The organism is Sphingomonas suaedae, assembly GCF_007833215.1.
GTDB lineage: Bacteria > Pseudomonadota > Alphaproteobacteria > Sphingomonadales > Sphingomonadaceae > Sphingomonas > Sphingomonas suaedae.
The window spans coordinates 3,329,505-3,555,467 of the sequence record NZ_CP042239.1 but is presented as its reverse complement, the minus strand read 5'-3'; the positions used below and the strand labels follow the sequence as shown (position 1 = coordinate 3,555,467).

The following is a 225,963-nucleotide window of genomic DNA, read 5'->3' as shown; positions in this document are numbered from 1 at the left end:
TCGATCCAGGTGTCGGCGCTGTCGGGGGTCGCCACTTCGGATACGTCGCTCGCCTCGCGGTCGATGGCGGTCAGCGGCATCACCCAGGTGCCGCCATGACTGTGAACGTCGATCACGCCGGGGGTGACCCAGCGGCCCTTCGCGTCGATCTCGCGCACGCCGGGGTTCGCCAGCGCCTTGCCAAGCGCGACGATTTTGCCGCCGCGCACCAGCACATCGCCGCCGTCGATCCGGCCCCCGGCACCATCCAGGATCGTCGCACCGCGCAGCAGCATGTCGTCAGGCGCCGGGGCCTGATAGCGGCTGGGGAACGGGTCCTGCCGCCAGGGCGCGACCGTCTGCGCCGTCGCAAGCGGCGCGGCAAGCAGGGCCGCCGCCGCAAGTCCGCCAACGACACCCCGCGCCATCATTACCGCTCCGGGTTGAACCGGCGCATCCACGCCGTCATGTCGCCATCGGGCAGTGCGTCGAGGATCGCGTCCAGCGTCTGCGAATCCTCGTCCTGCCCCAGCTTGAACTTGCCCGACAGGCTGGTCACCCGCGCCCGAAAGCCGATGATCCGGTCGAGCATCGCGCGATAACGCGGCCCCAGTTCCTCCACGCTCCATGGATCGGGCCGCCCCGCCTCCATCGCGTCGATCAACACCTTGAGCGATAGTTCGGTCAATGCGCTGCCGAATTCGACCTGCGCGCCGACCGTCACCTGCGCATAATTCCAGGTCGGCGCCCAGTCGCGACGGCGGGCATGTTCGGGACTGATATAGGCCTGCGGCCCGGTGAACAGGATCGTCGCGCGCGGATCGTCTTCCAGCGCCGCATAGAGCGGATTGGCGCGCATCAGATGGCCGATCAGTTCGACCAGCCGCCCGGCATCGTCGAACACGCCGATCAGGGGCAACAGGCTGGCATCGGCCGGCGTGGCGCTGCCGCCGCACACCCAGGCGAGCGGATAGGCCTCGATCAACGCACGCACATCGGCGTTATCGAACCGTTCGAACAGCGGAACCTGTGTCGCCGTGATGCCGTTCGCGTCGCTCATCTGCCCCGTTACCCGTATTGAATGGCCCCCTTGTTTCCGATGGCCGGGGCAGGGACAAGCGCCAATTCATAAAAGGATGATGGTCCACCGCCCGGTTGCGCAGCCGCATTCGAGCGACTAGCATTGGCCCCGGAATAGGCCAGTTTTGCATAGAGGAGATGGTCCAATGCTGCGACCGTGGCAGGTCAGCCTGGGGGATCGCATCGATCCGTCGCGCGACGTTCCCATCTATATGCAGATCATCCAGGCGCTGATCCGCGACATCGAACGCGGGCGGCTGACCTCCGGCACCTACCTCCCCAGCAGCCGCGAGCTGGCGGCGATCCTGGGAGTCAATCGCAAGACGGTGGTGCTCGCCTATGAGGATCTGATCGCGCAGGGCTGGCTGGCGTCGGCGGGGACGCGCGGGACGATGGTCTCGACATCGCTGCCCGAGCCGGTCAGCCGCCAGCGCGCCGAGGCGGAAGCGACGATGAGCGACGCGCCGATCGACTATCGCTATGCGACTCCCCCGGAACGCCCGCTCGCCTTGCCGTCTGGCCCCGGCCTCAAGCTCGACGAGGGCGCGCCGGACGGGCGACTGTTCCCGGCCGAGCTGCTCGCCCGCGCCTATCGCGCCGCCGCCCAGCGCGCGTCGCGCGAGAACCTGTTCCAATATGGCAATCCGCGCGGCTCTTCGGCCCTGCGCGAGAGCATCGCAACGATGTTGAAGAGCCAGCGCGGGCTGCCCGTCACCGCGGATAATATCTGCATCACCCGCGGCAGCCAGAATGGCATCTTCCTCGCCGCGCACGTTCTGGTCCGACCCGGCGATTCGGTGATCGTCGAGGCGCTGACCTATGAGCCCGCCGTCGCCGCCTGCCGGTCGCTGGGGGCGAACATCGTATCGGTCGGACTGGATCAGGGCGGGATCGATGTCGAGGCGGTCGAAAAGGCGTGCCGACGCAACGCGGTGCGCGCGGTATTCCTGACCCCGCATCACCAGTTCCCCACCACCGTGTCGCTACGCCCCGAACGGCGGTTGCGGCTGCTGGAGCTGGCGCACCAGTTCGGCTTTGCGATCATCGAAGACGATTACGACCACGAATTTCATTTCGAATCGCAGCCGCTGTTGCCGATGGCGGGCTATGGGCCGGGCCATGTCATCTATGTCGGATCGATGTCCAAGCTGCTGCTGCCAGCGCTGCGCATCGGCTATGTCGCCGCGCCGCCCCCGGTAATCGACGCGATCGCGCATATGGTGTCGCTGACCGATGGTATGGGCAACACGCTGACCGAAGATGCCGCCGCCGAGCTGATCGAAAATGGCGAGTTGCGGCGCCATGCGCGCAAGGTGCGGCAGGTCTATGCGAAACGGCGCGAGAATTTCGCGCGGGAGATCGATCGGACGCTGGGCGATATCGTCGATTACCGGACGCCCGACGGGGGCCTCGCCTTCTGGCTGCGTTTTCCGGATACCGATCTCGACACGATGGAGGCGCGCGCCGCCGCCATGGGACTACGCTTCGCCGCGTCTCGCTCGTTCATGACCCGCGACGATGCGCCGCGCGGGCTGCGCATCGGCTTTGCCAGCCTGAACGAGCATGAAGCGCGCACCGCCGTCGCAGCGCTGCGCGAAGCGGCGGGGTGAACCGCACTGGTCCCGCCAGTCGCGACGCAATTGGATGTTTGCCGATCCAGCCCGTGGGTGAAAGCTGTCCCCTCTGGGAGACAGAAGCATGATCGATCGTCGGACCATCCTTGCCCTCGGCGCCGGAACCGCCGTGACGGGCATAAGCCGCGCGGCCTTTGCGGGAAGCGACGACCAGCTCGATACAGCCTGGATCAATGCCAGGGTGTGGACAGGGGCTGGACCCGATGTTCGGACCGATGCGATCGGGGTGAAGGGCGAACGGATCGCGGCGATCGGTGCCGATGCGGTCCGCGCGCTCACCGGCAAGCGGACCCGCGTGATCGACCTTCAGGGCGCATTCGTGACGCCCGGCTTCATCGATCCGCACGTCCATTTCGTCATGGCCTCGACCATGTTGACCCAGGCTTCGTTGCGCGATGCCGCGAACCGGAAGGAGTTTGTCGAGAGGATCGCCGCTGCGGCAAAGGCGCTGCCCAGGGGCCAGTGGCTTGAGGGTGGCAATTGGGACCAGGACCGCTGGGGCGGGGAGATGCCGCACCGCAACTGGATCGACGCGGTCACCCCCGACACGCCGGTGGCGGTGATCCGCTACGACCTGCACATGCTGTTCCTCAACTCGCTGGCGCTGAAGCTGGCGGGGATCGACCGCAACACCGTGGCCCCGCCGGGCGGAGTGATCGAAAAGGACGCGAACGGCGAGCCGACCGGTATCGTCAAGGACTCGGCCAAGGATCTGGTGCTGCGCGCGATCGGCGAGCGGACCCCCGCTCAGATCGACGCCACGGTCGCCAAGGGGATCGAGGTCGCGCTGAGCAAGGGCGTGACGCAGGTCCACCCGACCGAACTGGAGACGATCAGCTTCGAGTCCACGCGCCGCCTGCGCGCCAGGGGCGAGACGGGTCTGCGCTTTCGCCACTACCTCCCGCTCAAGGACTGGGAGGATCAGGCTGCATTGATCGCGCGCGAGGGGCGCGGCGATGACTGGGTCCAATGGGGCGGCTGCAAGGTCGTGTTCGACGGGTCGCTCGGCTCGCGCACCGCACGATTCTACGAGCCCTATCTCGACGATCCGTCGACGCGCGGAATCATCGTCACCGATCCTGCCGATCTGCGCCGCTGGATCGAGGGGGCGGACAAGGCCGGGCTTCAGGTCACCGCCCATGCGATCGGCGACGAGGCGAACGACATCGTGCTCGACACCCTCGCCGCCGTCGCCAGGACCAATGGCCTGCGCGACCGACGCTTCCGGGTCGAGCATGTCCAACACATGAAGCCGCACGCAATCCCCCGCTTCAAGGCGCAGGATGTGATCGCGTCGGTCCAGCCCTATCACGCGATCGACGACGGCCGCTGGGCGGTGCGCCGGATCGGCGAGAAGCGGCTGGAGACCAGCTTCGCCTTCGGTTCGCTGGTCCGATCGGGCGCACATGTGTGCATGGGATCGGACTGGCCGGTCGCGCCGATCGATCCGTTCACCGGCCTGGATGCGGCGGTCAACCGCGAGACGCTGGACGGCAAGCATCCCGAGGGCTGGCATCCGCGGCAGCGCGTGACATTGGCGCAGGCGCTGCGGTGCTACACGGGCGAAGGTGCCTATGCGGGGTTCAATGAGGACAAAATGGGATTGATCGCGCCTGGCCTTCTCGCCGATTTCGCGGTGATGGATCAGGACCTTTTCGCGATTAATTCGCATTTGCTTTCCAAAACCAAGGTGCTACGGACCGTTGTCGGCGGGGTTCAGCGTTTCGGCTGAACGCCTTACCCGCCACTGTTGGAAGATTACCCGATTGGTCCCTTGCACGTGCGCAAACTGGATGTTTCGCGGCCCAATTTCGACCGACATGTTCAAGCTGCGATAACAGGTCTGGACCCGTATCCGGACCGTATCGGGAGGGAAAACACAACCAGTTTCGGGGGATACAAGATGGTTGCCAGTAAGATTGCACTTCGCGGAACTGGCGTGACGGCAATGACCGCCGCGCTGCTGACCAGCGCGCCCGCTCTTGCGCAGGATGCCGCGCCGACGGGAAGCGACGATGTCGTCATCACCGCCCAGCGTGACAACCAGACCCAGGTAAGTCGCAACGGCTCGCTCGGCGCGCTGGGCGACAAGGACGCGATGGACACGCCGTTCGCGGTCAAGAGCTACAACGAAGCACTGATCCTCAACCAGCAGCCACTGACCCTCGGCGCGGTGCTCGAAAACGATCCCTCGGTGCGCACGACGCTCGGCTTTGGCAACATGTCCGAACAGTTCGTGGTGCGCGGATTCAATCTGTATGGCGAAGATATCGCGATCGATGGATTGTTCGGCGTCACGCCGCGCCAGCTGGTGTCGCCTGAACTCTACGATCAGGTCCAGATTCTGAACGGCGCCAGCGCATTCCTGTTCGGCGCCGCGCCCGGCGGCTCTGCGCTGGGCGGCACCGTCAACCTGACGCCCAAACGCGCCAAGGACCGGGACACCAATCGCCTCACCGCCAACTGGCTGTCCGACGAGCATTTCGGCGGCGCATTCGATTTCGGCCGCCGTTTCGGCGCGGACGGTGCGTTCGGCGCGCGCGTCAACGGCGCATTCCGCTCGGGCGACATTGCGATCGATGACGAGTTTCGTCGTTCAGCGGTCCTCGGCGGCAGCTTCGACTGGCGCACCGACTCTCTGCGCGTCAGCCTCGACCTCGCCTACCAGAGCGTCAAGGCGCAGCACATGCGTCCGATGGTTCAGCTGAACAACAAATATGGAACGGTCACTGCGGTACCGCGCCCGCCCCGCGCCGACCTCAACTATGGTCAGCCCTGGTATAATCAGACGATCCGCGACCTCTTCGGCATCTTCAAGCTGGAATATGACCTGAGCGAGAATCTGATGTTCTACGCCTCGGCTGGTGCGCGCGACACGGCCGAGCGCGGTATCTATCAGGGCTTCCAGCTTCTCGATTCGACCACAGGCGATGCGTTCGTCACCGGGTCGAACATCCCGCGCAACGACAATAACGAGGCGGCGCAGGCCGGGCTGCGGTTCAAGGGCGAAGGCTGGGGCATCACCCACCAGCTCAACCTGGGCTATTCGCATAGCCGCTACGTCAACCGCAACTCGTTCGAGTTCGGTCGATTTGACGACGACGCTGCCAACGGCACCAACTTGAACAACCTTTACGATCCGCGGGAAATCGCGCTTCCGGTGTTCAACGCTTTCCGCGCAGGCGATCTCGACAATCCCGGCCCGGTCGAGCGCACCCGCCTCGACAGCATGTTCGTGTCGGATACGCTGGGGTTTGCCGAGGACGTCGTGCAAGTCACGGTCGGCCTGCGCTATCAGAGCATCCATCTGCGGCAATATGACCGGAACTCGGGCGCCCAGACGAACGAATATGTCAAAGGCACCACAACACCGGTCGTTGGTCTGGTGATACGTCCGAGCGACAGCGTTTCGCTCTATGCGAACCGTATCGAGGGCCTGGTCAGGGGTTCGGTTGCCCCCGCCGGCACGATCAATTTCGGTCAGGTGTTTCCGCCGTACAAGACGGTGCAGTATGAGGTTGGAGGAAAGATTCGGGTTGGGCGCATCAATGCCTCGCTGGCGCTGTTCCAGACGGATCGCCCCCAGGAACTCACCATCGCGAACGTCTTCACGGTCGATGGACTCCAGCGCAACAAGGGGGTCGAGTTCAGCGTCGATGGCGAAGTGATCGACGGCCTTCGCGTCATCGCTGGCGTCGCGGTGACCGATGCCGAACAGCGCCGCACCGCAGGCGGACTCAACGATGGGCGCGACGCCGTCGGCGTTCCGGAATATACCGCCAACGCCAACATCGAATGGGACGTCTATGGTGGCCTGACATTGACCGGCCGTGTGATGCAGACCGGCAAGCAACAGGTGAACGTCACCAACACGCTGGAACTGCCCGAATGGACCCGCTTCGATCTCGGCGCGCGCTATGTCGTCGCTGTGGCCGATGCGCCGGTCACCTTCCGCTTCAACGTCGATAACGTCGCAAACAAGCGGTATTGGGCGTCATCGCTGGGCGGCTATCTGGTTCAGGGTATGCCGCGGACGTTCAAGGCCTCGGCCACGATCGACTTCTGATCGCACCTTCGCGAGCCTAAAAGGGGGTCGCGTTTGCGGCCCCCTTTTTTGATTCGGCCCTTCTTCCGTGCATTCGCGCCGCGCCAAGGCCAAATTGAGACGCGGCGCATGGCGACGATCATGCTATGGCGCACCGCGCCGACCGGGCACGGCAACAGGAGATGGATATGCCTGTCCGACTGCGCGGGCTCATGATGCTTGCCACGCTGACGCTATGCGCGATGGCGCCGACCGCCGCACCCGCGATCGCCGAACCGGTCGCGGCGGATGGCGACGCGACCGACCGACTGCTCGATTTCCTGCGCAGCCAGAACAGTAGCGGAGTTCTGATCGTCCAGGACGGAAAGGTCCTGGTCGAGACATACTGGCCCCCGCCCCAAACGCCGCTCTTCCGCGCCTTCGTCCACGGTCGCACTGCCGATGGCGTATTGCTGGAGGATGTCGCCTCGCAGCAGAAGAGCTTCGTCGCGGTGCTGGTCGCGATCGCGCGCGACAAGGGGCTGATCGATCTCGACCAGCCGGTCTCCACCTATATCGGCGCGGGCTGGTCCAGGGCGACATCGGAACAGGAAGCGCAGATCACGGTCGCGCATCTGCTGACGATGAGTAGCGGGCTCGACGACACATTCGCCTATCAGGCGCCGCCCGGCACACGCTTTCACTACAACACGCCCGTCTATGCCGTCACGAAGCAGGTGGTGGCCGCCGCGGCGAAGCAGCCTCTCGAAACGATTACGCGCGACTGGCTGACGGGGCCTGCAGGGATGAGAGACACAGGCTGGCGCCAGCGCCCGCCCGCGCTTTCCGGCATCGGCAACGCCACCGGGCTGGTCACCACCCCGCGCGACACCGCGCTGTTCGGCGCACTGATCCTCGATCGCGGGGTGGCGCGTAACGGCGCGCGCATCGTGTCCGAAGCCAGTCTGATGGCCATGTTCGCGCCATCCGCGCCCAACCCGGCATATGGCCAGTTCTGGTGGCTCAATGGCAGCGCCTTCACGATACGCGCACTGGCCGGACGGGTCGAAGGGCCGCTCGTCCCCGCCGCGCCAGCCGACATGATCGGCGCCTTCGGCGCGTTCGAGCGACGGCTCTATATCGTGCCGAGCCGAAAACTGATCGTGGTGCGCAGCGGCGCGGCATCGGCTCTGAAGGATTTCGACCAGCAATTCTGGACGCGGCTGATGCAGGTCATCGACTGACGCGAGCGGCAGGTCAGGACTCTCACAGCCCCGCGCGCCCGCAAATGCTGCATTTTCGATGTACGTGGACCCATATCCTTCCTGGTCGAAGATGGACAGTCGATCGCATTCGCGACTCACGACGGCGCCGATCCCGATCGTGTCGCCTTGTTTATCCACGGCATCGGGCGCTGGGCGCCATCGTGTTCGATTCATCTTCGCGAGAGGATGCGCGCCTATTTCGAAGCCGTCTGCCGACGCACTTCATAGAGCTCGCTCTTGCCATTCTGCCAAATTCGATTCAGCCGCTCATCGCGAACGCCGTCGGGAAGCTGCACGCCCACCAGCCACAGATAATCCACCTCCTGCAGCGGCAGATGAGGCATTGTCTCGACCAGACCGTGCCTGCCGCGCTTTTGGAACGGTACAGTATAATCGACGCAACGATCGGGCCGCACGAGGTGTGAAGGATCGCGAGCATAGTCGCCGGGCGCGAACCGTATTTGCAGCATATGCACATTGGGCAGCGCCCAATGTGCATTGGTCCATGCGTTGCGCAACGGCGTGACAAGGTTGGCGAGGTGCTCGGTTCTGGGCGAGCGCCAGCCGACAATATCACAATCGACCAAACTGAGATTCATCACGCGGGATCCCGGCCGGATCTTCTCGATCGCCGCCAGTTCCGAATTGTAGCTACGTTCATAGTGGCCGAATGAGATCGTCGTCACGCCCAGCCTGAGAGCGAGAAGCAAAGCTCCCGCCACCATGACCCACCGCCTGGTCCGCAGGTCGACCGTGCGCCAATCCAGAAGCGCAAGCGCCAGGAGAAACGCATAGGGCGCGATTCTCAGATCGACAAAGTCGGTACCCGACAAACGGCCTGGCGAGATGAAAAACAGCGCGGTCGTCGCGATAACCGGTCCCGCGCTGCCGTGCGAATATCGGGCTCCACGGTACAGGCCGATCGCCAGCACCACCAGGGAAGCGACTACGGTGGAAATATCCAGAAAAGCGCTCTGGTCATGCACCGTCTCGAAAATCATGCGAAACTTGCGAAACACCGGCAAGGTCGTCGGGCCCGGAGCGGAGGCGCTCAGCAAAACGGGAAGAATGGCCGTGCCAAGCGGCCATAGGCGCATCGCCATATCGCGCAAGAGGTTCACCCCCCATTTGCGGGGTCGCCAGCCCTCCGCGCGACAAAGCTCCCAGCTGGATATCCAGACGACCAGAAAGGCGCCCCCCTGCGCATGGGCGATCATCAGTGACGGCACCACCAACAGGAAGAGTAACGCGCGGACGGTCCGGCGGCCGTCCAGCCCGATCCAGGCGGCGAATGCACAAAGGGCCAGTCCAGTCGCCAGTGTGAAATTCAGGAACCCCATCAGGAAGGCAATGTTGTAAATGAAGATCAGTGCCCACGGCAGGGACGCCGGCGCTCCCGAATTCAGTCTTCGGCTTACCGCGAGCAAACCCACAACGGTGATAAGGGGGGACAGCGCCGACAGCAGCCAGGTGGCTGTAAAAAGACCCAAGGGCGGGGCGAGAAGCTCGATAGCGAGCTGGCTCGCCATGTTGAGCGTCAACTTCCAGTCGAATCCGAAATCGCGAAACAGAGGGCTATCGGTCGGCGCCACCTGAACCGCGAAAGCGCCCATATGCCCTGGGACATCCGCGAGCGGCGGTATGCTTACGAAGAGAAATGGCAGTATGGCGGCGAGCGCGAATCCCACAATAGATGGCCAACGCAGCATCAAGGGCAATCTGGCCATTCGTGTACTCTGAACCATGCCCGCATCTACGAACTCGATCTTGCGATGTCACCGCGTCTTTCGCCTGCCGAGGGCCGTGGGCTTCGAGCATCTGCCGGATATTGTCGATAAGCTGTTCGGACATTGGGATGGGTTGGATCGGTGGCCTAGTTGGCGGCACTCCCCCGACTTGTCGGCGCGTCGGTCACACGCCGCCGTATCCCGATGTCGTGGTCACAGATAGGGCGCGAGTGCCCGTTGCAGGAGAGTCCGGACGTGCGATTAGTGCGGCGCTAGACTTCCAGATATCCCTTACGAACCTTTTCTGCGATCAATTTGGTCGCCTCCCGTTTTGCACGTTCGGGCGTATCGAAAACCTTGACGACCGTGCTACCCTTGGTCGCGACGCGACCGAAAATCACGGTCATCTCGCAGCCGGAAACGGCGATCTTCCAGAATTTGTCGGAACTTCCCTGCTGGAAGCGGAATTCGCTGAACGTCGGCGCGGTGGATTGCAAATCGGGTTGTTCGGTCGGCGCGGCTTCGTCCGTTTCACGCTTCGGCGAAGTGGCGCTCGGCTGCGGCATTGTGGATCCGTCGAATGGATCGTCGTCGTCATCATTTTCACCCTCGCGACGCAGCGCCGCCTCGATCTGGGCGACGACTGCGCCAGGGTCGCGCAGCCAGCTATGCGAAGGCACGTCGATCACCTTCCAGCCGAACGCACGCAGGATCGCGGGTTGAAAGACGTAACGGTCTTCAACCGATCCGGGGCCGTGGCCGTCAATCAGGATGCCAAGCTGGTAGCGGCCTCCGCCTTCCTCACATATGGCCAGATCGCAGCGGAAGCTGGCGCTGCCGACATGGACGTGGACATCATAGCCGCGGGCCGTCAGCGCCTCTGCCAGCGCATCCCGCAACGCGTCGGCGGGCGCGCTGCGTGCAAATACGCGTTGCGCCTCAGGATTGAGTGTTGCGAGCACGGCCTGACCATGGCTCGCATCGCCGCGCGACTGGGCCTCGGCAAAGGCGAGAAAGGTACGCAGCGCCCGTGCACCGTCATTATGGGTGTTGGTGATCGCCTCCGAGCGGATCGTCGAGACCACGGCCATGTGGTGGCGCGCACGGCTGAAGATAACGTTCAGGCGCTTTTCACCGCCACGCTGATTAATCGGGCCGAAGTTCATCGCCATGCGTCCATTGGCATCCGGCGCGTAGCAGATGCTGAGCAGGATCACGTCGCGCTCGTCACCCTGAACATTTTCCAGATTCTTGACGAAAAGGCCATTGATCTGGCCATCGTCCTCACGGGCATACTCCGCTTCAAGCCGCGCCGCGAACGCCTTGTCCTCGCCCGCCAGCGTTTCGAGTTCGTCCTCGATCTCGGCCTGCTGCGCTTCCGAAAAGGCGACGATCCCGATGCTGAGACCGGTTTCGCGGAACAACAGGTCGCGGACCATGGCTGCGATCAGCCGTGCCTCGGGCTCATTGACCCGCTTTTCGTACAGTCCATCCGCGACCGGGTGGAAACTGACCGCGCTGGCGAGCATCCGGCTGACCGCGACGGGCGCAGATGCGGGATCGTCCGAACGCAGCGGCTCGGGTGCGGCGGACGGGTCGGCGATGACGCGGTCGGGAATGGTGATCAGGCGGCCATCGTAGAAGGCGGCGTTTGAGAAGCTGATCAATGCCTCCGACCGGCTGCGATAATGCCAGGCGAGCAGTGTCGCGGGAAGGCTGCGCGCGGACTGGTTGAGCAGACTGTCCGCATCGAGAATGATCGCGACGGCCTGGCCATCCTCTTCGGCGGTGACCTGCATCTCATCCTCATCGCGCGCGGCAGCGAAGAAGCTGGTAGGCGGCAACTGCATCTCGTCGCCGACCACGATCACCTGCGGCGCGCGCGACAAGGCTGGCACGGCCTCTTCGGTCGGGATCTGGCTGGCTTCGTCGAAGATCACGACGTCGAACAGTTCGGGATGCAGGGGCAGCGTGTCGGACACCGATAGCGGGCTCATCAGCCAGATCGGTTTCAGGTCGATCACCACCGGTCCGGTCTCGTCGTCCGACAGGTCGCGGATCGAGCGGTAACGCATCGACTTGCCGAACTCGTGCTCAAGCTCGCGCCGTCCGGTCGAATAGATGCGCTTGAACTCGCGGCCGGCTCCATCGAGCTGGGTCACCGACAGCATCGAGCGCTTCACATGATCGCGGAAGCGCCGATGATTGGTCGCGAGGATGGTCGCCGAATTCTCGGCCTGAAGCAGCGCGCGCGCCTTCGCGGCGCGGCGGGCGCTGGACCCTAGTTCAGCCGCATCGAAGCGCTGAAGGGCAGGCTCATCGCGCAGGGCGCGCGCAAACGCCTCTTCGATCACATGCGCCTCGATCATCGGCGGGGCGAGCCGCAATGCCCGCATTGCAAACGCCATGCGCGGCCCCGCGGCATCGGCGGCGGCAAGCAGCGGGAGCAGGTCGGGCAATTCCTCCAGCCCCTCGCGCATGTCGCGCATCGCTTCGGATAGCGCGCCGATCGTCATGTCCCCCGCGTCTGCAAGGAAGCGCTCGCACAGCGCAGCAAGGCCTTCGATATGAACCGCAGATGCAGCTTCACGCGCTATCAGGCCAGCGGGGTCGCTGGCCGCGCGGGCATGAGCGATCAGCGTGCGCAGCATCGGCGCTGTCGCGGTTGCCCAGGCATCGCGCGCGACGGACAGCGCATCGGCATCGGTCGTTGCGAAGCGGCTCGCGAAAGAACCGCGCGCTTCGGCCTCGGCAGCGGCAGTTGCGTGACGCGCGGCCAATCGTTCGAGCACCGAAGTGACGCTAGGTTCGACCGCATGCGCCGAAAAATCGTACCGCGCGCGAACGGTGCGATTGAGACGTCGCCAGGTGCCGCTCAGGAACTTGAAGAAGGACGGCTCCTGCTGCCGCGCCTGATCAAGCGCTGCGGCGGTATCCTCGGGGGTCAACGGGTCGCGCCAGTTGGCAGCAGCCTCGGCCGCGGCCACAGCCTCGCCATGCGCGCGATCCAGCGTGGCGCGTCCAGCCGCGAACTCTGCTGACAGGGGCGACGCCGGATCGAGCAGCGTCAGGTTACCCGCGAGGTTCGTCTCGATGGCCTGCCGCGCCGCGCGGACCAACACCAGTGCATCGGACAGCCGCGTATCGGGGGAAAGCAGAAGCGCATCGTCCTCCAGCGCGGCGTCGAGCGCATCGATCAGGCGCTCACCTTCCGCGATCGCCGCTTGGGCTTCGGCATAGGCGCGGTCGCTCGCTACCATCTGGGGCGAGATGCGCGCAAACGGGTGTTCGGCGAGGCTGGCGAGACCGAAGTTCTCCCGCATTGCGCGGTGGATGCGCTCGGCCAATCCGCGATGGCGATCCCATTCGGCGAGAAGCGGTAGTCGTTCACGGTCGGCGGGTCCGAGCGCCTCAGTCTCGGGAAGAGCGGCGCGGCGGCGAACCATAGTTCGGATACTGGCGCCAGTTTCCTCGGGCACGCGACTGGCTGCCGCTTCGAACGCCGCGAGTCGATCGAGATGCCGTGACAGCGCGTCGAGCGTCCGGGCGCGCGATGCCTGCAACGCGTCGAGACCATCGTCCTGCTTGGTCCAGCGCTCGTAGCTGTCCTTCAAATCCATCACGAACGACTTCTTGTCCTCCTGCGAATCGTGGATCAGGCAGGAAAGCCGGTCGAGGCTCACCGATTTGAGCCGGTTGTACACCACGTCCAGTGCGGCGCGCTTTTCGCAGACGAACAACACCCGCTTCCCGCGTGCGGCAAAGTCGGCGATCAGATTTGTAATCGTCTGCGACTTACCGGTGCCGGGCGGGCCTTGAATGATGAAGCTGCGGCCCGATCGCGCCATTGCGACCGCGGCATCCTGTGTCGCATCGGCGGGAACCACCGAATACAGCTCGGCGAGCGGCAAAGCGGGCGGCGCTTCGGCCTCCAGTTCGCGCGGTTCTATCGAGAAAATCCGGTCGAACGCAGGCGGCGGCACGTCGTCGTCGATCAACTGGTTATAGTCGCGCACCAGCGACATCTTCTTGTAGTTGAAGTTCGCCAGCGTCACCTGGGTAAGGTCGATCTCCCATTTGTAGCGATGCCCGTCGCCGCCCGCGAGCGCATAGGTCAGCGCCTCCGCTTCGCCGCTGGCAACCATCCGATCCGGCCGGGCAGGCATTCTGCCACCGACCGCAAGCCGCTGAGGCAGTGGAGTAGGCCGTACATATTTCTCGAACAGCGCCAGGCCGAGCGGGCGATAATCGTCCCGTTCGTAGCTGAAGTCTGGCCGCGATACGCCGCTTGCGCGCGCTGTACGCTGCTTGCGGCGCTGAAACAGCTTGAGCCGCTGGACGGCCTTTTGATGGATCAGCTCGATCTGCGGCTTGTCGGTGACCGACAGCGTCACCCCAGGCTCGCTGCGGTGGATCTGCGCGGCAATGTCGGCATGGACCTGCTCGATCGACGTCTGGGCGAGATCGACCCGCTCGGGCAGCTGGATGTCGTAGAGCTGGCGCAGATAGTGGCGAAGCGCTGGATTGAATTCGGCCTCGGTGCCGGGGCAGCGCAGCAGATACTGGTCACGCACGCCCTTCTTCTTGGCCACCTCGACCGGCAGCCACAGCAGGGGCGATTGAACGCGCTCGTTCGGCGCGTCCTTGAGGTTGTGCCAGTGGAGAAATGCGACGACGAGCCGGAGATGGCTGAAGCCATATTCGGCCCGGTCGCGCCGCGTCTCCTGAATGATCCGGTCGAACGCCGAGGGGAGATAGGGCTGGTCCTCGAATCTCAGCCATTTGGCCAGCGCGATCTGGCCGCCACCGAGCACATCCTTCGCAAACTTGCTGTCCCAGGTGCACAATTGGTCGGCACGGATCGACTCAAGGCGCATCACGACGGGCACGCTGGCTACGGTGAGGTTCACGCTCGCTTGCGTCGGCCGAAAATGGATCAGCCGATTGCGTCGCGACAGGTCGAACAGGCGATCGCGCAAATGGGTGAGTACCGCAGCGCGGCGCCCCTTCACCCCCGTCGCGCCGGCCAGCGCGCGTTCCACATCAAGGCCCGCAGGCTGGTCACGATAGCCTTCCAGCCGCTGTGTCAGCGCATCGAGATCGGTGGCGCGCTCATGGCGGTTGAGCGCGGTCATCTCCGTAATCAGCGCGGCGATCACCGGATGGAGCGCGCCGTTAAGCCGGAACAGATTGGCCTGCGCGCCGGAGAATTTCGCAACATCCTCCTCGTCGTTCAGATCGAGACCGCAGGCGAGACTGGCAAGGATAAGACCGATGACGAAAATGTCGGCCAGTTCGTCATGATGGCCAATCGCCTGCTCCCAGGCGCGATAGCCGGTGAGATAGGCCGGTTTGAAATCAGCCTCCGCGTCATCGCTGCGCGCGCGCAGGTCCTCGACCTTGCTGCCGCTCTCGACATCGGTCGCCACGCGATATTCCCCGACGACGCGCAGCGCCGATCCGGCATGGGGCTGCACGTCGCGCAGTCGGACTGCATTGTATCGGGGAGCGCGGCCATCTGGACGTGCCAGTGCGAGTATCCCATCGCCGGGATCGATCACGGCTTCGCCGCCGAGATCCGCAACCTGTTCGATGGCATGCAGCGCCGCGACCGCTCGCATCAGCGGCAACATCGCGTGCAGCAGATCCTCTGTCGGCAGAGCGCCGCCCTCAGCCACGCGCTGACTCAGCGTGAGCACGATCCCCTCGCTCATGCCTTCGCCTTCTTCAGCTTCGCAAAGATGCGATCAATCGCGGGCCTGGTCAATTTGAGGTCACGCTTGAGCGCCGCCTTGAACGCATCGACTCCGTCATACAGGCTCGCGATCTCCGCGCCGACCGTCAGCATGGTGTTGCGGCCTTCCGGGTCGGGATCGGCCATCGCGACATCCAGGCTTAGCGAAACGAGAAAGTCGCGGAACGAGCCGTCGAGGCGGTCGGCCGAAATCAACGTATCGCTCACCGCTTCCTCGCCCGGCTCCCAGTCCGGGAAATAGCGGCGAAGCAGGGTCGTCGCCGCGTCATCGGCGGCGGGATGCGTCGCCAGCCGGGTCAGGAAACCGCGGGTAATCGCGGTGGCTTCGTACTGGCGTGGCAGATCGAGCGCAGCCAGCGACAGTGGCCCCCGAATACGCCGGTCGATCCATGTCTCAGTGTCGGGATCGTTGCGCCACCATTTGTCGAGCGCCTGTGCACGCAGGAAAATCTCGGGATGCGTCTCCCCCTGCGACGCCCTCGCATCGCGCCCGGCCTCGCCGGCCTGTCGGAGATAGGCCTCCGGATCCACCGTTGTGAGGCCGGTCATGGTCTTGACCAGCGTGGCAATCGCCGGGCCTGACGCATTGGCTGCAACCGCACCGCCGCGATCGGCATAAAGCTCGGTATGCAACCGATAGAGCCGGGCGGTCTCGATATGACTGGGCGAAGCGCCGGGATAGGCAAGCGCGTGGTCGAGGATGGTAGTTGCCGTGTAATAGGCACCGCCTTCGATCGACCAGAGCCGATAATGCGCCAGTTCATGACCAAGCAGCGCAACCCGTTCTTCGCGCGAGAGCTTTTCGAGCACCGGTCCGTGGAACAGCAGATGGATCTCGCCGGGCACGAAGCACAGTGCCGCGTTCATCGCTCCGTCCGCCGCCTGATACAGCGTGAACGGAGCGTCGATCTCCAGCTTGGCGAGCACAGCGGCGATATCCTCATGCACTTCAGGATGCGCCGCCGCATCGATCCGATAGGTTTCGCGCAACAGGTAGGTGCGCATTTCCTGCACCTGCTCCGCCCGCGCTTGCAATGAACTAGCCCATGCCCAGATTTCGGGTTCGTTCCCGCGCAAATGCTCAACGATCTGGCAATGATAGGCGAGTGGCTCGAGCCCCGGTGCGGATTGCGATTCGTCCCCCATCACTCCGATCCTAGCGGGGGTTTGGCACCGGTCTAGCCTCGCGGTTTCGCGAAATGGCGAAGAAGGTCAGATCGCCCCTCTTTGCGCAGCCCACGCGATCATCGCGAAGCGTGCTGGCCACGCCGCTTCGGCTCAGCGTTTATGCAGCGTGACGCTGTCGAGCGGCTCGCCGGTCGCGGTATAGGCGCGATAGCTGAGCTGGGTCGGGGTGACGTCGATCACCTGGTAGCTTTGCGTGCGCGACGCGGTCTTGCGCGCCCAATCGAGCTTGCCGACGTCATACATTTTCGGCCCGGCGACCGCGACGACATAGGTGGAGCCATGATCGTCCGCCGCCGGCCCGTTCGGCCCGACCGCGCCGCGCGCATAGCCATGGTCATGCCCCTGGAGCACCAGATCAACCTTATACTTGTCGATCAGCGGCTTGAGCGCCGCGCGCACCTTGGGATTGTCGCGATCGGGATCGCTGGAGAAGAGCGGGAAGTGGAGGAAGATCACCGTCCAGCGATTGGGATTGCGCTTGAGCAGCCCGTCAAGCCACGCGATCGTCGCCGCGCGCCCGGCTTCGTTGCGGTCGAGCTGCGGCGCGTCGACCGAGATCAGCCGCAGCCCCTGATAATCGGTGTACCAGTTGGTTTCCGCCCCCTCCGGCACCGCTGCCGGGCCATTGTCGGGCAGGGTGAACTGGCGCCGCCACTGACCCGTCAGCGACGAACCGGCGCGCGCGGCGGGGTCTTTCACATATTCATGATTGCCCGGCGTCGGCATTTGCGGGGTCTGGGCATAGAGGAACCCACCCGCCGCGAACCACTCGCCCCATTCGCGATCGGCGGCATGGCGGTTGACCAGATCGCCGGCATGGATGACGAACGCTGCGTCGCCCGCCTGGCGGAACGCCATCCGCAAGGTGCGCGAGGCTTCCGACAGGATCGCATTTTGCATGTCGCCCATATAGATGAAGCGGAACGGGCGCGGCGTCGCAGCGGCGGTGCGGAACTGGAACCATTCGGACCAGTGCGTCCCGTCGCCGACGCGATAGGCATAGACGCTGTCCGGCTCCAGCCCGGTCATCACCGCCGAATGATAGGCGGCGCGGAACCCGGCCTGTTCCTGCACGTCGAGCGTCGCGTCGTCAGTGATCGCCGCGATCTGTTGCGGCGCCTTGACGAAATCCGGCCCGGCGGTGGCGCGGGCGAACTCGACCATCCCTGCCGATCCCGGGGCGCTGCGCCAGGTGACCGCCATTTCGCTGGCCGGGCGCGCGGTGAGGTTGAGGATGATGCGTTCGGGCGCGACGCTGGCCGGGGCCCGCACCGGGGGCGCCTCTTGCGCTGCCGACAGGGTCGGCAGCGCAAGCGAACAGAGTGCCAGGGCAAGGATCGATCGCATCGAATGCTCCATCACAGGATCAGGTTGACGCCGAGCGAGATCGTCCGGCCATTTTTGATATAGGCGCGGCTTGCCCCCTGGCTCGACGACACCGTCTGCCAATAAGTGTGCCCGTCGAGCAGGTTGCGGACCTGAAGCTGGACCGAGGATTTCTTGAGGAAGGTCCGGCGCAGCGTCAGATCGATGAACTGATAGCCCTGCTGATAGGGGTCGTTGCCGAAATCCTGGATGCCCGACAGGATCTTGGACTGGTAATTCCAGGCGCCATAGATTTCCCAGCCCTTGCGTTCCCAGAAGAGCTGGACATTGGCGATGGTTTCGGGGGTTTCCATCAACGGCAGCTTGTAGCCCTCCGGGTGCCAGGAAAGGCCCGTCACCGCCTTCGACCGCTGCAGCGTCAGATTGCCGCCGATGCCCAGCGACCCGAACACCCCGGGCAGCCAGTGGAGCAACTGCTGTGCGTTGAGTTCGATGCCATAGACCTCGGCCGACTTGCCGTTGTTGGGCATCGACACCAGCACGCCGGTGGGATCGATATTCTCGCCCGTGGTCCCGTCGCGGACGTTGCTGGAGGAGGAGCGGAACAGGAAGTTCTCGATCTTCTTGTAGAACAGCCCCGCCGAATAGGCGCCGCCGCGACCGGCATAATGTTCGAATGAAATATCGAAATTGGTCGAGCGCAGCGGCTTGAGGTCGGGATTGCCCTGTTCGATGCCGATCAGCACCCATTGGTTGAGCGGGTTGACCACGCCATCGCCATCGGGATCCTGATCATAGGTGTAGTTCCGTGCCGAACTCATCCGCGCGATGTCGGGTCGGGCAAAGCTGGTCCACAATGCGCCGCGCAGCTTTGTCTTGCGGTCGAGGTCATAGATGACATGGACGGAAGGCAGCCAGTTGACGAAGCTCGACCGGTCATTGGCAAAGCGGGTGCCGCGCACCGGATCGACGTTCCACGCCTCGATCGTGTTGCGCGTCGCCTCCATCCGCACGCCGCCGATGACGCGAACATCGCCCATTCGCGCGGTCGCCATCGCATAGCCCGAGATCACCCGCTCTTCGAAGCGGAAGCTATCCTCGTCCGACAGGGTGGCGTTGGCGGGATCGACCGCAAAGCCGTCGAACACCGAACTTTCGCCGCGCTCGGCGCGCTGCAGTTCGGCCAGCATCGCTTCATTGTCGATGGTGGTGCCGAGCCGGTACAGCCCCGAATAGGCGCCGCCGAACATGCTGTTCACTTCCGGCCCGTAAAAAGCCGCGAAGCTGGCGAGCGTGCCGTTGGCGTTGAGATCGAGGAACGATCCTTCATAGGTACGGCGGCGCGAATTGTAGAACTTCCCGCCAGCCTTCACCGATTCGAGCAGACCCGCTTCGGGGCGCCATTCGACGTTCGCCTGCACCTGCCACAGCTTTTCGCTGCTGCCGCCGACTTCGCCTTCAAGCCCGCTGAACCCATATTCGGCGGGGTCGTGGATTGCCGCCATGCCCGCGTCGTTGAGCAGCCATTTGGGGAAGCGGACATCCTCTGCGCTGCTAAAAAGTACGCCGCGATTGCCCAGCCAGCCATATTTGTCGCTGCGGAACTCCATCTCATAGCCGTCGTCGAGATTGTCCTCCGACTGCGAATAGGAGACGTCATAGTCGATCCGGACGGTGCCGAAGCGCGATTCACCGCCGACATTGGCCGAGGCAAGGCTGCCGGTCTCGTTCTTCGCCTCCCAGAAGCGGCGCAAGCGGAATCCCTGTGGATCCCAGGTGCCCGAGCTGCCGAACAGGCTGTAGAAAGAACGCGAGGAGCGGTCGGCATCGGTGATGCGACCGTCGCGGTCGCGATCGACGATCTGCGCGGTGGTATAGCCATAGACGCGCCCGAGCGTGGCGTCATAGCCGACGATATTGTCGTCGGGCTGGAGCAGCGACCCATCATCGGGGTTGACCTGAACCAGCCGGGTCGAGTTGCGGCTGACGTCGTTGCGGAAGTTCAGGCGGTTGAGAAACTGCTTCTTGCGATACTGGTTATACTGCCCGCGCAAATGCAGGTCGTGATTGTCGGAGCGCAGATCGGCGCTGCCATTGACGCCCCAGCGGCGGACATCGGTTTCACCCACGCCCAGATCCATGCCGCGCATTACGAAGCGATTGGGATCCCAGCCCAGCGTTTCGCTGTCGGAATACCAGCGGTCGGGCTGGTTATCGCCATCGACGCCATTCTGTTCGAACTGCGACTTGCGCCGGCTCCAGCTTGCGGCGACGTATACGCCAAAATTGTCGCTGAACTGGCGCGATGCCGCGCCCGACACCTGGCCCGACAGCGGATGATCGAATTTGTCGAGCAGCGATCCTTCGGCGGAGAGGCGGAAATAGGTCGGCGCCTGATCGAACGCGGTCGGGGTCGAGATATCGATCGACCCGCCCAGCGCATCACCATCGCGATCGGGGGTCAATGATTTGAAGACGGTGATCTCCTTGATCCCGTCGGGCGGCAGCACGCTCAAGCGCACGCCGCGATAAAAAACGTCATCGCGCGATCCGGCGCCGCCCAGCCGAACGCCGTTGATCGAATAGTTGTTAAGCTCGGTCGAAAGGCCGCGCACGGTGACGCGGTCGCCCTCCCCGGTGGTGGCATCGCGCACCGCATTGACGCCGGGCATCCGGGAAAGCGATTCGGCGACATTGTTGGCGGGCAGCTTGCCCATGTCATCGGCGCTGACGGTGTCGGACACGACATCGGTCTTGCGCTTCTTGTCGAGCGAGCGCTGCACCGCTTCGATATAGCCGGTGATGACGATTTCTTCGGGCTCTGGCTCGCTGACCGGAGCGGCGGGGCGGGCGGCAGCAGTCACGGCGGCGGTCGGCGTGACGGTCTGGGCCGATGCCCGGCCCGGACGCAGGACAAAGCCATTGCCCTGGCGCACCGCTTCAAGCCTGGTATCGGCCAGCATCCGCTTCAGCGCCTGTTCCGCCGACAGCAACCCTTGAACCGGTCGGCTGCGGCGCCCGCGCAGCGCCTCGGGCGAGGCTGCGATCTGGATCGCGGTGGTGCGCGAAAAGGCGCGCACTGCGCTTGCCAGATCTTGTGCGGGAATCGCAAAGCTGAAGCTGCGCTCGACCATTTGGGCCTGGACTGGCTGGGCAATGCCCGTCGTGACCGCGCACGCCATCGCCAGCGCCGACAAGCCGGCGCCGTTCCGGAATTTCGAAAACATGGACCCCCCTTTGGTATTGGAACCGAGATGCCCGAAAGACGACGAGGCGGCGAAAACCCGACAAAATTATTGCATTACAACAAGATGACTTTGCCATTGCGGCCGCGTTACAATCCCACCTCTATCGTGACAGCACCAGGCCGCGCGCGTCGCGGCGCAGGTTAAGGTCGTGGATCGCCGCCACCGCCGCCAGCGCATCCTCCGGGTCGGACAGGCGGAACCGGCCCGTCACCTGCAACTCGCCCAGCATCGGGTCGGCCAGCCGGATCGGCGTCGCCGCGCCGCGGTTGAGATGGGCGATCAACTGACGAATCGGCGTATTGTTCGCGTCGAACCAGCCATCGGCCCAATCAGGGCGCGATCCGGTGATTCCGTCGATCGTCGTCGCATTGCCGCCGCGCAGCGCAATCCCCGATCCGGCGGAGAGCCGCCACTGCCGCCCTGCCCCCGCTGCGACGCTCACGCTGCCGCGATAGACACGAACCACCGCCTCGCCCTCCATCCGATCGATGTCGAACGCGGTGCCGAGCACGCGGACCCGCGCCTGCCCGCCGTCGACCGCAAAGCCGCGCATCCGTTCATGCGCAACGTCAAAAAAGGCCTGGCCGCGCTCCAAGGTCACATCACGCGACCAAGGGGTCATCCGCACCGCGATCCGCGCACCGGGGGCAAGGTTCACCCGCGATCCGTCGGCGAGCGCCACCACCCGCATCGCCCCCGGCGGCGCGCCATGACGCACCGGATCGCGGAGCAGCGGCGGCGCGACGATCAACAGCAGCATCGCCGCCGCCATCGCCGGGACCAGCAGCGCCGCGCTCCGCCATAGCCGGTGCGGGGCACCCCGCGGTCCAAGAGCGGTGGCGGCTGAGTCGGGCACATCATTTGCCGCCAACGCCTGGCGCAACCCGTCCGACTGCCAGAGCTGGACCATGCGCGCATAGCTGTCGACATGGCGCGGATCGTCGAGGATCCAGCGGTCGAACGCGGCCGCGGTTGCGCTGTCCTGCACCGGCAGCGCCATACGCTGAACCCATTGCGCCGCCGCTTCGTCGATTGCGCGCAAATCCGCGGCCATCACGCCATATCCTCGATCGCGACCCCGGCACGGGCCATCGCCCGGCGCAGATCGGCAAGGCCACGGGTGATATGCTTTTCAACCGCCTCGGGCGTCAAGGACAGCGCCTCGGCAATGTCGCGGCACGCCTGTTGATGCAAGCGGCGGCGCACCAGCACCTCACGGCGCAGCGGCGGCATCGATCGTAAACAGCGTTGGAACACCATCACTGCCGAGCGCGAATCGAGGACGCGATCGGGCGATGGCGCATCGCTTTGCCACTCGGTATCGAGGTCGCTATCGAAGCGGCGTTCGCGGCGATAGGTATCGACGAGCAGATTGTCGGCGATGCGGAAGGCGAGCGCCATGATGCTGCCGATCTGCTCGGTCTCGGCGACCTGCATCAGCCGCGTGAGCACTTCCTGGGCAATATCCTCCGCAATGTCGGCGCGCCCGGCGCGATGCTGGGCATAGCGCACCACGGCGCGCCGGATCGCAATCCAGTCGCGGGCATCGTCATCCACCACAGAATTTGTTCGTGCCACGCGGCGGCCGGTAACCGCGCCGTGTGACAATTCGGGGAAGCCGGGCGGGGTCCAATTCTCGGGCGATAAGTTCGATGGAAACGCGGCGTGACGGTCCGGCTGAATTGGCCAGAATTGATCGGGAAATCATTGATTTTGAACGCGAATTGACCGAGTGGGATACGGCTGCACCGTCATGGCAGCCGTTGGGCCTGTATGACATTGGAGAGGATGTGCCTGTTGCATTTCCAAACCTGTGGCAATCCATACGGAGGAGAGATGGCCATACGGAGGAGAGATGGATGTGACACGGTATCATTGCCCAATCCGGCATGTCCCGGGGAGATTCACCGCTTTGGTATTCATGTCGCGAGCAACGAATGCGCGTTGGTGATGATCGCGGCATGCGAGGTCCACCCTAACACATATGCGGTATACAAGCCCGCAAGCGAACCTTTGCCATAGTCGAACCGCTCGCCGTTGAGCTTCCTGCCCAGATTGAGCTGGATATTTTCGGACTTGGCTGAGCAGGTTGGTGCGGTCGGCGAAGAGGCCGACGACGAAGGGCTCGGGCATGATTCGGTAGACAACTGGTCCAGCTCGGCCCCGGTGAGATTGAGGACATTGCCCTCTGTGAGGGGCTCTCCCATCGCATCGGCTCCCCGGCTAGCCGGCCAAGACCGGCAGCGGTGCAATCACACCATCACGCGTGACGAAAATCGCGTTCCCCGCCTCAACCTCTTCGATCATCGCTTCATAAAGCCGCAGGGCATTTCGCATGACTTAAGCTGATCGGCGCTTATGCCGAGCTACACCATAAACTGGGCGCCGGACCCGACGCACTTCTGATATTCGAGGTGCCCGAGGCATATGCGGCATCCGAAATGGTGATCGCTCCCATTGCAACGGCGCTATGCAGAGCAATCCTGAGCCGATTTTATCGCGCTGCTGGTGTGAATATGGTGGGGCGTTGTCCGCGACCCTGCCGTCTTACGCCGATAAGTCTTTGAAAGTAATGGTGCCGCTTACAGGACTCGAACCTGTGACCCCCGCATTACGAATGCGATGCTCTACCAACTGAGCTAAAGCGGCCCGACCGGCGCGTGCCGCCGGGGAAGGTGGCGGCGCTTACCAGCGTTGTTCATGACTGACAAGCATTGCCGAAGCGTTGACGTCCGACGTTTTGCCGATCCTGCGCCTTTACGCGGTGTTTACCACATGGGGGGCACAGTCGCTTCGAACGATCGAGGGCCGTCGCCCTCTGTGGAGCATGCGCATGGACACCGGCCGCGGATTCGATGACCGTCCCGACACCGATCATGACGATAGCGGCGTGAGCGATTCGGGTGCCAGCGAGACTCGCCTGAATATCGGCAGCGATGAGCGCCGGATGCATGTGCGCGCCTATAATCACTGGGTTTCGCTGCTGCATGGCCGCGCCTATCCGTCGATCGAGGACCTGAACCCGGGCAAGATCGCCGATTTCGGGCCGCACAGCGTGCTGCTCGATTTCAGCAAGGGCGTCGAGAACCCGGAGATTCGCTACCTTGGCGCTTCACTGCGCGAGGAATGCGGCGTCACCGCCGACATCACCCATGTCGCGGAGGTCCCGTCCCGCTCGCTGCTCTCGCGCCTGACCGACCATTATCTTCAGATCATCGCGAATCGTGCGCCGATCGGCTTCGAGGCCGAATTTGTCGGTCAGCGCGGCCACAATACGCTCTATCGCGGCATCCTGATGCCCTTCTCGTCCGACGAGGACACGATCGACTTCATCTATGGCGTCATCAACTGGAAGGAAATGGTCGACGCCGAGACCCAGGCACGGCTGGAGCGCGAGGTGGAAGCCGCGCGCCGAACCGCGCCCGCGCCGGTGACCGCCGCGCCCGTTTGGGCGGACGGGCCGAGCGCAGGCTTTGGCGACGGCGAAGAACCGGCAGTGCCGCAGGACGATGTCGCGGTGTCGGCCCCCGAATCGCTCGCCGACCGGCTGATGCTGGCACGCGAGAGCGCCGCCGCCGCGCGCGCCGCCGATACCCGCAGCCGCTCGTCGCTCTATCGCGCCTTGTCGCGCGCCTATGATTTCGCCCGCGCCTCCGAAAGCGATGCCGAAGCCTATGCGGGCCTGCTCGCCGAGGCCGGGATTGCCGTCCAGGCACGCGCGCCGATGACCGGCGCGGTCAAGCTGGTCTTTGGCGCGGACTACGACAAGACCCGCCTTACCGAATTCGCCGCGGTGATGAGCCATGCGCGCCGCCACGATGTGGCCGAAGGCGGGCTCGACGATTTCATCGCGACGGCTGAAGGCGGCATCAAGGGGATCGTCAAGGCCGAACGCGCGCTGCGCCGCAAGCCTGCCGAGGCCGCACCCGACCTGTTCGAGCAGGTACGCGCCGAACTACGCGCGCGACCCGCGCTCGCCCATGTCTCGATGGCGGCGGGCGCGGACGAATTCGTGCTGCTGCTCGCCCGTGCGGGCACCGATGGACAGCTCGATATCGTCGCACGGATCGAGGACGACGCGGCGTTCGCGCAGCGCGCACTGCGCAAGGCGGCGGCATGACGCGCTGATCCCGCCACCCACTTTCTCCCAAGCTGCGCGCGAGCACGGTCGAAACAGCCGGTTCGCGCGCATTTTTTTGTTACCGTCCCCACGATCGGGGTAATTTAGTCTCAATTGTTACTGTGCGGTGCAGCAAGCCTTGAGCCGCGCGTGAAGCGGGCGCATAGCGCGCCTCCATGAGCAAGACGCCGATCAAGTCGCTCGCCGAGGCCCTCAATGCGCGCCTCACCGATGGAGCCCTGCCCGGAGAGCTGGAGGGTCTCGCCGACGACGCCCGTGCCGCCGCCGCGCGGTTCGTGGCGGAGGCGGCCGCGACGCGCGCGCCGGGCCAGCCGGGGATTGCACTTGAGACGGGGCTGGGCGGCGACAGCCGGGCGATGCGGCTTGCCGTCGTCAATGACGACATGCCCTTTCTGGTCGATTCGATCGCCGCGACGATTGCCGCGCACGACATCGCCATCCGCCGCATCATCCACCCCGTGGTCACGGTCGAGCGCGCGGGCGATGGCACGCTGGCCGGGATCGGCGCCGGCCGCGACGGCGGCGGCGCGCGCGAATCGATGGTCTATATCGAGATGGAGCGCGCCGACGCGCGCGACCGCACCGGGCTGGTCCGCGATCTCGAACGCAATCTTGGCCATGTCCGTGCCGCCGTCACCGACTGGTCCGAATTGCGCCGGGCAATGAGCGAGGATGCCAACCGCGTCGCCGATGCCGATGGCGCGGCGCTGCTGCGCTGGTTCCAGGGTGGCAGCATGACGTTGGTCGGGCATGAGAATTGGCATCGCGACGGGACGGTGACCGACGCGGCCGGGATCTGCCGGATGGAGCTGGAAACCCCGCTTCTTGCCGATGCCTCGCGCGTGCTCGCGCTCGACTGGTTCGAAAAGGGCGGCCAGCCGCCGCTGCTGCTCAAGTCCAACCTGATCTCGACCGTCCACCGTCGCGCGCCGCTCGATCTGGTTATCGTACCGCTGCGCGCCAAGGGAGAGGATGGGAGCTCGAAGGTCACCGGCCTGTCGATCCATGCCGGGCTGTGGACCAGCGCCGCGCTGCACTCCACGCCGGACGAAGTACCGATCCTGCGCACGCGGATCGCGGCGCTGGAGAGCAAGTTCGGATTCGACCCGCGCGGCCATACCGGCAAGGCGCTCGCCCATGCGCTGGCCGGGCTGCCCCATGACCTCACCACCGCCTTCCCCGGTGAGGCGCTTGAGGCGATCGCGCTCACCGCCATGTCGGTGACCGATCGTCCGCGGCCCAAGCTGGTGCTGATCCGAAGCCAGCTCGGGCGCCATCTGTTCGCGTTCGTCTGGCTGCCGCGCGACGAGGTATCGACCGGGCGCCGTGTCGCAATCGGGGAGATGCTGGAGCGTTCGGCCAACGCCTCGCTGCTCAGCTGGTCGATCGCACTCGACGACGGGCCGGTGGCGTTGCTGCGCTACACGCTCGACCTGCGTGGCGAAGGGCGGATGCCCGATGCCGCCGCGCTCGATATCGAGCTGGAGCGGATGGTGCGGGGCTGGCTCCCTGCGGTGGAACACGCGCTGGTTGAGGACGGCGCCACCCCGTCGCGCGCGGCGCGGCTGGCGCTGCGTTATGCCCCCTGTTTTCCGTTCGGATATCGCAACGGCAATCCGCCGGAAGAAGCTGCACGCGACATTGTCCGCATCGCGGGCCTTGCTGATGCGGGGTCGCGATCGGTGCGCATCTATACCCAGGACGAGAAGCTGCGGATCAAGCTCTATCGTCTCGGCGGGCCGTTGCCCTTGTCCGATGCGGTGCCGGTGTTCGAGAATTTCGGATTCCGCGTGATCGAGGAAGTGCCGACCGCGCTTGCGGGCGATGCCGACGCCTATATCCATGATTTCGAAGTCGAACTGGCCACCGGCGGGACGCTGAAGGGCACGACCGCGATCGTCGAGGACGCCATTGCCGCGGTGCTGGAGATGCGCGCGGAAAACGACGCGTTCAACCGGCTGATCGTCGAGGCGGGCCTCGCCCCCGCCTCGGTCGTGCTGCTGCGCGCCTGGTTCCGCTATCTGCGCCAGACCGGCCTCAGCTATGGGCTGGTCACGGTGGTCGAGGCGCTGCGCCGCGCCCCCGCCGTCGCCGCCGCGCTGGTAGATCGCTTCGCCGCCGCGCACGATCCGGCGCGCATCAAGCAAAGCGAAACTGCCATCGCCGAAGCCGACGCCGCCATCGCCGCCGGGCTCGACGCGGTTGGCGCGATCGACGATGATCGCATCCTGCGCGCACTTGCGGGTGTGGTCCGCGCGACGCTGCGCACCAACGCCTATGCCCCCGCCGCCGCCGAAGCGCTGGCGTTCAAGCTCGACAGCGCGGCGGTGCCGAACCTGCCCAAGCCGCTGCCCTGGCGCGAAATCTGGGTCTATAGCCCGCGCGTCGAGGGCATCCATCTGCGCGCCGGCCCGGTCGCGCGCGGCGGCCTGCGCTGGTCCGACCGACGCGACGATTTCCGCACCGAGATTCTGGGCCTGATGAAGGCACAGCGAGTGAAGAACGCGGTGATCGTGCCGACCGGGGCAAAGGGCGGCTTCTACCCCAAACAGCTCCCCTCCCCCCTGGTTGATCGCGATGCGTGGTTCGAGGAGGGCAAGGAAAGCTATCGCATCTTCATCCGCACCCTGTTGTCGATCACCGACAATATCGTGGCTGGCAAGGTGGTGCATCCCGAGGGGGTCGTCATCCAAGACGGCGAAGACCCCTATTTCGTCGTCGCGGCGGACAAGGGCACCGCGACGTTCAGCGACGTCGCGAATGCGATCGCGATCGATCGCGGCTTCTGGCTGGGCGACGCCTTCGCCAGCGGCGGATCGGTCGGCTATGATCACAAGGCGATGGGCATCACCGCCCGGGGCGCCTGGATCAGCGTCCAGCGCCACTTCCTGGAAATGGGAACCGACGTTCAGACCGACCCGATTCGCGTCGCGGGCTGCGGCGACATGTCGGGCGACGTGTTCGGCAACGGCATGTTGCTATCCAAGGCGATCAAGCTGGTCGCCGCGTTCGACCATCGCCACATCTTCCTCGACCCCGATCCCGATCCGGCGGCGAGCTGGGAAGAGCGCAATCGCATGTTCGCGCTGCCGCGGTCGAGCTGGGCCGATTACGATCCGAAATTGATCTCGAAGGGCGGAGGCGTGTTCGCCCGGTCCGAGAAGACGATCAAGCTGTCGCAACAGGTCCGCGCGGCGCTGGGCATCGAGTCCGAGGAGATGGAGCCGGGTGCGCTCATTTCCGCGATCCTGAAAGCGCCGGTCGACCTGATCTGGTTCGGCGGCATCGGCACCTATGTAAAGGCCGCAGCCGAAGCACATGTCGAGGTGGGGGATCCCGCCAACGACCGACTGCGCGTCAACGCCGAGGATCTGCGCGCCCGCGCGATCGGCGAGGGCGCCAATCTGGGCGTGACGCAGGCGGCGCGCATCGCCTTTTCGATGCGGGGCGGACGGATCAACACCGATTTCATCGACAATTCGGCGGGCGTCGATTGCTCGGACAATGAGGTCAACATCAAGATCGCGCTCAACCGCGAGGTGATCGAAGGGCGGCTGAAGATCGAGGCGCGCAACACCTTGCTCGCCGCGATGACCGACGATGTCGCGCAGCTGGTTCTGGAAGATAACCGTCTCCAGACGCTCGCTTTGTCCTTCCTCGAAAATGACGGCCCGGTCGCGGTGCCAAGCTTCGTGCGGCTGACCGAGATTCTCGAAGCGTCAGGACGGCTCGACCGCGCGGTCGAGGGACTGGCGACCAATGAGGAATATCTGCGCCGCGCGCAGGACGGCCAGGGGCTGACCCGCCCCGAACTGGCCGTGCTTCTCGCCACGTCGAAGCTCGCGCTTCAGGACGCGATCGAGCATGGCGGGCTGGGGCTCGACCCCGAGCTCGAATCCGACCTGATCGCGGCCTTCCCGCCCGCGATGCGCAAGAAATTCCGCACTGCGATCGAGGAGCATCGGTTGCGCGGCGAGATCGTCGCGACCAAGCTGGCGAACCGCATCGTCAATCGCCTCGGCGTGCTCCACCCGTTCGAGCTGGCGGAGGAGGAAGGCGCATCGCTGCGCGACATCGCGATGATGTTCGTGGTGTGCGAACGGCTGTTCGGCCTGCCCGCCATCTGGGAGGCGATCGAGACCGCGCCGATGAGCGAGGCGGCGCGCATCGCCCTCATCGACGAGGTCGCGGTGGCGACGCGCTCGCAGATCGCCGATCTGCTGCGTGTCTGCCGCCCGGGCGAGGATATCGCCGCGGTGCTCGCGCGTCTGAAGCCCGGCATCGACAGCCTCGATCGCCAGGCGAAGAAACTGCTCAAGGAAGAGGCGCTCGCGCAATCGGGCCGCATCGCCGCCAAGCTGGAAGCCGCGGGCGCACCCGCGCCGCTGGTCGCCAAGATCGTCCGCATCTACGAGTTGGACGGCGCGGTGGGCCTTGCCGACCTTGGCCAGCGGCGCGGAATCGGCGAGACCGAGCTGACCGACGCCTTTACCCATCTGGGACAGGCGTTGGGCCTCGACTGGGCACAAGCCAACGCGGCGCGCATCGTCGCGGGTGATCCGTGGGAACGGCTGCTGATCGCGGGCCTGGCGCGCGATTTCCAGCAATTGCGGCTGGAGTTCCTCGCCCGCGGTACCAGCAAAGACCCGCGCGCCGAGGTCGATGCCTGGCTGGCCGAACATGCGGCCCGCGTCGCCCAGTTCGCAGCGGTAGTCGAACGCGCGAAGAAAGCGCCGACAGCGAACGCGGCGATGCTCGCGCAGATTGCCGGGCAGGCACGGGTGTTACTGGGACGGTAACAACTCATTCCTCCCCTGAGCTTGTCTCAGGGGAGGGGGACCGCCGCGAAGCGGTGGTGGAGGGGCGGCTGCGCAGACAGCCGTGACCAGCTCGGCAAAATTCCGCCGTCTAACGACGGCGGCCCCTCCGACAGCACTTCGTGCTGCCACCTCCCCTGCGGGGCAGGGGAGGAATTTCAATCGCATCGACCGCGAATCCACCCCCTGCATTGTAATTGCGAATCACTCTCGCTAATGCTGCGAACGAATCGCAACAGGCTAATTCCATCCCGATGCACGGCACCACCACGACCGCGCGCGCCAAGCGCAGCCGCAAAGCCTTTTGGCTGAAGCAGTTGCACACCTGGCACTGGATCAGCTCGGCGATCAGCCTGGTCGGGCTGTTGCTGTTCGCGGTTACCGGATTCACGCTCAACCACGCTGCCGATATCGAAGGGTCGCCGCAGACGGTGGAGCGCACGGGCCAGCTGCCTGCCCCGCTGCTCGCCGCGATCCGCCCCGACGACGCGCCGGATGCGAAGAAGCCGTTGCCGCCGGAAGTTGCCGATTGGGTCGAGGGCAATCTGGACGTCCCCCGCGCACGCGCCGATGCCGAATGGTCCGCCGACGAAATCTACCTCGCGCTTCCGCGGCCCGGTGGCGACGGCTGGGTCGCGATCGACCGGGCGAGCGGCGCGATCACGACCGAGAGCACCAGTCGCGGCTGGATCGCCTGGCTGAACGACCTCCACAAGGGCCGCAACAGCGGCATCGTGTGGAAATGGTTCATCGACATCTTCGTGCTCGCCTGCATCGTCTTTTCGCTGACCGGCCTCGTGCTGCTCCAGATGCACGCGAAGAACCGCCCGAGCACGTGGCCGCTGGTCGGCGCAGGCCTCGTCATCCCCGCCATCCTCGCGATCTTTTTCATCCATATCTGAAAGGAGCCGCATCTCATGCAGTTTCGCGTTACCGGATTGACCGCCACCGCGCTTGGCGCGGGCCTGTTTGCGCCCGGAATGGCTGCGGCGCAGACGCTCGACGTCTCGATCACCATCCCGCGCCTGACGGTGGCCGAATATCACCGGCCCTATGTCGCGGTCTGGGTCGAGAAGGAGGGTGGTCCTGCAAAGACGCTCGCCGTCTGGTACGATGTCGATCTCAAGAACAATGAGGGCACCAAATGGCTGCGCGACATCCGCCAATGGTGGCGCGCGTCGGGCCGCACGATGCGCTTCCCCGCCGCCGGGGTCACCGGCGCGACCAAGGCGCCTGGCACACATAAGCTGAGCTTCAGGCCGCAACTGGCGCCCGGCAACTATACCCTGGTGGTGGAGGCCGCGCGCGAAGTCGGCGGTCGCGAGCTGGTCCGCCTGCCCTTCTCGCTGCCCAAGGGCGGCACCGTCCGTGCCTCGGGCAAGTCCGAACTTGGAGCGGTAACGCTCACCGTCAAGCGCTGAACCAGGGGACCAAAGTCATGAAGCTCCGTACCATATTGATCGCCACAGCCGTCGCTGCGGTCGCCATTCCCGCCAGTGTCCAGGCACATCGCCAGTGGATGCTCCCGTCGATGACCGTCATCTCGGGCGAGGGCGACGATGTCTGGATCACGGTTGACGCCGCCGTGTCCAACGACCTGTTCTATTTCGAGCATCAACCGATGCGTGCCGATATCAGTGTGATGCTGCCCGACGGCACGTCGGGCGAGGTGAAGAACAAGGCGCAGGGTCGCTATCGCACCACCTTCGACGTGCAGATTCAGAAACGCGGCACCTACAAGATTTTCTACGCCAGCGAGGGCGTGATGGGGACGTACAAGCTGAACGGCGAGGAAAAGCGCCTGCCCCGCGGCACCACCGCCGCCACGCTCGCCAGCGCCATCCCGGCGGGCGCCACCGATGTCCGCACGACCACCAGCAGCAACCGCAACGAAATTTTCGTGACCGCGGGCGAACCGACCACCACGGTGTTCAGGCCGACCGGCAAGGGGATCGAACTGGTCCCGGTAACTCACCCCAACGACCTGATTGTCGGTGAAGACGCGACCTTCCAGTTCCTGCTCGACGGCAAGCCCGCGAGCGGCCTGACGGTGACCGTCATTCCGGGCGGCATCCGCTATCGCGACCAGCTGAACCAGCAGGATTTGACGACGGACGCCGACGGCAAGGTCATGGTGAAATGGGGCGAGCCGGGCATGTACTGGATCAACGTCACCACCCCGCGCGCCGCGCGTGAAGAGGGCGCCCCGCCCGCCCCCGGCGGTCGCCGTGCGAGCTATGTCACGACGCTGGAGGTCATGGCGCCCTGACGCCCGAACCCCGCATCGCCATTCCGCAATCGCTGTCGCCCGCCGCCTTTCACCGGCGACGGGCGACAGCGCGCGTGGAGCGGTTCGGCGGGGAGACGATGGGGACGCGCTGGTCGGCGCAGATCGTCGCCCCGCCGCCCGGCGTTGGGGCAGCGATCCGAGGCGTGCTGGCCACCGTCGTCGCGCAGATGAGCCATTGGGAGCCAGCCTCGCAGCTCAGCCGGATCAACGCCGCCGCACCGGGCGCGTGGCACGGCATCGCGCCGGAATTCGTGGCGGTCATGGGCGTTGCGCTGGAGGTCGCGGCGCGCTCGGGCGGTGCGTTCGACCCGGCAATGGGCGCGCTGGTCGATCTGTGGGGCTTTGGCCCGCCGGGTCCGCGCCCCGATGCACCACAGCCCGCCGCGATCGACGCTGCGCGCGCGGCGATCGGATTGGGCGCAATCGAACTCGATGCCGCCCTGCTCCGACTGCGCCGCATCCGACCGGCGCAGCTCGACCTGTCGGGGGTCGCCAAAGGCTATGCGGTCGATGCGGTCGCGGCCAAGTTGCGGGCGCTCGGCTGCGCCGATTTCCTCGTCGAGATCGGCGGCGAGCTGGTCGGTGCGGGCATCCGGCCCGATGGCCAGCCCTGGTGGGTCGATGTCGAGGCACCGCCGGGCATGGCGCTGCCGCCGCTGCGGATCGCGCTGCACGGGATCGCGGTGGCGACGTCGGGGGATTATCGCCGGAATTCGGCTGCGGGCAACCACAGCATCGACCCACGCACCGGCCACCCGATCGCGCATGGCACGGCGAGTGTCACCGTGATCCACGCCGATTGCTGTCACGCCGATGCCTGGGCGAGTGCCCTGACGGTGCTGGAGTCCGAGGCGGCGATGGCGCTGGCGAAGCGCGAGGGGCTGGCGGTGCAGTTGGTGGTGCGGGGTCGGGGTGAGTGGCTGTCGGGCGCGTTGCGGGCGATGCTGGAGTAGCGCGATGCCCGTCATCCGTTTGTGCTGAGCTTGTCGAAGCACCCATCCCGCGCTCAGTCACGGCAGACTGCCGCCCTTCGACAAGCTCAGGGCAAACGGCTGCTGGGACAATTCACTGAACGCTCGATGCCTTGGCTCAGGCGTCCGCCCAGCGGCGCAACAAATTGTGATACACCCCGGTCAGTTCGATCACGCTGCGGTCGGTGCCGCCGAGCTGGGCGGTCAGGCGCTGGACGCTCTGGTCGAGGTCGAACAGGATGCGCCGCGCACCATCGTCGCGGACCATCGACTGGATCCAGAAGAAGGAGGCGACACGGCGACCGCGCGTCACGGGCAACACCTTGTGAAGGCTGGAAGACGGATAGAGCACGCCATGTCCGGCGGGAAGCTTCACGGTCTGCACCCCGAACTGGTCCTCGATCACCAGCTCGCCGCCGTCATACGCGGCAGGGTCTTCGAGGAAGACGGTCATCGACAGGTCGCTGCGGATGCGGAAGTCCGAGCCGCGCTGGATGCGGATCGCATTGTCGACATGGATGTCGAAGGTCTGGCCGACGCCATAGCGGTTGAACAGCGGGGGGAAGACCTTGAGCGGCAGCGCGGCCGCGAAGAACAGCGGTGACTTTCCGAGCGCGTCGAGCACCATGCGCCCGGCCTGATGCGCCGCCTCGCTCGCCTCGGGTAACTGTTCGTTGCGCTTGGCCAGCGCCGACTGATGGCCGGAGGTGGCGTTGCCGTCCTGCCAGGGGGCATCGTCAATGATCCGCCGCAAGGATGCGATGCCAAGACGGTCGAGCAGGTCGGGGATTGCGATCAGCATGATGCCGCCTTCATGGCAGGGGGTCGGAGCGGATGGAAGGCCGGGGACAGTCGGCCCCCACCCGCTCCTCCCCCTTTGGCCCTAGAAGCGATAACCCAGCGTCAGCACTGCCGAGCGGCTTTCGCCTGCGGTTGCCCAGCCAACACTGGAACCGGCATTGTTGCGGATTCGCGTGAAATAATCCGCGTCGGTCGCGTTCTTGATGTTGAGCTGTGCCGAGAAATTCTCGGTAAAGTCATAGGCCAAGAACGCGTTGTGCACCCAATAGTCCTGAACGCGATAGATCTCGTTGTTGGTCGCGGTCGGCAGGTTCAGTGCGAAATCGCCCTGAAAAGTGACGCCGTACCCCACGCGCAGCCCGAACGGCAGTGTGTAGGTCGTGAACAGGCTGCCCGAATGGGTCGGCGTGTTCTGAAGATCGGCACCCACTGCCGGGTCAGCGACGCCGTCGGCGACGCTCTGCAGGATCTCGCTGTCGAGATAGGTGTAGTTGGCGGTGATCGACCAGGCGTCGCTGATCTGTCCCACCGCACCCAATGCGATGCCGTTGACGCGCGAACGGCCGTCGAGCTGCTGTTCGGGGATCAGCGGGTCGGCGGAGGCGACCTTATACTGGTCGCGCTCGTTGCGGAACGCGGCGAAAGTCAGCAGCAGATCGCCACCCATCAGTTCGGCCTTGGCCCCGATCTCGTAGTTGAGCGCACTTTCCGGCTTTACGTTGCATGTCGCCGCAGTGCAGGAGCCGTTGACCGAGGTTTTGGACGGAGTCTTGGAGTTTCCATAGGCCGCGTAGAGGCTGACCTCCGGCACCGGCTTGAAGACAAGGCCGACGCGATAGCTAAACAGATCGTCGCTATTCTCGAAGCGCTCGCCCGGTGTCACCTGGCCCAGATTGGCGCCGCTCGAAGCAACCGTATCGGCGCGATACCAGCCGCTGTTATGCTCGTACCGCACCCCGCCATTCAGCTCCAGCTGGTCGGAAAAGGCGATCGTGTCGAACAGATAGACGGCGAAGTTTTCGAGTTCGCCATTCTGGCGCGCGGTCGGGATGAAGTTGATCGGGCCGGTATAGACGTTGCTGCCATAGGTGAAGCCTGCGGGACCCACGACGACCTCGTTCGGATTGGCGATGTTGATGAGCGGATAGCTGGAATTGGGATTGCTGCCGTCGGCATTGCGCTGTGAATTGCCGCTTTCGAGGAAATATTTCTCCCACGCCGCGGAAAAGCCGAGCACCAGCGTATGGGCCACCCCGCCCGTGCCGAATTCGGCCTTCAGATCGGTCTGGGTATAGCCGAGCTGGTTGCGCGAACTGCGCGTCGTGCCGCGCGGGCCGGAGGGGAGGTAATAGCCCGCCGGGACGGTTGCCGGACAGGGCGCGCCGGTCGCGAGCAGGCCGGTCGAGAGGCAGAAGCTGCCCTGCGGCGGATTGACGCGCGCGAACTGGCGGACATCCTGCCACCGGGTCAGGTTGCGGATGCTGATGCTGTCGCTGAATTCATGGTCGAAGATCGCGGTCGCCTGATCGACATTGATCCGCTGCGTATCGACATTGCGGTAGCCGAAATAGTCGCTCTTATCGACTTCATGGATCAACCCGCCCGACCCCACATAATAGGGGACGCCATATTGCGGGATATTGGTATCTTCCTGATGCAGATATTGCAGCGTCAGGCTGGTCGGCCCGCCAATGCCCAGCGTCACCGAGGGCGCGACGCCCCAGCGCTCGTAATTCTCCACATCGCGACCGGGAATGTCGTTCTTGTGTACCATCGCGTTGAGGCGGAAGGCGATGAACTCGCTGGCGCGGATATTGGCATCCACCGTGCCGCGATAATAATCGTCGGTGCCGATCCCGGCATTGGCGACGATCTGCGTGCGCTCAAGCGGACGCTTGGTGACGATATTGATCGAACCGCCGACCGACCCGGCGCCCGAATAGACCGAGTTGGCGCCATTCACGACCTCGATCTGTTCGAGGTTGAAGCTGTCGGTGCGGGTATATTGCGCGCTGTCGCGCACCCCATCAACGGTGATGTCGGTATTCGCCGAATAGCCGCGTAGCGTGATGGAATCGCCATAGCCGCCGCCGCCCTCGCCTGCGCCAAAGGTGATTCCGGGCACGGTGGTCAGCACGTCGCGCAGGGTGAGGAGATTCTGTTCCTCGATCGTCTTGGCGGTCAGGATCGTCACGGTCTGCGGCGTGTCGCGGACCGGGCGCGTCGCCTTGGGACTTTCCTGCTCCGACTTTACTTCCTTGCCGGTGACGACGACGTCGGCGCGCTGGTCCTGTTCGTCCACCGGATCGGCGGCCGCGTCAGTTGCATAGGCCGGAGCAGACGCGACGAAGCCGATTGCAGCGAGCGCGAGGAAGGCAGGCGCGGCGCTGCGGCCGTCCGACGAAATACGAGTCATGGAAACCCCCGTTGTTGTTCGGAGGCCAGCTATTGCGACTCGTTCTCACTGTCAACGTAAATGCGAGTCATTTTCATTTTGTTGCGTGTGCGTGGCTTCGTCGAGGAGCCAGCTACGTAGCGCGCTGGCAAGGTTTGGCGGCGCGTCGGCCTGAATGCGCAGATGGTCGATCTGCGCGACGAGCGCATTGAGCGGCATCGCGCGCGCGCGCGCCGCTGCCTCCAGCGCGCGCCAGAATGGTGGTTCCAGACTGATGGAGGTGGCATGTGCGGCAATCGTGATGCTGCGCTTGACCGGCGGATGGAATCCGCCCGGGGGCGGCGCGATCACGGCTCCAGATCGAACAGCGCGGCAAGCTGTTCGATCATCGTCCCGGCAAGCTGGTCGACATCCATGATCGTCACCGCACGGCTGTAATAGCGCGTGACGTCATGGCCGATGCCGATCGCGACGAGGCCGACCGGCGAGCGGCTTTCGATCCATCCGATCACTTGGCGCAGATGCCGCTCCAGATAGGAGCCGCTGTTGACGCTCAGCGTCGAATCGTCGACCGGCGCGCCGTCGCTGATGACCATCAGGATCTTGCGATCCTCCGGCCGCGCGATCAGGCGGCTGTGCGCCCAAAGCAGCGCCTCGCCGTCGATATTTTCCTTGAGCAGCCCCTCGCGCATCATCAGGCCAAGGGACTTCTTGGCACGCCGCCACGGCTCGTCGGCCTGTTTATAGACGATGTGCCGCACGTCGTTGAGGCGCCCGGGCTGGGGCGGGCGGCCCTCGCCCAGCCATTTCTCGCGGCTCTGGCCGCCCTTCCACGCGCGTGTCGTGAAGCCGAGGATCTCGGTCTTCACCCCAACGCGCTCCAGCGTGCGGGCGAGGATGTCGGCGCTGATCGCCGCGATGCTGATCGGCCGCCCGCGCATCGATCCACTATTGTCGATCAGCAGCGTGACGACCGTGTCCTTGAACTCGGTGTCCTTCTCGACCTTGTACGACAGCGACTGCATTGGATTGACCACCACGCGCGCCAGTCGAGCGGCGTCGAGCAGCCCTTCGTCCTGGTCGAAATCCCAGCTGCGATTCTGCTGCGCCATCAACCGCCGCTGGAGCCGGTTGGCGAGCTTGGTCACCACGCCCTGAAGGTTCGACAATTGCGTATCGAGATAGGCGCGCAGCCGTACCAGCTCCTCATCGTCGCACAGGTCGGTGGCGGCGACGATCTCATCATATTGCGTCGTATAGGCGGCATATTCGAATTGGGGTGGCAGATCGGACCAGGGGCGATTGGGGCGGACGGGCATCATGCCCTCCTCCCCCGCATCGCCGGGCTCACCCTCGCCGTCCTCGAACTCGCCCTCCTGCTGTTCGGAGTCTTCGCCCTCTTCGGTCTCGCCCTCGCGCTGTTCGCCGCGCGCGTCGATCTCGCCCTCGCCGGTCTCGCCCGGCTCGTCGCCCGCGTCGGCCTCGTCCTCGTCGGGCGAGTCCGTCCCTTCGTCCTCGCCACCGCTGTCATCCGACTCATCGGGGGCCAGATCGCCCTCGGTCAGTTCGAGATCCTGGAGCAGATTGCCGACCAGCTGCGCAAACGTCGCCTGATCGTCGATCGCCAGCGCCAGCGCGTCGAGATCGGCGCCGCCCTTGTCCTCGATCCAGTCGCGCACCAGCGCCAGACCAAGCGCGGAGGCGGCAGGCGCCTCGCGCCCGGTCAGCCGCTCGCGCACCAGCAGCTGCACCGCAGTGGACAGCGGAACCTCGTCGCGCGTACGGGCGCGGCTGATCGGGTCCGACCGCATCTTCATCTCAAGCGCATGGTCGAGATTGTCGGCGATTCCCGCATAGCCGCGCGATCCCAGCGCCTCGACACGGGCGGTCTCAACCGCGTCGAATACGGCGCGTGCGACCGGCTCCTTGGGCGCGGCCTTGAGATGCGTGGCGGCGTCGTGCAGCCGCAGCCGCAGCGCGAAGCCATCGGCAAAGCCGCGCGCTTCGGCCACCTGCTCGGGCGGCAGGTTGCGGCCGGGCATCGGAACCTTGAGATGCCGCCCCGACTGCGCGGGCGCATCCGCGCTGAAAGCGAGTTCCAGCTCCGGCTCGTTGCTGAGCGCCCGCGCTGTCCCGGCAAGAACGGACTTGAACTGGTCGAGGGGTGAGTCGGTCGGCATTACCAGAGAGTCTCACAACCGAACGCGGCGATTGCACGATCACATGTGACGACGGTCAGATGTTCAAGCAGCGCCTGAGCCGCGATCAACCGATCGAACGGGTCCTTGTGAATCCCGGGCAGTGAGCCTCCATGCACGCCGTGCCTTGCCGTGACATCAAGATGGCTGAACCCGTCGCGCACGACATCCTCGACAAAAGCGCCGATGCTGCCAGCGAATTCGGGAAGTTGGTTCTTTCGCACCTTGGTTGCGATCTCCCAGCCGGTCGCGGCACTCACGAAAACTGCATTCGCCGGATCGGACATAGCGGATCGTGCTGCATCGGGAAGCCGGGGGCCGTCATTCCACCACCACAACAATGCATGTGTATCGAGCAGAAGACGCATCGTCATTCTGGTGGAAAAAGGCTGGCGTTCTCGATCTCGTCGAGTTCTTCCTCGGTAAAGCAAGGAGCGAGCACTGCGTCGGGATCGATATCCCTCAACAAATGCTTGAAGCGACCAGGCTGGCGGCGGGGCAAGGGAGTCGGCTCGAATGCGACCAGCTTCGCATAGGGCTTGCCCGCCTTGGACAGGATGATCTCCTCGCCCGCATGTGCGCGGTCGATCAGCTTCGAGAGCTGCGTTTTGGCATCATGGACGTTGAACGTCTTTTGCGGATCAGCTTCGGCCATTACGCCCTCCTGACGGACTTAGCTAAGTTAGCTTAGCCCACCCCTGTCTTCAAGCCTTCCCCACCACGCTCTCGGGCAGGTCCTTGCCGAACACACGCTGGTAGTACTCCGCCACCAGCGGCCGCTCCGCCTCGTCGCACTTGTTGAGAAACGACAGACGGAAGGCAAAGCCGACATCCTTGAAGATGTCCGCATTCTGCGCCCAGGTGATGACGGTACGCGGACTCATCACCGTCGAGATGTCGCCATTGATGAAGCCACGGCGCGTGAGTTCCGCGACACGGACCATATTCTCCACCAGTTCCTTGCCGCCCGGCTTGTCGTAATCGCCGCTCTTGGCGAGCACGATCTGCGCCTCGGTCGCGGCGGGGAGATAGTTGAGCGTGACGACGATGTTCCAGCGGTCCATCTGACCCTGGTTGATCTGCTGCGTGCCATGATACAGCCCGCTGGTGTCGCCCAGGCCCACGGTGTTGGCGGTCGCGAACAGGCGGAACCAGGGGTTGGGGCGGATCACGCGGTTCTGGTCGAGCAGCGTCAGCTTGCCCTCGGTCTCCAGCACGCGCTGGATCACGAACATCACGTCGGGGCGGCCCGCGTCATATTCGTCGAAGACCAATGCAGTCGGCGTCTGCAAGGCCCAGGGCAACAGGCCCTCGCGGAATTCGGTCACCTGCTGCCCGTCCTTGAGCACGATCGCGTCGCGACCGATCAGGTCGATACGGCTGATATGCGCGTCGAGGTTGATGCGGATGCACGGCCAGTTGAGCCGCGCCGCCACCTGTTCGATGTGCGACGACTTGCCGGTGCCGTGATAGCCCTGAATCATCACGCGGCGGTTGTGCGCAAAGCCCGCCAGCACCGCGAGCGTCGTATCGGGATCGAACACATAAGCGGGATCGAGATCGGGGACGCGCTCGTCCGCAATGCTGAATGCGGGGCATTCCATGTCGATGTCGATGCCGAACGTCTCGCGCACGTTCACCGTCTTGTCCGGTGCGTCGAGGATCGTCGTTTCCCGGCTGTCGGGCATGGTGTTCGGGAGAGTGGTCATCGCAATGCCTTCAAGAGTCGAAGGCGTCCCTAAACTCTCGCGGGTCCCCAAGTCGAGACGCTTGTGCGCCGCCGCATCCAGTCGGGGGTGGAATCGGCCATCATGACTCTCCGATCGCGAGCTTCTTCGGCAGCGCAAACAGATCGACGAACTGCCGTGCCAGATCGCGATTCCCCATCAGCCGCAGCGTGCCCGCCGCTTCGGCGCCCTCGAACGGGCGCTTGCCATAGACCAGTCCGACAAAGGTCGTCGGATCGGTGTCGAAGGTCACGTCCGCCCCGTCGGTCTCGCCGCGCTCGATCGCCAACTCGTGCCGGTCCAGCCGCCCGACAAAAGCGGCGCCGGGAAAACGAAACGCCACCGTCATCCGCATATCGGGCCGATCGGGCGCGATCATCGTCCTCAGCGAGAGCATCGCGGATACCGGCGAAAGCGGCAGGGTGGGATCGTGCAAGGGCGAGCGCGTCGCCCAGCGTCCCATGGTCTGGAACACCGGTTCGATCTCATAGCCCCATTGTGTGAGTTCATAGACCTGGACATTGGCGGGCGGCGGCAGCTTGTGGCGGGTCAGGATGCCCGACCGCTCGAGGCTTTCAAGTCGCTGGGTCAGAACATTGGCGCTGATACCGACCAGATCCGCCTTCAATTCGCCAAAGCGCCGCGCGCCCAGCATCAATTCACGAATGATGAGCAGCGACCAGCGTTCGCCCACAAATTCCAGCGCCAGCGCGGTGCCGCACGCATCGTCATACCAGCGTTTTTGCCTCGTTTCGTCGATTTTGGTTATTTTTTGTGACTCCATGGTTGCTTTAAATAACTTAGGCGGGCATCAACATCAAGCAAGCGATTCGGAACCGCAGCGTTTCGCGGAACGCCCCCCAGGAGAAGCGTGATGGCCAAGATGATTTTCGTAAACCTGCCGGTGGCGGATGTCGCCAGGTCGACCGCCTTCTACGAAGCGATCGGCTTCACCAAAGACCCGCGCTTCAGCAACGAGATGGCAAGCGCGATGCAATGGTCCGAGACGATCGTCCTCATGATCCTCCGCCATGACTTCTACAAAACCTTCATCCCGGACAAGTCGATCGCCGACGCCAGGGCGACGAACGAAGTGCTGATCGCGCTATCGTTCGAGAGCCGCGACGCGGTGGATGCGATCGTCGACAAGGCTGTCGCTGCGGGCGGCACGGGCGACATCCGCGCGCCGCAGGATCTGGGCTTCATGTACGGGCGCACCTTCCAGGACCCCGACGGCCATGTCTTCGAACCCCATCATATGGACCTGGAGGCGGCAATGGCGGCCTTTCCCGACGGCCCGGCGCACGAACCCGCCTGAATTCACCCAAGGAGAGACCTCGTGACCAGGATCACCACCTGCATCTGGAGCAACTATACCGCCGAGGAACAGGCGGTCTTCTACACATCGCTGATCCCCGACAGCCGCATCGTCCGGATCGAACGGACCCCGATCGACACGCCGAGCCAGAAGGCGGGCGATGTGATCATCGCCGAGATCGAACTGGCGGGGCACCGCTATCTGCTGCTCAATGGCGGGCCGATGTTCCAGCATAGCGAGGCAATGAGCTTCATCATCCACACCCCCGACCAGGCCGAGACCGACCGGCTCTGGGCCGCGATCACCGCCGATGGCGGCGCGGAGAGCCAGTGCGGCTGGTGCAAGGACAAATGGGGTGTCAGCTGGCAGATCACTCCCGACCGGCTGATGGAGCTGGTCTGGGACAATCCCGACAAGGCCGCGGCGCAGCGCGCGATGCGGGCAATGATGACGATGCGCAAGATCGACATCGCCAGGATCGAATCCGCCGCTGCGGGGGAACCGGTTTCGGCCTGACCCGAATTAACGAGGAGAGCAATCATGTCCGTCGAGATTACCGGGTTCGACTGGGTGCCCGATTTCGCCAAGGGGTTCGTCCGCGACCTGCGACCGCGCTGGGCGTGCGAAGAGATCGGCCTGACCTACGACATGCGGCTGATGGACCCGCGCAACCGGCCCGCGGCCTATTTCAGCGAACAGCCCTGGGGACAGGTCCCCGCGCTGGTGGATGGGGAGGTCAGCCTGTTCGAGAGCGGCGCGATCCTGCTCCATCTGGGCGAACGCGACGAACGGCTGCTGCCGCGCAGCCCACAGGCGCGCGCCGATGCGATCAGCTGGCTGTTTGCTGCCTATAACAGCGTCGAGCCGCTGATGTTCGAGTTGAGCAATGTCGAGATCTTTGCGGCGGGCGAGCAATGGGCGGAACTGCGCAAGCCGTCGTTGATCGCCGCGACCGGGCAGAAGCTCGACCGGCTCGCTGCGGCGATGGACGGGCGCGACTGGCTGGCTGGACAGTTCAGCATCGCCGATATCGCGATGGCGACCGTGCTGCGCCAGGCGGAGGGCAGCGGACTGCTCGACGACCGACCGGTCCTTCTCGCCTATCTCGAGCGCGCCATCGCCCGCCCCGCATTCCGGGCCGCACTGTCGGCGCAGCTTGCCGATTTCAAACCCGAACCCGTCGCCGCCTGAGCGACACGAAGGAGGAGAAGCGCCATGATCTATGTCGAAGGATTCCTGACCCCCGTCCCGACCGCCAACAAAGCGGAATATACGAAGCATGCCCATGGTGCGATCGACCTGTTCAAGGGGCTTGGCGCGACCCGCTTCGTCGAAGCCTGGGGCGACGATGTACCGGACGGCAAGATCAACGATCTCAAGAAATCGGTGAACCTGAAGGATGACGAGACGGTGTTGTTCAGCTGGCTCGAATATCCGGACAAGGCGACGCGCGACGCGGCCAACGAAAAGATGATGAGCGACCCGAACGCCGCCGAAGCCATGAAGGACATGCCGTTCGACGGCAGCCGCATGATCTTCGCCGGGTTCGAGGCGATCGTCGATACCGGACCCGCCACCGCCGCGCCGGGCTATGTCGACGGCTATGTTCTTCCGGTCCCGACCGCCAAGCGGGAGGCGTATCACGAGCTGGCAGCCAGGATGGCGCCGATCTTTCAGGAGCACGGCGCACTGCGCGTGGTCGAGGCGTGGGCCGGCGACACCGCGGATGGCAAGGTCACCGACTATAATCGCGCCACGCACAAACAGGCCGAAGAAAGCGTCGTCTATGCCTGGATCGAATGGCCCGACAAAGCGGCGCGCGACGCTGCGTGGGCCAAGATCATGGCGGACGAGAGCAACCGTGAGCCCGAGCCGCCCTTTGACGGCAAGCGCATGATGTGGGGCGGGTTCGAGCCGATCCTGGATACGGCGAAGGACTGAACTGACGCAGTGAGCCCCTCCCCTTCAGGGGAGGGGCTTAGAAATCGGAGACACGACATGACCAACCCGCATGGCAGCTGGATCTGGTACGAGCTGATGACCCCCGACGCGCAGGCGTCGCGGTCCTTTTACGAAGCCGTGGTCGGATGGCGCATCGATGCGGAGTCGATGATGCCCGGCGATACCGAATATCGCATTCTCCACGCGCCCGATGGCGACACTGGCGGGATGCTGACGCTCGACGCGGCGATGCTCGCGGGCGGGGCGAAGGCCGGCTGGCTCGGCTATGTCGGGGTCGAGGATGTCGACGCGACGGTCGAGCAGCTCAAGTCCGCGGGCGGATCGGTACATGTTCCGCCGACCGACATTCCCGATGTCGGTCGCTTTGCGATGGTCGCCGATCCGCAGGGCGTCGTCTTCTATGTGATGCGCGGGTTCAGCCCGGAGAGCAGCACCGCTTTTGCGCGGACGGGCGAGGGGCATGTCAGCTGGAACGAGCTGCAGACCAGCGACGCCGAGGCGGGCTTCGCCTTCTATTCCGGCCTGTTCGGCTGGGAGCGCGCCGGTAGTATGCCGATGCCCTGGGGCGAATACAGCTTCCTGCGCGGCAAGGACGCAGGCGATTCGATGGAGGTCGTCTGGGGCGCGATGATGCCGCGGGAGAAGCCCGAGCATCCGGTCGGCTGGACCTTCTATTTCCGGGTGTCGGATATCGAGACCGCCCACGCGAAGGTAAAGGAACTGGGCGGCACGCCGCTGAGCGATCCGATGGAGGTGCCCGGCGGCGAACGGGTGTTCCACGCCACCGATCCGCAGGGGGCTACCTTTGGCCTCGTGGCGCCCAAATGAGCCTGCCTGACCTCTACGCCCACCCCTTCTCTTCCTATTGCTGGAAGGCGCTGATCGCATTTTACGAACATGATCTGCCCTTCACGCTCAAGATGGTGTCGCCCGACGAACCGGAGAACAGCGCGCGCTGGGCCGAGCTGTGGCCGTTCAAGCGCTTCCCGCTGCTGGTCGATGGCGATCTGGTGCTGGGTGAATCGAGCATCATTGCCGAGCATGTCGACCGCCGGTCGGGCGCACCCCGCCTGGTTCCCGCCGATCCGGACGCCGCGCTTCAGGTGCGGATGCTCGACCGCCTGTTCGACCAGCAGGTGATGGACCCCGCCGCGCGGCTGGTGTTCAACGCGATCCGGCCAGAGGACAAGCGCGACCCGCTGGCGGACGAACAGGTCGCGGCGCAACTCGCCACCAGCTATGCGTGGTTCGACGCACATCTCTCCGGGCGGACCTGGGCAGCGACCGACAGCTTCACGCTCGCCGATCTCTCCGCAGCGCCCGCTTTGTTCTACGCCGACTGGATCATCCCGATCCCCGAAGCGCACGCCAATTTGCGCGCCTATCGCGCCCGGCTGCTCACGCGTCCTTCGGTCGCGCGCGCAGTCGAGGGCGCACGGCCCTATCGCCACTTCTTCCCGCTCGGCGCGCCCGACCGCGACTAAAGGAGCCTCATCATGCCACGACGCATTATCGGCGCGGCCTTCGTCAGTCTCGACGGGGTGATGCAGGCACCCGGAGGGCCCGAAGAAGATTGGACCGGCGGGTTCGAACAGGGCGGCTGGCTTGCCGCGCTGTTCGATGAGGGGATCGGCAATCAGGTCGATACGGTGTTCAAGCCGCCCTTCGACCTGCTGCTCGGCCGACGCACCTATGAGATTTTCGCCGCCCACTGGCCCTTCGCGCCCGAGGGAGATGAGATCGGCGACCTGTTCCGCACGATCCGCAAATATGTGCTTACCAGCCGGGACGCTCCGCTGGAGTGGGAGGGCAGCGAGCGGCTGGCGGACCTCGACACGCTCGCCGCCCTCAAGGAGAGCGAGGGACCAACTCTGGTGATCCAGGGCAGCTCGACACTCTATCCGCAGCTGCTCGCGCGCGGGCTGCTCGACCGCATCGTCACGATGACCGCGCCGGTCGTGCTCGGCACCGGCAAGCGGATGTTCGGCGACGGCACACCGCCCCGTTCGCTCGAACTGGTCGAACATCGCATCACGCGAAACGGCATCGCGATGGCGACTTTCGACGTGAAGGGCTCGGTCGAGATCGCCGACTTCCAGTTCGCAGAACCGACCGCTGCGGAAGTAGCACGGCGGGCACGGATCGACGCGGGCGACGGCTGGTGACTCAGGCGAAGGCGGGCGAGCCTTTGAGCTGTTGATACGCCTCGATTACGCGTTGTAGCGCGCCTTCATGGCTGCGGTCGCCGCCATTGCGGTCGGGATGATATTTGCGGACCAGCTCCGAATAGCGGCGGCGCAGTGCCATGCGATCGGCATCGGTATCGAGCGCGAGCGTGCGCAATGCCTCGCGATCCTTGCCCGATAACGGCTTGGCGTCCTTGCGCTCTTCGGGGCGGGCGGCGCGGAAGCGCGCGCCGATCGCGTCGAGGGGATCGGCGAAATCGGCCCAGCGCGGCGGCCGATCGGCGCCGCCCGTGCCGCTGAAGGCGCGGGTCTCGCTCTCCCACCCGGAATAGGGACGCTGTGCCTCATGGATCTCGTCGGGGCTCATCCCCGAGAAATAATTATAGCCCGAATTGAACGCGCGGACATGGTCGAGGCACAGCCAGCGATAGGCGCCCGGCCCGTCATAGCCGCCCCGCGGAGCCGCGGCGGCAGGTGCGCGAAATTCGCCCGGCTCATCGCAGCCCGGCTCCGCGCAGAGGCGCCCCGGCGCCTCGACACGACCATGGAAACGGGCATTGGGACGATCCTTACGCGGCACGCGAGACACTCTAACTCCAAAGCAAAAGCGGCCTATATAGGCGCGATGACCGACACTTCTACCGGCCCGGTGGCCAGCGAAATCACCGCCCGCCTTACCCAGGCGCTCGCCCCGTCGAAGCTCGACGTGATCAACGACAGCGCGAAACATCGCGGCCATAGCGGCGACGATGGCAGCGGCGAATCGCACTTCACCGTGGCGATCGAAAGCGCGGCATTTGCGGGCAAGTCGCGGCTCGAACGCCAGCGGCTGGTCAATCGCGCGCTAGGCGATCTGATGACCGAAAAAATCCACGCCATGGCGATTCGCGCCACCGCCCCAGGGGAATGACATGAGCGACGATCTCTTCACCCATACCATCACGCCCACAACGCACGACCTGGGCGGTTTCAAGGTTTATCGCACTCTTCCCTCACGCCCGCGCACCATGGTTGGGCCATTCATCTTCTTCGATCAGATGGGTCCGGCGCATCTTGAGGTCGGGACGGGCATCGATGTCCGGCCGCATCCGCATATCAATCTTGCCACCGTCACCTATCTGTTCGCGGGCGCGATGGATCATCGCGACAGCCTCGGCACCTTTGCGACGATCGAGCCCGGCGCGGTCAACCTGATGACTGCGGGCAACGGCATCGTCCATTCCGAACGCTCCCCCGCCGATGTGCGTGCCGCCGGACCCGAACTGTCAGGCATCCAGACCTGGCTCGCTTTGCCCGAGCGGTTCGAGGAGATGGACCCGGCGTTCGAGCATGTCGCCAAGGCCGACCTGCCGTTGATCGACAGCGACGGGGCAAAGGCGCGGGTCATCATGGGCTCGCTATGGGGCCAGACCGCGCCGACCACGACCTATGCCGGGACGATCTATGCCGATATCGTGCTGGACCCGGGCGCGAGCGTGCCGATCGACGCCGATGCGGACGAGCGCGCAATCTATCTCGCGCTCGGCCAGGCCAGTCTCGACGGGGTCGAACTGGAGCCGCAGACGCTCTACGTCCTGCGCCCCGGCGTCGCCGCGCGGCTGACGTCGCGTGACGGGGGCCGCGTGATGCTGTGCGGTGGCGAGGCGTTCAGCACCCCGCGCCATGTCTGGTGGAATTTCGTTTCGTCCGACCGCGACCGGATCAACCAGGCCAAGGAGGACTGGAAGGCCGGGCGGTTTCCAAAGGTGCCGGGCGACGACAAGGAATTCATTCCGATACCCGAGGTGCCGAAGACGGTGAGTTATCCGTGAACTCAGGACGCCCTCCTTTACCGTCATGCTGAGCTTGTTTCAGCATCCACCCGCCACCAGCGGCTCAGTCGCCTGTGGAAAGCGGATCCTGAACCAAGTTCGGGATGACGGCGGGGGAAAAGGACTTGAACGCCACAGCGGAGGGTGAAACAAACCGCATATTCGAAAATGGCGGGAGAGGCATCGATGTCGGCGTTCAAACTTAACCGAATCGCCCTGTCCACCGGGGTCGAACTCGACGTGGCTACCGCGGGCGACCCCGCCGCCCCGGCGATCGTCCTGCTCCACGGCTTCCCCGAATCGCACCGCACCTGGCGCCACCAGATCCCCGAACTCGCCAAGACCCATTTCGTCATCGCCCCCGACCAGCGCGGTTTCGCCCGCTCGTCCAAGCCCGAGGGGGTGGAGAACTACACCCCCGACAAGCCGGTCGCCGACCTGCTCGCGCTCGCAAGTCATTTCGGCAAGGAGCGCTTCGTCCTGGTCGGCCATGACTGGGGCGGGGCGATTGCCTGGATGGCCGCGCTCCAGCATCCCGACCGGATCGAGAAGCTGATCATCGTCAACGCCCCCCACCCCTTCGTCTTCCAGAAGTCGCTCTTTGACGACATGGAGCAGCGCGCGGCGAGCCAGTATATCCGCGCGTTCCGCAATCCGGCGCTCGACGCGCAGATCGCCGCGATGGGGGTCGATCGCTTCTTCGACACGACCTTTGCCAAGCACACCGACCCCGAACTCGTCGCGCCCGAGCGCGCCGCCTATATCGACGAATGGAGTCAGCCCGGCGCGATGACGGCGATGCTCAACTGGTACCGCGCCAGCGCGATCACCGTCCCCGCGATGGACGAGACGCCCGAGCGCCCCGCCTTTCTCGACGCCCCCTTCCCTCCGCTGCAAATGCCGGTGCTGGTGATTTGGGGTATGCGCGACACCGCGCTGCTGCCCGTGCAGCTTGACGGGCTGGACGCGCTGATTCCCGACCTGTCGATCGTCCGAATCGATGCCGGGCATTTCGTGCCTTGGGAAAAGCCCGCACCGGTGACGGAGGCGATGCGGAGCTGGCTCGCTGCCTGATCGCCTCAGTCGCGCGGAATCAGGTCCTTCCACTCGCCGGTCAGCGGCAGATCACGCTCCGCCACAAACGGCGCAGGCGGCAGCACGGCGCCCGCAGCGGCGATCTTCGCCTCCTCCGCCTGCATCACGCGCAACCGGTCCTTCCAGTGCGGATGCGACCGGCTCTGAAAGATGCCCGACATGCCCTTCGCCACCGGATGCTGCCAGAACCGGCTGGCGAGGTCCGCCGGATAACCCGCCCGGGCGAGCAGATGCACCGACAGGATATCCGCCTGCAATTCGGTCTGGCGGAACAGGCCGACATTGCGTCCGAACCCCGATGCGAACCCGAAATCGGCTCCCATCGCGTCCAATCGCTCGCGGTGGCGAAGGATATTGTGCGCCAGTTCGTGCGCGACGGCAGCCGCGACCAGTTCATCGCCGAACCGGTCGTAATAGCCCGAGGTGATACGCACCAGATCACCATAGGCGCGGGCATCGAGCCCCCCATCGATCAACAGCTCGTAGCGCGTGCGGCACGCCGGAACCGGATACACAATGACGCTCAATCGCTTTCCGCCCCGACGGAGTTCGACGGGGATGGGCTGGGCAGGCGGGAGCGCTGCAACCGCCGCGACAAATTTGGCCAGCGTGTCGATCGAAGCCGTTTTCGACAGCGCGTCGTCGGGGCGCACACCCCCTACCGACACCACGCTGTCATCGGCACGAATGTCGGCGCGCTCGGCCGGACTGCCCGGCACGATGCCCTCCACGGCTAGCGTACCGGCGAAGGCGAAGTGGGTCGCGACCAGTCCCCGGTTGTCGACCGCATATTGCGCGAGCGTATGGAACTGCATCCCATGGCCCGGCTCCAGACGGTCGCACAGCGCGGCATTGGCGGTGCTGAGACGAAAGCCGGTGACGGCGAGCGTCATATCCGCTTCGCGAATCGCCTCCATCATGGTCGCGTCCAGCGCCTGTGCGCGCGCAATTCCCGGTACCGCCGCGACCAGGCACGCCACCGCGAGCGAAAGGATCAGACGAATCCGGATCAGCATGATACAGGCCTATGCCGCGTTGCAGTTGCGCTGGGAAGCAGGTCGGCGCTAAGGGCCGGTGGAACGGTGATTTTCAATGTTGCGGCGGCTGTTTTCATCCCTTGCGCCCGCTCCGGTGCGCGAAACCCCGATCGGATCGATCCCGCCCGGGCAACGTGTCTATGCGGTCGGTGACATTCACGGGCGTCTCGACCTGCTCGACGACCTCCTCGATCGAATCGAGCGCGACGACGCCACCCGCGCGCCCCTCGACACGACATTGATCTTCCTCGGTGACCTGATCGATCGCGGTCCCGATTCGGCACAAGTGGTCGAACGGCTCCGCCAGCTCTCCGCGGCGGTCCCCGCGATCCGCTTTCTGCTGGGCAACCATGAAGAGGTTTTCCTCAAGGCGATGGCCGATGAGAAGGGGGCGCTCCCGTTCTTCATCCGCATCGGCGGGAAGCCGACCGCGCTCAGCTACGGGATAACCGAGGCGGAATATCGTGCCTGCGACTATCCCGCGCTGCTCGCCCTGCTCCGTGCCCGCGTCCCGCAGGAGCATCTCGATTTTCTGTCGCGGTTTGAAGACCTTATCGTGATCGGCGACTATGCGTTTGTACATGCCGGTGTCGATCCGACGCGTCCGCTCGATCAGCAGCGGATCGGCAGCCTGCGCTGGATTCGCGAGGAATTTCTGAGCCATCGCGGCGTATTGGAGAAGATCATCGTTCACGGCCACACGGTGACCGAGGGGGTCGAGGAACGCGGACATCGGATCGGCATCGATACCGGTGCCTATGCGTCCGGGCGGCTGACCGCGATCGGCCTGGAAGGCAATTCCCGCTGGTTCCTGCAAACGCAATGAGTTGCCATGAAAATTTAACAGTTTATAAGCATAGCCGCGATGCTTTGATGGCTTTGCCGATTTCGTTGCTGTGCGCCGAAATTGTGTGGAACCCATCAGGGATTTGGGTGTTCAAGCGTTGTTGCGAGGAAGATCGATTGGGCAGTTTGCCTGTTGAGGTTGCCGCGCGGCTATGTCATAGGGCGGCGTGAGAACACTGCGTAAGAATAAAGAGGGAGCTATTTATGCGGTTGGCGAAATTGATGATGGCCGTTGCGGCCTGTTCGCTTGCAACGACCCCGGCGCTGGCCGCGTCGTCGGCGTCCAAGCTGTCGGTCTCTGAGGCTTCGACTGCGCGCGTCGGCACGCCGTCGGGCAAGGCGAACAAGCAGGCGGGTGGCTTCCCGTTCCTGATCGTGTTCGCGGTGATCGCGGTTGGCCTCGGCATCTATGTTGCCGTCGACAGCGACGACGAACCGACCAGCCCGTAATCGGCCTGTCGGAACAGAATTTTGAAATGGCGGCTCTCGGGCCGCCATTTTTTTTGCGCGCGGCGAATCGATTACGCGACCAACGATGGGCGCGATCAGGCCCCAGGTGGGGGAGCGGGCCGGTGCCGATTCAGCCAAGCTGAAAACGAGCCTATCCGAGCAACTCGCGCGCGAATGCCCGAACGGCGGGACCGATATCGTCGCGCGTCAGCGCCAGCGCCAGATTGGCCTGCGCATAACCCGCCTTGTCCCCGCAATCGTAACGCGTCCCCTGAAAGGTGACGCCGTGGAACGGCTGTCCGCCGATCATCTTCGCCATCGCATCGGTGAGTTGAATCTCGCCCCCGGCCCCCGCCTCCTGCGTCTCAAGCACCCGCATCACCTCCGGTTGCAGGATATAGCGGCCGATCACCGCCAGATTTGACGGGGCGCTACCGGGCTTGGGCTTTTCGACCAGCCCACGTACTTCGGTCAGTGTGCCGTCGCGCGCGCCGGGCGTGATGACACCATATTTGTCGGTCTGCGAATCGGGGACTTCCTGTGCGCAGATCAGATTGCCGCCGACGCGATTATAGGCATCGACCATCTGTTTGAGGCACCCCGGCTGCCCGACCATGAAATCATCCGCCAGCAGCACCGCGAACGGTTCGTTGCCCACGATATCGCGCGCGCACCAGACGGCATGGCCGAGGCCCATCGGTTCCTGCTGGCGGACATAGGCAATTGCGCCGGGTTTGAGCCGAGTCGGTTCGAGGATTTCCAGTGACTTGCCGCGCGAGGCCATCGTCGCCTCCAACTCATAGGCCACGTCGAAATGATCCTCGATCGCGGATTTTCCGCGTCCGGTGACAAAGATCATCTGTTCGATCCCCGCCTCGATCGCCTCGTCCACCGCATATTGGATGAGGGGGCGGTCGACGACCGGCAGCATCTCCTTGGGCATCGCCTTGGTCGCGGGAAGAAAGCGGGTGCCAAGTCCACCGACGGGAAATACGGCCTTGCGCAACGGTTTGATGTTCATTCCGATCCTCCAGACGCTGCGCATAGCCGAACAGCAGCGTAGAACAAGGCGATGATTTGGGCTAGGCGCGCCTCGATCTGATAGGGAGCGTCCGTTTATGAATGACCTGAAGAATCGCCGCGTGCTGGTTACGGGGTCCGCCGGATTCATCGGGTTTCACACGGCGAGCCTGTTGCTGCAATCGGGCGCCCAGGTTCTCGGGATCGACAATTTCACTCCCTATTACGACGTCTCGCTCAAGGAACAGCGCAACGCGATCCTGACCAACCATCCCAATTTCCAGCTCGGCCGATTGTCGATCGAGGATGCGCCCGCGCTCGAAAGGGCGTGGCGTGACTTTGCGCCCGATGCGGTGATCCACCTCGCCGCCCAGGCGGGTGTGCGATACAGCATCGATCACCCGGCCGATTATGTCGGCACCAATATCGTCGGCACCTTCAATCTGTTCGAACTGGCCCGGCACAATCCCGTTCGCCACTTTCTCGCGGCCTCGACCAGTTCGGTCTATGGCGCGAACACACAGATGCCGTTCGAGGAGACCCAGCGGACCCAGACCCCGATGAGCCTCTATGCCGCCACCAAGGGGGCGACCGAGCTGATGGGTCACAGCTATGCCCATCTGTTCGGCATTCCGATGACCTTTTTCCGCTTTTTCACCGTGTACGGCCCTTGGGGCCGCCCCGACATGGCGCTATTCAAATTCGCCGATGCCATGCTCCGCGACGAACCGATCGATGTCTACAACAACGGCCAGATGACGCGCGACTTCACCTATGTCGAGGATCTGGTGCGATCGATCACCGATCTGATCAGCGCCGTGCCGGGCGACACCCCGGTCGAAGGCGACAGCCTGTCCCCCGCCGCGCCGTTCCGCGTGGTCAATATCGGTGGCGGCACCCCCACCCCGTTGATGGACTATATCGCCGCGCTCGAGGAGGCGCTTGGCAAAACCGCCCGCAAGAATTTCCTGCCGATGCAGGCCGGCGACGTCCCCGCAACCGCAGCTTCCCCCGCACTGCTGCGCGCGCTGACGGGCCGTGCGCCGATCACGCCGGTGAAGGAAGGCGTGTCCGCATTCGTTCAATGGTATCGCGAACAGGCGGCACGCGATGGCGTGGCCGTTGCGAACGCAGACCATTGAGCCGGGTGCACGCGATCCGGTTCACACTGGCCTGATTGGCGGGGCGGAAGACCGTGTCTGCCCCGCCCCGCACGCTTGTCATTTTCGGGACCCGACCTGAAGCAATCAAGCTGTTCCCGGTGGTGGCTGCGTTACGCGCGCTTGGCGGTATAACGGTGCGGACCTGCGTCACGGCCCAGCATCGCGCCCTGCTCGATCAGATAATGTCGGCCGCAAATATCGTTCCAGATATCGATCTCGATCTGATGGAGCCCAACCAGTCGCTCGATCGGCTCACCGCGCGTCTTCTGACGGGGTTGGGAAGGACGCTTGACGCAGAGCGGCCCGACCGCGTCATCGTACAGGGAGATACCGCGACCGCGATGGTCGGCGCGCTGGCTGCCCATTATCACCGCATTCCAGTCAGCCATGTCGAGGCGGGGTTGCGGTCGGGCGACAATTGGCGCCCCTGGCCCGAAGAGGTCAACCGCAAGATCATTGCGACGATCGCCGACCAGAATTTCGCACCGACATCGGCCGCGGCCGACGCGCTACGACGCGAAAATATCGATCCGGCAACCATTTATATTACGGGGAACACCTCCATCGACGCGCTGTTGGCCATGCGCGCACGGATCGCTGCGGAACCGGCCCTCGCGGCTGGACTCGAGTCGGTTGAGCGACGCTTCAGCACGAAGAAACTGATCCTCGTCACCGCGCATCGCCGGGAAAGTTTCGGTGCAGGCATGGAAGCCATTGCCCAGGCAATTACCCGAATTGCAGACCGAAAGGACGCCGCGATCCTGTTTCCAATGCACCCCAATCCGAATGTGACGCGCGTAATGGATCGCATGATCGGCGACCAGGCGAATATCGCGCGGGTCCCACCACTTCAGTATCCGCAGTTCATTCGTGCGCTCGGTCTTTGTCACCTCGTCCTGACCGATTCGGGCGGCGTCCAGGAAGAAGCACCGGTTCTGGGCAAACCGGTCCTGGTAATGCGCGACACGACGGAACGTCCGGAAGGTATCGTCGCAGGAACAGCACGGCTCGTCGGCGCCGATTGCGAACGGATCATCGCAGAAGTGGAGCGGCTTCTCGACGATGAAGAAGCCTATCTAGCGATGGCACGCGCACATAATCCCTTTGGCGACGGCAATGCCGCCGGTCGCATTGCCGCAATCGTCACGAAGTCGCTCAGTTGAACCGCTTTACCTTCGCAAGCACCGCATCGGCCAGTTCGCGGCGACAGATCAGCAAATCCGGCAATTCGCGTTCCGGCCGGTTATAGACGATCGGCGACCCGTCGATCCGGGAAACGTGCAACCCTGCGGCTGCGGCAACCGCGGCGGGAGCGCAATTGTCCCACTGATATTGGCCGCCCGAATGAAGGTAGATATCGGCGTCACCCAGCACCACCGCCATCGCCTTCGCCCCAGCCGAACCCATTGCAACCGTTTCCGCCCCGAGAGCTTCGGCGACCTTGCCGCACAGGCCCGAGGGCCGCGTGCGACTGACCAACATGCGCGGTGGGTCGTTCGCGGGCGCCAGTTCGGGCGGGGCACCGGTCGAGAGGGTGACGCCGCGTCGGGGAAGCGCCACGGCACCGACCACCGCTACCCCATCGATCGACAGGCCGATGTGCACCGCCCAATCATCCCTGCGCTCACCAAATTCGCGGGTCCCATCGAGCGGATCGACGATCCATACGCGGCGCGACTCGAGCCGGGCGGGATCGTCGCTCGACTCCTCCGACAGGATGGGATCGTCGGGCCGCGCGTCCCGTAACATGCGCAGAATCAGTGTGTTCGCCTCACGGTCGCCACGCGCGCCATCTGCGCTTTCCTGCTGAAGCGAAAGAAGGAACGCGCCCGCCGCGCGGGCAATATTCGAGGCTAAATCCGCATCGGTCATGCGTCCTGTCTTCCGACCGGTGACTGCGGCTTCAGGATTTTCCGATTTCGCGGCGTTTCGCGTCCGGATGTCCCAACATGCGAAGTTTGCGCCAATGGCGCCGTCGCCAATTTACGGCGCCCCAACCCACTCCGGCCATCAAGCCAACCACAATCAAGCCATACGCAACCCACTCGCGGGTTTCGAGCTCCAGCAACGCGCAAACTCCAACATAATCCGCTGCAAACGTTCACAGCACGGGCGACCAGATACCCAGGATATGCTCGATGATCAATTCGGCAGCGTCCTCGGCTGTCATCTGTCGCGTATCGATGTGGATTTCAGGATTTTGCGGCGGCTCATATGGGCTTGAAATACCGGTAAAATTCTCGATCTCGCCTGAGCGGGCCTTCTTATAGAGACCCTTGACGTCACGCCGCTCGGCCTCCTCGAGCGGCGTGTCGATGAAGATTTCGAAAAACTCGCCCTCAGGCAGCATCTTGCGCACGAGGTCGCGTTCAGCGCGGAACGGAGAGATGAACGCGGTGAGGACGATCAGCCCTGCATCGCACATCAGCTTCGCCACTTCGCCGACGCGGCGAATATTCTCGATCCGGTCGGCGTCGCTGAACCCAAGATCCTTGTTAAGGCCGTGACGGACGTTGTCGCCGTCGAGCAGGAAACTGTGCTTGCCCAGCGCGTGCAGCTTTTTCTCGACCAGATTGGCGATGGTCGATTTGCCTGATCCCGACAGGCCGGTGAACCAGAGGAGGCGAGGGTGTTGCCGCTTCTGCGCGGCGTGCGCCTCGCGAGTGATCTCCACCGCCTGCCAATGGACGTTCTGCGCGCGGCGCAAGGCGAAATTGAACATACCGGCTGCGACCGTGGCGTTGGTCAGCTTGTCGATAAGGATGAACCCACCCAGATCGCGATTCTCGGGATATGGTTCGAACACGACGCCACGGTCGGTATAGACCTCCGCCACGCCGATATCGTTGAGGCTCAGCGTCTTCGCACTCAGCTCCGCCATGGTGTTGACGCAGATGATGTGGCGCGGTGGCTGCACCGTCGCGCTCACCGTCTGGGTGCCGAGCTTGAGCCAATAGGCGCGACCGGGCAGCAGATCCTCCTGATCCATCCACACGATCGTGGCCTGGAACTGGTCGGCGACTTGGGGCGGCGCATCGGCCGCGGCGATCACGTCGCCGCGCGAGCAATCGACCTCATCCGCCAGCGTCAGCGTGACCGACTGGTCGCGCCCGGCCCCGGCAAGGTCGCCGCCATGGGTGACGATCCGCGCGACGGTGCTGGTGCGACCCGACGGCAGGATTCGCACCGCATCCCCGGGCTTCACCGATCCGCTGGCGATCGTGCCCGCAAAGCCGCGGAAATCGAGGTTGGGGCGGTTGACCCATTGCACCGGCATCCGGAACGGTCGCGGGGCATCATCGTCACCGACCGGCACGCGCTCGATATGATCGATCAGCGCGGGGCCGGTATACCAAGGGGTGTTGTCGCTGGGCGCGGTAATGTTGTCGCCCTTGAACCCCGAAATGGGGATGGCAGTGAAATCGGCGATGCCGATGCCCTGCGCAAAGGTTCGATAGTCGGCGACGATCGCGTCGAACGTCGCGCGGTCATAGCCGACCAGATCCATCTTGTTCACCGCCAGCACGATGTGGCGGATGCCGATCAGGTGGGCGAGGAAGCTGTGCCGCCGCGTTTGCGTGAGTACGCCCTTGCGCGCGTCGATCAGGATCACGGCAAGGTCGGCGGTCGATGCCCCGGTGACCATGTTGCGCGTGTACTGTTCATGCCCGGGCGTGTCGGCGACGATGAATTTGCGCTTCTCGGTCGCGAAGAAGCGATAGGCGACGTCGATGGTGATCCCCTGCTCGCGCTCGGCGGCGAGGCCGTCGACGAGCAAGGCGAAGTCGATCTCGCCCCCTTGCGTCCCCACCCGCTTCGAATCGGCTTCGAGCGCGGCAAGCTGATCCTCGAAGATCATCTTCGAATCGTAGAGCAGCCGCCCGATCAGCGTCGACTTGCCGTCGTCCACCGACCCGCAGGTGATGAAGCGCAGCAGCGATTTCGACTGATGCTGTTCGAGATAGGCGGAAATGTCGGACGCGATCAGCGCATCGGGGCGGTAGGAGGAAGTCATCAGAAATAGCCCTCCTGCTTCTTCTTTTCCATCGACGCCGCCTGATCGTGATCGATCGCACGCCCTTGCCGTTCGGACGTCGTCGTCAACAGCATCTCCTGGATCACATCGTCGAGCGTCGCCGCCTCGCTCTCCACCGCGCCGGTCAGCGGGTAGCAGCCGAGCGTGCGGAAGCGGATCGAGCGCAGCACCGGCTCCTCGCCATCCAGCGGGAACCGGTCGTCATCGACCATCAGCGTGAGGCCACCACGCACCACCGTCGGACGCGGCGCGGCGAAATAGAGGGGAACGATCTCGATCCCCTCGGCGCGGATATACTGCCAGATGTCGAGTTCGGTCCAATTCGACAGCGGGAAGACGCGGATGCTTTCCCCTTTGGCTTTGCGCGCATTGTAGAGCCGCCACAATTCCGGCCGCTGCGCCTTGGGGTCCCAGCGGTGGCTGGCGGAGCGGAAGCTGAACACGCGCTCCTTCGCACGGCTTTTCTCCTCGTCGCGCCGCGCGCCGCCGAACGCCGCGTCGAAGCCGAACTTGTCGAGCGCCTGTTTCAGCCCCTCGGTCTTCCACATATCGGTGTGCAGCCCGCCATGATCGAACGGGTTGATCCCGCGCGCCATCGCCTCGGGATTGTGGTGGACCAGCAACTCCATGCCCGCGTCGCGCGCCGCCTTGTCCCGCAATTCGTACATTGCGCGAAATTTCCACGTCGTATCGACATGCAGCAGCGGAAATGGCGGCGGCGCGGGGAAGAACGCCTTCTTGGCCAAGTGCAGCATTACAGCGCTGTCCTTGCCCACCGAATAAAGCATCACCGGACGCTCGGCCTCTGCAACCACTTCGCGCAATATGTGAATACTCTCGGCTTCAAGCCGGGCCAGATGAGTCAGGACGTCCATGACGCCGATCTATGGATCACGCTTACCTGCTGCGATCTAGTATTTGTTTAGGCCGCCTGAAGCCACATGCGCCCATGGGCGCTGCCCTTCCCACGCCATTTTTCGGTCGCATGGCCCGCGCCAGCTGTGCATAGGGCCACGAGCGGCTGCGACGAAAGGATTCTGCGTGCGTATTGCGATGATCGGCACGGGCTATGTGGGTCTGGTTTCAGGAGCGTGCTTTTCCGATTTCGGCCATGACGTGGTGTGCGTGGACAAGGATGCGCGGAAGATCGAGCTGCTGCATCAGAATGTGATGCCGATCTACGAGCCGGGCCTGGCCGAACTGGTCGCATCGAATGTGAAGGCCGGCCGCCTGTCCTTCACCACCGATCTGGCCGAGGGCGTCAAGGGCGCGGACGCCGTCTTCATCGCCGTCGGCACGCCCAGCCGCCGTGGCGACGGTCATGCCGATCTCTCCTATGTCTTTGCCGCGGCCGAGGAGATCGTCGCGGCGCTCGATGGCCCCGCCGTCATCGTCACCAAATCCACCGTTCCGGTCGGGACCGGCGACGAAGTCGAGCGGATCGTTGAGCGGATTGCACCTGCCAAGGGAATCAAGGTCGTCTCCAACCCCGAATTCCTGCGTGAAGGCGCGGCGATTGCCGACTTCAAGCGGCCCGACCGCGTCGTTGTGGGCAGCGAGGACGAGAATGCGAGCCAGGTTATGCGCGACATCTATCGCCCGCTCTCGCTCAACCAGTCGGCACCCGTGCTGTTCACCGGCCGCCGGACCGCCGAACTGATCAAATATGCTGCCAACGCCTTCCTCGCGGTCAAGATTACCTTCATCAACGAGATCGCGGACCTGTGCGAGCAGGTGGGCGCGGATGTTCAGGAAGTGTCGCGCGGCATCGGCATGGACAACCGCATCGGGCGCAAATTCCTGAACGCCGGCCCCGGCTATGGCGGGTCGTGCTTTCCCAAGGATACGCTGGCGCTGCTCAAGACCGCAGACGACAATGAAACGCCGTTGCGGATCGTCGAGGCGACGGTGCAGGTCAATGACAGCCGCAAGCGCGCAATGGGCCGCAAGGTTATCAAGGCAATGGGGGGCGAGGTCCGCGGCAAGACGGTCGCGATCCTTGGCCTGACGTTCAAGCCGAATACCGACGATATGCGCGACGCCCCCTCGATCGCGATCATCCAGACGTTGCAGGACGCGGGCGCGACCGTCCGCGCCTATGATCCCGAGGGGGTTGAACAGGCAAAGAGGGTGCTGAAGGACGTCGCGTTCTGCGCCAGTCCCTATGAGGCGGCGGATGGGGCGGATGCGCTCGTGATCGTCACCGAATGGGATGAATTCCGCGCACTGGATCTCGGACGGATGAAGGCCGTACTCAATCGACCGCTCCTGGTCGATCTGCGCAACATCTATCCGGCCGAGGAAGCGAAGCGCGCGGGGTTCGCATTGATCGGGATCGGAAAGCCCGCCGAGTCGGCCCCTGCCGCGGCCTAAGGTCGCAAAGATACGCGGCGAAGCGATCAGGTCTTGGCAGTCGGCGCCACTGATCTTGTTTTCCGTGAACCCGCCGGGGGCCACGCGCGTCTGGCGAACCGCTCGGCATAGCGTCAGCGACGCGCAAAGCAGATTTAGAGTCGTTTTCAGCTGTACGGCACCGGCCTGCTAGCCTGAAAATAACTTAACCGCCGGTGATCTGAAGCGAATCGATCCAGGCTTGCGAGCGTTCGGTCGGCGCCAGAATGATGCGCAGCCATTGCCCGCCGCAGTTACGTGGAACCTCGAACCGCATCTCGAACGCCGAACCCTTTTCGTTCGCCGCGGGCAGGGGGCGCCGGATCAACTCCGCTCCTTCGACGCAGTCGACCTGGATCATCGGCTGTTCCATCACCCCTGCGCCGGTCGAGCCCGCCACCCCCTTCAGCGTGTAGCGCCCGGGCGCGAGAATCAACAGCTGACGCGCGACTTCGCCGCCGCCACTTGCATTGGAGCGCAGAACGAGACGCGGATCGTCGCCGAATACTTCCTTGCCGGCCGACAATTCATAGTCATCACGAAACCACCAGTCGAACGGAAGCGGAGACCGGTCGCCACTGAAATCGCCGTCCCGCAATGCGGCGGCCTGTGTCGATTCCAACCGCTTGGTATCCGCATAATAGGCATAAGCGGACTGATAATGCCGGTCGGCGATCAGACGACGAATAATCTGCTGAACGAAGTTCGTTTCGGCTTCGTCCGACATAGCGAGGCGCAAGGTTCGTCCGATCGCCAACAGCGCGCGCGAATCGCGGACATCCTTGATCGCCAGGGCCAGGAACTGGCGCCACCAGTCAGGTCGCGGTGCGAGGATCGTGTTCAGGGCAGGCAGAATCTGCGGATCGTCCGCAGCGGCGACCAGCGTCGGTAGCAGATAATCCGCCGCGCTCTTCGACGTCCGGAGCGCACGGTCATAGTGGCTGAGCGCTGAAGGGATATCGTTGCGCCGTACCGCTTCCTCGATCAGCCAGATTTGCGTCGGAAGGTGACGACGCGACAGGAATTCGGAAGCGCGGAACAACCGGGCCGCACCAGCCTCGTCCTCCTTGTGGGCAGCGACCAGCGCCAGCGCGTTGACGGCGTCAACGCTCAACGGGTCCCGCGCGAGCGCCGCTTCGGCCAACCCGCTTGCCTGATCCAGGTCGCTGGCGCTTGGCTCTTGCTTCAGCACCAGTCGGTTGGCGACCATCGCCTTGGGCAGCCCGCCCCAGGGCCACCAGTTCAACGCCACTTCCGGCTTCGGCTTTGCAACCGTCAGCGTCAGCGTAATGCTGATCGACAGATAGACGAGCAGCGCGGCACCGATTGCCACGCCGACGAGACGCAGCGTCCGGAGGAGGGGGTTATCGGATGTCGATAGCATCGATCGACGTCACTCCGTCCCCTCGCCGCTTTGGCGACCATAGCCATAGCCGTAGCCGTAATCATAGCCATAGCCATAGTGCGCGCGTTTGGTGTTGAACTTCGTGGCGATCACGCCGAGCAGATGCGCATGGGCTGCGCGCAGGCGGGAGAGCGCAACGCGCGCGACGCTCTTGCCCGTCGAATGGGCTTCGACGACGAAGACGACACCCTCCACCTTGCTCGCGATCAGCGGCGAGTCCGCCAGACCCATTACCGGCGGCGCATCGACGATGACATGGTCGAAACGCTCGATCAGCTCGCCGATCAGCCGTTCAAACCGGTCGCCGGACAAAAGATCGGCAGAGTTGGGCGGTTGCGGCCCCGCCGGCAGCAACAGCAGCTCGGAATGCCCGGAGCGGCGCAGCATCGATTCGACATTGTTATCGCCCGACAGATAATTGCTGAGGCCCGTGGCGCCATCCAGTTCGAGCATACGATGCAATGACGGCGACCGCATGTCACCATCGATCAGCACCACCCGCGCGCCGGCACGCGCAAGCGAATTCGCGATCGCGTAGGATGTTGTCGATTTGCCCTCGGCCGGCTTCGAGCTGGTAATCGCCAGCGAACGCGGAAAGCCATGCTCGGTCGCAAAAGACAGGCTGGTCCGAAGCGACATATAGGCTTCGGTCATCGACTCCTTGGGATCAGCGAGCAAAATCAACGGATCCGCATCCACCGCCCTTGGAACCGTTCCAAGGAGCGGGGCACCAAGCGCCTCCGGAATCTCCGCCGGGTCGTCGAAGCTGTCGCTCAACTGTTCGAGCAACACTGCAATCAAGCCACCGAGGCCGATGCCGATCAGCAGGCTGAGCAGCAGATTGATCATCATCCGCGGGCTGGACGGGCGAACGGGGCGCTCGGCCGGATCGACGATGGAAATATTGTTGACGCCAACGCCACCGGCGACACCGATCTCCTTGTAGCGCTGAAGCAGGCCGTCATAGAGTTCGCGGTTGGTATCCACTTCACGCTTAATGATATTGTACTGGATGCTGCGACGGCGAACGTCGAGCATTCCCGACTTCAACCCATCGACCTGCGCTTGCAGTTGCTGCTCGCGGTCGAGGGCAGCGCGATAAACCTGGGAGAGCGCGCCCTTGACGCGCTGCTCCTCCGTCGCGATCGCCCGATCGATCTGGCGAAGCTGCTGCTGCAACGCGCGCGCGGGTGGGTAATCCGGCTCGAACTGCTCCAGCATCTTGGCATATTGTGAGGCGAGGTCAGCGCGCGAGGTCCGCAGTGCGGAAATGGCAGGATTGCCCAGCGCCTCGGCGACCTGTCCGCCGCTCGATCCAAGGCGACTCTCTGCCTGGATTCGGTCGGCCGTCGCCCGAGCCAACTCCTGGTTCAGCGTCGTCAGATTCTCCGCGATCAACGACCGTTCCGAACTGGGGGCACCGCCGGTTCCGCCGGTCGCTTCCACCGGGAGATTCACGATGCCCTGTTGCTCGGCATAATTGACGAGCTGCCGCTCGGCTTCCTCAATGCGCTGACGCAGTTGCGCGAGGCGATCCTCGAGGAATTTGCGCGCATAGGAGGTGGTTTCGAAGCGGCGCTCAAGCGTACCGGCGATGAAATGCTGTCCCCACGCATCGACCACGCGCTTCGACAGGTCGGGGCTGGGGCTGGTATAGGAAATCTCGACCAGACGCGAAAAACGCTGCGAATCGACACGGATATTGTTCAACACCATCTGCGTCGCAGCGCGCAGGCGCCGATCGGCCTGCGCGGCAATCGGCCGTCCATTGGAAAAGCCGGTTTCGACGATGCCCGATTGATAGAGTTCGAAGAATTTGGGATCGTCGTGGAGCCGCAGGTCGCGAACCACCCGCTCGGCGAGCGAACGCGACTTGAGCAGGCCGAACTGGGTTTCGTAGAATTCAGGATCGATCGCCCGGTCCGAGCCGGCTTCCGCCCCGCGGACATTGGTGAAATTCTGGGATTCCCGCTGTATCTCAAGCGTCGCGGTCGCCGTATAGAGCGGCGTGGCGAGCAAGGTCAGCACCAGTCCGATCAGGAAACAACCTACAACGGAAGCGATAATCTCCCACTTCCGCTTCCGTGCGATTCCGAGAATATAGATCAGTGGCGAGATACGGGGCGTTTCGGCCGCCGGTGTCGGCTCGTCCAATTCCCTGGCGAACATCTCGCGGGACGCGGGCATTCGCCCCCCCCGCTCGGCTGGGATCACATTCATCAGACGGGCCTTCTTTTTATCGTATCAACGCCACGACAGGCGCGGTGATAAGAGCAGACGATGCCAGCACGTCCTTAAAGACACGCCGCGCGCGCGACTCCCCGACGACAATCACATCGTTGGTGTAGATTTCCGGATCCGGATACATGCCTAGCCGGATCGCGCGCAGATCGTAGAGCGTCGCATATTCGCGGCCACCGGAGCGGCGAAACACGACCACATGGTTCTCTCGCGCGAATTCGGTGGTGCCGGATGCACGGGCGATCGTGCGCATGAGGGACATCCGGCCCAACACCGGATAGGCGCCTGGCTGCGACACCGCGCCGTCCACCGTCACGACCTGGTTGGCGGCGACCGCAACGCCGACGGTCACGCGCGGATCGCGCACATATCCCTGACGCAGCCGATCGGCGATCACATCCGAAAGCTCGGATGCGGTCAGCCCCGATGCCTTGATCTGACCGGCAAGCGGCAATGCCACCTGTCCCGAAAGATCGACGGTCAGCGTTCGCGACAATTCGGGCAAGCCATAGACATCGATCACCAACTGATCAGACGGACCGATCACATAGGGCCGCGCCGGGACTGTCAGGTCCTCGCGCGTGGGGGCGGGCAACTCGCCGCCCTCAACCAGTTGAAGATCGGGACGCCCGATAAAGCTGGGGTTACTGCACCCGCTGGTCAGCGCGCCAAGGATCGCCAAGAGAAACAGCCGCTTCCGCACATTCACCTTCCCGATCTGCACGCGCGAAGAGCGCGTTGGAGCGTTACCCTCAACGTACCTGTGTTGCAACCGCTGCGCCAGCGTTTCGCGTCCCGGTGATCCCAAGCTGAAGCAGCACGCACAGCGCCGCGAATACGGCGCCGAGGAATGGCGTCCGCAACGGATAATCGGTGAGGCTTGCCAGCAGCAGGATGAGCAGCGCCGACGCGGATGCTCGCGCAATCACGGCATCGACAGGCCCCGACACGACCCGAAATGCGCGAATCGTCGCCCAGCCCCACCAAAGCAGGAACGCGGCGAGAATAAGCAGGGCGGGGACTCCCCCGGTAATCGCCAGTTCGGCCAGGTCATTGTGCGCGTTGTTGAGATAGGTCCCGGAAAGCGCCGAATCCGGCTCATAGCTCCGGAAAAGATGGTCGAACGTGCCGAAGCCGCTTCCGACCGGCATCAAGTCGCGAATCATGTCGAGAAAGATCGGCAGGCTGGTAAATCGCTGCTCCTGCTCGACCTCCAGATCGAACACGCGATCGATCGACTGTGCCCGGCCCAGGAACATGACCGCAGCTGCCGCGACGGCAAGCGCCAGGGTGACGATGCCGACCAGGACAGACACGCCGAACCGTCCCCGCCCGCTGCGCGGTCGCCCACCAAATGCCGCCAGCGCGATCGCAAGGCACAACAGGACGAGCCCCGCGCGCGAACCCGAAACCAGCGTCATCACGACGATCAGCATCGCAAAGATACCCGCAATCACGTTCCGCGCGAACGCACGGCGCGCGTCCGCGGAGGGCAACTCGACCCAGCACCGCAACAGCGGAAGGGTCATCGCGAGAAAGGCGGCCTGATGATTGCGGTTCGCCAAAAACCCGATCGGTGCATCGCGATTGGCATATTGATGAAAGTAAAAGGGCGACACTTCCCCTGACGCCATCTGTACCGCTCCAAGAAAGGCGCTCGCCGCGGCGAACAGCGCGAGGATCGGGATCAACCGCGCGCGCTGCTCGCGATCCGACTCGCCGAGGCCGAACAGGATGATGGCGGGCGCCAGCAACAGCGTCAGCAGGCTGCTCCAGGTCCTGTCGGGGGCAAGGCTCAGCGCGTGCCAGGGAATGTCCATGCCGGCTGCAGAATAGATTTCCGCGAATTTCTCACGCCCGGGCAATCCCGCCCACAAGGTCGGCGGCAGCGGCACCAGTTGCAGGGCGATCCAGGCGGCCAGCGACGCCCACAAAATTATCAGCCACCGCACCGGTTGCAGCCCGCGCGGAGGGAAGAAGGCGAGAAGCGCAGCTGCCAGCAACACCAGCAGCGGTCGCAATGCGAGCAGCAGGATCGAATCATGACGGGATGACCCGCCCAGCAGCAAGCACAGGGCAAGCGCCGCAACGACGATCCAGAAACGCATCGCCCCGCTGTCCCGCAACGGGAGGGCGCCAACATGCTCGCGTGGTCGAAAGGCCAAGTCGCTCACCAGAAATCAGAATGCCCAAGCCCAGTCCCTAGGCGAAGGGCGTCATGCGGACAAGCGACGCGAACCACGCGCAATGCCGGGTTTCCCCGTTGCGCCGATGCGGCTAGGGCAAGGGGGCAGACCATGGTGCTGCACCGCCATTAGCCGGAAGGTCAGGACGCTTGGTTCCCTCTCAGACCTCGAAACCCACTGTCATCAACGTTCAGTATCTGCGCGCGCTTGCCGCGATCATCGTTGCCTTCAGTCATTCGGCTGCCGACGTCGCCCGACTTCACGGTGTGCAGGTCGATTTCCCGCTTCCCGGGCCGTTCGGGGTCGAGATTTTCTTCGTCATCAGCGGTTTCATCATCTGCCACGCCAATCTGGACCGCGCGGGTCAGGGCGGCAAACGGGTCCTGCGTTTCCTGAACGGACGTTTCTGGCGAATCGTCCCCTTCTACTGGCTCTGCACCACGCTCTATCTTGCCATCGCGATGCTAGCGGCAGGGACCGTCAACCGGGACAGCACTTCGATCGCGCATGTCGTCGCATCCTACGCATTCCTGCCCTGGCCCGCACCCGATGGCCGCATCGGGCCGGTCTATGCGCTGGGCTGGTCACTCAATTTCGAGATGTTTTTCTACGCATTCTTTGCCGGGGCAATGTTTCTGCGGCCGCGCTGGGCACTTGCCGCGCTGACGCTGGTCTTTGTCAGCCTCGCCGCGCTCCATCCCTATTTTCCCGAGCCGGGCGCGCTAGCCTTCTGGTCGGCCCCCTATATCCTGGAATTCGTCATCGGAATGTGGCTCTCGGTCCTGTCGCGCCGGATAGACTGGCGCGGGCCGGGCTGGGCGTTCTGGCCCGTCGCGCTCGCAATCCTCGCCATTGCCGCAGCGTTTTTCCAAGCCCGCCATGTCCCCGGTTCCGGCGAAGGGGTCACGCCATGGTCCATTTTGTTCGCGAGCCTGCTTGTGGCTGCCGGCGTTTTCCTGCGCCCGGCGAACGACGTTGCAGGCATTTTCGGCCGCGTCGGGGACAGCAGCTATTCGCTCTACCTGCTGCACATGTTCGTGATCCGCGCTGGGGTGATCGCGCTCGGGATTACCGGTGTCTATTGGCCCTATCCACTGACGATGCTGGCGCTGGTCGCAGCGTCGTGCATCGTTTCATGGTACTCGTTCCGCTATATCGAAACCTGGTTCGCGGAACAGGCGCGACGCCGCCCCAAAGACGGCGACCCCATGGCTGGCGCGACAACCAGCATCGCCTGAACCCCGCGCGAACCGGGGATCAACGCGCGCGAGCGAGCAGACGTTCGAGTTCGGCGACGATCCGAGGCGCGGTCTTGCCGTCCCATAATTCGGGGATGCCGCCCTGCTTCCATTGGCCGGCCAGCAATCGTTCCAGCGCCGGGGGAATGGCGGACGGGTCAGTGCCGAGCAACGCGTTCGTTCCAGTCTCCACCGTCTCGGGCCGCTCGGTCGAATCGCGCAATGTCATACAGGGGACACCCATCACGGTCGTTTCCTCGGTGACCCCGCCCGAATCGGTGATGACGCCCATCGCGTGCTTCACCAGCCAGTTGAATTCCAGATAGGGCTGCGGCTCGATCAGTCGCAGCGTTTCGGGCACCGGCACGCTCGCCAGCGTCTTTGCGGTGCGTGGATGAACAGGGAAGATCACCGGAATACCGGCTGCGCTTCCTGCAATCGCATCGAGCATCGCCCGCAACCGCCCGACATCGTCGACATTGGACGGGCGATGCAGCGTAACGACGAGATAGCGCCCGGGCTCCAGATCCGCCGCGCCGTCGAACACCGGCGGCACGAACCGGTCGATATTGTAGAGCAAGGTGTCGATCATCGTGTTGCCGACGAAGAAGATACGGTCCTCCTCGACACCCGACCGGCGCAGGTTCGCATTGGCATGTGCGCTGGTGGTGAAGAACCAGTTGGTGACCGCGTCGGTCGCCAGCCGGTTGATCTCCTCCGGCATCGACCAGTCTCCCGACCGGATTCCCGCCTCCACATGCGCCACCGGCACATGCAGCTTCTGCGCCGCGATCGCGCAGGCCATCGTCGACGTCACATCGCCCACGACCAGGCACAGGTCGGCGCGGCGATCCATCAGGACCTGCTCATAGCGGACCATGATCGCTCCGGTCTGTTCGGCCTGGGTGCCGGAACCAACCTCCAGATTGACATCGGGTTCGGGGATTTCCAGCTGCTGAAAGAACGCGCCCGACATGCGCTGGTCATAATGCTGCCCGGTATGGATCAGCCGGAAGCGCAGCGGCCCGCCCTCCGCCGACCGGGTGGTGAGCGCCCGGATGATCGGGGCGATCTTCATGAAATTGGGCCGGGTTCCGGCGATGATGTCGATCAGCATTGGTCGTGCAGTCCTGAATATGATGTCAGCAGGCGCGGGTCAGGCGGCGGATTCCGCCGTGCCGTTACGCATCTGCGTCGCGATGCGGGTGGTCGAATGCCCTTGCTTGAGTTCGACGAGATGCACCCGCCCCCCCCAGGATTTGACCAGATCGCCGCCGACCACCTCGTCCTCGCGATAGTCGCTGCCCTTGATGATGACATTGGGGCGCAGCAGGCGAATCAGTTCGAGCGGCGTATCCTCGTCGAACAGCGTGACCAGGCTCACCCCCTTGATGCTCGCCATCACCTCGGCCCGCGATGCTTCGTCCTGCAACGGACGTTCCGGCCCCTTCAACCGCTTCACCGATGCGTCGGAATTGAGCGCGACGACCAGCCGGTCGCAACTTTCCGCCGCGCCTTGGAGCAGCCGGATATGGCCGGGATGGATGAGGTCGAAACAGCCATTGGCGAATCCGATCGACAGCCCCTCTTCGTGCCAGCGCGCACACTGGATGGCCGCGCGGTCGCGATCGATCGCGACGACCGCCGTCTCATCCACCGCTCGCGCTTCGTTGAGCGCCGCGACCAACTCATTCTGCTCGATCGCCGCCGTGCCATGCTTGCCGACGACGATGCCCGCCGCGACATTGGCGAGGTGCATTGCCGACGCCGTATCGTGACCCGCGGCGAGGGCGAGCGAGAAGGTGGCGACCACCGTATCACCAGCACCCGAAACGTCGAACACTTCCCGCGCCTTGGCCGCGCTGTGGATGGGCGCCGCGCCGTCGCGAAAATAGCTCATTCCCTGCTCGGACCTGGTCACCAACAGGTCTGCGCCCGAGGCTGCAATCGCGTGGCTCGCCGCGCGCTCACAATCGCTCTCGCTCGCGCACGACAGGCCAGTGGCCGCGGTCAGCTCCTTGCGGTTGGGCGTGATGACGCTGGCGCCGCGATAGGCCGACAGGTCCGATCGCTTGGGATCGACCAGCACAGGCACGCCCGCCGCCCGGGCATGTTCGAATGCGCCGGCCAGAACGGTATCGGACAGGAGACCCTTCGCATAGTCGCTGAGGATCAGAACCCCCGCACCCGCCAGTGCGGCCTGGAGCGCCGCCAGAATCCGGGCTGTCGTCTCATCCGAGATCGTCTCGCGCTGCTCGCGGTCGACGCGGACGATCTGATGGTTGCCGCCCAGATAGCGGGTCTTGAGCGTCGTCGGTCGCGCTTCGCTTTCCACCAGTTGCAGGTCGATGACGCCCGGGCGTGTCGAGAGCTCATGCCGCAGCCGCGCGCCCGCCGCGTCCGCGCCGATCACACCGATCAGGGTCGCGACACCGCCCAGCGCGGCAACATTGGCGGCGACGTTCGCGGCGCCGCCAGGGACATAGCGCTCCTCAACGACATGGATGATCGGGACCGGCGCCTCCTCGGACACGCGCGAGACGCTGCCGCGGACATAATGGTCGAGCATCACATCGCCCAGAATGACTGCGCGGGCACGGTCGAACCCGAGTTCGTCGCGTCGCATCAGCGGTTCCCGCCGTAGCGCTGCGTCCAGTCGCGCACGGTCCCCGCCACGCCTTCTTCAAGCGAGGCGAACGGGCGGTCATATCCCGCCGCTCTCAAGCGCCCCATCTCCGCCTGGGTGAAATATTGGTACCTGTCGCGGATCTCCACCGGGGTGTCGACAAAGTCGATCGCCGGGTCGCGGTCCAGCGCGACGAACACCGACGTTGCGAGATCGCGGAAACTGCGCGCCTGTCCGGTCCCCAGGTTGAAGATACCGTTCGCTTCCGGATGATCGAGCAGCCAGAGGATCACCGACACGCAATCATCGACATGAACAAAATCGCGCAGCTGACCGCCATCTTCATAATCGGGATGGTGCGAGCGGAACAAGGTAACCCGCTCGCCCGCAGTCACCCGCGGCGTGATCTGGCTGACCACCGAACGCATCGACCCCTTATGCTCCTCCCGCGTGCCATAGACGTTGAAGAAGCGCAGCCCGGCCCAGTGACGCGGCGTCGGCGCGCCTTCGGCCACATCGCGGGCGAAGCGGCGGTCCGCGACCAGCTTGCTCCAGCCATAGCCGTTGAGGGGACGAAGCCGGGCGAGCGCCTCCACGCTCCAGTCGTCATCGAACCCCTGCGCGCCGTCGCCATAAACCGCTGCGGACGATGCGTAGAGAAAACTCGCGCCGCTGGCGATGCTCCAGTCCCAAAGGTCGATCGTCAGACGGACGTTATTCTCCACCAGCCGGTCGGCATCACGCTCCGTGGTCGCGCTGATCGCGCCCATATGCACGATCGCCGAGATGCGATCGTCATGCTTGCGGAGCGTTTCGTTCAGCAGCGTCGGCGGAACGATATCGTAGAGATCGACATCTTCAAGGTTCCGCCACTTGTCGCCCGTCTCGAGCCAGTCGCAGACGATCACTCGCTGCCCGCGCGCGGCAAGCGCGGCCGTGACGTTGGAGCCGATGAATCCGCCCCCGCCCGTAACCAGAATCAGATCACCGGACATGTACCACCTCAACTATCGCTTCGTTGCTCCGGATTTCGGCCCACCTTTGGTTCAACGCTTGAAGAACTTTCCAACCGCGCGGCTCGCGACATTGCGTGCCAGATCCGCCGCATTGAACCCGCCGACCTTGAAATTGAGGGCCTCAATCGGCGGCAGCTGGATCGGAAAGTCGCGATGGCGCTCGGGCTGGCGGGTTCCGACATAGAAGAGATAGACGTCAAGCGTAGGCGGCGGCGTGTAGGATTCGTACAGCACCGTGAACCCCGCCTTTTCGTGCAGGCGCCGCATCGCGAGCGGGCTGAACCGGTAATAGTCGCCGAACTGACCGGGTTCGAAATGCATCTTCTGCTTGAACGGAACCACGGTGATGATGAGGTCGCTAGTCAGTTTGGCGATCTGATTGAATGCGAACACCGGGTCTTCGATATGTTCGAGCACAGTGTGCGAGAAGGCGACGTCGAACGTGCCCTCCAGCTCGGCTGGAGCCGGGGCCCCAAGGTCGAGCGAAACGGCGGTGTGCGCCCCTTCCCCGCCCCGCGCGGTATCATCGCCATAGTTGGACACGGTGTAGCGCGCGCCAGGGGCGAAATAGGACCGGTAGAGACCGCCTTCCTTATCGCCATCCTTCCAGCCGGAGACATTGATGACATTCGCGGATGGTGGAAGATGGGCGAGCACCTTGCGAAGCTCGACATTGCTCCAATGACGCGGGCTAGGGACGGTAAGCATCGGGGAACCTCTTCAGCGAATGGACGGCAATTGCGCGCGATGGGAAAGCGTTCGGGAGTAAGCGCAGGCTTCTGACATCACGATGACTGTTCCCCACTGTGCCGCCCCCGTCTCAGCACCATGGACAGCGTCTCCATCGCCATCCGCCCGGCGCGCGGCGGGATCAGACGGAGCCACAGTCCGATGGCGGCGAGATAGACGAACATGGCGAGCGAAGCCACAATGATGATCCGCATCAGGATGTTGAGATGATCGACAAGCGGATCCACCGCCAGCGCAGCGGGCCACATGAGCGCACCCGCAACAACGATCGGAGCGAAATCCGCGATCTGGCCACGCACGCCATAGCCGATCGATCGCGCGACAGCGAGCGCACCCATGGGGAGCATAAGGATCAAAAACCCGGCCTGCGCCCAAGCCAGGGTAGAAAATCCATAGCCGCCAAATGCCAGCGCCACCGCGCACATGCCACCCGCGCGGACCAGATGCTGCGCGAACACCAACCAGTTTTGTCCGACCGCCCGCAATGCCTTCGAGAAGATCGCATAGACCGGATAAAATCCCGCCGCGAGACATAGCGCCTGCAACACGGGGGCCGCCGGGCCCCATTGCGCACCGAAGAGCAGGCGTACCAGCGGGTCGGCGACCAGAGCGACGCACCACATGATCGCCGCAGTCGCTGCGAAATTGATGAACGCCGCCTCGCGCAGCGCATTTGCCAATCGGGCGCGGTCGTGCTGGACGGCCGAGAATGCGGGAAAGGCAACCCGCGTGACGACGCCCGACATCAGGCGCGCGAGCAACAGCTGAAAGCTCGCCGCCCGCTGATACTGGCCGGCGTCGGCAGGCCCGGCGAAATGCCCGATCGTCAGCGATGCGATCCGCGATTCGACCTCCGCGAGCATCCCGATCCCGACGCTCGATGCGCCAAAGCCGCCAAGCTGCCGCAGCGAATTCCACGAAAAGGTCAGGCGTGGTCGCCAGCTCGACTGAAGCCACAGCATCGCGGTGGTCACCCCGGAGGCGACGATGGCCTGGGCAACGATTGCCCAGGGTCCCGCGCCCCTGAGCGCGACGCCAACGCCGACGGCTCCACCGGCGACCTGTGCGATCAGAGAAGTGAGGGTGATCGCGCGGACATCAAGTGTCTTATAGAACAGGCTGATCTGAATGCTGGCGGGAGCTCCGATCAGCAGGTTGACGCCATAGGCGATCGCCAGTGGCGTCAGGACAGGCTGATCGAACCAGGCCGCAAGCCAGGGCCCCAGTCCCGCCAGCGCCGCACCCAATACCAGTGCCAGCCCCAGCTGCGCCCAGAACAGCGTCGACTTGTCGGTCTCGCTGGGTTTTGGGGTTTGGATCAACGCCGCGCCCAACCCGCCTTCGGCAAGCGTGGTGGCGATCCCGACGAACATGCTGAGCATTGCGACGAGACCGAAATCGGCAGGCGTCAACAAGCGCGCCAACACGATGGTGAAGGCGAGCGCCAGCCCGTTCTTGACCCCGATCTCCGCCAGGTTCCACCCGGCCGCCTTCAGTACGCGCCGCTTCATGACACCCGTCGATCGGGCGCAACGGCATCGGTCGTGCGAAGTCCCCGGCACGAAGGCGTCGGCGCGTCATCGAGCGCGGCCGCCACCGCCGCACATGCCATATCGACTGTGATGCCAGTCATGCAGCCGGGCGCGGCGCACCCGCTGACAAAGCCTGGGCGGTAGCAGGGCGAGCACGCCCAACCCAATCGAACGGGGTAGAGGCGCCGAGAAAACGGCCCCGTGAAGCCCGGATTGGTCGGTCCGTACAGGCCGACGATCGGGGCATCCGCCCAGGCCGCCAGATGCGACGCACCCGAACACGCCGTGACGACACATGCCACGCCGCTCAGCGAGCTGGCCGCAAGTGCGGGTGTCGCCGGGGTCGAGAGGGTGACGCGGCCACGTCGTTCAGGCGATATCTCCGCGAACACCCGGTCGAGCACGGCGCGTTCGGGCGGGGCGGCGAACAGCTCTATCGCGGCGTCCGGCCAGCGATCCGCGATCTGCTCGGCCAGTCGGGCGAACGCCGTTTCCGGCCACGCCTTGTGCTGTTCGATCTTCGTGCCGACGGCCGGGGCGAGCACGATCCTGCGCGCCGTACCGTCCTGCACGGATTCGGTGGCGCTCAGGTCGGGGAACCGCAATTCGTCCTGCGCGATGGGCAGATCCGCAGTCGTAAAGAAGCGCGCGAACAACTCCGCCTTGTGCTCGCCTGGGCGCGGAAGAACGGCACCCCCCGGAGTCATGGCCTCGTTCCCGGGAACGACCGTGCGCCGCGCCCCGACGAGCCCCCCGAGCAGACGCGCGAACCGCTCCGAGGTCATGTGCGGCATGACGAAGATGTCCAACCGGGCGCGGCGCAGCGCCCATGCAACGTGCAACATACGCAACAGGCGGCGCCATTTCGACCCGCCCGACAGGATATGGGTGTGTTTCGCCGCCTGCCAGTCGACCGCTTCGAACAGGCCGGCTTCGAGCCGCGACTTCACCACGATCTCCAGGCGTCCGCCCGGACCGATCAGGCGATCAACCGCATGGATCGCCGGGAGCGCACTGATGACGTCGCCCAGCCCGTGATGGACCATTATACCGATACGCTGGCTCATCGCGACCGCAGCGGCGACAGGGTCGGCCAGCGCCGGACGACCTGATCGGCGAGATAGCGGTCGCTTTCTTCGATCGTATGATGCTTCGCAAATGCCCAGGCGGCATTCTGGCAGTCCGCCCGGAAGGCGGCATCGGCAGCCATATGGGCCAAAGCCGCGACGAGACGGTCAAGATCCTCGGGCGGGACCAGGATGCCGCGAACCCCGTCCTCGACCGCGCTCGGAATTCCACCGACGTCCGACGCCACGACCGGGCAGCCGCGGGCCATCGCCTCGAGCACGACCTTTGGCGTCCCTTCGCTGACGCTTGGATGCGCGAAAATATCGGCCTCGTCATAGGCGCGCCACAGATCCGGGCCATGCGAAACGCCACCTGGCATGTGGACATGGGCGCGCACGCCCAATTCGTCCGCGAGCGCTTCGAGTTCGGCGCGCTTCGGCCCCTCCCCCAGGATGCAGAGTTCCCAACGGGGGTCCTGCGCGCGAAGCCGCGCCAGCGCGCGGATCAGCAGTTGTTGGTTCTTGACCGCCTGAAGCCGCCCCACCGCAAGAATGCGCAGTCGATCGCCTGCGCAGCGCGGAGTCACCTGCCCCATATCCTTCAAACTATGCGCGGTAGACAGGACGAGATGCCGTTCGGCGGCTTGATGATGTTTCTCATATGCGGCCTTGCCTTGGGCAAAGACCATCTGCCCCCGCGAGACCCGACGCTCGCACCAGTCATAAAGACCGAGCGCAAGCCGAAGCCCGGCGCCAAGACCGAAACCCTTGGTCAACGGAATCGTGCGCGCGAGCGCGCCGGTATCCCCGACGATCTGATGAAAACACGGCTTGCCTAGCCGCCGCGCCACGAGCGCTCCGGTAACCCCGGTCCAGTCGGGCATTCGCGCGTGGATCACATCGACATCGGCCATCGCACGCACGCCACGCATATAGGCAAGCGGCTGCACGGCCATTGCCCCGAGTTCGGTGGGCCAGCCGGGTATTGTGACGATCGTCAGATTGGGATGATCGACGCGATAAAAGCCGGAAGGGGGCGGCGTTTCACGCACCTTGCAGAGCATCACCACGCGATCGAACACGCGACACATGCCCGCCAGATAATCGCCAAAGCCGCCATTGGTGTAATAGCGCCCCTCGTGACGGTGAAAGAGCTTCACGGTAAAGATGCCGAGCGTCGCCACGCCTAAATTCCCCTGCGTTTCTTCAGCGTGCCAGCTGGCGATAAAGCGCCGTATAGTTGGACAGCATCGCCTGTTCGGAGAAATGCGCCTCCATACGTTGCCGCGACGCCGCGCCCATCCGCTCGCGCAACGCGTCGTCGGTGACGAGCATACATACCCGCGCCGCCGCGGCCGCGACGTCGCCGTCAGGCACGATGAATCCGTTCTCCCCCTCGATCACCTGATCGGCGATCCCGCCGACATCGGTCGCCACCAGGGGGAGGCCCGCGCTCATCGCTTCGAGGACTGCGACCGACAGCCCCTCGCGATGGCTGGTGAACAAAAACAGGTCGAGCGCTGCCAGGACCGGTGTCACATCGTGCAGCAGCCCGTGAAATAAGACCCGGTCGGCGATACCGAAATCGCGGGCCATCGCTTCGAGCGACGCGCGCTCCGGCCCCTCGCCAACGATGTGCCACGCGACATCATGCCCGTCGTCGCTTAGCACTTTCGCGACGCGCAGGAAATCGTCCCAGCCCTTATAGTCGAGCAAATGGCCGATCATTCCGACGTGATGGCGCGCCACCGGACCCGGCAACGCGCCGCCCGCAGACCCGGCAAAGGGCTTAACGCCATTGTGGACGAGATGGAGCCGCTGTCGCCCGACCACCGGCGCAAGCCGGTCGAAGCCGTCCTTGCTGACGGCAACGACCCCATCGGCCAGCCGAAGCGTGAAATGGCGATCGACCGTGCCATGGATCGCCCGCGCCAGTCGCGATCGGTTTACATTGTCCGCGATCATAACCGGCCGCGTCACCAGCGATGCGATCCCCAAGCTGCGCGCCGCCCGGACACAGGCGAGATCGAGCGCTGCGCCGCCTTGCGAATGGATGAGATCGACACGGTGCACCCGCGCCACCTCCTTGATGCGTCTGGCGCCTGCGAAATCCCTCCAGCCGCGCAGTTCAAAATCGACGAGGGTGAGGCCGGTGGCCTCCAGTTCGCCCCACAGGGCGCCACGCTGCGGATAGGCGATGACGACATCCAGGCCCAGTTCCTGCCAACGCGGCGCAAGGTTGGCCGCCCGCCGTTCAGGTCCGGTGATCCCCGCCACCTGGCCCGCGACTTCCACGGGCGCGCACGCCGCCTGCAATACGCGAATACGATTCACTAACCTGTCCCCTTACGCAGCGCGTGCCGGCATCGACCCAGGATGCTGGGCCCTGGGGACTCGCTTCCATCCGAGTCCCGCCCGCCATTCCGCAGCGAGCATCGCCCCTGCGACGAACCCCAGCATCGCGGCCTGCATCAGATCACGCCGCAAAAAGCCGCTCGAATGCGTCCAGCTATCGACCACCACGACAAGCAGCGCCGCAATACCGCAACCCGCCCAGGCACTGACGATCGGACTCGGGCTTTTCAACCGCCGCACAAACAATGCGACGAAGCCGCCGAACACGGACATGTACAGCACGAAACCGATCAGTCCGTAATCGTTCAGATAGCGCATCGGCACCGAGTGAATGGGCAGCGACAGGTCCGGATATCCATTTGGGCCGGATGCCCCGATCAGCGGGTTGTTGAGGAAGTTGCGCCAGGCATGTTCAAGGTGACTGAACCGCTCCAGATTGGTGTTCCCCTCATCAAGGCTCTGGGTCAGGCGATAGAATTGCGAGGAATCGGAGAAACCCAGGTAAATCAGCGCCAGGAGAACCACCGCAGCGCCGATTGATGCGATCAGGATTCGCGACGGTTTGGGATTGAGTACCAGGGCGATCACAGCGGCCCCAAGGATCGCGAGAATTCCCGAGCGCGAAAAGCTGAGAAACACGCCGATAACGCCTAATCCGATCGCGCCCCATGCGGCCATGTTGCGCAATCGCGACCCGAAACTGATTCCATTGTCGGTCAACGCAACGACCACGGAGAAAGATACTAGCAGGGCCTGGATCTGATTATACACATGGACGACCGGCTGACTTCCCCGCACGCGCCCCACCTGCTCGAACGACATCAACGAAACATCGAACACGGCATCATATTCGAGGCGGGTGAACATGGGAAAAATCCCCGCCATCATGTCGGGAAATCGCCAGGCGGCACCTGATCCGAAGAACTGGGCGATGCCAAGCAACGCCTGGAATGCCGCGATCGCGATGATCGTCGCTACAACCCGCCTGTTGTCGGTGAACGTCGCGAGGGCAAACAATCCCAGAAACACGAAGAAGGTCATTAGATTGAGGACTGCGCCCGCCATGAAATCGCGGGGCATGTCGCCGAATATATCCAGCGCACCAGCGATAAGAATCAGCGATAGCCAGGCGGCAACGATCCAGCGCAGTTCCGCAGACAGCTCCCAGGCCGGCAACAGCCGCCCATAGATGATCGCGAGACCCAACCCCGCAGCGCCAAGCGCCAACCAGATCGGGACCGGGCCGACAAAGAAATAGGAAAAGCTCGACGCCATGACGATCGTCGCGGCAACGATCGTCGTTGCAATCCCATATTCGAACCGGGTGACCGGCCTAGGCGTCGCCATCGAGACGTTCCCCTGCTGCGATCAGTTCCGAAAGGGCGAAGGTGATGTGATAAAGGCTGGACGCCGGAACGGCCTGGTCTACAAATCCACCCTCGGCCGTCCGCCGTTCGGACCAGAGGGCAGGGTTTTCCGGCAATCGATAGGACATCATCATCTCGAACGCCTGACATGCCGCGGCCGAGGCGGCGGGATCTCCCGTCCTCGCAAAACGCTTGAGACTGGCCTTTAGACGCTCGGTATGAGTCCACAAGCGCGAACTTGTCTTGCGCGACCGGCCATCGAGATAGACTTCTTCATGAACCATGCCGGTGGCGTGATCCACGCCATAGATCTCGCCGGTGGCGCGCAACGCTTCGGCAACCGGATCGACCGCGCCTGACCGCTCGGCCAGCTCGCCGAGGAGATAGCACCACTCGAACTGGTGGCCCGGCTCGATCACTTCGCCGGTTTCGCCCGGAAACGGGCCCAGATCGTCCGCGAAATACTCGGGCAGCGCGCAATGGTCGGGCCGATAGAGCCGCTCGCGGGCGAGCGTTCCAAGCCGCTGCGCGCGATGTAGATGCGCGTCCTCGTCGGTCGCCGCGTGCAGCGCCAGCAACGCCTCCAGCAAGTGCATATGGGGGTTCTGGCGGCGGGGCAGCGACGGGTCGATCTCGCCTTCGCGATACCCGCCCTCAGGGTGGACCCAGTTCGCGTCGAGCCATTCCACCAGCCGGTTCGCCGCAGCAAAGGCAGGCGCGTGGCCACCAAGCGCTGCCCCGCCCTCTGCAAGCGCCAGAAGGACGAAGGCAAGATCATAAAGATCGCGTCGGTCATCGATCGGCACGCCGTCGTTGGATAGCAGGTGACGCGTCCCGCCATCGGGATTGAGGCCGCGCTCCAGCAGCACGCCAAGCCCCGCCTCGACCGCCTCGCGCCACGGGCCATCCCAGCCCAATCGTCCAGCGCGCGCATAGACGAAGGTCTGCCGCGCCTGCACGCGCACCCGTCGCGGCATAGCGACCGGCGCGCCCGTGCGTGCAATCTGTTCGTGAAAGCACCCGGTTCGGCGGTCGAAGCCGGTCGTCCACCAGAAGGGAAAGGCAGTGTCGAACAGCCAGGCACGCGCCTCGCGCGCCGCCTGCGCTATGCCATCGGGTGCAGCCCGCGAGTTCCGCGCGATTGCAGCGGCGAGTTCATGCCGCACCGCGTCCAGCAGCGCGCCGGGCGCCACCTTCACACTGCGCACTCCCGCCCGCACGCCGGCTTCGACGTCGAGATCCTTGTCGCCGATCATCACGGAACGGGCAGGATCGACGGGAAATTCGGTGAGCGCGCGACGAAGCATACCCGGAGCGGGCTTACGGTCGGGGTGGTCGGCATGGGCGAGACGTGCGACGGTGCCGTCGGGGTGATACGGGCAGTGATAGAATGCGTCGATCCGCGCGCCATGTTCGGCCAGCTGCGCAAGCATATGGGCGTGGAAGGCGCGCATGTCCGCCTCAGAATACAGCCCGCGCGCGATCCCCGACTGGTTGGTGACGACAAAGACCAGTGCGCCCATTTTGTTGGCATGGCGGATCGCCTCGATCGCGCCGGGCAGCCACCGCAGATCCTCAACCCGCACCGTATAGCCTTCGTCCTCGATCAGCGTGCCGTCGCGATCGAGAAACAGCGCCGGGCGACGCGCACGCCAGTCCTGGGTCATGATCTCGTACCCTTCCATCCAGTCGGTCGCACGATCAAAGCCGCAGATCGGCCTCCTCCGGCGCGAAAGCATATTTCAGGTCGTACAGCACATGCTCGGCACGCCCATAAGCCCGCGCCGCCGCCGCGCCCCCCTTACGAAACGCATCATGTGCCACAGCAAGGATGATCGCGTCATAGGCGCCCGCCTCGGGCTCGGACACCGGGCTGACGCCATATTCATGCCGGGCTTCGCCCGCATCGACCCATGGATCATGGACATCGACCGCCATCCCATATTGCTCCAGCTCGGCGATGATATCGACCACCCGGGTATTGCGCAGGTCAGGGCAGTTTTCCTTGAAGGTCAGCCCCATCAGCAGCACGCGAGAGCCGTGAACCTGAATGCGCCGCCGCAGCATCGCCTTGATCAGCTGGGACGCGACATAGGCGCCCATCCCGTCGTTCAGTCGGCGACCGGCGAGGATGATCTCGGGATGGTAGCCAATCGTCTGCGCCTTGTGGGTCAGATAATAGGGATCGACGCCGATACAGTGCCCGCCGACCAGTCCCGGGCGGAAGGGCAGGAAGTTCCACTTGGTTCCCGCCGCCTTCAACACCGCTTCGGTATCGATGCCCATGCGGTTGAAGATGATCGCGAGTTCGTTGACGAGCGCGATGTTGAGGTCGCGCTGGGTATTCTCGATCACCTTCGCCGCTTCGGCCACGCGGATCGACTCCGCCTTGTAGGTGCCCGCAGTGATGATCTCACCATAAAGGCGATCGACCAGATCGGCGACTTCGGGGGTGGAACCGGAAGTGACCTTGCGGATCGTCGGAAGACGGTGCTCCTTGTCGCCTGGATTGATCCGCTCCGGGCTGTAGCCCGCGTAGAAATCCTGGTTGTAGGTGAGGCCGGACACCCGTTCGAGGATCGGAACGCAGTCCTCCTCGGTCGCGCCGGGATAGACCGTCGATTCATAGATCACGATATCGCCGCGCTTGAGACATTTGCCCACCGTTTCCGATGCGCGCAGCAGCGGCGTGAGGTCGGGCCGCTTGTGCGCGTCGATCGGCGTCGGCACCGTGACGATAAAGACGTTACAGTCGGCAAGATCATCAAGGCTGGTCGTGAAGCGAAGATATGCAGCCTCTTTCAGTTCTTCAGACTCGACTTCCAGCGTGCTGTCATGTCCATCGTTGAGTGCCGCGATGCGCGTGGTGTTGATATCGAAGCCGATAACGGGGCGACGCTTGCCGAACTCGACGGCGAGCGGCAGGCCGACATAGCCGAGTCCGATGACGGCGACGCGCAACTGATCGATCGTGGGAAGGCTCAATGTCTGTCTCGCTCGTTAAAGTTTGTGCAGGGTGAAGATCGAAACGCGGAACAGCAGCCGCCGTGGCGCAAGGCTCCTACCGTCGAATTACGCGGCTTCCAAGAAGCGACGATCATCTCGCTTTACTCCGGTCGGAAAGAATTTCGATTGTCGTCACGAGTTGTTGCCGCCCCTCAGTCAGACGGAAACGGAGCCGACTCGTCGACCCTTCCACCCCCATGTCCGGCCAGTGAACGGCGGGCTCGATTTCCACCGGCGCGTCCGCGCGTACGATCGCGCGCGCGTCGCCTACGGCGAGGAGGACTCCGTCGGAACCCGGTGACGCGACCACGTTCGGGTGAAGCAGCAAGGTCGCCGATGCGGCGGTTCGGGCGCCGTCGCCACCCAGCGTATCGGTGATCGTGATCCGCCGATGATCGGTCCGGATCTCGCGCTCTACCCTTATCCCATATCCGTCATGCGCCGAGCGGATCATCAACATGCCGTCGGCTTCGCCCGGCAAAGCCTCACCCTCGACGGCCGGACGCCTGCCGCACCGGAACGCCCCGAAAAATTCCGCCTGATCGCGGCCCGCAATATGGAGCACATTGTGGTTCGCCGCAGACCGGGATCGGTCACGCAGTTCGCCGACGACATATTGGAACACGCCCTGATCGACGATCATCCGGTGGCCCGCGACGCTCAGTTCGAAACTGCCGATATCGCCATGCGAATGCGCGGGCAGTTCGTCCGGGCCAATCCTGCCCGCATCGCCAATCAGATAATAATCCGGCGAACGCACGCCGAAATATCCTGCGTCGGGAAACCTGATGATTGATCGTGGCAACGGCACGACTCCGCCAGCTGTAGCGAACGCCGTAAGACAGTCCGCAGGGGCAAGTGCCATCGTCAGGCCCGCGTCGTTGAACAATGCGGGGCCGCCGTCCGGGTGCGTCAGATCCACCACCGCCTGAGCCATCCGGTCCAGCGCATCGATGAGCACCGCTGGTGCGGCATTCCCGAGGGCCACGCGCGTATCGATCAGGTCGGCGAACACCTGCGCGTGATAGGAGGGCGAGCGCTCATAATGGACCCCGTCCCCCAGAATCTGCACTGGCAATTCGCGCCGCAGCATCGCGATCGCCAGCGAACGCCACTCCTTCGCCACATCGGACACGAAAAAAGCGCTCGCCCAGGCAAGCGCCTTGATATTCTTGATGAGGTGGTTGCCGCCAATATCGGTTTCGAGATTGCGGACCAGAAAGCCGGTCTGGCTGGCGAGCGACCGCGCGGCCAGCGCCAGAAAGTCGGGATCGAGGCGATCGCGGCGGCGGGCAATCTCCTGCATCCAGACGACGATCCGGATCGACAGCGTATAGGAATTCCAGCTGTCGGCCCAATAGCCGGGCTTCAGCCGGACATGCGCCGCGATCCAGTCCCGGATCACCGCCTGAAACAGCTCGTCCGGCAGGGCGGGAAGATACTCCATATAATGGAGGTTCATCATCCAGAGCTGCCGGGCGGGGTCGCCGGAGAACCGGTTCCATTCGACCGGCAGTGCAAATTCCTGACGCTCGTTCAGAAACGTCAGCGCGATGCTGCCGCCTGGCGTCGTCTCCGCCTCCCCCTTCGGGACACAGGGACTATGCGGGAGCGGGTCCGCCAGCGGAGCGCCCACCTGCGCGAGCATGTCGCCCGTCACCAGCCCCAAATCCAGGCCGCGATCGACAAGTCGCCGCTTGGCAACCAGCCACGCACGGCGAAACAGCCGACGCGGCGGGACATGCCGCACGAAAGCAAGCCGCCGGTCCATCAGCGTGCGTCCAGCAGCCCGCGCATCGTGTTCAGATAGCCATGGGCGAGCTTCTGGCGATCGAAATGCTCCACGACATAGGCGTTGGCATCGGCGGCAATCCGGCCGCGCAGATCGGCATCATCCGCGAGACGGACCACCGCATCGGCAAGCTGCTCCGCATCTTCCGGAACGATGGCGATTCCCGCCCTGGCGTCCTGCATCAGCGCCTTCGCCTCGCCCTCCACGCCCAGAATCATCGGAACGCCGAGTGCCATCGCCTCGAACATCTTGGAGGGCAGCACGCTCTTGAACGTATCGAGCCGACGCAACAGCACCATCGCCGCGTCGCTCGCACTCCAGATCACCGGCATGGTCGTTTTGGGCTGTTGTTCCAGCATGACGACATTATCGAGTCCGCGGGCCGCCCGCGCCTTGGCCAGCCGCTCGCGCTCCGCACCGCCGCCCACCATGAGGAAGACGATGTCGGGCCTGGCGCGGAGGCGTTCGGCGGCGTCGAGCACGGCATCCAGACCGTGCGCCATGCCATGCGTGCCGACATAGGAAGCGACGAACTTGCCGGTCAGTCCGTGGACGTCCCGAAAGGCCGCAACCTCAGCGGGGTCGGCATGGCGATAGAGCGAAAGGTCGACGCCGTTCTTGACGACGCTGATCGGCCCGTCAGGACGACGCGCGCGAATATGCCCGACGAAGCTGTCGGTTACCGGCACCACCAGATCGGCCCGGCGATAGGCGAATGCCTCGATCGCTTCGAGTGCCCGAATCGCGAGGCCGCGGCGCATCGCGCCGACGGCGATAATGCTTTCCGGCCACAAGTCCCGAATTTCGAGAACCCACGGCCGCCGCTTCCGACGGAGCAGCCAGCCAGCCAGCCCGCAGAAGAATTGCGGCGAACTCGACAACACGATGTCGGACGACGGGAGGCGCCACAGCTGCAACGCCACCGAGACCAGGTACGAGACATAATTGGCGATGCGAGGCAGGAACCCCTCATTTGCAGCAATCCATGTCCAGACACGGATAACCTCGACTCCGTCCATCACCTCGCGCTGGAACAGCCGGTTACGATATCCCGGATACAGCTTGCCCTGCGGATGATTGGGCGCACAGGTTACCACAGTGACGCGATGCCCTGCCCGGACCCAGGCGCGGGCGTTTTCGGACAGGCGCGACGCCGGGGCGTTGACCTCAGGCGGGTAATAGTGCGTGAGCACGAGGAGACGCAGCGGTCGCTCCCCCGCCCCCTGCGTGCTGACCGACGCCGGTTGCGGCTCGACGACTGCTGAATCCATCGCAGGCGCGCGCGATCGATCGCTCATATCGGCCGACCCTGTATGCATCAGCGCCAGCCATGGCCGAGCAGCACGATGCCGACGGTGCGCAGCGCGATCACGATGTCGAGCCAGGCCGAGAAATTCTTGATGTAATAGAAGTCGTAATGAAGCTTGCGGTGCACATCTTCCAGCTCGGCGACATGGCCCTGGTTGATCTGCGCCCAACCGGTAAGGCCCGGGCGCACGATGTGCCGATAAGTGTAGAACGGCAATTCGGTCTCATACCATTGCGACAAGGAGATCGCTTCGGGCCGCGGACCGATGAAGCTCATCTCGCCCTTCAGCACGTTGAACACCTGGGGAATTTCGTCGAGCCGGGTGCGGCGAAGAAATTTGCCCACCCGGGTGATGCGGTCGTCATCGGCCTGGGTCATGGCGTCGCGCCGCTTCGCGTCCTCATGCTCGACGACTTCTCGCTCGACCATTGTGCGGAACTTGTACATCACGAACTTGCGTCCGCGATATCCCATGCGGGTCTGGCGAAAAATCGCGGGACCGGGCGAATCGAGCCGGATGATGACCCCGATCACCAGCATGGCCAGGGCGACGATCGGGATCGTCACCAATGCCAGCAGAATGTCGGAAATCCGCTTGACGCCGCGATAGGCATGGTTCGGCAACAGCGAGCCGAAGCTGTTCTCCGAGAGATGATGAATCTGGAGGCGGCCGGTCAGCGATTCACGCAGCTGTTTCACATGATAGACCGCGTGGCCGCCGATCGCGGCTTCGGCCAGCATCCGCTCCCAGGCCGGTTCATGGTCCCAATCGAGATCGGCAACGATCACGGCATGTTTGACCGGAGGCACTACCGGTTCCTGCAGATCCACCCATTCATAGCGCCGCGACACATGTTTGAGGTCGGCCGTTCCACCCGGAACGAGATAGAAGCGCCCGCCCCCGCGACGATCGATGAACAGCGCGACGACGAAGGTGAACAACAACGTCGCCCCGAACCCGATCAGCAGCATCGAATTGCTATAGGCAAAACGCCCCATCAGCAGCGCAATCGCGGCAAGCCCATAAGTAATTGAATAGACTGGTAGAATATAGGCGAATGCGCCAGTCCCAGGATAGGCGGACATGCGGCGCTGAATCAACAGACCGACAATTGCGGCGGACAAGGAGGCAATCACGCTGTTGCGTGCGATTTGATCGTTCAGGCCAAGGGAAAAACCGTTAGCCGCGAATGGAAGTGCGCCGGCGAGCAGCACCAGGCTCATAAACTGAAAGCGAAAGGACTGCGTGACGCGCATCCGTTCGTTCGGTCGATTTCGAGCCATCAGCATGCGTTACGGAGCCCCCGTCTCCAAGCCCCCTGCAGGGCCATTAGTTCGCAACTTTGGCAATCCGAGAGTGCCAAGGTCCCACACGACTCGTCATTGCCTCACTCGTCCCGATTTGTTTCATCGCCGAGGCAGTGCGGCGTATCGAGTGCAAATGCAGCATATGCCCTACACTTCAAGCATCTGCCGGGCAATCAAGAGCTTACCTGAATCGCGCCGCTTGTCCGATTTTTGGATCGACGCACCCGACAACGCAAATGACGAATTCGGTCGAGGTAGCCGGGCGAATGATTTGCCGATAGGACATCGTTATGACAGCGCGAGGACGAGAATCCCAATGAAGTGCGCCTTGATCGCGTTCACCCTGGTGACGGCTCTCACCGCAGCCCCTACCCAGGCCCAGACGAATTTCCGTTTTTGCAGTGCGGTGAGCACCTCGTCGCGCGGCGGCGGCCTGATCGTCACCGCGCCCTTCGAATCGCGCGAGCGCGACGTTGCGGCAGTGCGCCGGTCCTTCATCGCGTTTTTGCGCTACGGCATCGCACCTTATGGCAACAGCTGGGTTTTCGACGAAATGAGCACGACCTGCGTCACCCTCCCCACCCGTGGAGAGGCGGAACGCCAACGTGCCTATCTGATCGGACGATCGACGGGCGAAGGCCGCAACGTCTATCCGGTTGCGTTCACAGGCTGAAGGCGCGGCAAATCAGCGCGTCTCCCGAGCTGATTTCGGCCAGCGAAGCGTCAGCGGCCCTCGTCCGGGGGCGGGGTCGCACCGCCGGGGGCTCCGGGCGCTCCCGGTACGCCGCCCATCTGCTGCTGCATCATCTGCATATAGACGCTCTGCGGCAGGAATTCGAGCAGCTCGACCTCGAAGATCAATAGCGAATCGGCGGGGATCACCTCGCGGCCGCTCTGGTCGCGGCGCGCCTCGCTGCCATAGCCGAGCTCCGGCTTGATCCACAGCCGGTACTTGCCGCCCTTCTTCATCAGCTTCAGCCCTTCGGTGAAGCCGGGGATCATGCCCGCAACAGGCAGCGGGGTCGGCTGCTGGCTGGCGTCGAACGTCTCGCCGTTGCGCAGCGTACCCTTGTAATTGACCAGCGCGACATCGGCGTCGGTCGGGCTGGCACCGGTCCCTTCGGTGATCGTCTCGATCTGAAGGCCCGACGCGGTCTCGGTTACGCCTGCCTTGTCCTTATTCCAGGACAGGAAGGTCGCATTGTCGGCGCGCTCGGCCACAATCGTGCCGGTGCCGACCCATGCCAGCGCGGCCCCCGCGGCGATCGCGGCGACGATGCCGATCCACAGCCAGACGAGATAGCTGCGCTTGGTCGGCGCAATCGGCACGGCGGTGACGGTCGACATGGATCAGCTATCCCGGGCTGGCCGGCCGACGGCGCGGCGGAAAGTCACAAAAGTCGCACCGATTCGCGCGGACGACCCCCGCGAATCGGCGAATCAGGCCTTAACGGGCGCCGTCGCGCTCCATGCGCTTGCGCTCCAGCTTGCGCGCGCGGCGGACCGCTGCGGCGCGCTCGCGAGCGCGCTTTTCGCTGGGCTTTTCATAGTGACGGCGCAGCTTCATCTCACGATAAACGCCTTCACGCTGCAGCTTCTTCTTGAGCGCCCGCAGCGCCTGGTCGACGTTATTGTCGCGAACGATGATTTGCATAAAGCCGTCTCAACTCCAGATTCTTATTCAATAGGACAGGGATCGCCGAAGCCACCTGCCCCGGGCGTTGGGACGCGCCCCTAGCAGTGGAGGCACCAAAAGACAAGCTGAGGCCGTACAGATTCGACGCTCCGCGCGACGCACCTGTTGCACCTGCGCCACAGCGCGCGCGCATTACACCGGATTGCAGCCGTGAAACGCGGCGGATACGCTGGACGCCCACCCCCCGCGGACATGCAGACGGCCACCCATTTGGACCTGGAAACCCGCCTCTTGATCGTCGATGACGACCCCGGAATCCGCGAGCTGATGGCCGCGTTCCTGGTCGGGCACGGCTATGTCGTCGATCTGGCGGAGGGCGGCGCGGCGATGCGCGCCGCGCTCGACCAGCATCGCTATGATCTCGTCGTGCTGGATGTGATGATGCCGGGGGAGGATGGACTGACGCTATTGCGCGCGCTCGATCCGGCCACGGCGCCGCCGATTATCCTGCACTCGGCAATCGGCGAGGATGTCGATCGCATCGTCGGACTGGAAATGGGCGCCGACGATTATCTGCCCAAACCCGCCAATCCGCGCGAACTGCTCGCCCGAATCCGTTCGGTGCTGCGCCGCGCACGCGGGGGACCCACAGGGGTTGCCGCGCCAGACCGCCAGATGTTGCGCTTTGGCGGCTGGCGGCTCGATCCGGTCGGGCGCCAGCTCCACGATCCCGACGACGTCGTCATCAACCTTTCCGACGGCGAATTCCGCCTGCTGCTCGCGCTGGCTGAGCATCCCCGGCGCGTGCTGACGCGCGATCAGCTGCTCGATCTGTCGCGCGGGGTGAATGCCGAACATTTCGACCGCGCGATCGACGTGCAGATGAGTCGGCTGCGCAAGAAGCTCGCCCGCCCCGGCGAGGAGGATATGATCCGCACGATCCGCAACGAGGGCTATCTGTTCAACGCCGAAGTCGTGCGGCGCTGATGATATCGGGCAAGCGCCTGTCGATCGCGGCGCCGATCTTTCTGCTGATGATCCTCTCGGTGATCGTCGCGACGCTGGTGATGTTCGTCGTCACCTTTCGCGGGCCGCCGCCGCAGAGCGGACCGGTATCGGTGGCTCAGATCGCGCGGGCGCTGCGCGGAGGACCGCTGCCGGAGAGCGGGCTTCCGCTGGAGCTGCGCCAACAGCGCGAAGCCCCGCTGAACCTGCCCCGCAACCATGAGGTCCCCGCCGGTCGCGCGGCGCTCGCCAAGGCCATGAAGGTTCCCGAATCGCGCGTCCGCCTATGGGCGATGAAATCGCAGCGCAGGGCGGACGAACTCCACGGCCCCTTTGTCGCCACCTATCGGACGGCAGACGGCTGGCGCATCGTGCGGACGCCCTCCCCCGCCCTGTTTACCCGCTGGCACAAGGCGACGCTGGTCGCGATGGCCGCTGCGGTGCTGGTGCTGGGCGGACTGGGATGGGCGCTTGCCGGAGCGATCTCGCGGCCGATCCGCAGACTGGGCGAGGCCGCAGCGCGTAGCCGCCTCGGGATGCCGGTCGACATTCCACGCGGCGGCCCGCGCGAAGTGGATGCGCTCGCCGTCTCGCTTGCGGCGATGCAGGACCGCCTGGCGGAGGGGGTCGAAGGGCGGACGGCGATGCTGGCCGCGATCGCCCATGATCTGGGCACACCGCTCGCGCGGATCGCCTTTTGGGTCGAGCAGTTGCCCGATCCAGCGCGCGAGCGGGCCTCCGCCGATATCGACGAAATGCGCGCAATGCTTCAGGCGGCGCTCCGCTTCGCGCGCGACGAGCGGATCGGCGAGGCACGGGTCAAGGTCGAGATCGGCAGCCTGGTGGAGGCGCTGGCGGAGGACATGGCGGCGACCGGTGCGCCGGTCGAGACCGCAGGCGGCCCGCGCGCCGTGGTACGCGGCGACCCCGCCGCGCTGCGGCGGATGCTGACCAACCTGGTCGAGAACGCCGTCCGCTATGGCAATGGCGCCACGATCGGCTGGACCATCGAAGCTGGGTCGGTCGAACTGCACATCGATGATTCGGGTCCGGGTTTCGACCCGGCAAAGGCAGCCAGCCTGTTCACGCCCTTTGTCCGCGGCGACCCGTCGCGCAACCGCGCGACCGGGGGTACCGGCCTGGGCCTCGCCATCGCCCGTTCGATCGCGCAGGCACATGGCGGCGAGATCGCCTTGGGCAATCACCCGGGCGGCGGGCGCGTGACGATCCGGCTTCCGCAGGATTGAAACGCGCGGAAACGTGCCCGCAACCCATCGTCATATATCCGCGACGCTGAGTCGTCAGAGCCATGGGACCCAACGATCCGGAGTCCCGAGAATGAACGAAGCACGGCACGATCATGACCTGGGCCTAGGTCATGACCTGCGTCTAATATCGATGCTGGCCAGTCGTCGTCGCGCGCTGCGCTGGTTCGCCGGAGCCGGGAGCACTGCGCTGATCGGCGCGTGCGACAGCGCGGGATCGGCCGTATCGGGCAGCGGTACCGTAAGCACGCCAACGCCGACGCCCTCCAGCTCGGCCACTGCGACACCGACGCCGACCCCCACCGGATCGGGCAGTTGCGTCGCCGACCCGAGCGAGACCAACGGCCCCTATCCCGCCGACGGCACCAACAGTTCGAGCGGCCCGACTTCGAATGTGCTGACCACGACCGGCGTGGTGCGCAGCGACATTCGATCGAGCTTCGTCGGATCCACCGCCGTTGCAGAGGGGGCTGCGATGACGCTCACGCTGACGGTGGTCAACGTCAACGCCGCCTGCGCGCCGCTGGCGGGCTATGCGATCTATATCTGGCATTGCGACGCGGCGGGGCGCTATTCACTCTACGACGTACCCGCTGAAAGTTGGCTTCGCGGCGTCGGCGTGACCGACGCCAATGGCCAGGTGACATTCACCACCATCTTTCCCGGCTGCTATTCGGGCCGCTACCCGCACATTCATTTCGAGGTGTTTTCCAGCCTCGCCAGCGCGACGAGCGGCAATTATGCGCGATTGATCGGCCAGCTCGCCATGCCCGCAGCGGAATGCTCGACAATCTATAACGGCGCGTCCGCCTATGCGACGAGCGTATCCAGCTACGCACGGACCAGCGTCGCGAGCGACGGCATTTTCGGCGACAACAGCGCCGCGCAGATCGCCCAACAGACTCCGGTGATGGGCGGAAGCATCGCGGCAGGATACACCGCCTCGGCAACGATCGGGCTGGCCCTCTAACACGCTGTAAATATTTCATAGTTTACGGATGACGGGCGCGCGTGCATGGGATAGGCTTACCCCGCCATGTCCAAATTCGCCCCCACGTCGCGCCGCCTGACGGCGATGGTCGCCACCCTTGCCCTGCTGTCCGCCTGCGGTGGCGGCAGTGGATCGATCAGTTCGGGCGGGGGCGGGACCGGGTCGGCGCCAACCCCCACGCCATCGGGCACCTGTTCGCTCAACGCGCGCCAGACCTGGGCGGCGAGCGTCCTCAACGAATGGTATCTGTTCCCCGAGACGCTTCCCGCCAGCCTTAGTCCGACACCCTATGCGAGCGTTCAAGACTATATCGACGCGCTCACCGCCACTGCGCGGTCGCAGAGCAAGGACCGGTACTTCACCTACATCACCTCGATCGCGGAGGAGAATGCCTATTATTCCTCCGGATCCAGCGCCGGGTTCGGCATCCGCCTCGCCCTCGATTCGGCGGGTCGGCTGTTCATCAGCGAAGCGTTTGAAGGCGCGCCCGCACTGGCGGCGGGGATCGACCGCGGGACCGAGATCCTGGCGATCGGTACCAGTACGTCGACGCTGCGCGATGTCAGCGACATCGTTGCCACCGAAGGATCGGCCGGAATCAACGCCGCGCTGGGCGAGAGCACCGTCGGATTGAGCCGGGCGCTGCGCTTCCGCAGTACCGGGGGCACGGTCAGTACCGTGACCATCGCCAAGGCGGAATATGAGCTGACCCCCGTTTCGTCGCGCTACGGCGCCAAGGTCATCGACGATGGCGGGCGCAAGGTGGGCTATGTCAACCTGCGGACCTTCATCAACCCGGCCGAATCGCCGCTCCGAAGCGCCTTTGCCGATTTCCGGGCGCAGGGGATCACTGAGGTCATCATCGACCTGCGCTACAATGGCGGCGGGCTGGTTTCGATCGCCGAACTGGTCAACAACCTGCTCGCGCGCGACAAGACGGGGTCGCAGGTCGCGAATTATACGACGTTCCGCTCCAGCAAGTCGTCGAACAACGAAACCACCTATTTCGCTGCCCAGTCCCAGTCGATCGCTCCAACGCGCATCGCGTTCATCGGCACCGGCGGCAGCGCATCGGCGAGCGAGCTGGTGATGAACACCTTCATCCCCTATCTCGGCAACCGCTCCGCGCTGATCGGCACCAACACCTATGGCAAGCCGGTGGGGCAGATCGCGATCGACCGGGCGGCCTGCGACGACCGGCTCCGCGTCGTCGCCTTCGCGACCGAGAACAGCGCGCATCAGGGCGCCTATTATACCGGACTCGCCGATTTTATGGGCGCAACCTGTCAGGCGGCCGATGACATCAGTCGACCGATGGGAGATCCGGCCGAGGCATCGACCCGCGCGGCGCTCGATTTTCTCGCCGGTAGGGCCTGCACCCCGATCAGCGCGGTTGCCGGATCGGCCGCGAGCGCCAATGGCCCGGGGCCGCAAAATGAACGGGTAGCGATTAGCCGCGACCGCCTGGAGCTGGTACGGCCGGAACGACCGACCACGCCCCAGCGCGAGGTGCCGGGTCTGTACTGACCGCCCGAAAGACCGGTAAGGGGTCGCATGGCCGCCGACATCGACAGAACAATGGTCCGCGAATTGAGCGGAGCGACTCGCTTTGTCATCGCTGCGTGCCGCCCCCCCGGTGACGAGAGTCGCGGCGCGGCGCTGGACGCCGCCGCAGTGGCGTTGAGCGATTGGAACGCGGTGCTGGCGGGCGGCAGATATCATCGCGTCATGCCCATGCTGGTCGATGCGTTGCAGCGCGTCGATGCGCCCCGTCCGATCCGGGCGCGCGTCGCGAACGAGGCGCGCATATCGGCGATCCGGACGATGAGTCAGGCGGCGCAGGCAATCCGGATCGGCGCCGCATTCGAAGCCGCCGGAATCGACTGGCTGACGTTCAAGGGGCCGACGCTGGCCGTGCTTGCCTATGGCGACATCGCCGCGAAATCGGCGCGCGACCTGGACCTGCTGGTGCCCCCCGAACGCATCGAAACATGCTGCGCGATCCTGCGCGACCTTGGCTATGCCCCCGCCGATGCAACGGCCGGGTCTGATCCCGCATTGTGGGACCGCCTGTTCAAGGACAGCGCGTGGCGCCACACGCGCGACGGGACGCTGGCGGAACTGCACACGCGCCTGTTCGACACGCCCGATCTGTTGCCCGGCATCGGACTTGAATCGCCGCGCGAGGTGGTGCCGATCAGCCCCGGCGCCGCGCTGCCGACGCTCGCCCGGCCGGAACTGATCGTCTATCTTGCCGTCCATGGCGCGCGCACCAGCTGGCACCGTCTGAAATGGCTTGCCGATCTGGCGGCGCTGGTCGCGCGAACGGAGGCAGAGATCATCGATGCCGCGCGGGCGCGCGGGGCAGCGGCAGGGGTGCAGGATATCGTCGAGAGCGCGCTGCTGCTGATCGAAGGGCTGTTCGCGACACCGGCCCCTTCCCGAAACGGCACGCACAGCATCACCGGACGCAGTCGGCGGCTTGTGGGGCGGGCGCTGCGCGAATTGAAGCGCGCAGAGCAAGCGGCGACGAAGGGTGCGACGGCGGCGCCAGGCTTTGTCCAGCGCTTCGATTCCTTTCGGGTTTCATCAAGCCTGCGATATCGGATCGGCGAACTGCAACGCTGGCTCTCCGATCCCGCCGCGCGCGCCAACGACGCACGTTCGCCGTTGTGGCGCTGGGCCAGCCCGATCCTTGTGCTTGGTGACTTCTGCCTGCGTCGGATCGGGCTGCGCGCCCGCCGCTGACGCCGCCGATTGCCAAGCCGCGCCGCACCACCCTATAGCTTGGCGCGTGACGCGCGACGCTCCCCCCGCAGGCCGCCTGAAATCGATCCTGGGGGGATCGGCGGGCAATCTGGTCGAATGGTATGACTGGTATGCCTATGCCGCCTTCAGCTTCTATCTCGCGCCGCACTTCTTTCCCAAGGGGGACCCGGTTGCACAGACGCTGAATGTCTGGGCGATCTTTGCCGTCGGCTTCTTCATGCGGCCGATCGGCGCGTGGCTGATGGGCATCTATGGCGACCGGCGCGGGCGCAAGGCGGGGCTTACGCTGTCGGTAACGCTGATGTGCGGCGGATCGATGCTGATCGCGGTAACGCCAGGCTATGACGCGATCGGCGCCTGGGCGACCGTGGCGCTGGTGGTCGCGCGGCTGATGCAGGGGCTGTCGGTCGGCGGCGAATATGGCGCCAGTGCCACCTACCTGTCCGAAATGGCGGGCAAGCAGCGGCGCGGCTTTTTCTCCAGCTTTCAATATGTGACGCTGATCTCGGGCCATCTGATCGCGCTCGCGGTTCTGCTGCTGTTGCAATCGACGATGAGCGAGACGGCGCTTGGCGAATGGGGCTGGCGGATCCCCTTCTTCATCGGTGGCGCGCTGGCGATCGGGGTGTTCTGGCTGCGCCGCAACCTGCCCGAAACGCAGAGCTTCGCGAACCGCGAGACTGGCGCCGAGCACCGCTCGAGCTTCGGTGCGCTGTTCCTGCGCCACCCGCGCGAGGCGGCGCTGGTGATGCTGCTGACCGCCGGGGGTACGCTCGCTTTCTATGCCTATTCGGTCTATCTGCTGACTTTCCTGAGCGCGACCGGCGCATTCACCAAGCCGGTTTCGACCCAGATCAGCGCGGCGGCGCTGTTCGTCTTCATGTGTATTCAGCCGCTCGCTGGGGCGCTGTCCGACCGGATCGGGCGCAAGCCGCTGATGATCGGCTTCGGCGTGCTGGGCGTGATCTTCACCTGGCCGATTTTCACAGCGCTCGAAATCGTACAGAGTCCCCTTTCCGCCTTTCTCCTCATGACCGGTGCGCTGGTGATTGTCACCGGCTACACCTCGATCAATGCGGTGGTGAAGGCCGAGATGTTTCCCGCGCATATCCGAACGCTCGGCGTTGCCCTCCCCTACGCGCTGGCCAACGCGATCTTTGGCGGGACGGCGCCCTATGTCGCGCTGTGGTTCAAGGACGCGGGGATGGAGCGCGGCTTCTACTGGTATGTCACGGCGATGATCGGGATTTCGCTGATCACGTACCTCCGGATGCGCGACACGCGGGTGCACAGCAAGATATTGGAGGATTGATTCCCCTGCCCTGCGATCCGCGCTAAGGCGCGTCGATGACTCCCGTGCTCAACGTTCACAGCTCGATCCTTGGCCAGGCGTGGCGCTGGCGGGGACTGGCGGCGGATGCGCGCGACCCCGGCTTCGCGCCCGACGATCTGGTGACGCAATTGCTGCTGACCCGCGGCTGCCCGCGCGAGGAACTGGAGGCGCATCGCAGCCCCAGCATCCGCGCCTTCATGCCCGATCCGTCGATCTTCCGCGACATGGACAGGGCGGCCGAGCGCCTGGCCGACGCCGTCCAGCGCGGCGAGGCGGTGACGGTGTTCGGCGATTATGACGTCGATGGCGCGACGTCGGCGGCACTGCTGGTCCGCCTGCTGCGCGACCTGGGCCTCGTGCCGCGCGCCTATATCCCCGACCGGCTGATGGAGGGATATGGCCCATCGGGCGAGGCGCTGGTGCGGCTGAAGCGTGAGGGCGCCGACCTGATCGTCACCGTTGATTGCGGCGCGATGGCCTATGACGCGCTGGCCGATGCGAAGGCGGTCGGTGCGGAGGTGATCGTGGTCGATCACCATAAATGCGCGTCCGAGCTTCCGGTCGCGCTGGCGCTGGTGAACCCCAACCGGCTCGACGAGGATGAGGGGCGACTGCACGGGCATCTCGCCGCGGTGGGCGTTGCCTGGCTGCTCGGCGCGGCGCTGGTCCGCGTGCTGCGTGGGCGGGGCTATTTCGCCGGGCGGGCGGAGCCGCGGCTGCTCGACCTGCTCGATCTGGTCGCGCTCGGCACGGTCGCCGATGTCGCGCAGCTCAAGGGACTCAATCGGGCGTTCGTGGCGCAGGGGCTGAAGGTGATGGGCCAGCGGCGCAACATCGGGATGAACGCGCTGATCGAGGCGAGCCGGTTGACCCGGGCGCCGACATGCAGCGACCTGGGCTTTGCGCTGGGGCCGCGGATCAATGCGGGCGGGCGGGTCGGAAAGTCGGACCTGGGGGTGCGGCTGCTGACCACTGAGGATGCGGATGAGGCGCGGGCGATCGCGGAGGAGCTCAACCGCCTCAACGAGGAGCGCCGGGCGATCGAGGCGGAGGTGCAGCAATCCGCCGAGACGATGGACTGCGACGGCGCGGTCGCGGTGCTCGCGGCGCGGGGCTGGCACCCCGGGGTGATCGGCATCGTCGCGGGCAGACTGAAGGAAAAGCTGGGTCGTCCGGCGATCGTGGTCGCGGTGGGCGAGGACGGGATCGGCAAGGGATCGGGCCGGTCGATCGCGGGCGTCGACCTGGGCGCGGCGATCATCGCCGCCAAGGAGGCGGGGCTGCTGATCGCAGGGGGCGGCCATGCCATGGCGGCGGGGGTTACCGTCGCCGAGGAGCAGATCCCGGCGTTCGTCGCCTTTCTCGACGCCAAGCTGGCCGAGGCGGTGGAGCGGGCGTCGGGCGAGCGCGCGCTGCTGCTCGACGCGGTGCTGGCGCCAGGGGGGGTCAATCCCGACCTGGTCAACGCGATGGAGGCGGGCGGCCCTTATGGCATGGGCTGGCCGGCGCCGCGGGTTGCCGCAGGGCCGGTGCGGATGATCAAGTGCGACGTGGTCGGCAATGGCCATGTCCGCGCGATCGTTGCGGGGGATGACGGGCGCAGTATCAAGGCGATGGCGTTCCGCGCCGCCGATACGCCGCTGGGCCTTGCCCTGCTGGGGGCGCCGCGGGACCGGAAATTATGGATCGCGGGGCGGGCCAAGATCGACGATTGGGGGCCGCGTCCGGCGGCGGAACTCCATCTCGACGATGCCGCCTGGGCGGAATAGCACCAACTCCATTCGACGCAGCCGATGGAACCCCCGCCCCCTCCCGGCGATTGATGGCGCCACCAACAGGAGGATTTTGCCATGAGAACCCATTTCAAAGCCGCGCTGGCCGGTGCCGGACTGTTCGCGCTTGCCGCTTGCGGCGGCGATGCGGACGACCGGGCGGCGGAGAATGTCGAGGCCGCCGCCGAGGCGCGGGCCGACAATCTTGAGGACCAGGCCGATATGGCGCCCAACGAGACGATGGAAGACGCGCTGGAGCAACAGGCGGACAATGTCGAGGATGCGGGCGAGGCCAAGGCCGAGGCGATCGACGACGCGGACGATGCGCGGATGGAGAATAGCCGCTAAGCCGCCCCCGCTTCCGACCGGCGATCGAGCAGATCGTCGGTCACTTCCATGAGCAGCAGCGGATCCGACGCGGCTTCGGCGATGGCATCGACGAAGGCGGCGCGGGTTTCCGGCTCGTCATACACCATCTTTGCGTCGAACGCGGCCTGCCATGTCGCGCGATCGGGCCATTCGGCGACGCCGATGAAGCGGCCCTGATCGTCGCGGTGCAGCCGCGAGCCGAGGCTGCCATAGCGTTCGCGGATCAGCGCGGTCCCGCGGCGCCAGGCGGCACGGAACTGGTCTTCCTTGCCGGGATGCACCCTCCACCAATAGGCCGCTACGAACATCTTCGCGTCCTCCTCATGCGCGCGGCGTCTGGCCGTGGGATGGGCGCGAGACGCGGCGCGGTCAGTCCAGCTTGTGGACCGTCTGCTGCATCGTCGCGACGGTCATGCCCATCCGTTTCGCCTTGAGCCGGATGGTCGCGGTGCGGCCGTCGCCATGCGCGGTGAAGGACTGGTCGATCGCGAACCCGTCCTTGTCGACATAGCGCATACGGAACACGTCGCCGTTGCGCTCCGCCGAGATCGGGCCGCGCGCGGTGCTGACGGTGCCGGTATAGCGGTTCCCCGCCCCCGCGCGCATGTGCCAGCGATGCCGCTCGGTCCGCTCGCCCTCCCGCTCGACCACCTGATCGAAGATGATCGACCCGTCGGGCTGGATCGCGCCATGCCCACGGAAGCGGACGTCATGCGCCTTGCGCAGCACGATCTTGAGCTTGCCGACGCCCTCGGTGCGCCCTTCGAAGAAGCGGATCGGATCGAATTGCTGAACCGGGGCGGGCGCGGGCGCGTAGAAGGCGGAGATGGCGGCCAGGACACTGAAATAAAGCATTGCGACAAAACGCCTTTCGTCCGGGAGCCGGGCCGGGAAGGCTATCAGCCGCGGCAAAGGGTGTCACCCGCTTAAATCGGCCGACGATGGGACGGTGGACGGGGCGGGGCGCACGCCCCCAGCGTAAGTCGCCCACTTACGCGCAGCCCTCGACATAGCCCAGCACCGGCATGGTGCCGACATGCATCATCGTCACCTTGCCGTCGCGGCCGATCTCGAAACGCAGCGCGGGGTCGCCGCTGTCGGCATTGGGGGCGGTGAGATATTTGGCGGGCGCCTCGACATATTTGTGCGGGGTCGAACGGAAGCCGCCGAACGCGGCCATGACCTGTTTCTCGGTCGCGCCGACGCCGATCCCCTCGATCAGCTTGACGTCCGAGCTCTTGCCCACGGTGATGCGGCGCACGGCATTGTCCTGAACGATGGCATAGACGCCGGGATAGTCGGGCGAGGAGACGGTGCGGCAATCGCTGCCCGGAATCTGCGCGCCGCGCTGGGCAAAGCCGCTGGCGGCGGTGACCGGCTGACCGATGCGGAGCGGACCGAGGCCGTCGAGGGTCAGCGTCTTTGCGTCCGCAGGCGCGGGCGGGGCGGGCTCGGGCGCCATGGCCGGGCCCTCGGTCGGGGCGGGGTTCGGGGTTGGCGTCGCGCCCGCACCCCGTTCGATCATCGTGTCGTTGGCGACATCGAGCGTGTTGTCGGAGTCGGGCGCCGCGGGCGAGCAGGCGGCGAGGACGAGGGTGAGCGCCGTGGCGGGGAGGATGGCTTTCATGGGGAGGGCAACGGGATCGTGTGTGGATGGTTCCGAGCGGGTGCCGTCCGACGAAGCTGACGCGAATGGGCATGGTTGCGGGCGAAGCGACGGGTTCGCGACCGGGAAACGCCTGTGAGGCGACGGTGACGCGACACCGGCGCGACAGGTGGGCGACACCAGCGCGACGGGTGCGCGACGGGCTGACAACGCATCGTGACGCTGAGGCGACCGGAAGGCGTCACGGGCGCGACACCGGCGCGACGGGTTCCGGACGGTTCGCGTCAGGGGCGGGTTTGCGCGGCGCCAGCGGATCGGGCGCGAAGGGATCGGCGAGCCGCGCGGCGTGCAGCCTGAGCGCGCGGCTCCACGCATGGTCGAAGGGCGTCCCGGCGAGACGATGGCGCAGCGCATGCGCGCTGGAGCGCGACATGCCGGCGGCACGCGCGGCGCGGGCGATGCTGCCGGTTTCGACGAGCGCGGCGAGGAAGACGCGTTGTTTGGCGGGGGTCCATTGCGCGCGGACGGGCGGTGGGGTGTGCTGGGTCATCCGACAGGATGAAGCGGATTGCGCGCGTGTAGGACAGGGGGGGCGGGGGTTGTTGGAAGGTTTGTGGGTGGGGTGTGGCGTGGGGGCATCCGTCAGGGCACGCGCCGCTGCTTGGCAAGATTAGCGCAAATCCCTATACTGGTCGTATGGCGCAGATGAACATCTCGATCCCGGAAACGCTCAAAGGATGGGCGGAATCGCGCGTGGCCGAGGGGCGGTACAGCAGCACCAGCGACTATGTCCGCGACCTGATCCGCCGCGACGAGGAGCGTGAGACGGCCAAGGCGCGCGAGATCGCCCGGCTGCGCGCGGCGTGGGACGAAGGGCTGGCGAGCGGTCCGGCGGTCGATGCGCCGGACGACTGGGCCGATCGCGTGATCGCACGCGGCGAGGCACGGCGGCGGGGCGGGCCGGACGCCGCCTGATGCGCGTTGCGATCCTGCCCAGCGCGGATCGCGACCTCGATGCCATTTACGACTGGATCGTGGAGGACGACGCCGAGGCGGCGGCGCGGCATGTTCGGCGGCTGACGGCGGCAGCGCTGAGCCTGCGCGACTTTCCGATGCGCGGGATGGCGCGGCCGGAGATTGGCGCTGGGGCGCGGAGTTTGGTCGTGGGGCGGTATCTTGTGCTGTATCGCGTGAGCAGCGCACGGGTGGAGATTGTGCGCTTTGTGCACGGGGCGCGGGATATTGACGGGTTGTGGGCGGATTAGCTTGCCGCTCTCGTCGCGGTGCCCCTAGACGTCAGGCGCGCCGTTCCGACTTGACGAATGACTCGCGAACGATTCTATCTACGCGACAAGGCAGCGGAGGCATTTAATGGCCCATGATCAACAGCGCGCCGAAGTCGATCGCAATTACGATGCGTTTACGCGCTCGCTCGGCGGTATTCTGGCTGCGCATCGCGACCAGTTCGCGCTGATGCGCAGTGGCGGCATCGTCGCCTATTTCGACAAGCCGGGGGACGCCTATCGCGAGGGCGTGTCGCGCTATCCCGACATGATCTTCTCGATCCAGGAAGTGACCGACGAGCCGATCGACCTCGGCTTCTGGTCGCATGTCGCGCACGATTGAATGGCGGCACGACGGAAGCCGCCTAGTCGTCCCCGTTATCGTCTATCCGCCACTGACGGGAACGCGGTTTGAGGGCGTTGCAGGCAGTGCGCTGATCGACACCGGGTCGACGACGACGGGTGTGACCGCAAAGATCGGGCAGAAACTCGGGTTACAGAGCGTCGGCAAGCGTCTGATTTCGACCGTGGGCGGCGAGAAGCACATCGACCGCTACATCTTCCGGATCGGCCTTGACGGTCGCGCCGCCGACCATGACCCGCCGACCTTTCCCTATATTTTCGAAGACGTCGTGGGGTTCGAGTTGCTCGACAGTTTCAGCTTCGACGTGCTGCTGGGGATGGACATCCTGCGGCAGTGCGAGTTGCTGATCGCGCCGGGGAACCGGTGTCGGTTGACGTTTGGGGGATAGGTGGTGCCGTTGTGGTTCGGAGGGTATTCCAGTCCGAGCGGCTGGTAGCAGAAGGATCGGGCGCTGCAGGCGAAGCAGTGTCGGCACTGTGATTGGTTTCCCCTTTGTTCACCCGAACAAATCGGATACGCTTGTCTCCCGACCGACTCGCTCGGATCGATAACGTGATAGGAGGCGCCTATTCGACAGTGGTAGCTAAAGCTTTCGCCGAACGAAGGTACGCGACTGACTAACGGATGCAGCTTAAGGCAAGGCCCAAGTACGGGAACGCAGGGCGAGACGACAATCGCTTGAAACCAGAACGGAAACCTCTTCATCAACAATCCTATTACGCGCAGTCTAAGATCGGACGTGCTTGGCCCATCTCTGTAAGGAGTAGGCCCATGGAAAAGTTTCAGTGGTTCGCTCACATGGACAGTCGCTGGATGTGGCGTTGGTATTTAGCCAACAGTCACGGAAAGCCGATTGCTATGTCGAAGGATTGCTTCTTCTCTCGTGAAGAAGCGATGCAGAACGATGAAACTGCCCGGATGGCCGTGATCGGCCTCTAGGGCAATCTAACCGAAAGCGAGTCGGTTGGGGACAGGCGGCATCTCGATGCCGCCTGTTTCTTTTGAGTTCGAATTCTGCTGGTGCGTGCACCGCAAATCACGCGGTCGGAGCATGACCATAAAACCGCAGTATCTCCGTCAACTGTTCGACACTGATCCCCTGCTCCTGATCGATTGCCAGGCCGTGGTCCGGGTTTGCAACACGTAACGTGGGGCGCTGGCGGTCTGGCTGGGGGTAGACGTAGACACCCTCGGGGTCGGTGCCGATATAGGTTCCAAGCTGGTTACACAGCCAGCCGGTCCACGGACCGCAGTTAGCGAAATCGGCGTTGTCGAAGCCGTCGAGATATTTCTCAAAATTGTCGCGCGATAGCGTGGACCAGCAGCCGAAGCCGAACTTCTCCGCCTGTCCGTGAACCGGAATTTCCAGCACGGCGCGGACGAAGAAATAACGGCTGTCCATCACGCAAAAGTCTTCCGACAGGAAATCGCCGTCCAACCGCACGGCGCTGTTCGGTTCCTGTATTCGCTCATGCGGCCACGGGTCCGGCGCGAGGGCTGCGAGGTCCATCATTCCCTGATGGACCTCGCCGCAACCTGCACACGTCCAGTTTCCTGCGAATGGATTTGCGGGCTTTGCGCGGCGGAACCAGCTCATGCGTCAAGCTAGTCCGACACGCTTCGCGGGATCAATCGTGCTCGCGCCCGCCTGATCCCAAATACAACTCGCGTCCCATTTCCTCATACACCCGGCTCATCTCTTCCATGCCCTTGAGCGCGGCGGCCTTGCTTGCCGCCGCCGTCTCCGCACCCGTCGGGCCGGTGGCGATGAAGCCTTCGACGCCCTGGTTCTGCTTGCTCGCGAAGTCGCGGACCTCTTGCGAAATCTGCATCGAGCAGAATTTGGGGCCGCACATCGAGCAGAAATGCGCGGTCTTGGCGCCTTCTGCGGGCAAGGTCTGGTCGTGATATTCCTCGGCGGTGTCGGGATCGAGCGACAAGTTGAACTGGTCGCGCCAGCGGAATTCGAAGCGGGCCTTTGACAAAGCGTTGTCGCGCATCTGGGCGGCAGGGTGGCCCTTGGCGAGGTCGGCGGCGTGGGCGGCGAGCTTGTAGGTGACGACGCCGACCTTGACGTCGTCGCGGTCGGGGAGGCCGAGATGCTCCTTGGGCGTGACGTAACAGAGCATCGCGGTGCCGTACCAGCCGATCATCGCGGCGCCGATGCCGCTGGTGATATGGTCGTATCCCGGCGCGATATCGGTGGTGAGCGGCCCGAGCGTGTAGAAGGGCGCTTCGCCGCACACCTCAAGCTGCTTGTCCATATTCTCCTTGATCTTGTGCATCGGCACATGGCCGGGGCCTTCGATCATCACCTGCACGTCCTGCTTCCACGCGCGGTGGGTGAGTTCGCCGAGCGTGTAGAGTTCGGCGAACTGCGCCTCGTCATTGGCGTCGGCGATGCTGCCGGGGCGCAGGCCGTCGCCGAGGCTGTAGGCGATATCGTACGCCTTCATGATCTCGGTAATCTCGTCGAACTTCTCGTACAGGAAGCTCTCGCGGTGATGGGCGAGGCACCATTTGGCCATGATGCTGCCGCCGCGGCTGACGATGCCGGTGACGCGCTTTGCCGCCATCGGGATATAGGCGAGGCGGACGCCGGCGTGGATGGTGAAATAGTCGACGCCCTGTTCGGCCTGTTCGATCAGCGTGTCGCGGAAGATTTCCCAGGTCAGTTCTTCGGCGACGCCGCCGACCTTTTCGAGCGCCTGATAGATCGGGACGGTGCCGATCGGGACGGGGCTGTTGCGCAGGATCCATTCGCGGGTGTCGTGGATGTTGCGGCCGGTGGAGAGGTCCATCACCGTGTCGGCGCCCCAGCGGATCGACCACACCATCTTGTCGACTTCGGCGGCGACGTCGCTGGCGACCGCGCTGTTGCCGATATTGGCGTTGATCTTGACCAGGAAGTTGCGGCCGATCGCCATCGGTTCGGATTCGGGGTGGTTGATGTTGTTGGGGATGATCGCGCGGCCGCGGGCGATCTCGTCGCGCACGAATTCGGGGGTGACGTAATCGGGGATGCTGGCGCCGAAGGACTCGCCGTCACGGGGATATTCGCGCAGGCGCTCGCGGCCGAGATTTTCACGGGTGGCGACATATTCCATCTCGGGGGTGATGATGCCGCGGCGGGCATAGTGCATCTGGCTGACATTGGCGCCGGGCTTGGCGCGCAGGACGGTCTTGCGGACGTTGGGGAAGGGCTGCACGCCGCCGCTGCGGTCGGGGCCGAGCTGGCCATTGTCTTCGGGGCGGACTTCGCGCTGGGGGACTTCCTCGACATCGCCGCGGGCGCGGATCCAGTCGCGGCGCAGTTCGGGCAGGCCGGCCATGATGTCGATGCGCGCCTGGCTGTCGGTATAGGGGCCGCTGGTGTCATAGACGCGCAGCGGCGGCTCCCCCGAACTGGGCTCGAGATGGATTTCGCGCATCGCGACCATGAGCGGGCCGACATGGATTTTCTGCGAGCCGCGGATCGGGCCGGTGGTGACCTTGAGTTCAGGATGCAGGGGATTATCGGCCATGTCGTCACGTCTCCAATCACGGGAGAGGACGGACTTTGGATAAAGCCGCTCCCTCCCTACGCCGGTGTCAACCGGATCAGGTTCAGCGGGTCGGTGGCTCGTGCCACCCTCTCAAGCGCCGGTCAGCGCTCCCCCGGGGATGGGGGCGGTTCTACGCGTCCGTCGCATCGCTGTCGAGGGCGGCGTACCAGTCGGCATAGGGGGTGTTCTTCGCAAGATGGCGGTTCCAGTCGGGAGCGCCGTCGTCCCACCACACCGGGCCACGCTCGCCGAGCGCGTGCTTCGCCGCATCGACGCGGGCGCGCGCGCCGGCTTCGCGGGCACGGACGGCGCGGCGGGCGGCCATCAGGTCGCGCACCAGCGCCTCCCGCTCCGCCTCGGCCAGCGCCGGGTTGCTCATCCGCCACAGCCGGCCGCGTACCACGAAGTAGCGGCCGTCCGGGGTGACTGGCCAGGGATTGGCGGATGTCAGAAGGTCAGCGCCAGTCCTGCGCCGCCGGTCCATTGGTGACGCGAGCCGGCGATGCTGACGAGCGGCGAATCCGCGAAATCGCCGACCAGCTTCTTGTAGGTGCCGCCGACGATCAGCGCGAGACCCTTGGTCAGGTCGCCGGTGATCGCATGGGTGACGAAGCCGCCGACCGTGATGTCCTTTTGCCCGCCCTCCGGCCGGAACACGGGAAGGCCGCTCGCGACGCTGCCCGCCGGGGTCACGCCGAAATAGGTGCGGGCATAGCGATCCTCGACGATCTCGGCCGAGGCGAACACCGATACCAGCGCCTTCGTGCTGAGCGGGGTGGTATAGTTGACCGAGGGGGTGAAAATGCCGCTCTTGTGGATTTTGGTCACGTCGTGACGGTAGGACAGGCTGGCCGACAGCGTGTCATAGTCGTGAAGAATGCCGGTCTTGGCGATGCCGATATAGCCGCCGACCTCGACCGCCGTGTCGATTTCTCCCAATGCCGCGACGCGGGGATCGTCGATCGCATCGCGATTGGTGCGGTTGAGGTTGATGACGGCGACGGGGCCGAGCTGGAAGTTCCAGTCCTTACCGGCGACCTCGGGAATCACGTCGAGGCTGGCGCGGTTGCCGAGTATGGTGAAGCTCATCCCCGCGACGGTGCCGTTGGCGGCGGGGATCGGGGTCCAGCGATTGTCGTCCGACCCCTCATAATCGGGAATCCAGGCACCACCGACCGCGACGGTGAGGCGCGCTGAGGCCTCTTCCGCAACCGCGGCCTGCTCGGCTGCGGGTTCGTCCTGCGCGAAGGCGGGAGTGGCGAAAGCGGCGGTGGCGAGGCAGGCGAGGACGATACGCATAGGGTTTTATCCTGAAACTGTTTCAGCTGCGCAACGCTGCAACGCACAAATGGATGCGTGGACCCGTGCGATTTCAGTCGGGGTCATCGGCAGACGGCAGCGCGTCGCTTTTGCCCTAAAGCAGATAGCGCATCTTCACCTGCTGCGTTTCGCCGTCGAGCGGGAAGCAGGCCGAGGTGAATTTGGGCGGGCCGAAGCCGATGGCGGGGTTGCGGCTGAAGCCGAAGCCTTCGCGGGGGATGCCGAGCATCGTGTCGAGTTTCTTGTTGCCATTGGCATCATGGATGATCGCCACGGCATAGGTGCCGCTCGCCAGCCCCTCGAACCGGGTCTTGGGCGAGGTGGCGGCGATGGTGCGCGAAACGGCGCGGGGATCGTCCTTGCAATCGGGGAAGCTGTCGGGTCGCGCGGTCAGGCAGATGCGCAGCACGCCCTTCGCATTGCGCAGCCCGGTGACTTCAAGGTCGAGGTTGCTCACTGGCGAGGCCGCCGGGAGGAGCAGCAGCGCCGCGGGAAGCAGCGCGCGCATGTGCCTTCGCGAAATCGCCAAGGCGCTTTTCATGGGCTTTGGCGAAATCGCCGACGCCCCGGTCCGTCCCGCACAGCCGGTCCCAGAAACGGAAATAGAGACCATAGTTGCACCCATATTGCTCATGGTGCCGCTGATGATGGCTTGCGGTGATGAGCCAGTCCCCCACCGGCCCGCGCCACATCGCCCGCGGAAACACCTCCCACCCCATGTGATTGGTGACACCCATAACCGTCATGATTCCAAGCACCAACCCCAATGCGCCGACATGGATCGGAATGAGGAACACCAGTGCCGGAATTACCACAGCGCCGGTCAGCGCCTCGATCGGGTGAAAGCTCATCGCCGCCCATGCGGTGGGCGGGCGACTGTCGTGATGGACGGCATGGGCGATGCGGAACCAGCGCGGCCGGTGCATCCAGCGATGCGTCCAGTAGAACCATGTGTCGTGCGCGAAGAGGTAGAGGAAGACCGAGAGCGGGAGATACCAGAGCGGGTATGCGGCGACATCGGTATAGATCCGCGTCCAGCCGTGATTTTGCCAGCCCCAGGCGACCACGCCGGCCGGGATGCCATAGATGGCGGCGCTGGCGAGGCTCCAGATCACCTCGCGCCGCATCTGCGCGTCGAGTCCGCGATAGAGGCCGGGATGTCGCAGCCGGGTCGCCCAGGCGAAGCCGCCCGAGACGATCAGATAGCGCACCCCGACGATCAACGTCATGGCGAGCGCCGACAAGAGGATGGCGAGGAACATGGCGCCGCTCTACATGGAAATCGTGCCGTCCGACAGCCAGACCATCGTCACCCGCTTTGCGCCGAGCCCGACCGGGCGGCTGCATCTGGGCCATGCCTTCTCGGCGATCGCGGCGCATGAGTTCGCGCGGGCGCGCGGCGGGCGGTTTTTGCTGCGGATCGAGGATATCGACGGGACGCGCAGCCGGGCGGAGCATGTCGCGACGATCATGGAGGACCTGCGCTGGCTGGGGCTGGACTGGGATGGCGAGGTGCTGTTCCAGTCGGCGCGGCTGGGGGCGTATCAGGCAGCGCTGGACGATCTGCGCGGCCGGGGGCTGATCTATCCCTGTTTCTGCACGCGCGCGGACATCGCCGCGAGCGCGAGCGCGCCGCATGGGCCGGAGGGGGTTGTGTATCCGGGGACGTGCCGGGGGCTGGAGGCGCCGGATCTGGCGCAGCCGCATTGCTGGCGGCTGGATATGGGGGGGGCACTCGCGTCCATTCCTCCCCTGAGCTTGCTCAGGGGAGGGGGACCGCCGCGAAGCGGTGGTGGAGGGGCGGCGGTCGCAGACCGCCGTGAACATCTCGACAAAATTCCGCCCTCTGCGGGTCGGCCCCTCCACCAGCCTACGGCTGGTCCCCCTCCCCCAGCAAGCTGGGGGAGGAATGCGTTGACCTTCACCGACTCCCGCCATGGCACCATCGTCGCCGACCCGACCGCGCATGGCGATGTTGTGCTGGCGCGCAAGGATGCGCCCGCTTCCTATCATCTTGCGGTCACGATCGACGATGCGATGCAGGGGGTGACCGATGTGGTGCGCGGCGAGGATTTGTTGCCCGCGACGCATGTCCACCGGCTGCTCCAGGCGCTGCTCGACCTGCCCGTGCCGCGCTACCATCATCATCGCCTGCTGACCGGGCCGGACGGCGCGCGACTGGCCAAGCGGCACGGCGCGCCGACGCTGGCGGCATTGCGCGAAAGCGGCGCGGACGGGCGCGCGCTGGCCGATGCGCTGCGGCGGGGCGAGGTTCCGGTTGGATTCGGTGCGGCGAAGGACTAGATCGGGGTCATGAAGCTTTTTCTCGTCCTGCTGCTCATCGCCGCGATGCTGGCGACCGTCTTCGCGCTCATCAAGGGCATCGTCGCATTCCTGCGCACCACCGAGGCGGAGCTGAAATCGGGCGACGGGCCGAGCGCGTCGTCGCTCAAGTCGAACAAGGCGATGCAGCAGCGCATCCTGTTCCAGGGGATCGCCATCGCGATCGTCGCGCTGTTGCTGCTGCTCGCGAGCGCGTGAGTTTGCATTCGGCGACGCCGGATGGTCACGGCACCTGAACAAACATGGTCAAGCTCAACAAGATCTATACGCGCACCGGCGATGACGGCACCACGGGGCTGGTCGACGGATCGCGGGTAGCCAAGCACGACCCGCGCATGGCGGCGATCGGCGATGTCGACGAGGCGAACAGCGCGATCGGGGTGGCGATCGCGGCGATCGGCGAGGACTATCCCGCGCGGCTGTTGCTGACGGTGCAGAACGACCTGTTCGATCTGGGCGCCGATCTGGCGACGCCGGGCGACGATTTTGAGCCGGGCGAAATGACGCTGCGCATCGTCCCGGCGCAGGTCGCGCGGCTGGAAGTCGCGATCGACGCCGCCAACGAATCGCTTAGCCCCCTCACCAGCTTCATCCTGCCCGGCGGATCGCAAGCGGCGGCGGCGGTGCATCTGGCACGCGCGATCGTGCGCCGCGCCGAACGCAGCGCGACTGCGGCGGCGGCAAGCGTTTCGCTCAATCCGCAGGCGCTGGCCTATCTCAACCGCTTGTCCGACCTGCTTTTTGTTCTTGCGCGCGAAATGAACCAAGAGGCGGGTGGCGACGTTCTGTGGACGCCAGGGGCGCACCGGTGAGTTGAGGGTTTGACCTTCGCGGCGTTTCGGGATAGGAGAACGAAATGCGAACGAAGGCGCAGATCGCCGCGTGCAGCACAACGCTCGAAGCGCGGTTCCGCGCGGTTCGGGCGCTTTCCGCCGATCTTGTCGCTCCACTTTCCGACGCCGATGCGACCGTCCAGTCAATGGAGGACGCCTCCCCCGCCAAATGGCATCTGGCGCATACCACCTGGTTCTTCGAGACGTTCGTGCTGCGCGATCATGTGCCCGGCTATCGCCTGCACGATGCCCGCTTCCCGTTCCTGTTCAACAGCTATTACGAGGCCGAGGGGCAGCGCCATGCGCGCGCGCGGCGCGGGATGGTGACGCGGCCGTCGCTGGACGAGGTAATGGCCTATCGCGCGGCGGTGGACGGGGCGCTGGTCGATGCGCTGCCCACCCTTCCCGACGCCGCGCTGACGCTGATCGAGCTGGGCTGCCATCATGAGGAGCAGCATCAGGAATTGCTGCTGACCGACATTCTCCACCTGTTTTCGTGCAATCCGGTGGAACCCGCGATCTGGCCGGGCAAGCGCAAGATTCCGGTGGAGATGCCGGGGCCGATGCGCTGGATCGAAGGGGTGGAGGGGGTCGCCGAGATCGGCGCGCAGGGCGACGGATTCGCCTTCGATTGCGAAGGCCCGCGCCACCGCGTGCTGCTCCACCCCCACGCACTGGCCGACCGGACGGTGACCAATGGCGAATGGGCGGCGTTTATTGCGGACGGGGGCTATTCGGAGCCACGCCACTGGCTTTCCGATGGCTGGGCCTGGGTGAAGGCCGAGGGGATCGAAGCGCCGCTTTACTGGGAACAGCGCGACGACGGCTGGACGCGCTTCGGGCTGGACGGGCGGCGCGCGATCGACCCCGCTGCACCGGTGACGCATGTGAGTTTCTTCGAGGCCGACGCCTATGCCAGCTGGGCGGGTGCACGGCTGCCGACCGAGGCGGAATGGGAGGTTGCGGCGAGCGGCCATGATCCTGTGGGCGGCAACCAGCTGGATTGCGCCGGACCGGTCGAACCGCGCCCGGCGACCGGCGGGCCGGCATTTTTCGGCGATGTGTGGGAATGGACCGGCAGCGCCTACCGCCCCTATCCCGGCTTTGCCGCCGCCGAAGGCGCGGTGGGCGAATATAATGGCAAGTTCATGAGCGGGCAGTGCGTGCTGCGCGGCGGCAGTTGCGCCACGCCGCGCGGCCATGCGCGCGCCAGCTATCGCAACTTCTTTTATCCGCACCAGCGCTGGCAGTTCACCGGCGTGCGCCTGGCGAAGGATCTGTAATGCTCAAACATGACATCGAGGACGGGCAGGCAAGCCTTGCCGATCCGGCGTTTCGCGCGGATGTGCTGAACGGGCTCGCGGCGCGGCCCCGGGCGATTCCGGCACGCTGGTTCTATGACCGGCGCGGGTCGGAACTGTTCGAGGAGATTACCGCGCTTCCCGAATATTATCCGACGCGGACCGAGACGGCGTTGCTGGAGCAAGTGAGCCCGGAGGTCGCGCGCGAGACGGGCGCCGGTGGCGCGGTGGTCGAGTTCGGATCGGGATCGTCGGCCAAGACCCCGGTGCTGCTGCGCGCGGTGAAGCCCGCCGCCTATGTGCCGATCGATATTTCGGGCGATTTCCTGCGCGCATCGGCACGTGGCATCGCGGCGCAATTCCCCGATGTGGCGGTCGAGCCGGTCGAGGGCGATTTCATGAAGCCGCTGCGGATGCCCGCCGGGATCGGGGGGCTTTCGCGGCTGGGTTTCTTTCCCGGATCGACGATCGGCAACATGGCGCCGGCCGCTGCAGTCGATCTGTTACGGACGATGCGTCAGTCGCTCGGCGAGGGCGCGTCGCTGCTGATCGGGATCGACCGGATCAAGGACCCGGCGCTGCTGGTCCCCGCCTATGACGATGCGCAGGGGGTGACGGCAGCGTTCAACCTCAACCTGCTGGAGCGGATCAATGCCGAGCTGTCCGGCACGATTCCGGTCGACGCATTCCGCCATGTCGCACGCTGGAACGACGAACTGGCGCGGATCGAGATGCTTCTGGAGGCGGTGCGGCCGGTTGCGTTCGAGGTCGATGGGCGTGGCTTCAGCATCGCCGCGGGCGAGACGATCCATACCGAGAACAGCCACAAATATGGCGCGCGCGACGCGCGGCTGCTGCTCGCCGCAGGCGGGTGGAGCGTGACGCGCGAATGGACCGACGCGGATGATCTGTTCGCGCTGTATCTGGCGCAGGCGCGGCCGGTCGAGACGGCGCCATAGGGCGCTCGCGCGAAGCCGCTACCGCCTATGATCCGTCTGTGCTGAGCTTGTCGAAGCACCGTTCCAGCGGTCCGTGATGGCGAAAAAGGCCCTTCGACAGGCTCAGGGCAAACGGAGCGATCGGATTTCCTGGCGCTACGGCTTTGGCTCGGCGTTGCCGCTTGCGCGCCAGCGACCGCGCAGGAGGCGCGCGGCGAGGCCCGGGAGGCCGGGGCGGACGAACAGCCAGTCGCGGATCGTGGGACCGGCATCGGCGCCGATCACACGCTTGTAGCCGCTGTCGCCTGCGCCCCAGTCGACCATCGTCATGCCATCGTCCAGCGCGCGGACGAGATTGCGATAGTAGAGCAGTTTCCCCGGCGAATGCTTGCCGACGCGCGGGTCATAGCTGTTGGCGATCGCATATTTGAGCGCCCCCGCATTGAGGTCGAACGAGAAGGCCATGGGCTGGCCGTCGATGCGCAGCACTGCGGCCCAGAGCATCGCGGCGATGACGGGATCGGCGGCGGCGGCGCGCCAGAAGGCGCCATGGCCGTCTTCGGTGAACTTGGCATCGCGGCCGTCGGTGCGGTCGGCGATCCAGCTGTTGCGCTCGACCGCGGCGAGATCGTCGAACGCCCGCGCGGTCCAGTCGGCGCCCGACACGAAGCTCCAGTCGGGTTCGCCATGCTCGGCGAGATGCTTTTCATGGAAGCGGTTCTTGCGGAGCGTCGAGTTGCGCGGCCAGGTGCCTTCGGCACGCAGCGCGGCCATGTCGAGCAGGAAACTTTCGGCGACGAAGCGGTCGAGCGCGACCCAGCCGCGCGTGGCCGCGGCGGCGCGCAGCCCTTCGAGCGCCGGGTCGCGATCATAGACCGGGCCGATGCGCAGCGCGTTGCAATGCTTGCCCAGCGTGTCGAGCAGCAATTCGAACGCCTCCGCCCCCGCATCCTGCGCGACCGGGAAGCTGCGGAACGGCCAGTAGCAGCCGGGAACCTGGGCGATGCGCAACGACGCGGGGCCGGTATCGACGATCGGCAGCGCGAGGACCGGTGCCCCCTCCCGCGCGATTGTCAGCGTGCGCGCCGCGCCCCCATAGGCGTGGAGCGCGGCGGCGAACCAGCCATAGCGCAGGAAACGATGCGTGGGCGCGGCGCGATCGGCGACCGGGTCGAGCGCGCTCGCCAGCCCGTCGCCGATGCTCGCGCTGAGCAAGGGCGGCAGGCGCGTGAAGTCGGCGAGCGGCATCGGCTTCGTCATGGCACCCTGTCTAACGCGCAACTTGTTACCATAGGGTGGAAGAGCCGCTTGGCGCCGCGTGCGGGCCGCCATAAGGTGCGCGCAATGCAGGCCCCGATGCTCTCCACCGTCGCCGCGACGATCCAGACCGCGATCGCGCCCGTTTTCCTGCTGGCGGGGATCGCGGGCATCCTGAACGTGCTGGTCGGACGGATGGCGCGCGTGGTGGATCGCGCGCGCAAGATCGAGCAACTCCATCCCGTCTCGACCGGGGCCGAACATGAGCGGCATGTGTGGGAGCTACGGCTGATCGACCGGCGGCTGTCGGTCATCAACACCGCGATCTGGCTGTGCGTGGCGAGCGGGATCGCGATCTGCCTGGTCGTCGCGCTGCTGTTCGGGGCGGAGATCGTCCATCTGGATATCGGCGTGGTCGTGGCAGTGGCGTTCATCGCGTCGATGATGTTGCTGACCGCGGGGCTGGTCGCATTCCTGTTCGAGGTCCGGCTGTCGCTGCGCGCGGTGCATGTGCGCGAGGAACTGCTGGAACGCGACCGGAGCGGCTAGCTTCCCTTACGCTCCCGGGCCAGGGCGACCGCTTTTTTCAGTGTCGGCAGATCGACCAGCCCGGGGATGGCATAGGGGCCGACCATGAGTCCGGGCGTACCGGTGAGGCCCAGCATCCGCGCATAGTCATTGGTGCGCGCGAGCAAGCCGTCGATCGCCGTCTTGTGCTTCGCCTGATCGGCGACGAGCCGGTTCCAGTCCAGCCCGGCCTTGTCCGCCGCAGCGCGGATCTTTGCGGTGTCGATCCGCCCGCTGGTGGCGATCAGCGCGCGGTGGAAGGCGAGATGCTTGCCCTGAAAGCGCGCGGCGATGGCCGCGCGGGCCGCTTCGCGCGATCCGGCGCTGAGGATCGGCCAGTCGCGATAGACGACACGGACCCTGGGATCCTGTGCCATCAACGTGTCGAGCGTCGGGCCGAAGCGCCGACAATAGCCGCACTGATAATCGGAGAAGAGAACGAGGGTGACGTCATATCCGCGCGGCGCGATGGTGGGCGCGAGCGGGTCGTTGCGGATGCGCTCCCGGATGCGCTCGACCTGCGCGGCGGTGCGCGTGTCCCCCGATTCCGCGACCCCGTCCGACTGGGCGGCGAGCGGCAAGGGAAACGAGAGGACGAGGGCGGCCAGAGTGAGATGGAGCGGCTTCATGCCGACAGCCTAGCGCATCCGGGCCGCCAGTCGCATCCATTATTCCCCGGGGGATCGCGCCACGCGCTGACAGGCGCGATCGACATCGCTATAGGCCGCGCCATGGCAGATATCCTGATCCTCACTACCGGCGGCACGATCGACAAACTCTATTTCGATGCGCTGAGCGAATATCAGATCGGCGACAGCGTGGTCGCGCGGCTGCTGGCGGTCGCGCGCTCGGCGGCCGATGTCCGCGTGGTCGAACTGATGCGCAAGGACAGCCTGGAGCTGACCGACGCCGATCGCGCGCTGATCGCCGATGTCGTGCGCGCGGCGCCCGAGGAGCGGATCGTCATCACCCATGGCACCGATACGATGACGGAGACGGCGGCGGCGTTGAAGGACATATCCGGCAAGCGGATCGCGCTGCTGGGTGCGCTTGCCCCCGCGCGCTTTGCGGAGAGCGATGCGGCGTTCAACCTGGGCATGGCGTTCGCCACGGTTCAGGTCGCGTCAGGGCCGGGCGTGTGGATCGCGATGAACGGCACCGTCTTCCCCGCCGACCGCGTCCGCAAGGACCGCGATCGCAACAGCTTCGTCGCGGTATAGGGTTTGAACGGGTGCGGCATCGGCCCGCTCCCCATCCCTATAGCCGGTCGCGCAGGGCGAACCCCGTCGCAACCGGCCAAGGCGGAGCGTTCAGAACCGCATACCGATACCAATACCGGCAACGATCGGGTCGATGCTGACATCGACCCGGTTGACCGCGCCGCCGGTGGTGAGGCGGGCCGTCGTGTCGATGTCGATATATTTGACGTCGAGGTTGAGGAACACGCGGTCGGTAAGGTCGATATCGACGCCCGCCTGCAGCGCATAGCCGAAGCTGTCGTCCATCTTCACGCTGGTCGTGCCGATCGCGTTTTCGAGACTGTCGCTCGCGTCTTCGGAGTAGAAGATCGTGTAGTTGACGCCTGCACCGACATAGGGGCGCACCTTGCCCTTGGGCGCGAAATGATATTGCAGCGTGAGCGTCGGCGGCAGCACCCAGGTGTCGGCCACCTTGCCCAGCCCGTTCAGCGCGCCCGCACCGGTCACGTCATGCTTGGTCGTCGCCAGGATCAGCTCGGTACCGATATGATCGGTGATCATATAGGTGAAGTCGACCTCGGGCATGACCGAATCGCCCACCGCGACCTCACCGGTCGGGAAAGCGGGCAGCACCGGCCCCGACTCCTCGGTCGGCGACACCATGATGCCGCGCAGGCGGACCAGCACGTCGCCCGCTTGCGTCTGGGCATGGGCGGGCACGGTCAGGGCGGTGGCGGCGGCGAGAGCAAGAAAGACGATACGCATCTGAAATCTCCTCATTGCGAGGAGGCCCGGTTAGGAGTCGCGGTGTATCCGCACTCTTCGTAATGGTACGGATGGGAATGAACCCGAATTGACAGGATGATGGATCGTGTGACCGACGACGCGCTTCCCGAACCCGACGAACTTGCGCTGTTGCTCGACAGCGTGAACGATCATGCGACCTATCTGGTCGGCCCGGAGGGTCGGATCAAATCCTGGAATCGCGGGGCGGAGATGCTGACCGGCTGGACCGCAGAGGCGGCGATCGGCCAGTCGTTCGACCTGCTCTACCCGGCCGATCAGCGCAGTCGGGGGATCCCGGCGGCGGATCTGGACGCGGCGCGCGAACGGACGCGAGTGCGTAGCGAAGGATGGCGCGCGCGGCACGACGGGTCCGAATTCTATGCCGATATCACGCTGATCGCCCTGCGCGACGCCAGCGGCGCGCTGCGCGGCTTCGGCCAGACGCTCTACGACATTACCGGGCGCAAGGCGGCGGAAACGGCACTGGCGCGCAACGAGCTGCACCTGCGATCGATCCTGGCGACCGTGCCCGACGCGATGATCGTGATCGACGAACGGGCGACGATCCTGTCGTTCAGCGCGGCGGCCGAGCGCTTGTTCGGCTGGACCGAGGCCGAGGTGGTGGGACGCAATGTCGACATGCTGATGCCCTCCCCCGACCGCGAGCGGCACGATCAATATGTCCGGCATTATGTCGAGACCGGCGAGCGGCGCATCATCGGCATCGGACGGATCGTATCGGGGCAACGGCGCGACGGCACCGTCTTTCCGATGGAACTGTCGGTCGGCGAGGCGGCGGGCGAAGGGCACCGCATCTTCACCGGATTCATCCGCGACCTGACCGAACAGCAGCGCGCCGAGCTGCGGCTCAAGGAACTGCAATCGGAGCTGATCCATGTGTCGCGATTGAGCGCGATGGGGACAATGGCCTCGACACTGGCGCATGAGCTCAACCAGCCGCTCGCCGCGATCACCTATTTCATGCAGGGCGCGCGCGACCTGCTCGCCGATCCCGGCCCCGATGCGCACGACTTGCTGGCGCAAGCGCTCGACGAAACCGCGAGCGAGGCGTTGCGGGCGGGCAATATCGTCCGTCGCCTGCGCGAATTCGTCGCACGGGGCGAGGTGGAAAAGCGGATCGAGGATCTGAACGGCCTGATCGACGAGGCAAGCCGCCTGGCGCTGATCGGATCGCGCGAGCGCGGGATCCGCACCTTGTTCGATCTGGATGCCGGGGTGAAACATGTGCTGGTCGATCGCGTGCAGATCCAGCAGGTGCTGGTCAATTTGCTGCGCAACGCGGTCGAGGCGCTGGCGGACTGCACCGTTTGCGACCTGACGATCGGCACCGCGCCCGCGCCAGGCGGCATGGTCCGCATATCGATCGCGGACACCGGCGCCGGCATTCCCGAGAGCATCGCGCCGCAATTGTTCGAGGCGTTTGTCACCACGAAGGAAAGCGGCATGGGCCTGGGCCTGTCGATCTGTCGTACCATCGTGGAGGCGCATGGCGGGCGCATCTGGGCCGAACCGAATCCGGGCGGCGGTACCATTTTCAACTTCACCCTGATGAGCGCGGAAGTCGAGGCAGACGATGACTAAGAGACTGGTGCATCTGGTGGACGACGATCCGGCGATCCGCCGGGCGGTGAGCTTCGTCCTCAAGACCTCGGGATTCGAGGTTAAGGCCTATGAGTCGGGCGTCGCCTTTCTGAAGGAGGTCCGCCATGCCGAACCGGGATGTATCCTGCTCGACATCCGGATGCCGGACAAGGACGGGCTGGAAGTGCAGCGCGATCTGAATGCGATGGGCGTCGATATGCCGGTGGTGATGCTGACGGGGCATGGCGACGTCGCCGCCGCAGTGCAGGCAATGAAGGAAGGCGCGGTCGATTTTCTGGAGAAGCCGTCGGACAAGGCCGATCTGCTGCGCGCGATCGAGGCGGCCTTTGTCCGGATCGAGCGATCGGACCAACGCGATGCTGCCGCACATCAGGCACAGGTGCGTATCGCCGCGCTGACCCCGCGCGAGCGCGAGGTGCTGGAGGGGCTAGCACAGGGACTGCCGAACAAAACGATCGCCTATGATCTGGGTATTTCGCCACGAACGGTGGAGGTGCATCGCGCCAATGTGATGAGCAAGCTGGACGTGCCGAGCTTTCCCGATGCGCTGCGCATCGCCTTTGCCGCAGGGCTGGGCAAAAGCGCGGCTTCGTAAGATCACGTAGCGACGCGGACGCGTGGCTCGCGCATCGCTGTGCGAATGTCGCTTTTGCCTGTCTCACCGCCCACGCCCCAGTCGCGTCCCGGGCTATGGCTCGTCGAAGATGACGATGCGCTGCGCCGCGCGCTTCAGCTGATGCTGTTCAATCGCGGATTCGATGTGCGCGCCTTTCCGTCTGCGGCACATGCGCTGGCCGATGCCGCCGCCGACCGGATCGGCGTGCTGGTGGCGGACTATCGCCTGCCCGATTCGGACGGAGTCGCCCTATTGCGGGCGTTGCGCGGGCGCGGATGGGCCGGACATGCGGTGCTGCTGACCGGCTTTCCCTCGCCGACGCTGGAACGAGAGGCGCGCGCGGCGGGCTTTGCCGCGGTGCTGGAGAAGCCGGTGCCGCACCATCGGCTGATCGCCGAGCTTCAGCCCCCGGTCACGCCGGCGCGCTGACCCGTCGCGGGTCGATCGGCACCGTCAGACTGGTACAGGCGCGCGCGAAGTCCGCGCGATGGCTGGTCAGCACCAGCCCCTGCCCGGTCCGGTCGAGCCGCGCGACCAGCCGTTCGGCCACCAGCGACTCGGTCGCGCAATCCAGCCCCTCGCTCGGCTCGTCGAGCAACAGCCAGGGCGCATCGGCGAGATAGGCGCGCGCCAGCGACAGGCGCCGCCGCTCCCCGCCCGACAGCCGCTCGCCATTGTCGCCGATCCAGCTGTCGAGTCCGCGTGGCAACGCCCGCACGCGCGCGTCGAGCGCGGCATCGGCCAGCGCCTCCCACAAGCGGGCCTCATCGGCGCCGGGGTCGGCGAGCAGCAGATTTTCGCGCACCGTTCCGGCGATCAGCAGGGCGTCCTGCGGCGACCAGGCGAAGCTGCGCCGCAGCGTGGCGGCGGGCAGAAAGGCGATATCGATGCCGTCGAGCCTCGCCTGTCCGACACGGGCGGGGCGCAGGCCGATCAGCGCTTCGATCAGGCTGGTCTTGCCGCTGCCGGACTGGCCGACCAGCGCCAGCCGCGTACCGGGGGTAACCGGGCCATCGATCAGGCCGGGCAGATAGAGGTTGGCGGCGCCGGACGGCGTGGCGATTTCGGCGGCGGTCTCTTCCAGAGACAGTGCCGCGTCGAGCCGGGCCTGTGCGGCACGGACACCTCCGCGTTCCGCAAAGCGCCGCAGCAGCGGGGCGGTGCCGTCGATGGTCATTGCGGCGGCCAGCGCGGCCAGCGCAGCGATCGGCGCCCCGGCCGGGACCGCCAGCGCCAGCGCCAACACCGCTGCCAGCGCCATCGCCCCGCCATGCAGCAGCGCCATCCAGCCGAGCAGGTCGGCGCGCGCGATCTGCGCGGCGTCGAGATCGGCGCTTGCGCGTTCGGCGCTTTGCGCAGCCCAGCCATCGAGACCGTAGCAACGCAGCTCCGGCGCGGCTTCGGCGAGGGTACCGACCAGATCCTTCAGCGCGCCATTTGCCTCCTGGGCGCGGTGGCCCGCGGTTTCGAGACGGCGCCCAACCCGTTCGCCGAGCGCGACCGTGGCGGCGAAACAGGCGACGATTGCGAACGCTGCGGGCCAGCCCGCGAGGAGCGCGAGGCAGACGCCCGCGACCAGCGCCGCTGCCGCGCCGGGGGTCGCGGAGCGGCGCACCATATCCTGTTCGATCGCGCCGACGTCGTTCACCAGCCGGGCGCTGGCGTCGCCGGGGGTGAAGGCGAGCGCCCGCGCGATCGGCGCGGCGGCGATCGCGCGGTAGAGCGCGGGGCGGACGCGTGCGAGCGCGTGGAGTGCGGCGGCGTGCCCCGCCAGCGCCTCGCCATAGCGCGCGCCGGTGCGGACGATCGCGAGCAGGCGGATCGCGGCGCTGGGCAGCATATAGTTGAAGGCGTGGGCGACCGCCGGTCCCGCCGCGCCCGCCAGCGCCGCAGCGGTGATGAACCAGCCCGACAGACCGAGCAGCAGCACCGAACTGGCGCTGACCAGCGCGCCGAGCGTGGCGGCGCGCAGCAGGTTGCGCCGTTCGCGACGGCTTTCGACCGCGAGCAACCGGGACAGGGGCGTCATCGGCGATCCCCCAGATCGACGACCATGTCGGCGATGGCGGCGAGCCGCGCGCTATGCGTGGCGATGAGCGTGGTGCGTCCGCGTGCGGCGCGGGCGATCAGGGCGATCAACGCGTCCTCCGCCGCCGGATCGAGATGCGCGGTCGGTTCGTCGAGCAGCAGGATCGGCGCGGGCTTGAGTAGCGCGCGGGCGAGACCGATACGCCGACGCTCGCCGCCCGAAAGCCCGCCACCGCGCGGATCGATGGTGCTTTCCAGCCCGCCCTCGCGCTGCATCAACATCGGCTCCAGCCCCGCCGCGACCGCAGCCTGGGCAATCTGTGCCGCGCTCGCATCGGGCGCTCCAAGGGCGATATTCCCGGCAAGCGTGCCGGGCAGGATCAGCGGCGCCTGTCCGGCCCATGAGGCCGAGCGCGCGAGGCTGGTTCCCGGTGCGAGCGCTTCGCCGCCGATCCGGACTACGCCGCCGCTGTGCGGGGCGAGGCCGAGCAGCAGCTGGAGGATGCTCGACTTGCCGCTGCCCGAGGGGCCGGTCAGCGCGACGATGGCGCCGGGCGCGACGCTGAACGACAGGTTGCGAACCGCCGCCTCCGGACTGTCGGGATAGGCGATCGTCACGCCGTCGAAGGTGATCGACGGCGGCGCGCACAGCATCGGCGTGTATTCCGGATCGGTGGCAGCTTCGGCGTGCAGCGCGGCCAGTTGCTGCGCCGCGCTCTCCGCCGCCTGACGGTCGTGATAGGCAGCCGCCAGCCGCCGCATCGGGCCATAGAATTCAGGCGCGAGCGCCAGCACGAAAAAGGCGCGGCCAAGGTCGAGCTGCTCGGGCACCGGAAAGGGCAATTCGCCGAGCAGGTTGAACCCGGCATAGACCGCGACGAGAGCGACCGAAAGCGCGGCGAAGAATTCGAGCGCGCCGGTGGACAGGAATGCAACGCGCAGCACCTTCAGCGTGCGGGCGGCGACCTCCTGCGCGGCGGCGCCGATCCGGTCGGCCTCGCGCGCTTCAGCGCGGAAGGCGAGGATGATCGGGAGCGCGCGGACACGATCGGCGAGCAGGCCCGACAGACGCGAGAGCGCATGAAACTGGCGGCGCGATTCATCTGCGGCGGCCCCGCCCGCCAGCGCGAGCGCGAGGATGAAGGGCAACAACGTCGCCGCGAGGATCCCCGCCGCAACGGGGCTGGCCAATGCGGTCGCCGCCAGCACCAGCATCGGCGCGAGCGCTGCGGCACCACGCGCGGGAAGGAAGCGCGCGACATGGCCGTCGAGCGCCTCGACATCGTCCACCACCGACTGGATCACCGCGCCCGTCGCCTGCACTCCGCCGCGCGGACGGCGCAGCGCGGCCAGCAAGGTCGCCGCACGCACCCGGGCCTTGACCGCACCCGCGCTGCGCCCGCCCGCCCGCAGCGCGAGCGCGGCACAGGAGGCACGTGCGAGGCCCGAAACCAACGCAAGCGCCAGCCCCGGAAGGATCGCGCCACCGGTCGTCAGGGCGGAGATCGCCAACGCAAGCCCGCCCGCAAAGCCGATCGCCGCCAGCGCATCCCCCAGCAGCAACACGGTCGATGCGCGCGCCGAGGCCGCGCCGACGAGCCGCGCAAGCGTTTGGCGGCGATGGCGGGCGGCGTCGCGCTGAAGGGCAAGTGTGGACATTTCGATGCGGTAGAAGTCGGCCTCCGCGCCCTGAATACGGGAATTCCCCAATAGGGAGACAAGCGTGTCTGGGCTTGAAGGCGGGCGACCGGCGCCATGCCGGGGGCATTGGAGGCAAAGGCCCATGGAATCGCTCGATCCGAGCGTCGTCGATCTGTCGCGACTGCAATTCGCGCTGACCGCGCTCTACCATTTTCTGTTCGTCCCGCTGACGCTGGGCCTCAGCTTCATGCTGGTCATCATGGAGTCGATCTATGTGATGACCGGGCGTGCGATCTGGCGCCAGGTGACCCGGTTCTGGGGCAAAATCTTCGGAATCAACTTCGTGCTCGGGGTCGCCACCGGCCTCACCATGGAGTTCCAGTTCGGCACCAACTGGTCCTATTTCTCGCATTATGTCGGCGACATTTTCGGCGCGCCGCTTGCGATCGAGGGACTGATGGCCTTTTTCCTCGAAGCGACGTTCGTCGGCCTCATGTTCTTCGGCTGGGACCGGCTGTCGAAAGTGGGGCATCTGTTCGTCACCTTCCTCGTCGCGCTTGGCACCAATTTGTCGGCGCTGTGGATCCTGATCGCCAATGGCTGGATGCAGAATCCGGTCGGCGCGACCTTCAATCCCGAGACGATGCGGATGGAGGTCACCGATTTCTGGGCGGTGCTGTTCAACCCCGTTGCGCAGGCGAAGTTCGTCCACACGGTGAGCGCGGGCTATGTCATCGCGTCGGTGATGGTGCTGGGCATCGCCTGCTTCTATCTGCTGCGCGGCAAATGGACCGCGTTCGCGCGGCGATCCTTCGTCGTTGCGGCGGCGTTCGGGCTGGCCAGTTCGCTGTCGGTCGTCGTGCTGGGCGACGAGAGCGGCTATGCGCTGACCGACAACCAGAAGATGAAGCTCGCCGCGATCGAGGCGGCCTGGCACACCGAACAGGCGCCGGCCGGGCTGACGCTGATCGGCATTCCCGATTCGGTCGCGCGGACGACCAACTATTCGGTCCATATCCCCTGGGCGTTGGGCCTGATCGCGACCCGCAGCCTCGACGGCGAGGTGACCGGCATGTCCGAACTGGTGCTGCGCGCGCAGGAGCGGATCGCATCAGGGCAGATCGCCTATCGCGCGGTCGAGGCGCTCAAGGCGAACCCGCAGGACGCCGCCGCACGCGCGCTGTTCGAGGCGCACAAGCGCGACCTCGGCTTCGGGCTGCTGCTCAAACGCTATGTCGCCGATCCCGCGACTGCGACTCCGGCGCAGATCGAGCAGGCGGCATGGGATACGGTGCCGAGCGTCCCGCTGATGTTCTGGAGCTTCCGGATCATGGCGCTGATCGGCTTTGCGATGATCGCGCTGTTCGCCACCGCGTTCGTCCTGGCCAGCCTGCGCAAGCATATGGAGGCGCGCTGGTTCCACCGGACTGCGCTGTTCGCGATCCCGCTGCCCTGGCTCGCGGCGGAACTGGGCTGGATCGTCGCCGAAATGGGGCGCCAGCCCTGGGCGATCGAAGGGGTTTTGCCGACCTTCCTCGCCACCTCGACGCTGACCCCGGCGGCGCTGTGGACGACGATCATCGGCTTCACCCTGCTCTATGGCGGCCTCGCCGTGATCGAAGTGCGGCTGATCCTCGCGACGATCAAGCATGGCCCCGTCGAGGAGCAGGACCCCCAACCCGAGCCCGGGCAGTTGCCCGCGACGCCGATGACCGCCTGAGGAGGCAAGATCATGGATTTCCTCGATTACGAAATGCTGCGGGTGATCTGGTGGGCGCTGCTCGGCGTCCTGCTGATCGGCTTCGCGCTCACCGACGGCTATGACATGGGGACCGCAGCGTTGCTGCCCTTCGTCGCCCGCACCGATGTCGAGCGCCGGATGGTGATCAACGCCGTCGGCCCGCATTGGGAGGGCCACCAAGTGTGGTTCATCCTGGGCGGCGGCGCGATCTTCGCGGCCTGGCCGTTCGTCTATGCGGTCAGCTTTTCGGGCTTTTACCTCGCAATGTTCCTGGTGCTGTCGGCGCTGATCCTGCGACCGGTCGGGTTCAAATATCGCTCGAAAAAGCCCGACCCGAAGTGGCGGAGCCGCTGGGACTGGGCGTTGTTCGTCGGCGGGCTGGTGCCGGCACTGGTGTTCGGCGTCGCGGTCGGCAACGTCCTGGCCGGCGCGCCCTTCCGCATCGATGGCGACCTGCGCTCCTGGTATGAGGGCGGGTTGCTGGGGCTGTTCACGCCCTTCACCCTGGTGTGCGGCCTGCTCTCGGTCGCGATGCTGGTGCTGCATGGCAGCGCCTGGCTGGCGATCAAGGTCGAGCATGGCCCGGTGCATGACCGCGCGCGCCGGTTCGGCGTGATCGCGGCGATCGCAGCAGTCGCGCTGTTCGCGATCGGCTGGGCGTTCATTGCCTGGGGCGGGATCGGGTTCCGGACGGTCAACACGGTCGATCCGATGGGACCGTCAAACCCGTTGCGCACCGTGACCGAAGCCGCGGCAGGCGGATGGCTGGCGAATTACGCGCTCTATCCCTGGATGATCGCGGCGCCGCTGCTCGGTTTTGTCGGCCCCCTGCTCGCGCTGCTGGGCATTCGGCGCGGGTCCGAGCCGCTGGCCTTTACCGGGTCGTCGCTGGCGACGGTCGGCATCATCTCCACGGTGGGGCTGTCGATGTTCCCGTACATCCTGCCGTCGAGCATCGATCCGCGGTCGAGCCTGACCGTGTGGAACGCATCATCGAGCGAGACGACCCTGTTCCTGATGCTGATCGTCACGGTGATCTTTCTGCCGATGGTCCTTGGCTACACCGCCTGGGCGATGCGGGTGATGTGGGGCCGGGTGACAACGCAGGAAGTGACCACTTCCCGCGACTTTTATTGAGGACATACAGCCATGTGGTATTTCAGCTGGGTATTGGGCCTTGGCCTTGCCGTCGCCTTCGGCATCCTCAACGGCATGTGGCACGAATTCCACCTGCCCGTGGACGATGACGAGCAGCTGGGCGTCGAGCAGCGCTGAGCCATGCACCGTTATCTTCCCGATCTCGCCGCGCGGGCCGTGCCGCGTTACACCAGCTATCCGACGGCGGCGGAGTTCGGCGACGGGGTCGGCGCGCGCGAGCAGGCGGCAGCGTTGGCGGGAATCGGGCCGGAGACGGCGGTCTCGCTCTACGTCCATATCCCCTATTGCCATGCGATCTGCTGGTATTGCGGGTGCAATACCGGGGCGGTTGGGCGCCCTGCGCGGCTGGATGCCTATCTCGCCGCGCTGGAGCGGGAGATCGAGACGGTCGCAGCGGCGATGCGGGGGCGGGTGAGCGGGGTTCACTTCGGCGGGGGGAGCCCCAATGCGCTGACCCCCGACCAGCTGACGCGCCTGTCGCGGCGGCTGCGCGAGAGTTTCGCCATCGATGCGTCGGCGGACTGGGCGATCGAGCTCGATCCCCGGCTGCTCGACGCCGCGCGCATCGAGGCGGTGGCCGATGCGGGGTTCGGGCGTGCCAGCCTGGGCGTTCAGACCTTTGCGCCACGCATCCAGGCGCGGATCAACCGGATTCAGCCCTTTCGCGACGTTGCGCGCGGGGTGGCGGGTTTGCGTGCCGCAGGCGTGCGGCAGATCAATTTCGACCTGATGTACGGCCTGCCCGGCCAGTCGCTCGACGATATCGCCGCGACCCTCGCGCAAGCGCTCCCGCTCCGGCCCGATCGCGTCGCGATGTTCGGCTATGCCCATCTCCCGGCGATGCTGCCGCGTCAGCGGATGATCGATGCAAGCACGCTGCCCGATGCGCAGGCGCGCTTCTGGCAAAGCGCGCTGGCGCATGATCTGCTGGTCGAGGCGGGCTATCGCGCGATCGGCTTCGACCATTTTGCGCGTCCCGGGGATTCGCTGGCCGCATCAGCGAACAACGGCGGACTGCGTCGCAATTTTCAGGGGTTCACCGACGATCCTGCCCGCGTGCTGATCGGGCTGGGCGCCTCGGCGATCAGCCAGTTCGACGGGCTGATCGTCCAGAACGAGAAACATGTCGGCCGCTATCGGATGCGCGCCGCCAACGAACTGCTCGCCGGCGTGCGCGGGGTTGCCGTGGACCCCGAAGACCGGATGCGCGGCGCGGTGATCGAGCGGTTGCTGTGCGATGGCGCGGCGGACATCGGCGCGATCGCGCGCGCGCATGGCCATGATCCGCACATCCTGTCCGATGCGAAGGACCGGCTTTGCGCGCTTGCCGATCAGGGCATTGTCGAGATTGCGGGCGACCGCATCGCCATTCCCCGATGGGCGCGGCCCTATGCGCGGATCGTCGCATCGACGTTCGACCGCTATCGCGCCGACGCCACGCCGCGGTTCAGCAAGGCGGTCTGACGCGTTGAAGACCGCAGCGGCCCGCTTCGGCGCAGCTGAACACGCACTAAGTACATAACCGGGTGCCGCGGGGCATCGCAGCGCCATAGCCTCCTTCCGACAGACAGGCTGAAGGAGTGGATCCGATGAAGAATGTTCTGGTGCTGATGCACGACGATGCGGGGCAAGAGGCCCGATTGCAGTGCGCCCTCGACCTTACTCGCGCGCTGGACGGTCACCTCACCTGTCTCGACGTGACGACGCTGCCGATTCCGGCGGGCGACGATATCATGCTGGGCGGTCACGGGATGCTGGTGGCCGAGGAGCGCGAGCGCGAACGGGAGAATCGCGCACGCATCGAACCGCGGCTCGCCGACGAGGAGGCGCCCTATAGCTGGGTGGACGTTGCGGGCGACCTTGCCGCTGCGCTGTGTGACGCGGCGGGGATGAACGACATCATCGTCGTCAACCGGCAGCTGGACAGCACGCCCTATCCCGACATGTTCGGCACCGCCGCCGACACCGTGCTGAAATCCGGTCGTCCGGTGCTGGCGGTGCCCGAAAGCGCACGGCGGTTCGATGCGTTCGGCCATGCGATGGTCGCCTGGGACGGGTCGCGCGAGGCGGAGGCGGCATTGCGCGCGGCGGTGCCGCTGCTCCAGATGGCGGAGCGCGTCACCATCCTGGAGGTCGATGACGGGTCGATCCGGACCGCAGCCTTCGAGGCCGCCGAATATCTCTCGCGCCACGGGGTGAAGGCGGTGATCTGCCGCAAGTCGGCGACCAGTGATCTGCCCAGCACGGTTATCCTGGACGAGATCGACCGCGCCAAGGCGAGCTATCTCGTCATGGGCGGGTTCGGGCATAGCCGATGGGTTCAGGCGATGCTGGGCGGCGTATCGCGGCGGATGCTGCGCGAATGCCCGGTGCCGCTGTTGCTGGCGCATTGAGCGAGCGGGGTGAAGCGATGGAGGATGCGCGGACGCTGCGGCATCTGATCGTGCTGGGCGACCCCCGGCGCGGCAGTTTCAACCATCAGGTCGCGGAATGCTATCGCGATACGGTGCGCACCTGTCATCAGGAAGCGCAGATCCGCGACCTCTATGCGCTCGGCTTCGACCCCCTGTTGCAAACCGGCGCGCCGCCATCGGACGACGTCGCGGTCGAGTTGGGTCTGGTGCACGCGTGCGACGTGCTCGTCTTCGTCTATCCGATCTGGTTCGGCACCCCGCCCGCAATCATCAAGGGCTATGTCGAACGGGTGCTGGGCGCGGAGTTCCATCCGGCCGATCTGGGGGGCGAAGCGGCACCGGCGCCGTTTCGGCTCAAGCGATTCCTGACGCTGTCCAGTTCGGCGACCAGCCTGCCCTGGCTCAACGAGCGCGGGCAATGGCTGTCGCTGCGTCAGGCATTCGACACCTATCTCGCCGATCTGTTCGGCTTCCGCTCTGCCGAACATGTCCATTTCGAATCGGTCGTGGAGGGCACGCGCGAGACCTATATCCGCGAGCTGCTGGCACGCGTCGAGGATTCTGCGCGCTATATGTGCGCCGAACTCGCGCAGGAACGCCATGCCGCCAAAGCGCAGGCGGCGGGGCAGAATTAGGGTCGGTTTCAGCAAGGCCGCACCCCGATCTGGCGGAGCGGCGCGCGATTGCATATGAGCCTCGCTTATGCGGATCGCGATCATCGACACCAGTTCAACGCGCGCCGCGATCATCTCCGACGGGCTGCGCGAGGCGGGGCTGGACGATCTGGTGGTGATCGATCCCGCCGGGCCGCTCGCCGCGCAGGTCGAGGCGGCCCGGCCCGAGGTGGTGCTCATCAACCTCGAAAACCCCAGTCGCGACCTGCTGGAGGATTTCTTCGCGATGTCGCGCGCGCTCGACCGGCCGATCGCGATGTTCGTCGATCAGAGCGATGCCGAGGCGACCGGCGCGGCGATCGACGCGGGGGTTTCGGCCTATGTCGTCGATGGCCTGTCGAAGCAGCGGATCAAGCCGGTGATCGACCTGGCGGTGCGGCGGTTTCAGGCGTTTTCGCGGCTTCAGCGCGAACTGGACGCGGCGAAGAATGCGCTCGCCGAACGCGCCACGATCGACCGGGCCAAGGCGATCCTGATGAAGCGGCGCGGGATCGACGAGCCCGCCGCCTATGCGCTGCTGCGCGGGCAGGCGATGCGGACCAACCGCCGGATCGCGGAGATCGCCGAGGCGATCCTGACGACCGAGGCGCTGATGGGGGACCAGCCATGACCGACGAGACGATGCGGATCGGGTTCCTGCCGCTGGTCGACGCCGCGCTGCCGATCCTGGCCCAGGAACTGGGGTTCGCGGAGGCGCAAGGGCTGAAGCTGGAGCTGGTGCGCGACATGACCTGGGCGACGGTGCGCGACCGGCTGCTCTATGGGCATACGGATGCCGCGCATATGGTTGCGCCGCTGGCGATCGCGACCGCGCTGGGCCGCGATCGGCCTGCGGTGCCGATGGCGGTGCCGTTCGTGCTGGGGCTGAACGGCAATGCGATCACCTTTTCGGTGCGGCTGGCTGGTGAGGTCGGGCTGGGCGCGGGGCTGGGCGATCCGCTGACCGTCGGCGCGGCGCTGAAGCGTGTGGCAGGCGAGCGGCGGTTGCGGTTCGGCGTCGTGCATCGCCATTCGAGCCATAATTATATGCTCCGCTACTGGCTGGCGGGAGTTGGCATCCGCCCGGATGTGGATGTCGATATCGTCGTCACCAGCCCGCCCTTTGCCGCCGATGCGCTGGCGGCGGGCGAGGTGGACGGGATTTGCGTGGGCGAACCGTGGAATTCGATCGCGGTGGACCGGGGCGTCGGCCAGATCGCGCTTGCCACCGCGCAAATCTGGCGGCGCGGGGTGGAGAAGGTGCTGGCGCTGCGCAGCGCGGTTGCGGATGAACGGCGCGAGGCGGTGCTGAAACTGGTGCGCGCGCTGCACGCCGCCGCGGCACATTTCGCCGATCCGGCCAATGCCGAGGCGAATGCCGCGATTCTGGCGCGGGCCGAGTATCTGGACTCGTCCACCGACGCGATCCTGCGCGCGATTACCGATCGGCTGCGGCTGGTGCCCGGTGGCGAGCCGGTCCACTATCCCGACTTCATGTTCCAATATCGCGAGGCGGCGAACTTCCCTTGGCGCAGCCAGGCGGGATGGCTGTACGCACAGATGACGCGATGGGACGGGATCGCCTATTCCGACGCGGACGCGGGAATCGCGGCGGAGGTATTCCGGCCGGACCTGTACCGCGCGGCGCTGGCGGGATCGGGCGCACCGTTGCCGGGCGCCAGCTCGAAACTGGAGGGTGGGCTTGGCGGCCCGACCGGGGCGGGGTCGGTGCAGGGGCGGCTGGTGCTGGGCGCGGACGGGTTCTTCGACGGGCGCGCGTTCGACCCTGATGACATTCCCGAATATCTTCGCGGGTTGCCGTGACGCCCCCGATCTAAATTATTGCAGTTGCGAAGAAACGGCTTGCGCGCCTCACGCGAATCGGGCAGCTTTATGTTGTCCGGCAGGGTTGCCGGGACAGATTGATGCGGTGGCTTCCAATGGGGGGAGCGGAAGCCGCAAAGCGCCGGGGCGCAAGCCCTGACCACCGCAACGGGCAATGAAGCCGCCGGAACGCGCCAATGGGCCGCCGTTCCGGCGGCTTTTTTCATGCCGGTCGCACATCGGAGACTGGGAAGATGGCAACTGCATATCTGGACGGGCGGGCGTCCGCCAAATCGGGGTTCTGGACCAGCGGACACACGCCGACGCTGATCGCCGCATTCCTCTATTTCGACCTCGCCTTCATGGTGTGGGTGATCCTGGGGCCGCTCGCGCCCGAGATCGCCGCGACGCTGGGCCTGACGCCCGCGCAAAAGGGGTTCATGGTCGCGGTGCCGACACTGGCAGGGGCGTTGCTGCGCGTCGTCAACGGGCTGCTGGTCGACCGGATCGGGCCGAAAAATTCGGGCACGATCAGCCAGCTGATCGTCATCACCGGCCTGTTCACCGCCTGGGCAATGGGGGTGACGAGCTTTGCCGGGACGCTGGCGCTCGGCGTGATCCTCGGTTTTGCCGGGGCGAGCTTCGCGATCGCGCTGCCACTTGCCAGCCGCTGGTATCCGCCCGAGCATCAGGGCAAGGCGATGGGCCTTGCGGGCATGGGCAATAGCGGCACCGTGCTGGCCGCATTGTTTGCGCCGGGTCTGGCCAAGATCTTCGGGTGGAATGGCGTGCTGGGGCTGGCCTGCATCCCGCTGACATTGGTGCTGATCGCCTATGTCGTGATGGCGAAGGACGCGCCGGGCCGCCCTGCCCCCAAGTCGCTCAAACATTATTTCCTGCCGCTCAAGACCGCTGACAGCTGGTGGCTGATGGGATTTTATTCGGTGACGTTCGGCGGGTTCGTGGGGCTTGCCGCCAGCCTGCCGATCTATTTCACCGACCGGTTCGGGCTGACACCGGTTGAGGCGGGCTATGCGACCGCGGCGTGCGTGTTCGCTGGATCGCTGGTGCGGCCGATGGGCGGGGCGCTGGCGGATGCGATCGGCGGGGTCAAGGCGTTGAGCGCGGTGTTCATCATCGCCGCCTTTGCACTGGTCGGCGTCGCGATGGCCGACAATTTCCCGACGGCCTTGCTGCTGTTCGTGATCGCAATGCTGGCGCTCGGCACCGGCAACGGATCGGTGTTCCAGCTGGTGCCCCAACGGTTCGCGGCGGAGATCGGGGTGATGACCGGGCTGGTCGGCATGGCGGGCGGGGTCGGCGGCTTCTACCTCGCCTCCTCGCTCGGGCTCGCCAAACAATGGACGGGCAGCTTTGCGGGCGGATTCCTGATCTTTGCCGCACTGGCGATCTTCGCGCTTGGCGGATTGTTGCTGGTGAAGGGCAAGTGGCGCGCGACCTGGGGCACCGCCGATGGCGTGAAGATCTGAGCCATGTGGAGGACATTCCCCCTGATCGGGCTGGTGGTGGCGATGCCCGCCACCGCCCAGACGCTGACGCCGATGATCGATGCGCGGCTGCGCACCGAGCGGGTCGAACAGGACGGACTGCCCCTCGACGGCGAAGCGGTGACGCTGCGCCTGCGCGCCGGGGTGCAGGCGAGCGAAGGGCCGCTCACCGCGCTGGTGGAGGCGCAGGGCAATCTCTCGCTTGCGGGCCGCTATGAGGACGGACTCTCCGGATCGGCGGCACGCCCCCTGATCGCCGATCCGGAGAACATCGCCATTCATCGGGCGCAACTGGCGCTCAAGCTGCCGGGCGTGACGCTGACTGCGGGTCGCCAGCGGATCACGCTCGACGACGAGCGGTTCGTCGGCGCGGTCGGGTTTCGCCAGAACGGGCAGAGCTTCGACGCGGTGCGCGCCGAGGTGACGCCGGTGAAGGGCGTGAAGGCGGACCTAAGCTATGTCTGGAGCGTGCGGACGATCTGGGGCGTGGACGGCACCGGCGCGCGGCAGCGCGCGGTGGGCGGCGACACTGTCTTCGCCAACCTGTCCTGGGCCAGTCCGATCGGGACGCTGACCGGCTTTGGCTATTGGGCGGATCAGGACGAGGCTGCGGTGCAGGGATTCCGCCTGTCGAGCCGGACGTTCGGCGTGCGGCTGGCGGGCGCGCGAACGCTGGGCAAGGCGAAGCTGGCCTGGCAGCTGAGCCATGCGCGCCAGAGCGAATTCGGGCGCAACCCCAATGATTATGCCGCGCATTATTGGCTGGCGGACCTATCGGTGGACCTTGACGGGCCAAGGCTGGGGGCGGGCTATGAGGTGCTGGGTGCCGATGACGGCCGCCCCTTCACCAGCTTTCAGACCCCGCTTGCCACCGGGTTCAAGTTTCAGGGCTGGGCCGACAAATATCTCGCCACCCCGCCCGACGGGTTGCGCGACCTGTATCTGAGCGCGGGCTGGAGCTGGAAGGCGGTCGGCCCGGCCAAAGCAGTCGCGCTGCAGGCCGCATGGCACCGCTACGAAAGCGACCGGCTGACCCGCCATTATGGCGACGAACTCAACCTGCTCGCTTCGGCGAAGCTGGGCAGGACCACCGCATCGGTGCGCTTTGCGGATTATCGCGCCGACGGCTTTGCCACCGACACGCGCAAATACTGGCTGCAACTGGACTGGACACTCTGATGGACGTGCAACGCATCCTACCCGCGAAGGACGATCATCGCGAACATCTCGTCGTGATCGGCAACGGCATGGCCGGGTGCCGCGCGGTCGAGGAAATCCTGGCGCGCGACCCGGCCCGCTATCGCGTCACCATCTTCGGTGCCGAGCCGCGGGTGAATTACAACCGCATCATGCTGTCGCCCGTGCTGGCGGGAGAGAAGGCGTTTGACGACATCGTGATCAACGGGGCGGACTGGTATGCCGAACATGGCATCGACCTGATCGCGGGCGACCCGGTGGTGGGGATCGACCGCGCGGGGAAGACGGTGACATCGCGCGCCGGGGTGACGACCGCCTATGACAAGCTGCTGATCGCCACCGGCTCCGACCCCTTCATCATCCCGGTGCCCGGACACCAGCTGCCCGGCGTGATCGCGTTCCGCGACATGGACGATGTCGGAACGATGCTGACCGCCGCCGCAAAAGGCGGGAGCGCGGTGGTGATCGGCGGCGGGCTGCTTGGGCTCGAAGCGGCACATGGCCTGTCGCTCCGGGGCATGAAGGTGACGGTGCTGCACCTAATGCCGACGCTGATGGAGCGCCAGCTCGATGAAGCAGCTGGGTGGCTGCTCAAACAGGCGCTGGAAGCGCGCGGGCAGGTGATCCTCACCGGAGCCGACACCGCCGAGATCATGGGCGACGGCAAGGTGGAGGCGGTCCGCCTTAAGGACGGAACCGAAATCGCCGCCGATCTGGTGGTGATGGCGGTCGGCATCCGTCCCTCGACGGCCCTCGCCCGCGCCGCGGGGCTGGAGGTCGGGCGCGGGATCAAGGTTGACGACCATATGGTCACGTCTGACCCCGATGTGCTGGCGGTCGGCGAATGCGTCGAGCATGACGGAAATGTCTATGGCCTGGTCGCGCCGCTTTGGGACATGTGCCGGAGCCTCGCCGATCGCATGACCGACCAGCCCAGCGGCTATCGCGGATCGGTCACCTCGACCAAGCTCAAGGTTTCGGGGATCGACGTGTTTTCGGCGGGCGATTTCTCCGGCGGCGACGGGTGCGAGGACATCGTGATGCGCGACGCCGCGCGCGGGGTGTACAAGCGCGTGGTGGTCAAGGACGACCGCATTATCGGCGCGGTGCTCTATGGCGATACCGCCGACGGCAACTGGTATTTCGACTTGCTCAAGAAACAGGAGAGCGTGGCCGAGGTCCGCGACCTGCTGATCTTTGGTCAGGCCTTCGCCCAGGGAGGGGGCGCGGCGGACCCTAAGGCGACCGTTGCGGCGCTCTCGGACGATGCCGAGATTTGCGGCTGCAACGGCGTGACCAAGGGACAGCTGGTGTCGTGCATCGCCAGGGGTGCGCACAGCCTCGATGCGATGCGATCGACGTGCAAGGCATCGGCGAGTTGCGGGAGCTGCACCGGGCTGGTCGAGACCGTCCTCGCGCTGACGCTGGGCGACGAGGTGCAGGCGAGTGCCAGGACGATGTGCAACTGCACCAGCTTCGGCCATGACGATGTCCGGCGCGAGATCGTCGCGCAGGAGATGCGGTCGATCCCGGAGGTGATGCAGAAGCTGCACTGGAGCACGCCCGATGGCTGCTCCTCGTGCCGCCCCGCGCTCAATTATTATCTGCTCTGCGCGCTGCCCGGCGAATATCAGGACGACCAGCAGAGCCGCTTCGTCAACGAACGGATGCACGCCAATATCCAGAAGGACGGCACCTATTCGGTCGTCCCGCGCATGTGGGGTGGCCTCACCAACCCGCGCGAACTGCGCGCGATCGCCGATGTGGTCGAGAAATATAACGCGCCGATGGTCAAGGTCACCGGCGGCCAGCGGCTCGACATTTTCGGGATCAGGAAGGAGGATCTGCCCGCCGTCTGGGCCGATTTGGGCGCCGCCGGGATGGTCAGCGGCCATGCCTATGGCAAGTCGCTGCGCACGGTGAAGACCTGTGTCGGCTCCGAATGGTGCCGCTTCGGCACGCAGGATTCGACCGGCCTTGGCGTCAAGATCGAGCGCGCGACCTGGGGGTCGTGGATGCCGCACAAGTTCAAGATCGCGGTCAGCGGCTGCCCGCGCAACTGCGCCGAGGCGACGATCAAGGATTTCGGCGTGGTGTGCGTGGACTCGGGCTACGAACTGCATGTCGGCGGCAATGGCGGCATCCATGTCCGCGCCACCGACCTGTTGTGCAAGGTCGCGACCGAGGCGGAGGCGATCGAGCATTGCGCCGCCTTCATCCAGCTCTACCGCGAGGAAGCGCGTTACCTCGAGCGCACCGCGCCTTGGATCGAGCGGGTCGGCGTCGGCTATGTCCGGTCGCGGCTGCTCGACGACGCACAGGTCCGCGCCGACCTCGCCGCGCGCTTCTTTCATTCGCAGCGCTTCTCGCAGGACGATCCCTGGGCGGCACGCGCAAAGGGCGCCGAGCGCGAGCATCATGCGCCGATGGCGCGCTTCACCCCCGTGGGAGAGATGGCATGATCGGCGCGTGGCTCGATATCGGCTGGCTGAACGAAATTCCGGTGCGCGGCAGCCGGACCGTTCAGGTCGAGGGTGGCGATGACATCGCGATCTTCCGCACCGGCGAGAACAAGCTGTTCGCGCTGCTCGACCGCTGTCCGCACAAGCATGGGCGGCTCAGCCAAGGGATCGTGCATGGCGGAGCGGTGGCGTGTCCGCTGCATAATTGGCGGATTTCGCTGACCAGCGGCGAGGCGCTGGGCGAGGACAAGGGCTGTACGCCGACGATACCCGTCAAGGTGAGCGGCGGGCGGGTGCTGATCTGTCGCGCGAGCACGCTGAAGGCGGCGGCGTGAGGGGGGATCCATCTAAGCCCCTCCCCTTCAGGGGAGGGGTTGGGGGTGGGGCCTTTCCGTCTCACCGAGACCGACGTGCCCAGAGGATAGGCCCCACCCCAACCCCTCCCCTGAAGGGGAGGGGCTAGTGAGTATCCGCACCACCTGCGCCTATTGCGGCGTCGGTTGCGGGATCCGCGCGACCGTGACGGGCGAGCGCGAAGTGCGGATCGAGGGCGATCCCGATCACCCCGCCAATCGCGGGCGGCTGTGTTCGAAGGGGACGCATCTCGGCGAGACGGTGGGGCTGGAGGGGCGGCTGCTTCACCCGATGATCGGCCTCAAGCGCGCGAGCTGGGATAAGGCGCTGAACCTGGTCGCCAGGCGCTTTCGCGACACGATTGCGCGGCACGGGCCGGGGAGCGTAGCCTTCTATGTCTCGGGCCAGTTGCTGACCGAGGATTATTATGTCGCGAACAAGCTGATGAAGGGATTCATCGGCACCGCGAATATCGACACCAATTCGCGGCTGTGCATGTCGAGCGCGGTGGCGGGGCATAATCGCGCGTTCGGCGAGGATGTGGTCCCGGCGAGCTATGACGATCTCGACGCCGCCGATCTGATCATACTGGTCGGCAGCAACACCGCCTGGTGCCACCCGATCGTCTATCAGCGCATCGCCGCACGGCGTGAGGCGGGGGCAAAGCTGGTGGTGATCGACCCGCGCCGCACCGAGACTGCAGAGGAGGCCGATCTGCATCTGGCGATCCGGCCGGGCAGCGACGTCGCGCTGATGAACGGGCTGCTCCACTGGTGCCGCGAGGTGGGCGCGATCGACGAAACATATCTCGCCGCGCATGTCGCGACGCCCGAGGGGTTCTGGGACGAGGTAGGAGAGGGGAGCGACCTGTGGTCGGTGGCGCGCACCTGCGATGTGCCGCCTCCAGACCTCAGGCGCTTCTACGAGTTGTTCGCCGCGACGCCGCGTTCGGTGACCATGTTCAGCCAGGGGGTGAACCAGGCGCTTGCCGGGACCGATCAGGTCAACGCGATCCTAAACGTCCATCTGGCGACCGGGCGGATCGGTAGGCCGGGCGCGGCGCCCTTCTCGATCACCGGACAGCCCAATGCGATGGGCGGGCGTGAGGTTGGCGGGCTGGCCTCAACCCTGGCCGCGCATATGGATTTCGCGCCCGAGCACCGCGATCTGGTCCAGCGCTTCTGGGCCTCGCCTGCGATCGCGCAAAAGCCGGGGCTGAAGGCGGTCGATCTGTTCCGTGCGATCGGCGAGGGGCGGATCAAGGCGCTGTGGATCATGGCGACCAACCCCGCGGTGTCGATGCCCGACGCTGGCCGGGTCCGCGAGGCACTCGCCGCCTGCCCCTTCGTCCTGGTCAGCGACGTGATGGAGCGCACCGACAGCGCCGACTATGCCCATGTCCGCCTGCCCGCGGCCGCCTGGGGCGAGAAGGACGGGACGGTGACCAACAGCGACCGCACGATCAGCCGCCAGCGTGCGCTCTTCCCGCTGCCCGGCGAGGCGAAGCCCGACTGGTGGATCGTCAAGGAGGTCGCGCGGCGGATGGGGTGGAAGACTGCCTTTGCCTATGATCGCCCTGCAGAAATCTGGCGCGAGCATTGTCGGCTGTCGCGCTATGGCAATGACGGCAAAAGGCTGTTCGCGCTGCCCGATGGCGGAGCGGGGGGCAATGCCGCCTATGACGCGATGCCCCCGTTCCGCTGGGGCGGGACGCCGTTCGCCGATGGCCGCTATTCGACGCCGGACGCGCGCGCGCGGCTGGTGCCGGTGACTCAAAAGCCGTTGCCCGCGCCGCTGCGCGACTGGCCGATGACGCTCAACACCGGGCGCTATCGCGACCAATGGCACAGCATGACCCGCACCGGCCTGTCGCCGAAACTGGCGCGGCATCGCGAGGAGCCACTGGTCGAGGTACATCCCGAAGACGCCGCCGAACTCGGCCTGGCCGACGGCGGGCTGGCGCGGGTCGGGACACCACAGGGGGACAGCATCTTTCGCGTCGCGCTGACCGATGCGCAGCGGCGCGGCGAGCTGTTCACCCCGATCCACTGGACCGACCGCACTTCGACCGGCGGGCGCACCGGGCTGCTCCCGCGCCCGCTGACCGATCCGCATTCGGGCCAGCCGGGGTTCAAGGCGACTCCGGCGCGGATCGAGGCCGTGGCGACCGAATGGCGCGGATTTCTGATCGTCGCGAGCGAGTTGACGGCACCGCCGCGCTGCCTGTGGGCGACGCGGGTGGCGGTGCCGCAGGGCAGCTTGTGGGAGCTGGCGGGCAATGGCGATGCGGCGCGGATCGAGGCGATATTGCCGCGCGGCGAGCGGGTCGAGGCCATCGATGCCGCCCGCGGGACGCGGCGGATCGCGGTGCTCGACCAGGGCAAGCTGGCGGCGGTGCTGTTCGTCACCCGCACTGGTGAGCTGCCGACACGCGACTGGCTGATCGCGCAGCTCGCCGAGGAGCGCGCCGCGCCGACCCTGCTCGCCGGGCGCGCGCCGGGGATGCAGCCCGATCGTGGCGCAGTGATCTGCGCCTGCTTCGATGTCGGACTCAACGCCATCGTCGCGGCGATCCGCGATCGGGGGCTCGCCGATGTCGCTGCGATCGGCGGCGCGTTGCAGGCCGGTACCAATTGCGGATCGTGCCGCCCGGCGCTCGCCCGCATCCTTTCCGAGGTGACCTCCGATGCCGCATGACGACTTTCCCGGGGGGAGTGTGTGGCTGGTCGGCGCGGGGCCGGGCGATCCCGATCTGCTGACCCGCAAGGCGGTTCGGCTGATCGAAGCGGCGGATATGGTGTTCCACGACGCGCTGGTCGGGTCCGGCGTGCTCGACCTGATCCCCGCCGGGGTCGAGCGGGTCAGCGTCGGCAAGCGCGCCGGGCGGCATTCGAAGGATCAGGGCAGCATCGACGCGCTGCTGGTCGCCGCCGCCCGAGCCGGGCGGCGGGTGGTGCGGCTCAAGGGCGGCGATCCGTCGCTGTTCGGTCGATCGGCCGAAGAGATGGCCGCGCTGCGGGAAGCAGGGTTCATCGTGCAGATCTGCCCGGGAGTGACGGCGGCGAGCGCGGCGGCAGCGTCGGCGGGCGTCTCGCTATCGCTGCGCGGGCTGGCGCGCGAGGTGCGGTTCGTGACCGCGCATAGCAGAAACGGCGCCGCACTCGATCTCGACTGGGCCGGGCTGGCAGCGGGGCAGGCGACGCTGGCCTTCTATATGGGACGCGGTGCGGCGGGGGAGATATCGCGGCGACTGATCGCCGCGGGCCTGATCGGCGCGACACCGGTGCTGATCGCCTGCAATGTCAGCCTGCCCGATGAAAAGCGTCTGTCGACCCGGCTCGACCTGCTGGACATCGCGACCCGATCCTTCGCCGATGATGCGCCGACCCTGATCCTGATCGGCGAAGCGGTGCGGTGCGAGACGACCATGCTGATCGCCCGGGCAAGCCAAGCCGTGAATGTGTAGGATGGGCAGATCATCGCGGCGCTGTCAGTCAGTCGCGCGGGTGGGCCTGCTACTCGACCCTGAACACGGCCCCTGATGCGGTCGAGTCGATCACCTGCGGACTCAACCGCATCCGGGAGGTGGTGACGATGATCCGCCCTTCCCCATCGAGGCACAGGCTGCTGACATGCGGCGCGGGCAGGTGAACGGCGCGGTGCAGCGACCCGTCCGCGCCCAGTTCGACGATCCGCCCCCCGCCCCACATCGCCACCACCGGGTGCCCCGCATGGTTCAGCGTCATGCCGTCGGGTTTGCCGGGCACGCCCATAAAGTCGCTGACGATCACCGGTTCGCCAAGGGATTGGCCTTTCGCGTCAACCGGGAAGCGGATGAGCGTGCGGGACAGGGTGTCGATAAGATAGAGGGTCGTGCCGTCGGCGATGAGGGCGACTCCGTTGCAGACGCCCAGGCCCTCGCAGCATCGCGCCACTGCGCCATCGGCGCCGACCCGGAACAGCGTCCCCCTGCCGCTCAGCAGACCGCGATGCATCGTCCCGGCCCAGATCGTACCATCGTCGCCGATGGTCATGTCGTTGAAGCGACACCCGTTGCCGACATCGACCCGCAGCAACGGCACGGTCGCGCCCCTTGCCGGATCGACCTCGACCACCGAATCGTCGGCGAGCCCGATCATCGCAGCGCCGCGCCAGCCAATCGCGTTGAGCGGCAGGCCCGTCGGGACCCGCCGTTCGGTGCCGGTCGCAAGGTCGATATGGTGGAGCGCCGACTGGACGGGATCGACGAAGAAGATGCCGGTACCGGATCGGTCGAGCAGCGGCGATTCGCTGATCGTCGCGCCGGGATTGGCGATCAGCGTGGCGGGTGCGGGTGGCTCGGCCAGCGCAGCGATCAATGCGTCGGCAGCGCTGCGAACTGCTGCCGCGCTATCACCGGGGCGGTAGAGTTCCGAGCCGACGCCGATGGCGGTGCATCCGCCCTGCAGGAAGCGTGCGGCATTGCGCGCGCCGACCCCGCCGACGGCGATGAAGCGGGTGTCGGCGGGCATCACCGGCCGCAAGGCGCCGATCGCGGCAAGCCCCAGCTCGCCCGCCGGGAAATATTTGAGCCAGCGTGCACCCGCGCGATAGGCGCGGAACGCCTCGCTGGGCGAGGCGACCCCCGGCATCGGGACGAGGCCAAGCGCCAATGCGCGCGCGATTACATCGGTATCGCAATTGGGGGCGACGCAAATCTGTCCGCCCGCATCGGCGAGCCGGTCGACATCTGCCACGTCCACCACCGTCCCGGCCCCGATCACCATCCGCGCGCCGAATTGCGCGCGGAGCAGGGCGATGGTGGTGAATGGATCGGGCGAATTGAGCGGGACTTCGGCGACGCGAACGCCTGCATCGTACAGCGCCTCGACCACCGAGATCGCATCCTGCGGCGGCAGTCCGCGCAAGATCGCGACGATCGGTGCGGCGCCGAGCGCGGCGTCGACGGCGGCATTGGTCTCGCTGCTCATGCCGCGCGCTCGGCGCGGTCGGATGTCGCGGCGACCAGCGCGCCATAGCCCGCGATGCAGCAGCGTTCGGAGTCGACGATCTCCGCCGCAATGTCGTGTGCACCGAGCGGACGGGCGAACAATGCGCTGAGCGCGGGGTTTCCGATCAACGTGACCTGCGCCCCGGCAAGCGCGGGATAGAGGCGCAGCGCATCGGCGATTTCGCCGCCGATCAGCAGGCCGCGCAGATGCGACGCGGCGTCTTCCTTGCCCAGCCCGGCACGGACGGCGCGGGCGCGCGTCTCGAACAACAGGCTGCCAAGGCCCAGGCCGCTGAGGCGCGCGCGATCGCATCCGCCATCGAACGCCGCGCCGACCGCACCGCTGCCTTCGGTGATCGAGGCGAGCAGCCCCTGGCTCGTCATCCGGTCAAAGATTTCCCCGCCCATCGCGGTGAAGAAATCGACGATCCGCCCGTCGCGGCAATGCACCCATTTGCTGTGCGTACCGGGCAGGACGATGAACTGATCGCCGCTGCGCGCGCCACACAGCGCAAGATAACCGTAAAGTTCGACCTCCTCGCCGCGCATCACATCGGGCCCGCCATGGGGGCCGGTACAGGCAAGACCGGGAATGATACGGACGGGCGTGTCGCCGATCGTCGCGTCCAGGCTGTGCGCGGCAAGGTCGGCGACCGATGACGGCGCCTTGCAATAACCCGCATCGGCCCAGCCGATATTCGATCCGATCATCCCGGATGCCCAGCAGTCACCGAGTGGGCCCCAGCGCGCCACCAGCGCGTCGATGCACGCACGCATCCCCTCGCGATCGAGCGCCGCGACACCGTGCGGCATCGCTACGCGGTCCAGCACGGTGCCGTCCGCGCCGATCCGCCAGGCGCGGAAATTGCTGCTCCCCCAATTGATCCCGACCATCGGCCGGGCACCGCTAACGCCGAGTGACACCGGCACCTCCATCCAGTTCGACAATCGTTCCGGTCATCCATCCCGCCGCGTCGGAGGCGACGAACAACACCGTTTCCGCGACATCCCGTGGCGTGCCGAGCCGCCCGAGCGGGTGGCGACCGACATTGGCAGCGCGCGCCGCCGCCGGATCGGGGGTAGAATCGAAATTGCGCGCGAGCAGGGGGGTGTCGACCGATGCCGGAGCAACGCCGTTCACGCGAATATTCTGCTCCGCCAGGTCAAGCGCGGCGGTGCGGATCAGGCCGTCGAGCGCCGCCTTTGACGCCGCATAGGCGGCCAGAGTCGGCGTTGCGAAGCGCGCGTTGATCGAGGAGATCAGCACGAAATTGCCGCCGCCCTTTGCCGCCATCGCCGGGGCGCATCCCTGGATCAGCCGCACGGCGCCGACGACATTGACGTCATAGATGCGCAGCCAGTCGGCGCTGGGTGTATCGGCGATACCGGCATTGACGCTCGCCGCACCCGAATGCACGACGATGTCCGCCGCGCCGCCCACGTCCTGCATCGCCGCCAGCGCGTCTGCAACTGCATCGTCCGAGGCGAGGTCGGCGGCGAGGTTGAGATCGCCATTGCCCGGGCGCGAATGGCCGAGTGCGCACACCCATCCGCCTTCGCGCCGGAATCCATCAACCACCGCGTGACCGATCCCGCCCGAGGCACCGGTGACGAGAATGCGCCGCCCTTCGAACCGTCCGCTCACGTCAGCGCCTCCGCTTGTTCGACTGCGCGTGCACCGCGCCGCCCGATCCACTCGGCAAAGAGCGCCAGCGCTGCAAGCGCCGCTCCGGTGATCAGCAGGACCATGCGATCCTCAGCGCTCGCCGTGATTGCGCTCATCCACAGCAAGAACCCGCTCGCGCCAACCGTCAGCGCGACGATACGCGGCGCGTCCGACGCGCCGCCGCCCGGAACGGTTTCCGGGGCCGGCGGGAGCGCGGCGATCCGCGCGACACCCGGGGCAATCCGGCGTGAGAACAGGTGATAGCCGCCCAGCACCAGCATCGGCACCGCGACCCCGACGATCACGTCGATCAGGATGCCCGCCTCCGCCGCCCAGGACTGGAGCGGGCGGAGCCCGGCGACAGCGCCAAGCGGTCCGGACGGCGTGATCAGGTAGCGCAGGAACAGACCGACGGTGCCCGCCGCGATCACGGTGAGCCAGGCCGATCGCTGATCGACCCGGTTGCTGAAGAATCCCCAGACGCTGGGTGCCACCAACGGCACGACGAGCAGGCTGGTCGCCGCGACGATCACCTTTTCCGCGCCGCCGAGCAAGGGGATCATCGCAGCCACCAGCGTCAGGAACGCACCCAGGCCGATCGTCACCAGACGCCCCGTGCGCACTTCCGCGATGCCATCCCGACCGCGCGTCAGCATCGGCGTGAGCGCGCCCGCAAAGACGTTGAGCTGCCCGCTGATGAGGCTCGCAGTCGCCGAGAACATCGCGGCGAGGACGAGGCCCAGCATGCCGGCCGGCAACACCGCCTGCGCGGCGAGCATATAGGCTTGTTCCGGATCGGCATTGGGATCGATCGCGCGATAGAGCATCGGCGGGAGCAGCCAGAAAGCGGGCGAGATCAGATAGAGCCCGCCGAACAGCCACGCGCTGCGCCGTGCATCGGCGGGCGTCGGCACGCTGATGAAGCGCTGCACGAAAGCCCATTCGGCACCGATCATGAAGAAGTGGATCACCGTCCAGGCGGCGATGAACCACCAGCCATAATCGTCGCTGGTCAATGCAAAAAAGCCCTGCGGCGCGCGTTCGACAAAGCCCTCCAGCCCGCCGATCCGCATAAGGATCAGGATCACGGTGATGAGCACGGCAAGGTTGAGGACGATGAACTGCATGACATCGGTCATCAGCACCGCCCACAGGCCGCCCAGCATCGTATAGAGGACGATCACCGCGCCGAAGCCGATCACCGCGAAGGTGACCGAAAGATTGCCCGTATCCGGGTCGCGCAGCATGTGACCGGGATCCAGCGGCACGAGCACGCAGAGCAGTACCGACAACGCATAGAGCGCGATGCCCGATCCGATCAGGCGGAAGAGCATCATCACCCATAAATAAAGCTGCACCGCAGACTGGCCGAAGCGCAGCCGCACATAGTCTGCGGGCGAATCCACGCCCAGCCTGCGCCAGCGTGCGGCGAGGAATGCGCCGGCGAGAAGGGCGGCGACGCCATAGGACATGTTGACCGCGACCGCGACCAGGCCCGAGCGATAGGCAAGGCCGCCCCAGACGACGAACGTCCCCGCCGAGAACATCGTCATGAAGCCCGAAAGCCCGGCCACCCACCAGGGCGACTGGTGTCCCGCGGCGAACATCTGTTTCAGGCTGGTGTTGCGGCGCATGTAGAAGATGCCGAGCGCCAACATCCCGGCGAGATAGGCGATCAGGACGATCGCATCAGCGGTGGTCATCACGGCCCCTCATTATGCATCCCCTCCGAGCAAATTTTATAGCACTATTAGAGCAACAAATTGCAAAGGCAACGCCCACATAGTGGATATTGCACAAATCATAGTGCTATATAAGCAATTATATCCTATGGAGGCTGTGGCTCCGCGTGGCGTTGGGAGCCGGGAGAAACGCACATAGGAGAGAGTCATGCCGAAAGTCCTAGCCGGTGCCGCGCTCGCGGCCGGAATGCTCGCGACAGGCGGGGGCGCCGCATTGATGTCCGCCGACAGCCGCTCCACTGCCGGGAGCGGCATCGTCCGCATTGCCGGAGAGTCGGGCGCGGCGACGCGACCGGGGCGCGGCGCGTCCGCCACGCCGGAGAGCGCAAGCCTGTCGTCCACGCTGGACGCACCGACACTCGGCCTCGCCGATTCGGTGATCGAGACCTTCCACGATAGCGACACCAATTTGTGCGGAACGCAGAAGGTCCATATCGACGGCCCGGTCCGCGCGTTCGAGGACCAGAACAACGTCATCCACCTGACCGTGTCCGACCCCAATGCGACCGGCTGGCAATGGACCGGATCGGTGACCGGCTTCACCAACAATCCCAAAACCGCCGCGCTCGACTGCACCCCGGTGATGATCGGCAACAGCGGCAATACCGATCCGTCGCAATTCGACCAGAAGACGTGGATCCAGGCGATCCATTTCGCCGGATCGACCGTCTATGCCTATGGCCATCAGGATTATTTCGGCACGCGCACCAACGACCCCGATTGTCACGATGCGGGGACGACCGACGGGCTTCCCTATTGCTGGTATTCGTCGATCCCATTGTGGACCGCGACGGTTTCACCCCCCGACCGGCATGTCGACTTCAGCCGCTCCGCCGCGACGCCGGACCATGTCGCCATCTATCCGCATGTCGCCTATCCGGGCGACGCCAACACGACGAGTGCCGGCTGGATCGGATACGGCACCCCGTCGAACATCATCCGCGGCCGCAATCAGGACGGGACGCTGGACGGCTATCATTACATGTTCGCCTATAGCAGCTCCAATTATGCCGGGCAGGGCAAGGGCGTGTGCCTGTTCCGCAGCGCCGATCCCACCGACCGGACGAGCTGGCGCGCATGGGATGGCAGTACCGCAACGCCGCAATTCACCCAGCAGATGAAGAACCCGTACAGCAACACCAATTCGGCCTGCGCGCTCGTTCAGCCGTCGCTGTTCAAAAGCTATCTCCGCTCGGTCGTGTGGCACAAGCCGTCGCGCCATTATATCGCGATCATTCGCAACAGCAGCGCGGTGCAATATACGACCTCGACCGACCTACTGACCTGGAGCGAACCACAGAGTCTTCTGGTCTCGACATCGGCACAGGCGAATTATCCGGTGGTGATCGATTTCGACGGCGGCGATTATGGCGATTCGAACTTCGACCGGGTCTATTCGAACGGCAAAAGCTACCTCTTCTACCGCAAGTCGATCGCCAGCGGGCACACGCGCATCACCCGGCGCAAGATCGCGGTGACCAACTATCCCGCCGATCCGCCGGGATCGTTCAATCCCAATTGATCCTCTGTTCGAGAGAAATGTAACGCCAGGCGAAACAAAGGAGTTGCGCTCTTAGCGACATCCTTCACAAGGGATGCGGGCGATGGTGCAAGGCGCCGTCGTCCGCATTATCCTGTGGCGCCAATCCGGCGCATCTGATCGGAACGCCTGCTTATGCTGTCCAAACCCAATGCCCAGCCCAACCAGAGCCTGATCGACGGAATCGCCACGCTCCAGGCGCTGGCGGTGTCGCCCGAACCGGTCGGAAATCGCGAACTGGCACGGCAGCTTGGCTTCAATCCCACGCGCGTCAATCGGCTGCTCAAGACGCTATCCTATCTTGGCATCGCCCGGCAGACGGCGAACCGCAAATATACCGCCGGCCCGGGGATGCACGTGCTGGCTGCGCAGAGCCTGCACGCATCGCGGATCATGCAGGATGCGCTGCCGGTGCTGGAGGAACTGCGCCGGTTCGGGCTGACCATCGCGCTGGGCGTGCTGTGGCGCGACAGTGTCAGCTATCTGTTCCACGCCCCGCCCGGCATGAGCACGACCGAGGGGATCGGCCGGATCGGCCTGTTGCCCGCAACATCCAGCGGGATCGGCATGGCGCTGCTTGCCCAGCATGACGATGCGCTGATCGCCGACCTGTTCGCGAATCGCGAAATTCCCGGATTTCCCGGCGGTCTGGACGATCTGCTCACGGCGATCGGGGCGGTGCGCGAACAGGGTTATGCGCGCGTGCTCGTCAATGCGGCGGAGGATCGGCACACCGTCGCGGTTCCGGTTTCCCACCCCTCCTTCGCCGCGGTCGGCATGTCGGGCTGGATTCCCGAACACAATACCGGGGCGATCGTCGAAGCGCTCAAGGGGGCGGCTGCGCGGATCAGCGATTAGCCGAAAAGTATTGCTAATTTAGCAATGTTTGAATAAGCCCGATGCGCGGCCGGGTTACAGGCCGAGCACGGGAGTGATGTGCATGAAGGATATTGCCGGCGCCTTTCCGGTGCTTCCCACCATCTTCGACGATGCAGGCGAAATCGACAGCAACGGCATGGCCAATGTCGTCGAATGGGTGATCGGATGCGGCTGCGACGGCGTGGTGTTCCCGGGCCTGGCCAGCGAATATGACATGCTCGACATCGACGAGCGCCTGACGCTGATCGCGGCAATCGGCGAGCGTACCGCAGGTCGCGTCGCCTTTGTCGCCGGGTGCAGCGGCCAGAGCGATGCCGAGAGCGCAACGCTGATCGCTGCTGCCGAGCGCGCGGGCGCAGCGGCAGCGATGATCGTGACCCCGGCGCGCAAGGGCGACGATCTCGACGCGATCGGCGATTTCTATGCCGGGCTCGCCGACGCGGCGTCGGTTCCGGTGATGTTGCAGAATGCGCCACGCCCGATGGGCCTCGGGCTGAGCACCCGCCAGCTGGTCCAGGTGATCGCGCGGGCGCCGAACATCGCCTATGTGAAGGAAGAGAACGCCCCCTGTGGCCAGCGCATCACGATGCTGCGCGAGGCGGGCGTGCCACAGCTGCGTGCGATCTTCGGCGGCGCCGGCGGGCGCTATATCACCGACGAGCTGGCGCGCGGGGCCGAGGGAACGATGCCCGCGTCGGAGATCGCCGATCTGCACGTCAAGCTGATCGCGGCGCATCGCGCGGGCGATCTGGCGACGGTGCGGATGCTGTTCGAACGCACGCTCCCGCTGCTCAACATGCAGGCGGTGTTCCGCTGGCGGCTGACCAAGGAAGTGTTGCGCCGCCGCGGACTGATCGAGAGCGCCTATGTGCGCGCGCCGGGGCCGCAGCTCGACCGGCATGACCTGGCCGAGCTGGACCAGTTGCTCGCCGCGCTGGAGCCGCTGATGCGCGAGATGGGCAGTTCGCTCGACCTGCGCCAGAGCGTATAGGGGCAGCGCCATGCGCGACCAGATCGACCATATCGAGACGTTCATCGTCACCATCCCGCGCGACACGCCCTATCTGGGGCCGCTGCGCCCGGGCGAAAGCGTGAACGAACGCGGCTATCTGGTCCGCAGCTCGAACGGCACCATCTACCCCACCCAGGACCGGTCCGTGCTGGTCAAGGTGACCACACGGGACGGAGCGGTCGGCTGGGGCGAGACCTATGGCCTGACCGCGCCGCGCGTGATCGGCGAGTTGGTCGACGACCTGATCCTGCCGCTGGTGCGCGGGCGCGATCCGTTCGACGTGTCGGCGATCTGGCACGATTTGTACGATACGCTGCGCGTGCGCGGCTACACCGGTGGCTTCTGGCTCGATGCGCTCGCCGCAGTGGACATCGCGCTGTGGGATATCTGCGGCAAGCTGGCCGGGCAGCCGATCCGCAAGCTGCTGGGCGGCGAGCGGCGCTCGTCGATCCCCGCCTATGTCTCCGGCCTCCCGCGGGCGACGCTCGACGAGCGGGTGGAGCTGGCCGCGCAGTTCGTCGCCAAGGGCTATGACGCGATCAAGTTCGCCGCGGCGGTCGACCCCGACGGGATCGAGGCCGAACTGGCGGCGCTGCGCGATGCGCTGGGGCCGCAGGTCAAGCTGATGATCGACTTCCACTGGATGTTCGGTCGTGGCGAGGCGGCGGCGCTGATCCGGCGGCTGGAACCTTACGGCCTCTATTTCGCCGAAGCGCCGGTGAAGCCCGAGGATGTCGAGGGGCTGGCGCATGTCGCCCGGGCCGTCGTCACCCCGATCGCGGGGGGTGAGGAATGGCGCAGCGTCCACGACGCCCTGCCCCGGCTACGCGCGGGCGCGCTGGCGATCGTCCAGCCCGAGATGGGGCATAAGGGGATCACCCAGTTCCTGCGGATCGCACAGCTTGCCGGTGCGCATCACGTGAAGACGATCCCGCACGCGACGATCGGGGTCGGCATCTTTCAGGCGGCGAGCCTGCAGGCGTCGGCGGCGATCGAAGAGCTGCCGATGCACGAATATCAGCATTCGATTCTGGACCGGAACGCGGCGTTGCTCGACGGCGAGCTGAAGTGCGAAGCGGGCGCCTATGTGCTGCCCGAGGGACCGGGGCTGGGCGTGGCGCCAAGCGCGGCGTTATGGGCGTATGCGGAGAAGATTCAGGGATAGAGGGCCGTGCTGCGCTCCAGATAATCCTAAGGTAGCGCCGCCCCCCAGATCATCACCCCGGCCTTGTGCCGGGGTCCACAGTAACGCACGCGCTTCGATCGAGCCTCTAGTCTAGCGCTGGCCGGACGGTGGACCCCGGAACAAGTCCGGGGTGACAATGGAAATGGAGGGGAGCGCGCGCCCCCTCACTCCCCCAATACCGTCTCCGGACTCGTCACGGTGCCTCCCCCAACCTTGTCGACCGAGAGGGTGAAGCGCAGGCTCTGGCCGTGCTTTCGGGGTACGCTGAATTCGAACGGGAAAGCGGCGTCGGTGACCGTCTTCCAGCCTGCCCCGTCGCGGTAGCGCAGCGTGGCGCGCGCCACGCTGCTGTCATCCTCGCGGAGATAGACATAGCCGCGCCGCCCGAAGCTGCCGAAATCGAGCAGGTATGCGCGCGCATCCCCTGCGGCCAGTTCAGCGCTGTCGTTGGGGACTGGCGTACCGGGCTTTTCGAGCCCCGCCCGGTCGATGCTCGTCTTTGCGCGCAGCCCGTCGATGCGCAGCGCAACCTGGCCACCCGCAGGGACGGTGACCGCCACCTTGCCGTCGGCAAGGCCCGCCCTGCCCTCGCGCGACAACGCGGTGACGCGCAGCGGGCCGGTGGCGGTAACGCGCGCCGGATCGACCTCGATCGCACTGCTCACCGGCTTGTCCGACTGGTTGGCGAGCGCCAGGTAGAGCGCGTCGCCGCGATAGCCCGCGACATAGTTGAGTTCGGGGTGGAAGCGCGTCAGCAGCCCTTTTGGCATCCACAGATGCACGCCGCTGTCGCCATAGAAGCGGCCCGGCGCATAGCCGTAAAAGCCGTTCTGGAGATAGGCATAGGCTTCGATGAACTGGCTGGGGAAATCGATCTGCCCCTTCGACCGCGCGCTTGCATCGGCGAGCAGATAGTCGAGCAGCATCGTCGCCATCGGCCAGATGTGATTATAGTGGAACGAGTTGACGCTCAGATTCTGATGTTCGTTGAGCGGATAGTCCGCGCCCTCGTAGATCGTCGTGCGCGCGGTGTTGATGTGATAGCCGGGGAAATTGCGATAGCGCCCGATGATCGCCGAACGGGCGACGTCGTGGAGCAATTTGTCGCCAGTATCCGCCGCGATCCGCAGCATCCAGGGCGCGAAATTCGCCATGAAGATCGCACGGTGCCCGGTGCTGGTGCCCGAGCTTTCCGGGGTCAGTCCCATTTCGGACAGGCGCCAGGCGGGAACCTGTTCCTCCGGCGCGGACATCGGCTTGTGGCCCTTGGACTTTAGGTACCAATAGACCGGCGCCTTGCCGCCGGGATTGACCGTGACGTTAGCCTCAGGGATGGCGGGGGCCATCCAGGTGAACATCGTATAGCGCCGCGCGCCGAGCCGGGCGGCATCGAGGAAGCGCTTCTCACCGCTTGCCTCGTACAGGCGGTAGAGATCGACGAAATCGGGGACGAAGGCGGGCCAGAAGAAGAAGGACGCGTCCTTGAATTCGGTCTGCTGCGTCTCGACGCGCGTCGCCAGATAGCGATCCGCGCCGGCAATGGCGGTGGCCAGCATCGCGCGGTCGCCGGTCGCCTCGTAAAGCGACAGCGCGTTTGCCCAGGTCCTGCCCTTCTCGGCGACATCCAGGTTGCGCGTGCGCGACCCTGCATATTCGCGCTTCGCCAGGTCGAGCAGCGCGGGGTTGCGGCGGCCGAGCACGGCATAGAGCGTCGCCAGTTCGGAAATCGGCGCGGTCGGGCCGAGCAGCGTGCGCGAGGGGTTCTGGATCTTCTGCTTCGGGTCGAGGCTGAACAGGAATTTCTCCCGCGACAGCATATATTCGACATAGGGGATCACCCGGTCCTCGAACATGCCGGGACGGTCGGTGACCAGCGCCAGTTCGAACGGGTTGAGGCTGCTGACATTCTTCACCGCGCCGGGCACGTCGGTCGAGTAGGACGATCCCTTCAGCTCGGCGATCCAGCGCGCGTAGGACGACATCGAATAATCGACCATGCGGTCGAAGGTCGTGTTGAGCGAGCCCACCGCGTTGCTGCGGAAATCGCGGAAGCCGTAGACGTCGCGCGCCAGCTTTTCGTAGAGCTGGGTCAGCTCTTCGGCCCGTTCGCGGACGAGATAGGCGCGGAACTGCGTGCTGGCGCCGCTGGCGAGCTTCGATCCCGCACCGCCCATTACCGGCGCGAAGATCATCGGGCTGGCGGTGCCGTCGGTGCCGCGCACCGCGACGCCGAAGCGGCTGTTGTCGGCGAGCGGCAGCGGCTGGAACGGGAATTCGTCGGGATGCGCGATCGCGGCAAAGCCGGTGTCGCCCTGGCGGACCATCGTCGTGGGCAGCGTCGCGCGATAGGCGAGCGTCAGGTACGAGCGGTCCGGCAGCCGCTTTTCCTGCCAGATCAGCGGCTGCCAGATTTCCGATGCCTGTGCGGGGGCAAGGTCGGGCGCGCCGGTATAGCCGACCGAGAAATAGCCGGGCTGTTTCGCGTCGAGCTTCCAGCTCAGCAGCGGATAGGGCTGGGCCGCCAGATCGATTTCGGCGGTGAGCGTAAAACGCGCATCGGCGGGGTAGGTCGCGATCAGCCGATCGCCCTCACGCCGCACGCTGGCGGGCTTGATCGCAATCGTTTCGCCCGCGTTGAAATAGTCGGCGCTACGTGCCTCGGCCTTCGCGGCGAGGATACGCTCGTCGAACCCGTCGCCCTGCACCGCCTCGTCGCGCTTCTCGGCGACGAGATCGGCGCGTGCGGGATCGAAGGCGCGCCAGGTGGCGACATTATAGGCGACGCCCTTGATCCCCGCCGGGCGCTGCGCGATCTGGGGATCGTCGGGCCGGTACAGCACCGTGAAGTCGAGATCGAAGCCCGCGATCCGCTGCGCCAGCGCATCCTGTACCGGAGCGGCAGGAACGGCATCCGCCCCTGCCCCTTGCCGCGTGGCGCAAGCGGACAGCGCCGTCCCCGCCGCGAGCATCGCCAACACCGCCGGCAACCGGCCCGTACGCCCAATCATCACGCTACACCTCTTGATCGTCAGAACCGGAAAGTCAGGGTCGCGGTCAAGTTGCGCCCATTTTCGAGATAGCTGGCGGTCGCTTCCTCATAATTCGCATATTTGCGCGTCGGGGTGTTGGTGAGGTTCGACCCGGACACGCTGATCTTCACCCCCTTGGCGATGTCGTAATCGACCCCCGCCGACAGATAGCCCGCCGCGCGATAATAGATGCCGTTGCCCGACAGGCCGATACGGTTGAGGAATCCGCTGCGATAGGAATAGCCCACCCGCATCCCGAACGGCCCATCCTCGTAGAAGAGCAATGCGGTGCCGCTATGCTTGGACAGCGACTGGAGCGGCAATTCCTCGTTCGTGCGGCCGTCGATGATCCCTGACTTGCTGTCGATGAAGGTGTAGGTGCCCTTGACCCCGAAATGTTCGAGCGGACCGGGCAGGAAGTCGAGCGGCTGACGGATCTGGACCTCGAAGCCCTTGATCGTCGCGCCCTGGCCGTTGAACGTGCGGCCGATGCGATAGGGGGTTTCGGGATCGCTGTCGTTCGGATCGGCGTCCAGACCGGGGATCACTTCCTCGACCGTCTGCGAGTAGATGAAGCTCTCGACATCCTTGTAGAAGGCGGCCAGCGACCAGAGCGCGCCGCGCCGCGGGTACCATTCGATCGAGGCGTCCAGCTGATTGACGCGGAAGGGCTGGAGCGCCGGATTGCCGCCCGCGCCGGTCCCGGCCGAGGTGATCGAGAAGGACGGCGACTGGTCGCGCGTGTCCGGCCGCGCCATCACCCGCGCGGCGCCCAAACGGAACAGCACGTTGTCCGACACCTCGAACCGCGTCGCGACGCTGGGCAGCCAGTCGTCATAGGCGACGGTCTGGTTGACCGGCTCGAACGCGCCCGGCGTGGTGCTGCCCCGAATGCCGTAGAAACCATCTGCGATCAGCCGGGTGTTAACGTAGCGCAGGCCGAAATTGCCGCTGACCGGCAAGGCGAGCAGACGCGTTTCGAAATTGCCCTGGACATAGGCCGAATGAACCGGCTCGCGCAGGGTGAAGCTCGATGTCGGGTCGTAGAGATTGGGCGTGCAGGTCGACGAGAAGACCTGGCAGATGCCCTCATTCCCCTGCTTGTCGGTGATCGGCACCAGATAGGCGGTCGGGAAGTCGCCCTGGGCGCCGGTCAGGAACCGGTCGAACTCGACGATCTCGTAATTGCCCGGAATCGCGGTCACCGGGATGCGCGTCGATGCGCCCGTCGGATAGGTCGTCTGGTTGCGATAGGTTTCGCGGTTGAGGTCGATCTGCGCGAAGCGATAGCCCGCCTCGATCGAGGTCAGGAACCCGCGATCGAAACTGTAGCGCGCGTCCAGCCGGAAAGTCGCTTCCTCCGCCTCGTACAGATAGCGGTTATCGAAGCTGGTCCGGTAGATATAGAGCGCCGGATCGGTGATATCGACATTGGCGGGCAAGCCGACTGCGGGCACGTCGCGATCGCGAAAGTCGAACGAGACGAGTTGCGCGGAGGTCGTGTCGGCACGCAGATAGGTCTGGCCGTAATCCTGAGTAGCGCGGGTAAAGGACACGTCGCTCGACAGTTCGATGCGGTCGCCCAGCTTGCCCTTCACGCCGAACTGGCCCGAGAAGATATCGGTGGGCAGAGTCAGCCGCTCGGCATTGCCCTGAATGACGGCGCGTACCGTACCGGCGACGATATTCTCGTTCTCCGAAACAACGAGGTCGGTATATCCGGACGCGGCACGGCTCAGCGGGATCGACACCCAGTTGCGCTTCCGGTCGGTATCGGCATGGGCGTAGAGCAGGTCGGCATGAAATTCGAGGCTGTCGTTCGCCTCGAAGAAGATGTTCGTGGTGACCCCGTATTTGGTGCGCTTTTCCTGCAGGCGCTGATAGCGGATGTCGTTGAAATAATAGATGTTGTTCCCATCGCCATTGGGATCGACGACGTCGGGATCGGAACTGAAATTGTCGGGCTGTTCGCGCCAGGAGGAATAGCTGTCGAACGAATCCTGGCCGATATTGAGCCGCTGATAATTGGCGCCGATCGCGACGCCCAGCCGACCGTCGAGGAACGATGCCGCGACGAGACCCGTGAGCCGGTAGGACGGGTCGCCCGCCTTGGATTTATCGACGATCTGCGCCGATCCGCCGATGAAGAACTTCTTCCGCGACGATGCGCGGCGGGTGAGGATGTTGACTGTGCCGCCGAGCGACCCTTCGATCATCGAGGGTGACGGCAGCTTGGTCACGTCCATCCGCGCGACCAGTTCCGAGGGGATCAGCGTGAGCACGTTATAGGCGCCCTCGTCGGGGCCGTCGGCGCCGCGGCCATAAGGGCTGATCAGCGTGTGGCCGTTGAATTCCAGCCGGTTCTGACTGAGCCCGCGGATCGCGATATCGGCCGCCTCGTCGATTTCGCGCCGTACCTGCACGCCCGACACGCGCTCAAGCGACTCGGCGACATTCTGGTCGGGCAGCTTGCCGATATCCTCTGCGACGATCGAATCGACGATCAGCTTCGACCGGCGCTTGATATCGATCGATTCCGCTTCGGATTCGCGGATGCCGGTGACGATCACTTCGGTCGTGGGTGCCTGCGTGTCGCCGGTCTCGGCCTCAGCCGCGCTTTCGTTCTCCTGAGCGAAACAGTTTGGCGCGGCGCCAAGCATCGCTGCGACCAGCGCAATCTGAGAAATTTTCGCGATTCTCTTCAAGGCATCCTCCATCCCAATCGTCACCCCGCTTCGAGCGAGCGGTTCAGCTGAACATCTTTTTGTTGCTATTTTAGCTATAAGTCAACCGCCATCTGGTCTAGCTTGACGTCGATCCGCGGATTGGAGGAAAGGATGTTCATGCCACGCAGCGCGGCTCTGGTCCTCGCCGCAGCGCTCATGCCGTTGCCCATCGCAGCAGTTCAGACCCGCGATGCGGGCGACCCGCCGCCCGAGGAACGGTTGGGCCTCGACTCGGTCTTCGGCGCACACATGGTCGTGCAGCGGGACCGCCCGATCCGCATCTGGGGTCGCGCGAGGCCGGGGGAGCCTGTCCACGTCTCCCTTGCCAACGCGCAGGCGCGGACGGTAGCGGGATCGGACGGGGCCTGGTCCGTCCTGCTTCCCGCGCGCCGGGCGGGCGGTCCCTATCGGCTCGAAGCCTCGGCCCCCTCATTCCATGACCGGTATCGCGACATCCTGATCGGCGATGTCTGGCTGTGCGCGGGGCAGTCGAACATGGAATTCCGGCGCTCCAGCGCGGTCGATCTTCCCGCGCAATTCGCGCCCGACACCCGATTGCGGATGCTCGATATCGCGCGCCGCGAGGCGCCGATGCCGTCCCCGCACCTGGTGACCCTGGGCGGCTGGAAGGTATCGACACCGCAGAGCGCGGCGCGCTTCTCCGCCATCTGCCATCGTTTCGGCGAGCGCCTGCGCGCGCAACTCGGCGTTCCGATCGGGCTAGTCGGTGCGTCCTGGGGCGGGACCCGCATCGCGGCCTTTGTCGATGCCGCGACGTTGCGCGCGCGCGATCTTGGGCGCACGCGCGATCTTGGACGCGCCCGGCCTGACCAGGTGTCGCGCCAGAATGACGGCCATGTGTTCAACGCCATGATCGCCCCGCTCGCGCCGCTGGGGTTGCGCGGCGTGCTCTGGTATCAGGGCGAGAGCGATACGCACCGGCCGGATCGCTATGGCGAGCGGCTCGCCGCCCTCGCCGCGAGCTGGCGCCGGACCTTTGGCCAATCGCTGCCGATGATCGTCGTGCAGCTTCCCCCCTTCGCGCCGCCCCCGCCCGCCACGCCCGGGAATTGGGCCGTCATCCGGGAAGCGCAGCGCCGGTTCGTCGCGCGCGATCCCGCAGCGGGCCTGGTCGTCCAGATCGATCAGCGCGGCGCCGACGATCTGCACCCGCCGTACAAGGCGGCTGTCGCCGACCGGGCGGCAGCGATCGCGCTCCGGATCGCCTATCGCGCGCCCGCCGGATCGACGGGGCCGGTGCTGAAGCGGGTCAGTCGGCGGGGACGGCGCCTGACGCTATATTATACAGTGGACGACCGACTGACCTCCGCGCGCGGACGCGCCGTTTCCGGCTTCGAGCTTTGTGCCGAAACCTGCGTTAAGGTTACAGGCCATCTGTCCGGTCCGGACACCGTCGCGCTGATCATTCCCGCGAACGTTGCGGCGCGTTGCGTTCGCTATGCCTGGGCCGACGCGCCCCGCGCCGACCTCGTCAGCACAAACGGCTGGCCCGCAAGCCCGCTCGCCGAATCGCTGGGGTCGGATTCAGCTACGCTGAATCGCGGCGCCGGTCCTTGCGGCTGAGAGGTCGGTTGCGGAGGAATTGTGGTGCCCGGGGACGGAATCGAACCGCCGACACTGCGATTTTCAGTCGCATGCTCTACCAACTGAGCTACCCGGGCACGGGTCCGGTCAACGCCGGAAGGCGCGCTCTTAGTCGCGGCGTTCGTCGCTGTCCAGCCCGCTTTGCGGGTCGGCGGGGGGACCGGGGATGCGATACCCCTCGCCCAGCCATTGCAGCAGGTCGCGATCCTTGCAGCCGCGGCTGCAAAAGGGCTTGAACTCGGGCACGGGCGCGCGCCCGCAGATCGGGCAGTCGGTCTTCATCCTTGCTCCATAAAGCGGGTGTGGCCGCCGGTGCGGCGGTGCAACTGCGCGATCCAGTCGGGCGCGCGCTCCAGCCGGCGCAGCAGCGCTGGGGGCAGCATATGGGTATCGGGCGCGGGCGGGGAAAGGCGTTCGAGGCGGCGCAGTTCCGCGCGCAGCATCGCGCCGACCGGATCGGCGGCGAGCAATTCGGGCAGCGACATGCGGGTCTTGCGCCGGACGATCTGGAGAAAGCCGAAGCCGTTCATCGCGGTCCGCTCGAACGGCTGGGGCAACGCAGCGTCGATCGCTTCGGCGACGGCGTTGCGCTCCGCCTTGTTGGCCAGGGTGGGGAAGTCGATGCCGACCGATCCGGTAATGTCGAGCCGCTCCATCGCCGCCGCGACGGCGTGCGCGGCGTCGATCGACAAGGCCCCAAGCGGCGGGCCGCCATCGACATCAAACAATGCCATCGCCGGGGTGAGCGCCAGCCGCAGCGCGCCGGTGGCGAAGGCGATGTCGCCGGTCCGGGCTTCCTCCAGCACCTCGGACCAGCCCGCCTCCTCGAACGCATCGGATTCATGGGGGTGGCAATGCCGGACGGGAACGCCGCTCGCAACGATCCGCGCCAGCAGGTCGGGGCCGGGCGCGAGGGGCAGATCGGGCGCGGGGACAGCCTTGGCGAGCTTCATCCGGCCGCGTTCGGCAACGGGTTCACGCACGATCCGGGCGGGGAAGGACGCGCCCTGCGTCACGCCCTTTGGCAACGGGTCGCACAGCGCCTCTTCGCCATCGGGCAGCATGACCTTGCCCGTGCTTCGATCGATCAGTTTCGCCGGAGCGACGGTGTCGGCGCGCAGCCCGGGAAGCTCGATCCGCGCCTTGCGGATCGTGCCGCGCGCGACCAGCGCGGCGCGGTTCTCGCCGATCCCGGCCTCGTATAACCATTCAGCCAAGCGGGTAGCCGACCGTTTCGAGCAGCGCCCGCGTGTCGTAGAGCGGCAAGCCGACAACGCCCGAATAGGTGCCGGAGATGAAGCGGACAAACGCCTCGGCCCGCCCCTGGATGGCATAACCGCCCGCCTTGCCCAGACCCTCGCCGCAGGCAATGTAGCGGTCGATCTCCGCCTCGCTCAGCCGCTTGAACGCGACGATCGTGTCGGCCAGGCGGACGCGGGCGCGGCCATCCATGTCGATCACGCAAACCGCGGAGAGGCAATGGTGGCGGCGGCCGGAAAGTTTCGCGAGCAGTTCGCGCTGGACCGCCTCGGTATCGGCGGGGGGCAGAATGCGGCGGCCGAGCGCGATGGTGGTGTCGCCCGCCAGCACGATCTCGTCATCGCCGCGCGCCACCGCCCGCGCCTTCGCCTCCGCCAGCCGCAGCGCATAGACGCGCGGAAGCTCGCCCTTGAGCGGGTTCTCATCGATATCGGGAGCCGCCACGCGATCCGGCAGGACGCCGATCCGCGCCAGCAGGTCGCGACGGCGCGGCGAGGTTGAGGCAAGGACGAGCCGCATCGGCGTTAGTTGGAGGCTGGATCCCCGCCTGCGCGGGGATGATCCGCCACCGGGCGGATCATTTGAAGCGATAGGTGATGCGGCCCTTGGTCAGGTCATAGGGCGTCAGTTCGACGAGCACTTCGTCGCCCACCAGCACGCGGATGCGGTTCTTGCGCATCTTGCCGGCGGTATGGCCGAGAATCTCGTGATCATTCTCGAGTTTCACGCGGAACATCGCATTGGGGAGCAACTCCACAACGCGGCCGCGCATTTCAAGCAGTTCTTCCTTGGCCAAACAAACCTCTTGGTACGGATCAGAAAAAGTCGCGGTGCCTTACTCCCCCTCGACCGAAAAGAAAAGCATCTCGCTCAATTCGTTTGCAGTTGGACGGTACCCGCCCGCTCCCCCACCCGGCCAGCCACTTCAGGATATCTTTCACGGGCGGCCGGGTGAAGGAGGGGGCGGGGCAGCCCAAGGCTCCGGTGATGCGAACTATCGCCGAACCGGCTGCGGAGGGCGGTGTTGATTCAGCGAAGCTGAAACCCAATCCAAAGACCCCTGTAACCAAGGCTTTCGCTTTCCTTGCTTGATGCGTTGCGCCCTTGCCCCCAAATGGGAGCCATGCTGATCGAAACCGAACTGACGCCCAACCCGGCGACACTCAAATTCCTGCCCGGCAGGACCGTTATGGACACCGGCACGCGCGATTTCGCGACGCCCGAAGAGGCCGAGGTCTCGCCGCTGGCGGACGCGCTGTTCGCGCTGGGCGACGTGACCGGCGTATTCTTCGGCCGCGACTTCATCTCGGTCACCGCCGCGCCCGGCGTCGACTGGCCCAATCTCAAGCCCGATGTACTCGGCATTCTGCTCGATCATTTCAGCGCCAACATGCCGCTGTTCCGTCAGGGCAGCGCGGCAGGGTTCAGCGTTCCGCCCGCCGATAGCGATTTCGAGGACGATCCCGAGGATGCCGATATCGTCGCCCAGATCAAGGAGCTGATCGAAACGCGCGTGCGTCCCGCCGTCGCCAATGACGGCGGCGACATCGTCTATCGCGGCTTCGACAAGGGGAAGGTATTCCTCCAGATGCAGGGCGCCTGCGCCGGATGCCCCTCCTCCACCGCGACGCTCAAGAACGGGATCGAGCAATTGCTGAAACATTATGTTCCCGAAGTCACCGAAGTGAGAGCCGTCTGATGGGAACGCCGGTAAACGACGCCGCACTCGACACGCTGTTTCGCACCGCGCGCACTTATAACGGCTATCTGCCGGGCGAGGTGACGCCGACGGATATTGAGGCGATCTACGATCTGCTCAAGATGGGGCCGACATCGGCCAACCAGCAGCCCGCGCGCTTCGTCTGGTGTCTGTCGCAGGACGCGAAGGACAAGCTCGCCGATTGCGCGACTGGCACCAACCCCGACAAGATCCGCAAGGCGCCCGCCGCAGTGGTGATCGGCATGGACCTGAATTTTCATGAGGAGCTACCCTGGCTGTTCCCGCATACCGATGCGAAGAGCTGGTTCGAGGGCGACCCGGAAAAGCGTCGCGACCATGCGTTCCGCAACTCCTCGCTGCAGGGCGCCTATTTCCTGATGGCGGCGCGTGCACTGGGCTGGGACACCGGGCCGATGTCGGGGTTCGACCCGGCCAAGGTCGAGGCGGCGTTCTTTGCCGATCAGCCGAGCGTGCGGGTGAATTTCATCTCGACCTTCGGCAAGGGGGATCCCGAAAGCATCTTTGGCCGCTCGCCGCGCCCCGAGTTCGGGAAGTTCAACAGGATTGACTAGGACCCTCGTCATCGAAACCGCCACCGCCGCCTGTTCGGTCGCGTTGATCGAGGGCGGGGCGGTCATCGCCGATCGACACGAAGACGTGGGGCGCGGCCATGCGGAACGGCTGATCCCGATGGTCGCCGAACTGCCCGATGGCGGACGCGCAGGCCGCATCCTCGTCGATTGCGGCCCGGGCAGTTTCACCGGAATTCGGGTGGGGATTGCCGCCGCACGCGGGCTGGCGCTGGGCTGGGGGGCGGAGGCGCTCGGCTTCTCCTCGCTTCCGCTCATCGCTGCTGCCGCCTTTGCCGCCGATCCGGGTAGCGCGGAACTGGCGGTCGTTCTGGAAGGCGGGCATGGTGAGGTCTTCATGGCCGCCTATGACCGCCATCTCGCGCCAACCCTGGCCTTTGCCTCATTGAAGCCCGAGGCGGCGCTGGCGCTGCTCGGCGGGCGCGCGGCGGCGGGCAATGGCGTGCGGCATCTCGCCGCGCTCGACCCGTCGCTCGACCTGCGCCCGGCGCTGCCTCGCGCCGCCGACGCGATTCTGCTGCCACCAGCGCTGACGTCATTGCCGCCCCGCCCCATTTACGGTCGCGCGCCCGACGCAAAGCCGCTCGCCGCCGCATGAGCACGGCGCCCTGCCCGATCGAGATCGTTCAGGGGAGCGCCGCCGACCTGCCGCACGTCAATGCGATCATGGCCGAAGCGTTCGATCCCCGGTTCGGCGAAGCATGGACGCCCAGCCAGTGTCTGGGGATGCTGGCGCTCCCCGGCGTGTGGTTCGTCATCGCCTGGATCGACAACCAACCCGCCGGTTTTGCGCTGGCACGTACCGTGCTGGACGAGGGCGAGTTGCTGTTGCTGGCAATCCGACCGACCATGCGACGACGCGGGATCGGCACCGCATTGCTCCGCACGATCGTCACGCAAGCATGTGATCGCGGCGCCCGTTTTCTGCATCTCGAAGTGCGCAGCAACAACGACGCAGTCCGCCTGTATCGATCCGAAGGTTTCCAAAAGATCGGTGAACGCCGCGATTACTATCGCGGAAAGGACGGCAAATCATTCGACGCGCACACATTTTCAAAAACGATCGGATAAACCGCGCTGTTTGGGTAGTGCGGGGGTTGAAATACCCTCCGACAAGTTCGATAGCGCGCGGCAGCGGCCCGTAACTAGTACCCGTCGCGTATATTCGAAAGGATCGAAATGGACTCCCAGAACGACATGCAGGAAACGCTGATCACGCTGACCGCAGACATTGTCGCGGCGCATGTCAGCAATAACAGCGTGGCGGTTTCGGACCTCCCGCTGCTGATCGGCAACGTGCACAGTGCGCTCGCCAATTTGGGCAATGCGAAACCGGAGCCGGAAGCGAAGAAGCAGGAGCCCGCCGTTTCGATCCGCGCGTCGATCAAGCCCGATTATATCGTGTGCCTTGAGGACGGGAAAAAGCTCAAGATGCTCAAGCGGCATCTGATGACCCATTATCAGATGACCCCGGACGAATATCGCGCCAAGTGGAACCTGCCCGCCGACTATCCGATGGTCGCCCCCAACTACGCCGAACAGCGCCGCACGCTGGCAAAGAAGATCGGGCTGGGAACCAAGCGCCGCAAGCGCTGAGCATCGTTTGTCGGATGTGCCTTGGCGGTGCATCCGGTTGCGACACCGGCCCGCCCCACCCGGCTGCATAGCGGCAGCTTGATCGGGAGGCGCGGGCCGATGGCGTATCTCCGTGTGGCGCGCGAACCACACGTCCCCTTTTCCCCTGCTCCTGTTCCCGCTACAGCGGTGTCATGAGCCGCAAGATCGATCTCGAAGCGCTGTGCCATGAAAAGGGCCTGCGCATCACCGAACAGCGCAAGGTGATCGCGCGCGTCCTGTCCGAAGCGGACGACCATCCCGATGTCGAGAAAGTCTATGCCCGCGCATCGGCGATCGATCCGGGCATCTCGATCGCGACCGTCTATCGCACGGTACGGCTCTTCGAAGAGGCGGGAATTCTCGACCGGCATGATTTCGGCGACGGTCGCGCGCGCTACGAACCCGCGCCTGAAGCGCATCACGACCATCTGATCGACGTCGAGACGGGCAAGGTCATCGAGTTCGTCGACCCCGAGCTGGAACTGCTGCAAAAGCAGATCGCCGAGCGACTGGGCTATCGCCTGGTCGATCACCGGATGGAACTCTACGGCGTCGCCCTCGACCGCAAGAATTGATTCAGTGGCGACCGGCGTCGATCCCCGGCGCCACGACGCCGCCCGCGGCCTCCCCACCCGGCTGACCCGGGCCGAGGCTTTCCGTTTCTGGCGGCGGGTCGGACTGTTGCTGCTCGCGGTGCTCACCCATGTACCGATGCACTATCTCTGGCGGCTGCTGCGCCTCTCCTCCCCATGGCCCCGCTGGTTCCTGGGCCGAGCCGGGCGGATCGCGGGCGCGCGGGTGCAGGTGGTCGGCACGCCGCTCCGCCGCGACGTCTTTTACGTCTCCAACCATCTGTCCTGGATCGATATCCTGGCGCTCGGTGGCGCCAGCGGCACCGCCTTTGTCGCCAAGGCGGAGATCGGCGCATCGCCCATAGTCGGCTGGCTCGCCGGACTGAACCGGACGGTGTACGTCAAGCGCGAAAACCGTATGGGCGTGGCCGAACAGATCAACGCACTTCGCCTCGCCTTGGAAGAAAACTGGGCGATTACCGTGTTTCCGGAGGGGACCACCACCGATGGCAAGTCGCTGCTGCCCTTCAAGACCCCGATGCTGCGGGTGCTCGAACCACCGCCACCCGGCGTGATGGTTCAACCGGTGCTACTCGATTATGGCGATGTCGGGGAAGAGATTGGGTGGGTCGGCGAGGAGGGCGGGGTCAACAATGCCCGCCGCGTTCTGGCGCGCAAAGGCAGTTTCGAACTGCGCATTCAGTATCTCGAGCCGTTCGATCCCAGGGACTTCCCGGGCCGAAAGGCAATCGCAGCGGAGAGTCGACGGCGGATCGAGGCTGCGTTGGTCGAAGCACTGGGCGGACCGTTACGGCCATTTGCATGGGGCGTCGGCCCGATCAACTATCCTGGGCCACCGCCCGGCGAATAGCCTTAAGGTCAATAGTGGCGCGGCTTTGCCATGTTGCGCGCCATCTGCTCGCCCCGGCGCTGACAGGTCGCGGCAATGGTCGGGTAGGAAAGGTCGGTGTGGCGCGGCAGCACCTGTGCCATCGCCGCCTGGCATTGTGCCGCGCTTTGATACCGGACCGGCTCGATCCGCGCCTGTTGGCATTGATCCTGAAGATCGCCGCAGCCCATGATCGCCATCACGTAGAAAACGGGTTCCATCTGTCTCGCTCCTCGCCTTTCCTAACGGATGGCGATGGCGGTTTGTTTCATGCATCGTTGCATCGGCGCCTGCGCAGCCCCAGATTGCGGCAATGCCTCCCGATACTGCCCCTGTCGGCGGCGAACGCCCGATGTTCGCCACGCTCCGACGTTTTCTTCCCTATCTCTGGCCTGCCGGTGCGCCGGGGCTGAAGGCGCGCATCGTCGTTGCGCTGTGTCTCGTGCTGCTGTCGAAGGTGGTTCAGGTCTATGGTGCCGCCTTCGCGCTCAAGGCCGCGGTCGATGCGATGGCGATCGGAGAAACCGGCGCGGTGACCTTCGTCATTCTGATGGTTGTCGGCTATGCCGCCGCGCGGTTGTTCACGACCATCTTCGACAATCTGCGTAATACGGTGTTCGAGAAAGTGGGGCAGGAGGCCACGCGTAATCTCGCCATCGTCACCTTCCGCCACCTCCACCAGCTTTCGCTACGCTTCCACCTCGAACGCCGCACCGGCGCGGTGACCAAGGTGGTCGAACGCGGCACCAAAAGCATCGATTCGATGCTCTATTTCCTGTTGTTCAACATCGCGCCGACGATCCTCGAACTGGCGCTGGTGCTGCAACTGTTCGGCAGCAAGTTCGGCATGTGGCTGGTCGCGTCGACCCTGGCGATGGTCGTCATCTACATCGCCTTCACCCGCTGGGTCACCGACTGGCGCGCCAAGCTGCGCACGCAGATGAACGATCTCGATACCGGCGCGGTGGCCCATGCGGTGGATTCGTTGCTGAATTTCGAGACGGTGAAGTATTTCAACGCCGAGAAGCGCGAGGCGGATCGCTATTCCGCGGCGGTCGAGGCCTATGCCAGCGCCGCAGTGAAGAGCGAGAATTCGCTCGCCTGGCTCAACATGGGCCAGTCGCTCATCACCAATTTCATGCTGGGCGCGGGGATGGCGGTGGTCGCCTGGGGCTGGTCCACAGGAGACTTCACCGCAGGCGACGTCGTGTTCGTGTCGACCCTGCTCAGCCAGCTGTTCCGTCCGCTCGACATGCTCGGCTGGGTCTATCGCACGATCCGCCAGGGGGTGATCGACATGGGCGCGATGTTCGACCTGATCGACACCGATGCCGAGGTGAAGGACGCCCCCGGCGCCCCGGCGCTCCGCGTCGATCGCGGCGAGGTGCGGTTCGAGGATGTCCGATTCGGCTATGACCGCGACCGCGAAATCCTCAAGGGCATCGATCTGGTCATCACGCCGGGGCAGACCGTCGCCGTGGTCGGCCCGTCCGGCGCGGGCAAGTCGACGCTCGCGCGTATCCTCTACCGTTTCTACGACCTCACCGGCGGGCGGGTGACGATCGACGGGCAGGATATCTCGCAGGTGACGCAGGCGTCCTTACGCGCAGCGATCGGCATCGTGCCGCAGGATACGGTGCTGTTCAACGACACGGTCGGCTACAACATCGCCTATGGCCGCGAAGGGGCGAACGCCGACGAGGTGGCACAGGCCGCGCGCGGAGCCGCCATCGCCGGCTTCATCGAATCGATGCCCGACGGCTACAGCACCCGCGTCGGCGAGCGCGGCCTGAAGCTCTCAGGCGGCGAAAAGCAGCGCGTTGCCATCGCGCGGACGCTGCTCAAGAACCCGCCGATCCTGATCCTCGACGAAGCGACCAGCGCGCTCGATTCGCGCACCGAGGCGGAAATCCTCGACACGCTGGAGGCGATCGAACGCGGCCGCACCACCATCGTCATCGCCCACCGCCTGTCGACCGTGGTCAACGCCGACCGCATCGTGGTGCTGGAGAATGGTCAGATCGCCGAACAGGGTACGCACGCCGAGCTGCTGGAGCAGCGCGGGATCTACGCCGAAATGTGGGCGCGCCAGCAGGCCGAGCGGGAGGCGGTGGCTGAGGCTGCCGAATAGCGCTCAGCCGAGATACCACCAAAAGCCGGCGACGATGGCGAGGATGGGAGCAACCACGGCAAGAATGAGCGCGAATAGCCACGCGACGATCCGACCGTAGCGGTCTTCGAGCCGTTCGACGACCTCGCAAACGAAGTCGAGCAGCGCCACCATCTCACCCGAACTCGACCGCCTCGAACCGCACCGGCCGCCCGTGTGCGCTGTTCGCCAGCTGCCCGTCCCACATCACCTTGCGCCCGCGGATGATCGTCCCGATCGGCTTGCCGGTGAGCTGGTCCCCGGTGAATGGCGACCAGCCGCAGCGCGACGCCAGCCAGCTTTCCTCGACAGTCCACTGTTTCTTCAGGTCCACCACGGTGAAATCCGCGTCATACCCCGGCGCAATCCGCCCCTTGCCGACCAGCCCGAACACCCGCTGCGGGCCCGCGCTGGTGAGATCGATCAGCCGCTGGAGCGTCGTCCGCCCTTTGGCGACATGGTCGAGCAGCAGCGGCAGCAATGTCTGCACCCCCGGCATCCCGCTCGGCGACGCGGGATAGGGCTTGGCCTTTTCCTCGATCGTGTGCGGCGCATGATCCGACCCCAGCACATCGGGCACGCCCTGGTTGAGCCAGTGCCACAGCCCGTCGCGATGCGCCGCTGAGCGGATCGGCGGATTCATCTGCGCATAGCTGCCCAGCCGCGGATACGCGTCCTCGGCCGCCAGCGTCAGGTGCTGCGGCGTCACCTCGCACGTCGCGATGTCCTTGTGCTGGCTCAGCAATTCCAGCTCGGCAGGCGTCGTCACATGCAGCACATGGATACGCCGCCGCGCCTCCCGCGCCAGCTTCAGGATGCGCCGCGTCGCCAGGATCGCGCTCTCATCGTCGCGCCACACCGGATGGCTCGACGGATCGCCCGCCACCCGCTCGCCCTCGCGGTCGTTCATCCGGAATTCGTCCTCGGCATGGATCGCGACGCGACGATGCCCGCTCGCCAGCACCCGCGCGAGGTTCGTGTCGTCCGACACCAGCAAATCGCCGGTCGAGGCGCCCATGAAGATCTTCACCCCCGCCGTGCCGGGAATGCGCTCCAGCTCGGCGAGATGCTCAGCATTATGGTTGGTCGCCCCGACGTAGAAGGCATGGTCGCACCACATCCGATCCCGAGCCCGCGCGAGCTTGTCGTTCACCGCATCGGCGCTGTCGGTATTGGGCTTGGTGTTCGGCATCTCGAACACCGCGGTCACCCCGCCCAGCACAGCCGCGCGGCTCCCGGATTCCAGATCTTCCTTGGCTTCAAGCCCCGGCTCGCGGAAATGCACCTGTGTGTCGATCACCCCCGGCAACACGTCCAGCCCGGTACAGTCGATCGTCTCGCCCGCATCCCCCGCCGCACCGATTGCGACGATCTTCCCGTCCCGCACGCCGACGTCGAGCCTTGCCGGGCCGGCGGGCAGATGTACCGTGCCGCCAACGAGTTTCAGATCGAACGTCGCCATCTCAGCCTCTTTCGCTTGCTTGGCGTACCTCCTACCTGTTCGCCATGAGTGATGCCACCCTGCCCAACCCGACCCTTTTGGCCGATCGCGCCCTGATCCGTGTATCCGGCGAAGATGTGCGCGGCTTCCTGCAGGGGCTGGTAACGCAGGACATGAACAATGTCCGCCCCGGCGCGCCGCTCTGGGCCGGCCTGCTCTCGCCACAGGGCAAGGCGCTGTTCGATTTCATTCTCTGGGATGCGGAGGGCGCATTCCTGCTCGATTGCGAAGCGGAACAGCGCGACGCGCTCATCCGCCGTCTGTCGATCTACCGCCTGCGCCGGCCGATTGCGATCGAGCCTGTCGAGGGCGGCGTGCACTGGTCGCCAACACCCGGGCGCGGCGATCCCGATCCGCGCCTTGCCGAGCTTGGCTGGCGCTGGCTCGGGGAGGCCATGGGCGATGCCGCGATAGGCTGGCTGGAGCACCGCCTGCGTCTTGGCGTGACCGAGGGCGTTGGTGAACTCGGCCAGGACAAGACCCTCTGGCTCGAATGCAACGCCGCCGAACTGAACGGGGTGAGCTTCGCCAAAGGCTGCTATGTTGGTCAGGAAAACACCGCGCGGATGAACTGGCGCGCCAAGATCAACCGTCGTCTGGTGGTCGCCCCGCTCGGCGACCCAGGCGACCGCACCCGCGCGACCTATCCGGAGCTCGGCCTGATGGTCGAACATCGCCGCGTCGAAGCGATGGGGGATGCGCTCATTCCCGACTGGCTCGCCACAGCTACCGCATCAAATACCTGACCATATCAGCCCGCCGGGCAGATCGAACGCCGCATAGTCCACCTGGAGCACGCGCCGCCGCCGCGGCACCGCCGCCGCTTGCGACGCGTGCAGGATAGGCGTCGCATAAAGCCAGATGTCCCCCGTCCACGCAGTGCAGACGTGAACGCCGCAGTCCTTGACGACCGCGTCGATCGTGTCTTCGCGGACCAGGCCGACGCGATGCGAACCGGGCGCAATCAGCAGCGGCGCATTGTCGGCAGGCACGTCGTCGAGATGGATACGGATCGTTACCATGCGCTCCAGCACTGCGATGGGCGGCGCGACGTGAAGCAGGCCCGACTTGACCGTCCACGGGCCAAAGCCCGCAACGTCTCGCCTTTCCCGGACGCAGATCGTTCGGTCCTGATGCCATGCAAGCGACCAGTTGGTCGGCGCACTCTTGTCGAAAAGAAGTGCGCGAACGGGGCGAGAGAGGCCACCCGCGAAACCTGCCACCGTCGCTGCGATCGCGCCGCCCGGCTCGAGCAACGCCGAGAGCCCTGGCGTGCCGTGAATCCGCAATCCGGGCTGGTCGCGGGGAAGCGTCGCAATCGCCCGCTCGATCTCCCCGCACAGCGGCAGGGCGACGGCGTCAATGCGCTCGGCGCCATGCGAAGCGAACCACATCGGATCGGACCGACGGACCAATCCTGATTGGGGCGCGGAAGCGATCATCCCACGATCTGAACGCCTCGCCCTGCGTCGTGCAAGCGCTTCAGGGCATCGCGCCCTAAACCGCAAAGAAAAAGGGAGGCCGGTTTCCCGACCTCCCCAAATCTTGTCGATCCACAGAGTGGACCGCGTGGCTTACATGCCCGAACCCGGACCGTAAGTGATTTCCACGCGGCGGTTCTGCAGCTCGCGCACGCCGTCGGCAGTATCGACACGCGGTCGGCTTTCGCCGAACGCTTCCGAGCTGATGACGCCGTCTGGAATGCCGCGACCCGACAGATACGCACGGACCGAGTCCGCACGACGCTGCGAGAGGCCGACATTGTAGCTGGCTGCGCCCGAACGGTCGGCGTGACCGGCAAGCATGACCTGAGCGTTGCCGCAATCCTGATAGGCCGAGATGGCGTTGTCGAGGATGCCCGCTGCTTCCGGCGTGATGTCCGACTTGTCCCATTCGAAGAAGACAATGTACGGCCCCGGGGTGCACACCACCGGCGGCGGCGGAGGCGGAGGGGTCGGAGCCGGCGGCGGCGGCGGCGGGGGCGGCGGAGGCGGCGGGGGCGGCGGTGCAGCCGGCTCGCCAAAGTTGAAGGTCACGCCACCCAGCAGGCTGTGCGAGCGGAAGCCACCGTCGAAGGTGCGGCCCGTCACATCGACCAGGCGGACATTGTCCGCGTTGAAGAAGCGATACTTCAGCGTCACGTCGATATTGTCGGTGACGGCCTGACGCAGACCCGCAATCGCCTGCCAGGCGAAGACGGTGTCGGAATCGTCGAGGAACGACCCATAGGTGTTCAGCGCATAGTCGGCCTTGACGCGGGCAACGCCGACGCCACCGCCGACAAAGCCCTGAATGCCGTCATCGTCACCGAAGTCGAGCATACCGTTGACCATGAAGCTCAGCGCGCTGGTGGTGCCGCCGGCATAGTCGTAATTGCCCGAGGGCATTGCGACCAGTGCGCCTCCGGACGTGTAAGCCGGAGTCGTCAGCGACGAGCTATAGGCATCAAGGCCTGCACGACGATAGCTGACTTCGGCCTCGGCACGGAACCCGCCGAAATCGTAGCCGATCGTACCGCCGACATCCCAGCCGGTGTCGTTATCGGCAACGCCACCGTCGGTAACGGTTCCGATGTCATAATCGATGTCTTCGACGATCATCGCGCCGCCTTCAACGCCCACATACCACGCATCGTCGCGGGCGAGGGCGGGCGTGCTCAGAGCGGTCGAAGCAAGTGCCAGAGTTACGGCCAGCTTCCGCATCTTAATCCCCTTTCTTAGGTTGCCACTTCGGACAGCGCTAACTTCCTAACCGCTGGAAAGTTTCCGCGCAAGCGAACAAAATCCGGGGACTGTTGCCGTAACGTCACAGTCAGCCGCCAGCGATCAGTCCGTGCGCGCGAAGCGCATCCAGAACGGCATTAATCGCCGATCGCGCCTCCGCGTCAATAGTGGTTCCAGCTTCGGGCGCGGGAATCGCCGCAGCCTGCGGTCCCACCACCTGAATGCCGCCGACTTCCACCCGCTCCGCGACAAGGGTCCCCAATCGCCATTCCCCATCGCGAAAACGGGCATAAAGCCCCCCGCTATCCACCCACACAGTCATTCCTGGAGTCGGCGCGACGAATCGCCACCCGCCTTCGGTCCATGCCGCGATCTCCGACGGGTGACCGCTCCATGCGTCCAGGGGCGCGGCGCCGACAATCCACGCCTCGCCGACCTGCGGCTCGGCCGGGGGGGCATCGACAGCGATGTCGATCACCCCGGCGTGGAGCAGGATATCGATGATCGTCAGTGCCTCATTGTGGAACACTTCCTTTTGCGCCTGCCCTGCGTGCAGCATCGGCAACGCGAATCGCGTGCTGTGGTTCATCGCTCACTCCGGTTCGATATCGAGGACAAGAATTGCGGCGCGCGACAGGCCGTGATCGCCGGCCTGCCTGACCTCCACGGTAAGTTCCCCGGGGTCGGAGATCCCAGGCGACAGCATCAGTTCGGGCACGTCGGTCATCACCAACTGCTCGGGGAGGCCTGACGGCAGGAGTCGCACCTGATAGCGTTCGACGCTCTCGCCCAGCGGCGCATCGGCCCCATCGCTCCAGCGCCATCCAACCCGGCTCCGCCGAGTCCAGCGCAGCCTGCACCCTCCCTCCGCCGAACGTTCGGCACGCAGCGCGACGGGAGCCGGCGGAGTGATGGACCGACCGGTCACAAGAACATGGGCCTCCACCGCATCGGGATCGCCCACGCCGGTCGCCATGATCGTCACCGTCGCACCTGCTCCCGCCAGCCCGTCCAGCGTCACCAGCGTCGCCGCCTCGATCAGCACGAATCGGTCCCCGACCACGCCGGTTCCGATCGCCTCCTCCGTTCCGCGTCGTCCCCGCCACAGGCCGCTCAGCGCCCATCGCCCGCCACCCAGCGGCTCGGCATGGGCAAACTGGATCAGCTCCTCGCCCACCAGCGCCAGATTGCCCCCCGCTGCCAGCGCATCGGGATCGGCATCGCTCAGCACCATCTCCTGATGCGCAAGATCGACCACCAGCAGCGACCGGCGATCCTCGATCGCCGCGCTCGCCGCTCCGGCAGGGCTCGCTACCGTGCCGATCACCGCAGGCTGAACCGTCGCTCCGGCCGCCTCCCAGCGCACCCCGCCGTCGATGCTCGTCGCCAGCACGGCCTTGCGCCAGCCCGGAGCGTCGCCGCACGCCGCGACCAGCACCCGCGCCGCGCTCGACGCGCCATCGGCCAGCGGCGGCAGCTCGAACGCATGAAGGATTGTTTGCCCCTGCGCGACATCGGGCGCCCCGATCACCCGGCCCGGAACCGCTGGTCCCGCCAGCGCAGGCGGAGCGATCGGCGTCAGCTGGAGCTGCACCTCTTCGGCTTCGACCAGCGTCTCGACCACGCGCCAACGCCCGCTCTCACCTTCGATCGCCACCCGCGCACCCGGCATGATCGCCAGCCCCTCCCATCCGGTCACCACCGTCCGCCGGGTGCGGTCGGCATCGGTCCGGGTCAGCGCGCCCTGCGCCAGCTGCTTTGCCGCCTGGGCCGACAAGGCAGCGGGGAGCTCGATCCGTAACTCACGGTCCTGCCCCACGCCCCAGCTCGCGATCTGAACCCCCGCCTGATAGTCGCGCGCCGGATCATAGTGGCTCAACGCCACCCGCCGCACCGCCCGATCGGGAGTCGCGATGCTCCGCCGCTCCCGCCCCCGCACGCCCGCGCCTCGGTCGCGCACCGTCACCGCCGCCCCATCCCCCGCCGCGATGGCAAGCTGGCCGCCCGCAACGACCGGCCACCCGCCGCACGCCTGCGCCAGCGGCTCGACAACCCCGCGCATCGATCCGCCATAGGCCGAAAAGCCGCCGATCGCCGGCCCGCCCTCGCCCGCTCGCACCGCCCCGCGCGAGACCTGCTCGATCACCGCCCCCGCGCTCACCGGACCCGCATCGGCGCTCACCTCAAAGGTTAGCGATGGAATCCGGTTGCCATAATCGGCCAGCTCCAGGTCCTCGAACACCGCATAGGCGATGCCGCGGTGCGCGGGTGCGACAGCGATGCCCTCGGCCGACGCGATCAGCGGATCGACCGCCTGATCCTCTCCCCCAAGGTGTAGGCGGAACCCGGTCCGCGCCTTCCAGTCCCCCGCCGCGCCGCGCAACAGCTTGCCGTCCGCCCAGATCCGCCCCACCGACAGTATCGGCCGCGCGGACAGCGCCACCGCGAACGAGGCGGTGTAGCTATAGCTGGTCACCGTCGGCCGCCCCTTGCCGCCCTCGCGATGGCGATGCTCGACCAGGTCGGTCGCCCAGATCACGCTCCCCGCCACCCGCATCGTCCCGAACAGCTGCGGGATCGGCGTGCCATAGCTCGATGTCTGCAGCGCCAGCTCGGTGAGCCGCGGCCCCTCACGGCCCCTGGGCTTGAACAGCAGTTCGCGATCGACGGTCTGCCCGACCAGCCCGCCCAGCATCGCGCCGATCGGCCCGCCGAAAATCCCGCCGACCGTGGTCAGTACCAATGTCGCCATCTCAGTGCTCCCGCCGCCACCGCGCCAGTTCCGGCCATGGCGGCACGCCCGGCCGCTCGACCACACGGCGCAGCCCGGCATCGGCGTGGATCACGCCAATCTCGCTCGCGATTCCCAGATGCAGCTGCCCCGCCCCGGCGCGGAACAGCACCAGGTCGCCCGGCCGCGCATCCCCGGCGCGCACCAGCCCCGCCGCGCACACCACTGCCGCGATCCGCTCCGCCGATCCCCCGCGCAGCGCATAGCCGCGCGGTACCTGTGCCCCATAGGCAAGCCCCGCCAGCCCGACACAATCCAACCCATGCGCGACATCGCGCCCATGCAGCCGGAACCGCGCGCCGATCGCGCCGCGCGCCAATTCGAGCGCGCTCATGCCCCCGGATATCGCGTCAGAAGATCGATCCCCGGCAGATAGGGCTCGCCCCGAAAGTTCGCCGCGTTGTCGAACCGCCCCGCGCAGGTCGCGATCGACTTGTCACACCCCTCGCTCACCTCGACCATCGCCCCCAGCGGATCGAACCGCGGCGGACGTCGCAGCGTCACCTGCGCACCCGCTGACAGCGCCACCGTATCGCCCAGCCCGCAATTGCCCCCGCTCATCCAGCGCAGCCGCCCGCCGCCCCATCCGCCCGGCACCGGCTCGCTGGCGTCCAGCGTCAGCACGGCCCCGTCCGCTGCCAGCACCCGCGCCAGCACCCGCCGCCCCGCCATCGCCACGCGGCAGCGCGCATCCCCCAGCTCCGCACGGCACTCCGCCGACGTCGCCTCGACCACCGGCGCCTCCAGCGCCGCCGCCACGCCGCGCAGCTCGGCGGTCAGCGTCCCGTCGCGCAGCTCGACCGCGCCGATCGTGCCCTCGCCCAGCGGCATGGCATCGACCGGATCGCTCCAGTCGACCGCGAACAGCACCACCCGCGCCCCGTCCCATCGCCCGGCGAGCAGATCGGTCTCGCCGATCGCCGCCCCGCTCAACGCGCCGGTCACGTCCATGCTGTCGGCATCGAACGCCGCGCTGCGCCGCACCGCCGACGGCGTCATCCCCGGCGCCGCACGATAGCGAAAGCCGTCGACGGTCAGGTCGCGATCATGCGCGGTGAGCCCGATCGCCACCCCGTCCCGCCGCTCGATCCGCCAGCAATAGGCGATCGTCGCAAGCGGCTCGTTGAGCCATGTCATATCTTTTCTCCGCTTGATCCGATGGGTGCGACCAGCCAGTCTCGGCCCCATGACCGTAGCCACCACGACGCTCTGGCGCCCTGTCGGCCCCGCCGAACTGGACCTGATCCGTCAGTCGGACATGCGGGCATTCCCGCCCCGGCTTCCCGAGCAGCCGATCTTCTATCCCGTGGTGAGCGAGGAGTATGCGATCAAGATCGCCCGCGACTGGAACGTGCCCGAAAGCGGCTCGGGCTTCGTGACCCGCTTCGCGGTGCGCAGCGATTTCCTCGCCAAATACCGGATCGAGGAAGCGGGTGGCCGCGCGCACCGCGAATACTGGATTCCCGCCGAGGATCTGCCCGCGTTCAACGCGGCGATCGTCGGCGAGATCGCGGTGACGCACCGCTCTCCCTAATCCTCGCGGACCTCGATCAGCGGCACGCTCGGCGCCGCCCCCGCCATGAAGGTCGCCCGGTTCACGCTCAGCGAATCCTCGGCAAAGCGCACCGGCACGTCGAACCGGAACCCGGCGGTCACCACCGCACCCTCGCCCGGCGGATCGTCGAACACGACCACTCCGCCGGCGCCCAACTCGAACGCCACGGTCTCCTCGCCGTCCAGCGCGGCCCGCACGCTGCCCGCGACCGGTCGGGTGATCCGCCGCACCACCCCGCCATAATGTTTCACCAGCGCGAACGCCTGGGCCTCGCCATCGCCCCCGCCCAGCAGCTGGTCGCTCGCCCCCGGCTCGCCGCCATCGTTCGAGCAATCGTCGAACGGGTCGCGCAGCCGGAACGCCCGCGCCGGCCCCATCCGCGCGCGATAGAAGGCCAGCAGCCGCTGGATATCCTCCTCGCTCCGTACCCCCGGCCCGACATCGTAGCGGGTTCGCGCCTGCGCCCAGGCGGCGTTGCGCGCCTCATGCCCGCCCGCACTCGTCAGGATCGCGGTCGACACCTCGGGCGCGACCTCCGCCTCGCGCCCCAGCGCGATCGGGAACAGCACATCGTCGAAAGCCTGCACGTCTTCCTCCTGATCGAATGTCACGAACCCGTCGCGGATCACCTGCGGCAGCGCCCAGATGAACGTCGCCGCCACCCCGCGCCGCCGCGCCGCGTCCGCCGCCTCGGCGATCCCGCGCCACTGCTGCGCATCCTCCGGGTTCAACACGAATCCCGCGAAATAATGCTGCCGCTCGACCGGATAGCCCAGCCGCTCTTGCGCCAGCGCCACCCCGCGCGCGCTCGCCACGGCATTGCCCGCCGCTGCCCAGTCATAATCCTCGAGCTGCAGCACATCGAAGGCGGGCGACGCCCAGCCGACCGGCAGGTTCGCGCGCTTGAGCTCGGGCGCCGCACGGTCCAGCACCGTGGGGAGGTAGGCGAGCAACAGCGTCACCGCGTCCGGCGCCACCGCCCGCACCGCCGCACACAGCGCCGCCGTCGATGCCGCGAGCAACGCCCCCGCCGCATCCAGCACTGCGGTATCGGGCGCGCCGCGCACATTCTGCTCGGGCGGATCGCCCAGCACCGCGCGCGCGGCATCGTCATGGATGCACAGGCGGCCATCGCCCATCACCCACCACCATGGCTCGCCGACCTGGAATTTCACCGCCAGCCCCGCGCCCTGCGCGATCCCGACGAACGCCGCCGCCACCGCCTGAAGATACCCCATCGCCCCGCCATGCGCTGGGGAGAGCAGCGCCGATGGCGGCTCCCACCCGGTCAGCGCGGGCGACCCGTCATGCGCGCGCTGCTTCCAGTCGTTCCAGCAATGCGCGTCGAACAGTTCGTAGCTCAGCGACCAGATCACGCCGAACCCGAGGCGCCTGGCCCGCTCGGCAAAATCCGCGTGCCACGCCGCGCACGGCGCATTGAGCACCCCGCCGGCAAGGCTCGCATAATAGCCGCCGCCCAGCGGCTCGAGCCGGAAATAATGGCTCATCCCGACATAATGGACGATGTCCCCGCGATAGCCGAGCTGGAGCGCGTTGCGCAGCAGCCGCGCGGGCGTGAGGTGATAGCTGTCGTCATAGCCGCTACAGATCGACAACCCATGTTCGGGCACCACGACATCGCTGATCGCCAGCACCGCGCCCGGTCCGCTCACCGCGATCTGCGACAGCTCGACCCACCCCTCGACCGGCGCCGCCAACGCCGCGTCCACACCCGTATAGCCCGGCGGCACCAGGCTCACGAACATCCGGTCGACATCCCCCGCCCACACCGGGTCCGCCTCGGCGGGCAACAGAAACCCGCCCGCCACGCTGGCAAAGTCGATCGTGACGACGCAATCCTCCGCCGTCCCCTGCGCGTAGTTCCACAGCCGCACATACCAGGCACGCGGCGCCCCCGCCGCATCGCGCCCCTCGATCGTCAACACCGGGCCGTTGACCGCGTCCAGCGCCAGCACCCCCAAGGATCGCCACCGAAACGCCAGCCGACACCCGCGATAATCGCGGCTGGTTTCATAGGCGAGCAGCGGATGATCGTGCCGGTCCTCCGACTCCCAGATCAGCCCCGCCAGATCGTCCTGCCGATAGAACACCGCATCCACGCGCAATGCGTCCGGCGCAGTTGTGACGACGCTCGCCATCATCGGCCGCGGAAAATTGACCGTCCAATAGGCAGGGTCGAAGCGCGTCAGCACACCCGCCTCCTGCACCGTGCGCTCGCGCGCCAGCCAATAGGTCACAGCCTTCTCCTTGTGATACGACTTGCCCGAATGGAGGTTCGATGCTGATCAGTCTGATTCTGCTCGCTGGCGCGTGCTCAGTGCCGACATGTCCGTCGGCGCAGGAACTGGCTGAGGCGGTAAGGGTCTGGCGCGAGATCGAGGCGCAAGAGAAGCTCAACCGGGACTGCTTAGAGTGCCTCATGACCGCACGTGTCATTCGCGCGACCCGGATATCGCGCGTCCATTGTCGTCCACCTGAAGAAGACGAGACCGCAGCGACATGCAGAATCACTCTGCATTATCACGATCGCGGCACGCTCCACGCGATCGTGGAAGTCGTGAAAGAGGACGAAGCATGGAGCGTCCGCAGCGGACATGCCATTTTCGAAAAATAGCTAATCCACCCCGCTGAGCGCCGCCTTCACCGCCCGCGCCACCTGCCGGCTCGATTGCCGCAGCGCCCCTGCCGCCTCCCCGCCGCCCGGCGCATGGATCGTGATCGCCACCCGCACGTCGCGCCCGCCGCCCGGCATCGGCACCTCGACCCGCCCGCTCGCGGTCGGCACGAACAGCTCCGGCCCGCGCTCGCCGACGACATAGGGGCGCCCGGGCGCCACCGGCCCACCGGTCGCTCGTCCCGGCAGCCCGAACAGCCCGCCGATCAAGCCGCCCAGGCCCCCGCTGCCAAAGATCGCGCCCAACCCGCCGCGCACCGCGTCCGCCGCGATCTCCGCGAGCATCTGGTTCGCCATCCGCTTCAGATCCTCGAACCCCAGCTTCCCGGTCCGTACCGCACGCAACAGCGCCGTCTCGATCCCGCGTCCCGCCCGGTCGGCTCCCGCCTGCAACGGCCCGTCGATCGCCCCGCGCATCTCCGCCACGTCGCGCGCGAACCCCTGCGTGTCGGCGCGCACGCTCACCACCAGCCGCTCGATTTCCTCATCCATCGGGATATGCCTCCATCAGCTTCGCGATCGTCTCGCGGTCCGGCGGCGCGACCGCTTCGCCCATCACCGCCCGCACCAGCGCCATCAGTTCCGCCGGCGTCGCGCGCCAGAACGCCTCGGGCGCCCAGCCGAACGCCACCCCCGCCTGCCCCGCCAGCAGCGCGGCGCGCTCGGCAAATTCCTCCCCGGCACGGGGCGGGGGACCGTGCGCAGCACGGTGGAGCGGGCCCGCCCCACGCGACGCGCTCACCGTCCCGCCAATATTTGCCCGATCAGCACGCGCAGCGCCGGGGTCGCCGCGGCAAGTCCCCCCGCCGCCACCCCCTCGCCGAACGCCTCACGAGTCAGCCCCTCTGGCCGATCCTTCAGGCAATGCCAGAACAAAGCCACCATCTCGCCCAGCGTCAGCCGACCCTCCGCCGCCCGCTCGACCAGAGCGAACAGCGGCCCCAGCTCCTGCTCCGCCGCGACCAACGCGGCAAAGCTCGGCCGCAGCACCAGCGCCCCCCCCGCCACCCGGATCGCCGCCTCGCCGCGCGCGGGATTGGCGCTCATGCCGACACCACCGGCCCGGAGCTTTCGAGGCTCAGCGTGTACGAACGCTCGCCATTGAAATCCCCGGCATAGTCCAGCCGCGTGACCAGGAACCGCCCGGTCATCGTCTCGCCGCTCTCGAAGCTCAGCCGATAATCGTCGAGCACCCCGGCCAGCGCATTCCCCTTGATCCGCGTCTCCGCCGCCGATCCCGTGAAAACGCCGGCCGCCGACACGCTCACCGACCGCAACCCCGCGCCGGACAGCAATTCGCGCCACCCGCCCGAATCCTTCGACGTGATCGCCACCGCCTCGCCATTGACGCTCAGCTGCGTCGTCCGCAGCCCCGCGACCGTCGCATAGGCCACCGGCGTCCCACCATCGCCCACCTTCAACAGGAACGCGCTTCCCTTCTCCACCGCCATTTGAAGTCTCCCTATTGCTTATGGCACCTGCCCGCTCCCCCACCCGGCCACCCAGCGCCAGCATCCTATGGGTGGCCGGGTGGGGGAGCGGGCAGGTGCGGGACCGATCAGTTCACCCGCAGCATCCGCACGCGAAAATCGCTCGTCGCCACCCATCCGTCGCCTCCGCGGATGATCCGGCTGCGCACCAGCTGCAGCGTCACGATCCGCCATCCACCGGGCAGGCCCCCGTCCATCGCCATCAGCGCATCCTCCGCCGCACTCGTCAGCGCGCGCAGCCGCCCCGGCCGCTCGCCGCGGTCGACCAGCCCGATCTCGATCCGTCCCTCGCGTCCCGCCATGTCCTTGGTCGACCAGTCCGCCAGCAGCGGCTCGTCGACCACCGCATGGGGCAGCGCCGCGCGTACCGGCGGCGCATCGAACACGCCCACCCCCTCCAGCGCATCGCTCAGCGCGGCGACACAGGCCGCCTGCAACACCTCGCGCGCGCTCATCGGATCAGCCCCGCGATCCAGCGCAGCGCCGGCTCGCGCAGCATCCGGGCCACCGCACCGCGCCCCGTCACGACGACCGCATCGTCATCCACGCTCACCGCCTCGGTCAGCTCGTCGCGCAGCGCCACCGCGACCCGCTCGCGCATCCGCTCCGCCGCCCGCGCACCGATCCGCCGGGCCTGGTTCTCCAGCGCGCTCATGCCGCCCGCCCTCCGGCCAGCCGCATCCGCCGCCATGGTCGCCAAAGCGCAGTCACCACGGCCGGCGGCTGCGCACCCCTCGCCTCGAACAGATGCGCCGCCAGCAGCACCACGCCCTGCGCCACTGGCGGCGGCAGCCCGGCCCAGTTATCGGCGAGTCCCGCTTCATAACTGACAGCGACCCGCGCTTCGCCCGCAGCGGTCACGCGGACCCAGCCCTCACCCCGCGCATCGATGTCGATCGCATAGCCCCCTGCGGAAGCTGAATGAGTTGTATAAGGTATTGATCTAGATAGGTAATGGGAAGACGCCGCCGCTGGATACCATCAGAGATACCATCAAATTTTGGCGACGAATTGATCCAGCTTAGGACGCTGCCTGCTGGCATCGTGCCAGCAGCAGGCCTAGCGAACTGGCACCGATGCCCCGGCATAAGGATCATAAGGTACTGGCGAGGGCGTCACGATCGGAGCGGGCGGGGCCAGCGCAATCGGCTCTGCGGCGCGAGTACCGCTAGCATCCCCAAGCCGCATCAACCCAGCAGCGATGGTGGGCGCACCAAAGAGAACAAAGCAGCCGAGCACGACCGTAGCTCCGCGGCGCAGATCAATCCGTCCGGTGAGCATCCCAAGTCCGATCCATGCGATCGCGATCACCGCAATGGTTGTCGCGAGTGTCCCGAGAAGCGTTCCCTGTATCCACTCCGCAGCGGTCACCAGTGCGCTGGTCGAGGGGCCGGAGAGCGGGTCTCCCATCAGCCTTGAGCTCCAAGCATCGAGCGCAGTGCGACCTGCGACACATATCTGCGTCCGCTGGACCGCGAGAGCTGTACGTAGACGTCGATCGTCGAACGCACATAGTGATGGACGTCGGCGCGGCTGAGCTGTGTACCGGCCTGGAGCACCAGCAGCGCGATCTGTTCGATCGCGCCATGGGGGCTGTCGGCATGGACGGTCGTCATGGATCCGGGATGCCCGGTATTGACCGCGCGCAAGAACGCGAGCGCTTCATCGCCGCGTAGCTCGCCAAGAATGATCCGATCTGGGCGCATGCGAAGTGAGGCAGCGACCAGATCGTTTGCGGTGACCCGCGCTTCACCAAGCTCGCTACGTGCGGCGAGAAGTCCAACCGAGTTCTGGTGCGTAGCCCGAAGCTCCGGCGTATCCTCGATCAGGATCAGCCGCTCATCTGACGGCACCTCGCGCAGAAGCGCGTTGAGGAACGTGGTCTTGCCGGTGGAGGTCCCGCCGGACACGAGGATATTCTTTCGGGCGCGGACGGCGGTGCTCAGTGCCCCGGAGATGTCGCCCGCTTCGACAAGCGCGGCGATCCGCTGATCGTCCGCATTCTCGGCCTCCGCGCCGGTCTGAGTCGCATCGAACGCGCCCGTCGCGAGATAGTCGTCGAGCGTCAGATCGGGCGACACGTGCTTGCGGATCGCCAGCACCACGCCGTCACGGGTTGCGGGCGGCGCCACGATTTGGACACGGGCGCCGTCTGGCAATGTCGCCGAGAGCAATGGATGTTCCCGGCTGATGCCTTGATGTGCCAGCGCCGCGATCTGGCGCGCCAGGCGCCCGAGCGTCACTTCATCCAGCAATGGCGCATCGTCGCGCTCGATCGCGCCGCCGCTGGATTCGGCCCAGATTTCGTGGGGCCGGTTGACGTAGATGTCGGTCACATCCGGGCGCGTCAGGGCCTCGCCAAAAGGCGCGAGGTAGCTCAGTAGATAGACTTGGCCTCGCGGGGATGCCGCAGTCATCGACGGTTCTCTGCGCCAGTAAAGTCAAGATCGCGCGCGACGAACACACTGATGCTCGTCCCAGGCTTGACGGTCAGCGTCGGCGTGATCTGCTGCGGCTGCACTGCCTGCGCGGTCACATTGGCGCCCGGCAGCGCTATGACGGTCTGAGCACCAGCTTCGCGCGAAGCGATATTCACGCCGATATCGAGGGCAGATTGCAGGATCGCCCCGCTAAAACGTTCCCAGAAATGCGTGTTGACCTTTGCGCGCACCCCTGTGCGACCCAGCGTATCGGCGACCGGCGACTGGATCGCGATGGTAACGCCGTCGGGACGGATGAGGCGGGTCCAGGTAATGAGCGCGCGTTTTTGCCCCGCGCCGTTGTCGGAACCATATTCGCCGATGAGGCGGCTGCCTCGAGGGATCAGCACCTGCGTGCCATCGAACCCGCGCACGTCGCGCGAGACGATCGCCCGCGCAAAACCGGCGCGGGTCGAGTCGAGAGCGGACTCGAGCACCGCAGGGATGAGTGTTCCTTGCAGGATGGTGTTTGCGCGATTGGCGAACGCGCCAGCGCGCGCGCGATTGGTGTTCATCGCGGGTGCAGCCGCCGTTCCTCCTTGTCGTGGCGTTCCGGCGGCGTCGGACGTGGCCTGTGCGCCTGCCCCTCGTACCGAGCCGCCGTTGTCGATCACCAGAATGGGAGATGCATCGCGACGTGCGGGAGGAGGTGGCGCGGCCGATTGCGGCTCGGGCTGCGGGACATAGACGATCTGCGGTTCGGCTGGGGGCACCACACGGCTCGGCGGCGGGATTGCGGGCGGGAGTGCGGGGACGGGGAGCGCCGCCGCGACGGACGCAGGTTCCGGCACATAGGCGGGCGGAATGTAGAGCGGCATGGGCGGGCTCGCTACCAGATCGGTACGCTGTGCCTTGACCGCCGGAGCGTTGGTCGCCCTGCGCCGTCCATCGAGGATTACGAACAGGATTGCGCCTGCGGCAACAACTGCGGTCACCAAGATCCAATGTGGCATCTGTCGGCTCGCGTTGGCGACGCTGGGGCGGATATCCGCCTCGCCTTGGGGCGCCGATGCGGGGGCCGGTTCCATCAGCGCTTCCTCGAAGCGCGCACGCGCTTTGCCCGTGCGATGCGGTTGTCGATCCGGAACACAAGCCGCTCGGACACGCCGTCAATTACGTAGAGCCCGTCGCGCATCATGCCGTTGAGCAACGTCTCCCGGCCGCGATCATCGATGCCGTATACCGCAGGCAGGGCCACCGCAGCGGGCCAGCGGATGTAGGTCTTGATGCCATCGTCACTGAGTTCCGATGGCCGCAAGCGCCGGTCCCCGCTCACGCGGTAAAGGGTCTCGCTTGTTGGTTGCGCCGCCTCTGTCAGCATCGATGCCGCAGTGCTTGGCTTGGGGTAGGTGAAGCGCACCGTGTACGCCATAAGTGACGATGGACCGGGTAAAGGCTGGAGATCGAACAGATAGGTGCGGGCGTCCGTCACCACGGTCATGTTGGTCGCGACACCTGTCTCGACCGGCTTTATGAACAGGTGGCTGCCGCGCTGGGTGGGTGTAACCAGCCACGCGCCGCTATCGCCGACCGCAACGCTCTCGATCCGCTCGTCCGGCGCAAATTCGAGGGAGAGCTGATATCCGGTCGCGACTTCGAGCGTGACGACCTGCTCTGCCCGGAACTCGACCGATTGGAGGCGCGGATCGCCCGCACCCGGCTGAGGACGCACCTGCGCGAGGCTCGAACCTACAAAGGCCAGCGCGGCGACAAGGACCATGGTTCGCATCATTGTGCTGGCGTACTCGCGCCCGCAGGGCCGCTTTGTGCAGGCGACGAGGCGGGCTCTGTCTGCGGCATCGCTTCGGGATCGCGGCGATAGCGGAGCACCTGGAATCCCAGGGGATTGAGATACCGGTCCTCTACCCGCATCGGCTCGCCCGAATAGCGATAGCGCACGACCGCGACCCAGGAGCCGATTACGCGCGCCTGTCCGCCCTGGTCGGTGCGGCGGGTTTCGAAGCGGACCATTGCCGCTCCGGGACCCATCGGTGAGACGCTCTTGACGTTGGTCTCGACTACCGTGGAGCGCGGATAGCGGTTGAGCGGGCTGTCCGCGAACGAAGGCTGCATGCTCGCGATATAGCGGCTGCGCGCGCTATCGCCCGACCAGAGCGCGACCTTGCGATAGTTTGCCTGAAGCGCGTCGATATCGAAGCTCTCCCGCGCGATCACATATTGGACGAGGAATGATTGGGTCAGCGCTGCGTCACCCGAGATCTGGGCGGGTTCGAGCGGCTTGACCGCCTGGACAAACCCTGTCTGCTTGTCGACCAGCAGCGTATAGGGTTCGACCGTCTTGAGCGGGGTCAGCAGCATCAGCGCAAAGGCTTCGAGCACCGCGATCGCCGCGGCCGCGCCGGCGACGATCCAGGCAATGCGCCGCGAGCGGCGCAGCGCATCGTGCCGGTCCTGCGCCCAACTCGCTGCTTCGCGATAATAGGCGTCGCGCTTGGCGCGCGGTTCTTCCTTCATGTCTGATCTCTGCGGCCGACGCTGGCCGATATGCGGTTGCTGGTACGGCGGCGTGCGCTTTGACCGAGCGGGATTGCAGGCGCGGTTTCGATCGGGCGCGAGGCGGCCTGGATCGGAACCCGGCTTCCCGAGCCGATGGGCTGGACCGTATCGGCGGTCTCACGCCTTTGGCTCGCGACGACCGCGTCCGCGATTGCGGCAGCGCGTGAGTGCGCGGCGGCGGGCTGGCTTTCCTTGTCGGGTGTGAGGATGCGTTGCTCCGTATCGGGCCGCGCCGGAGCGTCGCCCGACCGGCCGACCCACTCGCGAATCTCCGGAAAGCGGAACCCTGCGGCAAGCCGCGATACGCCCCACAGCATTGCGGCGAGGATCAGGCAGAACAGCGTCGCAACCACCAGCAGCTCGACCGGTGCGTTCGGCACCGCCAGGTTAGCAGCACGGGCGGCGAGAAGGCTGGATAGCCAGGGTTCGAGCAGCGCCAGTTGCACGCCGAGAACGATCGATACACCAAGCGCGCCCAGCGCTGCGCCAAGCAACACGCGCAGCCAGCCTTCGAACAGCCCGCGCGTCCCGTCGAACAGCAGAAAGGCCAAGAAGAATGGCGCGAGCGCCAGCAACAGTCCTGCAATCAATCGGACTGCCGCGAAGGCGCCGACAATTCCGATCAAATAGAGAATGCGCGCGCCTCCAAGCGCAAATGCCTCGAACCCGTCAATGGGCGGCGGCATGTGCTGGGCGGCCTCAGCTGCGTTGGCGGGTTGCCCGGCGCGAAGGATCGCCAGCGACACCATAGCTTGATCGACGGCCTCGAGCCGCGAGACCATCCCGCCCTGAGCGCCGGGAAGCGCGGCTGCGCCGCCGATCGAGGCGCTGAGTTCCGCCGGTCCACGGATCACCGTGTCGTACACAAGGGTGCGATAGGCGGGCCAGCTGGTCGCGAGCACGAGCACGACACCGATTTTGACGAAGGCGAGCACGCCTTCGCGCACGCTCGGCACATGGCCGAGCAGCATGCGATAGCCGAACAGCGCGATGAACAGCGTCAGCAGCGCGGTCAGGATGAGCGAGAACGACGATCCCGGCGACGCCAGCGCCTGATAGCCGTTCGCGCCGATCGTCTGCGCCTCGCAATCGACAAAGCGCAGTACGCCGCTCAGAAAGCCATCTGCGGGAAGCGCCGGACAAGTCATCACGCGCGCTCCAGCAATTGCGGCATCCAGTCGGCGGGGGCGTCTCCGCTGGTGGTGCGGATTTCATCGAGCAGCCGTACCGTACGTTCGCGGCCTGAGAGGATCGTCAGGATATCGCGCTCGCCCGAGAGGTTGAGCCGCGCGACGACGCTGTGGTTGCCATGCTTGATCAGGAAGCAATGCGCATTGTCGGGAAGGCTGCGCACCAGATCGAATTCGTGCGCGCTGAGCCCAAAGCCATCCATATAGTCGACCGCGCGCGCCTTTGGGCTGGCCATGAAAATTTGCGTGGCGGCCTGTTCGATGATCGCGCTCGCGATTCGGCTTTCGAGCGCGTCCTGCGCGCTTTGCGTGGCAAAGCCTACAATGCCGTTCCTTTTGCGGATCGTCTTTTCCCAATCCTTGATGCGACGCACGAACACATCGTCGTCAAGCGCCTTCCAGCCTTCGTCCACGACGATGATCGCGGGGCTGCCATCGAGCCGCTCTTCCACCCGGTGGAACAGATACATCATCGCAGGCGAGCGCAGTGCCGGATCGTCAAGGATCTGCGTCATGTCGAACCCGACCGTGTCCGACTTGAGGTCGGTAAGATCGCGCGCGTTGTCGAACAGCCAGGCTCGTTCGCCGTCACCCCACCAGGGCCGCAGCCGCGACCACAGATCCTCGCTGTGCGGGCGACGCCCGCCCCGGAACAGCTCGACCAGATGGGCAAGGCGCCGGTGTTCCAGAGGTTGCAAGAAGTTCGCGTCGATCGCGTCCTTGATCTGCGCTACCTCCTCGGTCACTGTGCCGCCTGCCAACAGCGCGATCCAGTCGATCAGGAACTGGCGATTGGCCGGCGTGTCCTCGAGCTGGAGCGGGTTGAGGCCGGAGGGCGTGCCGGGGCGCAGCTGGTCGTACTGGCCGCCGATCGCCCGGATGAAGAGCTCGGCTCCCCGATCCTTATCAAAGAAGATGATGCGGGGGCGAAACTTGCGGGCCTGCGTGAGCAGAAAATTGAGTACGACCGTTTTGCCCGACCCGGACGGTCCGATGACGGTAAAGTTGCCGAGATCGCCCTGGTGGAAGTTGAAGAAATACGGCCCCGCCGCCGTGGTCTCGAGCAGAGTGACCGCCTCGCCCCAGTGATTGCCAATGGCTTGGCCTTGGGGAAAATTGTGACTGCTCGCGAGGCCTGCAAAGTTTCGTGTCGAGATGAGACCGCGCCGCGCGATATATTTGAAGTTGCCGGGGAACTGCGCCCAGAACGCAGGTTCGAGCGCGATATCCTCGCGCACCGCGATTGCGCCGAGGTCCGCAAGCGTCGCCTGCGCCTCAGCGACGGCCGCATCCACTTTGGCGGGCGTTTCGCCGCGGATCGCGATCGTCATATGGTGTTCGCCAAAGCCCGCCCGTCCCGCGGCGACATCGTCCTTGGCGTTGGAGAGTTCGGCGCGCAGGCTCAACGCCTCATCCTCTGCCGATCGCATGCGGCGCAGCGCCAGGTTCATGCGGGAGAGTGCCACCTGTCGTTCCACGAACCCAAAGCTTTGCGAGATGGTGAGCTCGAACGGCAAGCGCAGCAGCTCGTCGAACATGCCGGGTGCAGTCTGCGCCGGGTAATCCTTGATCGAGAGGAGGCCCATATAGCTCGCGGGATGCCCTGCGGCCGCGCCAAGCTCGACCGTCTCCTGACCGAAACTGATGCGTCGCCAGGGTAGATACTGGCCGATATCCTCATGCGGGAGTAGGACAGGGCGGAGCTCAGCGTTGAACAGGCCCGACAGGAACTCGAGTGGTTCCGAGCAGGGGCCTTGCGGCATGTCGTAGACACTGAGCAGCTTGGGCTCATAGCTGCCCATTGCCGCCATCAGCGCATCGCGCGCAGTGTCGAGCTGGCGCAGTTCATGGGCGGCCGATGCATCGCGATCCGCGACCCGTTTTCCGAGCCACGAACGAACCCGATCGAGCGCGCCGAGCTGTCCTTGCATCGGGCGTCGGATCAGGGTCAGGAACAGGTCGTTGACGTAGAGCTGACGGGTCGACAATCGCGTGCGCCATGCGGTGTCGAGCCGCTGCGAGAATGCGTCCGGAAACTCCGCTTCCAGGCCCGTGTCGACCCGGCGACGCACCACATGATGGTAGAGCGCAAAGCGCGAGGAGCCGATCGCTTGCAGCATCGCGTCGCGCAGCCGCTTGCGGTAGTTGAGTTCTTCGGTGTCTGCGGTCTCGAAATGCAGCCCGCGCAACTGGATGGTCTGCATGAGTAGCCCGTCACGCGTTTCGATCGTGTAATCGTCGACGTGGCGCGCATAGGGCAGGTGATCGCCTGCCGGTTTCTCGCGTGCGATGACCTTGGGATCGCTGGTCAGGGGCGATAGGAGTTGCATTGCCAGATCGCGTGATTGCGGACACGCGGGCAGCGGCCGACTTTGGTGAGCCAGAGATCGAAGAAGCGCGGCTCGCGCAGGCAAAGCAGCACCCCGGCGAGATGGATTACGAGCGCGGTGGCCAAGACCCAGGTGGAACGAAAGATCAAGAAAAGCTCGGTCGCGATTACGGCATTGGCGACAAAATAGGTGTAGGTAACCCCTGCGAACATCTGCGGACGCGTCAGCGCCGTGAATACCGTATCGCGTTCAAGCCCCTCCACCGTTCAGCCGCCGAGCGAGGCGCTGGACTGAATGCCCGCCACGATGCTCGCCGCGCCGAACAGGATGAAGCAGCCCAGGATGACGGTTGCGCCATAGCGCCAGTTGATCCGGCCGGTCAGCATCATGAGGCCCACGACCGCTACCGCGATCACGGCGACGACCGTCGCGATGGTGCCAAGCAGAGTCCCCTGGAGCCAGTTGACCGCGCCTATCAGCGGGCCGGACCCCGCGGGGTCCGCCAACGTGTCCTGTGCTCGCGCCGCGGTTGAAGTCAGAGCGGCATTCAACACAGCCGCTGTCGAAAAAATCCGTCGCATCAGCCCCCCGGTACGTTGCGATTCGCGCGCATAGTACACGACCGCCGCGGAATTTGCGCAAGGCGTCATAATGGCAGAGCGCGAAAGCAACTCGATGAATGCACGCAGAATAAAAGTGGATTCTGTGCATTGATGCGTCCGCAAAAAGATGCCCTAATGTGGCGAATCGTTGGGGGGAAATCATGCGACGGCGTTTATTGCTGTGCGGCTGCGGTGTTGCCGCGCTGCTGGGAACCTATGCGGCTGGCGCAGAGACAATCACCTATGGATATGACGCGCTAGGCCGTCTTCGGACATCCTCCATATCGGGCGGTGCCAACAACGGTACGAACACCGCGATTTGCTACGACGCAGCGAACAATCGCGAGCGTTACGTGACGACGGTAGGCGGTGCGGCGGCATGCACGACTTCCACATATCCGACGCCAACACCTACGCCGACGCCGACGCCAAGCCCGACACCTACACCGAGTCCCACGCCCACCCCAACTAACCAACCACCTGTGGCTGTGGCGGACTCGATGAACATCTTCTGCAATGGAACAGCGCAGAAGAACGTGCTCGCTAACGATTATGACCCTGACAACAACACGCCGTTGAGCTTGGTTAGCGTTAGCGGTCCGCTCTACGTCACGATTGTCAATTCAACGACGATCGAAGTGACTGCCACGTCAACGCCGGGCGCGACAGCTGTCTCCTACACCGTGCAAGATAGTCTCGGCGCGACGAGCGGTGGCACTGTAACTGTCACGATTACGGGTAACCCGATCACCTGCAATCTTTGACCGTCGAAATGACGGGCGCTGTCGAAGTGCCGGCGCTTTTTGGGGGAAGAAATTTGATCAACCTGATCGCCCGCCTTGCTGTGACGGTGCTGTTGATGTGTCCAAGTGTAGCTTGGTCTCAAGCCTCTAATAGCGCGGTGCCTCCTGACACTGCAGTCATCAGCCCAGGCGGCGTCGATATGGTGTCCGGGCAATATCGTGATACCACCCGCGATCTTGCGATCGGGCCGGACGGCAATGGAGGACTGGCGGTCGATCGCATCAGCCGAGGCCCAATGCTCTTTCGCACGAATTGGTACATTTATCTTGAGAGGAAGATCCAATGGGTAAAAAATCCTGACGACGGGCTTCCTAACATCACCTCGATGTCTTTTTCCGCGCATCGCGGAGCCATGGCAAAGTCTTTTTGGGCTGCCCTCGACTATTCATCGTTCACCGATTTCAGCCGGAGTGCGAATGGCGAGGACAAGCTGGAGAGGCTCGCCAGCGGGTCGAATTACTATTTTAAGCATACCACTACCGAAGGGGTGGTAACGAACTTCGAGGCCACTAGCGACGGTGGAAATGCCTTCGCGACGTCGGTCGTATATCCAACCGGGGTCACATATTCCCTCTTATATGACACCGGAGGGCCAAGCAGCAGCAAACGCCTCAAGCGAGTGACGAGCAATGCGGGCTACCAACTGATATTTCAATATTTCGGAGGTTCGGACGCGCACAAAATTCAAAAGGTTTGCGCGATTAATCTGGCGATCACCACACCGCCCACATCAGACACTTGCCCCTCAGGCGCGCAATCGGTCGGCTATACCTATTTGAACGATACCGTAGCGAGCGTAACCGATTCAGCGGTGCAGGTCAGCTTTGTCACCAATAGCTATTCTGGCTCGTCGCTAACCGCGCAGGCATTCTACAAGCCTGGTCTGACGGCAACGCCATATGTGACGAATACGATATCGAGCGTCGAGGGAATCTCGTTTGAAGCCGCGAAGGGAAAAGCTGTCACCCAACAGGTGTTCGCGGACGGACGCAGCATCACCTACAGCTACACGAATCTCGATCCGCAGACCTCTGATCCCGCGATCTTCGGCGGCGGGTACGCGCGAGGAACTGGATGGATTGAAAACGGCGTCGCGTCGACGACGCTCGGATGGTCATATCGGCAAGAGGTTCTAGGACCGGCGGGCAGCGCCGGTCCTTTGTATGTGCCGCCATCGCCAGAGACGATCACCGACCCTCTTGGGAGGGTGACGACTAATGAATTTTCTGGCGCCCCGGTGATGCCATATCAAAGGTTGATCGCGAGAACCCTTCCCAATGGCCGGGTCGAGAGCTTCACGTACTACGGCGGGCGTTTGACGGGGCGCACGTGGACAGCGGCGATCGGCACTTCCGATGACCCCAATTCAATCTCGCTCACCTACAATTGTACGACTTGGGTCGTATGCGCGAAGCCAGTGACAGTTACCGATGCTCGAGGGCACACCACTAATTATACCTATGACATTACCCACGGCGGCGTGTTGACCGAAACGCTCCCCGCACCACAGTCGGGAGCCGCAAGGCCTCAGAAGCGATACACCTATGCGCAATATTATGCTTGGTACAAAAATACTTCCGGTACGCTCGTTCAGGCATCGACGCCGATTTGGCTATTGACCCAGATTTCCGAGTGCCGCGCGGCGACTTCGGCGGATCCGGCCTCGTGCGTGGGCACGAACAACGAGATCAAGACGGTCTTCACCTACGGCACCTCTGGGACCGCCAACAATCTGCTGCCGAGCTCTCAGTCGGTGACCGCGTGGGACGCAACCACTAACGGGCTGGTGACTGCGACTACCAGTTGGACCTACGACGCGAACGGGGACAAGCTGACCGAAGACGGCCCTGCAGCGGGGACGGCGGACACCACGCGCTGGCGCTACGACGCGATGCGACGTGTAATCGGCGTGATCAGCCCAGATCCAGATGGGAGCGGTTCGGGTAACCCGCACCCGGCGGTTCGCAACACATATGACGCAGCCGGGCGGCTGACCAAGGTCGAGAAAGGCACGGTGGCGAGCCAGTCGGACACGCATTGGGCGGCCTTTGCCGCCAGTGAGAGCATTGAAACGACTTATGACCTGCTGGATCGCAAGCTGACCGAGACCAAGAAGTCAGGCACCACGCACTATGCACTGACCCAGTATAGCTACGACCTCTTTGGTCGGCACGAATGCACCGCGGTTCGCATGAACCCGGCAGCTTATAGTTCGCTGCCCTCAAGCGCCTGTACACTCGGGACTGAGGGCAGCTTTGGTCCCGATCGTATCACGAAGAACTTTTACGACGATGGCGGGCAGCTGATAAAGGTCCAGCAGGGCGTGGGGACGAGCGTGCAGATTGATTATGCCCGCTACGAATACACGCTCAACGGCCAGCATAGCGCGGTGATCGACGCCAACGGCAACCGTGCTGAGTTTGCCTATGATGGTCATGACCGCAAGGTGAAGTGGACGTTCCCGTCCAAAGACACGATCGGAGCGACCAATCCCGACGACTACGAACTCTATGGGTATGACGCGAATGGCAACCGCACCTCGTTCCGCAAGCGTGACGAAACTCTCTTTGGCTATACGTTTGACGCGCTAAACCGCGTCACTGAGCAAACAATAGATGGTAGCGGTACGACAACCTACAGTTACAATCTACAGAACCTGCGGCTGACTGCGGCGGATACTCTGGGTACGACGGCATTTGGCTATGACGGGTTTGGGCGTCTCGTATCAGAGCAGAGTCTGTCGTCGTTGCGACTTCTAACCTACCGCTACGACATCGTCGGCAATCGCACGCGAGTCACGCATCCGGATGGGGCATACTTCACCTACAGCTATGACATGCTGAACCGGATGGTGGGAATCTCGGAGAACGGTTCGACATTGGTCGCGACCCTCAACTATGACAGTAAGGGTCGCCAAATAGGCAGCACGCGGGCGGGCGTCGCGACAACGTATGACCACGACGACGTGTCGCGGCTGATCAAGATCGCGGATAATCTGTGGAGCACGCCCAACGATGTTGAACTGAGTTTCAGTTATACGCCAGCAGGCCAAATTGCGACGCGGGATCGGAATAACGATGGTTACAGGTTTACCGACTACGCGAACGCGAACGCCCTCTACACGGTGAATGGCCTCAATCAGTATGAGACTGCGTCAACCGGCTCGCTTTGCTATGACAACAATGGGAATCTGACGCTTGATGCGTATTACGCCTACAAGTATGATGCGAACAATCGTTTGATCGAGCGGCGGGCGAAGGTGGATGCGACTTGCCCTACCGTTAACTACGAGGGGCCTGTTTCCGCATCGCTCGCCTATGACGCAATGGGGCGGCTATATCAGACCACGGACGGCGGAAGCGGCATCACCCGGTTTGTTTATTCGGGCGATGAACTTGTGCTTGAGATGAACAGCAGCGGTACGGTCACAAAGCGCTACGTTCATGGCCCAGGTGAAGACGATCCGATACTGTTCTATGACGGCAGCACGGTATCGAGCAGCACGCGGCGTAGCCTTCAGGTGGATCATCAAGGGTCGATCGTGTCGATCGCTGACAACTCAGGCGTGGCACTGATAATCAATGCCTATGACGAATATGGTACCCCCAAATTGACTAATGGCGGACGGTTTCAATACACGGGTCAGTCCTGGATCCCTGAGCTTGGTATGTATTACTACAAGGCGCGGATCTACTCCCCTAGACTGGGGCGTTTTTTGCAAACGGACCCCATAGGCTATAAAGATAATATCAATCTATACTCATATGTTGCAAATAATCCGATAAATTTAATTGACCCAAGCGGAAAAACCAAAATTTGGTTTAATTCAAGGACGGGATATCTTCGCATTGATCCGGAGACTAAGGGTAGAAATCCATATTCTATACGCGCGACATCTGGTCGGTCCGGACCTTGTATGAACAACCCTGGTTGCGAGCGAAAACCGTTTGAGGGGCCAATTCCGCGAGGTTTGTACCATATCAAGTCGTCAGAAATTAGTAATCCCAGTCGGGTCAGGGATGTGGTCAGAAATAGCAACGGGGATTGGGGAGATTGGCGAGTGCGGCTCCATAGGCAGGCCGAACGCTCGTATCCGCAATCGCAAATATGGCCTGTGACGAGGGATGGCTTCTTTTTGCATGGAGGAAGTTTAGAAGGGAGTGCAGGATGCATTGATATTGGTGGTGGATTATTTGGGGATTCCATGACCAATATGTTGTTGCAGGATATCCAAGCCGATCCAGATGGGACCGTTCCCGTTAGAGTTCAAGAAGAAGATCCGGATAATAAAAACTACCCAATGAGCAGGTCTGATTTACTAGACCGGATGACTCAGGGAAGGGGTTTAAAAATAAACATAATTGAATAGGGGCTAATGTATGGCTATATTGTCAGTCATGCTATTTTTATAATTGATCTTGGAATTATAATTCGTCCATCGTGCCGGTGCCGCCGCCGGGCAGCGTGACGAATCCGTCGAGCAGATCGGTGAACGCCTGCTTACGCATTAAAATCTTGCGTGTGGAAGCGGGTAATAGGCGCCAATTTTGGAGTATTTATAAAGAATATTAGGTGTGGCTAAAAATGGATGTTATATGTGGGTAAAAATCTCAAGCTACGCGATTTCAAGTGTGATTTTACTTTGTTCATCTCCAGCCATGGCTGAGGTTTCTGATAAACAGCCTTCGGTCGAGGAGTTGTGGATAATTGCCTTGATGATCGCTGGGGCTTTTATAGCGCTCGCAGCGTGGCGCCCTTTATTCGCGCTTCTGTGTGCACCCATTGCGTTATGCTATGCTTTTTTTCAGTTTCAAGAGCTCGGCGATGCCCAAGTTGCGGCGGAAATTCGGAATGAACTCGGGGTTTCATATTTTGCTCATTCCTATCTAACTTTGGCTGTCATCATATTGGCCCCCCCACTCGCGGGGGCAGCGTTTCTTCTCTATAATAGGCGAAGTAAAAGTACAGGGCGAGGTCGGCGAGAGACTAGGCCGTAAACTCATAAGCTCTCAGCCAGAGCCGCATTGAGGCGAGAAAGTTCATGGCCAGAAAGTTGGCCGCGAGCTTGTCGTAGCGAGCGGCGACACGGCGAAGGTGCTTCAGCTTGGAGAAGAGCCGCTCGACCAGGTTGCGCTTACGGCAGAGCCGCTTGCTGAAGCAGGTTGACGTGCTCCCTTGGAGACTCCGCCAATCTGAACCCGAGTCGTTGACGACAGAGGACGACGATGGAGCGCAGTAGCTCCAATGCAGGTTGAACCTTCTCGGATCTTGACAGGCTGCTGGTGATCGTTGGCGCGCTTGGCACAAGCTGACTCAGCTAGCGGTCTCTCGTGACATTCATCCTCGGGGATCGTCCCAGCGATAGAGCATCGGATTGCGCAGCCAAGCATTGATGGCGGATTCGCGCCATCCAACGCACCGGGTGCTGATCTGGATGTTCCCCGGGAACGTGCCGCTCTCCATCTTGCGGTACATGGTTGATCGGCTCAGCCCGGTACGAGCGAGGACCGTGTTGATCCGGAGGATGCGGTCTGGGGGTTCGGTCTGCATTGCTATTTCCTTGCACTGTCTGCCTCTGACTGGGGCTCCCGGAGGCAATTTGGGCAGGAAACAGTCGCGGCGAACAGACCCTCTCTGGTGTCAGGAGGGTTCTGTGCGGTGCCAGCGTGCACATACGTAGCTTTTACGTAGCTTTAGCGTAGGTTGGCCTTTCGAGTGGCCAGGTGTCAGGGCGTCTCACGCGATGCGTGACCGCGCTCTACGCCGCTGGCGCGCCGCCGAGTCGCCTGCTGCGTCTCGGCCCATGCGGGTGACGATCGCGTGACGTGGGCCGGGCGCTGCCCGGCAGCGGAACGCGATAGCTGATGGGCGTGCGCTGGCGGACTTCTGCGAAGCCGCCAGGGTCCGCAGCGCCTTTTCTTTCCCGCGTGGCACACTCGATCCGGGCGGAGGGCGCGGCGGCGGCTGGCGCACAGCTGCGCGCGCACGCCGCCACGACGGCCGTCCGGCTTCGAGAGTGCCTATTCGTGGGCTCCTGGCGGAGCGGCAAGCGCGCTGCGCTTGGATGCTGCGGTCAGCGCGATGCGCTGGCGTTGTTGGTCTCGGCCGCGGCCAAGGGGGGTGGGCGTCGCTGCCTTCTAGTCCCGCCGCGGCGGGCAGCAACCCGGCTGCGCCGGGTCTTCCACTGCGTTGCAGCCCTTCGGGTGCACCCCGCCTCCGATCGGCGGGACTGCCAGTCCGCTCCTTGCCGCCCACCCCCCTTCGCCGGGGCCGGTGCGGTTCAGGAAGAAGGAGTGGACCCATGGAACTCAAGCATATCGAACTCGCCAACCTGTCTGTCTCGACCGCCAATATGCGGGGTGTGAAGAAGGCACCCGACCTCACCAACATCCTGCCGTCCGTCCGGGCGCGCGGGGTGTTGGTGCCGCTGATTGTTCGACAGAACGGATCGCCCGACAGCTATGAGATCGTCGCGGGCAAGCGGCGCTATCATGCCGCGCTGGCAGTCGCCGAGGAAGGCGGCGGAGTTGACGCGCTGCCCTGCGCGATCATGGAAGCGGGTGACGATGCAGCGGCGCTGGAGGCCTCGCTGATCGAGAACATCGCGCGGCTCGACCCGGACGAGGTGACGCGGTGGGAGACGTTTACCCGGCTGATCCGCGAGGGCCGCACCCCCGAAGATATCGCGCTCACCTTCGGGCTGACCGAGGTGCAGGTGAAGCGCACGCTGGCGCTCGGCAACCTGTTGCCCCGCATCCGCAATCTCTACCGCCACGAGCAGATTGACGCGGTGACCGTCCGCCACCTTACCCTCGCCAGCAAGGCGCAGCAGCGCGACTGGCTGGCGCTGGTCGATGACCCCGAGCAGCGCGCGCCGGTGGGCCAGCAGCTCAAGGCGTGGCTGTTCGGGGGTACGCCGATCCTGTGCGATGCCGCGCTGTTCGACCTTGCTGACTACAAGGGCGAGATCGTCTCAGACCTGTTCGGCGACGAGCGCTATTTCGCTAGCGTCGAGACGTTTTGGACCGCGCAGGAAGCGGCCATCTTGGCGCGGGTCGAGGCGTATCGCGAGGCCGGGTGGAGCGAGGTCGTGGTGCTGGAGCGCGGCGACTATTTCCACAGCTGGGAGCATGAGCGGCGGTCCAAACGCCAAGGCGGCAAGGTGTTCGTCAGCGTCGGGCATAGGGGCGAGGTCACCTTCCACGAAGGCTATATCACCGCCAAGGAAGCGCGGAAGCTGGAGCGCGGCGAAGCTATCGAGAAGCCAGTTCGGCCCGAGGTCAGCGCACCCATCCAGAACTATATCGATCTACACCGGCATGCTGCGGTCCGCGCGGACCTTGCCAGCCGTCCCTCGCTGGCGCTGCGGTTGATGGTTGCGCACGTCATCGCCGGTTCGCCGCTGTGGAATGTTCGGATCGAGGCGCAACGTGCCGCAACCGATGCGATTGCGGAGAGCGTCGAGAACAGCCCCTCAGAAGCTGCGTTCGACGAGAAGCGGCGCGCGGTGCTGGCACTACTCGGGTTCGATCCCGAGACGCCAACCGTGACCGGCGGCTATGACGGCGCGCATGGCGTGGCGGGTCTGTTCGTCAAGCTGATCGCGCTTCCCGATCCTGCGGTAATGGACGTTGCGGCCATCGTCATGGGCGAGACGCTCGAGGCGGGGAGTGCGCTGATCGAGGTGCTGGGTCCGATGCTCGGCACCGAGACGGCCAAGGTCTGGCAGAGCGATGACGCGTTACTCGACCTGATCCGCGACCGCGAGGTGTTGCAGCATGTGCTGGCAGACGTAGCGGGCGAGGGCGTGTCGCAAGCGAACGAGGCCGCGACCGGCAAGGTCAAGCGCACGATCATCCGCGACTGCCTCACTGGCGAGAACGGCCGGGCCAAGGTGACAGGCTGGGTGCCCAAGTGGATGGCGTTCCCGCCATCTGCCTACACCGAGCGCGGCGGGGTCGCGACCGTCAGCCGGGCGGCCAAGGTCGCCGAATTGGCAGGGTCGACGGAACCCGAGCCGCTGCGTCGCGCAGCCTGACTGTCTGGCGGCCACCGCGCCGCCAGACTTCCCTTCCTTTTGCTGGAGGACATCATGACCGATGATCCCGATCCAGAAACCACCAAGCGGATCGAACGGGTCGCTCGCAAGCTGCCCCGGTTGCAGCGCGAAATCTTCCTCGCCGCCCGGCTCGACGACCTGAGCTATGTCGAGATCGCCGAGCGCACCGGCCTTACTGCCGGGCAAGTCGAGCGGGAGATTGCGAAGGCGCTCGTGAGCATTGCCCGCCGCATGAACCGGCAGCACAGACGCTGGTGGCGTTTCCGGTAATTCTATCGAGCGTCCGTGTTTGCGCACGGGCGCTCGCTCGCTAGGAAGGAACTATGAGGACCGACCTCGATCATCTCCCGGACCGCAAGCGCCGCGATCTCGAACGCATCGTGCAGATACTCTTCGCCGAGTTCGAGGACGCGACCGCGCTCGCCACCCAGAAGTGGAAGAAGCAGGGGCGCATCCTCAAGGTGATCCTCTACGGCTCTTACGCGCGCGGCGACTGGGTCGAGGACCCGGTCGGGGGCTATTACTCCGATTACGATATCCTCGTTGTGGTAAGCGATGATCGGCTCACCGACCCGGTGGAATATTGGGCCAAGGCGGACGACCATTTTGTCCGCGAGGTGACGATCTCCAAGCGGATCAGCGCGCCCGTCACATTCATCGTTCACAGCCTTGCAGACGTGAACGACCAGCTGATGCGTGGTCGCCCATTCTTCATCGACGCAACCGAGCAGGGCGTGGTCCTCTACGAGGCTGAAGGGCATCCATTCGCCACGCCGAAGCCGATGACAGAAGAGGCTGTGCGGGCGGAAGCGCAAAAGTATTTTGACGAGTGGTTTTCAAACGCAGAGATGCGATTTGATCTAGCGCGTACCGCCATCGAGCGGGGGTATGCAAAGCAGGCGGCGTTCGATCTTCATCAGACCACCGAACAGCTATATCATTGCCTGTTGCTAACCCTGACGCTCTACAGTCCGAAATCGCACAAGCTGAATTTCCTTCGCGCGCAGGCGGAGCCGTTGGTTCACGAACTGATCGCCGTTTGGCCGCGCGACACTAAGTTTGCGCGGCGATGCTTTGAGTTGCTGCAGCAGGCCTATGTGAACGCCCGCTACTCGGCGCACTACAAGATCACGCCCGAGGAGCTGGACTGGATCGCCGAGCGTATTGAGCTTTTGCGAAAGACCGTTCGCGATGTCTGCGAACGGCGGCTCGCGCCGCGCGACTGATCGCGCGGCGCTCGCGAATTCAGGCCGGTTTGGAGGCGCGCGGTGCGCGCTTGGGCGCGGGCGCCGGAGCCGGAGTTGCAGCCTTCGCCGCGCGGCCCTTGTTGCCGAGCCCGATCTTCTTCGCCATCGCGCGGCGTTGCTCCGAATAGCTCTCGGCGACCATCGGATAATCCGGCTTCAGATTATAGCGCGCGCGATACTCTTCGGGCGTTAACCCATGCGTCGAGAGATGCCGACGCAGCGTCTTGTACGGCTTGCCGTCGATCATCGAAATGATGTGATCCTTTGACGCCAGGGATTTGCGAACCGTGACTGCCGGGGAGTGCTCTTCGGCGACAGGCTCATCGCTCTCCGCGATCGCAGCACCGCCCGACAATTCGCTGACCGTGGCGTACATCTTTTGAAGGAATGCCGGCACTTCGTCGGCCGTCGCGCGATTGTTGGGATTGCCGAGCCAGGCAATCGTCAGTTCGGTTGCAAGCTCGACGAGATTGGGGGCGTTCTCTTCGGTCACGCTTTGCTCCATTTTGGATGTATTCGAGCGTGCGTGCGACTTTGCCGATGCGATGTCAAACCGGCGCTGCGATCTCTTCAGGTCTCCGCACGCCGCAGCGCGTCTGCCAGTATCGCTGCGAACGCTTCTTCCGCTTGCGTGCGGGCGCTCTGGTCCTTCGCTGTCAGATCGCGGCGGACCCATTCCGGTGCGCGCTTGAGGAAGGCGAGAATGGTGGCTTCGAGGTCTTCGGTCATCGGCGGGCTATGGGCGGGGTTCACGTTCGGGGGCAAGCGCCTCATATGCGCGCCTGCCGCGCCGCCTCCAAAGCAGCAGGGCGTTGTCCCGATCCTCGCTGCGCAACCTGGCTGCGGCCTCGACCAGCAACCCGAAGATCACCGCGCGATCATCGTCGGTTAGGTCGATGAGTCCTGCCTTGGCGACGAGACCGCCAAGCTCGATGAGCTGGCGCGTTCGTTCGCGGCGCTTCACGACCCAATCCCGCTTGTCCTCACGCGCGATTCTGGCGCTGTGTCGATTGCGCATTGCCGTCGCTCGCCGAAGCGCCGCGCGCGTCGCCGCCAGCGCGTCCGCGAGCCTTACGTGAGCCTTGAAAGAAGGTCGCGCCGCGCTTGCGCCAGTCCTCCTTTGTCGCCGCATCATTGGTCTCGACCGCGGCGAGCAGAACGCCTGCCAGTTGCTCGACCGGCAGCCCGTCCGCGCCGGTCGCCACCACCAGCTCGCCGAGTTGGCGCAGCCGCCGCTCCTTGAGCAGCTTTGCCTTCTCGTCGAGCGCCTTCAGTTCCGAATCATAGTCACGGGGTTTGCGCATGACACCTTCCTCAATTGTCATTGTGGAATGTATCAGTTAGGTACTGCGTCGATCAGCGCAAACGTCGTGAAATATCTTGGGACAACTATTTCCCGAGAAAGATTAATTCTTTTGAGGGCGCGCTTATACGTCGTGCCGACGTGCTCGTGTAAGTGTAAGTGGATTGCCGTCATGGCGATCTACCATTTCTCGGCCAAGGTCATCTCGCGTGCTGCTGGATCATCGGCGCTGGCGTCTGCTGCCTATCGCTCCGCTTCCCGGCTGCACGATCAGCGGCTCGACCGGCATCATGACTTTTCCAACAAGGCTGGCGTCGTGCACTCCGAGGTGATGCTGCCGGACCGAGCGCCCGAGCACCTCTCCGATCGCGAGCGCCTCTGGAACGAGGTTGAGGCGGCGGAGCTGCGCAAGGACGCGCAGCTCGCCCGCGAGATCGAGTTCGCGATTCCCCGCGAAATGACCAAGGAGCAGGGCATCGAGCTGGCCCGAGACTTTGTGCGCGACGAGTTCGTCGATCGCGGCATGATCGCCGATCTCAATGTGCATTGGGATATCGGCGCTGATGGTCTGGCAAAGCCACACGCGCATGTGATGCTGACGATGCGCGACGTTTGCGAGGACGGGTTCGGTAAGAAGAACCGCGACTGGAACCGCACCGACCTCCTGGAGAAGTGGCGCGAGCGCTGGAGCGAGCACGTCAATCAGCGGCTTGCCGAACTCGATATCGATGCACGGATCGATCACCGGTCATTGGAAGCGCAGGGGATCGACCTCGAGCCACAGTACAAGATCGGCCCGGCTGCATCGCGCATGGCGGCGCAAGGGTTGGAGTCCGAGCGCGCCGCTGAGCACCTGGAAATTGCGCGCTCGAACGGCGACAAGATCATCGCCAACCCAAACATCGCGCTCGACGCGATCACGCACAGCCAAGCGACTTTCACCACGCGGGATCTTGCGCGGTTCATCCACCGGCACAGCGACGGCAAAGAGCAATTCGACCAAGCTATAGGCGCGGTTCGCGCGTTACCGGACCTGGTTGCGCTGGGCAAGGACGGGCGCGGCGAGGATCGGTTCACATCCCGCGCCATGATCGACGTGGAGCAGCGCCTGATGCGCGGCGCCGAACGGCTGGCTGATCGTGAAAGCCATGGTCTCCCGACGACGATGCTGAACAAGGCCGTCATCGCCGCCGGGAGTAACGGCCTTGTTCTCGGGGGCGAACAGCAGACCGCTCTCAGGCATATAGTACGCCCCCAAGCCCTTGCTATTGTCGTAGGCTACGCTGGCACCGGCAAATCGGCGATGCTGGGCATTGCGCGCGATGCCTGGGAGCAGGCCGGGCTCGAAGTTCAGGGCCTGGCATTGTCGGGCATCGCTGCTGAAAATCTCGAAAGCGGATCGGGCATCGCCTCGCGCACCATTGCGTCGCTCGAGCATCAATGGGGGCAGGGGAGGGACCCGCTCACCTCAAACCATGTGCTGGTGATCGACGAGGCCGGGATGATCGGCTCACGTCAGATGGAGCGTGTCATATCAGAAGCCGCCAAGCGCGGCGCGAAGGTCGTGCTGGTGGGAGATCCCGAGCAGCTACAGGCGATCGAGGCGGGTGCTGCGTTCCGCTCGATTGCCGAGCGGCATGGCAGCGTCGAGATCACCGAGGTTCGTCGCCAGCACGAGGACTGGCAGCGCGATGCCACCCGGCACCTTGCTACCGGCCGGACCGTCGAAGCGATCCAGGCGTATGGCGAACATGACGCCGTGCACGCCGCCCCGACCCGTGAGGATGCGCGCAACGCGCTGATCGATCGCTGGGCTCGCGATCGCGCCGCCAATCCAGATGCCTCGCGCATCATTCTCACCCACACGCGCGACGAGGTGCAGGCGCTCAATACGGCAGCGCGAGATCGGTTGCGCTTGGCAGAGGCGCTCGGCGAAGATGTCACGCTCGCCACCGAGCGGGGGACGCGAAACTTTGCGGCCGGGGACCGCATCATGTTCCTCAAGAACGAGCGCGATTTGGGCGTAAAGAATGGGACGCTGGGCACTGTGGAGAGCACGAGCCAAGTTCGCATGGCGGTGCAGCTGGACGATGGCCGGGCGATCGCGTTCGATATCAAGGACTATGCGCAGATCGATCATGGCTACGCCGCCACGATCCATAAGGCGCAGGGGATGACGGTCGATCGCACCCATGTGCTGGCGACACCGGGCATGGATAGCCACTCAACATATGTCGCGATGTCACGCCATCGCGATCACGTCGATCTGCACTATGGGCAGGATGACTTCGCGGATCAGGGCAGGCTTGTCCGCACGCTGTCGCGTGACCGCGCCAAGGATATGGCGAGCGACTATGCCGGCGAGCCCGAGCGCCAGTTTGCTGAGCGGCGGGGTATTACGTTTCGCCAGCGCATTGCCGAACTGGCGCGCAAGGTACCCCGGAAGATGCGTAGCATGTTCGAGGGGCTGCGGCTTCCGGTCGAACGACCTTTCGAGTCAGCCAGACCCACCGAGGAAGAGGCCCGCCAGGTGCGCAGGAATATCGTCCAGCGGCACGCCCGCGCGGTGGTCAGCATCTTCGAGAGCTTCGACAAGGGCGACGCCACCACCCCCGACCAAGCGAACGAATTGCGCGCGGCGCGCAAGGACCTGAACACGATCACCGAGCATGCCTCGGTCGATCTCGAGACCGCCTACAAAAAGGACTGGGGGCTTGCTCGCGAGACAGCGGGTGGCGATTTCACGCGCACCAGGCAAGCGATGCAGCATGAAGCTGAGATACGCACGCATCCGAAGCTGCGTGCCGACCGGTTTGTCGAGCGCTGGAACAAGCTCAACGCGCAAGCCGAGCGCGCCTACATGACCGGAGATCTCGCAGGCCGAAAATCAGCGCAGAATGAAATGGCCGGAATGGCGCGAAGCCTTGAACGCGACCCGCAGATGGAATCCATCCTCTCGGCTCGCAAGGCTCAGCTTGGCATCACAATTGAGACCGGGCGGAAGCTGGGTGCCGAGCTGGCATTTAACCACGGGATCGACTTTGGGCGAGGCCGGGGCCGCGGTATCGGTCGATGACGCGTTTGGATCCGCTTCGCGCCCTAACTTCGGTCGTAACGCCTCATCTCGTGTGATCCCGGAACCTGCCGTTCATTCATCTGCTCTGAGCGGTAGCGATTACAACTGATTATGGGAACCTTCCCGACGCTCCGGCGCGCAACAAATAGCGCTACTGTCCGCTGCGCGCCGATCCACGTCCCGCTTGTCGTTCATGTAATGCGTTGCGGAGCGCAGGGTCTCAATGACCAGGCTATCGGGCAGTTGCGAAACCGGTCAGAGCGAACCGCAGGGCGAAAGGCGGCCTGTGCGGCCAGATCCTTGTTACCGCCGTGGTCGCTCAACGCCGCCCAACCTCGCAAGAGGAAACAATGCCAGCGCGAACAGGGATGCCGAAACGACGAACAGCGGCGCGTAGCCGCACCACAGCGCGGTCAATCCGGCCAGCCCCGGCCCAAGGCTGGAGACGATGCCATCGATGCTGCTGGAAAGGCCGAGCCGCATCGCCAGCGTTTCGCGCGGACCGAGTTCCAGAACCATGGTTTGCTGGCTCAGCGACAGTCCTGAATAGCATGCACCAAGCCCCGCAAACGCGAGATAGGTCCAAATCCAGTCCCGTGAGAGTGCGAGTAGCAGCGTCGCGACGATGCCAAGCAGCAGGGCAAGCAAAAAGGTGGCGCGATAGCCGCGCAAATCGCCGGTCCTGCCCCAGAACAGGTTGAACAGCGTTTCGGCCCCGGTGAAGCACAGGGCGAGCATGCCGATCGCTTGCCCATCCATCCCCACGACCTGCCCGGCGTGCAGGATATAGAAGGGCGACGCGGCCCGCGCGATGGCGCTGCATGCGACCACGATCGAGAATCGACGAAAGCGCAGGTCTGCGAAATGTACTGGGAGATCCCGCAGCAGCGCGCGATAGCCGAGACGCGGTCGTACCGTCGGCGCTTCAGGCTCGCGCATCGTCATCGCGATGATGAGCAGCCCTGTACTGCTGAGCGCGAAGGTGAAAAGGAAAATCTCCGCATAGTCATGGCTTGTCGGAGTGGCGCCGAGCAGCCACCTGCCCGCCGCGATCGAGAGCAGTGCCGCGACGACCCCGCCACAGAAATTGCGCCAGCCCTGAAGTCGCCCCCGCCGGTCGATCGGGATCACCTTGCCGAGCAATGTCTGGAACGCGACGCGCTGCCCGCCCATCCCCAATCCGAGCAGGATCAGCGCTGCAAAGGAGACGAATATCGCCGCGCTACCCGACAGCAGCCAGCCGGCAAGGGCCAGCGCCAGGATCGCCAGCCGCATGAACAGGCCGATCCAAAGCGCCGCAGGCAGAATGCGGCGGCGATGATCTATTGCTGCCGCGACAAATACCGGGGAGAGCATCGCGCCCGCCTGGAGCAGTGAAATGCCAACGCCGACCATTGTCGGCGAACCAGTGAGCGCCAGTAGAAAGGCGGGGGTGAATGTGGGTGTCGAAACCAGTCGGAATCCGGTGAAGCTCAGCATCCCGTCGGCAAAATGGGCACGATAGTTTCGCTTCAGGTTGGTTTCGACAAAGGCGGCATAGGCCACCTCGGGCGCGGGTGACCGAACTTTATCGGCGTCGCCTGAATCGGCGGACATGCGCGGGTCTCAGACCGAGAGCGGCACGATACCGGTCAGCAGCATCGCCGCGAGCAGGATCAACGACATCAGTATCGCATATTTGAGCGCGAAACGTTGTACATCGCCTACCTCGACGCCGAGCAGTGCGCAGGCCAGATAGATCGGCGCCAGCAGCGGGCTGAGCGAGTGCACGGGCTGTCCGATCAGTGACGCGCGGGCGATCGCTTCGGCCGGTACGCCAAAGCTCGACGCGGCCTGCGCGACGACCGGGACGATCCCGAAATAATAAGCGTCGTTCGACATCAGGAAGGTGAGCGGCATGCTGAGCATCGCAGTGATCGGCGCGAGATAGGGACCCATCGAAGGCGGCACGCCGGCCAGAATCGCGCGCGCCATCGCGTCGAGCATGCCGGTCCCTTCCAGGATGCCGGTGAATGAACCGGCGGCGAAGATCAGCGCCACCAGCGTCACCACATTGGTGGCATGGGCGTCGATGCGTTCCCGCTGCTCCTTAAGCCGGGGATAGTTGATCGTCGCTGCCAGCGCGAAGGCGCCCATCATCAGCACGGGCAGCGGCGCGAGCCCGGCGAACATGCCGCCCATCAGGCCGAGGGTGAGCAACAGGTTGACCCAGAACAGATGCGGTCGCCGTTCCGGTGGGCTGGCGATTTCGACTGCGGCGCCGAGGCGCATTGCTTCTGGCGCCCAGCCCAGGCGCTGGCGCTCGGACCGGCCGAACCGCCAGGCGAGCAGGAACGCGAAGCCAAGACCGACGAGCATCGTCGGTACCATCGGGATGAAGAGATCGTGCACCAGATCGATTTTCAGCGCCGTCGCGGCGCGCGCGCTCGGCCCACCCCACGGGACATAGTTCATTACCGAATTGGTCAGGCCAAGCAGCGTTGCCAGGATCAGCGGGTTCATCCCCACGGTGCGATAGACCGGCAGCAGCGCGGAAATGACGATCAACGCGGTCGTCGTCCCGTCTCCGTCGATCGAGACCAGCGACGAGAGGGCGGCGGTCCCGACTGCGATCCGCATGGGATCATTGCCGACAAAGTCGAGGATTCGCCTGACCAGAGGGTCGAACAGACCCGCGTCCATCATGATCCCGAAATAGAGGATCGCGAAGGACAACAGCAGGGCAATGGGGGCTACATCAACGATCCCCTTGACGACCATCGCGCCCAATTCGTCGCCCGCTCCGGCGAGCAGTCCGAACAGGATCGGCACCGCGATCAACGCCACGGCAGCGGAAAGCCGCCGGGTCATGATCAGCAGGATGAAGGTCGCCACGGTGGCGAAACCCAGAAGGGCCAAGGTCATGCGATGGATTTCCCGAACACGTTCAAAGAGGAATACGGGCGATTGCAGCCGCATTCGAGGCTGCTAAGGTCTGGCCGAGAATGGCCCGATCGACCCCCTCCGACCCGTATGCGCGCGACGACGGCCAGCGCGCCGAGCCCGCGACGACGACGGTGCTGACGCGGGTGCGCGAGCTGATCGTGACGGGTCAGATCGCGGCGGGCGCCCGGCTGGCGGCCGAATCGATCGCGCAGGAGCTCGGCGTGTCGCGGACCCCCGTGCGCAGCGCGCTGGCCGTGCTCGCGGTAGAGGGGCTCGTCTCCTACCATGTCAATCGCGGCTACATGGTGCGCGACATCCGGCTGCGCGACATCCTCGACGCTATCGAGGCGCGTGCAGTGCTGGAGAGCCGGGCCTGCGGCCTGTCGGTCGACTACGGCTGGGCGGCCGAGGAATTGGAACAGCTTCAGGCGACGGTCGCTGAAGCAGGTACGATCATTGCGGATGGCGCCTGGTCTGAGGAGATTGAGCGGCGCTGGTACAAGCTCAATCGCGATTTCCATTCGATGATCGTGCGCGTGTCCCGCAACATGGCTATCCGCAGCGCGATCCGGATGACGGTGATCTACCCGGTGTTCGGCGATGTGGCGCGACTGTGTCCGGCAGTGGCCGCCTGCGTGCCGATGCGCCATCGCACCATTCCTGCGGCCCCGCCCGCCCATATTCTCGAATCCCAGGCCGATCATCAGCGTATCCTGGACGCGGTTGTCGCCGAAGATGCCCCTCGCGCGGAACAGGAAATGCTGGCGCATGTGATGCGGTCGCGCGACCGGCTCGCTGCGCTTGCCACGCGCAGATAGGGTCCTGACAATCTTCATTGGTCGGCATCGATCGACATTACATTCATTCGTGATCCGCTCCCGCCCCGATCATGCCGATGAAGCCGCTTCCACGAAATGGCGGATTTGTGATGAATTCATGCAGGAATATGATCGGGGTTCAATGAACGGCAGAAAATCGTTGTTTTCGGCGGGTTTCTGCGACTTCCAAGATTGAATCCAAAATTTGACAAATCGGATGTTTCTACGTCTCTTTGCTCACGAGGATGCCGAACACGGCACCGGCCCTAAACGGGAGGAAGAGGATGAAAGCACTCACATATCGGTTGCTGCCTGGCGTCGCACTCGCTGCGCTTTGCGGCCCATTTTCGGCGCATGCCAGCGCCGCGAAGTCCGAGCTTGCCGCAGAAGCGACCGAGGCTGAAGGTCAGGACGGGACGCAGGATACGGATCCGTCCCGCGCGCAGGAAATCATTGTCACGGCGCAGCGCCGCAGCCAGAGCCTGCAGGACGTGCCGGTGACCGTGACCGTTTTTGGTGCCGAAGAAATCCAGGACGCGCGCATTCAGCAGATCGGCGACGTGGTGACGCGTACCCCGGGGCTTGCCTTCGACGCCTATCCGGCGACCCAGCCCCGCCTGTTCATCCGCGGGATCGGATCGAGCGACCGTGGCGCTGCGGGCGATCCGAGTACCGCGGTATTCCTCGACGAAATCTATCTCGGGCGGCCAGCGGCGATCGCGTTCGACGCATTCGATGTCGAGCGGATCGAGGTGCTGAAGGGGCCGCAGGGAACGCTGTTCGGCCGCAACGTCGTCGGCGGCGCGATCAATGTCATTACGCGCCGGCCCGAACTGGCCGGCTTCGACGCCGGTGCCGAATTCACCTACGGCAATTTCGACCGGATCGAAGGCGCTGGCTATCTTAATGTGCCGTTCGCCAATAACACGGGCGCGGTGCGCCTCAGCGGCGCCTATCGCAGCCATGACGGCTACACCTTCAATCCGTATCTCGGCCGGAGCATCGACGATCAGGACACGCTGAGCGGAAGGCTCCAGATTTCCGGCGAGCCTTCGGACAGCTTTCGATTTCATCTGACGGTCGATGGCACCCGTGACCGGATGACCGGTCCGGCGAATCACACTCTGGAACTCGACGGCAGCGATCCGCTGTCGAATTTCTATACGTCCAACTTCGATCCCGACGTCACCTACGGATCTACCGTCGGATATCAGGACCGCGATACGTTTGGCGTGCGCGCGGAAATCCAGAAGGACCTGGGGTTCGGCACGCTGACCTTCCTCGGCTCCTATCGCGAAGTCGATTACAGTTCCCGATACGATCTCGACGGCGGCAATCCCGATCCGACGTCCCCGGGCTATAACGACATCAACATCGCGGGCGGGGATGACGAGACCGCAGAGCTGTCAAGCCAGGAGCTGCGGCTGTCGTCGTTGCCGGGATCGAAGCTCAACTGGGTTGTCGGCTTCTATCACTATAGCCAGACGGTCGAACGCACGAACGAGATGACGCTGGACGCGCCCGTCATCGCGCCGTTCACGATCACCGAGATTTTCGACAATGTCGCGACGCTCGACAGCATCGCTTTCTTCGGGGACGCGTCGATCCCGATCACTGACAAGCTTTCGGTGTTCGGCGGCGTGCGCTGGACCCGTGACGACAAGCGCTCCCACGTCTGGAACACGCGCAGCCTGATCCCGGTGCGGGCAGAGGAATTCTTCGACGTGACTGCGGAGGGTTCTTTCGACGCCGTCACCTGGCGCGCCGGCGTCGAATTCAGCCCGGCCCCCGACCATATGCTCTACGCGTCGGTCTCGCGCGGGTTCAAGAGCGGCGGGTTCCAGGACACCCCCGCCAATGCCGACGAGGCGGCCCGGCCCTTCCTGCCCGAAACCGCAACCCAGTATGAAATCGGTCAGAAGAGCAGCTTCTGGGACCGGCGGATCGTCTGGAACAACACCCTGTTCTACGTCGACTATACGGATCTTCAGACCAGCCAGCTGGTTGGCGGTCAATTCGTGGTGTCGAACGCCGGACAGGCACGCGTCCAAGGCTATGAAACCCAACTCGTCGCGCGTCCGGTCGATGGCCTGAGCCTCTCCGCCTCCTATGCCTATACCGATGCGAAGTTCGTCGATTTCGTCGAGGGCGGCACCGATTATTCCGGCAACCGGCTGTCGCGCGCGCCCGAGCACAAGCTGACCCTCTCACCCTCCTATACCTATCGGATGGCATCGGGCGTCGAGATTACGGCGGCCGCCGACTATCTCTACACCAGCAAGATCTTCGACGATAACAGCAATCAGCCGCCCGAGCTGCGCGGCCCGTCCGAATATGTCGATGCGCGGCTGATCATCGACGGGATCGCCGATCATTGGTCATTGTCGATCTGGGCGAAGAACCTGACCGACGAGCGCGCACGAACATGGCAGGGGACGAACCTGGGCGCGAACTTCGGCGCGTTCAGCCCGCCGCGCACCTACGGCGCGACGCTGCGCTGGCAATATTGACTCAAAGGGGGGCCGACAGCGGCGCGAAGGCCTTGCCCGCGCGCCGCTGTCATTGCCGTCCGACTGATCCCGGGACCGTAATCCATGACCGAACTCCGTGCCGCACTCATCACCCTGATCCTCTCGCTCCCATTGGCGGCATGCGCGACAGCCGGTGGCGCGTCGCGACGGGACGCGCTGCCCACCGGTGCGACAGCCGGCGATGCGCCGCCTTCGCCCTTCTACCGCTTTGACGGGGCGTCCCTGGGCGCTCCGGGCACCGTACTTCGCAGTGAACCGATCCCCGTGCAGGCCGATATGCCACATGCGGGGGAGGCGATCCGTCTGCTCTACACATCGCGCGACTTGCGCTGGAAGTCGGGCGAACTGCCTGTCAGCGGCGTGCTGTTCCTGCCCAAGGGGACCCCGCCCGCAGGGGGCTGGCCGCTCGTTTCCTGGGGTCACGGCACGCTCGGCATCTCGGACGCTTGCGCGCCATCCTGGACTGGCTACCGCGCGCGCGACGCGGTCTATCTCGACAAATGGCTCGAGCAGGGGTTTGCGGTCGCGGCGAGCGACTATCAGGGGCTCGGCGGCCCGGGTCCGCATCCCTATCACCACTGGCAGTCATCGGGTGCTTCCGTGCTGGATGCGGCCCGCGCCGCGCTGGCGCATCGCAGAGATGCTATCTCCAACCGCGTGTTCCTCGTCGGCCAGTCGCAGGGGTCGGGTGCCGTTATGGGCGCCGCAATCCAGGCGCGCGCCTATGCCCCCGATCTCGATGTGCGCGGCGTGGTCGCAAGCGCGCTGACCAGCGACTTTCCCGACGGCCCGATCGCACTTCCCGACCGGCAGAGCAACACCCTGTTCCTTGAGGTTGCAGCCGGCGGATTGCGCCCCGGCGCGCCGTCGATTGATGCGCTCGTCACCCCCGTAGGCGCGCAGCTGCTCGATGCCGCCCGAACAGGATGCACGCGCGACATTGCTGCGCGCGCGCGCAAGGCGGGGGTCAGCGACCTGGCCGATGCATTCAGCGTCCCGATGGACACGCTGAAGGGGTACCGGCTGCGGCTCAAGGACATGCCAAGCGCAAATATCGGCATCCCGGTGTTTCTGGCCAGCGGCAAGGCCGACCGAACGACGACCGCGCATCGCCAATATGCCGGTGCGGTCGCGCTGTGTCGCGGCGGCAATCGCGTGATCTGGCGGGTCTATGCGGGTCTTGGCCATGACGGCGCGTTGCATGGATCGTTCGACGACGCCCATCGCTTTGCCAAGGCGTTGCTTGCTGGCACCACGCCGGCACCGAGCTGCACAGCGCTGTCCGATCCGGGCGAGCCCGACGCGCTAGATCCCACTGCGCCGTTCAACGATGACTGAGCCCCCGGTCGGTAAAGCGATGGACATGGTGCGGCGCCGAGACGATCGCGACGACGCATCAATACATACAGTGGATGCACTCTATCACAAATTGCATCCACTTTCTCCCGCGTGTATGGTTGTGGGGATGGAGGCAGTATGAACGAGCAATTCTCTGACGGCGTGAAAATCCTGGTCCCTACTGGATCACTGGGCGCCGGCGTACGCGAGGACGAGGTGGCCTATGGCGTGTCTCGTGGCGCACATGCCATCGCTTCCGATGCCGGCTCGACCGACAGCGGAGCTGCCTATCTTGCGACCGGCAAGTCCAAGAATAATCGCGGCGCGGTCAAGCGCGACCTGACGATTCTGATGAGGGCGCAGAAGCAGGCAGGTATCCCGATCATCATCGGGACGTCGGGTCAGGCAGGCGGGGACATCAATCTCGACTGGACCCGCGACATCGTACTGGAAGTGGCGGGCGAACTGGACATGACGCCGCGGATTGCACTGCTCCGCTGTGAACAGGACAAGGCGACGGTCAAACGGCTCAACGCCGCCGGACGCGTCCGTCCGCTGCCGCCGCTGGGGCCGCTCGACGATGCCACGGTCGATGCCTGCGACCATATCGTCGCGGTGATGGGGGTGGAGCCCTATCTCGCCGCGCTCGAGAGCGGCGCAGACATCATCCTGGGCGGTCGGTCGACCGATACCGCAGTGCTCGCCTGCTTTCCAATCTGGAAGGGCGCACCTTGGGGACAGGCATGGCACGCGGGCAAGACCGGCGAATGCGGCGGGCAATGCGCCGAGGAACGCGATGTTTCCGGGGCGCTGCTGACTGTGCGCGACGACGGGTTCGATGTCGAGCCGCTGAGCCTTGCCGCGCGCTGCACGCCCCACAGCGTTTCCGCGCACATGCTCTACGAAAATACCGACCCGTTCCGCCTGACCGAGCCGGGCGGGACGCTCGACGTGACCGCAGCGCGCTATGCGCCGCTCGACGCACGTACCGTACGGGTGACCGGGTCGGCGTGGGAGCCGCAATCCTATACGATGAAGCTCGAAGGTGCGGGCGGCGGGCGGTACCAGACGATCATGCTCGTTGGCATCCAGGACCCCGATGTGCTGTGCGATATCGAGGGATTTCACGACCGCATCCTCGCCGCGCTGTACGACCGTACGCGCAAGTCGATCCCTGCCGACGAGTTGGGCGAGTTCCACATCTCGCTGCGCATGTATGGCTGGAACGCGATGACCGGCGCCCCGGTGCCGAAGGGCACGCCCACGCCGCCGGAGATCGGTATGCTGTTCGTGGCGACCGCCGCGACGCAGGAGATCGCCAACGCGATCGCGCACGCCTGCAATCCATATTTCTTCCACTATCCCGCGGTGATGGACAAGGAACTGCCCAGCTATGGCTTCGCGTTTACGCCTGCCGACGTGCCGCGCGGTCAGGTCTATGAGTTCAAGCTCAACCATGTCGTCGCGGTCGATGATCCGATGGAGTTGATCCGCACCGAATGGATCGACCTGTCCGTCCCACAGGCGCAGACACTGGAGGCGGCCAATGGCTAAGGTTCGCGACGTTTGCCACCATGTCCGGTCGAAGAATGCCGGGCCGTTCTGGGTGACCTTCGACCTGTTCTTCGACGGGGCGGAGAATTACCGGAAGTATCACAACAGCCCGGCGCTCTCGCCCGCGCTGTTCGAACGGCTCTATGGCACCGATCCCGCATTGGTGAAGACGATCCCGGTCGAAGATCTGGCGATGGTCAAGATCTCATACCCCCGCGCCACGCCTCAGGGTGGGATGGAGGAGCGCGACATGCATTCGGGCCAGCAGTATGTCCGCCTGCTCGAGGTGGAGCTGGATTGATGGCGACGGCGTCGGTTCGGCCGCAACTGCTCACCGACCTCCTTGACCGGGCGGCGCAAGAGCATCCCGAGTGGCCGGCGCTGGACTTCATGGGACGGCGCTGGACCTGGGCACAGGTCGATGCGCGGGTAGCGCGCGCCGCCGCCGCGCTTCAGGCGATGGGCGTCGCGCCGGGCGACCGCGTGGGTCTGTGCCTGCCCAACACGCCCTATTTCGTGATCGCCTATTTCGCGGTGCTGCGGATCGGCGGCATCGTGGTAAGCATGAACCCGCTCTACACCGAGCGCGAGATGGCCCACATCGTCGCTGATTCGGGTGCGCGCCATGTGTTCGTGATCGACGTGCCGGATGTCCATGCCCGGGTCGCAGCGCTGCCGGGGATCGAGCATATCGTTCTCTGTCCGATCGCGGACGCGCTGCCCGCGGCCAAGGGGCTTGCCTATCGCCTGCTCAAGCGGGCATCGATCGCCCGGCCGGATCCAGGCGACACACGTTTAACCCGGTTCCGCGATCTGGCCGGCGCCGCTGTCGCGGCAGTTGCGCAGGAGCCGGGCGCCGTGGCCGTGCTGCAATATACCGGCGGCACGACCGGCCAGCCGAAGGGGGCGGCGCTGACCCATGGCAGCCTGGTCGCCAATTGCCTGCAGATGGCGGGGCACGACCATGCCCGGCCCGACCGGGCGGAGACCGTGATGGGGTGTCTCCCCATGTTCCACGTCTTCGCGCTGACGACGGTGTTGAACTATTCGGTGCACACCGCTGCGTGCATCGTGCTGTTGCCGCGGTTCGAGATGAAGGCATTTCTCGCGGCGATGAAGCGGACACGGCCCGAGCGGCTGTTCGTGGTGCCGACGATTCTGACCGCGCTCAACGCTTTGCCGGACGCGGATCTTCCGCCGACCGGGCAGTTGCGCCTGTGCGTTTCAGGCGGAGCGCCGCTGCCGCCCGAAGTACGCGTGCGGTACGAAGCACGGACCGGCACGCGGGTGCTGGAAGGCTATGGCCTGTCCGAGGCTTCGCCGATCGTGAGCTGCAACCCGACCACCGGCGAGATTCGCGACGGTAGCGCGGGCGTACCCTTTCCCGACACAGTCATCGAAATCCGCTGCCTGGAGACCGGAAGGTTGCTGGGCCCCGGGGAGAGCGGCGAAGTCTGCGTCCGCGGTGCGCAGGTGATGCAGTGCTATTGGGGCCGCCTCGCCGAAACGCTGGACGTGCTGCAGGACGGAGCCCTTCGTACCGGCGATGTCGGCTATCTCGATGCGGACGGCTATCTGTTCCTGGTCGACCGGATCAAGGACCTGATCCTGTGCGGCGGCTACAATGTCTATCCACGCGTGATCGAGGATGCGCTATACGAGCATCCCGATGTGGCAGAGGCAACGGTGATCGGCGTGCCAGACGAATATCGCGGCGAGGCGCCCAAGGCGTTCGTGAAACTGCGCGAGGGCGCACATGCGACCCCAGCCGATCTGCGCGCGTTTCTGGCGGACAAGATCAGCAAGATCGAGATGCCGCGTGAGATCGAACTGCGCGATGAGCTGCCCAAGACGCTCATCGGAAAATTGTCGAAGAAGGAGCTGCGCGAGGCGTAGCGTTCATAATCGAGGAGAGGCCGCATGGCGACGCAACTCAAGCCCCCGGTCGAGGGGATGTCCGAAGCCGAATGGAAGGTCCGCGTCGATCTCGCCGCCGCCTATCGGCTGGTCGCGCTCTACGGCTGGGACGACCTGATCTTCACCCACCTCTCGGCACGCGTGCCGGGACCCGAGCATCATTTCCTGATCAATCCCTATACGCACATGTTCGAGGAGATCACTGCGTCAAGCCTGGTCAAGATCGACACCGAAGGGAACAAGATCGATGATAGCCCGGCGCCGGTGAACGCGGCAGGGTTCGTCATCCATTCCGCGATTCACATGGCGCGTGAGGATGCCGCGGCGGTCTTGCACCTCCACACGCCGCACGGCCAGGCGGTGTCGGCGATGCGGGAGGGGCTGCTGCCGCATACCCAGACTGCGATGATCGCGCATTATGACGTCGCCTATCACGACTATGAAGGCATCGCGACCAATCTGGACGAGCGCGAGCGGATCGTCGCCGATCTCGGCGACCGGAACTCGATGCTGCTGCGCAACCACGGCACGCTCACGGTGGGTACCAGCGTCGCCCAGGCGTTTTTGCGGATGTATTTTCTCGAACGCGCATGCCATGCACAGGTGCTGATGCTGTCGGCGGGGCGCGACGGGCTGAACGAGCCCAATGACGGCGTCGCGCATGTCGTCCGCGATCAGGTGTCCGGTCCCTCGATGGCGATGGCCGCAGAGCTGCTCGCCTGGCCCGCGCTGTTGCGCAAGCTCGACCGGATCGATCCTTCTTTCCGGACCTGAAGCTTCCCCTTAACGGTCCGCAGTTCGAGCTGACCCCGGGGGCGTTCAGCCGCTCAGCACCGCATCAGCGATCGCCTCGCCGCATTCAGTTGTACCGGCCGTGCCACCAAGATCGCGCGTGCGGTATTCGGATCGGGCCAGCACTTCCTCGATCGCGCGCACCACGGCGGCGCCCGCCTCGCGCTCGCCGAGATGGTCGAGCATCAGCGCGGCCGACCAGATTTGCCCGACCGGATTGGCGATGAACTTCCCCGCAATGTCTGGCGCCGACCCGTGCACCGGCTCGAACAGCGAAGGAAAGTGCCGCTCGGGATTGATGTTGCCCGCCGGGGCGATGCCGATTGTACCGGTACAGGCGGGGCCGAGGTCCGACAGGATGTCGCCGAACAGGTTGGACGCGACGACCACGTCGAACCAGTCGGGATGCTGGACGAAATGCGCGGTGAGAATGTCGATATGATATTTGTCCCAGCGCACATCGGGATAATGCGGCGCCATCGCCTCCACCCGCTCGTCCCAATAGGGCATGGTAATCGAGATGCCGTTGGACTTGGTGGCGGAGGTGAGGTGCTTCTTCTCGCGCCGCTGAGCCAGATCGAAGGCGTAGCGCAGGACGCGATCGACGCCGATCCGCGTCATGACCGTTTCCTGCACCACGACCTCGCGATCGGTGCCGGGGAAAATCCGCCCGCCGATCGACGAATATTCGCCCTCGGTATTCTCTCGCACGACGTAGAAGTCGATATCCCCCGGCGCGCGATTGGCCAGCGGGGTGGGGACGCCCGGCATCAGCCGGACCGGGCGCAAATTGACATATTGGTCGAACTCGCGCCGGAACTGGATCAGCGATCCCCAGAGCGAGACATGGTCCGGCACCGTCTCCGGCCAGCCGACCGCGCCGAAGAAGATCGCGTCATGCCCGCCGATCTGCGCCTTCCAGTCGTCAGGCATCATTTGGCCGTGCTCAAGATAATAGTCGCACGACGCGAAATCGAACGTGTCGAAATGGAAGGCACAGCCAAAGCGCTGGCCGACAGCATCGAGCACACGCAGGCCCTCTGGCACCACTTCCTTGCCGATCCCGTCCCCCGGAATGACGGCGATGCGATGCGCGTTTGTAGCGATCATTTCGAATAGCCCCCCTTGCCGCCCGGCGCGTCGACCAGGATGGCACGAAAATCATTGACGTTGGTGAAGGTTGGTCCGGTGACGACGAGCGCGTCGGCGGCCGCGAAGAACGGATAGCTGTCGCTGTTCGCCAGCGCTTCGGCGCAGGACCGGCCGGCGGCGGCAATGGTGCCGGGGCCTGTGATTGCGCCAGCATTGTGCTCGGTGCCGTCGATCCCGTCGGTATCGGCGGCCAGCGCATAAATACCGCGCGCGCCGTCCAGGGCGTGGGTGAGTGCGAGCAGATATTCGCCATTGCGTCCGCCCCGTCCCGTGCCACGCACGGTGACGCTGGTTTCGCCGCCTGAGAGCAATACGCAGGGCAGCCCGCCCGCGCGCTGCGCTCCCAGTGCGCGCGCGGCGTGCGCGGCGCCCATATCGCGCGCTTCCCCCTCCAGATCGCTGCCCAGCACATGCGGCGTGACGCCGGCCGCTCGTGCCGCTTCCGCCGCTGCCTCAAGGGCAAGGGAAGGACTCGCTATCAGGCGGTACTCGGCATCCGGCAGCGTTCCGGACTTTGGCGTTTCGCTCCGCGCGGACTCGAGCCAGTCGCGGATCGCGGCTGGCGCCTCGATCCCGAACCGTGCCAACACCGCCAATGCCTCATGACGTGTCGTGGGATCGGCAATGGTCGGTCCGGACGCGATCATCGCTGGGTCGTCGCCGGGCACGTCCGAAACCGCCAACGTGACGAGCCGCGCCGGAGCGACGTGCTCCGCCAGACGCCCGCCCGCGACCATCGAGAGGTGTTTGCGCACGCAATTCATCTCCCCGATCGCGGCACCCGAGCGGAGCAATCGGTTCGACACCGACTGGAGATCGGCAAGCGACACACCGGGCGGCGGCGCGGCGAGCAGAGCGGAGCCACCGCCCGAGATCAGGCACAGCACAAGATCGTCCGCCGTCAAACCATCGAGCAGCGCCACCATCTCGCGCGTGGCAGCGATCCCGGCAGCGTCGGGGACGGGGTGTCCTGCCTCCCGCACGACGATTCGCTCGCACGGTACGCCATGCCCATGACGCGTGACGACCAGCCCCGATAGCGGCGCATGCCAGTTCCGCTCGACCGCCCGCGCCATCGCCGCCGCCGCCTTGCCCGCACCGATCACTACCGTACGTCCCAAGGGAGGCTCTGGAAGCGCCTGGGGCACGCATCGGTCCGGCTGCGCGCTCGACACCGCCACATCGAACAGCGTGCGAAGTAGCGCGTCGGGCGTCACGCGGTCACTTGCAACGGCCATCGGCGACAACACATTCGGGCTGCGGATCGCGGCCGTCCAGCACCGCCACCACCGATCGCGCGGCGGCCATGTTGGTCCGCGCCAGCCCCTCATGGGTCGAGGCGCCCGAATGCGGCGTGGCGACGACGTTGGGCAGGCGGATCAGCGCCTCGGTGACCTCCTGCATCGCGGGATCGCTCTCGCTGACATAGACGTCGAGCCCGGCCCCCGCGATCACGCCGTTGCGCAGTGCGTGGAGCAGCGCGCGGTCATCGACCAGCCCGCCGCGCGCAGTGTTGATGAGGTAGGCCGACCGCTTCATCTGCGCGATCCGGGTCGCGTCGAACAGGAAGCGGGTTTCGTCGGTCAACGGCGCGTGGATCGAGATATAGTCGCTTTCGCGTACCAGCGTGTCGAGATCGACCCATTCGACACCGGGCGGGGCGGCATCCGACAGCCCGGCGCGCGTAGACGCGAGGATGCGGCAATCAAACCCCTGCAGCCGTCTGGCAAGGCTGCGGCCGATTCGGCCCATTCCGACGATGCCGACGGCCTTCTCGAACAGGTCGTTGCCGGTCAGGATCGCGAAGTCGCCTGCGATCATCCGCTCCTGCGTCTCACGGAAGCGATGGCCGACCGCCAGCATGAGCGCGACGGCATGATCCGCGACCGTGGCGTCGTTGCCGCCCACCGCAATGCAGACGACCCGGCCGAGATCGCGCGCGGCTTCCAGATCGACCCGCTCATAGCCGACGCCGCGGCGCGAGATGACCTGCAGTTCGGGCAGCGCGGTCATCAGCTCGCGCGTTACGCGGGCGTGGCCGACGATCCAGCCGGCTGCACCCCGCACAGTCTCTACCAAAGCGTCGTGGTCGAGACCGCCATCCGCCATCCCCGGCGGAAGGTCGGCGACCACGACCTCACAGCCATTGGCTTCAAGATATGCGATCGTCGCGTCATCGAAAAAACGTTGGGTAACAACAACCCGCCGACCGGACATCATGCTCTCCGCAACTAGCTCGTGCGGAAGGACCTAGGGGCGGAGGGGGATGAGCACCAATGCTGATTCCCGATCAAATCATGCCGGGTCCGGAGCTAATCGGCCAGCTGGCTCGCAAGGATGCGGGACCACAGCGCCTCTGCCGCCGGCGACTGGCGCGCGCGCGGACGCCACAGGCGGATCTCCATTTCGACATCCTCCGCCTCCGGCCCGGCACGGGCGAGACGCCCCTGTTCGAGATCCTCCCTGACCAGGCTGAGCGCAGTCCAGGCAACGCCGCGACCATCGCGCGCCATCGCGGCGAGCACGCTGGCAAGATGCGACGAAAAAGCAGGCGGTGCCGATGGCTTGCGCCCGCCACGCTCCCATGCGGAGGCAAGGATGCGGCCCATGCCGGATTCGGCGGTGAAGGCGAGCTGGGGTGCCTTTCGCGGGTCACCCTCGCGCAGCAGCGCGGGCGCAGCGACGGGCAACAGCCAGTCGCGCCCGAGGCTCAGCGACCTGAAGTCGCCGCCAAAACGCGTCGGTGCAGCTTCATGGTGATGACAGAGCAGGAAATGCGCCTTGCCTTCAACCATCCGCCGTTCGCACGCGACCATATGATCGGCGGTCAGTGCGATCGTTGCCCCAAGTGGCTGCTCTTCCTCCAGTCGCCGCAGCCAACGCGGGAAGAAGGTGAGCGAGAGCACATGGGTCGAGGCAAAGCGAAGCGTCTCGTGATCGGTGCGATCGGCGGCCCGCGCCGCCTCGCGCCCGAGTTGAAGGCGCCGCAGCGTCTCCTCGGCGGCAAGCTGGAAACTTTCGCCGGCGGCGGTCAGACGGATGCGATGGGTGCGCCGGTCGATCAGCGGCGCGCCGACCCAATCCTCCAGCGCCTTGATCCTTCGACTGAAACTGGGCTGGCTCATGGCGCGACTTTCCGCAGCACGCGAAAATCCACCGCGCTCGATCAGCGCCAGAAAGTCCTCAAGCCAACCGATGTCCATCGTCGCGGTGTCGTACCTCCATTAAACGGAATGCAGATTCAACTGTTGCCCAAAGCCGTTGATCAGCTTGCATAGGGTGCGCGAGCTCAAGCGGCTAGCGGAATGCAAGGAACACGTGATCAAAAGCTACCAAGGCGCGGATGGCAGAGTGCGTCACGTCCGCTTAGGACAGCGTGAGTTGCAAAAGCCGCCTGTCGGCTCACGGCCCAGTTCCAGCCGCCATTAACCGCTCATTGTGCCCCTTCGGCCTTCCCAAATTTACCCTTGAGCACGGTCGCGCCGTCGCGCAGGAAATCGAGGTGGTCGGACCAGTGCTGCATCATGCGCACGCGCTCGTCCCAATACTCGCCGCGGGTGTAGGCGCGGCGGACCGCGTTGTTGTCGCAGTGGGCGAGCTGTCGCTCGATCGCGTCAGCGTGCCACAGGCCCATTTCATTGAGTAGGGTTGCCGCCATCGCCCGGAACCCGTGCCCGGTCATCTGGTCTTGAGCATAGCCCATGCGGCGCAGGGCGGCGTTGATCGTGTTTTCCGACATGGGTCGATCAACCGAGGTACGTGAGGGAAACAGAAAGCCGCTGTAGTCCTCGTCGTGCTCGATCGAGCGGAGGATCGCGAGTGACTGGCGGGAAAGGGGGACGCTATGCGCGCGCCGCATCTTCGTCTTGTGCGCCGGAATGGTCCAAACGGCCTTGTCGAGGTCGATATCCGCCCATTCGGCGAAGCGCAGTTCACCGGGGCGGACAAAGACGTGCGGCAGCAGCCGTAAAGCTGCGTTGACGTTGGCACTGTCCGTAAACGCTTCGATCGAACGCAGTAGCGCGCCAGCCTCTCGGGGCGTCGTGATGGCGGCGCGATGGACTGGCTTCGGCACGATCAGAGCGCCGCGCAGGTCACTTGCGACATCCCGGTCGGCTCGCGCCGTCGCAATGGCGTACCGAAACACCTGTGAACAGGTGCTGCGAAGGCGCTTGGCGGTCTCGTAACGGCCTTTGCCCTCCATCTTTCGCAGCATCAGCAAAAGCTCCTGCGCGGAGATCGAGGCGATGGGGCGCCTGCCGATCGCTGCGTTGATGAACCCCAGCAGCCAGCGCAGCTTCTTCATCGTGACCGGCGAACGACCTTCCTTCTCGACCTTGGAAAGCCATTCGTCGGCGACAGCCTGAAAGCTGTTCGAAGCCGCTACCGCAGCCGCGATCCGATCGAGCTTGATCCGCTCGGCTGGATCATCGCCGCGCGCGAGTACCTTTCGCGCTGCGTCGCGCTCCGCGCGCGCTTCGGCGAGGCTGGTCTCGGGCCATACGCCGAAAGCGAGGGTCTTCTGCTTTCCCAGATGTCGGTAGTTCATCCGCCAGTAGCGACCGCCCGCAGGCGTCACGAGCAGGTAGAGCCCGTCGCTATCACTGAGCTTGTATGCCTTGTCGCGACTCCTAGCCGCTTTGATCGCCACAACCGACAACGCCATGATGGTATCTCCATCGAAGCGACCGGCGACGTGCCATCAGATATACCATCAGATTGTTGGTATGGAGTGGCTTTTCACCGATCCGACTGGGATGGTTATACCACAAAAAACCGCAGAAAACAGCCGTTTACGGCACGTTGTGGGACGCCTTGGGAAGGCAGCCTGGTGACCCCTACGGGAATCGCGCTCGGCTCCCCCACCACGGGCAGCCATGCGACGCCGCTGATCGCCCGCACCGGCGCATGGGTTAGCCGCTGCCAGTCGCGTCGCGCAGCCAGCGTCATGGTCAGCGCACGCACGATCAGCAGCTGCCCGGTATAGGCTTCGCACAGCCCCAGCGCGCTCGCCGCGTGCTGCGCGATCAGGCCATCTTCGCCCCCGCCCGCCGCGCGCAGATGCGTCTTCACCGCGTCGCGCGCAGCCGCGATCGCGTCCGCCGGAATGCCAGCGTCCATCTCATCTCTCCCGATAATGGGGTTGGTTTCAGACGATCTGCGCGGCGCGCAGCCACGGCCGCGCCAGCGTCGTGGGCACCACCGCCACGCCGCCCGCGATCGTCGCCGCCACATCCTGGCTGCTCAAATCGTCAAAGGTGAAGCGGATCGTCGTCGCGCCATCGGCAACCCCGTGCATCCCCCAGTTCAGCGTCAGCATATCGGCGGCGCGCGCCGCCGCGGACGCGCCGCTCGCAACATAGCTCGACGGGGTGGCACGCGCTTCAACCTGCACGCCCCAGATAATGGCCGCGCCGGTCACGGCAGAGCTGTAACTCGTCGTCGCCATCGCCCCGGCACCGCATGCCGGATGCAGCGTGACGCTGTTTACGCTCGTCCCCGTCGCGATCCACACGCGCCACCATGCGCCGCAATCCTCGACGCCGTGCCCCGTCGCATTGCCCCGCACATCGGCGACCTCCCCGGTGGCGGTATCGACCCCCAGATCGATCGTGCCGCCAAAGCGCAGCAAGGCAAAGCGCGTTGCCTTGCCGACCGCGTCCTTGCGCAGATAGGCCGACAGGCAAACCACCCCGCTCGTCGCCGCCAGCCCCTGCCACACCTGACCATAGGCCGCGCCGGCCGCGTCGTTCATCAGCGTCGCGGCGTTCGCGCCATCGGGCGACGCCTGCCCTTCGGTCAGCACCGCGCTCGCCACCGTCCAGGGCGCACTGGCCAGCGCACCCGACCTCGAAAGCATATTGGTCTGCCCGCCCTCGATCAGCAGCCCCCGCCGCGCGCCCGTCACCGGATGGTGATCGAACCGCGCCACGTCCGCCGCTTCGCTCGTCAGCACACCCTGTGTCGTCCAGCGGCTCCCCGACGACGCCCGCGTCAGCGCCGCCCCCGGGGGCATCGCCCCGCCCGAAAAGTCGAACCCGCGCACCCACCCGCGCTGCCGCAGCGCCAGCGACGGCCCGATCCCGATCGCCCCCATCAGTACAGCGCCAGCAGGTCGGCCGCGCTGGTGCCGGTCGCCCGCACGTATCGCGCGCGAAACGGCAGCACCGTGCCGGCGGGAACATTCTTCCACAGCGTGTCGGCGGTGCAGTTCACCCCGCGCATGGTGATATTGCCCCCGGTCCCGACATAAAGTGCCTTGGGACTATCGGTCAGCGGATTGCTGTCATGCGGCGTCACCGCCACCGCACGGGTCGCCGGCGCCGACACCGTGTCGGCCAGATTCGCAAATGGATCGCTCATAAATCCTCCCCGGAACGGGGAGGGGGACCATGCGCATCATGGTCGAGGTGGCCCGCCACGAAGCGAACCTTTACCTCATCCCCCGCCCCAAAAATGGTTCGCCCGATCAGCTCGCGCTGAACTTCGGCAGCGCGCGCGCGACGGCGTCAGGCGGTCGCGAACTTCAACAGCTTGATCGCCTCGCTATTGGTCACTGCCCCGCCGACCCGTTTGGTGGCGTAGAAGTGGACGAACGGCTTGTTGCTGTACGGATCGCGCAGCACCTGCGTCTCGCCGCGCTCGGCAATCAGATAGCCTGCCTTGAAGTTGCCGAACGCGATCGACAGCGATCCCGCAGCGATGTCGGGCATGTCTTCGGCCTCGACCACCGGATAGCCCAGCAGGCTCGCCGGCTGTCCCGCGCTCAGCGACGGCTGCCACAGGAACGCCCCGTCGCTCGTCTTGAGCTTGCGGATCCGCGCCAGCGTCGCCGAATTCATCACGAACACCGCGCCCTGGCGATAGGGCGACCGCAGCGCCTGGACCAGGTCGATCAGCGTCTCCTCCGGGTTCGCCCCGAACGCGCCCGCCGCGCCCGAGGGCACATGCTGCAACGTGCCGAAGGCGCGCGCGTCGTCGCCGGTCGCCGCAGTGGCATAGGACAGGAAGCCCTTGGGCTTGTTGATCCCGTTGCCGCTCACGAACGCCGCAGCCTCGGCGCGGGCGAATTCGCGTGCGATCTCGTCGGCCAGCCAGGCTTCGACGTCGAACGCCGCATCGTCCAGCATCGTCTGGCTCGCGGCAGGATTGGCGAACAGGTCGCCCATCGGCGGCGCGATCTCGTTGAACGTCGCGGTATCGGTCTCGTCGCGCGCACCGGTCTCGCTCGCCCAGCCTGACGGCGTCCCGCCCGACGCCACCAGCTTGCGATAGCCGGAGCTTCCCACGGTCACGACATTGGCGATCGCCCGGATCGGCGAGATGCTGGCAAGCGTCGCATCGACCAACCCGTCGATCTCGCGCGGAATGGCATAGCCGCCCTCACCGCCGCTCGTCCCCGACAGCGCCTTCATCTCCAGTGCGCCGCTCCCGCTGCGCAGAAACCCCTCGAACGCCGCGCCATTGGTGCTGCGCGCGCCACTCAACATCGGCCGCGCCACCGGCACGCCAGCCGCTTCCATCGCCTCGAACGATTGTTCGAGGACATCCGCCTTCGTTTCCATGTTGTTCTCCCACACAAAAAATCCTCCCCGGAACGGGGAGGGGGACCATCGCAAAGCGATGGTGGAGGGGGCCCGCGTCAGGCGAGCCCCATCGTCTCAGAAAATCAGCAAGCAGCCCATTTTACGCGCGGCGACGCGGGCCCATCCGGGATCCTGCATCGTTAGGACCGCGTCACCACCACTCCGGGAATTCCAAATGTCGAAACGCTCCAACAAAAGCTGGATGAACGCCGGATTCGACGCCTGGTCGCTCGGCTGGGAATCCGCCGCCGTAATGGGGCTGCGCACGGCAAAGATCGCCCAGGGCGGCGCCGAGGCGCAGCGCGAAACCGAACGCATGATCTCCGAAAAGATGACCGCCGCGTTCGAACTGCAAATGGCAATCATGACCGGCGCCATGGGCCTCAGCCCCGCCACCACCACCCGCAAGGCGATCGCCCACTACCGCCGCAAGGTCCGCGCCAATGCCCGTCGGCTTGGATAGCCGGAACAGGCCACTCCCGTTCAGGATTACCGGGTGAACCGTGACCCGTGCGGTTCAGGTCAGGCTGGCAGCCTGACCGACCCGACAATGGGCTGGGTGGGGCGGTCAGGCCTCGCAGAGACCGCAGTCACACCCTCCACCGCGTGAACCCGCGCGAGTCCCTGCATCGGCCGCGCCACCAGGCTCACCTCGCACAGCTCCAGCGCCTCGATCTCGCGCCACCGCCCCTGCCGCGTCTTGACCGTCCGGTATCCGAAGCTCAGCCCGTTGACAGCCCCCTTCGCCACCAACGCCGCCAGCTCAGGCGCATCGACCCGCGCTGTCACGCGCAGCCCCCGCGCGTCCTCGCCGATCGCCTCGATCACCCCGACCGGCTTGCCCCGATGCTGCCACAGCAACGGCACCCGCCGCACCCGGCTCCCGAACGCTCCGGGCCGGATCACATCCCCGCCCCGGTCCGGCACATCGAACACCGCCGCATAACCGGCAAAGCGAACAGGCCCGCCTGAAGACTCCTGTTCCCCTGCGAAAGCAGGGGTCCAGGGTCGCGGGCGGTTCGCCGCGTGGCTCTGGGCTCCTGCGTTCGCAACAGAACGGAACCCCGCGCCCCTCACTTCCCCAACCCCCAAAACCCCAGTTTCACCGCCAGCCCGACCACGACCAGCGCCAGCACCATCCGCACCACCCATCCGGCCACCGCCTTCACCGCCGATCGCTTGGCGTCGCGCCACGCCTCCAGCAATTCGCGCAGCTCGCCCATGTCCTTGCCCGCCTTCGGATCGTCGAGTCCCAGCCGCGCCAGCGCCCTGCTCGCGCCCAGCTCGCCCGCCTCCTCGGCGATCCCGCGCAGCGTCGCCATATCCGCGCCTTCGGCGGTCCCCTGCGCGATCAGTTGCGCCAGCAGCCGTCCGTCCACCGGCGCGCTCATCGGTCTATCCCCAACATCGCCCGCTTCTCCGAGTCGCTCAGGAACTCGGCACCCGACACGCTGCGCCACAGCCGCTCGCGATCCTCGGCCATCGCCGGAACCTTGTCGATCTCGACCCACAGCCGCGCCTCGGGGAACCAGGGCGACAGTCCCTGCCCCAAGGCGCTCAACACCATGTCCGCCAGCGGCAGGATCGTCATCCGCCACACCGCCTTGTTCGCCTCGCGATAATTGGCATAGCTGTTGTCGCCGGGCAGTCCGATCAGCATCGGCGGCACCCCGAACGCCAGCGCGATCTCGCGCGCCGCCGCGGCCTTCAGCCCCACGAAATCCATGTCCGCCGGGGTCATGCTCATCGCCTGCCATTTGAGCCCGCCTTCCAGCAGCATCGGCCGCCCCGCATTGGCCGCGCCCGCAAACCCCGCTTCCATCTCCCCCTTCAGTCGGTCGAACTGGGCGGGGCTGAGGGCGCTCCCGTCCCCCGGCTCGTAGACCAGCGCGCCCGATGGCCGCGCCGCATTGTCGAGCAGCGCCTTGTTCCACCGCGTCGCCGCATTGTGGATCGCGATCGCGCCCGACGCCGCGCCGAGGCACCCCAGCCCATAATGATCGTCCAGCGGATTGAAGCTGCGGATATGAATCACCTGCGCCCGCCCCGCCGCATCCTCCGCCGCGATGCGGCTCACGCTCCCGCCCACGCGATAGCGATAGGCCACCGGCCAGCCGCCCGCATCGCTCTCGACGCTCACCCGCTCGGGCCGCAGCGCGAACAGCTCGGCCACGCCGCCCGCGCCATCGCCCAGCAGCTGAACATAGGCATTGCCGTGCAGCATCAGATGCGCCGACAGGATCGCGATCAGCTCCTGCCCCTGGCTGCGCGCGCTCGACAGCGCCAGCAGCGCGGGATCGCTCGCCGCGACCGGCGCCCCGGCAAAGGCATCCATCACGAACCGCACCGCCCGCTGCGCCACCGGATTCGCGGCATAACCCGCCCGCACCTGCGCCTCATAGCTTTGCGGCCACTCGCCCATCGCCGCCATTGTCCCGCCGCCACGCGCCAACACCGGACGCGATCCGTCGCGCCCGGACTTCCGCCCGAACCATTTCATGAAGAATCTCCCGAATTTCCGCTTAGCGCTGCCCGGTCGGGCTGAGATTTCGTCCAGGTGGAGCCGAAACGCGTGATTTTCGAGCACCGGAGCGCAGCGTGCTTATGGCACGTGAGCACCGGAGCGGAGAAAATCGCGCGGTGCAGGCCCGCATGGGCGGAATATCAGCCCGGCCGGCGCCCGAACCAGATGACGTGCCGCGGCCCCTTGCCATTCTGCCGCGCCCGCACCTGAACCTCCTCGATCGCGAAGCCCGCGTCGCGCATCCGCCGCGCAAAGGCCGGGTCCGGCCCCGCCGACCACACCGCCAGCACCCCGCCCGGTGCCAGCGCCGCCCGCGCCCGCTCCAGCCCGCGCATCGTGTACAGCCCGTTATTCGCGTCGCGCGTCAGCCCGTCCGGGCCATTGTCGACATCCAGCAAGATCGCGTCCCAGCTGCCCCGGCTGCGCGCGATCTCCCCCCCGACATCGCCCATCACCAGCTGCGTGCGCGGGTCGTCCAGGCACCCGTCGGCCAGTTCCGCCATCGGTCCGCGCGCCCATTCGATGATGCCCGGCACCAGCTCGACCACGCACGCCCACCCCTTAGGCCCCAGCCGCTTGAGCGCCGCGCGCAGCGTAAACCCCATGCCATATCCGCCAATCAACAGCCGCGCCGATGCCGGGTCGCTCAGCCGGTCCAGCGTCATCTCCGCCAGCGCCTCTTCCGATCCGCTCATCCGGCTCGACATCAGCTCGTTGCGCTCGAGCATGATGATGAAGTCACGGCCATGCTGAACCAGCCGCAACGGCTCTCCGCCCGGCACCTCGGCCACGCCGATCACTTCGCGAGGCGTCATCCTATTCTCCTGTGCTTCGGTGCCATGGGCCGTCAGGCCCATGTAAACGGCAACACGCTCTCGCCCTCCAGCGATCCCGCCGCATTGAACCGCCGCTCGGCGATCCGCCCGCGCCCCAGATGATCCACCGCCACCACCGTGCTGCACCGCGTCCCATAGACCGGGTTGCGGATGAACACCGGCGAATCCACCGGCTCATAGGGATCGGGCTCGTACCGCTCCGCCGCCCCCGCCGGTCGCTCGTCGGCCAGCGCCGCGAACAGCGGCTCCAGCGATGCGCTCCCCGCCTCCAGCCAGGCGGTCAGCGCCATCTGCACCCGGATCGTCTTGGGCCACAGCGTATCGAACAGCCCGTTCGACAGCCCATGCATTCCCGGACTCAACGGCCGCCGCACCGGGTCCGGCCGGTTGGACAGATAGAGCGGCCCATCGCGATCCACCGCGATCAGGTTGAACGGGTTATACGCGTTCAGATCCTCCGGCTCATGCCCGGCAAGCATGTCGGTGACCAACGACCCGCGCGATAGCTTGGCGGGATCAGCCGCCTCCCCGCGCACATTGGTCACCGCCGCCAGCCGCCCCGCCTCGTTCAGCGCCAGCCAGCTTCCCCCCGCAACGAGGTCGCGCCCACCAATCACGGCATGGTTGTGCGGCTGCGTCGCCATCCACCGCCCCAGCGGCGCCGACGCGCGTTCATGCCGCTCGTCGCGGTTGCCCGCGGCGACCAGAGGCCAGTTGGGATGCATCCGCCACGCCAGCGCCAATACGCACATCGCGCAAGGCTTAGCCGGGGGCGCGGGCCGCGGCTAGGGTCGAGTTCGGCCACGTTCACCCCGTCCCCCGCACCCCCACCTCCCCCTTCCACCCCAACGCCAGCTCCCACGCCGCCCACACCAACGCGTCGGCCCGATCGGGCGAGCGTCCCGGCCCCACATAGCCGCCCCCGCGCACCAGCCCGCACAGTTCCTCTTCCAGCGCCGCAAAGCTCCGCGCGTGGCGCACTGTCCCCCGCTCGTACAGCGCCGCCACCGGCTCCGCCCGCGCCGCCTTGCCCCGGCTGGCATGGACCAGCCGCACCGGCATCGCCACCGCCGCAGCGCGCAGCACGCTCATCACCATGTCGCCGCCCTGGTTCTTCTCCGCGACCACCCGGTCCGCGCCATGCCGCCGCGCGCACGCCGCCACCGCCTGCGCCCAGCCCTCGGGCGACAGCCCCGCCACGCTCGCATCCTCCAGCACGCACAGCCGCCCCACGCCGTCGATCGCCACTGCGACGATCCCGCAGGCATCGCCCTCCGCGCTCGCCGGCGGATCGACGCCCACCACCACACGCACAGGTTCGTCCACCACGACCGCCCGCGCCGCCTCGATCATCGCCGACGACCACAATGCCCCCGGCACATCGACCAGCAGCTCGCCCTCCAGCTCCTGCCGCCCCAGCCGCGTGCCGCCATAATCGGCCTCCATCGCCGCGACGAAACTCGCGGGCAGATGCGGATTGTCCCGCGTCCTCCCGCGCGTCTCGACGCAGTTCGGCAACGCCATCACCCGCCGCATCAGCCGCGTCGGGCGCGGCGTCGTGGTCACCAGTACGCGCGGCCGGTCCCCCAGCCGCAATCCCATCATCAGATTGTCCCACGCCGCCTCGCCGCGCCGCCCCCATTTGCCCAGCTCATCGGCCCAGGCGGCATGATGTTCCGGCCCGCGCAGCCCTTCCGGGGATTCCGCCGAATAGGCGAAGCCGACCGCCCCCGATGGCCAGTGCAACTCACGCGCATTCGCCTTCCATACCGGGCGGCGGTCCGCCCGCGCCACCGCGATCAGCCCCGATTGCCCTTCGATCATCACCCGCCGCACTTCGTCCAGGCTCGCCCCGACCAGCGCAAACCGCCCCTCCGGCGCATCCGCCGCCAGCTGGTTGACCCATTCGCTCCCCGCCCGCGTCTTGCCAAAGCCACGCCCGGCCCGGATCAGCCACACCCGCCACTCGCCCGGGGGCATCATCTGCCCGTCATGCGCCCAGATCCGCCACCGCGCGAGGAACTCGCGCCGCATCGGCGCCGTCATCCCGCGCACGGCATGGCCACGCTCTTCGTCGGGAAGCGCGATCAGCCGATCGATGAACGCCGCGATCTCCGCGTCACTCGCCATCGTGCGCCACCTCCGCTTGCGGCGCATGCTCGGTCGCCGCATCGCGCACCGGGACCGGACCGCCTGCCCCCGCACCATGCGTCAGCAACCCTGCCGTCTTCGCGTCGACCTGCGCCGCCCATTCGGCGTCACGCGCACGCCGCGTCTCGATCGCCTTCAGTCGTTTGAGCAGCAGCGCGTCGGTTTCGTCGGGTGCCGCGAACTGCGGACCTCGACCATGGGTGCGCGGCTTTCCGGGGACATTGCGATGCGCCATCAGAAGGCGCAGCGCGCTCTCGAAATCGATCGGCCCGAGCGCGCTGTCGACCCCGCAACCCAGCGGGTCGTGACGCGTGCGCCCTGCCAGCACATGGCCGACCACGCGCGTCTCCAGCATCTGATAGCCGAGCGCGAGCGCTTCTTCCCACGCCGCCGCGAACGCCGGCTCACGTCGGCGCAGCGTATAAACCGATCCCGGAATCACCCCGATCACCGCAGCCGATTCCCTGACGTTGCAGGTGGCAGCGAGATGATCGAGGAACGTCTCGCGCATCGTCTTGGTCCAGCGGACCCATTTTCGCTTCTGGTCGAACGGCGCATGCGCCGCATCGGTATAGGCGCGCCGCGTTCCCATCCCTGCCTCTCCCCCGACGAAAAACCGGGCCGAGAGGCGTCGCCGCCCCGCCCGGTTCGATGAATTTCCAACCCTGCATTCCAAAAGACGCGGCGAACCGGCGCTCAGCGGCTGATCCCCGCGACTCGCAATTCTTCAGCGTTCCTGTTATGTACCAAATGAGCGTGACGCTGTCAAGCGCTTTGTTCCCATTTGGTTCGTCTCAGGTCGGTCGCTCCGCTTGATCGGTTAAAGCGAATTCAAGTGCATCCCCACGCGCGACCAGCGGTAACAATTTGCCGCCCGGTACGTTACGCTTGGCGACGATATGTGAAAGAAGGGGCATGACTCATGACTGATCGGGACTTGCTCGATCCTTCCCGGCGTGGCGTCCTTGCCGCGGGCGCCGTTGGTCTGGCGGCGAGTCAGGTCCGCGTATCGGCGGCCGCCCCTCGCCCGGCTTCGGTGGAGAACAGCATGGCCGTAACCCTGACTGTCAATGGCACGCCGCAAGCGTTCGACCTCGATGTCCGCACCACCCTGCTCGACGCGCTGCGCGAACATCTTCAGCTGACCGGCACCAAAAAGGGCTGCGACCACGGCCAGTGCGGCGCCTGCACCGTGATCGTGAATGGCGAGCGGATCAACAGCTGCCTCACGCTCGCGGTAATGCACGACGGCGACAAGATCACGACGATCGAGGGGCTCGGCACCCCCGACAAGCTCCATCCGATGCAGGCAGCCTTCATCAAGCATGACGGCTATCAGTGCGGCTATTGCACCCCGGGCCAGATCTGCTCTGCCGTCGCGGTGCTCGACGAGATCAAGCGCGGTATCCCCAGCCACGTCCAGAAGGACGTGACCGCAAAGCCCCGCCCGACCAATATCGAGATGCGCGAGCGGATGAGCGGCAATCTGTGCCGCTGCGGCGCCTATTCGAACATCGCCGAGGC

Annotated in this window: 213 protein-coding genes, 2 tRNA genes, 2 pseudogenes and 1 riboswitch (2 of these 218 running past the window's edge); of the genes and pseudogenes, 95 read left to right on the top strand and 122 right to left on the bottom strand. The window is 65.4% G+C overall.

The genetic code is table 11. The features are described 5' to 3' along the window. A protein-coding gene (locus tag FPZ54_RS16920; protein WP_145848994.1) for an amidohydrolase family protein crosses the window boundary here: on the bottom strand, positions 1–410 show its 5' end (the start). It extends 955 nt beyond the left edge of the window; the window shows 410 of its 1,365 coding nt (coding positions 1–410); the start codon lies at positions 408–410; the stop codon falls past the left edge of the window. Continuing rightward, positions 410–1,039: an FMN-binding negative transcriptional regulator gene (locus tag FPZ54_RS16915; protein WP_145848993.1), complete on the bottom strand. Its 630-nt coding sequence runs from the start codon at positions 1,037–1,039 to the stop codon at positions 410–412. The genes FPZ54_RS16920 and FPZ54_RS16915 overlap by 1 nt, the downstream gene beginning before the upstream one ends. Positions 1,040–1,205: 166 nt before the next feature. Here FPZ54_RS16915 and pdxR point away from each other — a divergent pair, with 166 nt between their 5' ends. The 4 genes from pdxR to FPZ54_RS16895 all read left to right on the top strand — a co-directional run bounded on the left by pdxR (position 1,206) and on the right by FPZ54_RS16895 (position 7,961). Then, positions 1,206–2,669: a MocR-like pyridoxine biosynthesis transcription factor PdxR gene (pdxR, locus tag FPZ54_RS16910; protein WP_145848992.1), complete on the top strand. Its 1,464-nt coding sequence runs from the start codon at positions 1,206–1,208 to the stop codon at positions 2,667–2,669. Between the two features lie 88 nt (positions 2,670–2,757). Beyond that, on the top strand, positions 2,758–4,425 hold the full coding sequence (locus FPZ54_RS16905; RefSeq protein ID WP_145848991.1) for an amidohydrolase: 1,668 nt from the start codon (positions 2,758–2,760) through the stop codon (positions 4,423–4,425). Between the two features lie 216 nt (positions 4,426–4,641). Next, entirely contained in the window at positions 4,642–6,759 is a 2,118-nt protein-coding gene (locus FPZ54_RS16900; protein WP_239019617.1) for a TonB-dependent receptor, read from the top strand. A gap of 167 nt (positions 6,760–6,926) precedes the next feature. Beyond that, entirely contained in the window at positions 6,927–7,961 is a 1,035-nt protein-coding gene (locus FPZ54_RS16895) for a serine hydrolase domain-containing protein (RefSeq protein ID WP_186456811.1), read from the top strand. 215 nt (positions 7,962–8,176) lie between these two features. Here the strand turns inward: FPZ54_RS16895 and FPZ54_RS16890 are convergent, their stop codons facing one another. The 9 genes from FPZ54_RS16890 to FPZ54_RS16850 form a co-directional block, all read right to left on the bottom strand. Beyond that, positions 8,177–9,709, bottom strand: a complete 1,533-nt coding sequence (locus FPZ54_RS16890) for a hypothetical protein (protein WP_145848988.1) — start codon at positions 9,707–9,709, stop codon at positions 8,177–8,179. Between the two features lie 272 nt (positions 9,710–9,981). Beyond that, positions 9,982–15,423, bottom strand: a complete 5,442-nt coding sequence (locus tag FPZ54_RS16885; RefSeq protein WP_145848987.1) for an AAA domain-containing protein — start codon at positions 15,421–15,423, stop codon at positions 9,982–9,984. Next, positions 15,420–16,610 (bottom strand): M48 family metalloprotease, encoded by a 1,191-nt coding sequence (locus FPZ54_RS16880; protein ID WP_145848986.1) that lies wholly within the window; start codon positions 16,608–16,610, stop codon positions 15,420–15,422. Before FPZ54_RS16880 ends, FPZ54_RS16885 begins: the two co-directional genes overlap by 4 nt. A 132-nt stretch (positions 16,611–16,742) precedes the next feature. Continuing rightward, positions 16,743–17,999, bottom strand: coding sequence for a purple acid phosphatase family protein (locus tag FPZ54_RS16875; protein WP_222428325.1), 1,257 nt, complete (start codon positions 17,997–17,999; stop codon positions 16,743–16,745). Positions 18,000–18,010: 11 nt separating this feature from the next. After that, the gene (locus FPZ54_RS16870; RefSeq protein WP_145848984.1) at positions 18,011–21,205 is read right to left on the bottom strand and encodes a TonB-dependent receptor; all 3,195 of its coding nucleotides are present in this window, start codon (positions 21,203–21,205) and stop codon (positions 18,011–18,013) included. Positions 21,206–21,326: 121 nt separating this feature from the next. Continuing rightward, the gene (locus tag FPZ54_RS16865) at positions 21,327–22,280 is read right to left on the bottom strand and encodes a FecR family protein (protein WP_145848983.1); all 954 of its coding nucleotides are present in this window, start codon (positions 22,278–22,280) and stop codon (positions 21,327–21,329) included. Further along, entirely contained in the window at positions 22,280–22,783 is a 504-nt protein-coding gene (locus FPZ54_RS16860) for an RNA polymerase sigma factor (RefSeq protein WP_186456810.1), read from the bottom strand. Before FPZ54_RS16860 ends, FPZ54_RS16865 begins: the two co-directional genes overlap by 1 nt. Before the next feature lie 362 nt (positions 22,784–23,145). After that, positions 23,146–23,433 carry a hypothetical protein gene (locus FPZ54_RS16855; protein WP_145848981.1) on the bottom strand — a complete coding sequence of 96 codons (288 nt, stop codon included), beginning with the start codon at positions 23,431–23,433 and terminating at the stop codon, positions 23,146–23,148. A 366-nt stretch (positions 23,434–23,799) separates the two neighbouring features. After that, a tRNA-Thr gene (locus FPZ54_RS16850) sits at positions 23,800–23,875 on the bottom strand. Positions 23,876–24,059: 184 nt separating this feature from the next. Here FPZ54_RS16850 and FPZ54_RS16845 point away from each other — a divergent pair. From FPZ54_RS16845 to FPZ54_RS16820, 6 genes are all read left to right on the top strand, one after another. Next, positions 24,060–25,346, top strand: a complete 1,287-nt coding sequence (locus FPZ54_RS16845; protein ID WP_145848980.1) for a PAS domain-containing protein — start codon at positions 24,060–24,062, stop codon at positions 25,344–25,346. Between the two features lie 176 nt (positions 25,347–25,522). Further along, positions 25,523–30,166 carry an NAD-glutamate dehydrogenase gene (locus tag FPZ54_RS16840; protein WP_145848979.1) on the top strand — a complete coding sequence of 1,548 codons (4,644 nt, stop codon included), beginning with the start codon at positions 25,523–25,525 and terminating at the stop codon, positions 30,164–30,166. Positions 30,167–30,438: 272 nt separating this feature from the next. Beyond that, positions 30,439–31,086, top strand: a complete 648-nt coding sequence (locus FPZ54_RS16835; RefSeq protein WP_145848978.1) for a PepSY-associated TM helix domain-containing protein — start codon at positions 30,439–30,441, stop codon at positions 31,084–31,086. A gap of 15 nt (positions 31,087–31,101) precedes the next feature. Next, positions 31,102–31,605, top strand: coding sequence for a DUF2271 domain-containing protein (locus tag FPZ54_RS16830; RefSeq protein ID WP_145848977.1), 504 nt, complete (start codon positions 31,102–31,104; stop codon positions 31,603–31,605). A gap of 17 nt (positions 31,606–31,622) precedes the next feature. Further along, a complete protein-coding gene (locus tag FPZ54_RS16825; protein WP_145848976.1) occupies positions 31,623–32,453 on the top strand; it encodes a DUF4198 domain-containing protein in 831 nt (276 codons plus the stop codon). 74 nt (positions 32,454–32,527) lie between these two features. Further along, positions 32,528–33,427, top strand: coding sequence for an FAD:protein FMN transferase (locus FPZ54_RS16820; protein ID WP_239019616.1), 900 nt, complete (start codon positions 32,528–32,530; stop codon positions 33,425–33,427). Positions 33,428–33,563: 136 nt separating this feature from the next. Here FPZ54_RS16820 and FPZ54_RS16815 read toward each other — a convergent pair whose 3' ends face one another. The 8 genes from FPZ54_RS16815 to FPZ54_RS16780 form a co-directional block, all read right to left on the bottom strand. Further along, positions 33,564–34,247: a Fe2+-dependent dioxygenase gene (locus tag FPZ54_RS16815; protein WP_145848975.1), complete on the bottom strand. Its 684-nt coding sequence runs from the start codon at positions 34,245–34,247 to the stop codon at positions 33,564–33,566. Positions 34,248–34,328: 81 nt separating this feature from the next. After that, entirely contained in the window at positions 34,329–36,662 is a 2,334-nt protein-coding gene (locus FPZ54_RS16810; RefSeq protein WP_145848974.1) for a TonB-dependent receptor, read from the bottom strand. A 51-nt stretch (positions 36,663–36,713) separates the two neighbouring features. Next, complete coding sequence (locus FPZ54_RS16805; protein WP_145848973.1) at positions 36,714–36,992, bottom strand: ribbon-helix-helix domain-containing protein; 279 nt, start codon at positions 36,990–36,992, stop codon at positions 36,714–36,716. Further along, a complete protein-coding gene (cobT, locus tag FPZ54_RS16800) occupies positions 36,989–38,821 on the bottom strand; it encodes a cobaltochelatase subunit CobT (RefSeq protein ID WP_145848972.1) in 1,833 nt (610 codons plus the stop codon). Before cobT ends, FPZ54_RS16805 begins: the two co-directional genes overlap by 4 nt. Continuing rightward, complete coding sequence (locus FPZ54_RS16795) at positions 38,821–39,207, bottom strand: type II toxin-antitoxin system VapC family toxin (RefSeq protein WP_145849979.1); 387 nt, start codon at positions 39,205–39,207, stop codon at positions 38,821–38,823. The genes cobT and FPZ54_RS16795 overlap by 1 nt, the downstream gene beginning before the upstream one ends. Before the next feature lie 2 nt (positions 39,208–39,209). Beyond that, positions 39,210–39,494 carry a type II toxin-antitoxin system Phd/YefM family antitoxin gene (locus FPZ54_RS16790; protein WP_145848971.1) on the bottom strand — a complete coding sequence of 95 codons (285 nt, stop codon included), beginning with the start codon at positions 39,492–39,494 and terminating at the stop codon, positions 39,210–39,212. A gap of 49 nt (positions 39,495–39,543) precedes the next feature. Beyond that, on the bottom strand, positions 39,544–40,548 hold the full coding sequence (gene cobS / locus FPZ54_RS16785; protein ID WP_145848970.1) for a cobaltochelatase subunit CobS: 1,005 nt from the start codon (positions 40,546–40,548) through the stop codon (positions 39,544–39,546). A gap of 100 nt (positions 40,549–40,648) precedes the next feature. Then, a complete protein-coding gene (locus FPZ54_RS16780; RefSeq protein ID WP_145848969.1) occupies positions 40,649–41,350 on the bottom strand; it encodes a winged helix-turn-helix transcriptional regulator in 702 nt (233 codons plus the stop codon). 90 nt (positions 41,351–41,440) lie between these two features. On the opposite strand from FPZ54_RS16780, the gene FPZ54_RS16775 reads away from it, so the two are divergent. From FPZ54_RS16775 to FPZ54_RS16745, 7 genes are read left to right on the top strand one after another with little or no spacing between them, the layout of a single operon-like run. Further along, positions 41,441–41,884, top strand: coding sequence for a VOC family protein (locus tag FPZ54_RS16775; protein WP_186456809.1), 444 nt, complete (start codon positions 41,441–41,443; stop codon positions 41,882–41,884). Positions 41,885–41,905: 21 nt separating this feature from the next. Beyond that, positions 41,906–42,400 carry a VOC family protein gene (locus FPZ54_RS16770; RefSeq protein ID WP_239019615.1) on the top strand — a complete coding sequence of 165 codons (495 nt, stop codon included), beginning with the start codon at positions 41,906–41,908 and terminating at the stop codon, positions 42,398–42,400. A 24-nt stretch (positions 42,401–42,424) separates the two neighbouring features. Next, positions 42,425–43,075, top strand: a complete 651-nt coding sequence (locus FPZ54_RS16765; RefSeq protein WP_145848967.1) for a glutathione S-transferase family protein — start codon at positions 42,425–42,427, stop codon at positions 43,073–43,075. Between the two features lie 24 nt (positions 43,076–43,099). Continuing rightward, the gene (locus tag FPZ54_RS20415; protein WP_145848966.1) at positions 43,100–43,825 is read left to right on the top strand and encodes a DUF1428 domain-containing protein; all 726 of its coding nucleotides are present in this window, start codon (positions 43,100–43,102) and stop codon (positions 43,823–43,825) included. A 57-nt stretch (positions 43,826–43,882) separates the two neighbouring features. Next, complete coding sequence (locus FPZ54_RS16755) at positions 43,883–44,674, top strand: VOC family protein (RefSeq protein WP_145848965.1); 792 nt, start codon at positions 43,883–43,885, stop codon at positions 44,672–44,674. Continuing rightward, a complete protein-coding gene (locus FPZ54_RS16750) occupies positions 44,671–45,330 on the top strand; it encodes a glutathione S-transferase family protein (protein WP_145848964.1) in 660 nt (219 codons plus the stop codon). Before FPZ54_RS16755 ends, FPZ54_RS16750 begins: the two co-directional genes overlap by 4 nt. A 12-nt stretch (positions 45,331–45,342) precedes the next feature. Then, the gene (locus tag FPZ54_RS16745) at positions 45,343–46,011 is read left to right on the top strand and encodes a dihydrofolate reductase family protein (RefSeq protein ID WP_145848963.1); all 669 of its coding nucleotides are present in this window, start codon (positions 45,343–45,345) and stop codon (positions 46,009–46,011) included. Position 46,012: 1 nt separating this feature from the next. Here FPZ54_RS16745 and FPZ54_RS16740 read toward each other — a convergent pair whose 3' ends face one another. After that, positions 46,013–46,621, bottom strand: coding sequence for a J domain-containing protein (locus tag FPZ54_RS16740; RefSeq protein WP_145848962.1), 609 nt, complete (start codon positions 46,619–46,621; stop codon positions 46,013–46,015). 36 nt (positions 46,622–46,657) lie between these two features. On the opposite strand from FPZ54_RS16740, the gene FPZ54_RS16735 reads away from it, so the two are divergent. From FPZ54_RS16735 to FPZ54_RS16725, 3 genes are all read left to right on the top strand, one after another. Further along, a complete protein-coding gene (locus tag FPZ54_RS16735) occupies positions 46,658–46,942 on the top strand; it encodes a BolA family protein (protein ID WP_145848961.1) in 285 nt (94 codons plus the stop codon). Between the two features lies 1 nt (position 46,943). After that, on the top strand, positions 46,944–47,843 hold the full coding sequence (locus tag FPZ54_RS16730; RefSeq protein ID WP_145848960.1) for a pirin family protein: 900 nt from the start codon (positions 46,944–46,946) through the stop codon (positions 47,841–47,843). A 186-nt stretch (positions 47,844–48,029) separates the two neighbouring features. Beyond that, on the top strand, positions 48,030–48,917 hold the full coding sequence (locus FPZ54_RS16725) for an alpha/beta fold hydrolase (protein WP_145848959.1): 888 nt from the start codon (positions 48,030–48,032) through the stop codon (positions 48,915–48,917). Positions 48,918–48,922: 5 nt separating this feature from the next. On the opposite strand, the gene FPZ54_RS16720 is transcribed toward FPZ54_RS16725, so the two are convergent. After that, positions 48,923–49,954 (bottom strand): M48 family metallopeptidase, encoded by a 1,032-nt coding sequence (locus FPZ54_RS16720; protein ID WP_145848958.1) that lies wholly within the window; start codon positions 49,952–49,954, stop codon positions 48,923–48,925. Positions 49,955–50,069: 115 nt separating this feature from the next. Between FPZ54_RS16720 and FPZ54_RS16715 the strand changes: the two genes are divergently transcribed. Together FPZ54_RS16715 and FPZ54_RS16710 are read left to right on the top strand one after the other, a co-directional pair. After that, a complete protein-coding gene (locus FPZ54_RS16715) occupies positions 50,070–50,801 on the top strand; it encodes a metallophosphoesterase (protein ID WP_338419527.1) in 732 nt (243 codons plus the stop codon). Between the two features lie 224 nt (positions 50,802–51,025). Next, entirely contained in the window at positions 51,026–51,271 is a 246-nt protein-coding gene (locus FPZ54_RS16710; RefSeq protein WP_145848956.1) for a hypothetical protein, read from the top strand. Positions 51,272–51,422: 151 nt separating this feature from the next. Here the strand turns inward: FPZ54_RS16710 and galU are convergent, their stop codons facing one another. Then, the gene (gene galU / locus FPZ54_RS16705) at positions 51,423–52,292 is read right to left on the bottom strand and encodes a UTP--glucose-1-phosphate uridylyltransferase GalU (protein ID WP_145848955.1); all 870 of its coding nucleotides are present in this window, start codon (positions 52,290–52,292) and stop codon (positions 51,423–51,425) included. Positions 52,293–52,389: 97 nt separating this feature from the next. Here galU and FPZ54_RS16700 point away from each other — a divergent pair, with 97 nt between their 5' ends. Together FPZ54_RS16700 and wecB (FPZ54_RS16695) are read left to right on the top strand one after the other, a co-directional pair. Further along, positions 52,390–53,433, top strand: coding sequence for an NAD-dependent epimerase/dehydratase family protein (locus FPZ54_RS16700; protein WP_186456808.1), 1,044 nt, complete (start codon positions 52,390–52,392; stop codon positions 53,431–53,433). Between the two features lie 53 nt (positions 53,434–53,486). After that, entirely contained in the window at positions 53,487–54,617 is a 1,131-nt protein-coding gene (gene wecB, locus FPZ54_RS16695) for a non-hydrolyzing UDP-N-acetylglucosamine 2-epimerase (protein WP_145848954.1), read from the top strand. On the opposite strand, the gene FPZ54_RS16690 is transcribed toward wecB (FPZ54_RS16695), so the two are convergent. The 3 genes from FPZ54_RS16690 to cysD all read right to left on the bottom strand — a co-directional run bounded on the left by FPZ54_RS16690 (position 54,610) and on the right by cysD (position 58,365). Further along, entirely contained in the window at positions 54,610–55,326 is a 717-nt protein-coding gene (locus FPZ54_RS16690) for a 3'(2'),5'-bisphosphate nucleotidase CysQ (RefSeq protein ID WP_145848953.1), read from the bottom strand. The two genes, wecB (FPZ54_RS16695) and FPZ54_RS16690, sit on opposite strands and share 8 nt — an antisense overlap. A 229-nt stretch (positions 55,327–55,555) precedes the next feature. Then, positions 55,556–57,469, bottom strand: a complete 1,914-nt coding sequence (cysN, locus tag FPZ54_RS16685; RefSeq protein WP_145848952.1) for a sulfate adenylyltransferase subunit CysN — start codon at positions 57,467–57,469, stop codon at positions 55,556–55,558. After that, a complete protein-coding gene (gene cysD, locus FPZ54_RS16680; RefSeq protein ID WP_145848951.1) occupies positions 57,469–58,365 on the bottom strand; it encodes a sulfate adenylyltransferase subunit CysD in 897 nt (298 codons plus the stop codon). The genes cysN and cysD overlap by 1 nt, the downstream gene beginning before the upstream one ends. 166 nt (positions 58,366–58,531) lie before the next feature. Between cysD and FPZ54_RS16675 the strand changes: the two genes are divergently transcribed. Then, the gene (locus FPZ54_RS16675; RefSeq protein WP_145848950.1) at positions 58,532–59,863 is read left to right on the top strand and encodes a UDP-glucose dehydrogenase family protein; all 1,332 of its coding nucleotides are present in this window, start codon (positions 58,532–58,534) and stop codon (positions 59,861–59,863) included. A gap of 184 nt (positions 59,864–60,047) precedes the next feature. Here the strand turns inward: FPZ54_RS16675 and FPZ54_RS16670 are convergent, their stop codons facing one another. The 4 genes from FPZ54_RS16670 to FPZ54_RS16655 are packed head-to-tail and all read right to left on the bottom strand — an operon-like array spanning position 60,048 to position 65,635. Further along, a complete protein-coding gene (locus FPZ54_RS16670; protein WP_145848949.1) occupies positions 60,048–61,265 on the bottom strand; it encodes a hypothetical protein in 1,218 nt (405 codons plus the stop codon). A gap of 9 nt (positions 61,266–61,274) precedes the next feature. After that, positions 61,275–63,473: a GumC family protein gene (locus FPZ54_RS16665; protein WP_186456807.1), complete on the bottom strand. Its 2,199-nt coding sequence runs from the start codon at positions 63,471–63,473 to the stop codon at positions 61,275–61,277. Positions 63,474–63,522: 49 nt separating this feature from the next. Then, positions 63,523–64,230, bottom strand: a complete 708-nt coding sequence (locus FPZ54_RS16660; RefSeq protein ID WP_239019613.1) for a polysaccharide biosynthesis/export family protein — start codon at positions 64,228–64,230, stop codon at positions 63,523–63,525. Between the two features lie 49 nt (positions 64,231–64,279). After that, positions 64,280–65,635 carry an O-antigen ligase family protein gene (locus tag FPZ54_RS16655; RefSeq protein ID WP_145848946.1) on the bottom strand — a complete coding sequence of 452 codons (1,356 nt, stop codon included), beginning with the start codon at positions 65,633–65,635 and terminating at the stop codon, positions 64,280–64,282. Between the two features lie 227 nt (positions 65,636–65,862). Between FPZ54_RS16655 and FPZ54_RS16650 the strand changes: the two genes are divergently transcribed. Continuing rightward, a complete protein-coding gene (locus FPZ54_RS16650; protein WP_145848945.1) occupies positions 65,863–66,951 on the top strand; it encodes an acyltransferase family protein in 1,089 nt (362 codons plus the stop codon). Between the two features lie 19 nt (positions 66,952–66,970). On the opposite strand, the gene wecB (FPZ54_RS16645) is transcribed toward FPZ54_RS16650, so the two are convergent. The 14 genes from wecB (FPZ54_RS16645) to FPZ54_RS16570 all read right to left on the bottom strand — a co-directional run bounded on the left by wecB (FPZ54_RS16645) (position 66,971) and on the right by FPZ54_RS16570 (position 84,857). Further along, a complete protein-coding gene (wecB, locus tag FPZ54_RS16645) occupies positions 66,971–68,068 on the bottom strand; it encodes a non-hydrolyzing UDP-N-acetylglucosamine 2-epimerase (protein WP_145848944.1) in 1,098 nt (365 codons plus the stop codon). 39 nt (positions 68,069–68,107) lie between these two features. Beyond that, the gene (gene rfaE1, locus FPZ54_RS16640; RefSeq protein WP_145848943.1) at positions 68,108–69,577 is read right to left on the bottom strand and encodes a D-glycero-beta-D-manno-heptose-7-phosphate kinase; all 1,470 of its coding nucleotides are present in this window, start codon (positions 69,575–69,577) and stop codon (positions 68,108–68,110) included. Continuing rightward, a complete protein-coding gene (gene rfaD / locus FPZ54_RS16635; protein WP_222428324.1) occupies positions 69,577–70,572 on the bottom strand; it encodes an ADP-glyceromanno-heptose 6-epimerase in 996 nt (331 codons plus the stop codon). Before rfaD ends, rfaE1 begins: the two co-directional genes overlap by 1 nt. A 51-nt stretch (positions 70,573–70,623) precedes the next feature. Next, a complete protein-coding gene (locus FPZ54_RS16630; protein ID WP_145848942.1) occupies positions 70,624–71,301 on the bottom strand; it encodes a class I SAM-dependent methyltransferase in 678 nt (225 codons plus the stop codon). A 77-nt stretch (positions 71,302–71,378) separates the two neighbouring features. Continuing rightward, entirely contained in the window at positions 71,379–72,854 is a 1,476-nt protein-coding gene (locus FPZ54_RS16625) for a lipopolysaccharide biosynthesis protein (protein ID WP_145848941.1), read from the bottom strand. Next, positions 72,851–73,942: a glycosyltransferase family 9 protein gene (locus FPZ54_RS16620; protein ID WP_145848940.1), complete on the bottom strand. Its 1,092-nt coding sequence runs from the start codon at positions 73,940–73,942 to the stop codon at positions 72,851–72,853. Before FPZ54_RS16620 ends, FPZ54_RS16625 begins: the two co-directional genes overlap by 4 nt. Next, entirely contained in the window at positions 73,939–75,126 is a 1,188-nt protein-coding gene (locus FPZ54_RS16615) for a glycosyltransferase (protein ID WP_145848939.1), read from the bottom strand. Before FPZ54_RS16615 ends, FPZ54_RS16620 begins: the two co-directional genes overlap by 4 nt. A 22-nt stretch (positions 75,127–75,148) precedes the next feature. Further along, on the bottom strand, positions 75,149–76,276 hold the full coding sequence (locus tag FPZ54_RS16610) for a glycosyltransferase family 4 protein (RefSeq protein WP_145848938.1): 1,128 nt from the start codon (positions 76,274–76,276) through the stop codon (positions 75,149–75,151). Between the two features lie 12 nt (positions 76,277–76,288). Next, positions 76,289–77,503 (bottom strand): O-antigen ligase family protein, encoded by a 1,215-nt coding sequence (locus tag FPZ54_RS16605; RefSeq protein WP_186456806.1) that lies wholly within the window; start codon positions 77,501–77,503, stop codon positions 76,289–76,291. 127 nt (positions 77,504–77,630) lie between these two features. Further along, positions 77,631–79,349 (bottom strand): HAD-IIIA family hydrolase, encoded by a 1,719-nt coding sequence (locus FPZ54_RS19970; protein ID WP_338419567.1) that lies wholly within the window; start codon positions 79,347–79,349, stop codon positions 77,631–77,633. 16 nt (positions 79,350–79,365) lie between these two features. Next, positions 79,366–80,649, bottom strand: a complete 1,284-nt coding sequence (tviB, locus tag FPZ54_RS16585; RefSeq protein WP_145848936.1) for a Vi polysaccharide biosynthesis UDP-N-acetylglucosamine C-6 dehydrogenase TviB — start codon at positions 80,647–80,649, stop codon at positions 79,366–79,368. 112 nt (positions 80,650–80,761) lie between these two features. After that, positions 80,762–82,441, bottom strand: a complete 1,680-nt coding sequence (locus FPZ54_RS16580; protein WP_145848935.1) for a heparinase II/III family protein — start codon at positions 82,439–82,441, stop codon at positions 80,762–80,764. Continuing rightward, positions 82,441–83,760 (bottom strand): glycosyltransferase family 4 protein, encoded by a 1,320-nt coding sequence (locus FPZ54_RS16575; RefSeq protein WP_222428322.1) that lies wholly within the window; start codon positions 83,758–83,760, stop codon positions 82,441–82,443. Before FPZ54_RS16575 ends, FPZ54_RS16580 begins: the two co-directional genes overlap by 1 nt. A 20-nt stretch (positions 83,761–83,780) precedes the next feature. Continuing rightward, complete coding sequence (locus FPZ54_RS16570) at positions 83,781–84,857, bottom strand: sugar transferase (protein WP_186456804.1); 1,077 nt, start codon at positions 84,855–84,857, stop codon at positions 83,781–83,783. 538 nt (positions 84,858–85,395) lie between these two features. Between FPZ54_RS16570 and FPZ54_RS16565 the strand changes: the two genes are divergently transcribed. Beyond that, positions 85,396–85,752, top strand: coding sequence for a hypothetical protein (locus tag FPZ54_RS16565; RefSeq protein WP_186456803.1), 357 nt, complete (start codon positions 85,396–85,398; stop codon positions 85,750–85,752). A 50-nt stretch (positions 85,753–85,802) separates the two neighbouring features. Here the strand turns inward: FPZ54_RS16565 and FPZ54_RS16560 are convergent, their stop codons facing one another. Together FPZ54_RS16560 and rpsU are read right to left on the bottom strand one after the other, a co-directional pair. Further along, on the bottom strand, positions 85,803–86,426 hold the full coding sequence (locus FPZ54_RS16560; protein ID WP_145848932.1) for an FKBP-type peptidyl-prolyl cis-trans isomerase: 624 nt from the start codon (positions 86,424–86,426) through the stop codon (positions 85,803–85,805). Positions 86,427–86,526: 100 nt separating this feature from the next. After that, positions 86,527–86,733: a 30S ribosomal protein S21 gene (gene rpsU, locus FPZ54_RS16555; protein WP_010162663.1), complete on the bottom strand. Its 207-nt coding sequence runs from the start codon at positions 86,731–86,733 to the stop codon at positions 86,527–86,529. Positions 86,734–86,967: 234 nt separating this feature from the next. Between rpsU and FPZ54_RS16550 the strand changes: the two genes are divergently transcribed. The 8 genes from FPZ54_RS16550 (at position 86,968) to FPZ54_RS16515 (ending at position 96,198) form a co-directional block, all read left to right on the top strand. Beyond that, positions 86,968–87,702: a response regulator gene (locus FPZ54_RS16550; RefSeq protein WP_145848931.1), complete on the top strand. Its 735-nt coding sequence runs from the start codon at positions 86,968–86,970 to the stop codon at positions 87,700–87,702. Continuing rightward, on the top strand, positions 87,702–88,967 hold the full coding sequence (locus FPZ54_RS16545) for a sensor histidine kinase (RefSeq protein ID WP_239019612.1): 1,266 nt from the start codon (positions 87,702–87,704) through the stop codon (positions 88,965–88,967). The genes FPZ54_RS16550 and FPZ54_RS16545 overlap by 1 nt, the downstream gene beginning before the upstream one ends. 91 nt (positions 88,968–89,058) lie before the next feature. Next, a complete protein-coding gene (locus FPZ54_RS16540; protein WP_145848930.1) occupies positions 89,059–89,955 on the top strand; it encodes an intradiol ring-cleavage dioxygenase in 897 nt (298 codons plus the stop codon). A gap of 66 nt (positions 89,956–90,021) precedes the next feature. Next, complete coding sequence (locus FPZ54_RS16535) at positions 90,022–91,503, top strand: S41 family peptidase (RefSeq protein WP_239019611.1); 1,482 nt, start codon at positions 90,022–90,024, stop codon at positions 91,501–91,503. A 27-nt stretch (positions 91,504–91,530) separates the two neighbouring features. Continuing rightward, the gene (locus FPZ54_RS16530; RefSeq protein WP_145848929.1) at positions 91,531–92,724 is read left to right on the top strand and encodes a nucleotidyltransferase domain-containing protein; all 1,194 of its coding nucleotides are present in this window, start codon (positions 91,531–91,533) and stop codon (positions 92,722–92,724) included. Between the two features lie 46 nt (positions 92,725–92,770). Continuing rightward, positions 92,771–94,057 (top strand): MFS transporter, encoded by a 1,287-nt coding sequence (locus FPZ54_RS16525; RefSeq protein ID WP_239019610.1) that lies wholly within the window; start codon positions 92,771–92,773, stop codon positions 94,055–94,057. A 35-nt stretch (positions 94,058–94,092) separates the two neighbouring features. After that, on the top strand, positions 94,093–95,847 hold the full coding sequence (gene recJ / locus FPZ54_RS16520; protein WP_145848928.1) for a single-stranded-DNA-specific exonuclease RecJ: 1,755 nt from the start codon (positions 94,093–94,095) through the stop codon (positions 95,845–95,847). Between the two features lie 81 nt (positions 95,848–95,928). Then, positions 95,929–96,198, top strand: coding sequence for a hypothetical protein (locus tag FPZ54_RS16515; RefSeq protein ID WP_145848927.1), 270 nt, complete (start codon positions 95,929–95,931; stop codon positions 96,196–96,198). Here FPZ54_RS16515 and FPZ54_RS16510 read toward each other — a convergent pair. The 4 genes from FPZ54_RS16510 to FPZ54_RS16495 all read right to left on the bottom strand — a co-directional run bounded on the left by FPZ54_RS16510 (position 96,195) and on the right by FPZ54_RS16495 (position 98,375). Then, positions 96,195–96,527: an antibiotic biosynthesis monooxygenase family protein gene (locus tag FPZ54_RS16510; RefSeq protein WP_145848926.1), complete on the bottom strand. Its 333-nt coding sequence runs from the start codon at positions 96,525–96,527 to the stop codon at positions 96,195–96,197. The genes FPZ54_RS16515 and FPZ54_RS16510 overlap by 4 nt on opposite strands. Before the next feature lie 61 nt (positions 96,528–96,588). Beyond that, positions 96,589–97,074 (bottom strand): DUF3833 domain-containing protein, encoded by a 486-nt coding sequence (locus tag FPZ54_RS16505; RefSeq protein WP_145848925.1) that lies wholly within the window; start codon positions 97,072–97,074, stop codon positions 96,589–96,591. Between the two features lie 136 nt (positions 97,075–97,210). Beyond that, a complete protein-coding gene (locus tag FPZ54_RS16500) occupies positions 97,211–97,846 on the bottom strand; it encodes a hypothetical protein (protein ID WP_145848924.1) in 636 nt (211 codons plus the stop codon). 220 nt (positions 97,847–98,066) lie between these two features. Beyond that, a complete protein-coding gene (locus FPZ54_RS16495; RefSeq protein ID WP_145848923.1) occupies positions 98,067–98,375 on the bottom strand; it encodes a LysR family transcriptional regulator in 309 nt (102 codons plus the stop codon). Between the two features lie 155 nt (positions 98,376–98,530). Between FPZ54_RS16495 and FPZ54_RS16490 the strand changes: the two genes are divergently transcribed. From FPZ54_RS16490 to FPZ54_RS19965, 5 genes are all read left to right on the top strand, one after another. Then, the gene (locus FPZ54_RS16490) at positions 98,531–98,800 is read left to right on the top strand and encodes a type II toxin-antitoxin system ParD family antitoxin (protein ID WP_338419526.1); all 270 of its coding nucleotides are present in this window, start codon (positions 98,531–98,533) and stop codon (positions 98,798–98,800) included. Next, the gene (locus tag FPZ54_RS16485) at positions 98,800–99,090 is read left to right on the top strand and encodes a type II toxin-antitoxin system RelE/ParE family toxin (protein ID WP_145848921.1); all 291 of its coding nucleotides are present in this window, start codon (positions 98,800–98,802) and stop codon (positions 99,088–99,090) included. The genes FPZ54_RS16490 and FPZ54_RS16485 overlap by 1 nt, the downstream gene beginning before the upstream one ends. Before the next feature lie 106 nt (positions 99,091–99,196). Next, on the top strand, positions 99,197–99,451 hold the full coding sequence (locus FPZ54_RS16480) for a hypothetical protein (RefSeq protein WP_145848920.1): 255 nt from the start codon (positions 99,197–99,199) through the stop codon (positions 99,449–99,451). After that, positions 99,435–99,860: an aspartyl protease family protein gene (locus FPZ54_RS16475; RefSeq protein ID WP_145848919.1), complete on the top strand. Its 426-nt coding sequence runs from the start codon at positions 99,435–99,437 to the stop codon at positions 99,858–99,860. The genes FPZ54_RS16480 and FPZ54_RS16475 overlap by 17 nt, the downstream gene beginning before the upstream one ends. Positions 99,861–100,243: 383 nt before the next feature. Further along, a complete protein-coding gene (locus tag FPZ54_RS19965; RefSeq protein ID WP_186456802.1) occupies positions 100,244–100,411 on the top strand; it encodes a hypothetical protein in 168 nt (55 codons plus the stop codon). A gap of 97 nt (positions 100,412–100,508) precedes the next feature. Here FPZ54_RS19965 and FPZ54_RS16470 read toward each other — a convergent pair whose 3' ends face one another. The 6 genes from FPZ54_RS16470 to FPZ54_RS16445 form a co-directional block, all read right to left on the bottom strand. Further along, on the bottom strand, positions 100,509–101,069 hold the full coding sequence (locus FPZ54_RS16470) for a DUF2199 domain-containing protein (protein WP_145848918.1): 561 nt from the start codon (positions 101,067–101,069) through the stop codon (positions 100,509–100,511). A gap of 31 nt (positions 101,070–101,100) precedes the next feature. Further along, entirely contained in the window at positions 101,101–102,996 is a 1,896-nt protein-coding gene (gene thiC / locus FPZ54_RS16465; protein WP_145848917.1) for a phosphomethylpyrimidine synthase ThiC, read from the bottom strand. Between the two features lie 36 nt (positions 102,997–103,032). Next, positions 103,033–103,141: riboswitch (TPP riboswitch) on the bottom strand. A gap of 6 nt (positions 103,142–103,147) precedes the next feature. Then, positions 103,148–103,396, bottom strand: coding sequence for a hypothetical protein (locus tag FPZ54_RS16460; protein WP_222428321.1), 249 nt, complete (start codon positions 103,394–103,396; stop codon positions 103,148–103,150). A gap of 68 nt (positions 103,397–103,464) precedes the next feature. Further along, on the bottom strand, positions 103,465–104,316 hold the full coding sequence (locus FPZ54_RS16455; RefSeq protein ID WP_145848915.1) for a MipA/OmpV family protein: 852 nt from the start codon (positions 104,314–104,316) through the stop codon (positions 103,465–103,467). A gap of 115 nt (positions 104,317–104,431) precedes the next feature. Beyond that, on the bottom strand, positions 104,432–104,794 hold the full coding sequence (locus tag FPZ54_RS16450) for a DUF2141 domain-containing protein (protein WP_239019609.1): 363 nt from the start codon (positions 104,792–104,794) through the stop codon (positions 104,432–104,434). After that, positions 104,775–105,599 (bottom strand): sterol desaturase family protein, encoded by an 825-nt coding sequence (locus tag FPZ54_RS16445; protein WP_145848913.1) that lies wholly within the window; start codon positions 105,597–105,599, stop codon positions 104,775–104,777. Before FPZ54_RS16445 ends, FPZ54_RS16450 begins: the two co-directional genes overlap by 20 nt. Here FPZ54_RS16445 and FPZ54_RS16440 point away from each other — a divergent pair. Genes FPZ54_RS16440 through egtD form a run of 5 tightly spaced genes read left to right on the top strand, consistent with a single transcriptional unit; the run spans position 105,598 to position 109,773 of the window. Next, positions 105,598–106,641 (top strand): glutamyl-Q tRNA(Asp) synthetase, encoded by a 1,044-nt coding sequence (locus FPZ54_RS16440; protein WP_239019608.1) that lies wholly within the window; start codon positions 105,598–105,600, stop codon positions 106,639–106,641. The two genes, FPZ54_RS16445 and FPZ54_RS16440, sit on opposite strands and share 2 nt — an antisense overlap. Before the next feature lie 9 nt (positions 106,642–106,650). Then, positions 106,651–106,878, top strand: a complete 228-nt coding sequence (locus FPZ54_RS16435; RefSeq protein WP_145848912.1) for a twin transmembrane helix small protein — start codon at positions 106,651–106,653, stop codon at positions 106,876–106,878. Between the two features lie 44 nt (positions 106,879–106,922). Next, a complete protein-coding gene (locus tag FPZ54_RS16430; RefSeq protein ID WP_145848911.1) occupies positions 106,923–107,492 on the top strand; it encodes a cob(I)yrinic acid a,c-diamide adenosyltransferase in 570 nt (189 codons plus the stop codon). Positions 107,493–107,536: 44 nt separating this feature from the next. Further along, on the top strand, positions 107,537–108,796 hold the full coding sequence (gene egtB / locus FPZ54_RS16425; RefSeq protein WP_145848910.1) for an ergothioneine biosynthesis protein EgtB: 1,260 nt from the start codon (positions 107,537–107,539) through the stop codon (positions 108,794–108,796). Next, positions 108,796–109,773: an L-histidine N(alpha)-methyltransferase gene (gene egtD / locus FPZ54_RS16420; RefSeq protein WP_145848909.1), complete on the top strand. Its 978-nt coding sequence runs from the start codon at positions 108,796–108,798 to the stop codon at positions 109,771–109,773. Before egtB ends, egtD begins: the two co-directional genes overlap by 1 nt. A 135-nt stretch (positions 109,774–109,908) precedes the next feature. Here egtD and FPZ54_RS16415 read toward each other — a convergent pair whose 3' ends face one another. After that, positions 109,909–111,012 carry a GNAT family N-acetyltransferase gene (locus FPZ54_RS16415; protein ID WP_145848908.1) on the bottom strand — a complete coding sequence of 368 codons (1,104 nt, stop codon included), beginning with the start codon at positions 111,010–111,012 and terminating at the stop codon, positions 109,909–109,911. Between the two features lie 84 nt (positions 111,013–111,096). Here FPZ54_RS16415 and FPZ54_RS16410 point away from each other — a divergent pair, with 84 nt between their 5' ends. Then, the gene (locus FPZ54_RS16410; RefSeq protein WP_145848907.1) at positions 111,097–111,558 is read left to right on the top strand and encodes a DUF2721 domain-containing protein; all 462 of its coding nucleotides are present in this window, start codon (positions 111,097–111,099) and stop codon (positions 111,556–111,558) included. On the opposite strand, the gene FPZ54_RS16405 is transcribed toward FPZ54_RS16410, so the two are convergent. Then, a complete protein-coding gene (locus tag FPZ54_RS16405; RefSeq protein WP_145848906.1) occupies positions 111,555–112,205 on the bottom strand; it encodes a DsbA family protein in 651 nt (216 codons plus the stop codon). The two genes, FPZ54_RS16410 and FPZ54_RS16405, sit on opposite strands and share 4 nt — an antisense overlap. Before the next feature lie 102 nt (positions 112,206–112,307). Between FPZ54_RS16405 and FPZ54_RS16400 the strand changes: the two genes are divergently transcribed. Beyond that, positions 112,308–112,796: an asparaginase domain-containing protein gene (locus FPZ54_RS16400; protein WP_145848905.1), complete on the top strand. Its 489-nt coding sequence runs from the start codon at positions 112,308–112,310 to the stop codon at positions 112,794–112,796. 90 nt (positions 112,797–112,886) lie between these two features. Here the strand turns inward: FPZ54_RS16400 and FPZ54_RS16395 are convergent, their stop codons facing one another. Continuing rightward, positions 112,887–113,540, bottom strand: a complete 654-nt coding sequence (locus FPZ54_RS16395) for an OmpW/AlkL family protein (protein ID WP_145848904.1) — start codon at positions 113,538–113,540, stop codon at positions 112,887–112,889. A 108-nt stretch (positions 113,541–113,648) separates the two neighbouring features. Between FPZ54_RS16395 and FPZ54_RS16390 the strand changes: the two genes are divergently transcribed. From FPZ54_RS16390 to FPZ54_RS16380, 3 genes are read left to right on the top strand one after another with little or no spacing between them, the layout of a single operon-like run. Next, a complete protein-coding gene (locus FPZ54_RS16390; RefSeq protein WP_239019607.1) occupies positions 113,649–115,163 on the top strand; it encodes a PAS domain-containing sensor histidine kinase in 1,515 nt (504 codons plus the stop codon). Continuing rightward, on the top strand, positions 115,156–115,779 hold the full coding sequence (locus FPZ54_RS16385; protein ID WP_145848902.1) for a response regulator transcription factor: 624 nt from the start codon (positions 115,156–115,158) through the stop codon (positions 115,777–115,779). Before FPZ54_RS16390 ends, FPZ54_RS16385 begins: the two co-directional genes overlap by 8 nt. Before the next feature lie 45 nt (positions 115,780–115,824). Further along, complete coding sequence (locus tag FPZ54_RS16380; protein ID WP_145848901.1) at positions 115,825–116,229, top strand: response regulator; 405 nt, start codon at positions 115,825–115,827, stop codon at positions 116,227–116,229. Here the strand turns inward: FPZ54_RS16380 and FPZ54_RS16375 are convergent. Continuing rightward, the gene (locus FPZ54_RS16375) at positions 116,213–117,829 is read right to left on the bottom strand and encodes an ATP-binding cassette domain-containing protein (RefSeq protein ID WP_145848900.1); all 1,617 of its coding nucleotides are present in this window, start codon (positions 117,827–117,829) and stop codon (positions 116,213–116,215) included. The genes FPZ54_RS16380 and FPZ54_RS16375 overlap by 17 nt on opposite strands. Next, positions 117,826–119,487: a thiol reductant ABC exporter subunit CydD gene (gene cydD / locus FPZ54_RS16370; protein ID WP_145848899.1), complete on the bottom strand. Its 1,662-nt coding sequence runs from the start codon at positions 119,485–119,487 to the stop codon at positions 117,826–117,828. The genes FPZ54_RS16375 and cydD overlap by 4 nt, the downstream gene beginning before the upstream one ends. Before the next feature lie 124 nt (positions 119,488–119,611). Here cydD and FPZ54_RS16365 point away from each other — a divergent pair, with 124 nt between their 5' ends. The 14 genes from FPZ54_RS16365 (at position 119,612) to cobA (ending at position 136,246) form a co-directional block, all read left to right on the top strand. Then, positions 119,612–121,189: a cytochrome ubiquinol oxidase subunit I gene (locus FPZ54_RS16365; RefSeq protein WP_145848898.1), complete on the top strand. Its 1,578-nt coding sequence runs from the start codon at positions 119,612–119,614 to the stop codon at positions 121,187–121,189. 12 nt (positions 121,190–121,201) lie between these two features. After that, positions 121,202–122,347 (top strand): cytochrome d ubiquinol oxidase subunit II, encoded by a 1,146-nt coding sequence (cydB, locus tag FPZ54_RS16360; RefSeq protein ID WP_145848897.1) that lies wholly within the window; start codon positions 121,202–121,204, stop codon positions 122,345–122,347. Between the two features lie 12 nt (positions 122,348–122,359). Further along, on the top strand, positions 122,360–122,485 hold the full coding sequence (gene cydX / locus FPZ54_RS16355) for a cytochrome bd-I oxidase subunit CydX (RefSeq protein ID WP_145848896.1): 126 nt from the start codon (positions 122,360–122,362) through the stop codon (positions 122,483–122,485). Between the two features lie 3 nt (positions 122,486–122,488). Further along, positions 122,489–123,832, top strand: coding sequence for an oxygen-independent coproporphyrinogen III oxidase (gene hemN / locus FPZ54_RS16350; protein WP_145848895.1), 1,344 nt, complete (start codon positions 122,489–122,491; stop codon positions 123,830–123,832). Positions 123,833–123,957: 125 nt separating this feature from the next. Continuing rightward, the gene (locus FPZ54_RS16345) at positions 123,958–124,761 is read left to right on the top strand and encodes a universal stress protein (RefSeq protein WP_145848894.1); all 804 of its coding nucleotides are present in this window, start codon (positions 123,958–123,960) and stop codon (positions 124,759–124,761) included. Then, the gene (locus FPZ54_RS16340) at positions 124,731–125,417 is read left to right on the top strand and encodes an NAD(P)H-dependent oxidoreductase (protein ID WP_239019606.1); all 687 of its coding nucleotides are present in this window, start codon (positions 124,731–124,733) and stop codon (positions 125,415–125,417) included. The genes FPZ54_RS16345 and FPZ54_RS16340 overlap by 31 nt, the downstream gene beginning before the upstream one ends. A 67-nt stretch (positions 125,418–125,484) precedes the next feature. Then, positions 125,485–126,066, top strand: coding sequence for an ANTAR domain-containing response regulator (locus tag FPZ54_RS16335; protein WP_145848893.1), 582 nt, complete (start codon positions 125,485–125,487; stop codon positions 126,064–126,066). Then, positions 126,063–127,259, top strand: a complete 1,197-nt coding sequence (locus FPZ54_RS16330; protein WP_145848892.1) for an ABC transporter substrate-binding protein — start codon at positions 126,063–126,065, stop codon at positions 127,257–127,259. Before FPZ54_RS16335 ends, FPZ54_RS16330 begins: the two co-directional genes overlap by 4 nt. Positions 127,260–127,513: 254 nt before the next feature. Then, on the top strand, positions 127,514–128,749 hold the full coding sequence (locus FPZ54_RS16325; protein ID WP_145848891.1) for a nitrate/nitrite transporter: 1,236 nt from the start codon (positions 127,514–127,516) through the stop codon (positions 128,747–128,749). Between the two features lie 3 nt (positions 128,750–128,752). Beyond that, positions 128,753–129,946 carry an alginate export family protein gene (locus FPZ54_RS16320; protein WP_145848890.1) on the top strand — a complete coding sequence of 398 codons (1,194 nt, stop codon included), beginning with the start codon at positions 128,753–128,755 and terminating at the stop codon, positions 129,944–129,946. Next, a complete protein-coding gene (gene nirB, locus FPZ54_RS16315) occupies positions 129,946–132,426 on the top strand; it encodes a nitrite reductase large subunit NirB (protein ID WP_145848889.1) in 2,481 nt (826 codons plus the stop codon). The genes FPZ54_RS16320 and nirB overlap by 1 nt, the downstream gene beginning before the upstream one ends. Continuing rightward, complete coding sequence (gene nirD, locus FPZ54_RS16310) at positions 132,423–132,761, top strand: nitrite reductase small subunit NirD (protein ID WP_186456801.1); 339 nt, start codon at positions 132,423–132,425, stop codon at positions 132,759–132,761. The genes nirB and nirD overlap by 4 nt, the downstream gene beginning before the upstream one ends. Positions 132,762–132,888: 127 nt before the next feature. Next, on the top strand, positions 132,889–135,477 hold the full coding sequence (locus FPZ54_RS16305; RefSeq protein ID WP_145848888.1) for a nitrate reductase: 2,589 nt from the start codon (positions 132,889–132,891) through the stop codon (positions 135,475–135,477). Further along, positions 135,467–136,246, top strand: a complete 780-nt coding sequence (gene cobA, locus FPZ54_RS16300; RefSeq protein WP_145848887.1) for a uroporphyrinogen-III C-methyltransferase — start codon at positions 135,467–135,469, stop codon at positions 136,244–136,246. The genes FPZ54_RS16305 and cobA overlap by 11 nt, the downstream gene beginning before the upstream one ends. Before the next feature lie 49 nt (positions 136,247–136,295). Here the strand turns inward: cobA and FPZ54_RS19960 are convergent, their stop codons facing one another. The 4 genes from FPZ54_RS19960 to FPZ54_RS16280 are packed head-to-tail and all read right to left on the bottom strand — an operon-like array spanning position 136,296 to position 141,139. Continuing rightward, the gene (locus FPZ54_RS19960; protein WP_186456800.1) at positions 136,296–137,750 is read right to left on the bottom strand and encodes a 2-dehydro-3-deoxy-6-phosphogalactonate aldolase; all 1,455 of its coding nucleotides are present in this window, start codon (positions 137,748–137,750) and stop codon (positions 136,296–136,298) included. Further along, positions 137,747–138,694: a 2-dehydro-3-deoxygalactonokinase gene (locus FPZ54_RS16290; protein WP_186456799.1), complete on the bottom strand. Its 948-nt coding sequence runs from the start codon at positions 138,692–138,694 to the stop codon at positions 137,747–137,749. The genes FPZ54_RS19960 and FPZ54_RS16290 overlap by 4 nt, the downstream gene beginning before the upstream one ends. After that, a complete protein-coding gene (locus tag FPZ54_RS16285) occupies positions 138,678–139,415 on the bottom strand; it encodes an SDR family NAD(P)-dependent oxidoreductase (RefSeq protein WP_145848885.1) in 738 nt (245 codons plus the stop codon). Before FPZ54_RS16285 ends, FPZ54_RS16290 begins: the two co-directional genes overlap by 17 nt. Then, positions 139,412–141,139, bottom strand: a complete 1,728-nt coding sequence (locus FPZ54_RS16280; protein ID WP_145848884.1) for a sodium:solute symporter family transporter — start codon at positions 141,137–141,139, stop codon at positions 139,412–139,414. The genes FPZ54_RS16285 and FPZ54_RS16280 overlap by 4 nt, the downstream gene beginning before the upstream one ends. Positions 141,140–141,326: 187 nt before the next feature. Between FPZ54_RS16280 and FPZ54_RS16275 the strand changes: the two genes are divergently transcribed. From FPZ54_RS16275 to FPZ54_RS16260, 4 genes are all read left to right on the top strand, one after another. Beyond that, entirely contained in the window at positions 141,327–142,700 is a 1,374-nt protein-coding gene (locus tag FPZ54_RS16275) for a hypothetical protein (protein ID WP_145848883.1), read from the top strand. Positions 142,701–142,853: 153 nt separating this feature from the next. Next, positions 142,854–143,576 (top strand): IclR family transcriptional regulator, encoded by a 723-nt coding sequence (locus FPZ54_RS16270; protein WP_145848882.1) that lies wholly within the window; start codon positions 142,854–142,856, stop codon positions 143,574–143,576. Between the two features lie 82 nt (positions 143,577–143,658). Then, a complete protein-coding gene (locus tag FPZ54_RS16265; RefSeq protein ID WP_145848881.1) occupies positions 143,659–144,588 on the top strand; it encodes a dihydrodipicolinate synthase family protein in 930 nt (309 codons plus the stop codon). A gap of 10 nt (positions 144,589–144,598) precedes the next feature. After that, positions 144,599–145,774 carry a mandelate racemase/muconate lactonizing enzyme family protein gene (locus FPZ54_RS16260; RefSeq protein ID WP_145848880.1) on the top strand — a complete coding sequence of 392 codons (1,176 nt, stop codon included), beginning with the start codon at positions 144,599–144,601 and terminating at the stop codon, positions 145,772–145,774. Positions 145,775–145,959: 185 nt separating this feature from the next. Here FPZ54_RS16260 and FPZ54_RS16255 read toward each other — a convergent pair whose 3' ends face one another. After that, complete coding sequence (locus tag FPZ54_RS16255; RefSeq protein WP_145848879.1) at positions 145,960–148,803, bottom strand: hypothetical protein; 2,844 nt, start codon at positions 148,801–148,803, stop codon at positions 145,960–145,962. Between the two features lie 20 nt (positions 148,804–148,823). After that, positions 148,824–151,529 (bottom strand): TonB-dependent receptor, encoded by a 2,706-nt coding sequence (locus FPZ54_RS16250; RefSeq protein ID WP_186456798.1) that lies wholly within the window; start codon positions 151,527–151,529, stop codon positions 148,824–148,826. Positions 151,530–151,661: 132 nt separating this feature from the next. Here FPZ54_RS16250 and FPZ54_RS16245 point away from each other — a divergent pair, with 132 nt between their 5' ends. Next, positions 151,662–153,134, top strand: a complete 1,473-nt coding sequence (locus FPZ54_RS16245) for a sialate O-acetylesterase (RefSeq protein ID WP_145848877.1) — start codon at positions 151,662–151,664, stop codon at positions 153,132–153,134. Positions 153,135–153,156: 22 nt separating this feature from the next. Here FPZ54_RS16245 and FPZ54_RS16240 read toward each other — a convergent pair. From FPZ54_RS16240 to infA, 5 genes are all read right to left on the bottom strand, one after another. Further along, positions 153,157–153,232, bottom strand: a tRNA-Phe gene (locus tag FPZ54_RS16240). Between the two features lie 31 nt (positions 153,233–153,263). Beyond that, a complete protein-coding gene (locus FPZ54_RS16235) occupies positions 153,264–153,437 on the bottom strand; it encodes a DNA gyrase inhibitor YacG (RefSeq protein WP_145848876.1) in 174 nt (57 codons plus the stop codon). After that, on the bottom strand, positions 153,434–154,372 hold the full coding sequence (locus FPZ54_RS16230) for a ribonuclease (RefSeq protein ID WP_145848875.1): 939 nt from the start codon (positions 154,370–154,372) through the stop codon (positions 153,434–153,436). Before FPZ54_RS16230 ends, FPZ54_RS16235 begins: the two co-directional genes overlap by 4 nt. After that, complete coding sequence (locus tag FPZ54_RS16225; RefSeq protein WP_145848874.1) at positions 154,365–154,934, bottom strand: Maf family protein; 570 nt, start codon at positions 154,932–154,934, stop codon at positions 154,365–154,367. Before FPZ54_RS16225 ends, FPZ54_RS16230 begins: the two co-directional genes overlap by 8 nt. 58 nt (positions 154,935–154,992) lie before the next feature. After that, a complete protein-coding gene (infA, locus tag FPZ54_RS16220) occupies positions 154,993–155,211 on the bottom strand; it encodes a translation initiation factor IF-1 (protein ID WP_033923152.1) in 219 nt (72 codons plus the stop codon). A 327-nt stretch (positions 155,212–155,538) separates the two neighbouring features. Between infA and FPZ54_RS16215 the strand changes: the two genes are divergently transcribed. From FPZ54_RS16215 to FPZ54_RS16185, 7 genes are all read left to right on the top strand, one after another. Then, complete coding sequence (locus FPZ54_RS16215) at positions 155,539–156,114, top strand: NifU family protein (RefSeq protein WP_145848873.1); 576 nt, start codon at positions 155,539–155,541, stop codon at positions 156,112–156,114. Next, on the top strand, positions 156,114–156,707 hold the full coding sequence (locus FPZ54_RS16210; protein ID WP_145848872.1) for a malonic semialdehyde reductase: 594 nt from the start codon (positions 156,114–156,116) through the stop codon (positions 156,705–156,707). The genes FPZ54_RS16215 and FPZ54_RS16210 overlap by 1 nt, the downstream gene beginning before the upstream one ends. After that, positions 156,700–157,323: a tRNA (adenosine(37)-N6)-threonylcarbamoyltransferase complex dimerization subunit type 1 TsaB gene (gene tsaB, locus FPZ54_RS16205; RefSeq protein WP_145848871.1), complete on the top strand. Its 624-nt coding sequence runs from the start codon at positions 156,700–156,702 to the stop codon at positions 157,321–157,323. The genes FPZ54_RS16210 and tsaB overlap by 8 nt, the downstream gene beginning before the upstream one ends. After that, a complete protein-coding gene (rimI, locus tag FPZ54_RS16200) occupies positions 157,320–157,796 on the top strand; it encodes a ribosomal protein S18-alanine N-acetyltransferase (protein WP_145848870.1) in 477 nt (158 codons plus the stop codon). The genes tsaB and rimI overlap by 4 nt, the downstream gene beginning before the upstream one ends. Before the next feature lie 108 nt (positions 157,797–157,904). Further along, complete coding sequence (locus FPZ54_RS16195) at positions 157,905–158,321, top strand: Ros/MucR family transcriptional regulator (RefSeq protein ID WP_145848869.1); 417 nt, start codon at positions 157,905–157,907, stop codon at positions 158,319–158,321. 173 nt (positions 158,322–158,494) lie between these two features. Then, positions 158,495–158,917, top strand: a complete 423-nt coding sequence (locus tag FPZ54_RS16190; protein WP_145848868.1) for a Fur family transcriptional regulator — start codon at positions 158,495–158,497, stop codon at positions 158,915–158,917. 4 nt (positions 158,918–158,921) lie between these two features. Continuing rightward, positions 158,922–159,785, top strand: a complete 864-nt coding sequence (locus FPZ54_RS16185; protein WP_422396543.1) for a lysophospholipid acyltransferase family protein — start codon at positions 158,922–158,924, stop codon at positions 159,783–159,785. A gap of 8 nt (positions 159,786–159,793) precedes the next feature. Here the strand turns inward: FPZ54_RS16185 and FPZ54_RS16180 are convergent, their stop codons facing one another. Continuing rightward, a complete protein-coding gene (locus FPZ54_RS16180) occupies positions 159,794–160,024 on the bottom strand; it encodes a hypothetical protein (protein WP_145848867.1) in 231 nt (76 codons plus the stop codon). Positions 160,025–160,116: 92 nt separating this feature from the next. Here FPZ54_RS16180 and FPZ54_RS16175 point away from each other — a divergent pair, with 92 nt between their 5' ends. Next, entirely contained in the window at positions 160,117–161,934 is a 1,818-nt protein-coding gene (locus tag FPZ54_RS16175) for an ABCB family ABC transporter ATP-binding protein/permease (RefSeq protein WP_186456797.1), read from the top strand. A gap of 3 nt (positions 161,935–161,937) precedes the next feature. Here FPZ54_RS16175 and FPZ54_RS19955 read toward each other — a convergent pair whose 3' ends face one another. Continuing rightward, the gene (locus tag FPZ54_RS19955) at positions 161,938–162,087 is read right to left on the bottom strand and encodes a hypothetical protein (protein WP_186456796.1); all 150 of its coding nucleotides are present in this window, start codon (positions 162,085–162,087) and stop codon (positions 161,938–161,940) included. A 1-nt stretch (position 162,088) separates the two neighbouring features. Next, the gene (locus tag FPZ54_RS16170) at positions 162,089–163,414 is read right to left on the bottom strand and encodes a dihydroorotase (protein ID WP_145848866.1); all 1,326 of its coding nucleotides are present in this window, start codon (positions 163,412–163,414) and stop codon (positions 162,089–162,091) included. 44 nt (positions 163,415–163,458) lie between these two features. On the opposite strand from FPZ54_RS16170, the gene ygfZ reads away from it, so the two are divergent. Beyond that, positions 163,459–164,199: a CAF17-like 4Fe-4S cluster assembly/insertion protein YgfZ gene (ygfZ, locus tag FPZ54_RS16165; RefSeq protein ID WP_145848865.1), complete on the top strand. Its 741-nt coding sequence runs from the start codon at positions 163,459–163,461 to the stop codon at positions 164,197–164,199. Here the strand turns inward: ygfZ and FPZ54_RS16160 are convergent. The 6 genes from FPZ54_RS16160 to FPZ54_RS16135 all read right to left on the bottom strand — a co-directional run bounded on the left by FPZ54_RS16160 (position 164,188) and on the right by FPZ54_RS16135 (position 170,104). Next, entirely contained in the window at positions 164,188–164,847 is a 660-nt protein-coding gene (locus FPZ54_RS16160) for a phytanoyl-CoA dioxygenase family protein (RefSeq protein WP_145849946.1), read from the bottom strand. The genes ygfZ and FPZ54_RS16160 overlap by 12 nt on opposite strands. Before the next feature lie 180 nt (positions 164,848–165,027). Further along, a complete protein-coding gene (locus FPZ54_RS16155; protein ID WP_145848864.1) occupies positions 165,028–166,155 on the bottom strand; it encodes an OmpA family protein in 1,128 nt (375 codons plus the stop codon). Between the two features lie 109 nt (positions 166,156–166,264). After that, a complete protein-coding gene (locus FPZ54_RS16150) occupies positions 166,265–166,765 on the bottom strand; it encodes a DUF2793 domain-containing protein (RefSeq protein ID WP_145848863.1) in 501 nt (166 codons plus the stop codon). 3 nt (positions 166,766–166,768) lie between these two features. Beyond that, a complete protein-coding gene (locus FPZ54_RS16145) occupies positions 166,769–168,928 on the bottom strand; it encodes a phage tail protein (RefSeq protein WP_145848862.1) in 2,160 nt (719 codons plus the stop codon). 1 nt (position 168,929) lies between these two features. Next, positions 168,930–169,301: an NlpC/P60 family protein gene (locus tag FPZ54_RS16140; RefSeq protein WP_145848861.1), complete on the bottom strand. Its 372-nt coding sequence runs from the start codon at positions 169,299–169,301 to the stop codon at positions 168,930–168,932. Further along, entirely contained in the window at positions 169,298–170,104 is an 807-nt protein-coding gene (locus FPZ54_RS16135; RefSeq protein WP_145848860.1) for a DUF2163 domain-containing protein, read from the bottom strand. The genes FPZ54_RS16140 and FPZ54_RS16135 overlap by 4 nt, the downstream gene beginning before the upstream one ends. Before the next feature lie 49 nt (positions 170,105–170,153). On the opposite strand from FPZ54_RS16135, the gene FPZ54_RS16130 reads away from it, so the two are divergent. Further along, a complete protein-coding gene (locus tag FPZ54_RS16130) occupies positions 170,154–170,501 on the top strand; it encodes an ADP-ribosylation/crystallin J1 (protein ID WP_145848859.1) in 348 nt (115 codons plus the stop codon). On the opposite strand, the gene FPZ54_RS16125 is transcribed toward FPZ54_RS16130, so the two are convergent. Beyond that, entirely contained in the window at positions 170,498–172,780 is a 2,283-nt protein-coding gene (locus FPZ54_RS16125; protein ID WP_145848858.1) for a DUF2460 domain-containing protein, read from the bottom strand. The genes FPZ54_RS16130 and FPZ54_RS16125 overlap by 4 nt on opposite strands. Positions 172,781–172,821: 41 nt before the next feature. Here FPZ54_RS16125 and FPZ54_RS16120 point away from each other — a divergent pair, with 41 nt between their 5' ends. Continuing rightward, the gene (locus tag FPZ54_RS16120; RefSeq protein ID WP_145848857.1) at positions 172,822–173,157 is read left to right on the top strand and encodes a hypothetical protein; all 336 of its coding nucleotides are present in this window, start codon (positions 172,822–172,824) and stop codon (positions 173,155–173,157) included. Here the strand turns inward: FPZ54_RS16120 and FPZ54_RS16115 are convergent, their stop codons facing one another. The 16 genes from FPZ54_RS16115 to FPZ54_RS16040 all read right to left on the bottom strand — a co-directional run bounded on the left by FPZ54_RS16115 (position 173,158) and on the right by FPZ54_RS16040 (position 183,805). Beyond that, complete coding sequence (locus FPZ54_RS16115) at positions 173,158–173,709, bottom strand: tail tape measure protein (protein WP_145848856.1); 552 nt, start codon at positions 173,707–173,709, stop codon at positions 173,158–173,160. It abuts the gene before it with no gap. Further along, positions 173,702–173,959, bottom strand: a complete 258-nt coding sequence (locus FPZ54_RS16110; RefSeq protein ID WP_186456795.1) for a phage tail assembly chaperone — start codon at positions 173,957–173,959, stop codon at positions 173,702–173,704. Before FPZ54_RS16110 ends, FPZ54_RS16115 begins: the two co-directional genes overlap by 8 nt. Continuing rightward, positions 173,956–174,264, bottom strand: a complete 309-nt coding sequence (locus tag FPZ54_RS16105; RefSeq protein ID WP_145848855.1) for a gene transfer agent family protein — start codon at positions 174,262–174,264, stop codon at positions 173,956–173,958. Before FPZ54_RS16105 ends, FPZ54_RS16110 begins: the two co-directional genes overlap by 4 nt. After that, entirely contained in the window at positions 174,261–174,668 is a 408-nt protein-coding gene (locus FPZ54_RS16100; protein ID WP_145848854.1) for a phage major tail protein, TP901-1 family, read from the bottom strand. Before FPZ54_RS16100 ends, FPZ54_RS16105 begins: the two co-directional genes overlap by 4 nt. 107 nt (positions 174,669–174,775) lie before the next feature. Continuing rightward, complete coding sequence (locus tag FPZ54_RS16095) at positions 174,776–175,162, bottom strand: DUF3168 domain-containing protein (RefSeq protein WP_145848853.1); 387 nt, start codon at positions 175,160–175,162, stop codon at positions 174,776–174,778. Beyond that, entirely contained in the window at positions 175,159–175,362 is a 204-nt protein-coding gene (locus tag FPZ54_RS16090; protein ID WP_145848852.1) for a hypothetical protein, read from the bottom strand. The genes FPZ54_RS16095 and FPZ54_RS16090 overlap by 4 nt, the downstream gene beginning before the upstream one ends. After that, entirely contained in the window at positions 175,359–175,568 is a 210-nt protein-coding gene (locus FPZ54_RS16085; RefSeq protein ID WP_145848851.1) for a head-tail connector protein, read from the bottom strand. The genes FPZ54_RS16090 and FPZ54_RS16085 overlap by 4 nt, the downstream gene beginning before the upstream one ends. 198 nt (positions 175,569–175,766) lie before the next feature. Continuing rightward, on the bottom strand, positions 175,767–176,117 hold the full coding sequence (locus tag FPZ54_RS20410; protein ID WP_145848850.1) for a TrbC/VirB2 family protein: 351 nt from the start codon (positions 176,115–176,117) through the stop codon (positions 175,767–175,769). Further along, positions 176,117–177,124, bottom strand: coding sequence for a P-type DNA transfer ATPase VirB11 (gene virB11, locus FPZ54_RS16075; protein ID WP_145848849.1), 1,008 nt, complete (start codon positions 177,122–177,124; stop codon positions 176,117–176,119). Before virB11 ends, FPZ54_RS20410 begins: the two co-directional genes overlap by 1 nt. Beyond that, entirely contained in the window at positions 177,121–178,215 is a 1,095-nt protein-coding gene (locus tag FPZ54_RS20260; RefSeq protein WP_239019605.1) for a TraB/TrbI/VirB10 family type IV secretion system protein, read from the bottom strand. The genes virB11 and FPZ54_RS20260 overlap by 4 nt, the downstream gene beginning before the upstream one ends. Further along, the gene (locus FPZ54_RS16065) at positions 178,215–178,907 is read right to left on the bottom strand and encodes a TrbG/VirB9 family P-type conjugative transfer protein (RefSeq protein WP_186456794.1); all 693 of its coding nucleotides are present in this window, start codon (positions 178,905–178,907) and stop codon (positions 178,215–178,217) included. Before FPZ54_RS16065 ends, FPZ54_RS20260 begins: the two co-directional genes overlap by 1 nt. Positions 178,908–178,915: 8 nt before the next feature. After that, positions 178,916–179,662 carry a VirB8 family type IV secretion system protein gene (locus tag FPZ54_RS16060; protein WP_145848846.1) on the bottom strand — a complete coding sequence of 249 codons (747 nt, stop codon included), beginning with the start codon at positions 179,660–179,662 and terminating at the stop codon, positions 178,916–178,918. Then, positions 179,659–180,852 (bottom strand): type IV secretion system protein, encoded by a 1,194-nt coding sequence (locus FPZ54_RS16055; RefSeq protein WP_145848844.1) that lies wholly within the window; start codon positions 180,850–180,852, stop codon positions 179,659–179,661. The genes FPZ54_RS16060 and FPZ54_RS16055 overlap by 4 nt, the downstream gene beginning before the upstream one ends. Next, positions 180,852–183,224, bottom strand: a complete 2,373-nt coding sequence (locus FPZ54_RS16050; protein WP_145848840.1) for a VirB4 family type IV secretion/conjugal transfer ATPase — start codon at positions 183,222–183,224, stop codon at positions 180,852–180,854. Before FPZ54_RS16050 ends, FPZ54_RS16055 begins: the two co-directional genes overlap by 1 nt. After that, complete coding sequence (locus FPZ54_RS16045) at positions 183,203–183,487, bottom strand: VirB3 family type IV secretion system protein (RefSeq protein WP_145848839.1); 285 nt, start codon at positions 183,485–183,487, stop codon at positions 183,203–183,205. Before FPZ54_RS16045 ends, FPZ54_RS16050 begins: the two co-directional genes overlap by 22 nt. A 3-nt stretch (positions 183,488–183,490) precedes the next feature. After that, positions 183,491–183,805, bottom strand: a complete 315-nt coding sequence (locus tag FPZ54_RS16040) for a TrbC/VirB2 family protein (RefSeq protein ID WP_145849940.1) — start codon at positions 183,803–183,805, stop codon at positions 183,491–183,493. 182 nt (positions 183,806–183,987) lie between these two features. On the opposite strand from FPZ54_RS16040, the gene FPZ54_RS20370 reads away from it, so the two are divergent. Further along, on the top strand, positions 183,988–184,590 hold the full coding sequence (locus tag FPZ54_RS20370) for an Ig-like domain-containing protein (protein ID WP_277872293.1): 603 nt from the start codon (positions 183,988–183,990) through the stop codon (positions 184,588–184,590). Positions 184,591–184,643: 53 nt separating this feature from the next. Further along, positions 184,644–188,999, top strand: a complete 4,356-nt coding sequence (locus FPZ54_RS16030) for an RHS repeat-associated core domain-containing protein (RefSeq protein WP_186456793.1) — start codon at positions 184,644–184,646, stop codon at positions 188,997–188,999. A 58-nt stretch (positions 189,000–189,057) separates the two neighbouring features. Here the strand turns inward: FPZ54_RS16030 and FPZ54_RS20365 are convergent. The 3 genes and pseudogenes from FPZ54_RS20365 to FPZ54_RS16015 form a co-directional block, all read right to left on the bottom strand. Then, positions 189,058–189,186 (bottom strand): annotated as a pseudogene (locus FPZ54_RS20365) (LOG family protein); the annotation flags it as partial. Positions 189,187–189,616: 430 nt separating this feature from the next. Next, a pseudogene (locus FPZ54_RS16020) lies at positions 189,617–189,787 on the bottom strand (transposase); the annotation flags it as partial. A 180-nt stretch (positions 189,788–189,967) separates the two neighbouring features. Beyond that, on the bottom strand, positions 189,968–190,180 hold the full coding sequence (locus FPZ54_RS16015) for a helix-turn-helix transcriptional regulator (protein WP_145848833.1): 213 nt from the start codon (positions 190,178–190,180) through the stop codon (positions 189,968–189,970). Between the two features lie 751 nt (positions 190,181–190,931). Between FPZ54_RS16015 and FPZ54_RS16010 the strand changes: the two genes are divergently transcribed. The 3 genes from FPZ54_RS16010 to FPZ54_RS16000 are packed head-to-tail and all read left to right on the top strand — an operon-like array spanning position 190,932 to position 193,915. Then, on the top strand, positions 190,932–192,668 hold the full coding sequence (locus FPZ54_RS16010; protein ID WP_145848831.1) for a ParB/RepB/Spo0J family partition protein: 1,737 nt from the start codon (positions 190,932–190,934) through the stop codon (positions 192,666–192,668). A gap of 54 nt (positions 192,669–192,722) precedes the next feature. Continuing rightward, the gene (locus tag FPZ54_RS16005) at positions 192,723–192,959 is read left to right on the top strand and encodes a sigma factor-like helix-turn-helix DNA-binding protein (RefSeq protein WP_145848830.1); all 237 of its coding nucleotides are present in this window, start codon (positions 192,723–192,725) and stop codon (positions 192,957–192,959) included. A gap of 53 nt (positions 192,960–193,012) precedes the next feature. Next, positions 193,013–193,915 (top strand): HEPN domain-containing protein, encoded by a 903-nt coding sequence (locus tag FPZ54_RS16000; RefSeq protein WP_145848828.1) that lies wholly within the window; start codon positions 193,013–193,015, stop codon positions 193,913–193,915. 19 nt (positions 193,916–193,934) lie between these two features. Here the strand turns inward: FPZ54_RS16000 and FPZ54_RS15995 are convergent, their stop codons facing one another. The 4 genes from FPZ54_RS15995 to FPZ54_RS15985 all read right to left on the bottom strand — a co-directional run bounded on the left by FPZ54_RS15995 (position 193,935) and on the right by FPZ54_RS15985 (position 195,240). Continuing rightward, positions 193,935–194,429 carry a Ros/MucR family transcriptional regulator gene (locus FPZ54_RS15995; protein WP_145848826.1) on the bottom strand — a complete coding sequence of 165 codons (495 nt, stop codon included), beginning with the start codon at positions 194,427–194,429 and terminating at the stop codon, positions 193,935–193,937. 77 nt (positions 194,430–194,506) lie between these two features. After that, on the bottom strand, positions 194,507–194,665 hold the full coding sequence (locus FPZ54_RS19950; RefSeq protein WP_186456791.1) for a DUF6771 family protein: 159 nt from the start codon (positions 194,663–194,665) through the stop codon (positions 194,507–194,509). Positions 194,666–194,672: 7 nt separating this feature from the next. Beyond that, positions 194,673–194,900, bottom strand: a complete 228-nt coding sequence (locus FPZ54_RS15990) for a conjugal transfer protein TraD (protein ID WP_239019604.1) — start codon at positions 194,898–194,900, stop codon at positions 194,673–194,675. Between the two features lie 19 nt (positions 194,901–194,919). Next, on the bottom strand, positions 194,920–195,240 hold the full coding sequence (locus tag FPZ54_RS15985; protein ID WP_145848822.1) for a conjugal transfer protein TraD: 321 nt from the start codon (positions 195,238–195,240) through the stop codon (positions 194,920–194,922). Positions 195,241–195,411: 171 nt separating this feature from the next. On the opposite strand from FPZ54_RS15985, the gene traA reads away from it, so the two are divergent. After that, positions 195,412–198,315 carry a Ti-type conjugative transfer relaxase TraA gene (traA, locus tag FPZ54_RS15980; RefSeq protein WP_145848821.1) on the top strand — a complete coding sequence of 968 codons (2,904 nt, stop codon included), beginning with the start codon at positions 195,412–195,414 and terminating at the stop codon, positions 198,313–198,315. A gap of 303 nt (positions 198,316–198,618) precedes the next feature. On the opposite strand, the gene FPZ54_RS15975 is transcribed toward traA, so the two are convergent. Both FPZ54_RS15975 and FPZ54_RS15970 read right to left on the bottom strand, forming a co-directional pair. After that, on the bottom strand, positions 198,619–199,911 hold the full coding sequence (locus FPZ54_RS15975) for an MFS transporter (RefSeq protein ID WP_145848819.1): 1,293 nt from the start codon (positions 199,909–199,911) through the stop codon (positions 198,619–198,621). Between the two features lie 9 nt (positions 199,912–199,920). After that, on the bottom strand, positions 199,921–201,219 hold the full coding sequence (locus FPZ54_RS15970) for a CitMHS family transporter (RefSeq protein ID WP_145848817.1): 1,299 nt from the start codon (positions 201,217–201,219) through the stop codon (positions 199,921–199,923). 80 nt (positions 201,220–201,299) lie between these two features. Between FPZ54_RS15970 and FPZ54_RS15965 the strand changes: the two genes are divergently transcribed. From FPZ54_RS15965 to FPZ54_RS15935, 7 genes are all read left to right on the top strand, one after another. Then, complete coding sequence (locus FPZ54_RS15965) at positions 201,300–202,058, top strand: GntR family transcriptional regulator (RefSeq protein WP_145848815.1); 759 nt, start codon at positions 201,300–201,302, stop codon at positions 202,056–202,058. 284 nt (positions 202,059–202,342) lie between these two features. Beyond that, complete coding sequence (locus tag FPZ54_RS15960) at positions 202,343–204,568, top strand: TonB-dependent receptor (RefSeq protein WP_145848813.1); 2,226 nt, start codon at positions 202,343–202,345, stop codon at positions 204,566–204,568. An 84-nt stretch (positions 204,569–204,652) separates the two neighbouring features. Beyond that, positions 204,653–205,927, top strand: coding sequence for a lipase family protein (locus FPZ54_RS15955; protein ID WP_145848811.1), 1,275 nt, complete (start codon positions 204,653–204,655; stop codon positions 205,925–205,927). A gap of 138 nt (positions 205,928–206,065) precedes the next feature. Beyond that, positions 206,066–207,481, top strand: a complete 1,416-nt coding sequence (locus FPZ54_RS15950) for an acyclic terpene utilization AtuA family protein (RefSeq protein WP_145848810.1) — start codon at positions 206,066–206,068, stop codon at positions 207,479–207,481. Further along, positions 207,474–207,782: a DUF4387 domain-containing protein gene (locus tag FPZ54_RS15945; RefSeq protein ID WP_145848808.1), complete on the top strand. Its 309-nt coding sequence runs from the start codon at positions 207,474–207,476 to the stop codon at positions 207,780–207,782. Before FPZ54_RS15950 ends, FPZ54_RS15945 begins: the two co-directional genes overlap by 8 nt. Beyond that, positions 207,782–209,377 (top strand): long-chain-fatty-acid--CoA ligase, encoded by a 1,596-nt coding sequence (locus tag FPZ54_RS15940; protein WP_145848806.1) that lies wholly within the window; start codon positions 207,782–207,784, stop codon positions 209,375–209,377. Before FPZ54_RS15945 ends, FPZ54_RS15940 begins: the two co-directional genes overlap by 1 nt. A gap of 24 nt (positions 209,378–209,401) precedes the next feature. Beyond that, positions 209,402–210,172 carry a class II aldolase/adducin family protein gene (locus FPZ54_RS15935; RefSeq protein WP_145848804.1) on the top strand — a complete coding sequence of 257 codons (771 nt, stop codon included), beginning with the start codon at positions 209,402–209,404 and terminating at the stop codon, positions 210,170–210,172. 45 nt (positions 210,173–210,217) lie between these two features. On the opposite strand, the gene FPZ54_RS15930 is transcribed toward FPZ54_RS15935, so the two are convergent. The 9 genes from FPZ54_RS15930 to FPZ54_RS15890 all read right to left on the bottom strand — a co-directional run bounded on the left by FPZ54_RS15930 (position 210,218) and on the right by FPZ54_RS15890 (position 218,907). Then, on the bottom strand, positions 210,218–211,300 hold the full coding sequence (locus FPZ54_RS15930; protein WP_145848802.1) for a tartrate dehydrogenase: 1,083 nt from the start codon (positions 211,298–211,300) through the stop codon (positions 210,218–210,220). Continuing rightward, positions 211,297–212,580, bottom strand: a complete 1,284-nt coding sequence (locus FPZ54_RS15925; protein WP_145848800.1) for a glycerate kinase type-2 family protein — start codon at positions 212,578–212,580, stop codon at positions 211,297–211,299. The genes FPZ54_RS15930 and FPZ54_RS15925 overlap by 4 nt, the downstream gene beginning before the upstream one ends. Next, on the bottom strand, positions 212,564–213,562 hold the full coding sequence (locus tag FPZ54_RS15920; protein ID WP_145848797.1) for a phosphoglycerate dehydrogenase: 999 nt from the start codon (positions 213,560–213,562) through the stop codon (positions 212,564–212,566). Before FPZ54_RS15920 ends, FPZ54_RS15925 begins: the two co-directional genes overlap by 17 nt. 92 nt (positions 213,563–213,654) lie before the next feature. Next, positions 213,655–214,545 carry a LysR family transcriptional regulator gene (locus FPZ54_RS15915; protein WP_145848795.1) on the bottom strand — a complete coding sequence of 297 codons (891 nt, stop codon included), beginning with the start codon at positions 214,543–214,545 and terminating at the stop codon, positions 213,655–213,657. Positions 214,546–214,775: 230 nt separating this feature from the next. Continuing rightward, the gene (locus FPZ54_RS15910; RefSeq protein ID WP_145848793.1) at positions 214,776–216,008 is read right to left on the bottom strand and encodes a tyrosine-type recombinase/integrase; all 1,233 of its coding nucleotides are present in this window, start codon (positions 216,006–216,008) and stop codon (positions 214,776–214,778) included. A 95-nt stretch (positions 216,009–216,103) separates the two neighbouring features. Further along, on the bottom strand, positions 216,104–216,463 hold the full coding sequence (locus FPZ54_RS15905; RefSeq protein WP_145848791.1) for a head-tail connector protein: 360 nt from the start codon (positions 216,461–216,463) through the stop codon (positions 216,104–216,106). A gap of 28 nt (positions 216,464–216,491) precedes the next feature. Further along, positions 216,492–217,439, bottom strand: coding sequence for a phage head spike fiber domain-containing protein (locus FPZ54_RS15900; protein ID WP_145848789.1), 948 nt, complete (start codon positions 217,437–217,439; stop codon positions 216,492–216,494). After that, positions 217,439–217,705 carry a spike base protein, RCAP_Rcc01079 family gene (locus FPZ54_RS15895; RefSeq protein WP_145848788.1) on the bottom strand — a complete coding sequence of 89 codons (267 nt, stop codon included), beginning with the start codon at positions 217,703–217,705 and terminating at the stop codon, positions 217,439–217,441. The genes FPZ54_RS15900 and FPZ54_RS15895 overlap by 1 nt, the downstream gene beginning before the upstream one ends. A gap of 146 nt (positions 217,706–217,851) precedes the next feature. Then, positions 217,852–218,907: a phage major capsid protein gene (locus FPZ54_RS15890; protein WP_145848786.1), complete on the bottom strand. Its 1,056-nt coding sequence runs from the start codon at positions 218,905–218,907 to the stop codon at positions 217,852–217,854. Positions 218,908–219,103: 196 nt separating this feature from the next. On the opposite strand from FPZ54_RS15890, the gene FPZ54_RS15885 reads away from it, so the two are divergent. After that, the gene (locus FPZ54_RS15885; protein ID WP_145848784.1) at positions 219,104–219,391 is read left to right on the top strand and encodes a hypothetical protein; all 288 of its coding nucleotides are present in this window, start codon (positions 219,104–219,106) and stop codon (positions 219,389–219,391) included. 59 nt (positions 219,392–219,450) lie between these two features. Here the strand turns inward: FPZ54_RS15885 and FPZ54_RS15880 are convergent, their stop codons facing one another. The 7 genes from FPZ54_RS15880 to FPZ54_RS15850 all read right to left on the bottom strand — a co-directional run bounded on the left by FPZ54_RS15880 (position 219,451) and on the right by FPZ54_RS15850 (position 225,031). Next, the gene (locus FPZ54_RS15880) at positions 219,451–220,080 is read right to left on the bottom strand and encodes an HK97 family phage prohead protease (protein ID WP_145848782.1); all 630 of its coding nucleotides are present in this window, start codon (positions 220,078–220,080) and stop codon (positions 219,451–219,453) included. Further along, on the bottom strand, positions 220,002–220,319 hold the full coding sequence (locus tag FPZ54_RS15875) for a DUF6127 family protein (RefSeq protein WP_145848780.1): 318 nt from the start codon (positions 220,317–220,319) through the stop codon (positions 220,002–220,004). The genes FPZ54_RS15880 and FPZ54_RS15875 overlap by 79 nt, the downstream gene beginning before the upstream one ends. Then, a complete protein-coding gene (locus tag FPZ54_RS15870; RefSeq protein ID WP_145848778.1) occupies positions 220,316–221,428 on the bottom strand; it encodes a phage portal protein in 1,113 nt (370 codons plus the stop codon). Before FPZ54_RS15870 ends, FPZ54_RS15875 begins: the two co-directional genes overlap by 4 nt. Positions 221,429–221,592: 164 nt before the next feature. Then, the gene (locus FPZ54_RS15865; protein ID WP_145848776.1) at positions 221,593–222,267 is read right to left on the bottom strand and encodes a spermidine synthase; all 675 of its coding nucleotides are present in this window, start codon (positions 222,265–222,267) and stop codon (positions 221,593–221,595) included. Between the two features lie 32 nt (positions 222,268–222,299). Continuing rightward, a complete protein-coding gene (locus FPZ54_RS15860; protein ID WP_145848774.1) occupies positions 222,300–223,040 on the bottom strand; it encodes an NRDE family protein in 741 nt (246 codons plus the stop codon). 55 nt (positions 223,041–223,095) lie between these two features. Then, the gene (locus FPZ54_RS15855; RefSeq protein WP_145848773.1) at positions 223,096–224,418 is read right to left on the bottom strand and encodes a DNA-packaging protein; all 1,323 of its coding nucleotides are present in this window, start codon (positions 224,416–224,418) and stop codon (positions 223,096–223,098) included. After that, a complete protein-coding gene (locus FPZ54_RS15850; RefSeq protein WP_145848771.1) occupies positions 224,408–225,031 on the bottom strand; it encodes a hypothetical protein in 624 nt (207 codons plus the stop codon). The genes FPZ54_RS15855 and FPZ54_RS15850 overlap by 11 nt, the downstream gene beginning before the upstream one ends. A gap of 330 nt (positions 225,032–225,361) precedes the next feature. On the opposite strand from FPZ54_RS15850, the gene paoA reads away from it, so the two are divergent. After that, positions 225,362–225,963, top strand: the 5' portion of a protein-coding gene (paoA, locus tag FPZ54_RS15845; protein ID WP_145848769.1) for an aldehyde dehydrogenase iron-sulfur subunit PaoA. The gene runs 31 nt beyond the window's last position; 602 of the gene's 633 nt are visible here — the first part of the coding sequence; the start codon lies at positions 225,362–225,364; the stop codon falls past the right edge of the window.

What these genes read in the sequence shown, in the direction of transcription:
- FPZ54_RS16225 (WP_145848874.1), bottom strand. Translation starts at nt 154,934, where the DNA reads ATGCGGCTCGTCCTTGCCTCAACCTCGCCGCGCCGTCGCGACCTGCTG.
- FPZ54_RS16535 (WP_239019611.1), top strand. Translation starts at nt 90,022, where the DNA reads ATGTCCAAATTCGCCCCCACGTCGCGCCGCCTGACGGCGATGGTCGCC.
- hemN (WP_145848895.1), top strand. Translation starts at nt 122,489, where the DNA reads ATGCACCGTTATCTTCCCGATCTCGCCGCGCGGGCCGTGCCGCGTTAC.
- virB11 (WP_145848849.1), bottom strand. Translation starts at nt 177,124, where the DNA reads ATGACTGCGGCATCCCCGCGAGGCCAAGTCTATCTACTGAGCTACCTC.
- FPZ54_RS15860 (WP_145848774.1), bottom strand. Translation starts at nt 223,040, where the DNA reads ATGTGCGTATTGGCGCTGGCGTGGCGGATGCATCCCAACTGGCCTCTG.
- FPZ54_RS16145 (WP_145848862.1), bottom strand. Translation starts at nt 168,928, where the DNA reads ATGGCGACATTGGTACTGACCACGGTCGGCGGGATTTTCGGCGGGCCG.
- FPZ54_RS15870 (WP_145848778.1), bottom strand. Translation starts at nt 221,428, where the DNA reads ATGAAATGGTTCGGGCGGAAGTCCGGGCGCGACGGATCGCGTCCGGTG.
- FPZ54_RS16380 (WP_145848901.1), top strand. Translation starts at nt 115,825, where the DNA reads ATGTCGCTTTTGCCTGTCTCACCGCCCACGCCCCAGTCGCGTCCCGGG.
- FPZ54_RS16170 (WP_145848866.1), bottom strand. Translation starts at nt 163,414, where the DNA reads ATGGCGACGTTCGATCTGAAACTCGTTGGCGGCACGGTACATCTGCCC.
- FPZ54_RS15935 (WP_145848804.1), top strand. Translation starts at nt 209,402, where the DNA reads ATGGCGACGCAACTCAAGCCCCCGGTCGAGGGGATGTCCGAAGCCGAA.
- FPZ54_RS16010 (WP_145848831.1), top strand. Translation starts at nt 190,932, where the DNA reads ATGGAACTCAAGCATATCGAACTCGCCAACCTGTCTGTCTCGACCGCC.
- FPZ54_RS16495 (WP_145848923.1), bottom strand. Translation starts at nt 98,375, where the DNA reads ATGACCCAGCACACCCCACCGCCCGTCCGCGCGCAATGGACCCCCGCC.
- FPZ54_RS16195 (WP_145848869.1), top strand. Translation starts at nt 157,905, where the DNA reads ATGGACTCCCAGAACGACATGCAGGAAACGCTGATCACGCTGACCGCA.
- FPZ54_RS16725 (WP_145848959.1), top strand. Translation starts at nt 48,030, where the DNA reads ATGTCGGCGTTCAAACTTAACCGAATCGCCCTGTCCACCGGGGTCGAA.
- FPZ54_RS15965 (WP_145848815.1), top strand. Translation starts at nt 201,300, where the DNA reads ATGGCCCGATCGACCCCCTCCGACCCGTATGCGCGCGACGACGGCCAG.
- FPZ54_RS16630 (WP_145848942.1), bottom strand. Translation starts at nt 71,301, where the DNA reads ATGCTTACCGTCCCTAGCCCGCGTCATTGGAGCAATGTCGAGCTTCGC.
- FPZ54_RS16015 (WP_145848833.1), bottom strand. Translation starts at nt 190,180, where the DNA reads ATGCAGACCGAACCCCCAGACCGCATCCTCCGGATCAACACGGTCCTC.
- FPZ54_RS15905 (WP_145848791.1), bottom strand. Translation starts at nt 216,463, where the DNA reads ATGGACGCTGGCATTCCGGCGGACGCGATCGCGGCTGCGCGCGACGCG.
- FPZ54_RS16395 (WP_145848904.1), bottom strand. Translation starts at nt 113,540, where the DNA reads ATGCGTATCGTCTTTCTTGCTCTCGCCGCCGCCACCGCCCTGACCGTG.
- FPZ54_RS16895 (WP_186456811.1), top strand. Translation starts at nt 6,927, where the DNA reads ATGCCTGTCCGACTGCGCGGGCTCATGATGCTTGCCACGCTGACGCTA.
- rfaD (WP_222428324.1), bottom strand. Translation starts at nt 70,572, where the DNA reads ATGTCCGGTGATCTGATTCTGGTTACGGGCGGGGGCGGATTCATCGGC.
- FPZ54_RS15880 (WP_145848782.1), bottom strand. Translation starts at nt 220,080, where the DNA reads ATGGGTGGTGCGGATGGTGCTGGCGCTGGTCGTGGTCGGGCTGGCGGT.
- FPZ54_RS16210 (WP_145848872.1), top strand. Translation starts at nt 156,114, where the DNA reads ATGGGAACGCCGGTAAACGACGCCGCACTCGACACGCTGTTTCGCACC.
- FPZ54_RS16570 (WP_186456804.1), bottom strand. Translation starts at nt 84,857, where the DNA reads ATGTCCGCCTATCCTGGGACTGGCGCATTCGCCTATATTCTACCAGTC.
- FPZ54_RS16835 (WP_145848978.1), top strand. Translation starts at nt 30,439, where the DNA reads ATGCACGGCACCACCACGACCGCGCGCGCCAAGCGCAGCCGCAAAGCC.
- FPZ54_RS16485 (WP_145848921.1), top strand. Translation starts at nt 98,800, where the DNA reads ATGCGCGTTGCGATCCTGCCCAGCGCGGATCGCGACCTCGATGCCATT.
- FPZ54_RS16280 (WP_145848884.1), bottom strand. Translation starts at nt 141,139, where the DNA reads ATGACCACCGCTGATGCGATCGTCCTGATCGCCTATCTCGCCGGGATG.
- FPZ54_RS16430 (WP_145848911.1), top strand. Translation starts at nt 106,923, where the DNA reads ATGGTCAAGCTCAACAAGATCTATACGCGCACCGGCGATGACGGCACC.
- FPZ54_RS16865 (WP_145848983.1), bottom strand. Translation starts at nt 22,280, where the DNA reads ATGGCCGCGGATTTGCGCGCAATCGACGAAGCGGCGGCGCAATGGGTT.
- pdxR (WP_145848992.1), top strand. Translation starts at nt 1,206, where the DNA reads ATGCTGCGACCGTGGCAGGTCAGCCTGGGGGATCGCATCGATCCGTCG.
- FPZ54_RS16720 (WP_145848958.1), bottom strand. Translation starts at nt 49,954, where the DNA reads ATGCTGATCCGGATTCGTCTGATCCTTTCGCTCGCGGTGGCGTGCCTG.
- FPZ54_RS16090 (WP_145848852.1), bottom strand. Translation starts at nt 175,362, where the DNA reads ATGAGCGCGCTGGAGAACCAGGCCCGGCGGATCGGTGCGCGGGCGGCG.
- FPZ54_RS16480 (WP_145848920.1), top strand. Translation starts at nt 99,197, where the DNA reads ATGGCCCATGATCAACAGCGCGCCGAAGTCGATCGCAATTACGATGCG.
- FPZ54_RS16055 (WP_145848844.1), bottom strand. Translation starts at nt 180,852, where the DNA reads ATGACTTGTCCGGCGCTTCCCGCAGATGGCTTTCTGAGCGGCGTACTG.
- cobT (WP_145848972.1), bottom strand. Translation starts at nt 38,821, where the DNA reads ATGCCGACCGACTCACCCCTCGACCAGTTCAAGTCCGTTCTTGCCGGG.
- FPZ54_RS16580 (WP_145848935.1), bottom strand. Translation starts at nt 82,441, where the DNA reads ATGGACCGGCGGCTTGCTTTCGTGCGGCATGTCCCGCCGCGTCGGCTG.
- FPZ54_RS16175 (WP_186456797.1), top strand. Translation starts at nt 160,117, where the DNA reads ATGCCTCCCGATACTGCCCCTGTCGGCGGCGAACGCCCGATGTTCGCC.
- FPZ54_RS19960 (WP_186456800.1), bottom strand. Translation starts at nt 137,750, where the DNA reads ATGAGCAGCGAGACCAATGCCGCCGTCGACGCCGCGCTCGGCGCCGCA.
- wecB (WP_145848944.1), bottom strand. Translation starts at nt 68,068, where the DNA reads ATGCTGATCGACATCATCGCCGGAACCCGGCCCAATTTCATGAAGATC.
- traA (WP_145848821.1), top strand. Translation starts at nt 195,412, where the DNA reads ATGGCGATCTACCATTTCTCGGCCAAGGTCATCTCGCGTGCTGCTGGA.
- FPZ54_RS16445 (WP_145848913.1), bottom strand. Translation starts at nt 105,599, where the DNA reads ATGTTCCTCGCCATCCTCTTGTCGGCGCTCGCCATGACGTTGATCGTC.
- FPZ54_RS16415 (WP_145848908.1), bottom strand. Translation starts at nt 111,012, where the DNA reads ATGACGAAGCCGATGCCGCTCGCCGACTTCACGCGCCTGCCGCCCTTG.
- FPZ54_RS20410 (WP_145848850.1), bottom strand. Translation starts at nt 176,117, where the DNA reads ATGGGAGACCCGCTCTCCGGCCCCTCGACCAGCGCACTGGTGACCGCT.
- FPZ54_RS16710 (WP_145848956.1), top strand. Translation starts at nt 51,026, where the DNA reads ATGCGGTTGGCGAAATTGATGATGGCCGTTGCGGCCTGTTCGCTTGCA.
- galU (WP_145848955.1), bottom strand. Translation starts at nt 52,292, where the DNA reads ATGAACATCAAACCGTTGCGCAAGGCCGTATTTCCCGTCGGTGGACTT.
- FPZ54_RS16780 (WP_145848969.1), bottom strand. Translation starts at nt 41,350, where the DNA reads ATGGAGTCACAAAAAATAACCAAAATCGACGAAACGAGGCAAAAACGC.
- FPZ54_RS16235 (WP_145848876.1), bottom strand. Translation starts at nt 153,437, where the DNA reads ATGAAGACCGACTGCCCGATCTGCGGGCGCGCGCCCGTGCCCGAGTTC.
- thiC (WP_145848917.1), bottom strand. Translation starts at nt 102,996, where the DNA reads ATGGCCGATAATCCCCTGCATCCTGAACTCAAGGTCACCACCGGCCCG.
- FPZ54_RS16120 (WP_145848857.1), top strand. Translation starts at nt 172,822, where the DNA reads ATGCTGATCAGTCTGATTCTGCTCGCTGGCGCGTGCTCAGTGCCGACA.
- FPZ54_RS16470 (WP_145848918.1), bottom strand. Translation starts at nt 101,069, where the DNA reads ATGAGCTGGTTCCGCCGCGCAAAGCCCGCAAATCCATTCGCAGGAAAC.
- FPZ54_RS16885 (WP_145848987.1), bottom strand. Translation starts at nt 15,423, where the DNA reads ATGAGCGAGGGGATCGTGCTCACGCTGAGTCAGCGCGTGGCTGAGGGC.
- FPZ54_RS16790 (WP_145848971.1), bottom strand. Translation starts at nt 39,494, where the DNA reads ATGGCCGAAGCTGATCCGCAAAAGACGTTCAACGTCCATGATGCCAAA.
- FPZ54_RS16155 (WP_145848864.1), bottom strand. Translation starts at nt 166,155, where the DNA reads ATGCGGAAGCTGGCCGTAACTCTGGCACTTGCTTCGACCGCTCTGAGC.
- FPZ54_RS16795 (WP_145849979.1), bottom strand. Translation starts at nt 39,207, where the DNA reads ATGCGTCTTCTGCTCGATACACATGCATTGTTGTGGTGGTGGAATGAC.
- FPZ54_RS16665 (WP_186456807.1), bottom strand. Translation starts at nt 63,473, where the DNA reads ATGCCCGCGTCCCGCGAGATGTTCGCCAGGGAATTGGACGAGCCGACA.
- FPZ54_RS15925 (WP_145848800.1), bottom strand. Translation starts at nt 212,580, where the DNA reads ATGGCCGTTGCAAGTGACCGCGTGACGCCCGACGCGCTACTTCGCACG.
- FPZ54_RS16905 (WP_145848991.1), top strand. Translation starts at nt 2,758, where the DNA reads ATGATCGATCGTCGGACCATCCTTGCCCTCGGCGCCGGAACCGCCGTG.
- FPZ54_RS15865 (WP_145848776.1), bottom strand. Translation starts at nt 222,267, where the DNA reads ATGACGCCTCGCGAAGTGATCGGCGTGGCCGAGGTGCCGGGCGGAGAG.
- FPZ54_RS16655 (WP_145848946.1), bottom strand. Translation starts at nt 65,635, where the DNA reads ATGCGTTTCTGGATCGTCGTTGCGGCGCTTGCCCTGTGCTTGCTGCTG.
- FPZ54_RS16345 (WP_145848894.1), top strand. Translation starts at nt 123,958, where the DNA reads ATGAAGAATGTTCTGGTGCTGATGCACGACGATGCGGGGCAAGAGGCC.
- FPZ54_RS16550 (WP_145848931.1), top strand. Translation starts at nt 86,968, where the DNA reads ATGCAGACGGCCACCCATTTGGACCTGGAAACCCGCCTCTTGATCGTC.
- FPZ54_RS20415 (WP_145848966.1), top strand. Translation starts at nt 43,100, where the DNA reads ATGATCTATGTCGAAGGATTCCTGACCCCCGTCCCGACCGCCAACAAA.
- FPZ54_RS15945 (WP_145848808.1), top strand. Translation starts at nt 207,474, where the DNA reads ATGGCTAAGGTTCGCGACGTTTGCCACCATGTCCGGTCGAAGAATGCC.
- FPZ54_RS16545 (WP_239019612.1), top strand. Translation starts at nt 87,702, where the DNA reads ATGATATCGGGCAAGCGCCTGTCGATCGCGGCGCCGATCTTTCTGCTG.
- FPZ54_RS16180 (WP_145848867.1), bottom strand. Translation starts at nt 160,024, where the DNA reads ATGGAACCCGTTTTCTACGTGATGGCGATCATGGGCTGCGGCGATCTT.
- FPZ54_RS16810 (WP_145848974.1), bottom strand. Translation starts at nt 36,662, where the DNA reads ATGACTCGTATTTCGTCGGACGGCCGCAGCGCCGCGCCTGCCTTCCTC.
- FPZ54_RS16845 (WP_145848980.1), top strand. Translation starts at nt 24,060, where the DNA reads ATGGACACCGGCCGCGGATTCGATGACCGTCCCGACACCGATCATGAC.
- FPZ54_RS16245 (WP_145848877.1), top strand. Translation starts at nt 151,662, where the DNA reads ATGTTCATGCCACGCAGCGCGGCTCTGGTCCTCGCCGCAGCGCTCATG.
- FPZ54_RS16365 (WP_145848898.1), top strand. Translation starts at nt 119,612, where the DNA reads ATGGAATCGCTCGATCCGAGCGTCGTCGATCTGTCGCGACTGCAATTC.
- FPZ54_RS15890 (WP_145848786.1), bottom strand. Translation starts at nt 218,907, where the DNA reads ATGGAAACGAAGGCGGATGTCCTCGAACAATCGTTCGAGGCGATGGAA.
- cysN (WP_145848952.1), bottom strand. Translation starts at nt 57,469, where the DNA reads ATGACTTCCTCCTACCGCCCCGATGCGCTGATCGCGTCCGACATTTCC.
- FPZ54_RS16575 (WP_222428322.1), bottom strand. Translation starts at nt 83,760, where the DNA reads ATGAGCGATCGATCGCGCGCGCCTGCGATGGATTCAGCAGTCGTCGAG.
- FPZ54_RS16730 (WP_145848960.1), top strand. Translation starts at nt 46,944, where the DNA reads ATGAGCGACGATCTCTTCACCCATACCATCACGCCCACAACGCACGAC.
- FPZ54_RS16255 (WP_145848879.1), bottom strand. Translation starts at nt 148,803, where the DNA reads ATGATTGGGCGTACGGGCCGGTTGCCGGCGGTGTTGGCGATGCTCGCG.
- FPZ54_RS16875 (WP_222428325.1), bottom strand. Translation starts at nt 17,999, where the DNA reads ATGCGATCGATCCTTGCCCTGGCACTCTGTTCGCTTGCGCTGCCGACC.
- FPZ54_RS16275 (WP_145848883.1), top strand. Translation starts at nt 141,327, where the DNA reads ATGCCGAAAGTCCTAGCCGGTGCCGCGCTCGCGGCCGGAATGCTCGCG.
- FPZ54_RS16400 (WP_145848905.1), top strand. Translation starts at nt 112,308, where the DNA reads ATGGCAGATATCCTGATCCTCACTACCGGCGGCACGATCGACAAACTC.
- FPZ54_RS16100 (WP_145848854.1), bottom strand. Translation starts at nt 174,668, where the DNA reads ATGGCGGTGGAGAAGGGAAGCGCGTTCCTGTTGAAGGTGGGCGATGGT.
- FPZ54_RS16095 (WP_145848853.1), bottom strand. Translation starts at nt 175,162, where the DNA reads ATGAGCGCGCGCGAGGTGTTGCAGGCGGCCTGTGTCGCCGCGCTGAGC.
- FPZ54_RS16560 (WP_145848932.1), bottom strand. Translation starts at nt 86,426, where the DNA reads ATGTCGACCGTCACCGCCGTGCCGATTGCGCCGACCAAGCGCAGCTAT.
- FPZ54_RS15975 (WP_145848819.1), bottom strand. Translation starts at nt 199,911, where the DNA reads ATGTCCGCCGATTCAGGCGACGCCGATAAAGTTCGGTCACCCGCGCCC.
- FPZ54_RS15895 (WP_145848788.1), bottom strand. Translation starts at nt 217,705, where the DNA reads ATGAGCGATCCATTTGCGAATCTGGCCGACACGGTGTCGGCGCCGGCG.
- FPZ54_RS16460 (WP_222428321.1), bottom strand. Translation starts at nt 103,396, where the DNA reads ATGAGCAACCCGGCGCTGGCCGAGGCGGAGCGGGAGGCGCTGGTGCGC.
- FPZ54_RS16775 (WP_186456809.1), top strand. Translation starts at nt 41,441, where the DNA reads ATGGCCAAGATGATTTTCGTAAACCTGCCGGTGGCGGATGTCGCCAGG.
- FPZ54_RS16325 (WP_145848891.1), top strand. Translation starts at nt 127,514, where the DNA reads ATGGCAACTGCATATCTGGACGGGCGGGCGTCCGCCAAATCGGGGTTC.
- FPZ54_RS19970 (WP_338419567.1), bottom strand. Translation starts at nt 79,349, where the DNA reads ATGGAAGGGTACGAGATCATGACCCAGGACTGGCGTGCGCGTCGCCCG.
- cysD (WP_145848951.1), bottom strand. Translation starts at nt 58,365, where the DNA reads ATGGACGTCCTGACTCATCTGGCCCGGCTTGAAGCCGAGAGTATTCAC.
- FPZ54_RS16900 (WP_239019617.1), top strand. Translation starts at nt 4,642, where the DNA reads ATGACCGCCGCGCTGCTGACCAGCGCGCCCGCTCTTGCGCAGGATGCC.
- FPZ54_RS16330 (WP_145848892.1), top strand. Translation starts at nt 126,063, where the DNA reads ATGACCGACGAGACGATGCGGATCGGGTTCCTGCCGCTGGTCGACGCC.
- FPZ54_RS16510 (WP_145848926.1), bottom strand. Translation starts at nt 96,527, where the DNA reads ATGTTCGTAGCGGCCTATTGGTGGAGGGTGCATCCCGGCAAGGAAGAC.
- FPZ54_RS16745 (WP_145848963.1), top strand. Translation starts at nt 45,343, where the DNA reads ATGCCACGACGCATTATCGGCGCGGCCTTCGTCAGTCTCGACGGGGTG.
- egtB (WP_145848910.1), top strand. Translation starts at nt 107,537, where the DNA reads ATGCGAACGAAGGCGCAGATCGCCGCGTGCAGCACAACGCTCGAAGCG.
- FPZ54_RS16005 (WP_145848830.1), top strand. Translation starts at nt 192,723, where the DNA reads ATGACCGATGATCCCGATCCAGAAACCACCAAGCGGATCGAACGGGTC.
- FPZ54_RS16475 (WP_145848919.1), top strand. Translation starts at nt 99,435, where the DNA reads ATGTCGCGCACGATTGAATGGCGGCACGACGGAAGCCGCCTAGTCGTC.
- egtD (WP_145848909.1), top strand. Translation starts at nt 108,796, where the DNA reads ATGCTCAAACATGACATCGAGGACGGGCAGGCAAGCCTTGCCGATCCG.
- FPZ54_RS16750 (WP_145848964.1), top strand. Translation starts at nt 44,671, where the DNA reads ATGAGCCTGCCTGACCTCTACGCCCACCCCTTCTCTTCCTATTGCTGG.
- FPZ54_RS15885 (WP_145848784.1), top strand. Translation starts at nt 219,104, where the DNA reads ATGTCGAAACGCTCCAACAAAAGCTGGATGAACGCCGGATTCGACGCC.
- cydD (WP_145848899.1), bottom strand. Translation starts at nt 119,487, where the DNA reads ATGTCCACACTTGCCCTTCAGCGCGACGCCGCCCGCCATCGCCGCCAA.
- FPZ54_RS16190 (WP_145848868.1), top strand. Translation starts at nt 158,495, where the DNA reads ATGAGCCGCAAGATCGATCTCGAAGCGCTGTGCCATGAAAAGGGCCTG.
- rimI (WP_145848870.1), top strand. Translation starts at nt 157,320, where the DNA reads ATGAGCACGGCGCCCTGCCCGATCGAGATCGTTCAGGGGAGCGCCGCC.
- FPZ54_RS16620 (WP_145848940.1), bottom strand. Translation starts at nt 73,942, where the DNA reads ATGAGCCAGCGTATCGGTATAATGGTCCATCACGGGCTGGGCGACGTC.
- FPZ54_RS15900 (WP_145848789.1), bottom strand. Translation starts at nt 217,439, where the DNA reads ATGGGGGCGATCGGGATCGGGCCGTCGCTGGCGCTGCGGCAGCGCGGG.
- FPZ54_RS16565 (WP_186456803.1), top strand. Translation starts at nt 85,396, where the DNA reads ATGAAGTGCGCCTTGATCGCGTTCACCCTGGTGACGGCTCTCACCGCA.
- FPZ54_RS16890 (WP_145848988.1), bottom strand. Translation starts at nt 9,709, where the DNA reads ATGGCCAGATTGCCCTTGATGCTGCGTTGGCCATCTATTGTGGGATTC.
- FPZ54_RS16690 (WP_145848953.1), bottom strand. Translation starts at nt 55,326, where the DNA reads ATGACCGATGCGGATTTAGCCTCGAATATTGCCCGCGCGGCGGGCGCG.
- FPZ54_RS16105 (WP_145848855.1), bottom strand. Translation starts at nt 174,264, where the DNA reads ATGAGCGCCAATCCCGCGCGCGGCGAGGCGGCGATCCGGGTGGCGGGG.
- FPZ54_RS16435 (WP_145848912.1), top strand. Translation starts at nt 106,651, where the DNA reads ATGAAGCTTTTTCTCGTCCTGCTGCTCATCGCCGCGATGCTGGCGACC.
- FPZ54_RS16050 (WP_145848840.1), bottom strand. Translation starts at nt 183,224, where the DNA reads ATGCAACTCCTATCGCCCCTGACCAGCGATCCCAAGGTCATCGCACGC.
- FPZ54_RS16115 (WP_145848856.1), bottom strand. Translation starts at nt 173,709, where the DNA reads ATGGATGAGGAAATCGAGCGGCTGGTGGTGAGCGTGCGCGCCGACACG.
- FPZ54_RS16830 (WP_145848977.1), top strand. Translation starts at nt 31,102, where the DNA reads ATGCAGTTTCGCGTTACCGGATTGACCGCCACCGCGCTTGGCGCGGGC.
- FPZ54_RS16735 (WP_145848961.1), top strand. Translation starts at nt 46,658, where the DNA reads ATGACCGACACTTCTACCGGCCCGGTGGCCAGCGAAATCACCGCCCGC.
- FPZ54_RS16540 (WP_145848930.1), top strand. Translation starts at nt 89,059, where the DNA reads ATGAACGAAGCACGGCACGATCATGACCTGGGCCTAGGTCATGACCTG.
- FPZ54_RS15930 (WP_145848802.1), bottom strand. Translation starts at nt 211,300, where the DNA reads ATGATCGCTACAAACGCGCATCGCATCGCCGTCATTCCGGGGGACGGG.
- FPZ54_RS16320 (WP_145848890.1), top strand. Translation starts at nt 128,753, where the DNA reads ATGTGGAGGACATTCCCCCTGATCGGGCTGGTGGTGGCGATGCCCGCC.
- FPZ54_RS19965 (WP_186456802.1), top strand. Translation starts at nt 100,244, where the DNA reads ATGGAAAAGTTTCAGTGGTTCGCTCACATGGACAGTCGCTGGATGTGG.
- FPZ54_RS16870 (WP_145848984.1), bottom strand. Translation starts at nt 21,205, where the DNA reads ATGTTTTCGAAATTCCGGAACGGCGCCGGCTTGTCGGCGCTGGCGATG.
- FPZ54_RS16880 (WP_145848986.1), bottom strand. Translation starts at nt 16,610, where the DNA reads ATGGGGGACGAATCGCAATCCGCACCGGGGCTCGAGCCACTCGCCTAT.
- nirD (WP_186456801.1), top strand. Translation starts at nt 132,423, where the DNA reads ATGATCGGCGCGTGGCTCGATATCGGCTGGCTGAACGAAATTCCGGTG.
- FPZ54_RS15955 (WP_145848811.1), top strand. Translation starts at nt 204,653, where the DNA reads ATGACCGAACTCCGTGCCGCACTCATCACCCTGATCCTCTCGCTCCCA.
- rpsU (WP_010162663.1), bottom strand. Translation starts at nt 86,733, where the DNA reads ATGCAAATCATCGTTCGCGACAATAACGTCGACCAGGCGCTGCGGGCG.
- FPZ54_RS15915 (WP_145848795.1), bottom strand. Translation starts at nt 214,545, where the DNA reads ATGGACATCGGTTGGCTTGAGGACTTTCTGGCGCTGATCGAGCGCGGT.
- FPZ54_RS15960 (WP_145848813.1), top strand. Translation starts at nt 202,343, where the DNA reads ATGAAAGCACTCACATATCGGTTGCTGCCTGGCGTCGCACTCGCTGCG.
- FPZ54_RS16915 (WP_145848993.1), bottom strand. Translation starts at nt 1,039, where the DNA reads ATGAGCGACGCGAACGGCATCACGGCGACACAGGTTCCGCTGTTCGAA.
- cydX (WP_145848896.1), top strand. Translation starts at nt 122,360, where the DNA reads ATGTGGTATTTCAGCTGGGTATTGGGCCTTGGCCTTGCCGTCGCCTTC.
- FPZ54_RS16530 (WP_145848929.1), top strand. Translation starts at nt 91,531, where the DNA reads ATGGCCGCCGACATCGACAGAACAATGGTCCGCGAATTGAGCGGAGCG.
- FPZ54_RS20370 (WP_277872293.1), top strand. Translation starts at nt 183,988, where the DNA reads ATGCGACGGCGTTTATTGCTGTGCGGCTGCGGTGTTGCCGCGCTGCTG.
- FPZ54_RS19955 (WP_186456796.1), bottom strand. Translation starts at nt 162,087, where the DNA reads ATGGTGGCGCTGCTCGACTTCGTTTGCGAGGTCGTCGAACGGCTCGAA.
- nirB (WP_145848889.1), top strand. Translation starts at nt 129,946, where the DNA reads ATGGACGTGCAACGCATCCTACCCGCGAAGGACGATCATCGCGAACAT.
- FPZ54_RS16855 (WP_145848981.1), bottom strand. Translation starts at nt 23,433, where the DNA reads ATGGGAGAGCCCCTCACAGAGGGCAATGTCCTCAATCTCACCGGGGCC.
- recJ (WP_145848928.1), top strand. Translation starts at nt 94,093, where the DNA reads ATGACTCCCGTGCTCAACGTTCACAGCTCGATCCTTGGCCAGGCGTGG.
- cobS (WP_145848970.1), bottom strand. Translation starts at nt 40,548, where the DNA reads ATGACCACTCTCCCGAACACCATGCCCGACAGCCGGGAAACGACGATC.
- FPZ54_RS16410 (WP_145848907.1), top strand. Translation starts at nt 111,097, where the DNA reads ATGCAGGCCCCGATGCTCTCCACCGTCGCCGCGACGATCCAGACCGCG.
- FPZ54_RS16135 (WP_145848860.1), bottom strand. Translation starts at nt 170,104, where the DNA reads ATGACATGGCTCAACGAGCCGCTTGCGACGATCGCCTATTGCTGGCGG.
- FPZ54_RS16490 (WP_338419526.1), top strand. Translation starts at nt 98,531, where the DNA reads ATGAACATCTCGATCCCGGAAACGCTCAAAGGATGGGCGGAATCGCGC.
- FPZ54_RS16625 (WP_145848941.1), bottom strand. Translation starts at nt 72,854, where the DNA reads ATGAAGCGGCGCGTACTGAAGGCGGCCGGGTGGAACCTGGCGGAGATC.
- FPZ54_RS16265 (WP_145848881.1), top strand. Translation starts at nt 143,659, where the DNA reads ATGAAGGATATTGCCGGCGCCTTTCCGGTGCTTCCCACCATCTTCGAC.
- FPZ54_RS15910 (WP_145848793.1), bottom strand. Translation starts at nt 216,008, where the DNA reads ATGGCGTTGTCGGTTGTGGCGATCAAAGCGGCTAGGAGTCGCGACAAG.
- FPZ54_RS16440 (WP_239019608.1), top strand. Translation starts at nt 105,598, where the DNA reads ATGGCGCCGCTCTACATGGAAATCGTGCCGTCCGACAGCCAGACCATC.
- FPZ54_RS16160 (WP_145849946.1), bottom strand. Translation starts at nt 164,847, where the DNA reads ATGTGGTTCGCTTCGCATGGCGCCGAGCGCATTGACGCCGTCGCCCTG.
- FPZ54_RS15920 (WP_145848797.1), bottom strand. Translation starts at nt 213,562, where the DNA reads ATGATGTCCGGTCGGCGGGTTGTTGTTACCCAACGTTTTTTCGATGAC.
- FPZ54_RS16270 (WP_145848882.1), top strand. Translation starts at nt 142,854, where the DNA reads ATGCTGTCCAAACCCAATGCCCAGCCCAACCAGAGCCTGATCGACGGA.
- FPZ54_RS15875 (WP_145848780.1), bottom strand. Translation starts at nt 220,319, where the DNA reads ATGAGCGCGCCGGTGGACGGACGGCTGCTGGCGCAACTGATCGCGCAG.
- FPZ54_RS16455 (WP_145848915.1), bottom strand. Translation starts at nt 104,316, where the DNA reads ATGCGTATCGTCCTCGCCTGCCTCGCCACCGCCGCTTTCGCCACTCCC.
- FPZ54_RS15855 (WP_145848773.1), bottom strand. Translation starts at nt 224,418, where the DNA reads ATGGCGAGTGACGCGGAGATCGCGGCGTTCATCGATCGGCTGATCGCG.
- FPZ54_RS16060 (WP_145848846.1), bottom strand. Translation starts at nt 179,662, where the DNA reads ATGAAGGAAGAACCGCGCGCCAAGCGCGACGCCTATTATCGCGAAGCA.
- FPZ54_RS16335 (WP_145848893.1), top strand. Translation starts at nt 125,485, where the DNA reads ATGCGGATCGCGATCATCGACACCAGTTCAACGCGCGCCGCGATCATC.
- cydB (WP_145848897.1), top strand. Translation starts at nt 121,202, where the DNA reads ATGGATTTCCTCGATTACGAAATGCTGCGGGTGATCTGGTGGGCGCTG.
- FPZ54_RS16150 (WP_145848863.1), bottom strand. Translation starts at nt 166,765, where the DNA reads ATGAACCACAGCACGCGATTCGCGTTGCCGATGCTGCACGCAGGGCAG.
- FPZ54_RS16130 (WP_145848859.1), top strand. Translation starts at nt 170,154, where the DNA reads ATGACCGTAGCCACCACGACGCTCTGGCGCCCTGTCGGCCCCGCCGAA.
- FPZ54_RS15850 (WP_145848771.1), bottom strand. Translation starts at nt 225,031, where the DNA reads ATGGGAACGCGGCGCGCCTATACCGATGCGGCGCATGCGCCGTTCGAC.
- FPZ54_RS16765 (WP_145848967.1), top strand. Translation starts at nt 42,425, where the DNA reads ATGTCCGTCGAGATTACCGGGTTCGACTGGGTGCCCGATTTCGCCAAG.
- FPZ54_RS16500 (WP_145848924.1), bottom strand. Translation starts at nt 97,846, where the DNA reads ATGAAAGCCATCCTCCCCGCCACGGCGCTCACCCTCGTCCTCGCCGCC.
- FPZ54_RS16385 (WP_145848902.1), top strand. Translation starts at nt 115,156, where the DNA reads ATGACTAAGAGACTGGTGCATCTGGTGGACGACGATCCGGCGATCCGC.
- FPZ54_RS16215 (WP_145848873.1), top strand. Translation starts at nt 155,539, where the DNA reads ATGCTGATCGAAACCGAACTGACGCCCAACCCGGCGACACTCAAATTC.
- FPZ54_RS19950 (WP_186456791.1), bottom strand. Translation starts at nt 194,665, where the DNA reads ATGACCGAAGACCTCGAAGCCACCATTCTCGCCTTCCTCAAGCGCGCA.
- cobA (WP_145848887.1), top strand. Translation starts at nt 135,467, where the DNA reads ATGCCGCATGACGACTTTCCCGGGGGGAGTGTGTGGCTGGTCGGCGCG.
- FPZ54_RS16700 (WP_186456808.1), top strand. Translation starts at nt 52,390, where the DNA reads ATGAATGACCTGAAGAATCGCCGCGTGCTGGTTACGGGGTCCGCCGGA.
- FPZ54_RS20260 (WP_239019605.1), bottom strand. Translation starts at nt 178,215, where the DNA reads ATGGAACCGGCCCCCGCATCGGCGCCCCAAGGCGAGGCGGATATCCGC.
- FPZ54_RS16260 (WP_145848880.1), top strand. Translation starts at nt 144,599, where the DNA reads ATGCGCGACCAGATCGACCATATCGAGACGTTCATCGTCACCATCCCG.
- FPZ54_RS16505 (WP_145848925.1), bottom strand. Translation starts at nt 97,074, where the DNA reads ATGCTTTATTTCAGTGTCCTGGCCGCCATCTCCGCCTTCTACGCGCCC.
- FPZ54_RS16755 (WP_145848965.1), top strand. Translation starts at nt 43,883, where the DNA reads ATGACCAACCCGCATGGCAGCTGGATCTGGTACGAGCTGATGACCCCC.
- FPZ54_RS16040 (WP_145849940.1), bottom strand. Translation starts at nt 183,805, where the DNA reads ATGCGACGGATTTTTTCGACAGCGGCTGTGTTGAATGCCGCTCTGACT.
- FPZ54_RS16825 (WP_145848976.1), top strand. Translation starts at nt 31,623, where the DNA reads ATGAAGCTCCGTACCATATTGATCGCCACAGCCGTCGCTGCGGTCGCC.
- FPZ54_RS16140 (WP_145848861.1), bottom strand. Translation starts at nt 169,301, where the DNA reads ATGAGCGCGCTCGAATTGGCGCGCGGCGCGATCGGCGCGCGGTTCCGG.
- FPZ54_RS15950 (WP_145848810.1), top strand. Translation starts at nt 206,066, where the DNA reads ATGAACGAGCAATTCTCTGACGGCGTGAAAATCCTGGTCCCTACTGGA.
- FPZ54_RS15970 (WP_145848817.1), bottom strand. Translation starts at nt 201,219, where the DNA reads ATGACCTTGGCCCTTCTGGGTTTCGCCACCGTGGCGACCTTCATCCTG.
- FPZ54_RS15940 (WP_145848806.1), top strand. Translation starts at nt 207,782, where the DNA reads ATGGCGACGGCGTCGGTTCGGCCGCAACTGCTCACCGACCTCCTTGAC.
- ygfZ (WP_145848865.1), top strand. Translation starts at nt 163,459, where the DNA reads ATGAGTGATGCCACCCTGCCCAACCCGACCCTTTTGGCCGATCGCGCC.
- FPZ54_RS16840 (WP_145848979.1), top strand. Translation starts at nt 25,523, where the DNA reads ATGAGCAAGACGCCGATCAAGTCGCTCGCCGAGGCCCTCAATGCGCGC.
- FPZ54_RS15985 (WP_145848822.1), bottom strand. Translation starts at nt 195,240, where the DNA reads ATGCGCAAACCCCGTGACTATGATTCGGAACTGAAGGCGCTCGACGAG.
- FPZ54_RS16340 (WP_239019606.1), top strand. Translation starts at nt 124,731, where the DNA reads ATGCCCGGTGCCGCTGTTGCTGGCGCATTGAGCGAGCGGGGTGAAGCG.
- FPZ54_RS16515 (WP_145848927.1), top strand. Translation starts at nt 95,929, where the DNA reads ATGAGAACCCATTTCAAAGCCGCGCTGGCCGGTGCCGGACTGTTCGCG.
- FPZ54_RS16405 (WP_145848906.1), bottom strand. Translation starts at nt 112,205, where the DNA reads ATGAAGCCGCTCCATCTCACTCTGGCCGCCCTCGTCCTCTCGTTTCCC.
- rfaE1 (WP_145848943.1), bottom strand. Translation starts at nt 69,577, where the DNA reads ATGCGACGCGACGAACTCGGGTTCGACCGTGCCCGCGCAGTCATTCTG.
- FPZ54_RS16375 (WP_145848900.1), bottom strand. Translation starts at nt 117,829, where the DNA reads ATGACGCCCCTGTCCCGGTTGCTCGCGGTCGAAAGCCGTCGCGAACGG.
- FPZ54_RS16065 (WP_186456794.1), bottom strand. Translation starts at nt 178,907, where the DNA reads ATGGTCCTTGTCGCCGCGCTGGCCTTTGTAGGTTCGAGCCTCGCGCAG.
- FPZ54_RS16815 (WP_145848975.1), bottom strand. Translation starts at nt 34,247, where the DNA reads ATGCTGATCGCAATCCCCGACCTGCTCGACCGTCTTGGCATCGCATCC.
- FPZ54_RS16000 (WP_145848828.1), top strand. Translation starts at nt 193,013, where the DNA reads ATGAGGACCGACCTCGATCATCTCCCGGACCGCAAGCGCCGCGATCTC.
- FPZ54_RS16670 (WP_145848949.1), bottom strand. Translation starts at nt 61,265, where the DNA reads ATGCTATCGACATCCGATAACCCCCTCCTCCGGACGCTGCGTCTCGTC.